The 196647-nt window shown below is 59.1% G+C and carries 177 protein-coding genes, 1 tRNA gene and 1 riboswitch; of the genes, 96 read left to right on the forward strand and 82 right to left on the reverse strand.

Features of this window, described 5'->3' with window-relative positions; genetic code table 11:
• The 3 genes from FOY56_RS16590 to FOY56_RS16600 all read left to right on the forward strand — a co-directional run.
• The coding region (locus tag FOY56_RS16590) for an ABC transporter permease subunit (RefSeq protein WP_146346995.1) at positions 1-734 on the forward strand (734 nt) is incomplete at its 5' end.
• A gap of 468 nt (positions 735-1202) precedes the next feature.
• Positions 1203-1919, forward strand: a complete 717-nt coding sequence (locus FOY56_RS16595) for a hypothetical protein (protein ID WP_146346996.1) — start codon at positions 1203-1205, stop codon at positions 1917-1919.
• Positions 1919-2689 (forward strand): dCTP deaminase domain-containing protein, encoded by a 771-nt coding sequence (locus FOY56_RS16600; RefSeq protein ID WP_146346997.1) that lies wholly within the window; start codon positions 1919-1921, stop codon positions 2687-2689. Before FOY56_RS16595 ends, FOY56_RS16600 begins: the two co-directional genes overlap by 1 nt.
• A gap of 116 nt (positions 2690-2805) precedes the next feature.
• Here the strand turns inward: FOY56_RS16600 and FOY56_RS16605 are convergent, their stop codons facing one another.
• The 3 genes from FOY56_RS16605 to FOY56_RS16615 form a co-directional block, all read right to left on the reverse strand.
• Positions 2806-3024 (reverse strand): hypothetical protein, encoded by a 219-nt coding sequence (locus tag FOY56_RS16605; RefSeq protein WP_146346998.1) that lies wholly within the window; start codon positions 3022-3024, stop codon positions 2806-2808.
• Positions 3025-3070: 46 nt separating this feature from the next.
• The gene (locus FOY56_RS16610) at positions 3071-3535 is read right to left on the reverse strand and encodes a DUF6641 family protein (protein ID WP_146346999.1); all 465 of its coding nucleotides are present in this window, start codon (positions 3533-3535) and stop codon (positions 3071-3073) included.
• A gap of 74 nt (positions 3536-3609) precedes the next feature.
• A complete protein-coding gene (locus FOY56_RS16615; protein ID WP_146347000.1) occupies positions 3610-3879 on the reverse strand; it encodes a hypothetical protein in 270 nt (89 codons plus the stop codon).
• Between the two features lie 50 nt (positions 3880-3929).
• Here FOY56_RS16615 and FOY56_RS16620 point away from each other — a divergent pair, with 50 nt between their 5' ends.
• A complete protein-coding gene (locus FOY56_RS16620; protein ID WP_222435003.1) occupies positions 3930-4109 on the forward strand; it encodes a hypothetical protein in 180 nt (59 codons plus the stop codon).
• Positions 4110-4144: 35 nt separating this feature from the next.
• Positions 4145-4591, forward strand: a complete 447-nt coding sequence (locus FOY56_RS16625) for a hypothetical protein (protein ID WP_146347002.1) — start codon at positions 4145-4147, stop codon at positions 4589-4591.
• Here FOY56_RS16625 and FOY56_RS16630 read toward each other — a convergent pair.
• The 3 genes from FOY56_RS16630 to FOY56_RS16640 all read right to left on the reverse strand — a co-directional run bounded on the left by FOY56_RS16630 (position 4575) and on the right by FOY56_RS16640 (position 6965).
• Complete coding sequence (locus tag FOY56_RS16630; protein WP_146347003.1) at positions 4575-4943, reverse strand: DUF6626 family protein; 369 nt, start codon at positions 4941-4943, stop codon at positions 4575-4577. The genes FOY56_RS16625 and FOY56_RS16630 overlap by 17 nt on opposite strands.
• A gap of 59 nt (positions 4944-5002) precedes the next feature.
• On the reverse strand, positions 5003-5650 hold the full coding sequence (locus tag FOY56_RS16635) for a hypothetical protein (RefSeq protein ID WP_146347004.1): 648 nt from the start codon (positions 5648-5650) through the stop codon (positions 5003-5005).
• Positions 5651-5939: 289 nt separating this feature from the next.
• On the reverse strand, positions 5940-6965 hold the full coding sequence (locus FOY56_RS16640; protein ID WP_146347005.1) for a hypothetical protein: 1026 nt from the start codon (positions 6963-6965) through the stop codon (positions 5940-5942).
• Between the two features lie 142 nt (positions 6966-7107).
• Between FOY56_RS16640 and FOY56_RS16645 the strand changes: the two genes are divergently transcribed.
• The 5 genes from FOY56_RS16645 to eruA all read left to right on the forward strand — a co-directional run bounded on the left by FOY56_RS16645 (position 7108) and on the right by eruA (position 14270).
• Entirely contained in the window at positions 7108-7851 is a 744-nt protein-coding gene (locus FOY56_RS16645; protein ID WP_146347006.1) for a hypothetical protein, read from the forward strand.
• 2 nt (positions 7852-7853) lie between these two features.
• Positions 7854-8573 carry an AAA family ATPase gene (locus FOY56_RS16650; RefSeq protein WP_146347007.1) on the forward strand — a complete coding sequence of 240 codons (720 nt, stop codon included), beginning with the start codon at positions 7854-7856 and terminating at the stop codon, positions 8571-8573.
• Positions 8574-8679: 106 nt separating this feature from the next.
• On the forward strand, positions 8680-9210 hold the full coding sequence (locus FOY56_RS16655; RefSeq protein WP_146347008.1) for a hypothetical protein: 531 nt from the start codon (positions 8680-8682) through the stop codon (positions 9208-9210).
• 161 nt (positions 9211-9371) lie between these two features.
• Positions 9372-9941 (forward strand): tyrosine-type recombinase/integrase, encoded by a 570-nt coding sequence (locus tag FOY56_RS16660; protein ID WP_146347009.1) that lies wholly within the window; start codon positions 9372-9374, stop codon positions 9939-9941.
• Positions 9942-10127: 186 nt separating this feature from the next.
• Positions 10128-14270 (forward strand): NACHT domain-containing antiphage protein EruA, encoded by a 4143-nt coding sequence (gene eruA / locus FOY56_RS16665; protein ID WP_146347010.1) that lies wholly within the window; start codon positions 10128-10130, stop codon positions 14268-14270.
• A 45-nt stretch (positions 14271-14315) separates the two neighbouring features.
• Here eruA and FOY56_RS16670 read toward each other — a convergent pair whose 3' ends face one another.
• Together FOY56_RS16670 and FOY56_RS16675 are read right to left on the reverse strand one after the other, a co-directional pair.
• Complete coding sequence (locus FOY56_RS16670) at positions 14316-15578, reverse strand: tyrosine-type recombinase/integrase (RefSeq protein WP_186766365.1); 1263 nt, start codon at positions 15576-15578, stop codon at positions 14316-14318.
• Positions 15579-15782: 204 nt separating this feature from the next.
• Positions 15783-15859: transfer RNA gene (locus tag FOY56_RS16675), tRNA-Arg, on the reverse strand.
• A 111-nt stretch (positions 15860-15970) separates the two neighbouring features.
• Here FOY56_RS16675 and FOY56_RS16680 point away from each other — a divergent pair.
• Together FOY56_RS16680 and FOY56_RS16685 are read left to right on the forward strand one after the other, a co-directional pair.
• Positions 15971-16996, forward strand: coding sequence for a LacI family DNA-binding transcriptional regulator (locus FOY56_RS16680; RefSeq protein WP_146347012.1), 1026 nt, complete (start codon positions 15971-15973; stop codon positions 16994-16996).
• 48 nt (positions 16997-17044) lie between these two features.
• Positions 17045-18223 carry a winged helix-turn-helix domain-containing protein gene (locus tag FOY56_RS16685; RefSeq protein WP_146347163.1) on the forward strand — a complete coding sequence of 393 codons (1179 nt, stop codon included), beginning with the start codon at positions 17045-17047 and terminating at the stop codon, positions 18221-18223.
• Here the strand turns inward: FOY56_RS16685 and FOY56_RS16690 are convergent.
• Positions 18220-19137 (reverse strand): helix-turn-helix transcriptional regulator, encoded by a 918-nt coding sequence (locus FOY56_RS16690; protein WP_146347013.1) that lies wholly within the window; start codon positions 19135-19137, stop codon positions 18220-18222. The genes FOY56_RS16685 and FOY56_RS16690 overlap by 4 nt on opposite strands.
• A gap of 385 nt (positions 19138-19522) precedes the next feature.
• Here FOY56_RS16690 and FOY56_RS16695 point away from each other — a divergent pair, with 385 nt between their 5' ends.
• Positions 19523-21202 carry an AMP-binding protein gene (locus tag FOY56_RS16695; RefSeq protein WP_186766367.1) on the forward strand — a complete coding sequence of 560 codons (1680 nt, stop codon included), beginning with the start codon at positions 19523-19525 and terminating at the stop codon, positions 21200-21202.
• A gap of 112 nt (positions 21203-21314) precedes the next feature.
• On the opposite strand, the gene FOY56_RS16700 is transcribed toward FOY56_RS16695, so the two are convergent.
• From FOY56_RS16700 to FOY56_RS16715, 4 genes are all read right to left on the reverse strand, one after another.
• Positions 21315-22301, reverse strand: coding sequence for an NAD(P)H-dependent flavin oxidoreductase (locus tag FOY56_RS16700; protein WP_146347015.1), 987 nt, complete (start codon positions 22299-22301; stop codon positions 21315-21317).
• A gap of 100 nt (positions 22302-22401) precedes the next feature.
• A complete protein-coding gene (locus FOY56_RS16705) occupies positions 22402-23235 on the reverse strand; it encodes an IclR family transcriptional regulator (RefSeq protein ID WP_146347016.1) in 834 nt (277 codons plus the stop codon).
• Between the two features lie 37 nt (positions 23236-23272).
• On the reverse strand, positions 23273-24928 hold the full coding sequence (locus FOY56_RS16710; RefSeq protein ID WP_146347017.1) for a long-chain-fatty-acid--CoA ligase: 1656 nt from the start codon (positions 24926-24928) through the stop codon (positions 23273-23275).
• Positions 24929-26473, reverse strand: coding sequence for a class I adenylate-forming enzyme family protein (locus FOY56_RS16715; protein ID WP_146347018.1), 1545 nt, complete (start codon positions 26471-26473; stop codon positions 24929-24931). It abuts the gene before it with no gap.
• A 258-nt stretch (positions 26474-26731) separates the two neighbouring features.
• Here FOY56_RS16715 and FOY56_RS16720 point away from each other — a divergent pair, with 258 nt between their 5' ends.
• Positions 26732-27556 (forward strand): bifunctional allantoicase/(S)-ureidoglycine aminohydrolase, encoded by an 825-nt coding sequence (locus tag FOY56_RS16720; RefSeq protein WP_146347019.1) that lies wholly within the window; start codon positions 26732-26734, stop codon positions 27554-27556.
• A 126-nt stretch (positions 27557-27682) separates the two neighbouring features.
• Here the strand turns inward: FOY56_RS16720 and FOY56_RS16725 are convergent, their stop codons facing one another.
• The 3 genes from FOY56_RS16725 to puuE form a co-directional block, all read right to left on the reverse strand.
• Positions 27683-29098, reverse strand: a complete 1416-nt coding sequence (locus FOY56_RS16725) for a uracil-xanthine permease family protein (RefSeq protein WP_146347020.1) — start codon at positions 29096-29098, stop codon at positions 27683-27685.
• Positions 29099-29150: 52 nt separating this feature from the next.
• Positions 29151-29636 carry an ureidoglycolate lyase gene (locus tag FOY56_RS16730; protein WP_146347021.1) on the reverse strand — a complete coding sequence of 162 codons (486 nt, stop codon included), beginning with the start codon at positions 29634-29636 and terminating at the stop codon, positions 29151-29153.
• A 100-nt stretch (positions 29637-29736) separates the two neighbouring features.
• Positions 29737-31152, reverse strand: coding sequence for an allantoinase PuuE (gene puuE / locus FOY56_RS16735; RefSeq protein ID WP_146347022.1), 1416 nt, complete (start codon positions 31150-31152; stop codon positions 29737-29739).
• 141 nt (positions 31153-31293) lie between these two features.
• Between puuE and uraH the strand changes: the two genes are divergently transcribed.
• Positions 31294-31650, forward strand: coding sequence for a hydroxyisourate hydrolase (gene uraH / locus FOY56_RS16740; protein WP_146347023.1), 357 nt, complete (start codon positions 31294-31296; stop codon positions 31648-31650).
• Positions 31651-31658: 8 nt separating this feature from the next.
• Here uraH and FOY56_RS16745 read toward each other — a convergent pair whose 3' ends face one another.
• Together FOY56_RS16745 and FOY56_RS16750 are read right to left on the reverse strand one after the other, a co-directional pair.
• Positions 31659-32792, reverse strand: coding sequence for an alkane 1-monooxygenase (locus FOY56_RS16745; protein ID WP_186766368.1), 1134 nt, complete (start codon positions 32790-32792; stop codon positions 31659-31661).
• Positions 32793-32856: 64 nt separating this feature from the next.
• A complete protein-coding gene (locus FOY56_RS16750) occupies positions 32857-33924 on the reverse strand; it encodes an A/G-specific adenine glycosylase (protein ID WP_146347025.1) in 1068 nt (355 codons plus the stop codon).
• Positions 33925-34005: 81 nt separating this feature from the next.
• On the opposite strand from FOY56_RS16750, the gene FOY56_RS16755 reads away from it, so the two are divergent.
• From FOY56_RS16755 to FOY56_RS16770, 4 genes are read left to right on the forward strand one after another with little or no spacing between them, the layout of a single operon-like run.
• Positions 34006-34512, forward strand: coding sequence for a DUF721 domain-containing protein (locus FOY56_RS16755; protein ID WP_146347026.1), 507 nt, complete (start codon positions 34006-34008; stop codon positions 34510-34512).
• A gap of 13 nt (positions 34513-34525) precedes the next feature.
• Positions 34526-35194 carry a DsbA family protein gene (locus tag FOY56_RS16760; protein ID WP_146347027.1) on the forward strand — a complete coding sequence of 223 codons (669 nt, stop codon included), beginning with the start codon at positions 34526-34528 and terminating at the stop codon, positions 35192-35194.
• On the forward strand, positions 35194-36318 hold the full coding sequence (locus FOY56_RS16765; RefSeq protein WP_146347028.1) for a CaiB/BaiF CoA transferase family protein: 1125 nt from the start codon (positions 35194-35196) through the stop codon (positions 36316-36318). Before FOY56_RS16760 ends, FOY56_RS16765 begins: the two co-directional genes overlap by 1 nt.
• Positions 36319-36328: 10 nt before the next feature.
• Positions 36329-37087, forward strand: coding sequence for a nuclear transport factor 2 family protein (locus FOY56_RS16770; RefSeq protein WP_146347029.1), 759 nt, complete (start codon positions 36329-36331; stop codon positions 37085-37087).
• A 35-nt stretch (positions 37088-37122) separates the two neighbouring features.
• Here the strand turns inward: FOY56_RS16770 and lpxK are convergent, their stop codons facing one another.
• The 5 genes from lpxK to FOY56_RS16795 all read right to left on the reverse strand — a co-directional run bounded on the left by lpxK (position 37123) and on the right by FOY56_RS16795 (position 41805).
• On the reverse strand, positions 37123-38121 hold the full coding sequence (gene lpxK, locus FOY56_RS16775; protein WP_146347030.1) for a tetraacyldisaccharide 4'-kinase: 999 nt from the start codon (positions 38119-38121) through the stop codon (positions 37123-37125).
• Positions 38108-39331, reverse strand: coding sequence for a 3-deoxy-D-manno-octulosonic acid transferase (locus FOY56_RS16780; protein ID WP_146347031.1), 1224 nt, complete (start codon positions 39329-39331; stop codon positions 38108-38110). Before FOY56_RS16780 ends, lpxK begins: the two co-directional genes overlap by 14 nt.
• An 8-nt stretch (positions 39332-39339) precedes the next feature.
• On the reverse strand, positions 39340-39582 hold the full coding sequence (locus tag FOY56_RS16785) for a DUF4170 domain-containing protein (RefSeq protein ID WP_146347032.1): 243 nt from the start codon (positions 39580-39582) through the stop codon (positions 39340-39342).
• 83 nt (positions 39583-39665) lie between these two features.
• Positions 39666-40469, reverse strand: coding sequence for an inositol monophosphatase family protein (locus FOY56_RS16790; protein ID WP_425468377.1), 804 nt, complete (start codon positions 40467-40469; stop codon positions 39666-39668).
• Entirely contained in the window at positions 40459-41805 is a 1347-nt protein-coding gene (locus tag FOY56_RS16795) for a TldD/PmbA family protein (protein WP_146347033.1), read from the reverse strand. Before FOY56_RS16795 ends, FOY56_RS16790 begins: the two co-directional genes overlap by 11 nt.
• A 284-nt stretch (positions 41806-42089) precedes the next feature.
• On the opposite strand from FOY56_RS16795, the gene FOY56_RS16800 reads away from it, so the two are divergent.
• A complete protein-coding gene (locus tag FOY56_RS16800; protein WP_146347034.1) occupies positions 42090-42533 on the forward strand; it encodes a hypothetical protein in 444 nt (147 codons plus the stop codon).
• Between the two features lie 146 nt (positions 42534-42679).
• On the opposite strand, the gene FOY56_RS16805 is transcribed toward FOY56_RS16800, so the two are convergent.
• Positions 42680-44218: a DUF2125 domain-containing protein gene (locus tag FOY56_RS16805; protein ID WP_146347035.1), complete on the reverse strand. Its 1539-nt coding sequence runs from the start codon at positions 44216-44218 to the stop codon at positions 42680-42682.
• Positions 44219-44348: 130 nt separating this feature from the next.
• Here FOY56_RS16805 and FOY56_RS16810 point away from each other — a divergent pair, with 130 nt between their 5' ends.
• Both FOY56_RS16810 and FOY56_RS16815 read left to right on the forward strand, forming a co-directional pair.
• Positions 44349-45098 (forward strand): SDR family oxidoreductase, encoded by a 750-nt coding sequence (locus FOY56_RS16810; RefSeq protein ID WP_146347036.1) that lies wholly within the window; start codon positions 44349-44351, stop codon positions 45096-45098.
• Positions 45095-45709 (forward strand): enoyl-CoA hydratase/isomerase family protein, encoded by a 615-nt coding sequence (locus FOY56_RS16815; protein WP_146347037.1) that lies wholly within the window; start codon positions 45095-45097, stop codon positions 45707-45709. Before FOY56_RS16810 ends, FOY56_RS16815 begins: the two co-directional genes overlap by 4 nt.
• Before the next feature lie 40 nt (positions 45710-45749).
• On the opposite strand, the gene FOY56_RS16820 is transcribed toward FOY56_RS16815, so the two are convergent.
• The 5 genes from FOY56_RS16820 to FOY56_RS16840 all read right to left on the reverse strand — a co-directional run bounded on the left by FOY56_RS16820 (position 45750) and on the right by FOY56_RS16840 (position 49161).
• Positions 45750-45941: a Trm112 family protein gene (locus FOY56_RS16820; RefSeq protein WP_146347038.1), complete on the reverse strand. Its 192-nt coding sequence runs from the start codon at positions 45939-45941 to the stop codon at positions 45750-45752.
• Positions 45938-46579, reverse strand: a complete 642-nt coding sequence (locus tag FOY56_RS16825) for an LON peptidase substrate-binding domain-containing protein (RefSeq protein WP_146347039.1) — start codon at positions 46577-46579, stop codon at positions 45938-45940. The genes FOY56_RS16820 and FOY56_RS16825 overlap by 4 nt, the downstream gene beginning before the upstream one ends.
• 27 nt (positions 46580-46606) lie before the next feature.
• Positions 46607-47524 (reverse strand): thioredoxin, encoded by a 918-nt coding sequence (gene trxA / locus FOY56_RS16830; protein WP_146347040.1) that lies wholly within the window; start codon positions 47522-47524, stop codon positions 46607-46609.
• Positions 47525-47753: 229 nt separating this feature from the next.
• A complete protein-coding gene (locus FOY56_RS16835) occupies positions 47754-48542 on the reverse strand; it encodes an exodeoxyribonuclease III (RefSeq protein ID WP_146347041.1) in 789 nt (262 codons plus the stop codon).
• An 82-nt stretch (positions 48543-48624) separates the two neighbouring features.
• On the reverse strand, positions 48625-49161 hold the full coding sequence (locus tag FOY56_RS16840) for a peroxiredoxin-like family protein (RefSeq protein WP_146347042.1): 537 nt from the start codon (positions 49159-49161) through the stop codon (positions 48625-48627).
• Positions 49162-49253: 92 nt separating this feature from the next.
• Here FOY56_RS16840 and FOY56_RS16845 point away from each other — a divergent pair, with 92 nt between their 5' ends.
• Positions 49254-49991: a helix-turn-helix transcriptional regulator gene (locus tag FOY56_RS16845; protein ID WP_146347043.1), complete on the forward strand. Its 738-nt coding sequence runs from the start codon at positions 49254-49256 to the stop codon at positions 49989-49991.
• Here FOY56_RS16845 and FOY56_RS16850 read toward each other — a convergent pair.
• Positions 49988-51052, reverse strand: a complete 1065-nt coding sequence (locus FOY56_RS16850) for a hypothetical protein (protein WP_146347044.1) — start codon at positions 51050-51052, stop codon at positions 49988-49990. The two genes, FOY56_RS16845 and FOY56_RS16850, sit on opposite strands and share 4 nt — an antisense overlap.
• A gap of 229 nt (positions 51053-51281) precedes the next feature.
• The gene (locus tag FOY56_RS16855; protein ID WP_146347045.1) at positions 51282-51968 is read right to left on the reverse strand and encodes a response regulator transcription factor; all 687 of its coding nucleotides are present in this window, start codon (positions 51966-51968) and stop codon (positions 51282-51284) included.
• Between the two features lie 158 nt (positions 51969-52126).
• Between FOY56_RS16855 and ribA the strand changes: the two genes are divergently transcribed.
• From ribA to FOY56_RS16870, 3 genes are read left to right on the forward strand one after another with little or no spacing between them, the layout of a single operon-like run.
• Complete coding sequence (ribA, locus tag FOY56_RS16860) at positions 52127-53218, forward strand: GTP cyclohydrolase II (protein WP_146347046.1); 1092 nt, start codon at positions 52127-52129, stop codon at positions 53216-53218.
• 14 nt (positions 53219-53232) lie between these two features.
• Positions 53233-53640, forward strand: coding sequence for a GFA family protein (locus tag FOY56_RS16865; protein WP_146347047.1), 408 nt, complete (start codon positions 53233-53235; stop codon positions 53638-53640).
• The gene (locus FOY56_RS16870; protein ID WP_146347048.1) at positions 53637-54128 is read left to right on the forward strand and encodes a L,D-transpeptidase family protein; all 492 of its coding nucleotides are present in this window, start codon (positions 53637-53639) and stop codon (positions 54126-54128) included. The genes FOY56_RS16865 and FOY56_RS16870 overlap by 4 nt, the downstream gene beginning before the upstream one ends.
• 88 nt (positions 54129-54216) lie before the next feature.
• On the opposite strand, the gene FOY56_RS16875 is transcribed toward FOY56_RS16870, so the two are convergent.
• Complete coding sequence (locus FOY56_RS16875) at positions 54217-54873, reverse strand: YggS family pyridoxal phosphate-dependent enzyme (RefSeq protein WP_146347049.1); 657 nt, start codon at positions 54871-54873, stop codon at positions 54217-54219.
• 123 nt (positions 54874-54996) lie between these two features.
• Positions 54997-56127: a porin gene (locus FOY56_RS16880; protein WP_146347050.1), complete on the reverse strand. Its 1131-nt coding sequence runs from the start codon at positions 56125-56127 to the stop codon at positions 54997-54999.
• Positions 56128-56508: 381 nt separating this feature from the next.
• On the opposite strand from FOY56_RS16880, the gene FOY56_RS16885 reads away from it, so the two are divergent.
• From FOY56_RS16885 to FOY56_RS16910, 6 genes are all read left to right on the forward strand, one after another.
• Entirely contained in the window at positions 56509-56928 is a 420-nt protein-coding gene (locus FOY56_RS16885; RefSeq protein ID WP_425468373.1) for a DUF3576 domain-containing protein, read from the forward strand.
• A 74-nt stretch (positions 56929-57002) separates the two neighbouring features.
• Entirely contained in the window at positions 57003-59564 is a 2562-nt protein-coding gene (gene leuS, locus FOY56_RS16890; protein WP_146347052.1) for a leucine--tRNA ligase, read from the forward strand.
• A complete protein-coding gene (gene lptE / locus FOY56_RS16895) occupies positions 59551-60039 on the forward strand; it encodes an LPS assembly lipoprotein LptE (RefSeq protein WP_146347053.1) in 489 nt (162 codons plus the stop codon). The genes leuS and lptE overlap by 14 nt, the downstream gene beginning before the upstream one ends.
• Positions 60036-61064, forward strand: a complete 1029-nt coding sequence (gene holA, locus FOY56_RS16900) for a DNA polymerase III subunit delta (RefSeq protein ID WP_146347054.1) — start codon at positions 60036-60038, stop codon at positions 61062-61064. The genes lptE and holA overlap by 4 nt, the downstream gene beginning before the upstream one ends.
• 84 nt (positions 61065-61148) lie before the next feature.
• Positions 61149-61733, forward strand: a complete 585-nt coding sequence (locus FOY56_RS16905; RefSeq protein ID WP_146347055.1) for a glutathione S-transferase family protein — start codon at positions 61149-61151, stop codon at positions 61731-61733.
• Positions 61734-61840: 107 nt separating this feature from the next.
• The gene (locus tag FOY56_RS16910) at positions 61841-62098 is read left to right on the forward strand and encodes a hypothetical protein (protein WP_146347056.1); all 258 of its coding nucleotides are present in this window, start codon (positions 61841-61843) and stop codon (positions 62096-62098) included.
• 4 nt (positions 62099-62102) lie between these two features.
• On the opposite strand, the gene FOY56_RS16915 is transcribed toward FOY56_RS16910, so the two are convergent.
• Positions 62103-63302 carry a TIGR03862 family flavoprotein gene (locus FOY56_RS16915; RefSeq protein ID WP_281288834.1) on the reverse strand — a complete coding sequence of 400 codons (1200 nt, stop codon included), beginning with the start codon at positions 63300-63302 and terminating at the stop codon, positions 62103-62105.
• A 35-nt stretch (positions 63303-63337) separates the two neighbouring features.
• Here FOY56_RS16915 and FOY56_RS16920 point away from each other — a divergent pair, with 35 nt between their 5' ends.
• A complete protein-coding gene (locus tag FOY56_RS16920) occupies positions 63338-63631 on the forward strand; it encodes an HNH endonuclease (RefSeq protein ID WP_146347057.1) in 294 nt (97 codons plus the stop codon).
• Positions 63632-63641: 10 nt separating this feature from the next.
• Here FOY56_RS16920 and FOY56_RS16925 read toward each other — a convergent pair whose 3' ends face one another.
• Positions 63642-64475, reverse strand: coding sequence for a DMT family transporter (locus FOY56_RS16925; protein ID WP_146347166.1), 834 nt, complete (start codon positions 64473-64475; stop codon positions 63642-63644).
• A 160-nt stretch (positions 64476-64635) separates the two neighbouring features.
• Positions 64636-65898 carry an FAD-dependent monooxygenase gene (locus FOY56_RS16930; RefSeq protein WP_186766369.1) on the reverse strand — a complete coding sequence of 421 codons (1263 nt, stop codon included), beginning with the start codon at positions 65896-65898 and terminating at the stop codon, positions 64636-64638.
• Positions 65899-65946: 48 nt separating this feature from the next.
• On the opposite strand from FOY56_RS16930, the gene FOY56_RS16935 reads away from it, so the two are divergent.
• From FOY56_RS16935 to FOY56_RS16950, 4 genes are all read left to right on the forward strand, one after another.
• Entirely contained in the window at positions 65947-67278 is a 1332-nt protein-coding gene (locus FOY56_RS16935) for an amidase (protein WP_146347058.1), read from the forward strand.
• 224 nt (positions 67279-67502) lie between these two features.
• Entirely contained in the window at positions 67503-68684 is a 1182-nt protein-coding gene (locus tag FOY56_RS16940) for an aminotransferase class I/II-fold pyridoxal phosphate-dependent enzyme (RefSeq protein WP_146347059.1), read from the forward strand.
• A gap of 16 nt (positions 68685-68700) precedes the next feature.
• Positions 68701-71652 (forward strand): DNA translocase FtsK, encoded by a 2952-nt coding sequence (locus FOY56_RS16945; protein ID WP_146347060.1) that lies wholly within the window; start codon positions 68701-68703, stop codon positions 71650-71652.
• 102 nt (positions 71653-71754) lie between these two features.
• A complete protein-coding gene (locus tag FOY56_RS16950) occupies positions 71755-72360 on the forward strand; it encodes a LolA family protein (protein WP_146347061.1) in 606 nt (201 codons plus the stop codon).
• Between the two features lie 4 nt (positions 72361-72364).
• On the opposite strand, the gene FOY56_RS16955 is transcribed toward FOY56_RS16950, so the two are convergent.
• On the reverse strand, positions 72365-72955 hold the full coding sequence (locus FOY56_RS16955) for a transglycosylase SLT domain-containing protein (protein WP_146347062.1): 591 nt from the start codon (positions 72953-72955) through the stop codon (positions 72365-72367).
• A 61-nt stretch (positions 72956-73016) separates the two neighbouring features.
• Positions 73017-73898, reverse strand: a complete 882-nt coding sequence (locus FOY56_RS16960) for an AEC family transporter (RefSeq protein WP_146347063.1) — start codon at positions 73896-73898, stop codon at positions 73017-73019.
• Positions 73899-73984: 86 nt separating this feature from the next.
• Between FOY56_RS16960 and hspQ the strand changes: the two genes are divergently transcribed.
• Positions 73985-74311: a heat shock protein HspQ gene (gene hspQ / locus FOY56_RS16965; RefSeq protein WP_146347064.1), complete on the forward strand. Its 327-nt coding sequence runs from the start codon at positions 73985-73987 to the stop codon at positions 74309-74311.
• Between the two features lie 49 nt (positions 74312-74360).
• On the opposite strand, the gene FOY56_RS16970 is transcribed toward hspQ, so the two are convergent.
• From FOY56_RS16970 to FOY56_RS16980, 3 genes are all read right to left on the reverse strand, one after another.
• Complete coding sequence (locus FOY56_RS16970; RefSeq protein WP_146347065.1) at positions 74361-75938, reverse strand: gamma-glutamyltransferase family protein; 1578 nt, start codon at positions 75936-75938, stop codon at positions 74361-74363.
• A gap of 205 nt (positions 75939-76143) precedes the next feature.
• Positions 76144-76611 carry an ATP-binding protein gene (locus FOY56_RS16975; protein WP_246139515.1) on the reverse strand — a complete coding sequence of 156 codons (468 nt, stop codon included), beginning with the start codon at positions 76609-76611 and terminating at the stop codon, positions 76144-76146.
• A 24-nt stretch (positions 76612-76635) separates the two neighbouring features.
• A complete protein-coding gene (locus FOY56_RS16980) occupies positions 76636-76974 on the reverse strand; it encodes an STAS domain-containing protein (protein WP_146347066.1) in 339 nt (112 codons plus the stop codon).
• A gap of 89 nt (positions 76975-77063) precedes the next feature.
• Between FOY56_RS16980 and FOY56_RS16985 the strand changes: the two genes are divergently transcribed.
• From FOY56_RS16985 to rarD, 8 genes are all read left to right on the forward strand, one after another.
• Positions 77064-78236 (forward strand): thiolase family protein, encoded by a 1173-nt coding sequence (locus FOY56_RS16985; protein ID WP_146347067.1) that lies wholly within the window; start codon positions 77064-77066, stop codon positions 78234-78236.
• Between the two features lie 349 nt (positions 78237-78585).
• The gene (locus FOY56_RS16990; RefSeq protein WP_246139516.1) at positions 78586-79158 is read left to right on the forward strand and encodes a helix-turn-helix domain-containing protein; all 573 of its coding nucleotides are present in this window, start codon (positions 78586-78588) and stop codon (positions 79156-79158) included.
• Between the two features lie 13 nt (positions 79159-79171).
• Positions 79172-79552 (forward strand): GFA family protein, encoded by a 381-nt coding sequence (locus FOY56_RS16995; protein ID WP_186766370.1) that lies wholly within the window; start codon positions 79172-79174, stop codon positions 79550-79552.
• Positions 79553-79563: 11 nt separating this feature from the next.
• Complete coding sequence (locus tag FOY56_RS17000; protein WP_146347070.1) at positions 79564-82014, forward strand: GcvT family protein; 2451 nt, start codon at positions 79564-79566, stop codon at positions 82012-82014.
• A gap of 17 nt (positions 82015-82031) precedes the next feature.
• Complete coding sequence (locus FOY56_RS17005) at positions 82032-83084, forward strand: alcohol dehydrogenase family protein (RefSeq protein WP_146347071.1); 1053 nt, start codon at positions 82032-82034, stop codon at positions 83082-83084.
• Positions 83081-83977 (forward strand): homocysteine S-methyltransferase family protein, encoded by an 897-nt coding sequence (locus tag FOY56_RS17010; RefSeq protein ID WP_146347072.1) that lies wholly within the window; start codon positions 83081-83083, stop codon positions 83975-83977. Before FOY56_RS17005 ends, FOY56_RS17010 begins: the two co-directional genes overlap by 4 nt.
• Positions 83978-84106: 129 nt before the next feature.
• Positions 84107-86551 carry a GcvT family protein gene (locus FOY56_RS17015; RefSeq protein ID WP_146347073.1) on the forward strand — a complete coding sequence of 815 codons (2445 nt, stop codon included), beginning with the start codon at positions 84107-84109 and terminating at the stop codon, positions 86549-86551.
• A gap of 114 nt (positions 86552-86665) precedes the next feature.
• Positions 86666-87571 (forward strand): EamA family transporter RarD, encoded by a 906-nt coding sequence (gene rarD / locus FOY56_RS17020; protein ID WP_146347074.1) that lies wholly within the window; start codon positions 86666-86668, stop codon positions 87569-87571.
• A gap of 187 nt (positions 87572-87758) precedes the next feature.
• On the opposite strand, the gene FOY56_RS17025 is transcribed toward rarD, so the two are convergent.
• Complete coding sequence (locus tag FOY56_RS17025; RefSeq protein WP_146347075.1) at positions 87759-88169, reverse strand: nuclear transport factor 2 family protein; 411 nt, start codon at positions 88167-88169, stop codon at positions 87759-87761.
• Positions 88170-88280: 111 nt separating this feature from the next.
• On the opposite strand from FOY56_RS17025, the gene FOY56_RS17030 reads away from it, so the two are divergent.
• On the forward strand, positions 88281-88931 hold the full coding sequence (locus FOY56_RS17030; protein ID WP_146347076.1) for an RluA family pseudouridine synthase: 651 nt from the start codon (positions 88281-88283) through the stop codon (positions 88929-88931).
• A 44-nt stretch (positions 88932-88975) separates the two neighbouring features.
• Here the strand turns inward: FOY56_RS17030 and FOY56_RS17035 are convergent, their stop codons facing one another.
• A complete protein-coding gene (locus tag FOY56_RS17035; RefSeq protein WP_146347077.1) occupies positions 88976-89821 on the reverse strand; it encodes an alpha-1,2-fucosyltransferase in 846 nt (281 codons plus the stop codon).
• A gap of 245 nt (positions 89822-90066) precedes the next feature.
• Between FOY56_RS17035 and FOY56_RS17040 the strand changes: the two genes are divergently transcribed.
• Entirely contained in the window at positions 90067-90510 is a 444-nt protein-coding gene (locus FOY56_RS17040; RefSeq protein WP_146347078.1) for a glyoxalase superfamily protein, read from the forward strand.
• A gap of 67 nt (positions 90511-90577) precedes the next feature.
• On the opposite strand, the gene FOY56_RS17045 is transcribed toward FOY56_RS17040, so the two are convergent.
• Positions 90578-92017, reverse strand: a complete 1440-nt coding sequence (locus tag FOY56_RS17045; protein ID WP_146347079.1) for an aldehyde dehydrogenase family protein — start codon at positions 92015-92017, stop codon at positions 90578-90580.
• Between the two features lie 233 nt (positions 92018-92250).
• On the opposite strand from FOY56_RS17045, the gene FOY56_RS17050 reads away from it, so the two are divergent.
• Complete coding sequence (locus tag FOY56_RS17050) at positions 92251-92904, forward strand: peroxiredoxin (protein ID WP_146347080.1); 654 nt, start codon at positions 92251-92253, stop codon at positions 92902-92904.
• Here the strand turns inward: FOY56_RS17050 and FOY56_RS17055 are convergent.
• The gene (locus FOY56_RS17055) at positions 92901-93617 is read right to left on the reverse strand and encodes a glycosyltransferase family 25 protein (protein ID WP_146347081.1); all 717 of its coding nucleotides are present in this window, start codon (positions 93615-93617) and stop codon (positions 92901-92903) included. The two genes, FOY56_RS17050 and FOY56_RS17055, sit on opposite strands and share 4 nt — an antisense overlap.
• A gap of 173 nt (positions 93618-93790) precedes the next feature.
• Here FOY56_RS17055 and FOY56_RS17060 point away from each other — a divergent pair, with 173 nt between their 5' ends.
• The 4 genes from FOY56_RS17060 (at position 93791) to FOY56_RS17075 (ending at position 99468) form a co-directional block, all read left to right on the forward strand.
• Entirely contained in the window at positions 93791-96019 is a 2229-nt protein-coding gene (locus tag FOY56_RS17060) for a DUF255 domain-containing protein (protein ID WP_146347082.1), read from the forward strand.
• A gap of 244 nt (positions 96020-96263) precedes the next feature.
• Positions 96264-97298 (forward strand): fatty acid desaturase, encoded by a 1035-nt coding sequence (locus FOY56_RS17065; protein WP_146347083.1) that lies wholly within the window; start codon positions 96264-96266, stop codon positions 97296-97298.
• 253 nt (positions 97299-97551) lie between these two features.
• Positions 97552-97759: riboswitch (cobalamin riboswitch) on the forward strand.
• Between the two features lie 99 nt (positions 97760-97858).
• The gene (locus FOY56_RS17070) at positions 97859-98161 is read left to right on the forward strand and encodes a hypothetical protein (RefSeq protein ID WP_146347084.1); all 303 of its coding nucleotides are present in this window, start codon (positions 97859-97861) and stop codon (positions 98159-98161) included.
• 83 nt (positions 98162-98244) lie between these two features.
• Positions 98245-99468, forward strand: coding sequence for an MFS transporter (locus tag FOY56_RS17075; protein WP_146347085.1), 1224 nt, complete (start codon positions 98245-98247; stop codon positions 99466-99468).
• 76 nt (positions 99469-99544) lie between these two features.
• On the opposite strand, the gene trhO is transcribed toward FOY56_RS17075, so the two are convergent.
• Complete coding sequence (gene trhO, locus FOY56_RS17080) at positions 99545-100447, reverse strand: oxygen-dependent tRNA uridine(34) hydroxylase TrhO (RefSeq protein WP_146347086.1); 903 nt, start codon at positions 100445-100447, stop codon at positions 99545-99547.
• 109 nt (positions 100448-100556) lie between these two features.
• Between trhO and pncA the strand changes: the two genes are divergently transcribed.
• The 3 genes from pncA (at position 100557) to pncB (ending at position 104796) form a co-directional block, all read left to right on the forward strand.
• Positions 100557-101150: a bifunctional nicotinamidase/pyrazinamidase gene (gene pncA / locus FOY56_RS17085; protein WP_146347087.1), complete on the forward strand. Its 594-nt coding sequence runs from the start codon at positions 100557-100559 to the stop codon at positions 101148-101150.
• A gap of 73 nt (positions 101151-101223) precedes the next feature.
• Positions 101224-103443: an ATP-binding protein gene (locus tag FOY56_RS17090; RefSeq protein WP_146347088.1), complete on the forward strand. Its 2220-nt coding sequence runs from the start codon at positions 101224-101226 to the stop codon at positions 103441-103443.
• 63 nt (positions 103444-103506) lie between these two features.
• Positions 103507-104796 (forward strand): nicotinate phosphoribosyltransferase, encoded by a 1290-nt coding sequence (pncB, locus tag FOY56_RS17095; protein WP_146347089.1) that lies wholly within the window; start codon positions 103507-103509, stop codon positions 104794-104796.
• On the opposite strand, the gene FOY56_RS17100 is transcribed toward pncB, so the two are convergent.
• The 8 genes from FOY56_RS17100 to FOY56_RS17135 all read right to left on the reverse strand — a co-directional run bounded on the left by FOY56_RS17100 (position 104769) and on the right by FOY56_RS17135 (position 114074).
• The gene (locus FOY56_RS17100) at positions 104769-105686 is read right to left on the reverse strand and encodes a DMT family transporter (RefSeq protein WP_146347090.1); all 918 of its coding nucleotides are present in this window, start codon (positions 105684-105686) and stop codon (positions 104769-104771) included. The two genes, pncB and FOY56_RS17100, sit on opposite strands and share 28 nt — an antisense overlap.
• The gene (locus FOY56_RS17105; RefSeq protein ID WP_146347091.1) at positions 105679-107139 is read right to left on the reverse strand and encodes an aldehyde dehydrogenase family protein; all 1461 of its coding nucleotides are present in this window, start codon (positions 107137-107139) and stop codon (positions 105679-105681) included. Before FOY56_RS17105 ends, FOY56_RS17100 begins: the two co-directional genes overlap by 8 nt.
• On the reverse strand, positions 107132-108001 hold the full coding sequence (locus FOY56_RS17110) for an alpha/beta fold hydrolase (RefSeq protein ID WP_146347092.1): 870 nt from the start codon (positions 107999-108001) through the stop codon (positions 107132-107134). The genes FOY56_RS17105 and FOY56_RS17110 overlap by 8 nt, the downstream gene beginning before the upstream one ends.
• Positions 107998-109602 (reverse strand): ABC transporter ATP-binding protein, encoded by a 1605-nt coding sequence (locus FOY56_RS17115; RefSeq protein ID WP_146347093.1) that lies wholly within the window; start codon positions 109600-109602, stop codon positions 107998-108000. Before FOY56_RS17115 ends, FOY56_RS17110 begins: the two co-directional genes overlap by 4 nt.
• Entirely contained in the window at positions 109599-110414 is an 816-nt protein-coding gene (locus FOY56_RS17120) for an ABC transporter permease (protein ID WP_146347094.1), read from the reverse strand. The genes FOY56_RS17115 and FOY56_RS17120 overlap by 4 nt, the downstream gene beginning before the upstream one ends.
• Positions 110411-111358 carry an ABC transporter permease gene (locus tag FOY56_RS17125; protein ID WP_146347095.1) on the reverse strand — a complete coding sequence of 316 codons (948 nt, stop codon included), beginning with the start codon at positions 111356-111358 and terminating at the stop codon, positions 110411-110413. Before FOY56_RS17125 ends, FOY56_RS17120 begins: the two co-directional genes overlap by 4 nt.
• 40 nt (positions 111359-111398) lie before the next feature.
• Positions 111399-112463, reverse strand: a complete 1065-nt coding sequence (locus FOY56_RS17130) for a ligand-gated ion channel (RefSeq protein WP_146347096.1) — start codon at positions 112461-112463, stop codon at positions 111399-111401.
• A gap of 120 nt (positions 112464-112583) precedes the next feature.
• Positions 112584-114074, reverse strand: coding sequence for an ABC transporter substrate-binding protein (locus FOY56_RS17135; RefSeq protein ID WP_146347097.1), 1491 nt, complete (start codon positions 114072-114074; stop codon positions 112584-112586).
• A 160-nt stretch (positions 114075-114234) separates the two neighbouring features.
• On the opposite strand from FOY56_RS17135, the gene panB reads away from it, so the two are divergent.
• The 3 genes from panB (at position 114235) to glpK (ending at position 117463) form a co-directional block, all read left to right on the forward strand.
• On the forward strand, positions 114235-115065 hold the full coding sequence (panB, locus tag FOY56_RS17140; RefSeq protein WP_146347098.1) for a 3-methyl-2-oxobutanoate hydroxymethyltransferase: 831 nt from the start codon (positions 114235-114237) through the stop codon (positions 115063-115065).
• The gene (panC, locus tag FOY56_RS17145; RefSeq protein WP_146347099.1) at positions 115062-115904 is read left to right on the forward strand and encodes a pantoate--beta-alanine ligase; all 843 of its coding nucleotides are present in this window, start codon (positions 115062-115064) and stop codon (positions 115902-115904) included. The genes panB and panC overlap by 4 nt, the downstream gene beginning before the upstream one ends.
• A gap of 74 nt (positions 115905-115978) precedes the next feature.
• Positions 115979-117463, forward strand: a complete 1485-nt coding sequence (gene glpK / locus FOY56_RS17150) for a glycerol kinase GlpK (protein ID WP_146347100.1) — start codon at positions 115979-115981, stop codon at positions 117461-117463.
• Here glpK and idi read toward each other — a convergent pair whose 3' ends face one another.
• The 9 genes from idi to FOY56_RS17195 form a co-directional block, all read right to left on the reverse strand.
• Entirely contained in the window at positions 117464-118006 is a 543-nt protein-coding gene (idi, locus tag FOY56_RS17155; protein ID WP_146347101.1) for an isopentenyl-diphosphate Delta-isomerase, read from the reverse strand.
• A gap of 231 nt (positions 118007-118237) precedes the next feature.
• Positions 118238-118654: a c-type cytochrome gene (locus FOY56_RS17160; RefSeq protein WP_146347102.1), complete on the reverse strand. Its 417-nt coding sequence runs from the start codon at positions 118652-118654 to the stop codon at positions 118238-118240.
• 100 nt (positions 118655-118754) lie between these two features.
• Entirely contained in the window at positions 118755-119780 is a 1026-nt protein-coding gene (locus FOY56_RS17165) for a P1 family peptidase (protein WP_146347103.1), read from the reverse strand.
• A gap of 191 nt (positions 119781-119971) precedes the next feature.
• Positions 119972-120718 (reverse strand): SDR family oxidoreductase, encoded by a 747-nt coding sequence (locus FOY56_RS17170; RefSeq protein WP_146347104.1) that lies wholly within the window; start codon positions 120716-120718, stop codon positions 119972-119974.
• A 49-nt stretch (positions 120719-120767) separates the two neighbouring features.
• On the reverse strand, positions 120768-121193 hold the full coding sequence (arfB, locus tag FOY56_RS17175; protein WP_146347105.1) for an alternative ribosome rescue aminoacyl-tRNA hydrolase ArfB: 426 nt from the start codon (positions 121191-121193) through the stop codon (positions 120768-120770).
• Between the two features lie 269 nt (positions 121194-121462).
• Positions 121463-122092, reverse strand: coding sequence for a queuosine precursor transporter (locus FOY56_RS17180; protein ID WP_146347106.1), 630 nt, complete (start codon positions 122090-122092; stop codon positions 121463-121465).
• An 88-nt stretch (positions 122093-122180) separates the two neighbouring features.
• Positions 122181-123062, reverse strand: coding sequence for an esterase-like activity of phytase family protein (locus FOY56_RS17185; RefSeq protein ID WP_146347107.1), 882 nt, complete (start codon positions 123060-123062; stop codon positions 122181-122183).
• Positions 123035-123913, reverse strand: coding sequence for a penicillin-insensitive murein endopeptidase (mepA, locus tag FOY56_RS17190; protein WP_146347108.1), 879 nt, complete (start codon positions 123911-123913; stop codon positions 123035-123037). The genes FOY56_RS17185 and mepA overlap by 28 nt, the downstream gene beginning before the upstream one ends.
• A complete protein-coding gene (locus FOY56_RS17195; RefSeq protein ID WP_146347109.1) occupies positions 123913-125277 on the reverse strand; it encodes an MFS transporter in 1365 nt (454 codons plus the stop codon). Before FOY56_RS17195 ends, mepA begins: the two co-directional genes overlap by 1 nt.
• Before the next feature lie 197 nt (positions 125278-125474).
• On the opposite strand from FOY56_RS17195, the gene FOY56_RS17200 reads away from it, so the two are divergent.
• The 3 genes from FOY56_RS17200 to yaaA all read left to right on the forward strand — a co-directional run bounded on the left by FOY56_RS17200 (position 125475) and on the right by yaaA (position 128694).
• The gene (locus FOY56_RS17200) at positions 125475-125762 is read left to right on the forward strand and encodes a YggT family protein (protein WP_146347110.1); all 288 of its coding nucleotides are present in this window, start codon (positions 125475-125477) and stop codon (positions 125760-125762) included.
• Positions 125763-125850: 88 nt separating this feature from the next.
• Complete coding sequence (recQ, locus tag FOY56_RS17205) at positions 125851-127890, forward strand: DNA helicase RecQ (protein WP_146347111.1); 2040 nt, start codon at positions 125851-125853, stop codon at positions 127888-127890.
• Between the two features lie 30 nt (positions 127891-127920).
• Positions 127921-128694 (forward strand): peroxide stress protein YaaA, encoded by a 774-nt coding sequence (gene yaaA / locus FOY56_RS17210; RefSeq protein ID WP_146347112.1) that lies wholly within the window; start codon positions 127921-127923, stop codon positions 128692-128694.
• Between the two features lies 1 nt (position 128695).
• Here the strand turns inward: yaaA and FOY56_RS17215 are convergent, their stop codons facing one another.
• Positions 128696-130915 carry a response regulator gene (locus tag FOY56_RS17215; protein WP_146347113.1) on the reverse strand — a complete coding sequence of 740 codons (2220 nt, stop codon included), beginning with the start codon at positions 130913-130915 and terminating at the stop codon, positions 128696-128698.
• A gap of 127 nt (positions 130916-131042) precedes the next feature.
• On the opposite strand from FOY56_RS17215, the gene FOY56_RS17220 reads away from it, so the two are divergent.
• Both FOY56_RS17220 and pbpC read left to right on the forward strand, forming a co-directional pair.
• Positions 131043-136484 carry an alpha-2-macroglobulin family protein gene (locus FOY56_RS17220; protein WP_186766371.1) on the forward strand — a complete coding sequence of 1814 codons (5442 nt, stop codon included), beginning with the start codon at positions 131043-131045 and terminating at the stop codon, positions 136482-136484.
• Positions 136485-136577: 93 nt separating this feature from the next.
• On the forward strand, positions 136578-138611 hold the full coding sequence (pbpC, locus tag FOY56_RS17225; RefSeq protein WP_146347114.1) for a penicillin-binding protein 1C: 2034 nt from the start codon (positions 136578-136580) through the stop codon (positions 138609-138611).
• 147 nt (positions 138612-138758) lie between these two features.
• Here the strand turns inward: pbpC and FOY56_RS17230 are convergent, their stop codons facing one another.
• The 6 genes from FOY56_RS17230 to FOY56_RS17255 all read right to left on the reverse strand — a co-directional run bounded on the left by FOY56_RS17230 (position 138759) and on the right by FOY56_RS17255 (position 146553).
• Positions 138759-139382 carry a cysteine hydrolase family protein gene (locus tag FOY56_RS17230; protein WP_146347115.1) on the reverse strand — a complete coding sequence of 208 codons (624 nt, stop codon included), beginning with the start codon at positions 139380-139382 and terminating at the stop codon, positions 138759-138761.
• 17 nt (positions 139383-139399) lie between these two features.
• The gene (locus tag FOY56_RS17235; RefSeq protein WP_146347116.1) at positions 139400-139717 is read right to left on the reverse strand and encodes a DMT family transporter; all 318 of its coding nucleotides are present in this window, start codon (positions 139715-139717) and stop codon (positions 139400-139402) included.
• A 143-nt stretch (positions 139718-139860) separates the two neighbouring features.
• Entirely contained in the window at positions 139861-141903 is a 2043-nt protein-coding gene (locus tag FOY56_RS17240; protein ID WP_146347117.1) for a hypothetical protein, read from the reverse strand.
• A complete protein-coding gene (locus tag FOY56_RS17245) occupies positions 141900-144668 on the reverse strand; it encodes a DUF4159 domain-containing protein (protein ID WP_146347118.1) in 2769 nt (922 codons plus the stop codon). The genes FOY56_RS17240 and FOY56_RS17245 overlap by 4 nt, the downstream gene beginning before the upstream one ends.
• Positions 144665-145540, reverse strand: coding sequence for a DUF58 domain-containing protein (locus FOY56_RS17250; RefSeq protein ID WP_146347119.1), 876 nt, complete (start codon positions 145538-145540; stop codon positions 144665-144667). Before FOY56_RS17250 ends, FOY56_RS17245 begins: the two co-directional genes overlap by 4 nt.
• The gene (locus FOY56_RS17255; protein WP_146347120.1) at positions 145537-146553 is read right to left on the reverse strand and encodes an AAA family ATPase; all 1017 of its coding nucleotides are present in this window, start codon (positions 146551-146553) and stop codon (positions 145537-145539) included. Before FOY56_RS17255 ends, FOY56_RS17250 begins: the two co-directional genes overlap by 4 nt.
• Positions 146554-146617: 64 nt before the next feature.
• Here FOY56_RS17255 and FOY56_RS17260 point away from each other — a divergent pair, with 64 nt between their 5' ends.
• A complete protein-coding gene (locus FOY56_RS17260) occupies positions 146618-147199 on the forward strand; it encodes a DUF1285 domain-containing protein (RefSeq protein WP_146347121.1) in 582 nt (193 codons plus the stop codon).
• A gap of 326 nt (positions 147200-147525) precedes the next feature.
• Here FOY56_RS17260 and FOY56_RS17265 read toward each other — a convergent pair whose 3' ends face one another.
• Positions 147526-148083 carry a hypothetical protein gene (locus FOY56_RS17265; RefSeq protein WP_146347122.1) on the reverse strand — a complete coding sequence of 186 codons (558 nt, stop codon included), beginning with the start codon at positions 148081-148083 and terminating at the stop codon, positions 147526-147528.
• 267 nt (positions 148084-148350) lie between these two features.
• The gene (locus tag FOY56_RS17270) at positions 148351-149334 is read right to left on the reverse strand and encodes a Hint domain-containing protein (RefSeq protein ID WP_146347123.1); all 984 of its coding nucleotides are present in this window, start codon (positions 149332-149334) and stop codon (positions 148351-148353) included.
• Between the two features lie 269 nt (positions 149335-149603).
• On the opposite strand from FOY56_RS17270, the gene FOY56_RS17275 reads away from it, so the two are divergent.
• Positions 149604-150302, forward strand: a complete 699-nt coding sequence (locus tag FOY56_RS17275; protein ID WP_146347124.1) for an RraA family protein — start codon at positions 149604-149606, stop codon at positions 150300-150302.
• A gap of 29 nt (positions 150303-150331) precedes the next feature.
• Here FOY56_RS17275 and polA read toward each other — a convergent pair whose 3' ends face one another.
• Positions 150332-153133 carry a DNA polymerase I gene (gene polA / locus FOY56_RS17280; protein WP_146347170.1) on the reverse strand — a complete coding sequence of 934 codons (2802 nt, stop codon included), beginning with the start codon at positions 153131-153133 and terminating at the stop codon, positions 150332-150334.
• Positions 153134-153161: 28 nt separating this feature from the next.
• Between polA and FOY56_RS17285 the strand changes: the two genes are divergently transcribed.
• The 3 genes from FOY56_RS17285 to FOY56_RS17295 all read left to right on the forward strand — a co-directional run bounded on the left by FOY56_RS17285 (position 153162) and on the right by FOY56_RS17295 (position 156305).
• Positions 153162-153650 carry a hypothetical protein gene (locus FOY56_RS17285; RefSeq protein WP_146347125.1) on the forward strand — a complete coding sequence of 163 codons (489 nt, stop codon included), beginning with the start codon at positions 153162-153164 and terminating at the stop codon, positions 153648-153650.
• A gap of 187 nt (positions 153651-153837) precedes the next feature.
• The gene (locus FOY56_RS17290; protein WP_146347126.1) at positions 153838-155127 is read left to right on the forward strand and encodes a branched-chain amino acid ABC transporter permease; all 1290 of its coding nucleotides are present in this window, start codon (positions 153838-153840) and stop codon (positions 155125-155127) included.
• Positions 155128-155435: 308 nt separating this feature from the next.
• Complete coding sequence (locus FOY56_RS17295; RefSeq protein ID WP_146347127.1) at positions 155436-156305, forward strand: DUF2306 domain-containing protein; 870 nt, start codon at positions 155436-155438, stop codon at positions 156303-156305.
• Positions 156306-156348: 43 nt separating this feature from the next.
• Here the strand turns inward: FOY56_RS17295 and FOY56_RS17300 are convergent, their stop codons facing one another.
• A complete protein-coding gene (locus FOY56_RS17300; protein WP_146347171.1) occupies positions 156349-156528 on the reverse strand; it encodes a zinc-finger domain-containing protein in 180 nt (59 codons plus the stop codon).
• Between the two features lie 233 nt (positions 156529-156761).
• On the opposite strand from FOY56_RS17300, the gene FOY56_RS17305 reads away from it, so the two are divergent.
• The 3 genes from FOY56_RS17305 (at position 156762) to FOY56_RS17315 (ending at position 161576) form a co-directional block, all read left to right on the forward strand.
• Complete coding sequence (locus FOY56_RS17305) at positions 156762-159650, forward strand: error-prone DNA polymerase (protein WP_146347128.1); 2889 nt, start codon at positions 156762-156764, stop codon at positions 159648-159650.
• 223 nt (positions 159651-159873) lie between these two features.
• A complete protein-coding gene (locus FOY56_RS17310; RefSeq protein WP_146347129.1) occupies positions 159874-160689 on the forward strand; it encodes a HipA family kinase in 816 nt (271 codons plus the stop codon).
• Positions 160686-161576 (forward strand): DUF3037 domain-containing protein, encoded by an 891-nt coding sequence (locus tag FOY56_RS17315; RefSeq protein ID WP_146347130.1) that lies wholly within the window; start codon positions 160686-160688, stop codon positions 161574-161576. The genes FOY56_RS17310 and FOY56_RS17315 overlap by 4 nt, the downstream gene beginning before the upstream one ends.
• A gap of 248 nt (positions 161577-161824) precedes the next feature.
• On the opposite strand, the gene FOY56_RS17320 is transcribed toward FOY56_RS17315, so the two are convergent.
• From FOY56_RS17320 to FOY56_RS17335, 4 genes are read right to left on the reverse strand one after another with little or no spacing between them, the layout of a single operon-like run.
• Positions 161825-163084 carry a TRAP transporter large permease gene (locus tag FOY56_RS17320; RefSeq protein ID WP_146347131.1) on the reverse strand — a complete coding sequence of 420 codons (1260 nt, stop codon included), beginning with the start codon at positions 163082-163084 and terminating at the stop codon, positions 161825-161827.
• Position 163085: 1 nt separating this feature from the next.
• Positions 163086-163574, reverse strand: coding sequence for a TRAP transporter small permease (locus FOY56_RS17325; RefSeq protein WP_146347132.1), 489 nt, complete (start codon positions 163572-163574; stop codon positions 163086-163088).
• A 7-nt stretch (positions 163575-163581) separates the two neighbouring features.
• Positions 163582-164568, reverse strand: a complete 987-nt coding sequence (locus FOY56_RS17330) for a TRAP transporter substrate-binding protein (protein WP_146347133.1) — start codon at positions 164566-164568, stop codon at positions 163582-163584.
• A gap of 34 nt (positions 164569-164602) precedes the next feature.
• Entirely contained in the window at positions 164603-165214 is a 612-nt protein-coding gene (locus FOY56_RS17335; protein WP_146347134.1) for a TetR/AcrR family transcriptional regulator, read from the reverse strand.
• Positions 165215-165299: 85 nt separating this feature from the next.
• Between FOY56_RS17335 and FOY56_RS17340 the strand changes: the two genes are divergently transcribed.
• Positions 165300-166751 carry a sulfatase family protein gene (locus FOY56_RS17340; protein WP_146347135.1) on the forward strand — a complete coding sequence of 484 codons (1452 nt, stop codon included), beginning with the start codon at positions 165300-165302 and terminating at the stop codon, positions 166749-166751.
• Positions 166732-167529 carry a formylglycine-generating enzyme family protein gene (locus FOY56_RS17345; protein ID WP_146347136.1) on the forward strand — a complete coding sequence of 266 codons (798 nt, stop codon included), beginning with the start codon at positions 166732-166734 and terminating at the stop codon, positions 167527-167529. The genes FOY56_RS17340 and FOY56_RS17345 overlap by 20 nt, the downstream gene beginning before the upstream one ends.
• A 57-nt stretch (positions 167530-167586) precedes the next feature.
• On the opposite strand, the gene FOY56_RS17350 is transcribed toward FOY56_RS17345, so the two are convergent.
• Positions 167587-169983, reverse strand: a complete 2397-nt coding sequence (locus FOY56_RS17350) for a GcvT family protein (protein ID WP_146347137.1) — start codon at positions 169981-169983, stop codon at positions 167587-167589.
• Positions 169984-170105: 122 nt separating this feature from the next.
• Between FOY56_RS17350 and FOY56_RS17355 the strand changes: the two genes are divergently transcribed.
• The 13 genes from FOY56_RS17355 (at position 170106) to FOY56_RS17415 (ending at position 184206) form a co-directional block, all read left to right on the forward strand.
• Positions 170106-170945: a MurR/RpiR family transcriptional regulator gene (locus tag FOY56_RS17355; RefSeq protein WP_146347138.1), complete on the forward strand. Its 840-nt coding sequence runs from the start codon at positions 170106-170108 to the stop codon at positions 170943-170945.
• Between the two features lie 27 nt (positions 170946-170972).
• Positions 170973-171812 carry a transporter substrate-binding domain-containing protein gene (locus FOY56_RS17360; RefSeq protein ID WP_146347139.1) on the forward strand — a complete coding sequence of 280 codons (840 nt, stop codon included), beginning with the start codon at positions 170973-170975 and terminating at the stop codon, positions 171810-171812.
• A 70-nt stretch (positions 171813-171882) separates the two neighbouring features.
• Positions 171883-172641, forward strand: a complete 759-nt coding sequence (locus FOY56_RS17365; protein WP_146347140.1) for an amino acid ABC transporter permease — start codon at positions 171883-171885, stop codon at positions 172639-172641.
• Positions 172642-172645: 4 nt separating this feature from the next.
• Positions 172646-173521, forward strand: coding sequence for an amino acid ABC transporter permease (locus FOY56_RS17370; RefSeq protein ID WP_146347141.1), 876 nt, complete (start codon positions 172646-172648; stop codon positions 173519-173521).
• Between the two features lie 10 nt (positions 173522-173531).
• Positions 173532-174287 carry an amino acid ABC transporter ATP-binding protein gene (locus FOY56_RS17375; protein WP_146347142.1) on the forward strand — a complete coding sequence of 252 codons (756 nt, stop codon included), beginning with the start codon at positions 173532-173534 and terminating at the stop codon, positions 174285-174287.
• Positions 174288-174360: 73 nt separating this feature from the next.
• Entirely contained in the window at positions 174361-175515 is a 1155-nt protein-coding gene (locus FOY56_RS17380; protein WP_146347143.1) for an NADH:flavin oxidoreductase/NADH oxidase, read from the forward strand.
• Between the two features lie 198 nt (positions 175516-175713).
• Complete coding sequence (locus tag FOY56_RS17385) at positions 175714-176976, forward strand: ABC transporter substrate-binding protein (RefSeq protein ID WP_146347144.1); 1263 nt, start codon at positions 175714-175716, stop codon at positions 176974-176976.
• Between the two features lie 15 nt (positions 176977-176991).
• Positions 176992-177729, forward strand: coding sequence for an ABC transporter ATP-binding protein (locus FOY56_RS17390; RefSeq protein ID WP_146347145.1), 738 nt, complete (start codon positions 176992-176994; stop codon positions 177727-177729).
• A complete protein-coding gene (locus FOY56_RS17395; RefSeq protein WP_146347146.1) occupies positions 177722-178420 on the forward strand; it encodes an ABC transporter ATP-binding protein in 699 nt (232 codons plus the stop codon). Before FOY56_RS17390 ends, FOY56_RS17395 begins: the two co-directional genes overlap by 8 nt.
• Before the next feature lie 6 nt (positions 178421-178426).
• Positions 178427-179356 (forward strand): branched-chain amino acid ABC transporter permease, encoded by a 930-nt coding sequence (locus FOY56_RS17400; RefSeq protein ID WP_146347147.1) that lies wholly within the window; start codon positions 178427-178429, stop codon positions 179354-179356.
• 3 nt (positions 179357-179359) lie between these two features.
• On the forward strand, positions 179360-180889 hold the full coding sequence (locus tag FOY56_RS17405) for a branched-chain amino acid ABC transporter permease (RefSeq protein WP_146347148.1): 1530 nt from the start codon (positions 179360-179362) through the stop codon (positions 180887-180889).
• 1 nt (position 180890) lies between these two features.
• Positions 180891-183200 (forward strand): N,N-dimethylformamidase beta subunit family domain-containing protein, encoded by a 2310-nt coding sequence (locus tag FOY56_RS17410; protein WP_146347149.1) that lies wholly within the window; start codon positions 180891-180893, stop codon positions 183198-183200.
• 25 nt (positions 183201-183225) lie between these two features.
• Entirely contained in the window at positions 183226-184206 is a 981-nt protein-coding gene (locus FOY56_RS17415; protein WP_186766372.1) for a response regulator transcription factor, read from the forward strand.
• A gap of 15 nt (positions 184207-184221) precedes the next feature.
• Here the strand turns inward: FOY56_RS17415 and FOY56_RS23640 are convergent, their stop codons facing one another.
• Positions 184222-184881, reverse strand: a complete 660-nt coding sequence (locus tag FOY56_RS23640; RefSeq protein ID WP_186766373.1) for a GntR family transcriptional regulator — start codon at positions 184879-184881, stop codon at positions 184222-184224.
• A gap of 126 nt (positions 184882-185007) precedes the next feature.
• Here FOY56_RS23640 and FOY56_RS17430 point away from each other — a divergent pair, with 126 nt between their 5' ends.
• From FOY56_RS17430 to FOY56_RS17450, 5 genes are all read left to right on the forward strand, one after another.
• Entirely contained in the window at positions 185008-185955 is a 948-nt protein-coding gene (locus FOY56_RS17430) for a class II glutamine amidotransferase domain-containing protein (RefSeq protein WP_146347152.1), read from the forward strand.
• Positions 185952-186644, forward strand: coding sequence for a GltB/FmdC/FwdC-like GXGXG domain-containing protein (locus tag FOY56_RS17435; protein ID WP_146347153.1), 693 nt, complete (start codon positions 185952-185954; stop codon positions 186642-186644). The genes FOY56_RS17430 and FOY56_RS17435 overlap by 4 nt, the downstream gene beginning before the upstream one ends.
• A complete protein-coding gene (locus FOY56_RS17440; RefSeq protein WP_146347154.1) occupies positions 186629-188068 on the forward strand; it encodes an FMN-binding glutamate synthase family protein in 1440 nt (479 codons plus the stop codon). The genes FOY56_RS17435 and FOY56_RS17440 overlap by 16 nt, the downstream gene beginning before the upstream one ends.
• Before the next feature lie 56 nt (positions 188069-188124).
• Positions 188125-188817, forward strand: coding sequence for a type 1 glutamine amidotransferase (locus FOY56_RS17445; protein WP_146347155.1), 693 nt, complete (start codon positions 188125-188127; stop codon positions 188815-188817).
• An 89-nt stretch (positions 188818-188906) separates the two neighbouring features.
• Positions 188907-189209, forward strand: a complete 303-nt coding sequence (locus FOY56_RS17450; RefSeq protein ID WP_146347156.1) for an SH3 domain-containing protein — start codon at positions 188907-188909, stop codon at positions 189207-189209.
• Between the two features lie 82 nt (positions 189210-189291).
• On the opposite strand, the gene FOY56_RS17455 is transcribed toward FOY56_RS17450, so the two are convergent.
• Together FOY56_RS17455 and FOY56_RS17460 are read right to left on the reverse strand one after the other, a co-directional pair.
• A complete protein-coding gene (locus tag FOY56_RS17455) occupies positions 189292-190980 on the reverse strand; it encodes an alkaline phosphatase family protein (RefSeq protein WP_146347157.1) in 1689 nt (562 codons plus the stop codon).
• Between the two features lie 163 nt (positions 190981-191143).
• Entirely contained in the window at positions 191144-191587 is a 444-nt protein-coding gene (locus FOY56_RS17460; protein WP_146347158.1) for a DUF302 domain-containing protein, read from the reverse strand.
• A gap of 146 nt (positions 191588-191733) precedes the next feature.
• Between FOY56_RS17460 and FOY56_RS17465 the strand changes: the two genes are divergently transcribed.
• The 4 genes from FOY56_RS17465 to msrQ all read left to right on the forward strand — a co-directional run bounded on the left by FOY56_RS17465 (position 191734) and on the right by msrQ (position 196327).
• Positions 191734-193197 carry an FMN-binding glutamate synthase family protein gene (locus FOY56_RS17465; protein WP_425468378.1) on the forward strand — a complete coding sequence of 488 codons (1464 nt, stop codon included), beginning with the start codon at positions 191734-191736 and terminating at the stop codon, positions 193195-193197.
• Between the two features lie 138 nt (positions 193198-193335).
• Complete coding sequence (gene msrP / locus FOY56_RS17470) at positions 193336-194235, forward strand: protein-methionine-sulfoxide reductase catalytic subunit MsrP (RefSeq protein ID WP_146347160.1); 900 nt, start codon at positions 193336-193338, stop codon at positions 194233-194235.
• Positions 194236-194468: 233 nt separating this feature from the next.
• Complete coding sequence (locus FOY56_RS17475; RefSeq protein ID WP_146347161.1) at positions 194469-195644, forward strand: cytochrome P450; 1176 nt, start codon at positions 194469-194471, stop codon at positions 195642-195644.
• Positions 195645-195730: 86 nt separating this feature from the next.
• Positions 195731-196327, forward strand: a complete 597-nt coding sequence (msrQ, locus tag FOY56_RS17480; RefSeq protein WP_146347162.1) for a protein-methionine-sulfoxide reductase heme-binding subunit MsrQ — start codon at positions 195731-195733, stop codon at positions 196325-196327.
• The last annotated feature ends 320 nt before the right edge of the window (positions 196328-196647 follow it).

The raw sequence follows: 196647 nt of genomic DNA on the forward strand, positions 1-196647 counted from the left end.
CGCTGACCGACAAAGGCGCGATCAGCTTTTCGCCGCCCGGCGGGCTGCAAATGGACCCGGTCTATCTTCCGCCACCGGAAGGCGTTGTTTCCCGTATGGTCGAGATTGGCACAGAAGGCTATCGTGGCAGCACGCTGGCCGTGCATCTGGGGTATTCACTGTTCCGGGTCATCGCGGGCTTCCTCGCGGGGGCGATTGTTGGCATTCCACTGGGGTATGCGATGGGGTTGAATGGCTGGTTCCGTGGCTGGTTTGACCCGATAGTCGAATTCATGCGTCCGGTGCCTCCGCTGGCCCTGATCCCTTTGATCATCATCTGGTTCGGCATCGGTGAGACCGGCAAGATCATTCTGTTGTTCCTGGCTGCCTTGTGGATCATGGCGATTGCAGCACGGTCAGGCGTTTCGGGCGTGAACATCACCAAGGTACACGCGGCCTATTCGCTGGGGGCCAGCAAGTGGCAGATCATGCGCTATGTGATCGTTCCAAACTCGCTGCCCGAAATCTTCACCGGCGCTCGTGTTGCGATGGGGGTTTGTTGGGGCACCGTTGTGGCCGCTGAACTGGTTGCCGCTTCGGAAGGTGCCGGCATGATGATCATGGTCGCGTCCAAATTCACCCTGACGGACATCGTGTTGATGGGCATCATCCTAATCGGGGTAATCGGCTTTGGCATCGACATGCTGATGCGATGGGCCGAACGTATCCTGGTCCCGTGGAAGGGCAAATCCTAGAACATTGCGACGTAACAGTTCTAAACAGGCCCTCTTCGGGGCCTGTTTTTTGTTAGAGGAGTGCGTTCCTCGCTTTCGACTGCGCCGGCGTGTTTGTAGCAAGTCTTCAGGTGCATTTGGCGACCCCGGCAGGATTCGAACCTGCAACCTGCCCCTTAGGAGTTAGTATATGGTTATATTAAATCTATTTATATCAAATAATTAGCAAGATCGTGCTATGGCTGTGCTTGCTTTTGCGGATGAAGTCAATGATTTGAATGCTATCCAACTTTTTGGTAGAATCTTCAATGAGTTGGTTTGAATCATCCTCGCACAGCCCCTGTGTTTGAACACAACACCAACCTTTAAATCGCCAACTGGACCCAATTTGACTGACGAGCAGACGTCACAGTGTTGCCGCAGAAGCGTGGTGAGCGTCGGTTTTGAACTACAGGTTCAGCTGATCGATGCTGCAAACTGGAATGATGTTTGAAAAGCCCGCTCTGTGGGGAGACTGCCTTCAAATTCGACGACACGGTCCTGCGTCAAGGATTTTTGCTTTGTGCCTATGAGCTGGCGAGGGGAGTACAAAAAACTGAGATGGCATTATGGGTCATTGCCACGGATTCGTTACAGTGGCATGATGGGCTACGTGGTTTGTCAATAGATTTATGCAATCTAGTGACGTGGGAGGCAAAAATGGAAAATCAGGTTTTGGAAACAAACCTTTGTGAAGATGCCATTTTGGAGTGGCAACGCACCCAATACGTCCATGATCAACGGAACCATTTCGACATTCTGTCTCTGCACAAGCAAGACAGGCTAAAGCACTACGCGATGCACATGGCCAAATACGCTGGTAGGGTTGCTCGTGGTGCCCGCGAGGCTAAGTCTATTGAGCGTACATTTACTGACGCTCTTTTGGTATCCTTAAGCGCGGCCAACACCCTTCATCAAAGACTATCGTACACCCCGAACCAATCCAATGAAGTTTTTCTGTATCGAATAACTGATGCTGCTGGTCGGATGAATGATGCATGTGAAAAAATCGATCATTTGGAACCATTCCTCGATCAGGTGACTATTGGAAATCAAGACATTTTTAACTGTTTGTTGGACTTAGCTACTGAAAGAAATTTCAATCCTGAAAATGCACTTGAGCACCGCCGGAAAGAGTTATCTGACCGCCATTTTTATATTCGCTGATGGCTTTTTGGGGACGTGCAGATTGGGAACTTCGCGGTAAAAGCGAAGATATTGTCTCTCCTTGGAAGGACAACCGCCTGGAGGAAGCTGGATATAGGCTTTCTGTAGGCCATGAATACTACACGAATAAGGGTGATGGCGGAGAAATCAAGCAGCTCGATTCAGGTGGTGCATTTGTTGTTGGGCCCGGCGAATTTGTTTTCATCCTCACGGAAGAAAAACTTACTATCCCTCTTGATTGCATAGCATTTGTTTCTGCCCGGGCGACTACCAAATTTAGGGGGCTGGTTAACGTGTCCGGCTTTCAAGTTGACCCAGGTTACACTGGAAAATTTATCTTCGCGATGTTCAACGCTGGTCCAACTAACATTCACCTCAAACGTGGTGACGACATATTCTCTATTTGGGCTGCTGATCTCAAAACTGCTTTAGTGCCTGAATTTGAAGGAACTGACACGATCCCCGACGGGCTGAAAAGCATTCCTACAAACATAATAAACGGAATTTCTTCAAAAGCACTGACAGCCTACCAAGTGAACGAAAGCGTAGCAGCACTTCAAAAAGACTTGCAATCCACTAAGGAAACATTGACCTACCTCAAGGTTGCAGTCGGAATAATATTTGGCGTTGTTCTATTCGTGCTTGGGCCTACTGTAAGAGACGGTGTTAGCAATTTCATTTCTGGCCTAAATGTAAATACTGAAAAAACCTTGACGACTCCAGTTAATGTTACCAACGAACCCCCTCAACCCACTCCCTCAACACCTTAAACTTCGCACGTTTCGGGGCGGATGCAGAATCCACGGGCATCACTTGGAAATCCATTTCTTGTCACGTTCATCTGCCATTTGGGGATCGTTTAAAACGAATGTGAAAACCTAACAGGCTAGCCAGCTTTGTTGGTGAGTAGCCGCTTTCGATCGTTTCGGTTGCAGGCTTCCACAAACAGCTGAGAAACCCGCGCATTCATTTCTGCCACTTGGTAGGTGCTTTCACGCAGTTTAGCTTTAGCAACATCTGCATCACTGATTTGCCCAAGCAAAAGCATTCTAACCAAGGCTTCTATCTCACTGGTATCAGCATCGATTTCTAATGAAATTTTCATTGGGAACCATCGGTCAGCCCAGGCGTCGACAACTGGCTAGCGAGGGTCATGCTTTGCTTTCCTTAGGTTTTGGGCGCTGCCCGGTCGGTTTGTTCCGCCTTGAAACCATCTGCTCCAACTGATCATCAAGTTCCCCTGCAATCACAGCGGATCGGATCGTTTGCAGCGCATCAACCAAGTTGGAAATCTCGCCTACTTCGATTGAATTCTTGTCCTCAAGCAAGGGCAGTTCCTTTGCGCCATCACGCAATGTGATCATCCAAGCACCAGTATGATGTTGCCACCACCACTTGCGAACTGCGCGTTGTTCGGTGATTTGTTGGCGCTCACCATCTTCGCCACGAACCCATTTACGGATGTCTTCAAGGAATTCTTCGTCCTTGAGTTCGGCCTCTGCTGCTTGGATTTGCAGGTCTAGCTTACGGATCAGGTTAAGCCGTTTTCGCGCAACTGGTGATACTGGTTGCTTGCGGGATGAACTTGAAAGGGAAAGCTTGGAAAGGTGGGTCATAGCATGATCTCCATTTTGAACATGCCATGACCAACTAAAGCCGTCTGATTGTCGGGACGACCGTTTTGTGATGCCTACTCCGTCGCTGGTAAGATCAGAAGAAACCGTTGTTCTCCACAACCACCGAATGCTTCCAGTGGAAAATTGGCTTCAGCTTGCGCTTGTGCCGCGATGGAAGGTTCATTTTGAATGTCCTCCAACTGTTGCAGAACCTGCCGTTCCTCTTGTGTCAGCGGTTCTAACTGATGGATCGTTGGCGCACTTGGGCATTCATTTGATGCCTGTTGTGCGGAAAGTGCGCCTGCAAGCAGTACGCCGAGAAGTGCTATTGCAATAAGTTTCATGGGAGTCCTCTTTGGTTGCGGTGTGCGTCAACGCTAAAGAAGCAAAGCCGATGGATATTGTGCACAAATGGCCCAAAGCCATGCAAATTTGGCCCAAGCTCAGCGGCCTTGGCGCTGACTTAACTGCAGCAGTAGTTTCACCTGATTTTGAGGACGACCGTTTTGTGGAGGTTAAAATCACAAGCCATGATCCGGCGTACGAATATCGACAAATGGAGATTTGCCACTAAGCTGGGTCAACCACTTATTGGATAGGTCAGAGACAATGAAAATTCCGAAGTCTTGGGAAGAATTCCCACAAGCATTCTTTCATGACAATCAGCGCCTATTCAAAGGCCTGCTAACTCAGCCTGTCCATGGTCATTTTCAAAGCCTTGACTTCTATGGGCCATCTGCGTGTCGAACAGAGATCCTTTTACCAGATGCTGAAAGCAAAGGTTCGGAGTTGGTTACTCTTGAAAATGCCAAGCCATCTGTTCGACATACCTTTTGGTGCACTGATCGAACCAAATTTGGCTCTGTAAAGCTCAGTCAAATTGCCAATGACAGAATCGTTGAAGCGTACTATCTGCCGGAAGATGATGCTTATGCTTTAGTTGGCATGGTTAGGCGTCAGTTTCTAAAAAGCCAATTCGGGGCCCAGTTCAAGCAGGCATTAACGGATGCAAGTGGCCCAGATCTATCTTTAGAAACATTCAAACTACGTGTTTGACAGCATCATCTCCAAGCCCTTCGACCACTTGGCTCAAGCTTAACTCAACGCTGATCGTCGAAACCAATTGCTCCAGTTGCTCATATGCTTGGTTTAGGTTTTCCGCATAGGGTTTGCGAAAATGCGGGTTGCCAAGGAACGTGCCCAAAATGGTTTTCGTTACCGTTAGCAGTGTTTCCAGCACACGTCTGCTTGGTCGTCGATCCCGCGCCGTCATGCAGGAATAATAGCTTGGTTCGCATCCAAGAATGCGGCGAGAAAACACCGCTTGGGATCGCACCAGATTATTTCGGCGGTATATGTGGAATGCATCTTGCAGGATGCTGCTGGAGTTAAACTCTTCGTATCTCATTGTTGGTCCTTTGCTGTGGGCAACACGCAAATGCTGCCCACATATTTATCCAACTGCTGTTAGGATGTGCTGATCGAAGGGCGGTTTGCATCCAAACTCGCAAGCACTTCGTTTACATCCACACTTTGGGCAACCGGCGCTGGTTCCAACTCAAAGTTTGACCCGAAATAATCCGGAGACTTCTTGCCTTGCTTGTCTTTAAGGCAATGGTTCAAGGGAAACTCTTCCCGTAAGTGCATGTTCCGTTCATCGTCAAACATCAGAACCACGCAATGGTTCGTTTGTGTGTTGAAAAACACCGCGCCATCCACGAATTGCTTCTGGCGCTCGATCAATTCAAACATCTGGCCCATCACGATGTTGGGAATATGGGCTTGGCCCCAACCAAGCTGGTCACACAGTTCGACAATCAACGTCTCAAACAGACTAGAGTTTTTGGGATCGATGACGACCGGAAAATGTTCTAATGCGGCTAGGTCCACATGCAGACGTAGATTGTCCGATGGAAACTGCACTGAGCCATTGAACACAAATCGATTGATCTGCTTAGGGCCAATGCCCTTGCCGTACCTTGGATTGTGCCACAAACGCACGACGGTCTTATGATAAATAGTTTTTGAAGGCATATTTTTCTCCTGTTTCTTGTTTTTATTGGGCCGCACTAATCCTGCGGCCTTTGCCTTTTCGCCCCTTTTGTTCAGGGCCATTTTTCGGAGTTAGCTGTTTCGGTCACTTCTGTTGGGTTGCTGCTGTTGCAGACGAGTTTCATCCCAAAAGAAGAAGAAAAACGAGTTCCCGTTGCGGTCTCCGTTGCCTGTTGCCAGTCACAGTTTCCGTTACAACGGAGTAACTCGTTACCTGTAACAGCAACAGCAACCGAAACTCATTTCCTTCGTTCTTCATCGGCGACTGTAACTGTCAAAGTAACTCCACTTCTATTTAGTCAATTCGCAGCAGCAGAACCGTCTTTTAGGGGCAAACGAGCCAGAAGAATGCCTACTTGGTTGGTAGCAATAGAAATGAACGCAAAGCTATGAATACACTATCGTCGACGATAGGCTTTTTAAACCAACTGACATCAGGGAGTTGGAATATTGCCCTTCGAGATTTGTTCAGCAATGAAGGGCCATGAAAACTCAGAGACAAATGGCCGATTGGCGTCTGACAAATCCACCTCCTTAATGGGAACCTGTTCGTCGGATCCGTCCTCAAAACCGATCTTGTCCATTTGGTCTGCTTGGGGAAATCCATACGCGCCGCCCATTCTGAAATGCGCAATGCCGTTAGCAAACGCCCACTGGTTTGCACTTCACCATCTCGCCCGGATTTCGGCTTTTCTCTAAACTTTTTGGTGATCTCAATGTCTAACTGAGACAGCTTAGAGTTCTTGTCATTCGACTTCAGCAGGGCCTGCTTCCTCACCGCATACAGCAGTATCTTGAATGTTCTCAGCTCCATTTTGGTTTTGCGCATCACATATTTGGCGGCTGGTTTTCGTTGCCCAACCTGTGCGAAGGCTAAGTCAAGCTGCTGGCGAACCAGTTTTTGCATATCTCGTTTGTTGCCCGTTAAAGGCACGGCCAAGAATGCCACATCTGGGAAAAGTTGATTGGCATAATCATTGGTCCAAAACTCTCCAAACTTCTCGTAAAGGTCATTGAATTCTCGCAGGTGTTCGGTGTCAGTTTGCGTCAACGAAGAAATTGCCAACCCTTGCTGCCTTTTGATCAAGGACGGTTCTGGTGTGATCGAAGTGTCAAGTTTGTGTCGGGCTCTACGAAACCACCAATCTTCCATTGATGTTTTCCATACCTCCCCGAAATCTGCGTAGACTTCATTAACGCGCTCAAAGTCATTGGGAAATTGAGTAGCTTTGGGAAGCGGCCCAACCGCAGCAAGGTGTGCCAATCGATATGTGGGGCTGATCTGCAAGAACCAATATAGATACGGCAAAAGGCGCTGGCGCTTTACTTGAGCGCGGAAAATCGTCGAATATTCACCTTTTTTTGTGTTATAAATCAAAAGCTTAAGTTCCCATTTCTGTTGAACGCAAAACTAACGCATCTGAGCGAACATCCTAAAAATCTCATGTTGGCTAGGTTCTGGCTGTCGGCGGCGATCGTCTTCGGCACAACCAAACTCAACCAACGAAAGTGAGACAGTTATGACCATATCTAACACGTTAACCGCTGATCAAGTTCAGCAACAGCTTGATCAACTCGAGAAGAATCGCCTGAATTGGGAGCAAGGTGCTTACAAGAAAAGCAACTCTGCACTTGCTGTGATCTTGCAGGGCTGCTTTGATCTTCTGCGGCAAACTGAAGGCAATATTCAGTTGCGAAAGCAAATAACCAATGCGCTCAAGTCGAAGAATATCACATTCAACGAGGGCACCAGCATGGAAACCCGTGTTGTCCGTTTTGTCTTCGGAGATTGCGGCAATCGGGTTTTCATCTACGCTCGGGTACTGAAGGCTGCACTAGCCAAAAAGTCGGAAAAAGATAGCATGGAAACATGGCTCGCCGAACAAGGCGGTGTCGACAATGTTGCCAGCACTAAATCTAACGGTGGCGCTACCCGCGACAAGTTGATCGAGCTTGCGGAGGCCCATTTCGATGAGACACCTGCTATTGTCGATCTGGACGAAGTGCTGGATCAACTTGCACCTTCATCAGCCGCGACCAATTCTTACTCGCTTGCTCTATTGCGAACTACTTCTGACGGAAAGCAGGGAATTGTATATGGCACCAGCAATCAAACACTGGTTAAGTCGGTTCTCGCTAAAGCAGCAAAAGAAGCAAATCTTCACCAAAACACTGTCGCCGAGAACGCTGATGCCAAACAAGCAAAAGCGCAATCTCAGGCGATTGATGATGCACTAGATGCCCCATCAGAAAGTGAGGTGTAGTCATGCCCTTCGTATCAGATTTTGCCCCCCGCCAGTTTTCTGATCTGATCTTGCCTGATCAGAGTATTGCCGCAAAGCTGCGCCAATACTCTACGCTCGGGTGCAATGATCATCTGCTATTGTTTGGTCCTGCTGGAACCGCAAAAACAACTGTTGCTGAACTTCTGCAAGAATTGCGGGATCTTCATTCGAACGTTGTTCCGCAGAAGTTGGTTATTGAAGGCACGGATTGGGACGCAAGTTCCATCAATGCCATCGACAACCTGTGGTCATTTCAACGAACCAATGGTGTGAAGGTTCCCACTTTTGTCATCAATGAAGTTGATGAATTGACGATGAGGCAGCAAAATGAACTTCGAGCCTTTCTTAGTAAAAGGCTGGGCAAGCTTTGCGTGATGATGACGACAAATAACATCGGCAAACTACGCGAGCCACTCAAAGATCGATGTACTCGAATTCACATGCCCAAGATCACGTTGCCGGATTGGTTACCAAGGGTTCAGCAGTATTTGACCCAGAACCAGCTGATTTTGCCTGATCCGGCGGTGTTAAAGGTCATCAAGACATCGAATGGTTCGGTCCGTGATTTGGGCCGCGCCGTTGATGACTTGATATTTGCGCAACGTTCCAAAGCGCCGAAGTCGGTGGTTCCTCGCGTAGCGAAGTCTACAATCAGCACAAAAGGTCGCGGCTTAAACACTATCGCTGGCAACAGTGTTTAGTCCTGAATTCGCAATCCCAAATTGCAGCCTTGACCGGCCATAAGATTACAGGAGGCCGAATTCACGGCCTTCCGCTTACCAAATTATTTGAAATGAGTACCACACTATGCCCCTATTCCCTTATAAACACCCCTTCATATTGATCTCTGCAAAAGTCAGCGACGACTTAGATCTCGCGGCGAACAAAATTCATGAAGAGTGCGTGTGTGGAGGTAATTCCTTCACGGTCCCCATATTTGGTGAAGTTGTCGCGTTCGAGATGCGTCTTGACTCCGTCAAATATCTTGAGTTCCGTGGCTGTACCTACAATATGTACTCCACCGTTATCGCTTCCGTAGGAGTGTTTCACCCAACTCGAAAAGCGAACCCACTGTTTGAAAACGGTGCTGATTTATTGATCTGTCAAATCGCTCACTATTCTGATCCAGAAACAATAGAGACTGCCGTATTTTTGAACAGTGAGATGCCAAATACTTCTGGCATCAAAGAAATCCAGAACAGGCTTTTAGAGGAAAAACTTAAGAAACCGAACGAAGAATATGGAAGGCATAGCGTAGACGGTTTTTGTGATGCCGACTTTCCCATACATGCTTCTCTTTATTTGCAGCGATTGTTAGCAATCAATCCCGCTAAGTGATGATAGCCAAGCCGGAATGTAAGGAAATTCATATTACTTTACATTCCGGCCTAACCTGCTGATCTTGCAGGTTTCCAGAAAACGGTCGTTCTTCACACCAGATGACAACATAACAAACGCAGTGGAAACACTGCGTTTTGTTGCATTTTGGAGGAAGATCGATGAAGCAAGCCAAGGTACTGACGAAGGCAGAACTCAAGCGTGTGCTTGCACTGTGTGAGAGTGCCCAGAATGGCCACCGCAACAGGATCGCCATATTGCTATCACATCACGCGGGCCTGCGTGTAGGCGAGATTGCCACTTTGGTTTGGTCAGACATCTTGGATCGGGAAGAGCGGGTTAAAGCTGTGTTTTATCTAAAGGCCGAGAATACCAAGGCAGGTGAGGCTAGACAGGTGCATCTGAACCAAACCCTACAAAAGCAGTTAAAGGGCTTCTATCATACGCTCAATCGTTTTCACCGCGTATCTGATCCTGTTGTTCAATCCCAAAAGGGTGGTCCATTCCCCGCGAACAGTTTGTGCCAACTTTTCAGGCGCATCTACGCTGCTGCTGGCATTGACGATGCGACGTCACATAGTGGTCGCCGTTGGTTTATAACACAGCTTGCACATTCAGGTGTGTCGCCCAAGGTTATCATGGAACTCGCGGGGCATAAGCAACTGACAACCACCCAACGGTACATTCAGGTCGATGATCGAATGAAACAGCAGGCGGTAGAATTGTTGTGAACGGCCCATAGTCACCATTCTCTGGCTGTCCCTTTGCTGCGCGGCAGCAGAGGGAGGATGCGCTGGAAGGTATCTCACCTCCTTGTAATACCCACATGAATTCCGCCGCTATTAGTTTTCTGGAACTGTTCTATTCCAGAAGAGGAGGCTAAGGTAACTTGCGGAGAACCTCAGTGGAATCGATCTTTGAACATCAAGACATCTCAAGTCGCGTTAGATCGTAGAGTAAGCATCGTTGAGGGTCTGGACAAAGGCGATCATCAAATTCGTACTGTTAGTGACCTTCGACGCTTCAGACGGGTCGTATTGATCGGCGAACCTGGGATGGGAAAATCTGCTGTTTTGAGACAAGAAGCTCAGGATAGCCATACCAAAAAGATCAACGTCAGATCTCTGGTAAATCTACCGCCAGAGACCAAGATCCCCGAAAGAGCTTACCTTGATGCGCTGGATGAATATCGATCTGATGGGTCTGCCGCTGATAAAGCCAATTTCCTCGCGTTATCGCTGCACACGAAATGCCCCAACGGGTGGATGCTATCCTGCCGATCTCAGGACTGGCGCAAGGATGCAGATCTGAACGCGATCAATGAACAGTACGAACAAGCTGACACCGTCGTCGTTGCAAGGTTGCTACCCCTTGAAAAAGAAGAGGCGGTTTCACTTCTCGAAGCTACTGGAATGGCAAATCCTGACCAATTCTATGACATAGGTTTGAAGAAGGGAGCCCGAGCATTCCTTGAAAACCCTCTCAGCCTCTCACTGCTGCAAAATGTAGTTTCAGCGAAAGGTGATTGGCCTGAATCGAGATTTGAAGTATTCGAAGCCGCCACCAGTCAGTTGTGCCACGAAAATAATGAAGAGCGTCGGTTTCAGCATACAAAATCTGCCTCTGAAATCCTGAGCGTCGCAGAAGAGCTATGTGCGCTGCTAATTGTTGCCGGTTCCCGCGCATTTTGGTCATCAAATGCAGTTCCCACTGGAGCCAATGATGCAACAGAATTTCTAAAGACCAACGATACTGGTATCGAGCGATCTCTCATTGCCCAAACCCTCGACACGCCACTGTTTTCCGGAGAGGGAGAAGAGTTCGAGCCTATACACCGGAGTGTTGCAGAGTTTCTTGCCGCTCGTTTCTTGGCAAAGAAGGCCGCAGGAACTCCGAACACTCCGCGCGTTCCTCTATCTCGCCTATTGGCTCTTATCTGTGCCACAGATCAAAAATCTCCGACGGAACTGCGGGGCGTATACGCGTGGCTCGCTGCGCATTTAGAAAGACTGGGAAAGCAGGACCTCGCAGAAATTCTTTGTGTTAACGACCCTTTGACAGTCGTGGCTTATGGGGACGCTGGTGCCTTTTCTGCCAAAACCCGTGAACAGTTGCTCCTCTCGCTTGATAGGGATGATCCGTTTTTTCGTTCGCATAGTGAAGGCGATACCGCGCTAAATACCTTGGCAGGCGAGGACTTGGCACCCAACCTGACTGCTATTTTGAATGGCAATGCCGGACCAGGCCATTCACTTGTTACTGTTTACGATATCCTCACAACAGGTAAACCCGTGGTAAGCTTGCGCCCGCTATTGCGGCGCATTGCATTGGATCCCAAGCGCTCCGAATGGGAGCGCTGGAGAGCTTTTGACGCTTGGATGAATGGAGAAGCGCATCCTCAGACAGCAATGCGATCCCTATTTGACGATTTGGCCACTGAGAGCCCTTCAAACGGGCGAGAAAACCTGCGCGCCTACATTGCAGCAGGTTTTGACGAGAACCATCTAACTTTGTCCGACGTATTTTCGATATTCAGTGACTACGAAATCTCAGAAGAAGACAACACAATTGGCCGGCTCTCCCGGTTGGTACGTCGCTTGGAGGCTAAGCCAATTTTGGAATTCTTTGATGTGCCGTCGGGCGAGTGGAGGCCCAAAACAGACCAGCGCAGAAAAAGCTATGGGATCTCTCACGATCTGGATCGGATACTATCGGCAGCGATCCGATCTCAAGAAGCGCTGAACGCAAAGACCCTTTGGCGTTGGTTGCAAAATGCCGGTCATGACCGTTGGAGTAGCAGTCCAAGGGAGACACGAAAAGCGGTCGCCAAGTGGCTGGAAGAGGCCCTTGAAAATGAAACTATGCTATTCAAGGAAGCTCTAAAGTCGGTAGCTCCCGACGACGGACCATGGATGCCATATTTCAACTTCGTCGAAGCGACGGGTCGAGTTCCGTCTGAAATGTGCGTTGAAGGGCTAATTTCTCCCTGGATCAAACCGAAAGGGAAACAACACTTTCTGCCCAGTCTTCGGGCGACTGTTCGAGATTTCTGCTTGAAACTATCCGGTCGCAAATCCCATGCTCCAGAAGCCGGGAAACCAATCGGAGATGCTGATAAACGATTGCTCGCCACCGTTGCAGATGTGTGCAAGAGATTGAATGATCCAGCACCCGTCTTTTGGCGCGCATATGACGTAATCCAAGAAACTCTTGGCGAGGGAGAAATTCTCTCGAGCTTGGTAACCTGCGAAATACCAGAATACATGGGCAGGCAGGCGGCAAACAAAGTTGAACGAGAGCTGGAAGCCGAGAGTGACCGAACCAAAAGAATCGAGGGCTGGAAGAACGGTCATTCACTCCTGAGGTCCGGAGCAGGCAACCTTGACCATGCAGCGATGGTCTATTTTGGCTTTGTTGATGACTTAGAGCGAAAGTGGTCCAAAGAAAACCTTCAGAACCATTTCAATGCTGAAATTTCCGCCTCAATCATAGCCGGTTTCAAGCGTCGTGCTGAAATTGGATTAAGTGTCCCGATGTCAGAACTTGGACGTTTGCGGGCCAAACAGGCCCGCAACTGCATGGAAACCGCCATCGTAGCAGCGGTAAGTATCTATTTGAAGGAAAGAGACTTTGAAGCACTGGACAAATTACCACTTGAGGCTGCGTTTTCAGTCCTCCTGAATTGGGGCTTCTGTGACGACGAAGAGCACTGCAGCCAGTTGAAAGGCTGGGCACATAGCAAGCTTGATGGTGATAGCAAGCGCGCAAGCGACTTGTTGGTCAGTTTTTGGTTGGACGAGTTGGACGCCCGTGTCGCTCTAAAACAAGGCGACGATACATTAGACATCGGTTTGGTCCATGATTTTTCCGATGGCGAAACAAAATCAGAGACTGCGTCCTTGGCGTTGTCCAAGTTGTTTGACAAACGCTACGATTTTCCGCCCAAAGTTCTTCGATCATTAGTTCGTACAACTGTCCATCAGTGGCCTGCTGATGAGATTCTGAAAATCTGCAAATCAGTAATCTCGGATAAAGCCGTCTCGAAAGAGAATAGACAGGTTTGGATGGTGGTTGCGTTTGCAATCGCCCCTCATGGGTTGAGCAAACAATTACAGAGCTTGTTCGCAAAAGACAGGAAAGCCCTGGCTGAACTTTCTGATGTGAATGAAACCGTCACCAAGTCATTTCCACTCGCTGGGACACATGACAAACTCGCCTATCACGTTGCCGAGGTTGAAATTCTTGGGCCAGAGTTCCCACCTACTGGCGACATGTTCGGTCCCAGAGACACCGTGCAACACTCAATTAACAGTCTGGCCGAAATCCTTGATCAAGAAGCAAATAAAGCGCTCATTCGGTTGTGCAATTTGCCGCTACTTAAAGATTGGGAAAGTAACCTACGCCACGCAATTTCAACCAACTTGAAAATGATCAGGGATGACACTTTCAATCATCCAACAATGAAGCAGCTCCAAGAGACATTGGCCGGAGGGCCCCCAATCAATGCAGCAGATCTTCGCGCCGTGATGGTTGAGGTCCTAAGGGGTTATCAGGAAGAGGTTGTTCGAGGAGATCTTCCGGCTTGGAATGGATATTGGAACACTGACCAATATGGGAAGGCAGTAGACCCAAAGATCGAAAACGTCTGCAGAGATCATGTCTTGACCATCATTCGGCCAAAATTAGAAAGGTTTGCGATAGATTTAGCGTTGTCAGAAGCGCAACGTGCTGGTGGGCGAAGGGCAGATATTCTCCTTGCAACGGGGGCCGGAAGAAACCTACCCATAGAAGCGAAGCGCCATTACAACACGGAATTATGGACCGCTGTTTCAGACCAACTTCAAGATTATGCCGACGACCCACTCGCGGATGGCTTCGGAATCTATCTGGTTTTCTGGTTTGGACTGAAAGCTGGAGCTCTGCCAAAAGCACCAGCAGGAATCACGAAACCTACCAGCGCAATTGATTTGGAGCGATCCTTAACGGAGATAATGTCGCAGGAACAGCAAGAGCGATTTGACATCGTCGTTCTCGACGTCGAACCTCCCCAAAAGCCTTAGCTGCCATGCAAATTTGCGCATGCAGCGAACTCCCGTATTCCGCCCTCACCACTCATCATCACCACGCAAAATCCTAGCCTGATCCGCTGGAATAACATCAGAATACCAACGCTCGATCATCTCAACCGAGGTCCGCATGTTGGTTGCCAGCGTGTAAATATCAACAGGTGGATCACGTTGTAGTGCCCACGTGGCATAGGAATGACGGAAGCAATAGGCTGTGAAATTGTTGCCAAAGGCATCTTCCGTCAGGTCCGCAGCTTTCAGAAGTGCCTTCAAACTGTTGTTGAACGTGGTCATCCGATCCCCTTTGTAGTTGCAGAATACCGGATCATACTTTGTTGGTTTGCGTCCAAACTGGCGTTGGAACGCGCGGTAAACACCTTCAAAACCACTGATTGCACTACGACGCGGGATGAACCTCTGTGGTAATCGTCCTTTGCCATGCGCGTAAACGGTGATCTCCTGCTCCGCCATGGGCTTTTTGATAGCTTCCTCAAAGCCTTCAACATGGCTCCAGTTGAGATTGAACATCTCCATTGTTCGCATCCCTGTTTCCGCAGCAATGACGATGAAATTGTGCAGCATGTATCGTTCAAACAAAAACTTGGGCCGATCGGCAACTTCCAAGATCCGTTGCTGGCTCACCTCTAGCAGGTGATTGTACTGCTCTTTGGTAAACGCTGGTCGTTTCTTGTTCAGAACCTTACCCGCTTCGATCTTAGGTATTTCTGCGGCTCTCAAAAAACCCCTATGAACGCCCTTCTTGAACACTCCGCGCACAATGGATGTTTCACGCCTTAAGGTGCTTGCAGTGGCTTCTGTGTTCGGCGCTTTGCGCCTTAGGTTTTTGTGGCCCCGCTCAAATCTCAACCACTCCAAGTTTTTTCCTTGGCCCTCGGTCCAGTAAACACGACGCCAGTCCACATATTCAACCAAGTCCTTATACCTGATTGAGGTGATGTTTCGGCGGCCAAAATACGGGATTAGATATCGCTCAACCACACCTTTGGCATACCGATACCCTTTGAGCTTACTTGGCTCTTTTACGGCATCTTTTTCCAGATCATCCAAGTATTCCTGTGCTAACTTGTCAAAACTGGCGACACCCAACAGCAAACCTTCTTTTGCACGGATTTCTGCTTCCATGTATTTGCGTTCAGCTAGGTCATAAGCTTTGGAACGATCACGTGTTCCCAAACCAATTCGGATTTGCTTGTGGCCCTTCAACGTGAACCGCATTGCATACATGCCATTATCGTAGCGTTTGAAGACCCTGTATGGGAGTTCCGTTTCTTCGAATTCCATAGTCAATCCATCGTGCCGTTTTGTGAAGCACATGAAACCCTGTGCTAAATCCGTGCTAAGCACAGGAATCGGCATCGGCTAAACTATTGATATTATTGACGCCGAAATGCCTGTGCTAATGCCGTGCTAGCTTATTGGGATCATTTCGATAACGCAAGAAATGCGAAAAAGATGGAAATAAACCAGCGTTTTCAACAAATTAATTGGCGACCCCGGCAGGATTCGAACCTGCAACCTGCCCCTTAGGAGGGGGCTGCTCTATCCAGTTGAGCCACGGGGCCGCGCGAGGTCTGTTTAACCAAGCCGAAGGTGGATGTCATGAGCTTTACGCGAGGTTGAACTGAATTGATCGTTTGCGGTAACGTTGTGGCAAATCATAACCCGAGGTTCCCGTGACAGCAGATAACAAACGCCCGCTCACCCTGCGCGATGTGTCCGAAGCGTCGGGGGTCTCTGAAATGACGGTCAGCCGCGTCTTGCGCAACCGCGGTGACGTATCGGAAGCGACGCGTGAGAAGGTTCTCGCAGCGTCAAAGGAACTGGGCTATGTCCCTAACAAGATTGCGGGCGCCCTGGCGTCGAACCGGGTGAACCTGGTGGCGGTGATCATTCCATCCCTGAGCAACATGGTGTTCCCCGAGGTTCTGACCGGCATAAATCAGGTGCTGGAAGATACCGCATTGCAGCCGGTGGTCGGCGTCACCGACTATATGCCCGAAAAAGAAGAACGCGTATTGTACGAGATGCTGTCCTGGCGGCCATCGGGGGTGATCATCGCCGGGCTGGAGCACTCGGATGCGTCCAAGGCGATGCTGGAAGCCGCCGGAATTCCGGTGATCGAGATCATGGATACCGATGGCAAGCCCGTCGATGCGATGGTCGGGATATCGCACCGCCGGGCGGGTCGCGAAATGGCACGTGCCATTGTGAAGGCCGGGTATCGCCATATCGGGTTCATGGGCACCAAGATGCCGCTGGACCATCGCGCGCGGAAGCGGTTCGAAGGCTTCACCGAAGTGCTGGCCAAGAACGGGATCGAAATTGAGGATCGGGAGTTTTACTCAGGTGGATCGGCGCTTGCCAAGGGGCGCGAGATGACGCAAGCGATGCTGGAGCGCTCGCCTGAACTGGATTTTCTGTATTACTCGAACGATATGATCGGCGCGGGCGGGCTGCTGTACCTGCTGGAAAAGGGCGTCGATATCCCGGGTCAGATCGGCCTTGCCGGGTTCAACGGGGTCGAATTGCTGCAAGGTCTGCCGCGTCAGCTGGCGACGATGGATGCCTGCCGGCTTGAGGTCGGGCGCAAGGCTGCCGAGATCATTCTGGCCCGTCTTGAAGAGCCGCCCGAGGACGTCGAAACGCAGGTTACTCTGACACCTAAGATCAGCTTTGGCGACACGCTGAAGCGACGCTGATCCGTGAGCCAACCGGTATTGGACAATCGCGCGGCGCGGCGGCTTTTCATGGACCGTCATGCGCTGCTCGAACCACCTTCGGGCGCGGCCAGGGGTGCAGAACTGCTGGATCTGATCACCCGACTGGGGTTTGTGCAGCTTGACAGCATCAACACCGTGGCGCGGGCGCATGACCTAATTCTGTTTTCGCGGCGCCCCAGCTATCGCGGCAAGCACCTGAAGGCGCTGTATGAAGCTGATCAGGCGCTGTTTGAACACTGGACCCACGATGCCGCCGTCATCCCGATGGTGTTCTATCCGCACTGGCGTCTGCGTTTTCAGCGCGATGCCGAGTTGTTGAAGGCGCGTTGGAAGAACTGGCGCCGTGACGGGTTCGAAGAACAGTTCAAATCGGTTCTGGATCACATTCGCGATCATGGCCCGGCCGGATCATCCGACGTTGGCAAAGGCGAAAGGCGTGGCAGCGGCGGGTGGTGGGACTGGCATCCGTCAAAAACCGCGCTTGAGTTTCTGTGGCGCAGCGGTGCTTTGACTGTGATCGGTCGCGACGGATTTCAGAAACGCTATGACCTGACCGAACGCGTGATCGAAGACGCTTTGCGGGCCGATCACCTGTGCCCGAACCCACAGGACACCATCGACTGGCTGTGCAACGGTGCGCTTGACCGGTTGGGGTTTGCGACGTCTGGCGAAATTGCTGCGTTCTGGGACACGGTTTCACCGGCCGAGTCCAAAGCCTGGGTCGCTGACGAACTGGCAACGGGCCGCCTGATCAAGGCCGGGATTACCTGCGCCGATGGATCTGTTCGGCAGGTTGTGGCCCGTCCCGATCTGGACGAACGCGCCGCTGAAATTGCCTCCCCGTCGGGGCGTATCCGCGTGCTTAGCCCGTTCGACCCCGCCTTGCGCGACCGGGCGCGGGCCGAGCGGTTGTTTGGGTTTTATTACCGGATCGAGGTGTTCGTTCCGGCCGACAAACGCACCTATGGATATTACGTCTTCCCGCTTCTGGAAGGTGACCGGTTGGTCGGACGGATTGACATGAAGGCGCATCGCGATTGTGGTGAGTTGCGGGTGACTGCCCTGTGGCCGGAACCCGGCGTTCGGTGGTCGGACGCCCGCACCCGGCGTCTGGAGGCCGAACTGGCCCGCGTCGCACGGCTTGCGGGAACGCCGGATGTGGTCTTCCTGAACGGCTGGATGCGGGATCCCAAGCCGACGGCTTAATCCAGAAAACCGCGGTCTTCGATCATCCCCAGCAATTGATCCAAAGATCCGTCCAGCGTCTTGCCGGACGTGTCCAACTGTGCTTCAGCCTTTGAATACAACGCTTCGCGGCTGGTCAGGATCGACCTTAGCTGTTCCATGGCTTCGGGATTGCCCGCCATAGGGCGTTCATCCCCTTGGGCCCGCACCCGCGCCATGTGCTCGTCCGGCGTGGTCTTCAGCCAGATGGTGTGGAAATGGGTCAACAGCCGGTTATAGGTCGCCGGTTCGGCGACGATGCCCCCGGCCACAGCCAGAACCATGGCGTCATGCGTGGCGATCACCCGCGAAATCGCCTGCGCCTCAAGCTTGCGATAGCCTTCCTGCCCATAAAGCGCCATTACCTCATCCACGGGCATCCCGGCCTGTTCTTCGATCTCTGTATTGAGTTCGACAAAGGGGATGTCCAACCGGTCGGCCACCAATCCGCCGAGCGTGGATTTCCCGGCCCCGCGCAACCCGACAAGGCACAATCGGTGCGCTCTGCGGCTTTCGGCGGATGCAGGACTGAGGATATCGACGACCTTGCGCTGCACATCCGAGCTGGATCCGCGAAACAATTCGGACACGCGCAGGGGCTCGGACGTCCACGGATCTTCTTCACCAACCAGCCATTCGATACGATGATCCAGCGCGATGGCCACGCGTTGCAGCAATCCGATCGAGATATTGCCCTCGCCCGCCTCAAGCTGGGCCAGATAACGCGGCGACACGCCTGACATTTCCGACAGAACCCGGCGTGGGATGCCCTTGCGTTCGCGTGCGCGACGCACGCGGTCGCCGACGCGCTGGATCAGGGCGGCGACTTCGCGTTCAGTCTGGGTTTCCGGTGTGTCGGCGATGGCTTCGCCCCGAAAATTGGTTATCTCGGCCATACCTGACGGTCGTCCTGTGAAAAATATTGCATAAGACTACGATGCGGCCCCGTTAGATTCAAAGAGAAATGCGCCGCTTTCGGGCTATAATGCAGTATTATGCGAGCGTTTGGATAAACGGCCTTGTCACCGGTACGCGGATCAATCCAGTACCAGCTTTCAAAGTGGAACACAGACAGCAAGACAGCTTGTCGCATCGTTTTGACCATCATCGCCGCCCTAACTGCCTTTGCACTGATCTTGTTCAGATCCTGACCCGAACCAAGAGAATTCAGTGGCGGAACAGATGTTCCGCAATGCCGACGTACCGTTATTCCGCACGCACCCCCGTCAGGCTTGACGATGAGATTTTGTCATAGGAAGGATGATCTCGGGAGGAGACATCATGAACATAACGACACCCGGTGGCGCCAGACCATGGCACCGTTTTTATGATGATGGCGTCAGCACCAGTTTTGTACCGGAAGAAACCACCTGGACTGACATGATGTCCGACAGGTTTGATCGGTTTTCGGGCAACGTGTTTTTGGAGTATTACGGGGAAACATACACCTATGCCGAAATGCAGGCGTTGGTGTCGCAGGCGGCTGCGGCCCTGCGGGCCTTCGGCATTCAAAAGGGCGACCGGGTCGCGTTGCATCTTCCGAATTGCCCCTGGCATCCGATCTTCTTTTTTGCGGTTCTCGCAGTTGGCGGCGCAGTAACGCATCTCAGCCCGCTGGATGCGGATCGCGAGATTGCGCATAAACTGAAGGATAGCGGCGCGAGGCTGGTCATCACCCTGACAACACCGGAACTGGCTGATCATTATGAGACGCTGATGGCCGCTGGCGAGGTTCCGACGGTGATCCAGTGCCACGATCCGATTTCAGCCGCCGGGCGCGACTGTCCGGTGCTGGACGGCGCTTTGGCTGTCCAGGACTTCCTTGCAGATCATCAGAATGCCGCATGGACTCCGGTACCGGTATCACCGTCGGACATGGCGTTGCTTCAGTATACTGGCGGAACCACCGGGGTGCCCAAGGCCGCAGTGCTCAGCCATCGAAACCTTTCAGCTGCGGTTCTGATGTATTCCGAGATGAGCAAAGCCGAGCCCGCCGTCGCGCCGGGGCAACCGGCCTTGGTCTATGGTCCGCTGTTTCACATCATGGGGCTGGTCACCGCAATGATGAAGCGGTTCTGGGAGGGCGGCCCGGTGCACTTGCGCCAACGCTACGACCCCGCGCAGGCGCTGGATGAGATTGAGACCCATCGGATCGCCACGCTCAGCGGAGTGCCAACCGTCTGGATCGGGTTGCTACGGGTGCCCGGGGTCGAAAACCGGGATCTGAGTTCATTGCGCTATATCGCGTCCGGCGGCGCGCCCTTGCCGGTCGAGACCTATAACAGGATCAGGGCGCTGACCGGAATGAAGCTGCGTGGCGGATGGGGCATGACCGAAATCGCGCCGTCGGGAACTCAGGTTCCGCGCAACACGCCCGAGGACAAGCTTGGCACGATCGGAGTCCCGATGCCCGGGGTCGACATGACCATTGTAGATACCGAAGACGCGTCTCGCACGCTTGCGCCCGGCGAAACCGGTGAAATCGCGATACGGGGGCCGAATGTGATGTCCGGCTATTGGAACAAACCCGAAGAAACCGCAGCGGCCTTTCATGACGATTGGTTCCTGACCGGCGACATCGGATACATGGACGAAGACGGGTTCTTTTTCCTCGTCGACCGCAAGAAGGACATGATCCTGTCAGGCGGGTTCAACGTCTATCCTTTGATGATCGAGAACGCGGTGCATCAGCATCCCGATGTATCCGAAGCGATTGCCATCGGGGTGCCGGACAGCTACCGGGGCGAAAGCGCCAAGGTTTTTGTTGTGCTGAATGCTAACGCCAAGGAATTCTCGCTTGAAGACCTCAGGGCGTTTCTCTCCGACAAACTGGGCCGTCACGAAATCCCGCGCCTTTTGGAGTTTCGCGCGTCTTTGCCCCATACCCCGGTGGGCAAAGCCGACCGCAAAGCGCTGAAGGCTGAGGAAATGGCGAAGGGCGCAATTTCTGAGGTTGGCTAACACAGGTGCCGGTCGCTTGTGGGACTGAAATTTGCGTGTCTTGTGAGAGAAGAAACAGAATACCACCTGTTTCTTCTCTTTTCAAATACTCTCGCCAAAGGCGCAATCTGGTCTAGCGGTGCCAGCCCAGTGTCGCAGCCAGCCGGTTTTGCGCTGCGTTGAACTCGGCTTCCAAGCGATCGACCAGTTTGGCCGTGGGCAGAATTTCCTCAACAGCACCGATCCCCTGGCCCGATCCCCAGATCTCTTTCCAGCTTTTGGGCTTTTCGCGATCTCCGCCGAAATTCATGTTGGACGGGTCGGACCGCTCAAGGTTCTCCGGGTCCATGCCTGCATCCTTGATGGACGGCTTCAGGTAGTTGCCCCAGACGCCGGTGAAGAGGTCGGAATAGACAATATCATCCGCGCTGTTTTCGACGATCATTTCCTTGTACCGGTCAACTGCGTTGGCCTCTTCGGTCGCGATAAATGCCGACCCGACATATCCGCCATCTGCGCCCATGGCGAGCGCCGCCAAAAGGCTGTCGCCGCGCGCGATAGCACCGGACAGATACACTGGCCCGTCGAACCAGTCGCGAATCTCCTGAATCAGCGCAAGAGGGGACAAGGCACCGGCATGACCGCCCGCACCAGCGGCAACGGCGATCAGCCCGTCAGCACCCTTTTCGATAGCTTTCTTGGCGAACCGGTTGTTGATCACGTCGTGTAGTGAAATACCGCCCGCCGAATGCGCCGCGTCGTTCACCCAGGTTTGCGCACCCAGCGAGGTTATCCACACCGGAACCTTGTATTTCTCGCAGATCTCGACATCCCGTTCCAGCCGATCATTTGAGCGGTGCACGATCTGGTTGACGGCATAAGGTGCCGCAGGAGTATCGGGGTGGGCCTGATTGTGGCGGTCCAGTTCTTCGTTGATCCGGGTCAACCAGCGCTCAAGCTCGATCGGTTCACCGTCTTTTTCCCGGGCGTTCAGCGCCGGGAACGAGCCGACGATGCCGGCCTTGCATTGGGCGATCACAAGTTCGGGGTTCGAGATGATGAACAGCGGGCTGCCGATCATCGGCAGACGCAGGGTCTGAAGGGCTGCGGGCAATGTCAACGTGTCGTCCTCCTCGGGTCACGGTTGGCGGCACATTTCCGTATTCCGGAAAAGTTTTCCAGTGCGTTTGGTAAATGCCGTAGCGTAGTTGCGGTAAACGTTACTGGCGAACCGAACCACCAAGGCTGAGTGTCTTGATCAACTTGACCAACTTCGGTCCGATTTCAGCCTCAAGCCGGTCTTTCGGCAAATAGCTTGCCGGTCCGCCAAGGTTGAAGGCAAGCAAAGGTTCTGTGGGGTCCGAACTGCGAAACGGGGCTGCAATCGAATTGACGGTCGGTTGCCAATCCCCATAGTTGCCGCAAAATCCGCGTTCGTGAACTTCCTGGATGGAGCGTTCAATCCCGGCTTTGATGCGCGGCCAGTCCTCGGCGTCTGCATTGGCCTCCAGACTTTCCATCGCTTCTGCGCGTTCCTCTTCTGAACATGCCGCCAACCAGGCCCGTCCCATGGCGGACCGGGCCAGCGAAATCCGCGACCCGACACCCAGTTGCAGGGCAATGACGCTTTTGGTGCGGGCGGTCGCGAGATAGGTCATGGTGTTCGCATCGCGCCCACCAAGGGCGACCAGAACGCCTTCGCCGCACTCATCCGCCAGCTCTTGCATGTACCCCTGCGCGGCGTCGCGTACTGGCATGCCGCTGAGACAGGCATAGCCAAGGCTTAGCACGGGCACACCCATCCGATAGCGCCCTGTGGCGGAATCATACAGAAGATAACCGGTTTTCAGCAGCGTATAGGTCAGGCGGGATACGGTCGAATTGGGCAGGCCGGTGCGTTCTGCCAGATCGCCATTGCTTAGCCCGGCCCGGTCGTCGGGTCGAAAGGCGCTCAGAACTTCCAGACCGCGATGCAACGATGTGATGAACTGGCGATCGCCGCCCGCAGCGCCAGTGTCGTCCGAGTCCTCGGCAGAGGGTGTTCGTTTTCTCATTCTTCTTTCCCTCCAGACCTTCGGACATCGCCCGAAGTCAGCTCAGCTCCCGCCACAAAACCTTGCCACTGCCGGATTTTGGCAGAGCTTCGGTGAATTCGATGACGCGGGGGCATTTATAGGCGGCCATTTCCTGACGGCACCAGTTGATTATCGCTGCGCCATCCCGAGTTTTTGTATGTGAGGCAGGAACGACATAGGCTTTTACGACTTCGCCGCGCCTTGGATCGGATGCGCCGACAACGCAGGCTTCGGCGATATCAGGGTGATACAGCATCAGGGCTTCGACCTCTGCTGGCCAGACCTTGAAGCCCGAGACGTTGATCATCCGTTTGACCCGGTCGACCATAAAGAAATACCCGTCCGCATCGCGGTACCCGATGTCACCGGTACGCAGGAAGGGTTTGCCGTCGATCTCGACAAATGCATCCGCAGTGGCGTCTGGTTTGTTCCAGTACCCCTGAAACACCTGCGGCGCATGTGTGACGATCTCGCCGGGTTCGCCATGCGGCAGTTCGCGCGTGCCCCGAGGCTCTAGAATACGACAATCGACACCAAAAACCGGAATGCCAAGGCACTGGTCTTTCGGCGCGTCTATCGGGTTCATATGGGTCGCACCCATTGCCTCGGACAGGCCATAGCCTTCGATGTAATCCAGCCCGAGCAAGGATTTCAGCCTTTGGGCGATCGCTTCGGGCATGGCGGCCCCGCCACCGCCAATGGCTTTCAGGCTGGTCAGGTCGAAACCGTCAAACTCAGGGTGATTGACCAGATCGATGGCCATCGTGGTAATCGAGCGCCAGCGCGCGACCTTGTAGCGGGCGATAAGGGCAGCCGCAGTGACACAGTCCCAACGGGTCAGGATGACGACGGTTCCGCCCATGTAAATCGGCGTGTTCATCGAATTCTGCATGCCTGTCACATGAAAGAACGGCAGCGTCGCCAGAAACACGTCGCCATCATCGGCCGGGTTCCAGACCTGATTGCCAACAGCGGTGACCATCAATGAAAAATGCGTATGCACGCAGCCTTTGGGCTGGCCCGTGGTGCCTGACGAATAGGGGATCACCGCGATGTCGTCGGGGCCGGTTTCGCGCGACCGCGGGGCAATGCGCCGGTCAAGAGCATCGCCGAACCCGATCCGTCCTGTGCCAGAAAACCCGGTCTCGGACAGGGCGGCCAATGGCTTTGGCAAAGGCAGGTCGAAGTCCGGGTCGGCCATGTCCGCATAGGCCGCGCCGATAACGTGAGACAAAAGACCTGCGTCCAGCAGCGGCAAGGCGTGATCGGCCAGATCCAATCCAAAGATCATCACATCTGCGCCGGTATCTTTCGCCAGATACTCCAGTTCGCCATGCCGGTTCATCGGATTGACCGGCACAACCGCCGCCCCGGCGCGCAGGATACCGTAATAGGCTATGACGTATTGCGGGCTGTTCTGCATATACAGCAGCACCCGGTCGCCCCGCTTGACGTCAATCGACTGCAGATACCCGGCCATGTGTTCGACTTGATCACGCAGGTCTGAATAGGTCAGCGCCCGCCCCTGATACAAGATCGCCACCCGGTCGCCACACCGGTCTGCGGTGGCGTCGAGATTGGCATCGACCGTCCCGTCCGGCATCTCCAGATGGCGTGGGATACCCGCAGGCCAATATGTGTCGCGGTTCGCGATATCGGGGATCGTGGGCATTCAGGCGTCTGCCTTTTCCCAATACGGGGCCCGGAGGTCACGTTTCTGGATTTTCCCAATGGCGCTGCGTGGCAAGTCATCGCGCAGTTCTATGGCGGACAGACGTTGCGTTTTCCCCAGCCGATCATTGGCCCATACGCGTATGGCCTCGGGGTCGGCCAATGCGCCTTTTCGGGCCACGACCAGACCCAAGGGCGTTTCGCCCCATTCGGTGCTGGGGACGGCGATAACGGCCACATCGGCCACGTCTGGATGATCGCGCAGAACGCGCTCAAGATCGGCGGCATAAATGTTGAACCCGCCTGAAATGATCATGTCTTTGCGCCGATCCATTAGGTGTAAGAACCCGTCTTTGTCGAACCGACCCATGTCACCCGTGCGGATGAAATCAAGGCCCTCGGGGCTGACCCACCGGGTTTCCTCGGTCTTGCCCGGTGCGTTCAGATACCCCTGCATCATTGATCCGGCACGTCCAACGATCTCGCCGAATTCGGTCAGCGGCAATTCGCGACCATCCTCGTCGATCACCCGCGCTTCGCAGCCCTCGGCCAGTTTGCCAACTGTGTCCAGTTTGTCCGGAAACGCCGCGCAGTCCAGAACCGTTGAAATGCCGCCCTCGGTCATTCCGTACAATTCGAACAGGCCACCGGGCCAGCGGTCAAGGATATCGCGGATCAGTGGCGCAGGAAGTGGCGCCGAGGTGGACAGTTTCGCCCGATAGGCCGACAGGTCATAGGTCGCGAAATCCGGCGCATTCATCAGGCGCGTGTACTGCACCGGCACCAACATGGAATGCGTGATGCTGTGAGCCTGCGACAGTTCCAAGAACCGCGTCGTATCGAACTTGGCCATGCTGACAACGGTGCCGCCCTTCGCCAGAACCGGCAAAACCGCAACCAGTGTCGTGTTCGAATACAGCGGCGTCGACATCAGCAACCGCGTTTCTTCGTTCAGGCCGAACTTGGGCATCCGCTCCAACTGCCGTCCGCGAAACCGGTGATCATGAATGATCGCTTTAGGGGTGCCAGTGGTGCCCGAACTATAGATCAGGTCGAAGAAATCATCGGGCTGCGGACGAACCGGCGCACCCAGCGGCTGGGCGCTGGCCCAGCGGTCCAAATCTTCAAGGGCAATCAGGGTTCCCGGCAGGGACCGCGCTGTGCCTATGTGCCGTTCTGAGGCGAACAGCAGCGTCGCCCCGCTATCGGTCAGCATTGACGCCAGTGTTTCAGGTCGCGCGCTTGTGGGCAGCGGTGCAATACAGGCCCCTGCCAGAATTGTGCCGGCGTAAAGCGCAAGATAATGCGCCGAGTTATCTGCCAGCGCGGCAACACGCCCGCCACGCCCAATGCCATGTGCAGCCAGCTGAGCGGCAATCCGAAAGGAAAGTTGGGAAAATTCGGCCCAATTCAGACTGCCGGTTTCGTCGATCACGGCAGTTTTGTCCGGGTACAACGCGGCAGCCTCGGCAAACGCGGTTCCGAAATCAAGGTTCGAAATACTCTCATCATCGGGCGCACGCAGGCGCGCCTGAACGGGTGTCATTCCAGTCTGTCCTCCCTAAGTTTCAGGTTGTTTTCCCCGAAACGTATTCCGCGAAGCAAAATACTGTTTCACATAGTGGCAGATATTCGCCGTTCTGCAAATGTTATCCTGCACTCTCAAGGGCGGCGGTGCCCTTGCAGGAGGATTATCAAATTATGCCGTCCACTGTTTCAGTAGAAACGGGGCCGGATTCAAGTTGGATTTCGCTGCGCCGGACGGTTTGATGATCCAGGACCGTGGACAGGAAAGACCGACCCGATGAACACCCGCACCTATGCAACCGCCCCGGGCGGCCTGCCGCCTCAAACGCAGATCATGACAGATCGCGCTGTCTTCACTGATGCCTATGCCGTGATCCCGCGTGGCACGTTGCGCGACATCGTCACCAGTGCCTTGCCATTCTGGACTGGGGCACGGTTTTGGGTTCTGGCCCGCCCGATGACGGGATTTGCCGAAACGTTTTCGCAATACATCGTCGAGATGGACCCGGGCGGAGGCTCGGATCGCCCCGAAACCGCCCAGGGGATCGAAGCTGCGCTGTTCGTGACTCAGGGCGCCGTTACCGTAACGATTGCTGGCGCGGAGCATGTTTTGGAGCCCGGCGGATTTGCCTATATCCCGCCCAACGTAGAATGGACGCTATGGAACCGGGGTCAGGAAACCGGGCAAGTGCATTGGATTCGCAAGCGGTATATCGGCGTGGACGGTGTGGACCAGCCTGATCCGATCATCACCAGTGATCGCGATGTTGCCCCAACTCAAATGCCTGATTGCGACGGGGTCTGGGCAACAACCCGCTTCGTCGATCCAACGGACATGCGGCATGACATGCACGTCACGATCGTTACGCTTCAACCGGGCGGTGTGATCCCGTTTGCGGAAACCCATGTGATGGAGCACGGTCTGTTCGTTTTGCAAGGCAAAGGCGTCTACCGTCTGAACGCCGACTGGGTCGAAGTCGAGGCTGGCGATTTTATGTGGTTGCGCGCCTTTTGCCCGCAAGCCTGCTATGCGGGTGGCCCCGGCCCATTCCGCTATCTGCTTTATAAAGACGTAAACCGGCACATGCCGCTGACCTTGTAGATTTCGCCTTCGGCGAGAGTATTTGTCAAAGAGAAGATATCATCACTGTTTCTGTTTCTTCTCTTTAGAAATACTCCTAGGGGAGCGCGCAGCGCGGGGGGCAGAGCCCCCCGGCACCTGTTGATGTCAATCGTCGGACATCGATCCGGACCCGTGACCAGACAGACCGCCCGAGACTTCGTCGGTTGCTTCGTCAGCCAGTTCTTCGGGCAGCACCAGGTTCAACACGATGGCAATCAAAGCCGCTGGCAGGATGCCGCTTGTGGCAAGAACCTTCAGTGTCGGCTCCAGATGCTGAAGCGCACCGGGTTCAAGCTGCAGGCCCAGGCCCAGCGACAGCGAAATCGCGAAGATAACCATATTGCGACGGTTCCAGACCACGTCAGACAGCATCGACACGCCTGCCGCGACGACCATGCCGAACATCACGATGACGCCGCCGCCCAGGACTTCGATCGGAACGGTGGAAATGATCGCGCCGATTTTTGGGATCAATCCGCATAGGATCAGGAACAGCGCGCCTATGGTAACGACGTGACGGCTCATCACACCGGTCATGGCGATCAGGCCGACATTCTGGCTGAAGGATGTGTTTGGCAAGGCGCCGAACAGGCCTGACACCGCAGTGCCCACACCATCGGCAAAGGTCGCGCCCTGAATTTCCTTGTCGGTCGCCTCGCGTCCGGCACCGCCTTTGGTGATACCCGACACGTCGCCGACGGTTTCAACCGCAGAGACAAAGCCCATCAGGCAGAAGCCGATGATAGCAGCAGCCGAGAACTCCATCCCGAAATGCATCAGATTGGGCAGGGCAATCGGGGCCGCGCGTCCGACATTCCCGAAATTGACCATGCCCATGAAGTACGCAGCGACATAGCCAGCGATCAGGCCCAGCAGCACAGCAGAGATCGAGATCATGCCGCGGGTGAAGAACTTCAGCCCCAGCGTGACAAAGATCACGACGCCTGCGACGAACCAGTTCTGCAAGGATCCGTATTCAGGTGTCCCGATGGCGGGCACGCCGCCAGCGGCATATTGGATGCCGACTTTGACCAGCGCGAGACCGATCATTGTTACCACTAACCCTGTTACCAGAGGCGGCAGTGCAAAGCGGATTCGCCCGATGAAGAAGCCAAGGCAGGCGTGAAACAGGCCACCAACCAGAACGCCGCCCATCACCACGGCCATGGCATCCACGCCCTTGCCCGCAACCAGCGGAATCATCACGGGTATGAATGCGAAAGACGTGCCCTGAACAATCGGGAGCTTTGCTCCGACCGGGCCAAAACCGATGGTCTGGATCAGCGTGGCAAGCCCGGCAAAGAACATCGACATCTGGATCATATAGATCATCTGCGGGAAATCCGGCGAGTTCGATCCGAACCCGAACCCGGCAGCGCCGCAGATGATGATTGCCGGTGTCACGTTTGAGACAAACATGGCCAGCACGTGCTGGATGCCCAGCGGAATCGCCTTCTGAAGCGGCGGCGTGTAATTCGGGTCTTTCAGCTGAGCGGCTGTCCCGATGGATGTGTCTGCCATGTTGTGTGGTCTCCTTGATGTCCCTTTGGGGTGCCGTCGCTTGTCGGACGGTCTATGCGTCGGTGATTGTATAAGGTTCGTCGAACCAGTGTTCCTGCAGGTTCGGCCCGGCGCCGATCCGGTCGATGACAGCAAACAGGCCAGGGGCCTGAAGTGGCGTCAGCACGCCGTGCCAGACATTTCGGTGAAAGTTGATCCCCTGTCCGGGGCTGGTCAAGAAGGCCTGCGGAGTGGCAGGGGTGTTGCCGTTATCTGCAGCAACAATCACCAGAAAAGATGAAAGACTAAGCGGAATGAAGGCCTGGCTGCCGTCCGGATGCCTTTCCATCATCTCAAGTGCATAGGGCAGGCTGCGCGGTTCGGCGTTGAACAGGCTGATCCCAGCGCGGCCATCCGAGAAATCCAGATTAGCCAGATCGTGGTGGCGACCGCATTTGCCCTGATTGATGATCTTGTCGGGGGTAGGTTTGAGCGCGATGACATCGCCGAACGGTTCAAAGGACGTGGCCGTGAGAGGCTGTGTCTGGATGATGGTCATGATGGGGCTGCCGAGGTGAAGTGGGGGCGCCGCCCCCCGCGCTGCGCGCTCCCCCCGGGGTATTTGGACCAAGAAAGAAGCGGGAATCGAGGGCGCAAGGTCATGAGAAGAGGCCCACAAGCCGGAGTTCGGCGATGCGTTCAACCTGTTTGCAGGCCTCGTTGAATTCTGTTTCGTTGTCATTGTCGATCCGCTGCTGGAACGCCGCGAGGATCGAGGCCTTGGTGTTGTCGCGCACTGCGATGATGAAGGGAAATCCGTGTTTTTCGACATATCTGGCGTTCAGGTCGCTAAACGTGGTGCGCTCGGCGTCGGTAAGGGCATCCAGCCCGGCTCCGGCCTGTTCCTGTGTGCTTTCCGTCGTGAGCCGTTTGGCCTGTGCCAGTTTCCCTGCCAGGTCTGGGTGGGCGCGCAGAACCTGCACACGTTTGTCGCGCGGGGCCGAGCGGAACACACGCGCGAGCGCGTTATGCAGGCCAATCGCGCTGTCATGGGCCGGGCCCAATTCCAGCGCGTGGGCGCCTTCGGCGATCCAGGGGGAGTGTTCGAATATGCCGCCGTAGCATTCGGTAAACGTAGTCTTGCCCATTTGACTGGGGCGGGCGCGCCTTGAATGTGGATGGGTCTCGGCCCAGTGCCGGGCGATGTCGATCCGGCGCGGCGTCCACACGTTTGGGAAGTCGGCGATATAGTCGAGAAATTTTTTCAGCCCTGCGATCTTGCCGGGACGTCCGATCAGGCGGCAATGCAAACCGATGCTCATCATCGCCGGATGGCCAGCCTCGCCCTCGGCATACAGCGTGTCAAAGCTGTCCTTCAGGTATTGGAAAAAGTCCTGCCCTGTGACCCAGCCAGGGCTGACTGAAAACCGCATATCGTTGGCTTCCAGCGTGTAGGGGATGATCAACTGGTCGCGATCGTCGATTTCGAGCCAATACGGCAGATCATCGTCATAGGTGTCCGAAATATATGCAAACCCGCCGTCTTCGGCAGCCAGCCGCACGGTGTTCAGGCTGCAGCGCCCAGTGTACCAGCCCAGAGGGCGTTCGCCCACGACTTCGGTATGCAACCGGATGGCTTCGGCGATCTGGGCGCGTTCCTCGTCTTCGGGCATGTCCTTGTGTTCGACCCATTTCAGGCCGTGGCTGGCGATTTCCCATCCCGCACGTTTCATCGCAGCGACCTGTTCTGGGGATCGCGCCAAAGCGGTGGCAACCCCATAGATCGTCAGCGGTACGTTTGCTCCGGTGAACAGGCGGTGCAATCGCCAGAACCCGGCCCGTGCGCCGTATTCATAGATCGATTCCATGTTCCAATGGCGCTGACCTGCCCATGGCGCGGCGCCGGGGATGTCGGACAGAAACGCCTCGGAACCAGCATCGCCGTGCAGAATGTTGTTCTCGCCGCCTTCTTCGTAGTTCAACACGAACTGGACAGCGACTTTGGCGTTGCCTGGCCATTGCGGGTTCGGGGGATAGGCGCCATAGCCGCGCATGTCACGGGGGTATCGGGTCATGAGATCTCTCTAGGTTTGGTCTGTTCTAGGGCAGTGCGTGCCAAGCAATTTTCAAATAATACGGAAAACACTTACACACCTTGGGGATTTGCAGGAAAATCACAGACAAGGCACATGCTGAGCCAACCGGAGGCCCAATAAATGAGCGGATACCTTACCACCCATATTCTCGACACGGCGCGCGGATGCCCGGCTGAGGGGATCAAGATCGCGTTATACCATGTCTCGGGCAACGCGCATCGTAAGATTGCCGAAGCTGTGACCAACGCTGACGGGCGTACCGATGCGCCGATCCTGGCGGCGGATGCTTTCAAGACCGGCACGTACGAGCTGATCTTTTTCTGCGGGCCTTACCTGCGCGAGACTGGACAATCAGATGACGACCCGTTGTTTCTGGATCAGATCCCGATCCGCTTTGGCATGGCCGACGCGCAAGCGCATTACCACGTGCCGCTGTTATTATCGCCATATGGATATTCGACCTATCGCGGCAGCTAAGACTTTATCTAGCGCGGCAACGGGAGGGTGGCCTTGTTATAGGGCTGCCAATCCGTGATCTCGGGGTAATACATCTGTCGCCAACCCCGGACCTTGGGGTTCATGATGCGTCGCCACAACGGCGGGATCATCGCAGCCACTGACATGACCGGATACCCATAGGGCAGTTGCGGAGCGTCGGCCTGTGAATAGGTTTGCAACAGCGGGAACCGCCGGTCGGGCTTATAGTGATGGTCGGAATGGCGTTGCAGGTTGATCAGCAGCCAGTTCGACACTTTTTGCGATGCATTCCAGCTGTGGCGCGGCATGACGTGTTCATATTTACCGTCGCCCAGATGTTTGCGGGTCAGCCCGTAATGTTCGACATAATTGATCAGCTCAAGCTGCCAGATCGCGGTGCCCGCCTGAACAAAAAACAACCCCAGACCGGCCCATCCGCCGATGACAAAGGCCAGCAGCAGCATTCCGCCCTGCAGCGCCCAATAGCGCCAGAACGGATTTGAAAGATCGCTCCACGGCTTATCCTTACGTCCCAGCATGTCTTTTTCGGCTTTGAAGGCCGACACAAGGCTTTCGCGCAGCACACGAGGGTAGAACCGGTGGAACCCTTCGTTATAGCGCGCGGTGACCGGGTCGCGGGGGGTGCCGACATAGCGGTGATGGACCAGCAAGTGTTCGGACCGGAAATGAGAATACAGAACTGACGCCAACAAAACATCGCCCAGAAACCGTTCCACACGGTTTTTCTGGTGCATCAGCTCATGGCTATAGTTGATGCCGATGGTGCCGGTCATCACGCCAACGCCAAAAAACAACACGATCTGTTCCAGCACCGACAGGTGGTCGGTATGGGTGACATAGGCCAGCACGCCGAACAATGTGACGATTTGTACAGGCACCCAGACCGAAGTGAGCATTTTGTACCAAACCAAATCCTGCTCGGGCGTCTGCGGATCGGCGTTTTCCAGATTCAGGCCGGCAATGTGATCCAGAGCGGCGAACAGGTACCAAGTGAGCAGAGGCAGCAACAGGACCGTCCAGCCGCCAAAGACCGCTCCGATCCAGACGAACGGGACCAGCAGGAACGAGATCCAGAAGGGCAGGGCGCTCTGCCAGCGGGCGAGTGTTTCACGTGTGATCATGGATCCATCCCATGTCATTTTGTTGTGGCATATTCTAGGCCTTCGTACAGGTTTTGGCCATCGGTCAGAGTGACTCGGGTTGCCACAGATCATAGGCCTTTCGCATGACTGTGGGCAGGTCAGACGGGCGAAACGCATCGCGTGGCAAGATTTGGCCAGAGTCCGGGGTCAGTGTTTCAGGCAAGGGCGCGGTTTCGACCGTCAGGATAAGGTGGAAATGGGTAAAGGTATGGCGCACTTCACCGGATAGGGTCTGCCAGTCGGCGTCAAAGGGTGGCGCGGGATCCGGCGCGTCGGTCCAGTCGCTGCCCGGCCAGCCCAACATGCCGCCCAGCAATCCCTTGTCGGGGCGACGTTCCAGCAACAACGCACCATCTGCGCGCCGGGCAAGATAGACAATACCACGCCGGATGGGTTTGGGTTTCTTCGGTGTTTTCTTCGGCAGTTCGGATGCGGTGCCCATGGCACGGGCCTTGCAGGGGCTGCGCAAAGGGCAAATTCCGCAGGCCGGTGATTTTGGTGAGCAGATCGTGGCACCCAGATCCATCACCGCTTGCGCATAATCGCCGGGCCTGTGCTGCGGGGTCATCGACGCGGCGTGGTCCTTCAATTCGGGCTTGGCGGCGGGAAGCGGCGTGTGGATGTCGAACAGACGCGCCATGACCCGTTCGACGTTGCCATCCATGACCACTTCGGGCCGGCCAAAGGCGATGGCCGAGATTGCGGCCGCCGTGTAAGGGCCAATGCCGGGCAATTTCAGCAGAGCGTCGTGATCGTCAGGAAACCGCCCATCATGTTCAAACGCCACTACCCGCGCGCATTTCAAAAGATTGCGGGCGCGGGCATAATACCCCAGTCCTGCCCATTCTCCCATCACCGCACCATCTTCGGCCCCGGCCAGATCGGCCACAGTCGGCCAGAGCGTTGTGAACCGATGGAAATAGGCGCGTACGGCAGCAACCGTTGTCTGCTGCAGCATTATTTCGGACATCCACACGCGGTACGGGTCAGGCACGACGCCGGATGCACCGTCAGAAGGGCTGATGCGCCACGGCAGGTCGCGGGCATGGACATCGTACCAAGCCAGCAGATCCGGGGCGATCTGACCTATCTTTGCGGTCTTGTCACACATTATTTATCCCTCGTGCTCTGGTTGGGCTGGTGCCTGCCTCATGGTGGCTTACACTAGGGGTGAAATTGATGGAATCCACCCATGGCGTACCGCCCCTCGACCACACGCGGGTTCAAACGTACCGCGACCGTGCTGAGCGATCAGATCCGCAAGACCGGAGAAGAGCGCGGGTTTGCCGTGTCGCGCCTGCTGACCCATTGGTCTGAAATCGCAGGGCCTGACATTGCGTCAATCGCGCGACCCGTGAACATCAGCTATGGCCGGGGTGGGTTCGGGGCATCGCTGACCGTCCTGACCACGGGCGCGCAGGCTCCGATGCTTGAGATGCAGAAGGAACAACTGCGCGAACGGGTGAATGCCGTTTATGGCTATAACGCGATCAGCCGTGTGCGGATCACCCAGACCGCGCCCACTGGGTTTGCCGAAGGGCAGGCCCGCTTCACCCCCGCACCCAAGGCAAAAGCGCCGCCTTTGTCACCCCAAATCAAGGCCGAAGCCGCGCAAGTTGCGCATGGTGTAAGCGACGATGATTTTCGCGCGGCCCTTGAACGTCTGGGCCGCAACGTTCTATCCAAACAAAAAAGCTGAGAAAGGGGTACGTATGACCCGTTTGATTACTGCGATTGGCGCCGTGGCGCTGCTGGCCTTGGGCGGTTTCCTGTTTATGTCACCGCGTGGCGGCGACCTGCCCGTCAACCCGCTGGTCGGGGCGGCAAATGCCCAGGACGCCGCAGACGTCGATATCTCGACCGTGCAAGAGATGGTATTGGGCGACGAAAACGCGCCGATCACCATGATCGAATACGCGTCCTATACCTGCCCGCATTGCGCCAGCTTCCATGAGGGCACATTCAAGCAGCTCAAGACGGATTACATCGACACCGGCAAGGTCAAGTTCGTGTACCGCGAGGTTTACTTTGATCGTTACGGCCTGTGGGCGTCGATGATGGCACGATGCGAACCAGCGAAGTTCTTTGGCATCACCGACCTTGTCTTTCAGGGGCAATCCGAATGGTCCCGCGCAGGCGGCCCGGTGGAAATCGTAGGGGAACTGCGCAAGATTGGCCGGCTGGCCGGAATTTCGGAAGACAAGCTTGATGCCTGTCTGAAAGATGCCGAAGCTGCCCAGACGCTGGTGGCGTGGTATCAACACAATGTCGATGAAGACGGGATCACCAGTACGCCCAGCTTTATCATCGATGGCAAAATGGTCGAAAACCAGCCCTATGCAGATCTGAAAAAGATCCTTGATGACAAGCTGGGTGGCTGATGTCCGCACCTCTTGAAGGGCTGAAAGTCGTCGAACTGGCGCGTATTCTGGCCGGTCCCTGGACCGGTCAGACTCTGTCGGACCTTGGCGCAACAGTCACCAAGGTGGAATCGCCGAAAGGCGACGACACCCGCGCATGGGGCCCGCCCTTTGTGACACGGGACGACGACGTGTCGGCGTCCTATTTCCATTCGGCCAATCGGGGCAAGGCGTCAGTGACCGTCGATTTCTCGACCGCCGAAGGCCAGCAGACGATCCGCGATCTTGTGGCCGATGCCGATGTGATGATCGAAAACTTCAAAGTTGGTGGGCTGGCCAAATACGGGCTGGACTATGACAGCCTGAAGAAACTGAACCCGCGTCTGATCTATTGTTCGATCACCGGGTTCGGTCAGACCGGCCCCTATTCGCATCGCGCGGGGTATGATTTCATCATCCAGGGCATGTCCGGGTTGATGTCGATCACCGGCGAGCCCGGCGGCCAGCCGCAGAAATCCGGCGTGGCGATCACTGATATCTTCACCGGCATCTATGCCGTGTCGGCAATCCTGTCGGCCCTGCACCAGCGCGGCCAGACGGGCCGCGGCCAGCATATCGACATGGCGTTGCTGGACGTGGCCGTTGCGGTCACAGCCAATCAGGCGATGAATTATCTGACCACGGGCACGGCACCGGGTCAGATGGGCAACGCGCACATGAACCTGACGCCGTATCAGGTGTTTGATTGTGCTGATGGTCACATCATCATCGCGACAGGCAACGACCCGCAATACCAGCGCCTTTGCCGGTTGCTGGGTCTGGAAGACATGGCCGAAGCGCCCGAATTCCTGCACAACAAGGATCGTCTTGCCAATCGCCGCGTCATGATCGCGCGGCTGAACGGGGCGACCGCGCAGTGGAGCAAGTCAGACCTTCTGTCAGCCTGCGAGGCAAAAGGCGTGCCCGCCGGTCCGATCAACACGCTGGACGAGGTATTCGCTGACCCGCACGTCGTGGCCCGCGAGATGCAGATTGAGCTGGATGGTGTGCCGGGTGTGCGCTCGCCGTTCCGCTTTTCGGATGCCGAACTGGCCTTGCACCGGCCCAGCCCGAAACTGGGCGAGGATAACGCGCCCGAAACCTGACAGGAAGAATATGGCGTCCAAGAAAGACCTGTTGCAAAGGCTGTTGAAGGGCATCGAAACCGGGGATGCTGATGCGGCTGCCGTGGTTAATGAAGAACGCTACATCCAACACAATCCGCAGACCCGCGAAGGCGGTCCCGGGCTTGCCGAACTTTTTGCGCGTTTGTCCAAAACCTCACCCAAAGTCACGTTTTGCCGGGTGTTCGAAGATGGCGATTTTGCCTTTGCCCACAACGAATACGATTTTTCCGGCCTCAGGGCGGCGTTCGAAGTGTTTCGCTTTGAAGATGACCTTGCGGTCGAACATTGGGACAACATCCAGCGTTTAGAGGGGCCGAACCCGTCGGGGCGCGGGATGATGGACGGCGCGACCGAGATTCTGGATCATGACAAGACGGAACAGAACCGGGCATTGGTGCGCGCGTTTGTGACCGAGGTTCTGATCGGGCGTCGGTTTGAACTGCTGCCCAAATACGTCGATGACCGTCTGATTCAACATGATCCGACCCTCGTGGACGGTCGGCAGGCCTGGCATGATGCGCTGGGCGCCACTGGTGAAAACGGAGTCAGGATCAGCTATGATCGCCTGCATCGGGTTTTGGCCGAAGGAAACTTTGTTCTGAGCATTTGCGAAGGCGCGCGTGACGGCGTGCACTCCAGTTTTTATGACCTTTTGCGCGTCAGTGATAACCGGATTGCAGAACATTGGAACACTGTCGAAGCGATCCCGCCGCGGTCTGAGTGGAAAAACGATAACGGCAAGTTCTGACCCGCCCGCCCAAAAAAGCAGAGCCGTCACATGGACTAGAGCGGAGGTGCGGCGGCTTTCAGCAAGGCGCCAAATTGGTCGGCCTCATGAACAGTTAACCGCACGGGCAGAGTGATCACCTTCATCCGGAAAGCGGCGGGCAGACGCACAGCGTCTTTTTCCGTGGTGACCAATTGTGCGCCTAAAGCTTTTGCCTCGGCCTCTAACCGCGCCATCAGGGCGGGTGTCAGCGGTTGATGATCGTCCAAGGGTTCAGCCCGTTTCAGGTCCGCGCCCAGATTGCGCAGCGTGGCAAAAAACTTGTTCGGGTTGCCAATCCCGGCAAAAGCCAGAACCGGAGTACCGGACCAGTCCATGCCGGTTTGTAGGGGTGTCAGGCGCGCAGTCACATGGGGAACCGTCAGATTGGTGCCCCAAATCGTACGAAACGTCTCTTGCGCGGGATCCTCACCGATTGAGAGCACAAGGTCGGCGCGCTTCAGCCCGACCTCAACAGGTTCGCGCAGCGGACCCGCCGGGATGCACAGCCCATTGCCAAAACCCTGCGCCGCATCGACCACGATGACTGACAGATCCTTTTTCACCGATGGGTTCTGGAACCCGTCATCCAGCACGATCACGGTGGCCCCGGCCCGGGCGGCGGCCAGCGCGCCAGCGGCCCGATCCTTGGCGACCCACACTTCGGCGAAAGCGGCCAGCAACAACGGTTCGTCCCCGACCTGCGCCGCATTGTGCGATGCGGGCAAAACCTGCACCGGACCTTCCAGTGATCCGCCATATCCGCGCGTCACCACGTGTGGATCGTGCCCGGCATTGCGCAGCTGTTCGAGGACCCAGATCACCGTCGGTGTCTTGCCGACGCCACCGGCATTCAGGTTGCCAACGCAGATCACCGGAACACCGGGCGCAATCCCGTCTTTGCCTGCAACACGGCGCGCCGTTGCTGCGGCATAGATCAGGCCCAAAGGCGACAAAGCGCGCGCGACAAGCCCGGGTCGGTCGGGAGGGGTGTTCCAAAACTCAGGAGCGCGCATCGATCAGTTCTTTCTGGTCCAGGTGGTCCTGTATCTTCTCGGTCAACAGATCTATCAGCCCGGCGCTTTCGGTCACCACCTGCCAGCCCGCCAGCGCCATCTTGGCCGCTTTTTCGGGCGAAACAAGATCGACCACGCTGGCCGCAAGCCCGGCGCTTGACCGGACAATACGCGCGCCGCCTTCGGTCGTCAGGCGCATATAGGTATCAAGATGGTTTGGGACATGCGGGCCATACAGGACCGCCGAGCCAAGCGCAGAGGCTTCGAGCGGGTCGTTGCCGCCTTTGCCGGGGGACAACGATCCGCCCATGAAGGTCAGCGGAGACAGGCGGTACCACAGGCCCAGATGGGCCCGATCGATGATCAAGACCTGCATTTCAGAAGAAATCGGATCTCCTGGTGCCCATTTGCAAAAACTGAGGCCGGTCTTGTCCAGCAGCGCAGTGACGTTGCCGCAGTTTTGACAATCGGCAGGGGCAATCACCAGAAGCAATCGGTACTGAAACCGTAAAGCGTCACGGTGCGCCGAAAGAATGGCGTCAAATTCATCCGGACTGATTTCTGAGGCCAGCCACAAAGGCCGGCCAGACAGTTTTCCGGTGGCGTCGGCCAACAAAGCTTCGGAACAAGGGGGCGGGTTGGGATCACGGTGGAGCGGAGAATGCACACTGACCTTGCGTGCCGGAATGCCCAACCGTCGCAATTGACCGGTCGCACCTTGATCATTGACCAGGAGCTCTTCGAAACAGCCAAGGCAGGCGCGGGTAAGATCGGGCATCCAGCGGGGGCGGGCGGCCAGGTCCGCATCGCCAAGGTCCGCCAGAAACATTCCGACACCAAGATCCGCCGCTGACGTAATCAGATTGGGCATCCAATCTGCGCCGGTCCACAGGCAAAGATCGGGCTGCCAGTGATCCAGAAATTTGCGCACCACGGCCGGGTGGTCAGATTCTAAAGACACCACCAGATCGCCATGAACGCCCGACCGGACGGTTTCGACGCCCGCGCCACAGGTGATCAGCTGATTAAGATCGGGCCGCTGCGCAAAAATGCGGTTGCCGAGATCCTGCAGCGGTCCAATCCGCGCCGCGCTGGTCGCGTGGCACCAAAGCAATTGCCCGGGCGGGCGAGGCGTGTCTGTGTCCACGGTCGCCGGTGCGCTGCGCCAGGACAACGCGCGATAGGCGGCAAGACCGATAGACCGGGGCACCGTCCGGCTTAGCCCAGTTGCTTCGTCGCGGACGCCTCGGCGTCTTCGTCAATAAGACGGTGCAGGTGCGATATGAAATACCGCATATGGGCGTTGTCGACCGTGCGCTGGGCTTCTGCCTTCCAGGCATCATGTGCAGATTGGTAATCGGGGAACATGCCGACGATATGAATGTCATCAAGGTTCTTGAACTCGGTCGAGCTGGGATCAACCAGCTCGCCACCAAAAACAAGGTGAAGCAGTTGGGTCATGGCGCCGTCCTTTCCGAAAAACGGGGGGCATCTGAATTCGCCTGCACCCTACGTCAAATCAATAGGGCGTCAAGGCAGGCCGGTCAGGCACTGCGCAGGTCATTGGTGCCGGGCTTCAGCGCGGCGTAAAGTTGGGCATGTACGTTCGGACTTGCGGCAATCACACCGTCCAGCTGGGGATGCGGGTTGTTGAATATCAGCGTCGACCCGGTGCGGTCGGTACAGACAGCACCGGCTTCGTTCAGGATCAGGTCACCTGCGGCAATGTCCCATTCCCACGAGGGGCGCAGCGTCAGCATCCCGTCATATCGGCCCTGCGCGACCAAGGCCATGCGATAGGCCAGCGAGGGGCGATAGGCGCGGCCAAATTCGGGCGCTTCTCCGGACGTCCAGTGATAGGCGGCAAGGTTCGGGCGGGCCGCCAGAATCTCGGATGAGATCAGATCATCTTTGGGGCGCACCGTGATCGGGTTGCCGTTCAAAAACGCCCCTTGGCCCAACGCGGCACTGTACAGCAGATCGCGTTTGGGCAGATAGATCACACCGGCCACGACGCGGCCCTTGTCGGCGATGGCCAATGCATGGGCCCAGGTGTTTGACCCTTCGGCAAAGCTGCGAGTGCCATCAATCGGGTCGATGATGAACACGCGCTCCTTGCCCAGACGGTCGCTGTTATCCTCGGTTTCTTCGGACAACCAGCCATAGTCGGGGCGGGCCGCCTTCAGATCTGCTTCCAGCATGTCATTGACGGCCAGATCGGCCTCGGTCACCGGGCCCGCGCCTTCGGGTTTGTCCCAGCGGCGCGCGTCCTTGCCGGAAAAGCTGGTGGCGATGCGGCCCGCTTCCTGCGCGGCGTCAATAAGAAGGGTCAGGTCGTCAGGCACCAGCAAGCATAAGTCCTTCGATCAGGATCGATGGAACGACGCGTGACAGATGCGTGCGTGCATCATTGGCCGGGATAATCCGGCGCAGCATGTCGCGCAGGTTTCCAGCAATCGTGCATTCGTTCACGGGATAGGCAATTTCGCCGTTTTCGATCCAGAACCCGGCGGCCCCACGCGAATAATCCCCGGTGTTGGGGTTGATCGTGCTGCCGATCATCGAGGTTACCAACAGCCCCGTGCCCATGTCGCGGATCAGATCTTCGCGCGACTGGTCGCCTTGAGTCAGGGCCAGGTTCCAGGCGCTGGGCGATGGCGGCGATGACACCCCGCGCGCGGCGTTCCCGGTCGAGGTCATGCCCAGCTTGCGGGCGCTGGACAGATCCAGTGTCCAACCGGTCAGAACGCCGTTTTCGACGATGGCCCGGCGGCGGGTGGGCAACCCTTCGGCATCGAACGGGCGCGATCCGCTGATGCGCGGACGATGGGGGTCTTCGATCAGTGAAATGTGGTCAGGCAATACGGCCTTGCCAAGATCATCCTTGAGCCACGACGCCCCGCGCGCAATCGCGGCCCCGTTGGCCGCACCGACCAGATGGCCGATCAGCGAAGATGAGATCCGTTCGTCAAACAGCACCGGAAACGTCCCGGTTGCCGTGCGGCGCGGGTTCAGACCGGAAATTGCGCGTTCCCCGGCTGTGCGACCGATGTCTTCGGGCGCGCGCAGGTCGGATTGATAGGTCCGGCTGTCGCCATCATAATCGCGCTCCATGCCGGTTCCGGTTCCAGCGATGGCCACACAGGACGTTGACCGGCTGGTGCGCCCGTAACCGCCAGAAAACCCGTTCGTCGCGGCCAGATGCACCAGATGTTCGCCATAAGACGCGCTTGCCGTCTGAACCTGTGAGACACCGTCGACCGCCATGGCCGCCGCCTCGGCGGCCATGGCATCGGCCTGAAGGGCATCGGGGTGGGGTTCGTCTGCCGGATCGACCATATCCAGCGCGATGCCCTGCCAGTCATTTGTGATCTGATCCGGGTCAGCCAGTCCGCCATAAGGGTCTTCGGGTGCTTCGCGGGCCATCGCCACGGCGCGTTCGGCCATGGCTGTCAGCGCTGCGGGCCGGACGTCGGACGTCGACACCAGCGCCTGCTGCTTGCCAATCAGAACGCGCAACCCCAGATCGGTTCCTTCCGAGCGTTCCGCATGTTCCAGCGCCCCGGCCCGTACATCGATGGACACCGATGTTCCGCGAATGGCGATGGCGTCAGCCGTTTCAGCGCCAGCCTTGCGGGCGGCGGTCAGCATGGCCTGGCAAAGTTCTTCCGGCGATTGGGTCATTCGGTTCCGTTTCCTGCAGGTATCGCGATTGGACCTAGCGGCGCAAACCGCGTGCTGCAAGGGTCAGACGGAAAAAGAGGCTTGTCTGGTGCTGGCAGCATACCGGATGTTCTGGCGCATCGGGTCAGATCTGGTGTGTTTGCGGCGGCTGACCGAAAGACCGCCCGATCAGCAATCTGCGGCGATGTTGCCAATTTGAATGTCCGTTTGAATCCGCCGGGACAAAGCCATTATTCGCACAAAAGAGTGATCCGGTTTTCAGAGCGAAAAAGACAGCTTGTGGTATGGTTGGCTGGATGAAAACGCCTAATCCAAAGCCCTTTCTTTTCCTGATGATCGCACTTGTTGCCTTGTCCGTACGTGCGACGGCTGACACGTCAGACAGTTGCGAAAATATTTCCGCGCTCGAATCCTATACCGTGGTTGGGGTCGCGCCTGAGGGCTCTGAATGCAGTGCATTTCTAGGCCAGTCAGGCAAAACCGGCGTTTCCTGCAGTTGGGCGTTCCCTTACCGTGACGAAGCTGCAGAACACTTGGCCAGTGAATTATGGTCCACACTGCAGAAATGTCGCCCCGGTGCGCAACTTTCATCCGATTTGCCAGTTAACCACCCGGACAGCTATCACTTGCGGACATGGGCGGTTGAAGACGCAGTTTACCGGGTATCGCAAAAGGACAAGGCGGGCCAACAACGGACGCTGGTTTTTCTTCGCGTTGAGACACCCTGATTGCGTCATGATCGCTGCGCCTGAACTTGTGGCCCGCACCGGGTTTTTAGTCGTCAATCCGGGGGGCGCGGGTGCGCGTGTTGAAGGGAATACATTGTAAGGGCGCCACATGTGGCGCCCTTACAAGTTTCAAATGGTGACGGTTGTCACTTTAGCCGTTGGCCGTTGGCAAAGATCTGGCCTTTGTCGTTCATCTCGATGGTTGAAAGCAGTGTGTCTTCGCCTTCGCCGGGCACAGCCATCATGCCCATCATCATCCGCGCGCCCATGGCGTCCTGCTCTTGCAGCATGCCCATCTTGATCAGATTGTCGATCAGCCCGTTGGCACCGATCAGCTTGAGATTGGCATTGCCCACGGGAACCGGCATGCCGCCATTGGCTTCGGCCATGGAGTTATCAAAGAGGAAATCACCGGTTCCGGTCAGTTCCGCTCCGGCAACTGACACCAACAGGTCCTTGATCATTACCGAATTCAACTCACCCGGCTTGGTGCCTGATGCCTCAGCCGTGGCCATTGCGACGGTATCGAACATGTCGAAGAACAGCTTGCCCGTTCCGGTCAGATTCAGAACGATGTTGGCCGGATCATGCGGCAGCACACCGGCCGGATCAAGCATACCCCAAAGCTGATCCGCGATGGCGAAATCGCCCAGCTTGAGCTTCAGCGCAAAGGGTTGTTCGGTGTCGGATTTGCTGACCGGCAAGTCCATGAGATATCCGATCTCGGCCATCTGCATGGTCACCGGGAAGGGAATGTCTTTGGTCTGAACAGTGATTGTCGATCCGGTCTGGGCCGTGTCGATTAAAAGCTTGTCGGCATTCATGACGATGCCGATGGTGCCCCCGCTTGAGCTGCTTTGCATCGCAAAATCGCCCTCTGGACCACTGCCTGCAACGTTACCCATCCCGGATGCATACCCAAAGGTCATGTCGGCCTTCATGCCGTCCCGCAGCATTGCAGCCAGATCCCCTGGGGCTGTGACTTCGGGCAGTGTGCCGCTGCCGTCAAATGTCAGGCCATTTAGTGTACCTTCAAAGCGGGCGGTCTCGGCGCCTTCGCCACCATCCGGCGCGTCGACCGCAAGCAGATATGACATCGCGTCGGCGGTCATTTGCTGCGTATACTCGCGCATGGCGGACTTAACGATCCGGGTCTGGCCCTGCACGTTGGTCATGTTGAACGACATTTCGACTGCTTCTGGCGCGTCCGGGGCGCCATCGACCGTCAGATCGTCGATCGCGAATCCGATTGCTTCGGCGTTGGTGTCAAATGTCAGATCCTCGACCGTTCCACTGGCCAGAATGTCGGTGCCGGTCAGCGTGTACCGCATCTGGCCCGACCCCGATCCGCCGTCTTCGGTCGGCATGGTGAAGCTGATCGGAATTTCACTTGGCAGTGCAACGCTTACCGTTCCGTCGCCGTTTTCCGTCATCGTGATCTGCGAAATATCAAGCCGACCACTGCCGCCCTGAGCGGTCGCGATATCCATCGACATAACGACGTCTGACACGGTCAGGACATTGCCCGCCATCGATTCGGAGGCCGAAAGCTGATAGCCTGAGCTGGTCAAATACGCTTTCATTTCGCCCCATACCTCTTGGGCGGTGACGTCGGCCTGGGCCGAATTTGCAGCAATAAATGCAACGAAAGCGGCGGTTACGCCGCGCGCAATGTGAAAAGACATTTCGTGAATCCTTCCCTTAATGGTTGCGCGCATGGTCGGACGTGGGTGCGGGGCCGTCAAGGCCAAAGGCTGGACCCGCCTTCAAGTGCAGGTTACCAATCGCGCAGACGCGGCATAGGAGAGAGCGATCATGGACATGACGGGCAAAACAGTACTGATCACCGGAGCAAGCCGCGGGATTGGCGCTGAGGCTGGCCATATCTTTGCGCAGGCCGGTGCAAACGTGGTGCTGGTGGCGCGCAGCGCTGACCCGTTGGCCCAGCTGGCCCGCGATATTGGCGACAATGCCATGCCGCTGGCCTGTGACATCGGAACCTACGAGGCCGCCGCCTGGGCTGTTCAGACCGCCGTCGACACATTCGGCGGCATTGACGTTCTGATCAACAACGCGGGTGTGATCGAGCCGATTTCGCATCTGTCGGAAGCCGACCCTGAAGATTGGAGCCGGGTTATCGATATCAACCTGAAAGGCGTCTTTTATGGCATGCGGGCGGCGGTTCCGGCGATGAAGTCCGCCGGGGGCGGATCGGTGCTGACCATCAGTTCGGGTGCCGCACACGGCCCGGTCGAAGCATGGAGCCACTATTGCAGTTCAAAGGCGGGCGCGGCGATGCTGACCCGGTGTCTGGACAAAGAAGAACGCGAACATGGCATTCGGGCCATAGGCCTGTCGCCGGGCACCGTCGCCACCCAGATGCAACGCGAGATCAAGGCGTCAGGCGTCAATCCGGTCAGCAAACTGGACTGGAGCGATCACATCCCAGCCGACTGGCCGGCAAAGACGTTGCTGTGGATGTGTTCGCCCGAAGCGGATGAGTTCATGGGCGAAGAGATTTCGCTGCGCGATGAGGCAATTCGCAAGCGGGTCGGTCTGGCATGATCGAGCTGATCAAAGATGACGGGCTTTGGATCGTCACGATCAACCGGCCGGACAAGGCGAATTCGCTGACCGCAGCGATGCTGGCCGAACTTGCAGACATCGCCGAGGCGGCGAAAGACGCCCGTGCCCTGATCCTGACCGGGGCAGGCAAGGTATTCAGCGCCGGGGCCGACCTTGAAGAGGCCCGCGCCGGGCTGGCCGTCTCGGACGTTTGGGAACGGCTTTCGGGTGCGCTTGCAGCGTTGCCATGTATGACCATCGCCGCTTTGAACGGCACCCTGGCGGGCGGTGCCACGGGTATGGCGCTGGCCTGCGACGTGAGGATCGCGACTCCGGGGGCAAAGTTTTTCTATCCGGTGATGAAGCTGGGCTTTCTGCCGCAACCGTCCGATCCAAAACGGATGGCGGCCCTGATCGGGCCGGCGCGGACCAAGCTGATCCTGATGGGCGGGCAGAAAATCACCGCACAACAGGCTTATGAGTTTGGTTTGATCGACCGCATCGTCGAACCCGATACTTTGATCGACACAGCGCGCGACCTGACAGCAGACAGCCGTGCGGCAAGCCCGGAGATTGCGGCCAGGATAAAAGAGATGTGCGCAGGTTTCTGAACGCGTTTGACGACCTGCGGGTCAGGCCGGTGATGGAGCGTCAGTCCAGAACGCGGGCTTCATCCACCAGCATGATCGGGATGCCATTGCGGATCGGAAAGGCCAGATTGGCGGCCTTTGAGATCAGTTCCTGAGTGTCCGCGTTGTATTCCAGCGTGGTCTGGGTGCGCGGGCAGATCAACGCCTCTAGCATCCGTCTGTCAAAGGCGGGTGTCTGCGTCTGGTCGGTCATTGCAAGGTCTCCTCACGTGATCCACCGCGCATGGCGAATTCGATCAGGGTCACAAGGGTTTCACGGCGTGTACTCAGCGAGGGGGCTTCCAGCAACGCCTGTTTGTCTTCGGCGCCCAAATCCAAAAGCATCGATAAAGAGTTAATCAACAATTCGTCTTCTGCTTCGTTCAGGGTCTCCCAGTCGGTCGACAGGTCCTGCGTGGAAAAATACCTTTCCAAAAGCCGCATGAACCCCGCCCGGTCGAACCCGGCATCCTTTTCGGTTCGCCCAAGATCGCGATCGAACCCGTCCCATTTGACGTTGAAGCGGCGATAAGGGGCAAACCCTTCAACTTCGCTCAAGACCCGAAACCGGCTGATGCCTGTCAGGGTGATCATGTATCGTCCGTCTTCGGTTTCCGAAAACTGCGTAACCCGGCCCGCGCATCCGATCATGTGCAGGCGATCCCCGTCCGATGGCGATGGACAGGGCTGGATCATGCCGATCAGCCGATGCTGGGTTTTCAGCGTGTCTTCGAGCATCTGAAGATACCGCGGTTCGAACAGGTGCAAAGGCAACCGCGACCGGGGCAGCAAAAGCGCCCCGGGCAACGGAAACACGGGCAGAATGTCGGGCAGATCTGCGGCTTTCATCATGATGACAAGTCTAGCGCGGATCGCACGTCAGGCAAATATCATCGAGCTCAGCTTGCGCCGACCGTTCAGAACGACCGGGTCATTGGGTTTGAGCGCGTCGAAAATGGTGAACAGCTGGGTCTTGGCTGCGCCATCATTCCACTCACGATCGCGACGAAACAGGTCCAGCAGTTCGTTCACAGCGGCATCGACATCACCGGCGGCGTGCAAAGCCTGCGCCAGATCGAACCGGGCCTGATGATTGTCAGGGTCACTTGCCACCTGCGCCTGCAGGTCAGCCACCGGGCCCGCATCTGCCGCCTGCCGGGCCAGTTCCAGCTGCGCATGGGCCGCTTCGATTTCCGGCGCGTCCGAGATTTCAGCCGGTGCGCCGTTCAGGATCGCTTCGGCCTGATCCAGATCGTCCAACGCGATGTGCGTGCGGACCAGCCCGCCATAAGCGGCGGCATTGGCCGGATCTTCCTCCAGAATGGCGGCAAAGGTCTGTGCCGCGTCCACGGCGGCGCCTTCGGCCAACATCTCTTCAGCAGCAGCAACGGCTTCTTCCAGCTGCCCGCCCGGAGATTCGCCCCCAGCAGCTTCGATCACCCGGTCGACAAATTCTTTGATCTCGGACCCGGGCAACGCGCCCTGAAACCCGTCAACCGGCTGGCCCTGCCAGAAGGCAAAAACGGTCGGGATCGACTGGATCTGCAACTGGCCAGCGATCATCTGGTTTTCATCGACGTTGACCTTGACCATCTTCACCGCGCCCTTGGCGGCTGTGACAGCCTCTTCAAGCTGGGGCCCAAGCGTCTTGCAGGGGCCGCACCACGGCGCCCAGAAATCGACGATCACGGGCACCTCTTGCGAGGCTTCGACCACATCGACCATAAAGGTCGCTTCGCTGGTGTCCTTGATCAGGTCCGCAGCAGGCGTGCTGCCTGCACCACTCAGAATATCCATGGCATGTGTTCTCCGGTTCCTCGTTGCCCCCTATATGAAAGCTGTTGGCCCGGAAACCAAGAGAGGATGCGCGCGAATGCCCCGAAACATCCGCGATATTCCGGCCTGTGTGAATGGATGATGGGTGTGGACGGCGGGCAAAGTGGTTGCGCGCCGCGTTTACGCGGCGCTACGCCCAACCGTTGGATGCGCGCCTTGCGCGCAGTCAACGGGCGGGAGCCCTTCGCCCCTAAAGATCAAAGGTCGCAAACACCGGGGCGTGGTCGCTGGGTTTTTCCCAGCCGCGTACGTCGCGCAGAACCCGGCTGGAATGGGCCGCGTTTGAGATATCAGGCGTGGCCCAGACATGATCCAACCGACGGCCTTTGTCGGCGGCTGACCAATCCTTCGCGCGATAGCTCCACCAGCTGTATAGCTGGCCGTCCGGGATGTCCTGCCGGGTGATGTCCACCCAGTTCCCGGCATCCTGCGTTTCGGCCATCTGTTCGACTTCGATCGGCGTGTGGCTGACCACCTTCAGCAATTTCTTGTGGCTCCACACATCATCCTCGCGCGGTGCGATGTTCAGATCGCCCACAAGGATGGCTTTCTCGGGCTTGTCACCGCGAAACCAGTCCCGCATCTCGGTCAGGTAATCCAGCTTCTGGCCAAATTTCTCATTCACCGTGCGATCTGCGACATCACCACCTGCAGGCACATAGAAGTTATGGATCGTGACGCCATTCTCAAGCCGACCCGCCACGTGGCGGGCATGGCCCAACGATGCGAAATCTTCGGCCCCGACATCCTCGATGGGCAGTTTTGACAGGATCGCAACACCATTATAACCCTTCTGACCGCGCGCCACCATGTGGCCATAGCCGATCTCGGCAAAGACTTCGGCGGGGATCTTGTCGACCGGAGATTTGGTCTCTTGCAGGCACAAGACATCGGGGCCTTCGTCCAGCAGCAGTTTCTGCACGATTGGCGCCCGCAGACGGACCGAATTGATGTTCCAGGTGGCGATGGTAAAGGGCATGGACGTCCTCGTTCGGGTGCGCGGTTGCGATCCAGCGCACCCTATCGCGGGGTCCGGTGGGCGTCCATGCCCTGAACTGGCGTCAGACCGCGTCGGTAAATTCTCCACGAGCAGGATAGTTGGTTTTGGCCACGAAATCGAAGGCAGCCAGAATGGCGTCCAGCTCGGGGCGGGCAAACGGCATGGTCTGCACCGACGAAAAGTACAGCGTCTGGTCGGGGCGGACAAAGAACACCCCGGGTTCGGGGAAGACATCCGGCTCCATGATGTCGATCGAGGTCTTTCCGCGCGAGGTCGACAGATACAGTCCCCAGTCCCGCGCCTGAGCCAATGGCAGGTCATAGGCGATGGTCAGATCGGTGGAGCCAATGCGCTTGGCCATCTCGCGTGCACGCTCAGGGCCGTCTGCGGTGATCGCGATGGGCTTCACGCCACGCTTTTCGAATTCGGACAGTTTTTCGGAAAGCTCGGTCAGCTGCTTGATGCAGACCGGGCAATGCACGCCGCGATAGAAGACCAGGAAGGTCCCCATTTCAGTGTCGGCGTCGGACAGGTTGAAGGTTCCGTGATCCAGCGTCGGCAGGGTCAGGTTGGGAGTGGTTTGGCGAGGAGTCGGCATGGGGTGATGCTCCGATCAAATTTCTTGTTGCCTGGCCAATCAATAGGACGATAAGGTGCAAATGGTCCTGTAAATCCGACTGAAAGGCCGAAATGAGCTCTCTTGATCGCCTGACCACTTTGCTTGACCGGTTCCGGCTCAGAGTCGCGCCTGTACCGCTGGAACGGGCGCATCTTGCGGGGTTCCGCAGGTCCGATGAAACGGGTGCGCGGCTGGTGTTCCAGATTGACCAAACTGGGATCGACGCGCCCGAAGGCGACGTGCTGTTCGCGCTGTCGGTCGAATTCGGCGGGGCGGCCAATCCCTTGCTGACAGCGCTGCCCGGCTGCGTCGTCGAAGAGATCGACGCGAACGGTCAGATGCACAGCATCGTCGCCCTGCTGGCCGCTGAACATAGTGCCTTGCGCTGCGGATCGCCGGTGGTGATGGCGCGTCTTGGCGAAGTGCTGGTTGTTCACCTTTTGCGAGCCCAGATTGAACGGGGGGAGGCCACCACCGGCCTTCTGGCCGGATTGGGGCACCCACGGATCGGCCCGGCGATTGTCGCCATGCATGACGCCCCCGACCGAACCTGGCGCAATGCTGATCTTGCAGATGTGGCCGGGTTGTCGGCCAGCCGGTTCAAAGAGGTTTTTGCCGCCACCGTCGGCGCTACCCCGGCGGGCTATCTGCGGCGATGGCGGCTGACTTTGGCGCGGCAGGACCTTGAGAAGGGCGACCGGGTTGATCGCGTGGCGCATCGCTATGGGTATCGCGCGCCGGACGGTTTTTCCCGCGCATTCCTGCGCGAATTCGGAGAGCGGCCAACTCAAGCCACAAGGGCAGGTTAGCGGACCGGTACCAGCTGCTGGCCAAACTGGCCTTCTTGCTGCAGCGGATTGAACAGGTTGTCATCGGTCAGAATAATCGTGTCATCCTCAAGCAACCAGGCATTGCCATAATCCTGCGACAGCGTCACCTCGCCCCCATCGGGCAAGTGATACGGTTGAACCTCCCAGATCGAATTCACGCTGCTGGCATGCCCCTGGTCCTTGATGCCTTCGCGGCGTTTCCAGCTTTCAAACATCAAATCGGTCACGGATTCCCCACCACTTGACCCGCCGCCACTTGGTCGCCGGTTCTGGCGGGCCCACCATTGCGCCACCACCTTGTTCCAGGCGGGATTGGCCCGAAGGTTCTGCAGGATGACCGAAAAAGCCGGATGACCCGCGTCCAACTGTCCGACCGGCGTCGACAGGGCCAAGAGATACGCGGAGTTTCCGCCACGGGATATGATCGGGTTGCTGGGCCAAAGCGGGTCAGGGGTCGTAATCTGATAATGCAGGGATATGGTAATGATTGCGGTGTCATATTCCCGACCGTCTAGCCGGGCCCGGGTCTGCACCACGGTGGCATCTGCCCAGCGTTGTTGCCCATAAACATGTCCGGTAAGGAACGGCGCGGTCCAAGCCTGCATGATCTGCGTCAGCTCGGCGGGGCGTTCGACCTTGATGATTTGCGCACCGGCAAGTCCGGCCGCCTGAAGGTAGCCGCGCATCATCTGTTCGGAATCGGTAAGGTCCATGTTCAGGCAGCCCACACCGGGCGCGCCCCGGTTCGAGGCTGACCAACTGATCGGTGGCAGGAACGACAGGCTGTAGGATTTGTCGGGCGACATCGCCTCCCACACCAGTTGGCCGCCGCGATGACAACCGCTTGGCGGGTTCCACAAAATGCCGCCCTCAATACTCCAATCGACGGGGGCCAGTGTCCTGTAGGCTTCAATTGCCCCGGCGGGGCTGTTCTGATCGATGATTCTGACCGGTTTTACATGCAGTTGATTGTTTGCGTGCGCCTTGATCGGAGCCATGGCGCAGATAATGAGGAACAGGCTTAAACTGAGAAGACGCATTTCAAATATCCCTGACGGCTGAATAGGCGCCAAGGGTACCCCGAAACTGCGATTCGCACGAAATTACGGCACGCCGGCCAATCAGGCAAAAAAAACCCGGGCATTGCCCGGGCTAGTCCAACAGGGAGGTGCATGTCATTACCCGGACATGCACGGGTTGAGTTAACCTTAATGATACAGCCAGATTACCACTTTGATCTGCATCAAGACATTCGCCTTTTGTCGTAGGTCATCCGACCAGCCGATACCCGCCCGATTCTGTCACCAACAAGCGTGCGTTTGACGGATCGGGCTCGATCTTTTGACGAAGGCGGTAAATGTGGGTTTCCAGCGTGTGTGTCGTGACCCCGGCGTTATACCCCCACACCTCGTGCAGCAGGACATCGCGTTGCACCACACCATCGGTAGACCGGTACAGGAATTTGAGGATATTGGTCTCTTTTTCGGTCAGCCGGATCTTGCGGTCTTCTTCGGTGATCAGCATCTTCATCGACGGCTTGAACGTATACGGCCCAAGCTGGAAGACAGCGTCTTCGGACTGTTCGTGCTGGCGCAGTTGCGCCCGGATGCGGGCCAGAAGAACGGGAAACTTGAACGGTTTGGTGACATAGTCGTTGGCTCCGGCATCCAGTCCAAGGATGGTGTCGGCATCGCTGTCATGACCGGTCAGCATCAGGATCGGTGCTTTGACGCCTTGCTTGCGCATCAGCCGGCATAACTCGCGACCATCGGTATCGGGCAGTCCGACGTCCAGAATGATCAGATCGTACAGCGCCTCTTTGGCGCGCTCCATCGCGCCCTGACCGTCACCGGCTTCGAACACGTCGAAATCTTCCGTGATGACCAACTGTTCGCTCAACGCCTCTCGCAGATCGTCGTCGTCATCCACCAGTAAGATTTTCTTCAACTGTGCCATTCCGCGTCCTCCTGTTCGGTTTACTTCACATGAGCGTGACGCACGGTTCCGGCAAGATTTGCTGCAAAACTCTCACGCGGTCGTGTCCATTGCCGCGGTAATGTTTCACATTCCTTCAAAACCGCCTAAATACAGGCGACACCTGACAAGGATCTGGGATGAGCCTGCTGCCCGACATTACCGAACTTTTGGCACGTGCGCGGGCCGACTTGCGCATGGGCGTGCCGGTTGTCCTGCAGGGCGAGGATGAGGCTGCCATCGCAATTGCCGCCGAGACTCTGACCAAAGACCGTCTGAATGATCTGCGCGCACTGGGCGATGTCCCTGTCGTGGCGATCACATCGCGCCGAGCCGAAACGTTGAAAGCGCGCGCTTATGACGGGGATCTGGCCCGGGTCGAGATTCCGCAAGATGCAGGCCAGTCCTGGGTCCGTGCGATTGCCGACCCGGCGGATGATCTGATTTCACCGATGAAAGGTCCGCTGGTCAGTCAGCGGGGTGGCAATGCGGCGTTGCCCCGGATGGCTGTCCGTCTGGCAAAAAGCGCGCAATTGTTGCCCGCAGTGGTCGTGACACCGGTTCCGGACGGGGCGGCCTTTGCGTTGGAATACGGCCTGACCCGCATCCTGCATGCTGCCGCTGCAGCGCATCTGACCGAAGCCAGCCCCTTGCATCCGGTGATTCACGCCCGCCTGCCCATGGCCGCGTCCGAGGCCGGGCGGGTCCATATCTTTCGCCCAGAGGACGGCGGCGAAGAACACTATGCGATCGAAATCGGTCGCCCGGATCGGGAAAAACCGGTACTGGCGCGGCTGCATTCCGCCTGTTTCACCGGTGACGTTCTGGGCAGTCTGAAATGTGATTGCGGTCCGCAGTTGCATGCCGCGCTTGGACAGATGGGGCAAGAGGGGGCGGGGGTTCTGTTGTACCTCAATCAGGAGGGCCGCGGGATCGGTCTGGCCAACAAGATGCGCGCCTATTCATTGCAGGATCAGGGGTTCGATACGGTCGAGGCAAATCACCGGCTGGGTTTTGAGGACGATGAACGCGATTTTCGGCTTGGCTCGGACATTCTGAAAACCATGGGATTCAGATCGGTCCGATTGTTGACGAACAACCCCAAGAAAATTGCGATGATGGAAAAGACCGGGATCGCCGTGGTGGAACGTGTGTCATTGAAGGTTGGCGAAAACGCTTACAATCGGGCCTATCTGGCAACCAAAGCCGCCAAGTCCGGCCATCTGTTCTGAAGGGATGACAAGAAATGGAAGGCGGATGTTATTGTGGCGCTCTGCGCTATCGGGTGAGCGGACAGCCGGTGATGAAGGCGCAGTGTCATTGCCGTGAATGTCAGTATCACAGCGGCGGCGGCCCCAACTTTTTCCTGATCATTCCGAATGACGGGTTCTCGTTCACGCAAGGCACAGCACAAGAGTTCAAGCGCCCGGATCTGGAGCAGCCGGTGACACGGCAGTTTTGCGCGACCTGCGGCACTCATCTGACCACGTTGCTCAAAGCGCGCGGCCTGACGGTTGTTAAAGTCGGCACGCTGGATGACCCGGCGGCGGACTATCACGGCCCGAAAATGGCGATTCATATGAAAGACACACAACCCTATATGACAGTGCCCGACGGTTTGCCGTGCTTTGACGGCCTTCCCCCCCGCGCATGACACCAAGCGATCTGGTCTTGACCCCGTCGGGGGTGCGGTTTGCTGGTCGGACCTTTCCCTGCAGTATCGGGCGGGGTGGCGTGGTTTCGAACAAGCGTGAAGGGGATGGCGCGACACCGCGTGGTGTGCATCGGGTTGTTGGGTTGTTGTATCGTCCGGATCGGCTGGCGTGCCCTGCACCTTGGGCTTTGGCGATCGGGCCGGGGGATTTGTGGTCAGATGACGTCCGGGACCCGGCGTATAATCACCATGTGCGAGCGCCGCACGGGTTTAGTCATGAAAAGCTGCGTCGCGCCGATCCATTGTATGATCTGGTGCTGGTCACCGACTGGAATTGGCCCGATGCCGTGCCGGGGCGGGGGTCTGCCATTTTTCTGCATCAATGGCGGCGGCCCGGATTTCCGACTGAAGGCTGCATTGCGTTCCGGCGGTCGGACCTGATCTGGATTGCATCCCGAGCCTGTCCCGGGACACGCCTGTTGGTCTGAAGAACACAGCGCTCCCGCCCCTTGCCTGCGGCCTCAGCGAGGCCTGGCCAAGGGTTGGGCCGGGCGCCGCGCTGGCGCGCGGCGCGGCTCAGCCCGGTTTGACCCGTTCGCCAAAAATCGCCGAACCGACGCGAACATGGGTTGCCCCCAGAGCAATCGCGGATTCGAAATCGCTGCTCATCCCCATCGACAAGCCCGTCAAACCGTTGCGTTTTGCGATCTTGCCGAGCAGTGCGAAATTGAGCGATGGTTCTTCGTCAACCGGGGGAATGCACATCAGGCCCATGATCGGGAGATCCAGCCCCCTGCAGGTTTGCACAAAGGCATCCGCATCGGCCGGAAGGATGCCGGCTTTTTGGGGTTCTTCGCCTGTATTGACCTGAATGAACAGATCAGGGCAGGCGCCGAGTTCCTGCGCCAGCCGGGCGAGGGTTGTGGCCAGTTTCGGCCGGTCGAGCGAGTGGATCGTGCTGGCAAGTTCCATCGCTTGCCGTGCCTTGTTGGTCTGGAGTGGACCGATAAGATGCAGATCGATGCCGTCATATCGGGTCATCAGGTCAGGCCATTTTCCGGCGGCCTCCTGTACCCGATTTTCTCCAAAGCAGCGGTGGCCCTGATCCAGCACGGCCTCTATCCGCTCAAGCGGTTGTACCTTGCTGACAGCGATCAGATGAACCGACCCTGAGGGGCGTCCGGCCGCGTCTTCGGCCCTGGCGATGCGGGTCTTGATCTCTTCCAGCGACATGGCGTTTCCCTTGCAAACCGGAAACAGACAAACACCACTGCGATTGAAAAGAAAAGGCCCGGACAACGAAAAAGGGCAGGTCCAAAGACCTGCCCTCTAATTCAAGACTATGTGTTGATCAGCTTAGAAGCTGAAGTACACACCAGCCTGGAACGAGCTATCGCTAGCTGCGTCATTCACGTAACCAGCAACGAAGGTCGAACCGCCGCCCAGGTCATACTGGTAGTTGATGCCGAACGATGTTCCGTCCATGGCAGCAATTTCGCCAGTGGCCGTGCCACGTGTTGTCGGTCCAGCAATGCTGGTCAGAGTCGACGAAACGTCTGTCGAGTTGACCCAGAGAACCACGTTGGACGCGGCGCCGATGTCCATGTTACCTTCCAGAGTGACAGAGTCAGCAATGTCGGTCGAACCATAGGCAAGACGTGCACCGAATGTACCCCAGTCACCGCCGGCGGCCAAGAAGTACAGGCCATCGTTCGGGTCAAAGGTTTCACCGCCAACAGTGAAGCGCGAACCACCGTTAGCCAACAGTGTGGTGTTCGAAGCGGACTGGTATGCACCGGTGACATAGTAGTCGCCGAAGCTGTACGTCAGCATGATACCGGTGCGCGATTCACCGCTGACGTGCGCAGTGCCAGCCGTGTTCAGGCCGCCGTTACGTGCCGAGTACGAGATGTGGCCTGTGAAACCACCTGCCGAGTACAGAACTTCAACACCGTTGCCAACGCCGGTTCCGGTCGACGAATACGCGTCCCAGTTGAAGCCAGTGCCGCCGCTGAAATTGCCAGAGACTGGGTTAAAGCCAAACGACTTGATCGCCACGGATTTGAAGCCCATGCCGTCAATACCGGTACCAGCCGAACGTGTGCCGGTTGTGTACAGACCAGGAGCGTTTTCAACGGCACCGATGATGTTGCCAACGTTGACGCGGATGCCGTTATAAACGACGCCGAAACGAGGCGCGTTCAGGCCCATCGCACCAGCAACGCCGTTACGGTTTTCGCCCTGCATACGGACACGAGCGTCAAATGCGACACCGCCGTCGGTTTCCGCAGAAACGTCGAACTGGATACGCAGACGGCTTGTCAGGTTGGTTTCGCTCAGGCCGTTGTAGTTCGGATCCGTAACAGTTGTGGTGTTACGCTCGTTGTAGGCCAAGCCAAAACGGCCGTAACCGCTGAGGCGAACGTCGGCTGCGGCAACCGAAGCGGTTGCGATCAGCGCGGTCGTTGCAAAGAGAACCTTTTTCATAAGTCTTTCCCTCGGTTTCTATGTCATAAGCCCAAACCGGGGAATCCGGTGTGGGTATGAACAGGGGTTTCGCTTTTTCTCACCCGATTTGGCAAGGGTTGCGGTACATCGCCCGCTGTTTGGACGGTCGGATGGTGCAGCATTGCCACAGTGGCGTCATACGACCGCCAGATACTGGCCCCAGCGCGGCAATGCATTGCCGAATGCGTCTGCCCGCGACCGTTGTTAATAGTAAGCTCTTGCCCGAACCTGTGCGCAGATGTAGGAAAACCCAAGCAATCAAATGGCGGTGTTAAGATGAATCTCTATCAGCTGGCTAAGCTTGTAACGATCTGCCTGTTGTGTGTGGGTTTGTCATCTTGCGGCAACAGATCGTCGTCAGTGCCAAACAACAGCCTGCGCACGCAGGATGCTGCCGCTATCGGCAACTCACCGGAAGAGATCAGCGGTAAAGGCGAAGAATCCTCGATTTGGGATGTCTTCGGCCCCAACACGACGGAACAGACCGTTTACGTGAACAAATACCTCTGGGCGGCCTCGCTGGATGTGCTGAACTTCCTGCCTGTTCAGACAGTTGACCCGTTCACAGGCGTTATCGTGACCGGATATGGCACGCCTCCGGGGGGCGGGCGGTCATATCGCGCGACGGTGCATATCAAAGATCCTGCGCTGGAAGCCCGGTCGCTGTCAGTTGCGCTGCAAACCAGCAGTGGCGCCGTCAGTTCGGCGACGACCCGTGCGGTCGAAGACGCGATTCTGTCACGGGCGCGCCAGATGCGTATCGCTGACAGCAAGATCTAGCATCTTGCGGGAATTCGAACTATCACGGCGCCGGGTTTTCGCCCGGCGTTTTCATTTTCAAGGACAGCAGCACAATGTCGCGATACTCAGCCGACGAGATCGAAGCGAAATGGCAAGAAGCCTGGGATAAGGCCGGGATTTTTCGGGCCACGCGCAGCGCGGACAAGCCAAAGTACTATGTGCTTGAGATGTTCCCGTATCCTTCGGGGCGTATCCACATGGGACATGTGCGCAACTATACGATGGGCGACGTGATCGCCCGGTATAAGCTGTCGACAGGTCATAACGTGCTGCACCCGATGGGCTGGGATGCCTTCGGAATGCCGGCCGAAAATGCGGCGATGGCATCCGGCGGTCACCCCAAAGACTGGACCTATGGCAACATTGCCACGATGAAGGACCAGATGAAGCCGCTGGGCCTGTCGATTGACTGGTCGCGTGAATTCGCCACCTGTGACCCGGAATATTATGGTCAGCAGCAGGCGCTGTTTCTCGATTTCCTTGAACAAGACCTCGTCTATCGCAAGAACGCCGTGGTGAACTGGGATCCGGTCGACATGACCGTGTTGGCCAACGAACAGGTAATCGACGGCAAGGGCTGGCGGTCGGGTGCGGCGGTCGAACGCCGTGAACTGACGCAATGGTTCTTCAAGATCTCTGACATGGCGGGCGAGCTGCTTGACGCTTTGGATGGTCTTGAAAACTGGCCGGCCAAGGTCCGTCTGATGCAGGAAAACTGGATCGGCAAGTCGCGGGGTCTTGAGTTCTCGTTTGACCGCACTGACGGCGAAGACCCGATCACGGTCTATACAACCCGGCCCGATACACTGTTGGGGGCGTCGTTTGTCGGGATTTCGCCCGATCATCCGATTGCCAAGGCATTGGAGGCCGATAACCCCGAACTTGCAGCCTTTGTCGCTGAATGCCGCAAGGGTGGCACCACCGAAGAGGCCATCGAAACCGGCGAAAAGCTGGGTTATGACACCGGCATCACGGTAAAGCACCCGCTGGACCCGACATGGGAACTGCCGGTCTGGATCGCGAACTTCATCTTGATGGATTACGGCACCGGCGCGATCTTTGCCTGCCCGGCGCATGACCAGCGCGACCTGGATTTCTGCCGCAAGTACGGCTTGCCGGTGGTCGATACCTTCTATGATATCGACGATCCGAAGCCTGTCGAGAACGAGGCATTTGTGCCGCCCAAAACGGAAAAGGTGAAGTGGATCAACCACTTTGCTGGTCTGGACGAGGCAACTGGCCAAGAGGCGATCGATGCCACGATTGCCTATGCCGAGGAAAATGGCTGGGGCAAAGGCGTCACCAATTACCGCCTGCGTGACTGGGGCCTGTCGCGCCAACGCTATTGGGGCTGCCCGATTCCCGTCGTGCATTGTGGCGACTGCGGCGTGGTGCCCGAGAAGAAAGAGAACCTGCCGATCGCCCTGCCCTATGACGAAGGCGGTAAGCCGATTGATTTCTCGATCCCCGGCAACCCGCTGGATCGTCATCCGACATGGCGTGACTGTGCCTGCCCGTCCTGTGGCAAACCCGCAACGCGTGAAACCGATACGATGGACACGTTTGTCGATTCGTCATGGTACTTCGCCCGCTTTACCGCGCCGCGCGCCGAAACTCCGACCGTGATGGAAGACGCCGCATACTGGATGAACGTCGATCAGTATATCGGCGGCATCGAACACGCGATCCTGCACCTGCTGTATTCCCGCTTCTTTGCTCGCGCGATGCATATCTGTGGCCACTTGCCCGAGTCGGCCATCGAACCCTTTGACGCCTTGTTCACCCAAGGCATGGTGACCCACGCGATCTACCAGACCCCCGGCGCCAATGGCCGCCCGGTCTATCACTATCCTGAAGACGTCGAACTGAAAGACGGTAAGGTTGTCACCAAGGATGGGACCGAGGTCGAGGTTATCCCGTCGGCCAAAATGTCCAAATCCAAGAACAACGTGGTCGATCCGGTCAGCATCATAAACGCGTTCGGTGCCGATACTGCGCGCTGGTTCGTGTTGTCCGACTCACCGCCCGAGCGGGATGTGGAATGGACGGCTGCCGGCGCCGAGGCCGCGTTCAAACACCTGAGTCGCGTTTATCGCATCGCATCGGACATCGCTGACAGCGATACTGGTCCGCAGGCCGACGACAACGATCTTCTGCGCGAAATGCACAAAACAATTCACGACGTCACTGGCGGTGTGGAAAGCTTTGGCTTCAACGCGGCTATTGCAAAACTGTATGCCTTTACCAATGCGTTGGCCAAATCGAAGGCTGGTGCGGTTGCGAAAAAGCAGGCCGCCAAAGCGTTGGCCCAACTGATGGCCCCAATGACTCCGCATCTGGCGGAAGAGGTCTGGTCGATGCTGGGGGGCGACGGGCTGGTCGCAAACGCTCCATGGCCGGTGGCGGACGAAAAGATGCTGATCGACGACACGGTCACTTTGCCGGTTCAGGTCAACGGCAAACGGCGCGCCGAAATCAGCGTGCCCAAGGATATGGACAAGGCCGAGGTTGAAAAGATCGCGCTGTCGGTCGAGGCTGTGCAAAGGGCGCTGGATGGTGCCACGCCCAAGAAAGTCATCGTTGTCCCCGGTCGGATCGTGAATGTCGTCATTTAACCGCAGAACCCTTCTTGTGTTTCCACTGGCGGTTTTGGCTGCCTGTGGGTTCACGCCGGTTTATGGCCCTGGTGGAACAGGGGCGGCATTGCGGGGGCAGGTGAACGTGGCCGCTCCGGAGTCGGTCAACGGCTATTTGCTGGTCCGCGAACTGGAAGACCGGCTGGGTCGTCCGGTGAACCCGACATATGATCTTGGCCTCGTGCTGGTCACCGAGACTCAGGGGCAGGCGATCACAGCGTCGGATGAAACCACCCGCTATAGTATCATCGGGTCGCTGGGCTATGCGCTGACGTCCAAGACAACGGGTGCTGTGGTTGCATCGGGGGATGTTCAGAATTTCACAGGGTATTCCGCCACCGGCACAACAGTCGAAACTCTGGCCGCCGAACGGGATGCGTTTGAGCGCCTGATGGTTATTCTGGCCGATCAACTGGTCGCCACACTGTATTCTACTGTGGATCCGTCCGAATGAAGCTGGGCGGGCGGGAAGCGGACGGGTATTTCGCCCGGCCAGATCCCGACAAGACCGGCTTGTTGATCTATGGTGCTGACGCCATGCGCGTCGCGCTGAAACGCCAACAGGTGCTGGCCGCACTGTTGGGCAAGACCGCCGAAGAAGAAATGCGCCTGACACGATTGCCGGGGGCAGACCTGCGAAAAGATCCGGCGCAGCTTCTGGACGCGGTGAAGGCGGTCGGCTTTTTCCCCGGACCGCGCGCCGTGTTTGTAGAAGACGCCGGCGACGCCGCTGCACCAGCGATCAGCGTTGCGCTGGACGATTGGGCGCCTGGGGATGCCCAGATCATTGTCGCGGCAGGACAGCTCAAAGCCAGCTCGAAACTGCGCAAAGCGTTTGAAGGGCATCGAAACGCCTATGCTGTCGGACTTTATGATGATCCGCCATCTCGGGTCGAGATCGAAAGGACGTTGGCGGCCTTTGGCATACGCGATGTGCCGACCGACAGCATGTCGGCGCTGACCCATCTGGCGAACGAGCTTAGCCCCGGCGATTTTGCGCAGACCGTCGACAAGATCTCGCTCTACAAATACGGCGACAGCACGCCGCTTGGCCTTGACGACATCGACGCCTGCGCCCCCCAATCGACCGAGGCGGCGCTGGATGATGTGCTGAACGTGGTCGCCGAAGCCAGAAGCGGCGAAATCGGGCCGTTGATGCGCCGTCTGCAGGCGCAAGGCACCAATGCGGTCTCGCTGTGTATCGGCGCGACCCGGCATTTCCGGACACTCTATGCTGCCGCCTCTGATCCGGGCGGCGCGGCGCAGGGTGTCGGGCGTTTGCGGCCTCCGGTCTATGGCAAACGGCGCGACCGGATCGTAAGGCAGGCACAGGCGTGGGGGCCAGACAGGCTGGAAACTGCGCTGACGGTCCTGACAGACACCGACCTGCAATTGCGATCCGCAAGTCAGACCGCACCGGCGATGGCGTTGATGGAACGCGCCCTGATCCGGCTTGCGATGTTGGCCCGCCCGCGCTGAATCGCAAGTGCGTCGTCGCGTCGGACTTGACGCTTGCCCGCCTGCCGCTGATCTTTCCCAAATATCGCAGCAGGGAGGACTCCAATGTACAAGGTCTACGGGATTGCCGTTACGCGAACGTTTCGCATTCTATGGATGCTGGAAGAGATCGGCGAACCATATGAGCTGATCGAGGCCGGCCCGCACAGCGCCCCGGTCCTGGCCCTGAACCCGTCAGGTAAGGTGCCGCTTCTTGAGGTCGACGGCACGGTGCTTAGCGATTCGACCGCAATTCTGACGTATCTGGCTGACAAGCACGGAAAACTGACGTTTCCCGCCGGATCACTTCAACGCGCAAAGCAGGACGGGTTGACGCACAAGGTGCTGGATGAACTTGATGCGGTGCTGTGGACGGCGTCGCGTCACAGTTTCATCCTGCCCGAAGAACAACGGGTGCCCGAAGTGAAACCCAGCCTGAAGTGGGAATTTTCGCGCAACCTCAAGCGTCTGTCTGATCAGTTCGAAGGTCCGTTCCTGATGGGCGACACGATGACTATTGCCGATATCATCCTGGCCCATTGCCTGAACTGGGCGTTCAGTGCCAAATTTCCGATAGAAGACGAAAAGATGTTGGCGTTTTCCAAAGAAATGCGCGAACGCGATGCAGTGCGACGAATCGCCTCTCGCTAAATTCCTTTTTTAGGCTTTCAAAATTCTTGGCGCTCTTCAATATTTGTGATGCCTTTATCGTGCCATTTCCATTCTATTTGGTTTTGGCGGAATATGAGGGCGAATAATTGAAGGATAAAAATGTGAAAAAAACCATAGTATTTACCATGCTTTCCATGGCGTTGGCGGCTGCACCTGCAATGGCTGGTCACAAACGATTAAAGTCTGCGGACGGCACGAAGGTGTCAATTGATTGCTCTAGCCAGAAATGCACCGCAAAAGAAAAAGCGCCGGGCAAAAAGTGGGCAGTTGTCAAAACAACGCCTCCAGGTACCGAAGAGTATGAGAGCCTTATTAGCGAGTATGAGGCTAAAGGTTACAAATAACCTGTCAAACGACGTGTCGTCGCGCCCAATGCGCGGCGGCCTCTCCAGCCCAACGCCCCGTCGCCAGACAGGCGGTAATAAGATAACCGCCCGTCGGGGCCTCCCAATCCAGCATTTCGCCTGCCACGAACACGCCGGGCCGCGCGCTCAACATCAGGTCATCGGTCAGTGCCGAGCGACAGACCCCTCCTGCAGTTGAAATTGCTTCATCCATTGGGCGCAATGTTGCGTCCTTGACCGGCAATGCCTTAAGACACTGCGCCAAAGCCTCGGGCGATTGCGGCAACGGTCGCGCCAGTTCGTTCAGCAGTGCCATGCGCACGCCGTCAAGCTTCAGAGTTTTGCGCAGATGGTTTGACAGGCTGGCCTTGCCGCGTGGCCGGGAAAGCCGGGCGGTCAACTCCTGCAAGGTGCGATCGGGAAACAGATCGATCTCAAGGTCAGCGCCGTCGCGAACCCCACGACTGACCGAATAGATCCCGCCGCCTTCCAGTCCACGTTCGCTCAGAACGGCCTCACCGCGCGAGGCCCATGGCCCGGCGCTGAATCGTACGCCTTTCAGCGGTTGCCCAAAGACAGGCCGCATATGTGCAGACCATTTCACAAAAATACCGGCGTTGGCCGGTGCGAACGCAGCCAGATCGACTCCGTCTGCGCGCAAGATGTCGGCCCATGCACCGTCCGACCCAAGCCGCGCCCAACTGGCACCGCCCAACGCCAGAACGGTCACATCCGCGTGCATCTTCGCAACCCCATCGGGTGTTTCGAACACAGCCTCATCGCGATCCCAACCGGTCCATCGCCAGCGGGCTTGGCGGACAATGTTGTATTCATCCAGCCGTGCCAGCCAGGCCCGCAACAGCGGAGAGGCCTTCATTGCCTCGGGAAACACGCGGCCAGTGGTCCCGGTAAACAGCGGCTGCCCCAGGTCCCGCGCCCAATTCTGTACTGCCAGTCCGTCAAAGGACTGAATGATCGGACGCAGCCATGGCGCGGCCTCGCCATAGGCTTTCATCAAATCGTCGAACGGTTCGTCCTTGGTCAGGTTCAACCCCGACTTTCCCGCCATCAGAAACTTGCGCCCCATCGACGGTTTGGCATCCGCAATGGTCACGGCAAGACCGGCAGCGCCCAGCCGTTCGGCTGCCATCAATCCGGCGGGGCCGCCTCCGATCACCAATGCTGTGGGCGTGTTCTCTGCCAACTTGTTATCCGCTTCTATTCCGTTAACCCTTGGGTATGACCGATCCGATCTGCCCCCTGTGCGACCGCCCGATTCCGAGCGATGTAAAGCAAAGCCAGCACCATCTGATCCCGAAACTCAAAGGAGGCAAGGGCGGTCCGACAGTTCTGTTGCATCACATCTGTCACCGCGAGATCCACGCCACACTGACCGAGGCCGAACTGGCACGGGAATTTTCCACCGTCGACGCCCTGCGGCTGCATCCCCGGTTGGCGAAATTCATTGCCTGGGTCAAGAAACGCCCGCCCGCTTTTATGTCCAAAGTGCCGGGCAAGCGCAGGAAGCGCTGAAACGGACATTTCAGGCCGCCTGCTTGCCGCGCCACAGGATGAACAGCCCGGACAAGACGATCAATCCGCTTCCGATCAGCATGGCGCTGTCCAATCGTTCGTTGAACACAAGAACTCCGAACCCGATGCCGAACAAAAGCCGTGAATATCTGAAAGGCGTCACTGCAGACACATCACCAGTGCGCATCGCCTTCATCAACGCCGAATAGGCCAGGACGCCAGACAGTACCGCCCCGACCAGAAAGGCCAAAGTCCCCGCATCAGGCGACACAAACGCTTCGCCGCTCCAGACCGCGTAAATGACACCGGCGATGACAATCGATACAAAGCCATAGAAGCCCAGAACCGAAGTGCCTAAGGACGCAGGCGCAGCCCGGCTGGCAAGGTCCCGGCCCGCGAACCCGAACATGCCCAGAACGGCAAGGATGGAAAGAGCCGAAAAGCTGTCGCTCCCCGGGCGAATGATAATCACGACGCCGGTCAGGCCGATGGCAATTGCGCACCACCGCCGCCACCCAACTCTTTCGCCGAAGACCAGCGCCGCCCCGGCGACGACGACAATCGGGGTCGCCTGAAGGATCACCGTCGCCGATGACAGCGGCGTCAAAGCAAGGGCCATGACATAGAACAACCGACCCGACACTTCGAACACCGCGCGAATCCGCATCGGGCGCGACAGGACATCTGATTCAAGCAGGGGTTCTTTGCTGACACCGGCAAGGCAGGTGAACAGGAACGCCCCACCGACACCAAACATAATCAGGATCTGACCAATGGGGAGGAGTCCGGCTGCTGCTTTGACAAAGGCATCTTCGACAGCAAAGGCCGCCATTGCGACGACCATCCAAACACTGCCGATCAGATTGGCCTGGTGGCCGGTTGCGACTGGGTTTGGCAAGGGGACTCCGGCTTAAGTCAGGGCTGGCTCAGCCCGAGGGTCATGTGGAGTTTCAGTGCGGCCTGATCAAACCGTTGTCAATAAGCGGGCGCTTGGGTGGCCCAGATCAGATCGGGCGGCCTTGCAGCAGTTTCGGCAGATCGCCTGTCAACCCGGCGGCTTCGCGCACAAAGTTGCGCCGCAACCTGGGAACCGCGCCGACGACTCCCATGCCGATATCTCGACCCAAACGCAGTAGCGGATTGTCGTTGGAAAACAGCCTATTGAACACGTCCGTCGCCATGGCAAGCGTCGCCGTATCGAACCGCCGCCATTGCTGATACCGCTCAAGCACCAACTGGGACCCGATGTCTTCACCGCGCCGCGCGGCAAGGACAAGGGTTTCGGCCAACGCCCCCACATCCCGCAGCCCGGCGTTCAGACCCTGACCGGCAATGGGGTGCATCCCATGCGCGGCATCTCCCACCAACGCCAACCGATCCGCAACAAAGCTGTTCGCAATGGTCAGGTCCAGCGGATAGGTGAAACGCTGGCCTTCCAGACGGATTTCACCCAAGAAATCACCAAAACGCGGGCGCAAGACCTGCAGGTACGCCTGATCATCCAGCGCATTGATCTGCTCGGCAACGTCCGTGCGTTCGCTCCACACGATGGAACTGCGGTTGCCCGTCAATGGCAGAATCGCCAGCGGGCCGGGCGGCATAAAGAACTGGTGCGCAATACCGTGATGCGGCAGGTCGTGCGCGATGGCACAAACCAGCGCCGTTTGGCCATACGCCCACCCGGTGCGTTTGATCCCGGCGCGTTCGGCCGTGCCACTGCGCCGCCCGTCACAGCCGACCAGAACCTTGCCCGTCAGCGTGGTACCATCGTCCAGCGTGACGGTCACGCCACCCTGGTTGACGGTCTGTGCAACAACCGTTTTGCCATCCAGCTGGGTGATTCCGTCGACCTCGGCCATGGTATCGAGAAACGCGCGGCGCAAATGGCGGTCTTCTACCAAATAGCCCATCGGCCCTTCTTCGATTTCGGCATGGTCAAAATGCATGAAAAACGGCGAAGGCCCGTCGCCCGCGTGGCCATCGGTGACCTTGATTTCCAGCATAGGTTGGGCTTTGTCGGCCACTTTGTCCCAGACTCCGATTGCCGCGAGCAACCGCTGCGACGCCAAAGCCAGCGCATAAGATCTGCCGTCAAAGGCTGCGTTCTTGCGGACCTTTTCGTTCAGAGCGTCGATCACACAGACCGAATGTCCGGCCTGCGCCAGCGCCAAAGCCAGGGCAGGGCCGTTCAGACCTCCGCCGACGATCAGGATATCATGCTCAACCATCATGTGACGCAATATGCGCCCGTCTTCGGGATTGTCCATGCGCAGTCCTGTCGCTACCGTCACGGCAAGTCAAGAAAAGGGTGACACATGACGGACTGGCTAAAGATGTCGGCATCGGATCTCGGGCGCGGGATCGGCAAGGGTGAGATTGATCCGGTCGACCTGACACAGGCGCATCTGGACGCGATCACCGCGCACCCTTTGCGCGACAGGATCTATGCCCGCGTCACCCCTGAACGCGCGCTGGCCGAAGCTGGCGCGGCGCGCGACCGCGCCAAGGTCGGTCGCCGTCTGTCTTTGCTGGATGGCGTGCCGATCAGTTGGAAAGATTTGTTCGACACCGCCGGAACAGAGACCGAAGCCGGGAGTGCGCTGCTGGAGGGCCGGGTGCCTGACGCCGATGCGGTGGTCCTGCGCCATGCGACGGCGATGGGCACGGTCTGTCTGGGCAAAACCCATATGAGCGAGCTGGCATTCTCGGGCCTGGGTCTGAACCCGATCACGGCCTCGCCGCCTTGTGTCAACGATCTCGATGCGGTGTCGGGCGGGTCGTCTTCCGGTGCTGCGGCGTCAGTCGCTTTTGGTCTGGCCGCAGCAGGGATCGGATCGGACACAGGTGGGTCGGTGCGTATTCCGGCGGCGTGGAACGATCTGGTGGGGCTCAAAACCACCGCAGGCCGTGTGAGCCTGGAAGGTGTTGTGCCGCTGTGCCTGAAGTTCGACACAGTCGGCCCGCTCACCCGCTCGGTCGAAGATGCCGGATTGTTGCTTGCGGCGCTTGAAGGCGACAAACCCGCCGACTTGCGCGGCGCGTCGATGAAAGGCCGTCGGCTGGCGGTGCTCAAGACCATCGTTGGCTCTGACGTCCGCGACGGCCCCGGCGCGGCGTTTGAACACGCGCTAAAAGCCTTTCGCGATGCAGGAGCCGAAATCACCGAGATCGACGTGCCCGAATTGCCGGATGCTTTTGCACTGACCGAAGTGCTGGTTTGCGGCGAAGCCTATGGGCTGTGGCGCGACGTGATCGAAGCAAACCCGGACAAAATGTTCCATGCAATCCGCGACCGGTTCCGCGCCGGACAAAACCATTCCACCCCGGATTACGTGGCCGCCTGGGCGAATTTGGAAAGGATCCGTGGCATATGGGATGCAACCGTTGCCGGCTTTGATGCAGTGTTATGCGCGTCAGCCCCGATCCTGCCGCCAAATGAAAAGCGCCTGCTGACGGATAGTGACTATTATGTCACCGAGAACCTGTTGGCTTTGCGCAACACTCGTGTTGGCAATCTGATGGGGCTGTGTTCGGTCACCCTGCCGACCGGCACGCCCAGTTGTGGTGTAATGCTGATGGGGCAGCCCGACTGCGAAGAGGCCCTTCTTCGACTGAGCGCGGCGGCTGAGGCAGCGTTGCATCGGTGAGTATTTGAAAAAGAGAAGAAACAGGGGCCAAGCGTCTTCAATATCTTCTCTTTCTAAATACTCAAATTCTAATGACTGCCACAGGCGCGACGTCCGCGCTTATGGCATTGACCGGAAAGCCACAAAATCCGGATGGTCGCGTCCTTGGTCTGGACGCATCGCTCCTCGGTCTGTACTTTGGCTTCAAAACGGGGCGACATGATCCCGAACCGAGGCAGATAGAGATGGATTTCCCCGAGCGGTTTTCGAACCTTCCGGCTTATGCGTTCCCGCGTCTGCGCGCCCTTCTGGACGTGCATGAACCGGGCGGCGAGGTCGTGCATATGACCATCGGGGAACCAAAGCACGCATTCCCGGCATGGGTGACGGACGTTATTGCCAGGAACGCCGCAGGGTTCAACAGCTATCCGGCCAATGACGGGACGCCTGATTTGCTGGGCGCTATAGCCGATTGGGTTCAGCTTCGGTTCAACGCCAGCGTGGATCCTGCCACGCAGGTCATGGCGCTGAACGGTACGCGTGAAGGCTTGTACAATGCTGCTATGGCGCTTTGTCCCGAGCAGAAAAATGGCCAAACGCCCATCGTGTTATCCCCGAACCCCTTTTATCAGGTCTATATGGTGGCGGCGATTTCAGTCGCTGCAGAACCGGTGTTTGTGTCCGCAACAGCCGCGTCGGGCTTTTTGCCGGATTACGCCAGCCTGCCGCCCGAGACGCTGAACCGGGTCACCATTGCCTATATCTGTTCGCCCTCGAACCCGCAGGGTGCCGTCGCCACGCGGGCCTACTGGCAAGAATTGATTGCGCTGGCCGAACAGTACGATTTTCGCATCTTTGCGGACGAATGCTATTCTGAGATCTATCGCAACGACGCACCGGTGGGGGCCTTGCAGGTCGCGCAGGAAATGGGCGCTGATCCGGAGCGGGTCGTGATTTTCCATTCGTTGTCAAAACGCTCGAACCTGCCGGGGCTGCGCTCTGGGTTTGTTGCCGGCGGACCTGACAGCATTGCCCGTATGCGCCAGTTGCGCGCCTATTCCGGAGCACCGCTTCCGGGGCCCTTGCAGGCCGCTGCGGCTCAGGTCTGGGCCGACGAGGCACACGTCGATGAGAACCGAGCATTGTACCGCGCGAAATACGCGCTGGCCGACGAAATCTTTTCCGGGGTGCAGGGCTATTTGCCGCCCGAAGCGGGGTTCTTTCTGTGGTTGCCGGTCGATGACGGTGAACAGGCGGCGCTGAAGCTTTGGACACAAACGGGCGCTCGGGTCTTGCCGGGTGCCTATCTGGCGCAGGGCGAACCCGGGGATAACCCCGGAAATCATTACATCCGGGCCGCAATGGTGGCTCCAATAACAGAACTGGAACGCGGGCTGATCACCCTGCGGAACTGTTTGTACACTTAAAGATCGAGGGTAGGGCATGGCTTCATACAACACACGCAGTCGGGATCCGTTATTCGACAGCAACATGCAGGCGGCCATTCACAAGCGTGGCAAGGAACTGGTTGGTGTATTCCTGTTTGCGCTGGGGTTGGCTGCGGCTGCGATGATCGCATCGTATACGCCGGATGATCCCAACTGGTTGGTGTCAACTGACGCGCCGGTGCAAAACTGGATGGGCAGCATTGGCGCTTCGATCGCCGCGCCTCTGTTCATGGTCGTGGGCTGGGGCAGCTGGGGCATTGCCCTTGTGCTGATGGTCTGGGGCGTGCGGTTTGCGTTTCACTGGGGCGAAGACCGTGCCGTTGGGCGTTTGGTCTTTGCACCGTTCGCCATAGCCGTCATGTCGATTTATTGTTCGACCCTGGTGCCCGGGGCCGAATGGAAAGCGACACACAGCTTCGGTCTGGGTGGGTTGTTTGGTGACACGGTCATGGGGGCGCTGTTGACGCTGCTGCCAATCGGGTCGCATTTTGCCGTCAAACTGACGTCTCTGCTGGCGGCTGCTGGCATGGTGTTTACCGGGGCCTTTGTCATGGGCTTCACCCGGTTCGAAATCTCGCGTGGAATCAGATATATCGTCTATGGCGTTGTTCTGGCCTATGGCGGTCTGATGACGCTTCTGGGCAAAGGCGCAAGCAGTGCCGTGGTTGCTGCCCGGCAGGCCCGGGGCGCCCGCGCCGAAAAGAAAGAAATGCAGCGTCTGGCTGCCGAAGCTCACGCTGCAGATCTGGAGGCCTATCAAAAGGCGCAACCCGTTTATCAGGAACCGGTTGTCGAACCGGTTTATGCCGAGCCCGCGGCAGAACCGCAGCCGCAATCCGAAGGCGGGTTCTTTAGCCGGATGCCCAGCCTGATCCGCCGGTCAGATCCGATGCCCGAGGATATGCCGGAACCTGAACTGATCGAACAGCAGCCGATTGCCGCTTTTGACGCGATGCCGGGCGATGACCGGATTCGCGCCAAGATCGCCAGCGCTGTGCGGTCGCGCCAGCAGCCCGATAGCTATGTCGAACCAGATCCGACGCGCCCGTTGACCCGCGGTCGTGGCCGTGGTCCCGATCCTTTGGTGCTGGACACCACCGGCCCGACTGGGTTGCCGCCCGAGCCGCCTGTCATGGGAACCCCACAGCCACAACCGCAGGCCGAGCCTATGTTGACCGCACAGCGCGTCGACGAGGCGCTGACTCTGCCACGTGCGCCCGCGATTTCGATTCACGATACCGTTGCCGCGCCTGAACCTCAGCCGATGCCCGAGCCGCAGCCCTTGCCGCTGGCCGAGCCCGAGCCGATTGCCCCGCAGATCCCGGTGGCTGAGCCGCGCAAGGTTGTACAAAACCCGGTACGCAAGGCTCCGGCCCCGTCGCGCCGTGCACAGGCCGAAGCACAACCGGCCCTCGCGTTCGAGGACAAAGCGCCAGAGTTTGAATTGCCGCCGCTTAGTCTGTTGTCCAATCCGATCAACATTGAGCGTCATCACCTGAGCGATGAGGCCTTGGAAGAAAATGCCCGCATGCTGGAAAGCGTGCTGGATGATTATGGCGTGAAGGGCGAAATCGTCAGCGTCCGTCCGGGTCCTGTTGTGACGATGTACGAACTGGAACCGGCTCCGGGTCTTAAGGCCAGCCGCGTGATCGGTCTGGCCGATGATATCGCCCGGTCGATGGCGGCGCTGTCTGCGCGTGTGTCGACCGTTCCGGGTCGCAGCGTGATCGGTATCGAACTGCCGAACGAAAAGCGCGAAATGGTGTCGTTCCGCGAAATCCTTGCCGCACGCGATTTCGGCGACAGCAACATGAGCCTTCCGCTGGCGCTGGGCAAAGACATTGGCGGCGATGCCGTCGTGGCGAATCTTGCCAAGATGCCCCACCTGCTGATTGCCGGGACCACCGGTTCAGGTAAGTCGGTGGCGATCAACACCATGATCCTGTCGCTGCTTTACAAGCTGACGCCGGACGAATGCCGCCTGATCATGATCGACCCCAAGATGCTGGAACTGTCTGTCTATGACGGAATCCCGCATCTGTTGTCGCCCGTTGTGACCGATCCGAAAAAGGCCGTTGTCGCGCTGAAGTGGACCGTGGGCGAAATGGAAGAACGGTATCGCAAGATGTCCAAGATGGGCGTGCGCAATATCGAAGGCTACAACGGTCGTGTCCGCGAGGCATTGGCCAAGGGCGAGATGTTCAGCCGAACAGTGCAGACCGGGTTTGATGATGATACCGGTGAGCCCGTCTTCGAAACGGAAGAGTTCGCCCCCGAGGCGATGCCGTTTATCGTTGTCATCGTCGACGAAATGGCCGACCTGATGATGGTCGCAGGCAAAGAGATCGAAGCCTGCATTCAGCGTCTGGCGCAAATGGCGCGGGCGTCGGGCATTCACCTGATCATGGCCACGCAACGCCCGTCGGTTGACGTGATTACCGGCACGATCAAGGCCAACTTCCCAACCCGGATTTCGTTCCAGGTGACATCGAAGATCGACAGCCGCACCATCCTGGGTGAAATGGGTGCCGAACAGCTGCTGGGTATGGGCGACATGCTGTATATGGCGGGTGGCGCCAAGATCACCCGCTGCCACGGCCCGTTCGTGTCGGATGAAGAAGTCGAAGAGGTCGTCAATCACCTCAAGGGCTTTGGTCCAGCAGAGTATGTCGGCACCGTTCTGGACGGTCCGGATGATGACAAAGAGGCTGATATCGATCTGGTTCTGGGTCTTGGTGGCAATACCAATGGCGAAGACGCACTGTATGATCAGGCCGTTGGCATCGTGATCAAGGATCGCAAGTGTTCGACATCGTACATCCAGCGCAAACTGGCCATCGGGTACAACAAAGCCGCGCGCCTTGTCGAGCAGATGGAAGAGCAGGGGTTGGTCTCGGCTGCCAACCACGTCGGCAAGCGCGAAATTCTTGTGCCCGAACAGGAATGACACCAGCAAGGATCGGCCCAATCCGGGCCGATCCCGGTGACCTCACGCTGTCGTGATGCTATGCGGGCTGAAACTGTCCCATTCGGACCATAGGTGCTTGATATGAAACATCTGTTCCGCACGGCATGTGCCGCTTTGCTTGTTACCGCCTCGTCTGTCGCAGCCGACGGTAAACTGTCGTTGTCCGAAATCTCGGGCTATCTGAACGGGATGAAGACGGCCGAAAGCCCGTTTACCCAGATCAACGATGATGGCAGCCTGTCCACGGGCAAATTGTATATGCACCGCCCGGGCCGAATGCGGTTCGAATATGCCCCGCCTGACAGCGCCACCGTCGTGGCGGGGGGCGGCGCTGTTGTGATCCATGATCCCAAATCAAACCAGCCGCCCGAAACCTATCCGCTGAAACGCACGCCCCTGTCGATCATCTTGGCCAAGCGGGTGGATCTGGCGAAAGCGAACATGGTGGTTGGACATGGATTTGACGGCACCGCCACGATCGTGACAGCACAAGACCCCGAAAATCCGGAATACGGGCGGCTCGATCTGATGTTTACGGGCGATCCTGTCGAGTTGCGCAAATGGGTGGTCTATGATGCTGGCGGATCACAGACCACCGTGATCCTCGGTGGTCTGGAAACCGGTATGCCGCTTAGCAGTACGCTGTTTTCGACCAGCGGCGGCGGGGGTCAGGGGTTTAACCGCTGACCCTTCAGAACTTGGTTTTGGTGCAGCGACGCAGTTGATCACGATAGACATCTGATCGCGAATCCACGCTATCTGCGACCCGGATCAGCCAGCTTTTGCTGTTGTAACTACCGCGGGCAAATCCGGTATGGCCTTCGTGATAGGCCAGATATTGATTGCGGGCGTCGGTCATCGCCACACCATTTCTCTTGTTGGTCTTGTTCATGTACCAACCCATGAAGTCTGACGCATCGCGCATCTTGTTGCGCCGAGCACCGGATCGCCCGACTTCCTTTTTGTACTCGTCCCACGTGCCATCCAGCGCCTGGCTATAGCCATAGGCGCTGCTTTGGCGGCCCATCGGAATCACGCCCAGTACATATTTATGCGGGGTGCGCGCGTCTGAGCGGTATTTGCTTTCCTGATAGATCGTCGCCATCTGCACATGGATGGGCACGCCCCATTTCTTTTCAGTCTTCAGGAATGCCCGTTCGTATTCCGGGCGCTCGCTGAGAATGCTGCAGGCGTTATCCAAATTGCGCGGAGGCGATTTATAGCCACCCCCACAGGACGCCAGAGTCAGCGTCAATATCATTGCGAACAGAGTTCTGCTCATCTGCCTCATGCCTTTTTCTTACAATTCTATCGCATCCTGACGAATGTTGAAATCACAATCGCTAGAGCAGCAGTGCAAGAATGACTGGCAGTGACGCAACAGACATAACTGTTGAAATGACGACCAAACCGGCAACCGACGTCGAATCTGCGTTGTATTTTTCGGCCAGCAGAAAGGCGGTGACTGCCACCGGAGTCGACATTTGCAGGACAAGCACGCCGAATGCCGCGTCATCCAGCCCGAAAGCGCGCCCGACACCCCAGGCAACAGCAACACAGATCACCAGCTTGAGCAGGGAGATCCAGACAGATCGGCCAAGGCTGCCGGGCGTCAGGCGCGCAACCGCTACGCCCAGCGTGATCAGCATCAGCGGGATCGCCATCTGACCCAACAATTCAAGGGTGTTGGTCAGAAACACCGGTGTCGTCCAGCCCTGCCACAAAAACAGCCCACCCAGAAGCGTTGCCGCGACCATCGGTTCGGTCAGGATCTTCAGGAAAGACCCCTGTCCGGCCACCAGTCTTAGGCCAACGGTAAAGGTGCCGATTGCTGTGACGGCGAACACGACAACGGCCAGCCCCAACCCGGTTTCACCAAAAGCGAACAGGGCCAGCGGCAAACCTACATTTCCGGTATTGCCAAAGATCATCGGTGACAGATAGGTCCGCCGGTCTAGGTTCAGAAGCCGAAGCACTACAAAAGACAGGATCAGGATCGCACCATGGGCAACCAAAGCGGCCAGCAGCAAGGAGGTTACAGACTGACGTTCGACGTCCAGCTGCATCAGCGCCACAAACACCAGACTGGGCACCGCCAGCGTCATTCCCAGGCGGGTCACGAACTCCAGCCGGTACTCGAATCCAAGCTTCACCCAGGCAAAGCCGATCCCGGCCAGCAAAAACACCGGAGCGACGATTTCCGCCACTGTCAAAGCCAAGTCCACAGTTTGTTTCTCCTGAAAAGCCGCTTGGGGGGTTGGACAAAACCCCTCGGTTGGGGGTACTAACCATAACTATGGGCTGCAAGACTATGCTGAAAACACGCGCGAAATATCATCTGGGCCAGGTTGTCCGGCACAAGAAACACCCGTTCCGCGGGGTGGTTTTTGATGTCGACCCTGAATTTTCCAATACGGAAGAGTGGTATCTCTCTATTCCCGAGGACAGCCGTCCCCGGAAAGAGCAACCGTATTACCACCTTCTGGCTGAAAACGACCAAAGCTATTATGTGGCTTACGTGTCTGAACAGAACCTGGTGGCTGACTATTCAGGCGAACCTGTCGACCATCCGGACATCCCGGATATGTTTGGCCCGTTCACCGATGGAACGTACCCGCTTCATTTCCACATGAATTAAATACCGCTTTAATTCAAAGGTTTGGTAGGCGGCCATGTGGCCGCCTTTTTCAATATCCCAACGCGCAGCCATCCTTGCGCGGGTCACTTGCGCCTTCCAGAATGCCGTCATCCCGGATCCGGATCGCCTGTGCCCCGCCGATCGCGGTGACCGGGATGGCGACCGTATGGCCCATATCGGTCAACTCTTGCCGCACGGCGTCTGAATACCCGCGTTCGACATTGAAAATGCCCGCGTCCGAGAAGCAGCGTGGAGCGTCCAGCGCAGCCTGCAAATCCATCCCGAAATCCGTCAGATTCGACACGAATCGGGCATGGCCATTCGGCTGATAAGCCCCGCCCATGACACCAAAGGGCAGGAATACCCCGTTTTTGTTTCTGAGCATGCCCGGAATGATCGTGTGCATAGGCCGTTTATTGCCACCCAATTCATTCGGATGCCCTGCCTCCAAAGTGAATCCCGCGCCGCGGTTCTGGAACAGGATGCCAAACTTGTCGGTCGCAATCCCCGAGCCAAAGCCGTGAAAGATCGAATAGATCAGCGATACGACCATGCGATCCTGGTCGACAACGGTGATATAGATCGTGTCCTTGTGGACCTCTTCGGTCAGCGGCGCGGCAGCGGCCATGGCGCGTTTCGGATCTATCAACGCCGCCAGTTGCGCGGCGGTCTCCGGGGCCAGCATGTGTTCCAGCCGCATGGTCATGTCGGGGTCGGCAATAAACCGGTTGCGCGCGTCATAGGCCAGTTTCGCAGCCTCGGCTTCGATATGGGCGCGCTGGGCCCCGAAAGGCTCCATTCCGGCAATGTCGAAATGCGACAGGATGTTCAACATAAGGATCGCGGTCGCGCCCTGACCATTGGGCGGATGCTCGACCAGATCGACACCTTTGTAGGGGCCGCTGACCGGCGTGTCCGTGCTGCAGCGGGTGGCGGCAAAATCCTCAAGCGTGTGGACACCGCCCTGTGCGTTCAAAGCCGCGACCATGTCTTCGGCGATCTCACCGGTATAAAAGGCATCGCGCCCGTCCTTGGCGACCCGCCGCAACACCTCGGCCTGTCCGGGCGCCCGGAAAACCTGACCCGGTTTCGGTGCCTGACCATCAATAAGGAACGCCTGCCGGGCATTGCCCTTTAGGGTATCGGCATCATTTGACCAGTCAAACGCAACGCGAGGTGCCACTGGAACTCCGGTGTCGGCATAATGAATCGCTGGTGCCAGAATGCGATCCAGCCCCAGTTTCCCTTCGGTTTCCGACAGATGGCAAAATGCATCGATTGCGCCCGGTATGGTCACAGCATCGGCACTGTGGGTCGGGATCTTGGCTTTTCCGGCGGAACGAAGGGCTTCTGCACTGGCCGCAGAGGGCGCCCGGCCTGACCCATTTAGCGCGTGAACCTCGTCGCTGCCCGGACGTGTGTAGAGTACAAAACAATCGCCCCCCATACCGGTCATCTGAGGTTCGCAGATCCCCAAAAGCACCGCCGCCCCAACGGCTGCATCCATCGCGTTTCCACCCTGCTTCAGGATTTCGACCGCCGTTTGCGCCGCCAACGGATGTGACGTGGCACACATGCCTTCGCTGCTCAGAACGGCGGATCGGCCGGGCATTTGGAAATCACGCATGGTTTAGCACTCCCTAATCTTGCAGAAGCGGACCCTAGGACAGAGCCGGGGGTTTTCCAATCTTGATTTTTTTTGGGGGAAAGGTAGTCCTCGACGCCGCCCATAAGGTGGGGGCTGTTAAAGCGGCGCCGAGGGAAGCGTTTTGCAGCTACACGTACGGTATGGCCTGTGTTTGCGGCGCCAGTTTGAACCGATTGAGGCAGTTTCAGGGCAAGGGCCCGGACTCGGATGGCGGGACCAGATCTTTGGCCTGAATCCGAAAGAACAGGCTCAACAGGTTGCACCCTTCATCCCTGTCATAGCGTACCGCACTTGTCAGCGACTGGATCAGGAACCAACCAAACCCGCCTTCCGGCAAGATGCCATGTTTTTTCGACGGTTGGATCAGGCGTGCGGTCGGGATTCGATTGGCTGGCAAAGGGCGACCGTCATCCCGCAGCCGAATAACCAGATGATCGGCAGCCATCATGACCCGTAACCAGATCTGGCCTTTGCCAGGGGCCTCATACGCGTGCTCGACGATGTTGTTGATTGCTTCAGCCAGAACCAGTTCAACATCGCCCGCGCGTTCAGGCGACAGACCAGAGCGGCGAAGCCGATCCAACACCGACAGAATGCAGCGCCGCGCCTCCATCTGGTCAGTTTCACAGCTTTCTTTGAAATCGTTCAGCACGACATCGGGCCTCCGGGCCAGCGGTCAACCCGCCTGCAGATCCATCGCATCCTGCAGCGTTGGATAAAGGTCAAATACCGTATCCATCCGGGTCAGGCGGAACACTTTGTCGACCATCGGCGTCAGCCCAGCCAGATCCAGGCTTCGCCCTTTGCCAAGTTGTTTCATCGAGGCCACGATTGCCCCAAGCCCGCTAGAGTCAATGAATTCAACCCCCGACAGATCCAAAATGATCCGGTCCGGTCCGGAATCGGTTTCCTTGCGCATGTCTTCCTTGAATTGGATCGCAATAGCCGCATCAATGCGTTCGGCGTGAACGCAGACAATGCGGCTGCCTTCGGTATCCTTGCTGGTCAGGCTCATCCGGTTCTCCGACTGACGATTGTTTCCGCCAAGGCTAGACGCCAATCCTTACCATTCAGTATGCAGGCACAAAGAATTGGAGGACCGATATGAAAGAAGTCGTGATCGCAGGAGCCGCCCGCACCCCGATGGGTGGTTTTCAGGGGATGTTTGACGGCGTCGACGCCGCAGACCTTGGTGGAGCAGCAATCAAGGCCGCGCTGAAAGGCGCCGGGGCCGAAACCGTCGACGAAGTGTTGATGGGATGCGTGCTGCCTGCGGGGCAGGGGCAGGCTCCGGCCAGGCAGGCCGGGTTCGCTGGCGGGCTGGGCGAAGACGTTCCGGCCACCACCCTCAACAAGATGTGCGGCTCGGGCATGAAGGCCGCGATGCTGGCCTATGACCAAATTGCGCTGGGCGACCGTGATACGATGATTGCAGGCGGCATGGAAAGCATGACCAACGCGCCGTACCTCTTGCCAAAAATGCGCGGTGGAGCCCGTATTGGACATGGTCAGGTGGTCGACCACATGTTCCTTGATGGCCTGGAAGACGCCTATGACAAGGGCCGCCTGATGGGCACCTTCGCCGAAGACTGCGCCGAAGCATTTCAGTTCACTCGCGAGGCGCAGGATGAATACGCTCTGACGTCGCTTGCGAATGCTCTGGCAGCTCAGGACAGCGGCGCCTTCGACGATGAAATCGCGCCAGTGACACTCAAGACCCGCAAGGGCGAGGTCGTGAACGATTCTGATGAACAGCCCAAATCCGCCCGCCCCGACAAGATTCCAACGCTGAAACCGGCATTTCGCAAGGATGGCACAGTGACAGCCGCCAATTCGTCGTCAATCTCCGACGGTGCAGCGGCGCTGGTCCTGGCCTCGGCTGATGCTGCTGAGGCCCAAGGGTTGACCGTCCGCGCGCGCATCCTGGGTCATACTAGCCACGCACAGGCCCCGGGCCTGTTCACCACGGCCCCGGTTCCCGCAGCCCAGAAGCTTCTGGAAAAGATTGGCTGGAGCAAGGATGACGTTGATCTTTGGGAGGTTAACGAAGCCTTCGCTGTCGTGCCCATGGCTTTCATGCATGAGATGGGCCTGCCCCGCAACAAGGTGAACGTGAACGGCGGCGCCTGCGCGCTGGGTCATCCAATTGGCGCATCTGGGGCGCGGATCATGGTGACCCTGCTGAACGCATTGGAAAAACGCGGTCTCAAGCGGGGCGTCGCCGCGATTTGCATCGGTGGCGGCGAAGGTACCGCAATCGCAATCGAGCGGGTTTGACGATCTTCTCTTTGAAAATACTTCGGGGGTGAATTGGCCCAACGGGCCAAGAGGGGGCTGGCCCCCTCCCCCTGACCAACAGGGAACCGCCGCTGCTTGCCTCAAGTCGTTTGGTCGATCTGGGGTACCACAGCGGTCTGCACTTTGAATTCAAACCGCTTTTGGTGCCTCTGCATTGCCGCAAAAAACGGCGAAGATGCTGCCAAATTGGGTTTGTGCAGCGCAGTTTTTACCCCCCTCATTTTGGAGCCTCCTTAAAAATGGTGGGTTGGGAGTGAAAAAATACGTGCAAATTTCACCAAACTGGGCAATCGTGAAAAAGAGGACGCAAATTTCACGGAAGCGAATCGTGTTTCAAAGTCGACCAGACAGCCCCCAAACCCTTGGCGCCGATCTGCGCGCCCTGCGCAAGGCGCGGGGAATTACGCTGGCAGATCTGGCCAGGCAGTTGGGACGCTCGGTCGGGTGGTTGAGCCAGGTTGAACGTGATCTGTCCGAGCCTTCGGTAACCGACCTGCGCCACATCGCAGCGGCGCTGGACGTTCCCGTATCCATGTTGTTCGCGCATGATCCGGTCCGGGCCGATGAAGCCGGGTATGTGGTGCGAAAAGGCTCGCGCCGCCCGCTGGGATCAGGCGAGGCGGGGCTGGTCGAAGAATTGCTGTCGCCCGATCTGACGGATGATTTCGAAATGGTGCACTCAACCTTCGAACCGCATAGCCGCATCGGAGAAAAGGTGACCCGCCCGACGCAAGAGGTCGGCTACCTTTTGTCGGGCAAGCTCGATCTTGAAATCGGCGCGCGCAAATTCACCATTCACCCCGGTGACAGTTTCCGCATTCGCGGTGAACCGTTCCGCTGGATCAACCCCTACGGCGAACCTGCAGTTGCGATCTGGGTGATCGCGCCGCCGGTGTATTGATTGGAGTGACGTGATGCATACTGGTTCCTGCCTTTGTGGCGACGTCCGGTTCGAGATTGACGGTGACCTGACCCCGCCGTCGGCCTGTCATTGCGGTCAGTGCCGCCGCCAGTCGGGCCATGTCTGGGCCTCGACCCATATCCCGAACGACCGGTTCCGCCTGACCAATAACGTCGGCCTGCGCTGGTTCCAGGCCAGTGACATTGCCCGTCGCGGGTTTTGCGGCCATTGCGGATCGTTCCTGTTCTGGGACCCCAAGGACGAAGACGCGATTTCTGTTTCCATGGGGGTACTTGATGCCCCAACCGACACCACGCTCGCCCGCCATATCTTTGTGGCCGACAAGGGTGATTATTACGATCTGAACGACGGTCTGCCGCAGAGCGACCAGTAACGGAGAATGAGATGAGCGATTTCCCAAACAAGGCCCGTGTGGTCATCATCGGCGGTGGCGCTGTTGGCACATCGTCGCTGTACCATCTGGCCAAACGCGGCTGGACCGATTGCGTTCTGCTGGAAAAGAACGAACTGACCGCTGGGTCCACCTGGCACGCGGCGGGCAACGTTCCGACCTTTTCGACCTCGTGGTCGATCATGAACATGCAGCGGTATTCGACCGAACTTTATGCTCGTCTGGGCGAAGAGGTCGATTATCCGATGAACTATCATCAGACCGGATCGATCCGGCTGGCGCATACCAAAGAACGGATGCAGGAGTTCGAACGCGCCTGTTCGATGGGGCGTTATCAGGGCATCGAGATGGAGATGTGGACGCCTGAGCAGGCCAAGGAACGCTACCCGTTCATCGAAACGCACGATTTGATGGGTGTTTTGTACGATCCGACCGATGGCGACATTGACCCGGCCCAGCTGACTCAGGCCCTGGCCAAAGGCGCGCGCGATATGGGCGCGCGGATCATCCGGTTCTGCCCAGCCACCGGCGTGACCCAGAAGGAAGACAAGACCTGGATCGTGCACACCGACAAAGGCGATATCGACTGCGATTATGTCGTCAACGCCGCCGGGTATTATGCTCAGCGTGTCGGGGACTGGTTCCTGCCCTATGGCGGACGCACCGTGCCGATGATGGTGATGAGCCACCAGTATCTGCTGACCGAACAGATCCCTGAGGTCGAAGCGTGGAGCAAGGAGCATGGCAAGAAACTGCCGCTGATCCGCGATGTCGATGTGTCCTATTACCTGCGACAGGAAAAGAACGGTTATAACCTTGGCCCTTACGAGCCCAACTGCCGTGCGCATTGGACTGATGACAGTGATCCGATGCCCGACGACTTCAGTTTTCAACTGTGGCAGGACGATCTGGACCGGATCGAAGATATCGTGACCGACGCGATGGAACGCGTTCCGCTGATGCAGACCTCGGGTGTCAGCAGCGTTATCAACGGCCCAATCCCCTATGCGCCTGACGGCTTGCCGCTGATCGGCCCGATGCCCGGTGTCGAGAACGCCTTCGAGGCCTGTGTGTTCACCTTCGGCATCGCGCAGGGCGGCGGTGCGGGCAAGGTGCTGGCCGAATGGATCATCGATGGTCACACCGAATGGGACATGTGGTCGGTCGATCCCCGCCGCTACACCGACTACACCGATCACGACTATTGTGTGCAAAAGGGTATGGAGGTTTATGGCAACGAGTACGCCATGCACTTCCCGGCGCATGAATGGCCCGCCGCACGCGACAGGAAACTGTCGCCTGTCCACGCCAAGGTCAAGGAACTGGGCGGCGTCATGGGCGCCTACAACGGATGGGAGCGCGCCAACTGGTTCGCCCAACCCGGCGATGACACGTCCGAGGACAGCACCCACACCTGGGGCCGGTCTGGCCCTTGGGAACAACGGATCAAGGAAGAATGCGAAGCCGTGCGAGACAATTGCGGCGTGCTCGACCTGCCGGGATTCTCGCGGTTCATGGTTCGGGGCGAAGGCGCGGCCGAAACCCTGCGCGGGCTGATCACCGGTGGTTTGCCGAAAGTTGGCCGGATCAACCTGGTTTATATCGCGGATGACCGTGGTCGGATCCTGACCGAGATGTCGTGTATGCGGCTGGAAGACGATGCATTTGTCATGATCACTGCGGCCACAGCGCAGTGGCACGATCGCGATATTTTGCAAAAAGCGATGCCCGACACCGTCACCGTCGATGACGTCACAACGACTCGCGACACGCTGATCGTCACCGGGCCAAAATCACGCGAAACTCTGGCAAGCCTGACCGACGATGCTGATCTGTCGCTGGGTTGGCTGACCCATCAGCGCGCCACGGTCGCTGGACAACCTGCTTATCTGATCCGCGTGTCGTTTGCCGGAGAACTCGGCTGGGAAGTTCACGCTCTGAACGAACATGTGCCCGCAATTTATGACGCGATCCTGGCGGCTGGGGCAAAACCATTCGGTATGTATGCTCTGAATTCGCTGCGTCTGGAAAAAGGATACCGGGCTTGGAAGGGCGATCTGTCGACCGACTATTCGCTGTTCGAAGGCGGGCTGGATCGGTTCGTCAAGCTCGACAAACCACAGGATTTCCCGGGCAAACAGGCCCTGATGAACGAAAAGCAACAAGGCAGCGCCAAGCGGTTCGTCACACTGACCGTCGACGCGGGCGATGCAGATGCGCCTTACATGTCAACGCTTTGGCATGGCGGAGAAGTTGTTGGTGAAACCACCTCGGGCGGCTGGGGGCATCGTATCAATGGGTCGATTGCGCTGGGCATGCTGCGCAGCGATCTGGCCGTTCCGGGCACCGAAGTCGCAGTCGACATTTATGGCAAAAAATGCCGGGCCGTGGTGCAGGAAGATCAACCGCTCTGGGATCCCTTGAACGAGCGGTTGCGCGCGTGATCCAAGCCCCTGCAACCATGTCCGGTGTCCTCCTGACCTGCCACGGCGGGCCAGAGGCGCTGGTCTGGCGCAGGGATTTGCCGGTACCTGTTCCCGGACCGGGGCAGGTGTTGGTACGGGTGTTGGCGGCGGGTGTGAACAATACCGACATCAACACACGGATCGGCTGGTATTCACCGGATGTTACCACTGCCACCGGGGCAGTTGATCAGGATGTCGAGGCTGGCGGCTGGGGCGGGGCGCTGACCTTTCCGCGCATTCAGGGCGGAGACCTGTGTGGCAAGGTCGTCGCAGTTGGGCCCAAGACCCAGCGTATTCAGATCGGTCATCGGGTGACCTGCCCGATCAACCTGCCGCGACCCGTGCCGGGCAACCCGCAGGGCTTCATTGCTCTGGGGTCTGAAATTGACGGGGCTTTCGCCGAATACTGCTTGATGGAAGAAGGCGATCTGTATGACGTCAGCGCATCGCCACTGTCGGATATCGAAATTGCGGCAATGCCCTGCGCGTTCGGAACGGCTGAGAACCTGTTGGTCCGTGCAAGCGTTACCGCTGGCCACAAAGTCCTGATCACCGGGGCCTCGGGCGGGGTTGGTCTGGCGGCCGTCAAGCTTGCGGCGCTGCGGGGCGCAGAGGTCAATGGTATTACCGCACCCGCCAAGGCCGACGTGGTCCGCGATCAGGGGGCCACCCATGTCCTGCCTCGCGATGCGACCTTGCCAGCTGATACCTATGACCGGATCATTGATATCGTTGGCGGCCCGGCCTGGCCTGATCTGATCCGCGCCCTGAAACCCGGCGGGCAGTATGCCGTGTCGGGGGCCATCGCCGGACCCGTGGTGGAAATGGATCTGCGCGAGGTTTATCTGCGCGACATCACCATCCACGGCTGCACCCATCAGGCCCCCGAGGTGTTCGGGCGGCTCGTCGGAATGATCAATGAGGGCCGCGTGCGTCCGCTGATCTCAAAAACCTACGCCTTGAGCGAGATCGCCGCTGCGCAGGATGATTTTCAATCCAAACGCCACCCCGGCAAACTTGTCCTGATCCCGGCAGAGGAGCACACATGACTGAGATAACATTGATGGACGGCTCTATCGGTCAGGAGCTTGTGAAACGCCATGGTGACTCCAGCTCGCCGCTCTGGTCGACACAGGTGATGATGGACACACCCGATGTGCTGTCCAAACTCCACAGTGACTATTTCGCCTGCGGGGCGACGATCGCCACGACCAATACATACGCGGTCCATCGCAGCCGGTTGGCACCTGTCGGCTTGCAGGATCAAATCCCGATTCTAATCGACACTGCCGTTGCACAGGCCGAACGGGCGCGGGCGAACTATAAGGGGGGGCGGATTGCCGGATCGCTTGGTCCGCTGCTGGCCTCTTACCGTCCCGATCTGAACCCTGACCCCAGCGAGGCGTCCCTCAAGTTTGGCGAACTGGTGTCGCTGATGCAGCCACGGGTTGATCTGTTCCTGATCGAAACGGTCTCTTCCGTGCAAGAGGCGGATGGCGCGCTGCGCGGAACCGACAATTGTGGCAAACCGGTCTGGATGGCGCTGAGTGTTCAGGACGATGATGGAACCAAACTGCGCTCTGGCGAAGATCTGTGCGTGATCCGTCCGCTTGTGGAAAAATATGCGCCAGACGCCGTGCTGATCAACTGCACGCGCCCTGAATCGGTGCCCGCCGCGCTCGACATCCTGAAACCTTTCTGCCCCCGGATCGGCGCCTATGCCAATGGCTTCACCAAAATCGACGATGGGTTCCTGAAAGATCGCCCTTCGGTCGACGCCCTGTCAGCCCGCGCTGACCTTGGTCCCGAAAAATACGCTGATCATGCAATGGCATGGGTCGGTCAGGGTGCCACGATCATCGGCGGCTGTTGCGAGGTCGGACCGGCCCATATTGCCGAACTGGCCCGCCGCTTGCGCGCCGCAGGTCATGACGTTGTGTGATCTCGCCCACCCGGGCCCTGCTTCTTTCTTGTTCCAAATACCCCGGGGAGCGCGAGGGGCAGCGCCCCTCGCCCCGGTCGGGTTGCGTTAGCGACCCGAAACCCAGACCTTCATGCAACAGGATTCATCATGACCAACCTTCCCCAAACAGCACGCGTGGTGATCATCGGCGGCGGCGTTGTTGGCTGCTCCGTGGCCTATCACCTGACGAAACTCGGCTGGACAGATGTGGTCCTGCTTGAGCGCAAACAACTGACCTCGGGCACCACCTGGCATGCAGCAGGTCTGATCGCCCAGTTGCGCGCGACGTCGAACATGACCAAGCTCGCCAAGTACAGTCAGGAACTCTATGGCAGCCTTGAGGCTGAAACCGGTGTCGCCACGGGCTTTAAACGGGTGGGCTCGATCACGGCTGCCCTGACCGGTGAACGGCTTGAGGAACTGCACCGTTCTGCTGCTATGGCGCGTGCCTTTGGGGTCGAAGTGGAAGAAATCTCGCCGGATGAGATCAAGACCCGCTATGACCATCTCAACATCGATGGCGTGACCGGGGGGGTTTACCTTCCAAAAGACGGGCAGGGTGATCCGGCCAACATCGCTCTGGCACTCGCCAAGGGCGCGCGTCAGCGTGGCGCGGTCGTCAAAGAGCGGATCTCGGTCACTAGCCTGACCAGGGACGGTCGTCGTGTGACCGGGGTTGATTGGGCCAGCGACGATGGCAAGGATCAGGGACATATCGCCTGCGATATGATCGTGAACTGCGCTGGCATGTGGGGGCACGAGGTTGGCCGCATGGCGGGCACCAACGTGCCGCTTCAGGCTTGCGAACATTTCTACATCGTGTCCGAACCCATCGCCGGGCTGACCCAAATGCCCGTGCTGCGGGTGCCGGATGAATGCGCGTATTACAAGGAAGACGCGGGCAAAATGATGCTGGGGGCCTTCGAACCAGTGTCGAAACCCTGGGGGACGATCCCGAAGGATTTCGAATTCGACCAACTGCCCGAAGATTTCGATCACTTCGAACCGATCCTTGAAATGGCCGTCAACCGGATGCCGATGCTGGCCGAGGCAGGGATCCATACTTTTTTCAACGGTCCCGAAAGCTTTACGCCCGATGATGCCTATCACCTTGGCCTTGCGCCCGAGATGGACAATGTCTGGGTTGCCGCAGGGTTCAATTCGGTCGGCATCCAGTCGGCGGGCGGCGCGGGCATGGCGCTGGCGCAATGGATGGAAGACGGCGCAAAGCCCTTCGATCTGGGCGATGTCGACATTTCGCGGATGCAGCCGTTTCAGGGCAACAAGCGCTATCTGATGGAACGCTCGACCGAAACCCTTGGCCTGCTGTATGCCGATCACTTCCCGTATCGCCAAAAGGCCACAGCACGCGGAGTCCGGCGCACGCCCTTCCACGCGCAACTGGCCGAAAACAGCGCCGTCTTTGGCGAATTGGCGGGATGGGAGCGCGCCAACTGGTTCGCCCGCACAGGCCAGGAAAAAGAGTACCAATACACCTGGAAGCGGCAGAACTTTTTCGACAATGTTGCGGATGAGGTCAACGCGGTGCGCACCAATGTCGGCATGTATGACATGTCATCTTTCGGCAAAATCCGTGTCGAAGGCCCGGATGCCGAAGCCTTCCTGAACCATGTCTGTGGCGCGGATATGTCCGTGCCAGCGGGCAAGATCGTCTATACCCAGTTCCTGAACCCGCGCGGCGGGATCGAAGCGGATGTGACCGTGACGCGCCTGTCAGAAACCGCCTATCTGGTTGTCACCCCGGCTGCCACGCGACTGGCCGATGAAACCTGGATGCGCCGCCATCTGGGTGACCATCGCGCCATCCTCACCGATGTTACGGCAGGCGAAGGCGTTCTGGCCGTCATGGGGCCGAATGCGCGTAAACTGCTGCAGGCGGTCAGCCCGAATGATTTCGGCAATGACGTGAACCCCTTTGGCACCGCGCAGGATATCGAACTTGGCCTTGGCCTCGCCCGTGTCCACCGCGTGTCTTATGTCGGTGAGCTGGGATGGGAGATCTATGTCGGCTCGGACATGGCGGCCCACGCCTTTGAGACCCTGTGGGAGGCCGGGCAGGATATGGGCCTGAAATTGTGTGGCATGCACATGATGGACAGTGCCCGGACCGAAAAAGGCTTTCGCCATTTCGGCCATGACATCACCTGCGAGGATCATGTGCTTGAGGCGGGGCTTGGCTTTGCGGTCAAGACCGCCAAACCTGACTTCATTGGCCGCGATGCGGTGCTGAAGAAAAAGCAAGACGGACTGTTAAACCGTATGGTGCAGTTCAAGCTGACCGACCCCGATCCGTTGTTGTATCACAACGAACCGATCCTTCGGGATGGCGAAATTGTCGGCTACCTCAGCTCAGGGTCCTACGGTCATCACCTCGGGGCGGCGATGGGCATGGGCTATGTCCCATGCAAAGGCGAAACTGTTGCCGATGTTCTGGCCTCGACCTATGAGATTGACGTGGCAGGCACGCGGGTCAAAGCCGAAGCTTCCCTGAAACCGATGTACGACCCCAAGTCGGATCGCGTCCGCGCCTGACCAAAAGTGCCCTGGCGATCTATCATACTCTGTGATGGGTCGCCGCACAGAATGCCGTGTTTCCTTGCCTGCCAGACCTGCCATAGAGTCGCCAAGTAAGGCGGGGGATGAACCATGGCGCAGGCCAAACCACAGACCGAAAACATGGACACCCCGCAAGGTCTGGCCTTTGCGATCACGGCCTATCTGCTGTGGGGTTTCCTGCCGATCTATCTTAAGATCGTATCCTATGTGCCAATGGCCGAAGTATTGGCGCATCGGATCATCTGGTCCGTGCCCGTTGCCGGCGCGGTCCTGATCGCCCTGGGCCGCACGCGTGATATCCGCGTCGCGCTGCGGTCACCGCATATGCTGGCGATGGGGCTGGTGACGGCAGCGCTGATTTCGGTGAACTGGGGGATCTATGTCTATGCGATCGCAACGGATCAGACGCTGGATGCCGCGCTGGGCTATTACATCAACCCGCTGTTCAGCGTGTTTCTGGGCGCTGTCCTGCTTGGTGAGCGACTGAGCCGCCTGCAAATCGTGGCCATCGCGCTGGCGGCACTGGCGATCATCGTTCTGGCCGTTGATGCCGGGCGCCTGCCGTGGCTGTCGCTGGCCCTGACAGTCAGTTGGGGGTTCTACGCCTTCTTCAAGAAATCGCTACCCATCGGCCCAAACCAAGGGTTTCTGCTGGAGGTTTTGATTCTTTCAGTGCCTTCTCTGGGCTATGTTGTCTGGTTGGCAGCCAATGGGGAGGGTCACTTTCTGGCAGGTATCCCGACGGACACCTGGTTGCTGATCGGTTGCGGGCCGGTCACGGCAATTCCGCTGTTGGTTTATGCAAACGGGGCCAAGCTGCTTCGGCTTTCGACCATCGGTATCCTGCAATACATCGCGCCGACGCTGATCATGCTGGTGGCGGTTTTCATCTTTGACGAACCCTTCGGACAGGCGCGGATGATCGCCTTCCCGATGATCTGGGCTGCGCTTGTGCTGTATTCGATCCCGATGATCCGGGCGATGCGACGGGTCTGAACGTCACCGCGGAAATGTGCGCCTGCGGCGCATACGATTGATATGCGCTAACGCGCAAGTGGCGAGGCTCTGCCTCGCGCTCCGGGATATTTACAGCAAGAGGAAATGAGCAGCGCTTTGTCTTCCTCTTGCTCAAAATATCCCGGGGGAGGCCGAAGGCCGGGGGCAGCGCCCCCATCATATGGCTTCAGGACAGGGCTTCGCGGAATTTCAGGAACCTTGCATCCGTCATCACGCGGGCATTCATAGCCTCGCGCAGGGCACCAACCGATTTGTAGGGGCGCATTACGACTTCGAACTGGTCGATCAGGCCATCATCGTCGAGTGTGATCAGATCAACACCCACTGCATCGAATTCCCCGATTTTGCACTGAAACTCAAGCGCCCAGTCTTTGCCTTCACCCATCACCCGACGATAGCGAAAGTCCGAGAACGCATGTCCGACATGACCCAGAACGGCAGCCACAGGTTCACGCCCGGTCCAGGTCTTCCAATAGGTGGGCGGCATGAACCGCACCTGTTCGGCAAGGATCTCACCGATTTTGTCTTCCTGGCCTGACGCGACGATTTCCATCATGCGTGTGATCGTTGGGTGCATCTTTTGTCTCCTGTCCGGTGTTGGGCTCAGGATGCGGTTGGCACCCTTGCAGGTCCAGTGCGACGTGGGGTTAGGTTGCCCCTGTGCCGCTAAGTCACTAATCAACACGCTATGAGTGCTGATGACTATGACCCGCCGCAGGATCCGCTTGAGATTTTGCACGAAGACGCCCAGGTGCTGGTCGTCAACAAGCCTGCCGGTTTGCTGAGCGTCCCGGGCCGTGGGCCTCAGCTGGCTGATTGCCTGCTGACCCGTGTTCAGGCCGCTTTCCCGGACGCGCTGCTTGTGCATCGGCTTGACCGGGATACATCTGGCGTGATCGTTTTTGCCCTGACGGCGCATGCGCAGCGCAATCTGTCGATGCAGTTCGAAAAACGCAGTACGCGCAAGACCTATGTGGCGCGGGTGTCCGGTGTGCTGGACCCAAAAACCGGTACGGTTGATTTGCCGCTGATCGTGGATTGGCCAAACCGGCCTCTGCAGATGGTGTGCCATGAGACGGGCAAGCCTGCGCTCACCGACTGGAGGGTGGTTCGCTATGACGGTGACACGACCCGCGTCAAACTGATGCCCAAGACGGGGCGGAGCCATCAGTTGCGGGTTCACATGCTGGCGCTGGGCCACGTCATTCTGGGCGATCCACTATATGCAGAAGGCGCGGCGCGGGCGTATCCGCGGTTGATGTTGCATTCAGAAGAATTGCGCCTGAAGCATCCTGAGAGCGGCAAGTCGATGAAGTTCAGGGCCGCGCCGGACTTTTGACAAATCCGCCTTCGGCGAGAGTATTTTTCAAGAGAAGATGGGGATCAGGACGTGATCCGGATCCAGTCGAGCGGTAGAATATCGGGGTTTTGCAACTTGGGGTCGGCGAACCAGCTAGCAGGGCCTGCGATCCGTTTGTCCGGGGTCGCGTTCAGCCAGGCCGCCCACCACGAGAATGAGGAATTGGCAATGATGTTGTGCTGGCACAACGACATCAGACGCATGTCTTCAAAGTCGGTCTCGGGCCCATTGAAATCGACCACGATTTTGTCGACCGGCAGGGGCAGATTGTCTTTTGCCCATTGTGGGTCATCGGAAAAGACAAAGACAGTTGGTGTGCCTTCAAGACCATTCAGAATGTGGTCCAGTGCTGCCTCGTAATAAGCCTGATCGCATAGCACATGGGCATCCAGAGCAACGTAGTCTCCGCGCCGGACATGCAGGGCGATGGCTGTTGTGTCGCGAATGCGATTCGCCATTTCGGCGTTCTGCGGGGTGCTGACGTCAGGAAAAGCAAAGGCGGCGCGGATGTCATCGGCAATATGCGCGAAATAGCGTTCTGTCTGCCAATACCCGTGCAGATAGGTATCATCTGACCAGGCCTCAAAAGCCGGATTGTACCCCAACCCACGCTCGCGTCTGTACGCGGGGCTGCCACCGCCGTACCGCCACACGGCATATCGAAGAAGGTTTTCGTGGCGGGTCGGAGGCAGTGCAGCTGGGTCAGAAACGGATAAGTTAAAGACTCGCGTCAACACGCCATCGCCTTTTCTTAATGCGTCGCGGGGGTCCAGGGCGATCCCGGTCCCCAAACGTGCCGCAAGTCCGGCAGCCGCCGCATATTGAAACATCTGGTTGCCTAAGCGGCCGTGCAGGCGGGTGGTGATCATGGCGTGTCCCTGAAGATCTTGCCCGTGTTTAGCGTCAAATCGGCGGGCGAGCCAGAGGCCGGGGGGTTGACGCAAGGCAAGGCCACTCCTAAATGACGCTCTCAGGTTCGGGTCCCCTGCCGCTCGCTGGCGTTTGCCATGGTGAAACCCGGTTCTTCGACATCTTTGCCCTTTCGGCATGATCGGTAAGACAATGCGAGCCGCTTCCACCCAATGACATGCCCTTGAAAGCGTGAGGCAAGAAGATGACGGACCTGAAAGACAACACCCGAATTGCCGGGTACAAAGCCCAGGCCAAAAGGCTGCGGCAGGAACTGACTGGCAAAGGGAACGAGATCACCCATGCTCAGGCGCTGGAGCTGGTCGCGCACCAGAACGGCGCGCGTGACTGGAACACGCTGCGCGCGCTTGCGACGCGACCGGGAAATGACCGGCCCCTGGCTGTCGGTGACCGGGTGGCCGGGCGCTATCTGGGACAGACCTTTACCGGATATGTGCATGGGTTGACCCATGCGCCCAATGCAAAGCATACGCGGATCACGCTGCATTTCGATCAGCCCGTGGATGTCGTGACGTTTGATAGCTTTTCATCGTTCCGGCAACGCGTTAGCGCGACAATCGGCGAGGATGGGACATCCGTCTACAAGACTTCGGATGGATCACCGCAACTGGTCGTGACCCAGGCGTAACTTGTGCTTGGACTAAATCAGACAAAGCCGCCCCAAGGGGCGGCTTTGCGTGCATTTGGGGGTGGGGTCAGTTTGTCGACCAGCCGCCGACGGCTTTGACTTCGAGGAAATCCTCGATGCCCCAGACACCGCCTTCACGACCGTTGCCGGACTGCTTCATGCCGCCGAAAGGCGAGCCTGCGGAGCGGGACTGACCGTTCATTTCGACCATGCCCGAGCGCAGCACACGGGCCATGCGGTTGGCGCGGTCCCCGTCCTGGGTCTGGACATAGTTGGTCAGGCCATACGGCGTGTCATTGGCGATCTCGACTGCTTCTTCTTCGGTTTCGAACGGGATGATTGTCAGGACCGGGCCAAAGATCTCTTCGCGCGCAACCGTCATCTGGTTGTTGACGTCGGCAAAGACGGTCGGCTTGACGTAATAGCCTTTGTTCAAACCATCCGGACGCCCGGTGCCGCCTGCAACAAGCCGGGCACCTTCGTCGATGCCCTTCTGGATCAGATCCTGGATCTTGTTCCACTGCAGTTCGTTCACCACCGGGCCGATATGGCGGCCTTCTTCGTGGGCGTTGCCGACCGTGACCTTGCTGGCAACTTCGGCTGCGGTTTCAACGGCTTGATCATAGACACCTTTCTGAACCAGCATCCGGCTGGGCGCATTGCAGCTTTGACCGGTGTTGTTCATCATGTGCAGTACGCCACGTTTGACGGCCTTTTCGTCGGCATCATCAAAGATCACGTTGGCGCCTTTGCCGCCCAGTTCCAGATGCACCTTCTTCAGCGTATCGGCGGCGTTCTTCGAAATTGCGGTTCCGGCGCGGGTCGATCCGGTGAACGAAATCATGTCAACATCCGGGTGGCCGGACAGCTGCGAGCCCACGCCGACACCATCGCCGTTCACAAGGTTGAACACACCCGGCGGGAAGCCAGCTTCGTCCACCAGTTCGGCAAAGATCATCGCGTTCAGCGGGCTTTGCTCGGACGGTTTCAGAACCATGGTGCAGCCTGCGACAGCCGCCGCGCCGACCTTCAGCGTGATCTGGTTCATCGGCCAGTTCCATGGCGTGATCAGACCGGCGACGCCCACTGCTTCGTGGATGATCCGGTCGTTGGGCGCGCGATCACTGAGCGGCTTTTCAAATTCGAACGCTTTGGCGGCGCGGATGAAATTCTTGAGGTGGTACAAACCTGCGCCAACCTGTTGAGTGCGCGCCATGTCAATCGGTGCGCCCATTTCGGCGCTCATCGCCTGGGCCATTTCTTCGCCCTTGGACTGATAGAGATCGGCCAGCTTTTCGACCATCGCGATCCGTTCGGCTGGCGGGGTTGCCATCCAGCCGGGCAAAGCCGCCTTGGCGGCTGCGACGGCGGCGTTTGTGTCCGCTTCGCTGCCCAGCGAAATGACGGCGCAGGGCTCTTCGGTGGATGGGTCAATGACCTCGAAATCATTGGGCTGCGACGGGGCAACCCAGTGCCCGTTGATATAGAAATTGCGCTTATCAATCATGTTCCATGTCTCCCAGAAGCGGAACGATTTCCGGCATGCGGGCCGGATTTCCGCAGGCACTGTTTCACTCCAGACCGCCCGAAGCAAGGGCGATCACCTGCTTTTTGACGGGCAGCCAAACCCGTTCAGAAAAACATGCAGACAGGATGTCGCAAGGGGATGCGGCATCGTCAGAAAACCCCTAAGTTGGCTGCAGGACACGTCACATACCGACTCTCAAAGAGGAGACCGCAATGGGATTGCGCATCAACGATACTGTTCCGAATTTCACCGCAGAAACCGACCAGGGAACGATCACCTTCCACGACTGGATTGGTGACAGCTGGGCGATTCTGTTTTCGCACCCCAAGGATTTCACCCCGGTCTGCACCACCGAATTCGGCGCTGTCGCACAGCTGGCGGACGAATGGGCGGCCCGTAACACCAAGGTCATCGGCGTGTCGGTTGATGGCGTTGAAGAGCATAAGGGCTGGAAGAAAGACATCGAAGGCTTTGCAGGCACGGCCGCCGGCTTCCCGATCATCGCGGACGAAGGTCTTGCCGTGTCAAAGGCCTTCGACATGCTTCCGGGCGAGGCTTACATGCCTGATGGCCGCACCCCTGCCGACAGCGCCACGGTGCGCGCGGTTTTCATCATCGGACCGGACAAGCAACTGAAGCTGTCGATGACCTATCCGATGAACGTGGGCCGCAACTTTGCCGAAGTTCTGCGCGCGCTGGACGGGCTGCAGACGGCGGCGCGTGAAAACGTGGCGACCCCGGCCAACTGGACCCCGGGAGGTGATGTCGTGATTCCGACGGCGGTCAGCGATGCAGACGCCAAGGCAAAATACGGCGAATTCACCACGCATTTCCCGTATCTGCGCACAACAAAGCTGCCCGGTTAAGGGCGTTGCGGGCGCAGGGCAACCTGCGCCCGATACCACGCGCGCTTGATCTCGCGCGCAAGTTTGCCTTTGCCCCGGACTTTGGTCTGGATGGTCGATCCGCCAATTTGCGCCGCAACTTCACGGTTACCATTCGGCAAGATCGCGTGGATCTTTTGACCACTTTCCCAATGCATCTGAAGAAACGTGTCGACGGGCCGGTCGATCTGCTGCGTAGTCGCCAGCAATCGTTCTGCAGCCCCGCGCCCAACAACCTGACAGATACATTGAAGCCCAATCACGCGCGGCAGAATGAATCGCATTTCCCCATGTTTTGCTAGAATTTGCGCCGGTTTTTCGCGGGCCTTGACGGGCATCCGCACGTACATCTCGGGGGTGCCATGTGCTTTGATCAGATCCAAAGCCGCCGCCAGACCGGCGGGATCCACTGCCAGATCATCCTCGGCGATCAGCCCATAGTCCAATCCGCTGTCGACAATCCGTTGCCAGCACCGTCGGTGGCTTTGAAAAACGCCGATCTCTGCCGGAGTCATGGCAAACGGATAACCAGGCGATAACAATGTTCCATTCCGCCAATCGACGTCGGCAATCTGCGCCGGATCACGTCCAACGACGGCGCCCACGATCTCGGCGTCCGGCAAATCAGCCAGCAACCTTTGCGCATTGGGCGCGCGTTTATCGTCGCCGATCATATGGATGATAAATGATTTCATGGCGGCACATTAGGGGCGGGGTGCGCGGGCGTCCAGCATAGCGGAGGCGAGCTTTTCTCCCACTGAATTGGACTTAGGTATATGTCGTTTTGGCGGTATCCGGACGATTTGCGGCTTTGACCTGATCCATTCGCTGAACCATCTTGGATCCTGACCGCTGACACGAGGATTTCATGTACCGCGCCTTGCTTGCTTCCTTTGCCCTTCTGGTCTCGGCCATCTGGGTCGATGCGCGCGAGGCGAACCACTTGCAGGGGGCCACATCACCCTACCTGCTGCAGCACCTTTACAATCCGGTCGATTGGTACCCGTGGGGGCCCGAGGCGCTGAACAAGGCCCGCGTCGAAGGAAAACCGATCTTCGTGTCGGTCGGGTATTCTTCCTGCCACTGGTGCCATGTGATGGAGGATGAGAGCTTTGAGAACGACACCATCGCCGCCCTGCTGAACACGCATTTTGTCTCGATCAAGATCGACCGGGAAAGCCGCCCGGATCTGGACGAACAATTCATGGCCGTGACCCAGATCCTGACCGGCACAGGCGGCTGGCCAAATTCAGTGTTCCTGACGCCCGATGGCGATCCGTTTCATGCTGGCGGGTACTTTCCTCCCGATGTATTCTTGTCGGTGGTGACCCGGGTTCAGCAGGCCTGGGCGGAAAACCCCGGATTTGTCAGTGGCGAGGCCGCGCGGGTTTCACAAGCCTTCAGCGACTACCTCATGCGCAAGGCTGACGCTCGTGATGTGACTCCGAATGTCGTGGCACACGCCGTCGAAACCGTTCTGGCACAGATGGATCCCTTCAATGGCGGCTATGGAGTCGCTCCCAAGTTTCCGCGTGAACCTTTGTTTCTGTTCCTGCTGGATCAGGCCGCACGGCACGGTGAAGCACAGGTCTTGCAGGCCGTGACCGATCTGTTGGACGGTATGATTAAGGGCGGCATCCATGACCATGTCGGGGGTGGGTTTCACCGCTATTCCGTCGATCCCGAATGGCACGTCCCGCATTTCGAAAAGATGCTCTATACGCAGGCGCTGACCGGGCGGTTGTTGATCCGGGCCTGGGACATCACCGGGGCTCCGCGATACCGGCGCGCTGCCGAACGGTTGCTTGACTATACTCTGAAAGAGCTGCGCGACCCGGCGGGCGGATTTTATGTGGCGCAGGATGCCGACAGTCTGACCGATGCCGGGGACCGTGCGGAAGGCGCGTATTATATGTGGACGCCGAACGACCTGTTGGACCTTGGTGATGGCGCCAAATTGGTGAGCGACGTCTTTCAGGTCACGCCCGAAGGCGATCTGGACGGCGCGAATGTGCTGAACATGGCCGCTCTGCCGTCTGACCTTGCCGCCGAAACGGGGCAGGGGACCCGCGCATTCACGGATCAACTTGACGGGCTGCTGGCTGATATGCGCACCCTGCGAAACGCACGTCCGGCCCCGTTTCTGGATCGCAAAGTCGTGTTGTCGTGGAACGCTCTTATGATCGCGACGCTTGCTGAAGCAGGGTTTCTGCTTGACCGGCCCGACTATTATCAAGCGGCTGAACAGGCTGCGTTGTTCATCCTGAACCAAATGCAGACACCCAAAGGGCTGACCCGCGTGTGGATCGAAGGATCATCTGACATACCTGCCCAATTGCCAGATTATGCAGCGCTGGGCCTGGCCTTGATCGGTTTACACGATTTCGCGCCGGACAGGCCGTCGGCGGATCGCTGGCTTGCCCACGCAAAAACATCTGCGAAGATGATCGGGACCAGGTTCGGGCGCGCGGAAGACGGATACCGGATGACCAAAATTCCGGAGGGGATAAGCGCCTTCATTCAGATCGACGACGCCGAGATCCCGTCCGGTAACGCGATGGCCCTTGCTCTGTTTGCCCGGCTCACCAAACGCCTGCAGGCCCCGCTGATGGAACAAGACGGCTTTCGTCTGGCAGCGGCCCTGTCCGGGCTTGCCATCGACAATCCGGCACAGCGTGGTGCCGCGATACAGGCCATTCAAGAGCTTCAGACCGGTGAAACCGGACGCATTCGGTTTGCCGGATCTGGCGCGGTACGGGCGGTGCTGACGCAATCGTTCGGCAAAATCATCATCGATCTGTCAATCGCCGATGGGTGGCATATCAATGCGCACGACCCTTTCGAGGACTATCTGGTTGCGACAGAACTAACGGGGCAGGGCCTGCTGGCTGACACGACCGACTACCCCGCGCCAAAGATCAAATCCCTCGACTTCAGCACCGCACCACTCGCCCTTTACGAAGGCGATTTGCGACTTGAGGCGCAGGTTTCGCCCGGCACGGTGCAGCAGATCGGCCTGACCTTGCAGGCCTGCAGTGACAAGGTTTGCCTGCAACCGGAAACCCTGACCTTCACTCTGTGGCCAGCGGGTCAATAGCCCGAAGCATGGCGCGAACAGTGTGAAGCCATCCTAAGCAGACCCTGTTCCGACGACGACGCGCCCGCGTGTTTTCAGACTCTCATTCCTGCGCCATCAAGGGTGCTTAATACCGCAAAGGCGCCGTTTTCGGTGCGCTATGAGTCGCCCAAGAGTCGGATTTTGCGGATGTGCGCTGAAAGTTCCGTTTCCGACGGCTTGTTCTTCGTATAAGAGAACAGCAACACAGATAAAAAGCAGGCACATGTTTGATCAATCCGACTCTTCTGAGCTCCCGTCAGAAACGCGCGCCCCGACTGAATGGGTCAAGATTCTATCGAATTATCGCGAACCCAGTTCGCTGCGAAGCGCTTTCGAACTTGGCGTAACCGTTGGTCCGTTCCTTCTGTTGTGGTTTCTGGCGTGGTGGTCTTTGTCGGTCAGCTATTGGCTGACTTTGGTCATTTCCCTGTTCAACGCGGCGTTTCTGCTGCGGCTTTTTGCCATCCAGCACGACTGCGGACACGGCGCGTTTTTTAAAAACCGCACGGTCAGCGACTGGCTTGGGCGGGTGATCGGCGTGCTGACTCTGACACCCTATGACGTCTGGCGGCGTACCCATTCGATTCATCACAGCACCTCGGGGAATCTTGGGCGGCGCGGCATTGGGGATGTTCACACCAAGACGGTTGCAGAATACCAGGAACTGACAAGATTTGATCGCCTGATGTATCGGCTGTATCGCCACCCTGTGGTGTTGTTCGGCTTTGGGCCTGGATATCTGTTTTTCCTGCAGAACCGTTTGCCGTTTGGCTTGATGTCGGGACGCAAATACTGGGTCAGCGCCATGGGGACCAATGTCGCGATCCTGGCGGGGCTGGCGGTTATTCTGTATTTTGGTGGCCTGATGCCGATCCTGTTGATTTTCCTGCCCTCGACGCTTTTGGCCGCGACGGCCGGGATGTGGCTGTTTTATGTCCAACATCAGTTCGAAACTTCACATTGGGCGGAAGAGGAAGACTGGCAGTTGCAGGACGCTGCGTTGAACGGAAGCTCACACTATGTGTTGCCGTCGGTGCTGCAATGGCTGAGCGCCAATATCGGGATTCACCATGTGCACCATCTGTACAGCCGCATCCCGTTTTATCGCTTGCCTGAAGTGCTGCGCGATCATGTAGAACTCGCCGACACCAATCGCATGACGATCCGAGAAAGCCTTAGGTCAGCCCGATTGCATCTGTGGGACGAAAAAAGCCAACGATTGCTGTCGTTTGCGCAAGCCCGGGCTTGTTTTCGCTAGGCCCGAAAAAATCAGGTGAAGATGTGCAGTTGCACCACTTCACCCGCAAAAAGCGCACATCAGCCTGCCAAGCCACTCTCCTTCATGCTTTTTGCCAGATTGCTGGCCACAGCCGCGCGGCTTCTGTCGTGGATGCAGGCTTTACGTGAAAGACTGACCTGACCGGGGTAAAGTCCTGCCTACCGAAGGACGGCACGTTTGCCCCAAACCAAGCGCGCCGGGTCAGGCAAGGCTTGATCGCAAGCCTGTTTTCTGCGATGCAGTATGAGATGGTGATAGGTCGGAAAGTCCGGCCATCTGAAAAGGGAACACGGTGCGGGCTATGCCCAAAACCGCGACTGCCCCCGCAACTGTAAGCGGTGAGCGAACCTGAAGCAGACCACTGGGCCAAATGCGCTCGGGAAGGTTCAGGTAAGCGTTGATCCGCAAGTCAGGAGACCTGCCATCAGATGTCAACTCAACCCGGGCGGGGTGTCTCGGTAAAGGAGCAGTCCTGATGGCCATATGTGCCTTTGATCAAAGCTGTCCTATTCGGCCCCGCCATTCGCGCGGAGGGCGCTATGCTGATCGAACGAACTCTGAAACAACTCCAGATGTCTCCAACGACGCCCGAACGGGCGCAGGAACTGGGCCGCATGGGGTACATGCAATGGCTCAGCGGGCTGCCCGCTGATTCTGACTATGAAGGCGCGGCTGTGCGTGCCTATCTTCTGGCGATGGATTTTATCGACACCGACCCGGCCATCGCCGTGTTTTGCGATCTGATCCGCGAGTCGCTGAAGCGCCCGCTGCGGCCCCTGGATCTGAGCTTGCCCGAACCCCGCCGTCGCGGAGGTGCGCGCGAACGGCGCGCGGCCCGGTAAGCCGCGCAAGCTTTGTCAGGCTAATTCGGTCGCCCAACACGCAATCGCTTTCCAGTCGAGGGCCGGGCCGCTAGCGTGCCTGGATGACTGACGCTGACGATATACTGGACAGTCGGTATTCCTGGCTGCGCCTCTTGGTGACATTGGCCATCGCGACGGCGGCCAATGTAGGGATATGGGCCGTTGTTCTGGTGTTGCCTTCGATCGAGGCCGAGTTCGGCGCCGGGCGGGCCGAGGCATCGATGCCCTATACACTGACGATGATCGGGTTTGCGGTGGGCAACCTGCTGATCGGCCAGGTGGTTGATCGGTTCGGCGTAACGCGGGCCTTGTGGGGCGCGGTGGCGATGTCGGTTCTGGCTTATTGGCTGGCGACACTGGCGTGGGGGATCTGGTCCCTGTCGCTGGTGCATTTGCTGTTGGGGCTGGGCACTGCCGTTGGCTTTGGCCCCCTGATGGCCGATATTTCGCACTGGTTCATGCGGCGGCGCGGGATTGCCGTCGGGTTGGTGGCCAGCGGCAATTACCTGTCAGGTGCGATCTGGCCCACCCTGCTGGCGGATATGCTGGCCGACTCCAGCTGGCGCGAGGTCTATCTGACATTGGCGCTGATCACGGTGGTCGCGGTCATCCCATTGTCATTGTTGCTGCAGCGGCGGGTGCCGATTTCGGCGCAGAACAAGGCCGAGGCCGCGTCGTCCCTGAATGCGCGCAGCACCGGTTTGTCGCCGCGTGCTTTGATGATCCTGTTGGGGCTGGCCGGAATCGGATGCTGCGTGGCGATGTCGATGCCCCAGGTGCATATCGTCGCCTATTGCGTCGGTCTGGGCTATGGCCCCGCCGTGGGGGCCGAAATGCTGTCGCTGATGCTGTTGGGGGGCGTGGTCAGCCGGGTTCTGTCCGGGATGCTGGCGGACCGGTTGGGTGGTGTGAAGATCCTGTTGATCGGATCGGTCCTGCAATGCATCGCGCTGTTTTTGTACCTGCCCTATGACGGGATGGTACCGCTCTATGTGGTCAGCCTGGTCTTCGGTCTCAGTCAGGGGGGGATCGTGCCGTCTTATGCGCTGGTGGTGCGTGAATACATGCCCGCGCGCGAGGCAGGCGCGCGCGTCGGGTTCGTGATGATGCTGACGATTCTTGGGATGGCGCTGGGCGGCTGGATGTCAGGGTGGATCTATGACCTGACCGGCAGTTATTTCTGGGCCTTCCTGAACGGGATCGGCTGGAACCTTCTGAACATCTCGATCATCGTCATGTTGGCCATTCGGTCGCGCCCGGGACAACCAGGCACCGCGGTGGCGTAAGGGCTGGATCACGCGCGGCCAGCGCCCCGCCCACCCACCCGCGCAGTCCGCGCGTGATCAGGCAGCGCACGGAAGCTTAACCGGCTATGTGAGTTTCGCCCCGTTCGCGGGCCAGTCTGATCTGTTTCTGGCGTTCGCGGAACCGCATCTTGTCAGCCTCTGACGTCTCATCAATGCACTGATGGCACGACACCCCGTCTTCGAACTCGGGCCGCGCTTTGTCTTCGGGCAAGATTGGGCGGCGACACCCGTGACACAGCACATGCGGGCCTTCCTTCAGCCCGTGTCCGACGCTGACGCGGTTATCGAAAACAAAGCATTCGCCCTTCCATGTGCTGTCATCTTCAGGCGTTTCTTCCAGATACCGCAGGATCCCGCCTTTCAGGTGATAGACCTCGGGAATGCCTTGCCCCAACAGATAGTTGGTCGATTTTTCACAGCGGATGCCGCCGGTGCAAAACATGGCGATGCGCTTGTTGTGAAACCGTTCTTTGTTGTCTTCCCACCAGGCCGGGAAATCGCGGAACGTATCTGTCTGCGGGTCAACGGCGCCCTCAAACGTGCCAATGGCGACCTCGTAATCATTGCGAGTGTCGATCACGGCGACATCGGGCGACCGGATCAGGTCGTTCCAGTCTTGTGGATCGACATAATTGCCGACACGGGCGCGCGGATCGACGTCCGGCTGGCCCATCGTCACGATCTCTTTCTTCAGCCGCACTTTCATGCGGGGAAACGGTGCGCGATCGCTGGTGGCTTCTTTCCACTCCAGATCGGCACACCCCGGAAGCGCCCGAATATGGGCCAGCACGGCATCGATCCCGGCACGGGGGCCGGCAATCGTGCCATTGATCCCTTCATGGGCCAAAAGCAGCGTGCCTTTGACGTGCTGCGTCTGGCACAGCTCCTGCAAGGCCGGTTTCAGCGCGGCAGGATCGGGGAAACGGGTGAAGTGATAGAGCGCAGCAATGATGAACATGGCCGCGATTTACATCACCCGACCGGGCGGGGGCAAGGCAAAGCACCTATGACGTTGACGCAGAAATCGCCGCAGCTTACGCCTTGGGTCAGGAAAGAAGGAGCCCACCATGACCCATGCCCTGATCGTGATCGACGTGCAGAACGATTTTTGCCCCGGCGGCGCGCTGGCGGTTCCGGGCGGGGATGAGATCGTGGCGGGCGTCAACGCGATGATGCCTGATTTTGACGCCGTGATCCTGACGCAAGACTGGCACCCGGCCGGGCATTTCTCGTTCGCGTCGTCCCATGATGGCAAGGTGCCTTACGATCTGGTCGATATGCCCTATGGTCCGCAGGTGCTGTGGCCCGATCATTGTATTCAGGGAACGACGGGGGCTGCGTTTCATGCTGACCTACGCACCGATGCAGATCTGATCATCCGCAAAGGATTTCGAAACGACATCGACAGTTATTCGGCCTTCTTCGAGAACGACCACAAGACGCCTACGGGTCTTGAGGGGTATCTGCGTACACGCGGCATATCCCGGTTGACCATGGTTGGCCTTGCTACCGATTTTTGTGTTCATTACTCGGCGGTCGATGCCGCGAAACTGGGGTTCGAGGTGACGGTCAGGCTGGACGCATGCCGGGCAATTGATCTGGATGGATCGCTGGATGCGGCATTGGCGGCGATGAAAAGTGCCGGAGTGACGCTTGTCTGATCCCTGGTTTCGGATTGTTAACCCCTTTGCGCCTTAATGGCCCTGCAATGAAACTGTTCCGCAAGGCCTGACTATGGATCACCCGGCTTCTGCCGAAGTCGATTCGCTTGCCGCATTCGAGCGTCGCTTTAGCCGCCGCGGCCTGCTGGCGCGCTATGCGCGTGGTCGTTTAAAGCACTTCGCAAACCGCCAGGTCATGACGGCCGCCGGGGCGTTGGTGCTGTTTTTCGTGAACGGTCCCGCATATGGCCTCGCGGCTGTTGGCTTCGCCCTGTTGGGTGAAGCCATTGATTGCCTCTATTTGCGCAGCGCGGCCCGTCGCCTGCGTCAGGGGTCGGCGTATCGACAGATCTATGTGATCAGCACGGTCACGGCGACGTTTCAGGCCATGACAATTGCCATTTGTGTGGGGCTTTGCTGGTTCGGAACAAACAGTTCCGAGTCCTCGCTTTTTCCGGTGGCGTTTCTGGCCGGGGCCGCGATCAACGCCGGGTTGGTCCTGCCGTTTCATCCCGCCGCTGCCATTGCGCGGCTGCTGGTCTATTCCGCGATGCTGTTGATCATGTTCGGATCGATCTGGGTGGTAGATCACCGGTTGGCCTCGGCATCGGTGATGGATATCTGCGGCGCCCTGATCATGACCTATCTGGTCTATATGTTCCTTGGCTTCGTGATCCGTGGGTTCCGCGAGAATGTCAGCCGCACGATGGAACTGACCGCCAAGGGAAGGGAACTGGCAGCCCGCGAAAAAGAGGCGCGGCAACTGTCGCTTGTGGCGCGAAACGCCAATGACGCCGTTATTTTGTCGGACACCCAAGGGCGGATCACATGGGTCAATGATGCGTTCACGAATATCACCGGTTATCCCATGGACGAGGCGCTTGGCCAGCATCCCGGCGACCTGTTGAACGGCTCCGAAACCGACCCGGAGACTGTGAGAGACATCGCCCGTTCCGTGTCGCTTGGCGTACCCTACAGGGGCGAGATCCAGAATACCCGACGCGACGGGAGCCTGATCTGGATCGAAACCAACCTTGTCCCGGTGCTTGATGACAAAGGGACGCTTGAGATGATGGTCGCTGTCGAACGTGACGTGACCGACGCGCGCCGCCACGCTCAGGAAATGGCGGATGCCCGTCGCGCAGCCGAAGAAGGTGCACGTGAGAAAGCCGACTTTTTGGCGACCATGAGCCACGAAATCCGCACGCCGATGAATGGGGTGATCGGCATGGCCGACATGCTGGGCGGGACCGGTCTGACCGCCGAACAGACCCAATATGTCGACACCATCCGCAACTCGGCCGAAGCGTTGGTCAAAATCATCAACGACATTCTGGATATGTCCAAGCTGGACGCCAAGAAGATGACCCTGACCCTGGCCCCGTTCGATCTGCGGGCCTGCCTGCAAGAGGTTGCAGCCCTTCTGTCTACGCAAGCCCATAAAAAAGGGCTGACCATTACGCTGGACGGGCTTGATAGCCTGCCCGGTCAGGTCGTCGGCGACGAAGGTCGCTTGCGGCAGGTTCTGATCAACCTGATTGGAAATGCCGTCAAGTTCACCGATGTTGGCGGCGTGTCTGTACGGGTCCGCAATATGCCCGTGTCAGAGGGTTACCGCATCGAAATCGAGGTTGAAGATACTGGTGTGGGTATCGCCGAAGACCAGCTGAATGCCATTTTCGACAGCTTCGTGCAGGCCGACACGGCAACCACGCGCCGGTTCGGCGGAACCGGGCTGGGCCTGTCGATTTCGCGCAAGCTGATCGACGCCATGGCGGGCAAGATGGAGGTGCGGTCGACCGCCGGTGCCGGGTCCTGTTTCAGGTTTGCCGTGACCCTCGGACGAGCGGCTGAACAGGAACACGCTGACCCATCCAAGCCGGACAGCGGCGACCTTAACAGACTTCAGGGCCGGCGGATCCTTTTGGCAGAGGATAACCGGGTGAACCGGATGCTGATCGAAAAATACCTCGCCGATACGCCTGTCGAACTGCGCTTTGCCCATGACGGACAGGAAGCGGTGGACGAAACCTGCAACTGGCACCCCGATCTTATCTTGATGGACATGTCGATGCCGGTGATGAACGGCCTTCAGGCGACAGAATACATCCGGGCCCAAAGTGGGCCGCAACCCGTGATCGTTGCCCTGACCGCGAACGCTTTTGACCGCGACCGCGCGGCCTGTCTGGCGGCGGGAATGGAGGGTTTTCTGACCAAGCCGGTCCGCCGGTCCGACCTTCTGGCCAGCTTGATGCATCATTGCTCTCCGCCCCAGGGGGCAGACACAGGTTGATTTCGCTTGGCCCCGGTGCCCTGGTTGACGTATCACGCTTTGGCGCAACCGATGAGGTCGACCGTGGATATCGCAACCCGTGTGTACAATCACAAATGGAAGATCGATCCGATCGTCCGGTCCCTGATCGATACAGATTTCTATAAGCTGCTGATGTGTCAGTCGGTTTTTCACAACAAACCCGACACCACAGTCACCTTTTCGCTGATCAACCGGTCAACGCAGGTGCCGCTGGCCGATCTGATTGACGAAGGTGAATTGCGCGAACAGCTTGACCATATCCGGTCACTCAGCCTCAGCCGGGGCGAAAGCACATGGCTGCGCGGCAACACGTTTTATGGCAAACGCCAGATGTTTCAGTCCGACTTCATGGAGTGGTTCGAACAATTGCGTCTGCCGCCCTATTTCCTCGAACGCAAAGGTGACCAGTACGAACTGACGTTTGAGGGCAGCTGGCCCGAGGTCATGCTGTGGGAAATCCCTGCCCTTGCCGTTTTGATGGAACTGCGCGGGCGGGCAGTTTTGAACGATATGGGACGGTTTGAACTTCAGGTACTTTATGCGCGGGCCATGACGCGCCTGTGGGAAAAAATCGACCGTCTGCGGGATATCGATGGTCTTGGCATCGCCGATTTCGGCACCCGACGTCGCCATTCCTTTCTGTGGCAGGACTGGTGCGTGCAGGCGATGATGGAAGGCTTGGGTGACAAGTTTACCGGCACGTCCAACTGCAAGATCGCCATGCGCCGGGAGGTCGAGGCGATCGGTACCAACGCACATGAATTGCCGATGGTCTATTCAGCGCTGGCCGAAACCGATGAAGAGCTGGCGCAGGCCCCTTATGACGTGCTGTCCGACTGGCACCGTGACCACGACGGCAATTTGCGCATCATTCTGCCTGACACCTATGGCACTCAGGGGTTTCTGGATCATGCGCCAGACTGGCTGGCGGGGTGGACCGGTGTGCGGATTGATTCTGGCGATCCGGCAAAAGGCGCTGAAATCGCTATCGATTGGTGGAAATCGCGTGGCGAAGATCCGATGACCAAGCGCGTTATCTTTTCCGACGGGCTGGATGTCGACAAGATCGTTGAACTGCACGAACAGTTCAAGGGTCGCACAAACAGCTCATTTGGCTGGGGCACCTTGCTGACCAACGATTTCCGGGGCCTGGTACCCGGCGACAGGCTGGCGCCGTTCAGCCTTGTCTGCAAGGCGGTCAGCGCCAATGGACGCCCCACGGTCAAGCTGTCGGACAACCCCGAAAAGGCGATGGGCCCGGCAAGCGAGATCGAACGCTATAAGCGGGTTTTCGGTGTCGGTGATCAGGAACGTATCGAAGTCGTCGTCTGACGTCTGATCCGCCGTTCACGCCAGATCACCATCAGCCCGCCGCCGACAATCAGCAGCGCGCCGGGGAACAGGTCTGACACCGGTGCTTCGTCGAAAAACATCCAGCCAAAGAAAAACGCCATCGGGATGCCGAAATAGTTGAACGGTGCAATGTTGCTTTGTTCCGTCATCCGGAAAGAGATCACCAACAACAGCGTCGCGGTGCCGCCGAAACCACCCATCGCCATGATCCAGCCCAATTGGCCCAGATCGAGGATCGGCGAAAACCCTCCAAGCACCATAGCCAGAACGAACGCGGCCACAGCCGCTGTTGCCGAGGTGTAAAGGTTGATCAGCGGCGATGGCGCATCGGCGTCGAACCAGCGCGCCAGTACCCCGACCAGCGCATATCCAAACGCTGCGCCCAACGGGGCAAGCGAATAGATCGAAAAGCTGTCTGCGCCCGGTTTCATGATCATCATCACGCCCAGAAACCCGATCAGCACTGCGATCCAGCGTATTGCGCCGACCCGTTCGCCCAGCAACGGGATTGCCAGGGCCGTCATGAAAAGGGAATTGGCGTAAGTGATCGTGGTTGCGGTCGCAAAAGCGATGTTTGCCAGCGAGATGTAATATAGGAACTGCGCGCAGGCGACGCAAAAGCCGCGAAATCCGGCCAACTTCCACTGTCGCAAACGCCAGATCCGGCCCCGCTCGTGCCACCCCGATGACGTGACCAGAACGACAAGGCTGGGGATCAGGCCGAACAGGTTTCGATAGGCTGACAGCTCGGCCGCGGAATAGAACGGCGACAGGTGTTTGATGACCAATCCCATCGCGGCAAACAAGGCCAACGCCAGCAAAGACAGGCTGATGGCCAGCGCCGCGCGGTCCGGCCTGTCGTCATCCATGCCGTGCGGCGACGGTCTTCAGTTGAGAAAACCCATACAGCGCCTCGAACCCTTTTTCCCGGCCATGTCCCGATTTACCGACTCCGCCAAAGGGCAGTTCAACCCCGCCGCCTGCGCCATAGTTGTTCAGAAACACCTGCCCGGCCCGCAGTCGCTTTGCCAGTCGCATCTGGCGCGCGCCATCGCGGGTCCAGACCGATGCAACCAGCCCATAGTCGGTGTTGTTGGCGATCTGCACGGCCTCGTCCTCGGTATCGAACGGGATGATCACCTGAACCGGGCCAAAGATCTCGTCCCGGGCCAACACATGCTCGGGCGGGACGTCCGCGAACAGCGTCGGCAGGACATAGGCCCCGGTATCGGGCGCACTGTCTGACAGAACACCCTGCGCTGCCATGTTCAGATCTGCCCCTTTGTCGAGAAAACCGGTGACGATCTCTTTCTGGCGGGCCGAGATCAGCGGACCGACCCGCAGATCCTGCATCGCGGGGCCGACAGTCAGGTCGCCGTAAGCTTTGGCCATCTTGTCCCGGACTATGTCATAGACGCCGCGCTGCACCAGAATCCGGGACGAGGCCGAACAGGTCTGGCCAGCGTTCTGACAGCCAGCGTTCACCAGAAACGGTAGGGCATCGTCCAGATCGGCATCGTCAAACACCAATTGCGGGGATTTCCCGCCAAGCTCCAGCGTCACCGGCACCACGTTTTTTGCGGCGGCCGCCTGCACCAAAGCGCCGGTGGGCACCGACCCGGTGAAACTGATGTGGTTGATGCCAGGATGCGATGACAAAGCGGCCCCGGCCTCGGCCCCCGAACCCGGCACCACATTCAGCGCGCCATCGGGCAAACCAGCCTCGCGCGCCAGATGGGCAAAGGCCAGCGCGGTCAGACAGGCCTCTTCGGCTGGTTTCAGGACGCAGGCATTGCCCATCACCAAAGCCGCGCCAACAGACCGCCCGATGATCTGCATCGGGTAATTCCACGGCACGATGTGGCCGGTGACCCCATGCGGTTCGCGCAGCGTATAGACCGTATAGCCATCCAGATAGGGGATGGTGTCGCCCATCACCTTATCCGCCGCGCCGCCGTAGAATTCGCAATAGCGGGCCAATGCAATGGCATCGTTGCGGGCTTGGGTCAGCGGTTTGCCGACATCCATCGCTTCCAGCACAGCCAGATCTTCGACGCGGTCCAGCACCAGCTGACCCAGCCGGGTCAAGATGCGACCCCGCTCAAATGCGGGCATCCGGCCCCAGTCGCTGTCCAGCGCCGCCTGGGCCGCAGAAACAGCAGCGTCGATGTCATCCTTGCTGCCCCGTGCAATCCGGCAAATGCCCGACCCGTCGGACGGATCGGTCAGGGGCAGGGTGGCGCCAGAGACCGCAGGCCGCCATTCGGCTCCGACAAGGCAAAGTTCAGGGTCAAACCAGAGGGCAGAAACCGTGTCAGACATGATCGGCAATCCTTTTGACGAAGTCGCGTAGCAGTTGGAAATACAGGTCGGGTGTATCGAATTGCGGCACGTGGCCAGCGCTTTCAAGGCAATGATAGGTCAACGGGGTGGCGTTCGCCAAACTATCGACGATCACTGCGGCAAACGCATCCGGCATGACCGGATCGCGGTCGCCCGAAACCACCATGGCCGGGCTGGTCACGCGGGCCAGATCATTGCGAAAATCAAACCGGCCCATTTCGTTCGCCGGGCCGTTGAAATGCAACGCCACCGGGTCTTTCTTGATGATCCGTGCCCAGAACGCCGGGTCTGGTTCTGTAACGCCATAATGCGGCAGACAGATCTGCGCATAGGCAGCCCGGCTTTGCGACGTGGGCGCCCCCCAATAGGTACGGGCCGCTTTGCCTGCTTCTGCACCGCCGATCCGTTCAAACGCCGCATACATGGTCTCAAAATCGACTTTCGCGGCCGTGTTGGACAAGATCAAGCCGCCAAGCCGTTCGGGATATCGCGTGGCAAACGCCTGCGCGACAAAGCCGCCGAAACTGGCCCCGAAAATGATCGGACGGACGATGTCCAGTTGATCGCACAGCGCCGCGATGTCATCGGCCCATTGCGCAAGGGTCCAAAGCGCGGGATCGCCATCATCGGACCGCCCGTTGCCGCGATGGTCCAGGTACAGGATCTGGCACAAGTCCGACAGATGTGCGCCATAGCCCGGTTTATAGATCGAATGATCTGCCCCCGGCCCGCCATGCAGAACGATCAGTGTCGGTTTTTCGCGCATTTCAGACCCGTCCGGCACCAATCCTGCGCCTTCGAAGTCCACGAACAGACGCACGCCGTTGACTTTGATCCTCATGCGCTTGCTCCTTTCTGGGTAACGGACGGCAGCACCGGGGCGGCGGCGATCAGGCTTTGGGTGTAAGGGTGATGAGGAGCGGAAAACACCGCTTCCGTCGCGCCCTGTTCCACGATCTCGCCCGCTTTCATCACCAGAACCCGGTCGGTCACGGTTCGCACCACGCTCAGGTCATGTGAAATGAACAGATAGGTCAGTTGATACGCCCGGCACAGATCGGCCAGCAGGTCCAGAATTTGCGCGCGGACTGAGACATCCAGCGCGCTTACGGCCTCATCAAACAGGATCAGTTTTGGCTTGATGATCAGGGCCCGCGCGATAGCGATGCGCTGGCGCTGCCCTCCTGAAAACTCGTGAATGTACTTGGCCGCGTCACCCGGGTTCAGGCCAACCGCAGTCAGCGCCTCGCCAATCGCCTGTTCGCGCGCCGGTCCGGTCGGGGGCGCGTCAAGCAGGTGAAACGGTTCGGTGATCAGCCGATCGACCTTGTGGCGGGGGTTGAAGCTGCCGAACGGGTCCTGAAACACCACCTGCATCTTTCGCCGCACGTCCAGATTGGGTCGATGCCCGGCAAACACCGGTTCGCCATCCAGCAGGATCTCACCGCCCTGCAAAGGCTCCAGCCCAAGAATCGCGCGCGTCAGGGTCGATTTCCCGCAGCCGGATTCGCCGACCAGCCCCAGACGTTCGCCCCGGTTCAGAGTGAAACTGACCTGTTTGACCGCCCGGTGATGACCTTGAGGCTGAAACAGCCCTGTCCGGGGCACCCGGTAATCGCGAATGGCGTCGCGAACCTCTAACAGCGGCTGTGGCGCGGGAGGGGCGGGCAGTTGCACCTGATGGCCGGATGCTTCGAACAGCATTCGCGTATAAGGGTGCTGCATGTTGGCAAACAAATCGCTGGTCGGCCCGGTTTCGACAACCTCGCCGTGGCGCATGACCACGATCCGGTTGGCCATGTCCGACACCACGGCCAGATCATGGGTGATCATCAACAGACCCATGTCGAATTCGCGCACCAACCCCTTGAGCAACTCAAGGATCTGCGCCTGTGTCGTCACATCCAGCGCCGTGGTCGGTTCATCCGCGATCAGCAGCTTGGGGCGCAACGCGATGGCCATGGCGATGACAACGCGCTGACGCTGCCCGCCGCTCAGCTCATGCGGATATCGCGACAACGGGAATTGGTCAGCGGGCAAGCCAACACGATCCAGCACGTCGCGGGCACGGGTTTCAGCCTCGGGCCGGGGCATGGCTTTGTGGATCAGGATGGTTTCCATCACCTGATCGCCGATGGTTTTGACTGGGTTCAGCGCCGTCATCGGTTCTTGAAAAACCATACCAATCTGACGTCCGCGAACGCCACACATGGTGTCTTCGTCCAACGCCAGAAGGTCGGTCCCGTCCAGCCGGATTTGTCCGGATACATGTGCGAGGTTCGGCAGCAACTGCATGACGGAAAACGCTGTCATCGACTTGCCCGACCCGCTTTCCCCGGTGACGGCCACAATTTCACCCGGCGCAATCGACAGGCTCACGTCCATCAGGATCGCAACACCGCCAATCGACAGGGACAGGTGATTGATCTCAAGCAGGGTCATGCGCGCCGCACCCTCAGCCTTGGGTCCAGCCAGTCGCGCAACCCGTCCCCCATCAGGTTCAGCCCCAGCACGGTCAGGATGATCGCAAAGCCGGGGATCAGCGCCAGATGTGGAGCAAAGCTGACCATGGTTTGCGCATCGGCCAGCATCCGGCCCCAGCTGGGCGTAGGAGGCTGCGCGCCAAGTCCGACATAAGACAGACCTGCCTCGGCCAGAATACCAAGGCTGAACTGGATGGTGCCCTGCACGATCAGCAGGTTCGCGACGTTGGGCAGGATGTGTTCGTAAGAAATCCGGGTCGAGGATTTGCCTGCAACCCGCGCGGCCATGATGAACTCCCGCTCCCACAACGATAGCGCGCCGCCCCGCGTGATGCGGGCGAAAACCGGGATGTTGAAGATGCCGATGGCGATGATCGCGTTGCCCGCCCCGGCTCCGAACACTGCGGTGATCAGGATCGCAATAATCAGCGAGGGAAAGGCAAACACCAGATCGTTGCCGCGCATGATCAGCTCGTCCAGCCACGATCCCTTGCGCGCGGCCGCCGCCAGCCCCAAAGGCACGCCCAACCCCATACCGATCCCGACGGCCAGCAATGCTACGGCCAGCGAGGTACGCGCGCCGACCATGATCATGCTGAACATGTCGCGCCCGAAGTGATCTGTCCCGAACCAATGCTGCGCATTCGGGATCTGCAGCTTGTCGGGGATGTTCATCGCGGCGTGGTCATACGGCGTCCAGACAAACGATATCAGCGCCGCGAGCAGCACCAGCGATGACAGGATGCCGCCAAGGATCAGATTGCGCCTCATGTCCGTGACCTCAGACGCGGGTCGACAGCGGCATAGGCCAGATCGACAAGGAAGTTCACCGTGATCACGGCAAAGACCAGCAGCATCACCACCGATTCCACCACGATCAGGTCGCGGGATGAAATCGCCTGAAACACCAGCCGCCCCAGCCCCGGCAGATAAAACACCTGCTCGATGATGATCGCCCCGGCCAGCAGAAACGAAAACTGCAAGCCAATGATGGTCAGCACCGGGATCAGCGCATTGCGCAGCCCGTGCCGCCACAACGTCTGGCGTCGTGTCAGACCCTTGGCGCGGGCGGTGCGCATGAAGTCTTCGCCCAGAATATCCAACAGGGCCGAGCGCATGACGCGCGCCAGAATCGCGGCCTGCGGCAGTGCCAGAGCAATGGCGGGCAGGGTCAGCGAATGCAGCCCGGTCAACAGCCCGTCCTCCCATCCCGCAAAGCCGCCAGCGCCAAACCAGCGCAGGTTGATGGCAAAAATCAGCACCAGCATCATCGCGAACCAGAAATTCGGGATCGCCACGCCCAATTGGGTTGCGCCCATCACTGCCACATCGCCAGCCTGACCCCGCCGTGCAGCGGCATAGATTCCGGCCGGAAACGCGATCAAAGTCGACAGCGTCAGCGCATATAAGGCCAGTGGCAGAGACACCCACAAGCGGACCGCGATCATCTGAGATACAGGCGTGCGATAGGTGTACGACGTGCCGAAATCGCCCTGCAACATGCCGGTGACCCAGGCCAGATAGCGATCGGTCTTGGACACATCCAGGCCCAGTTCAGCCCTCAGCGCGGCAACCGTATCGGGCTGCGCGTTCATCCCCAGCATGTATGACGCCGGATCGCCCGGCGCGACCTCAATCACAAGGAAGATCACCAGACTGGCGACGGCCAGGCTGATCAGCAGCGATAACAGACGTTTCAGAGAATACCGTAGCATTGGCCGCACGTTAGGAGCGCGCTTGCGCGTGGTCCAGCCCCTACTGACGCAACAGGTATTGCCAAATCCCGAATGCAACGATGCCCATATACCCGATCGGATACACCCATCTGAACAGATACCAGTCCAGTGTGATGGCCACATCCTCGCGGCCGTTGGCCTTCAGGCGGCTCAGAAACACGTTGAAAACAACGAGCAACCCGGTCACCACGAACATCCATTGCAGGATGAAATCAAGGAACGTCAGATAGCCCAGTTTTGGCAGTTCGTCCGAAATCACCCAGTTGAACGCGACAAATACCAGCAGGTTCGCCCCGGCCACTTCTGCCCGTTTTCTGTACCCGTCCAGAAAGAACACCGACCACGACACCGCCACCAGCACGAGCAAGGGCAGAAAGATCCGTGTCAGATAGTATTGCGTATGCCTGCGACCTTCGAATTTCAGCGCAGCCTTGGGACTGGGTTGACCGCTCAGCCCGCGGGCCTCTGAGATCACCATTTCCGGATTGTACAAAATCCATTCTTCTTCGCCCAGCAAGCTGCCCAGACCAGACATGTCATTGTCGGGCTTGAATTGAACGACGGTGTCGGGGAAATGCGAAACGATCTCGTAAAAGAACACCTGGCGGTCAAACGGGTAGCGCGTGAAATTGAAATAAGGTGCCTGCAGCGTCACCGAAGACTTTTCAAGATACCGGGTTTGGCCATCCGGGTTGATCACCACAAGTTCATTCTGAATCCATCGATTGCCTTGCTGGTTGTGGATCGAAAAGCTGGGCACGATCGACCCGCTCTCGCGGGCCAAGTCGACATAAGCATCGACATCCAGAACCATGAGGTCTCCGCCAGCCTCGGCGGGGTCAAATGCCAGTTTCGGGTCGGCCCATTCCATGCGTATGGTTGCCACCGCACCATAGTTTTCGGATTTCTGGTCGACCGCAGTGATTTGTTCCAGCTCGATCGCGACGTTCACGATCATCGGAGTGTCCGGGATGGTGATGGCCCCGCGAAGATTGGCGTTGTCAAATCCTTGCGCACTGGCGACCGTTGATCCGGCGAGGGCCACAAACAGCCACGCTAAAACACGAAAATACAATCTTTGCATGATGTCCCTAGTCCGGCAGAATTATTTTTGCGCAGGCAGACGAATCCCACACCGCGAATGTCGATCGCACAGGACGCCCCACAAAACCTGCGAAGCGTCCTGTTTTGGTTCATTTTCTCGTCACTTGTCCCAGCTTACAGCCGTCAGATCGGTGGCTTGCGTCGGCGCGTTGGTCCACAGACCCTGCACACCGGCCTTGGCAACGCTCAGCGCGGCCAGCTGGAACAGGTACCCGTTCACATAATCATTTGCGATGGTCGTCTGGGCCTCTTTCAGCAGCGCGGTCCGCTGGTCTGGGTCGGTGGTCGCGGTCAGCGTGGTCATCAGCTCCTGAAAGGCCGGGTTGTCATACTGGAAATAGTATTCTGGCCGGGCGTAGATGCCGATATCCATCGGTTCGGTATGGCTGACGATGGTCAGGCCGAAATTCTTGCCCCGGAACACGGTTTCAAGCCACTGGGCCCATTCAACGTTGATAATCTCGGCCTTGATACCAACCTGTGCGAGCTGCGCTGCGATAATCTCACCGCCGCGTCGGGCATAAGACGGCGGCGGCAGGTGCAACGTCGTCTCGAACCCATCGGCAAGTCCGGCCTCGGCCAGCAGCTTTTTCGACATCTCGGGGTCAAAGGCCGAATTGCCGGTCAGATCGACATAGGCCGGATTGTGCGGCGCGAAATGCGTACCAATCGGGGTTCCATAGCCGAACATCGCACCGTCGATGATTGCCTGGCGGTCAATCGCATGCGCCACGGCCTGACGCACCTTCACGTTGTCAAACGGCGCCTGTTTGTTGTTGGCCGACAGGATGGTTTCGCCTTCGGTTGATCCGACAAGCACCTGAAATCGCGGATCAGCTTCGAATTGCGGCAGGTTTTCCGGGGCCGGAAAGCCCGAGAAAACATCCACATCTTCGGCCATCACGGCGGCAAAGGCGGCCGTTGGGTCGCTGATGAACTTGAACGTCGCCTTGTCCAGAATGGCCGGCGTACCCCAGTAATCGGGATTCTTTTCGATCACGATCTTGTCGCCCGCCGACCATTCGACAAACTTGAATGCCCCCGTGCCGACAGGCTTTTGCTTGATGTCGTCAATGCTGTCCGGTGCAACGATCACTGCATCGCCCCAGGCCATGTTGAACAAAAAGCTGCCATTCGGCTTATCGAGTGTGACCTTGACCGTCAGCGGATCGACGACCATCACATCGGTGATTCCTGCAAACAGCGCCTTTTGCGCGTTCACGCTGTCTTCGGCGCGCGCCCGGTCCAGTGTGAACTTGACGTCCGCCGCGTCCATGACCGTGCCGTCATGGAACGTCACGCCATCCTGCAAATGGAAGGTATAGGTCAGGCCGTCTTCGGAAATGTCCCAGGTTTTGGCCAGCCCGGGCACGACCGAACCGTCGCCCATGAACCGCGTCAAACCCTCGAACACGTTGGAATACAGCACAGAATCGATGGCGCCTGCTGCGGCGCTTGTCGGGTCCAGATGCGGAGGCTCCAACTGCATGGCCACGATGATGTCGTCCTGCGCCAGCGCCTGACCAGCGATCATGCTGGCGCAGATCGCGAGGGCCGGGCCGACTCTGCGGCGGGTTTGGAGATGCGTCATGGATAACTCCCTATCCTGAGTTCCGGTCGATTCCGGCAAGTGTCTGTTTGGGAGTGTTTCTGGAATACCCTACGTAATCAAGGATATGTTCGCGCAACCGGGGTGGAACCTCGGGTTCGGGGTTGTTATCTGCCCCACCACTTCGCCGTGGAGGGGCAAAATGAGCGCAACATCCAAAACGCCAACTCTGACAGTTCAGGACATCCGGGCCCGCAAGGGTGGCGATCCGATCGTCAGCCTGACCGCCTATACCACGCCGATGGCGCAGCTGATGGACGATCACTGCGACTTCGTTCTGGTCGGTGACAGTGTTGGCATGGTGTTGCACGGCCTGCCATCGACGTTGGGCGTGACGATGGACATGATGATATTGCACGGCAAAGCGGTGGCGCGCGGGTTGGAGCGCGCTCTGATGGTCGTCGACATGCCGTTTGGCAGCTATGAAACCTGCCCTGCCGACGCTTTTGCCAACGCCGCCCGCCTGATGGCCGAAACCGGGGCAGGGGCGGTCAAGCTGGAAGGCGGCGTTGAAATGGCCGACACCATCGCCTTTCTGGTCAAACGCGGTATCCCCGTGATGGCCCATATCGGCCTGACCCCGCAATCGGTGAACGTGTTCGGCGGTTACAAGGTGCAGGGACGGGGCAACGCCGGTGACGCGTTGATGGCCGATGCCCATGCCGTGGCCGAAGCTGGGGCATTCGCCGTTGTGCTTGAAAAGATCCCCGCGAGCCTTGCCGACAAGATCACCGCCGCAATCGACATCCCAACCATCGGGATCGGCGCGTCCGCCGGGTGTGATGGTCAGGTGCTGGTGGTTGACGACATGCTGGGCCTGTTTGCCGCGTTCAAACCAAAGTTCGTCAAACGCTATGCCAATCTCGCCGAACAGGCCCAAGCGGCTATTGCAGATTATACCACTGACGTGCGCGCGCGCAGCTTCCCGGCTGATGAACACGTCTTTGCCGACGACACAGGGGATACCAAGTGACCGCTCCAATCCTGCGCCAACTGTGCGAAATCCGCGAACTCAGCACGGGCTGGAAACGCGCCGGGCAGACAGTCGCCGTTGTCCCCACCATGGGCGCGCTGCATGCCGGGCATTTGTCACTGGTTCAGGCCGCCAAGGCGCAATGCGATCGCGTCATTGTCTGGATTTTTGTGAACCCCAAACAGTTCAACAACCCCGAAGACCTCAAGAACTATCCCCGCACTGAACATGACGACGCGAAAAAGCTCGCGCCGTATGGCGTCGATGCGATCTATGTGCCGGATGTCGATCAAGTCTATCCCGACGGCTTTGCCACAACCGTTTCGGTCACCGGTCTGACCGATGTTCTGTGCGGCGCGCATCGTCCGGGACACTTTGATGGCGTGGCAACGGTGGTCAGCAAGATCTTCCTGCAAACCGGGGCTGATCGTGCCTATTTCGGCGAAAAGGATTATCAGCAGCTCCAGATCGTGCGCCGCATGGCCACCGATCTGGACATCCCGATTGACGTCATCGCCTGCCCGACCGTGCGCGAACCATCAGGACTTGCCATGTCGTCGCGCAACCTGCGTCTGTCCGAAGATGCAATGCGTCAGGCGGCCAATCTTTATCCGATCCTGAACGACATGGCAGCCGAACTCAGGGACGGTACCGTCTTTCGCCCGCTGGCCGACCGCGCCCGCGCCCGACTGAACGAAGCAGGCTTTGATGAAATTGAATACCTCGACCTGCGCCGCGCTGATGGCCTTGCCGCGATGGATCACCTGGATGCCCCCGCGCGCCTGTTCATAGCGGCCTGGATCGACGGGGTCCGGTTGATCGACAATATTGCGGTCTGACGTCGGCGGACTGAACGGGCTGGCGGACCTGTCAAAGACTGCTAGTCTCGCCTCCGAAAACAGGAGGAGCCGTCATGACATACATCCTAGCCATCGATCAGGGCACAACGTCCAGCCGCGCAATCCTGTTTGACGCCGCAATGCAGGTCGCGGGCAGCGCCCAAAAGGAATTCACCCAGATCTTTCCGCACTCCGGCTGGGTCGAACACGATCCGGAAGAGATCTGGTCGACCACGATTGACGTCTGCAAGGCTGTGATGGCGCAACAAGGCGTCACCGCCAGTGACATCGCCGGAATTGGCATCACCAATCAACGTGAGACCACGGTGATCTGGGACCGCGAGACCGGCGCACCATTGCACAACGCCATTGTCTGGCAGGACCGCCGCACCGCGTCGATGTGCGAAACCCTGCGTGAGGCCGGGCACGCAAAGATGGTCACGCAGACAACCGGGCTGCTGCTTGATCCGTATTTCTCGGGCACCAAGGTCAAATGGGTGCTCGACCAGAACCCCGGTGCCCGCACTCGCGCTGCCAAGGGGGAACTGCTGTTCGGGACCATCGACAGTTTCCTGATCTGGCGTCTGACCGGCGGCAAGGTCCACGCCACCGATGCCACCAACGCCGCCCGCACGCTGCTGTTTGACATCCACACAGGCGAATGGAGCCCCGAGATCTGCGCGTTGCTGGACGTGCCCACGGCGATGCTGCCAACCGTCCATGACAGCGCCGCCGATTTCGGGCGCACGAAATCGGAGATTTTCGGCGGTGAACTCCCCATTTTGGGCGTCGCGGGCGATCAACAGGCGGCGACCATCGGACAGGCCTGCTTTAACCCAGGGATGATGAAATCGACCTATGGCACGGGGTGTTTTGCTCTGCTCAACACCGGCGACACACCTGTGGCCTCGCAAAACCGGATGCTGACCACCATCGCCTATCAGCTGAACGGCCAGCGCACCTATGCGCTCGAAGGGTCGATCTTCGTCGCCGGGGCTGCCGTGCAATGGCTGCGTGATGGTTTGGGCCTGATCGAAACCGCTGCGCAAAGCGGTGAACTTGCTTTGCAGGCCGACCTCAGCCAGGAAATCACGCTGGTCCCGGCCTTCACCGGCCTTGGCGCACCTTATTGGAACCCCGATTGCCGGGGGGCCATGTTTGGGTTGACCCGCAACACCGGACCCGCCGAAATCGCCCGTGCCACGCTGGAAAGCATCGCCTTCCAGACACGCGACCTCTGGGAAGCGATGCGGGCCGACTGGACGGGCGCGGCGGATGTGACCCTGCGCGTCGATGGCGGGATGAGCGCCAGTGACCTTGCCCTGCAAGGGTTGTCCGACATTCTGGGTGCCCCCGTGGATCGTCCCGTGATGCAGGAAACCACCGCGCTGGGCGCGGCATGGCTGGCCGGGATGCAGGCCGGTATCTATCCCGATATGCAGGGGTTTTCTGACAATTGGGCGCTGGATCGGCGGTTCGAACCCGAAATGTCCAAAGACCAACGCGACGCCGCCTATGCCCGCTGGTTGCGGGCCGTCAACGCGGCCATGGCCTATTGATCAGCGTTTCGATGCCATGATCAGATCGGGGCCGAAAATCGTGTCCGCGTGGTTCTTGAGATATATTTTCAGCCATGGTGTGAACCGGTCGGGGTGACGGGCGATTTCGGCCAGCAGGTCGTGATAATCAACCCATCGGATCGCCATAACCTCGTCCGGGTTGGGGTTAATCGCCAGCGCGCCGCGCGCCTGGGCCAGGAACACATCGACCACTTCATGTTCAACCATGCCATTGCCAACATCGGCCCGGTATTCCAGCCGCTGGCGGTATTCAGGGATCAGCCCCTCGATCCCCAGCTCTTCGCGCAACCGCCGAACCGCGCAGGTGCTGGGCGGTTCGTTCCAATCGGGGTGGGTGCAGCAGGTGTTCGCCCACAGGCCGGGCGTGTGGTATTTTCCCATGGCCCGCTGCTGCATCAGGATCTCGGTTCCGCGCACGACAAACACGGACACAGCCTTGTGCTTCAGACCCTTTTCATGGGCCTCGATCTTGTCGGTCGGTAACAGCTGCCCATCAACCCAGGCCGGGATCATAAGGCTCATGGCAGACGCCCCCCGATCACTGCAGAGCACGAGCGGGTCGGTCGATCATGACGAAGATAGATTGGGCGCACGCGTACATATCCTGACCAAGTTGCAGCCTCCCGCCCTTGGCAGACCCCACATCTGCCCGGCGAAGGGATACAGTTAATATAGGAACAGAGATTGGTATACCAATGATACGAAAGGCCGCGGCGAACCCGCGGCCTTTGCGACATTCATCAGGTGTCAAAGTTACTCGGCAGCCGGGCTGACGCTGACCAGATAGGCCCAGATATCCTCGCCGCCCTTTTTCAGCTTGAACGACATTTTCGACTTGGCCGATGTGCTGCCCAGAGTCTCTTGCAGAAAAGCCTTGGGGTCGGTGGTATAAGCAACAAAGTTGGCCTCGTCCCAGACCAGACCGGCTTCGCCTGCGGCAACCAGATCGGCACCGTATTTGAAATCTGCGGTCCCTGCGGCGCGTCCGGGAAGTCCGAACAGGTTCGGGCCGGTCTTGCCGCCCTTGACGATTGTTTCGCCGTCATCCGACACGATCATGTGGCACGACTTGCATTTCTTGAAGCCTTTTTCGCCCTTGGCGGCGTCGCCCTCGGCAAATGCCGGGACAGCCAGCATGGCCAGGGCTGCTGTAGCTATCAAACGTTTCATGGCTCTCTCCAACGGTTTTCGCTGAGGACAATACGTAGGGCAACGGCCCGAGAGTCAATTGGCAGATTGCCGCGCTTGACCGGGCCTTTGGTCGCGTATCCTAGCCCTTGTCAGCGCTCCAGCAGGGCAGCAGATCGCCGCTCGCCGGGGTCGCCGCATGCACGCCGCGCGCGATGGCGCGGCTCAGGCACAGCGCAGCGGCGTGGCCAATCCGGGCCAGATCGCGTTCGGTCTGCATCAGTTTGCGATCCCCGGTGGATACGCTGAACACCAGATCGCCGTCACCGGGCGAATGGGCCGGTACGGTCGCGCGGCCAATACCATCATGCGCCGCGATCGCCAGCCGCTGGCATTGTGCCTTGGACAGGTCGGCATCCGTAGCGACAATGGCGATGGTCGTGTTCATCCTCTCATCCGGCAAGGGTGCCGCCAATTCCAGCATCCGGGCCAGTTTGCGGCTGTTCAACTGTCGCCCCAACCCGGCATTGAGGTCCGGGCCCAGCCCGCCGAATTCCCCGTCCACCTCAAACGGAGCCGCCCAGAAATGCTGCTCGCCGGGCGTGGTGACGCTGCCCATCGGATTCGCCGCCACCAAAGCACCAACCGTGATGCCGTCGTCCAGCACGAAAGAGGCCGAGCCCAAACCGCCTTTCAGCATCGCGGTCATCGCACCAGTCCCAGCCCCGGCGCTGCCGATGTCGAATGTGTCCGAGGCCGCCTCATACGCCGCGCGGCCCAGAGCGCGATACGGGTTGTCTGCCCAGTCCTTGTTGCCGCCGTTCAGCAGATCGAAGATGATTGCGCCGGGCACCAGCGGGATGACGGCGTTGCCGATCCGAAACCCCCTATCTGCGGCGCGAAGTCCATCCATCACTCCGGAACAGGCATCCAGCCCAAAGGCAGACCCGCCAGACAAGACCAGCGCATCAATCGCCGCCACGGATTTGTCAGGTGCCAGAAGGTCAGTCTCGCGCGTGCCGGGTGCACCGCCCATGACATGGACCGAGGCGGTGAATGGGTGGTTAGCGGTCAGAACGGTGCTGCCGGTTTTGATCTCAGAGTCAGCAGAATGGCCGACCTTGAGACCGGGAATGTCAGTGATAAGGTTGCGAGGGCCTGGGATCATAAGATGTTCCTGCACTGTCATGTCTGGCGTGCCGCGCACGCGATCCGTTCAAATCTGGGGGCGCTGCCCCCGCCGCGCTACGCGCGCCTCCCCCGGGATATTTTGGGCAAGAGGAAGCCGAAATGCGCCCTTTTTCCTCTTGCTCCAAATATCCCCGCCGGAGGCATTGCCCGTCAGGGCAAATTCTTGCGTCAGATGCAGCGGCCGCCGTCGACTTCCATGGCGACCCCGGTGATCATCCCGGCTTCGTCCGAGCATAAGAAACACGCGGCATTGCCCATGTCTTCGGGTTGGGAGAACCGGCCCAGCGGAATCGTGGACAGGAACTTGGCGCGCATTTCGGGAGTGTCTTCGCCCATGAAGGATTTCAGAAGCGGCGTTTCTCCGGCCACCGGATTCAGGGCATTCACACGGATGCCATCCGGGGCCAGCTCCACGGCCATGGTGCGGGTGGCGGTGATCATCCAGCCCTTGGAGGCGTTGTACCAGTTCAGTCGGGGGCGCGGTGACACGCCTGCAGTCGAGGCGATGTTGAGGATTACGCCTTGCTTGCGATCCTTCATGTGGGGCACCAGCGCCCGGGCGGTGAGGTAAACGGATTTCATGTTGACCCGGAACACCCGGTCGAAATCATCTTCGCTGACGTCTTCCAATGGGGTGGGCATATGGGTCACGCCGGCATTGTTCACAAGGATATCGAGGTGCCCAAAGGCCGACAGGGCGGCGTCTGCCATCGCTTGCACCGACGTGCCATCTGACACATCAACAGTTTGCGCGACAGCAGCGCTACCCAGCTCGGCCGCAAGCGCATTAGCGGCGTTTCCGTTGATGTCAGCGATCATCACGCGCGCGCCCTCGGCGATGAATTTGCGAACCATTCCGGCGCCAAAGCCCGAGGCCCCCCCGGTGACGATGGCGGTTTTGCCCTTCAGTCGCATAGCATTCTCCCAAACTGTTTTGCCGGAAGACTATCAGCGGGCGCGTGGATCACAACGCGTCTTTGTCGATTTTGCCACGCAACGTCTTTACGGCCCCGCGCTGTTTTTTGGCATCGACCCGGCGGCGTTGTGAGCCCTTGGTCGGTTTGGTGGGGATCCGGCGTTTCGGCGCGACCAGCGCCTGACGGATCAGATCGACCAGACGGTCGCGTACAATTTCACGGTTGCGAACCTGCGAGCGGGTTTCGTCGCATTGCAGGATGATCGCGCCTTCGTTGGTCCAGCGGCGCCCGGCAAGCCGTTTCAGGCGGGTTTTGACGGCGGGGGTCAGGGATGGCGAACGCTGCGCTTCGAATCGCAACTCAACGGCCGACGACACCTTGTTGACGTTTTGCCCGCCGGGACCGGACGCCCGCATAAAGCTTTCGGACAGCTCCCAATCCTGCAGGGTGATATCGTTGGTGACGTTCAACATGGGGCGTTTCTATACCGGAACGACCCATTCAAAAAGGGCCGCCCGACTGAACGGGCGGCCCTTTCGAAAGTTTTCGGAGGTGGGTCGGTGAGACCTCACAGAGATCGATCGGGCACCAGTCCCGATAAGGGCTGCCTTACCGGGCGGCCTCAAGACCTGTTCCGACACCTCGCTCCAATACCTTTCTTGACACTGGATCACCTCCTTATCTTTCCTGTTGAACTCGATAAGATGGTGGCACGGACTGTGCGATTGTCAAAGAAAAATCGTCAGGCCATCAGATTGCGGGGGTCAATTCGACCGATAATCAGGCGGAATGGCACCAGTGCGATCAGTGCCAGCGACAGTTTTACCATCCAGTCGGCAACCGCCAGCGACACCCAAAGCGGGGCGACCGGGCCCATGCCCAGCAGCGGCAGTGTTTCGTTGGCCCAGCTGACATCATTGCCGGGTTCCAGCCAGATCAGCTGCGCCGAAAAGGCGATTGTGAAAAACAGCACCGTGTCCACAGACGACCCGATCAGGGTCGAAGCCAGCGGCGCGCGCCACCAGCGGCCCTCGCGCAGGGCGGAAAAGATGCTGACATCCAGAAGCTGCGCGGTCAGAAATGCCAGTCCCGATCCGATGGCGATACGGAAGGTGACCAGCGGGCCGAATTCGCCGACGATCTGGGTGCCGATAAGCGAGCAGAACAAACCGACGATAAATCCGACAAAGACCACGGTGCGGGCAGGTCCTGCGCCATAGATCCGGTTCATCAGGTCGGTGACCAGAAAGGCGAGCGGATAGGTGAACGCCCCCCATGTCAGCCAGTTTCCAAACAGAAACTGAACCAGGATGTTCGAGGCCACAACAATGGCGGCCATGGCAAGAATGCCGGGAAGGTGAGCGCGTGTCATACTGTAATCCGTTTTGGCAAGGTCGCGGAGACTTGTCCCGATCAGTCGGGCAGGCGGCCTGTTACCGGGTTGCGACAAATTGCGCAAGTCAATCCGGCAGGGCGTATTCCACGATCTCGGTCCGTTGGAACGATTTGAAGTTGTCGTCCGAAATCATCGTGGCCCTCAGAATGCCGACCTCATCCCGCCAGATGGACAGACCTTCAAGGTTGTCATGGGTGCCAAAAGCGGTGCGGATCAGGGTTGCTTCAGCTTCCGGTCCGTCCGCGCCAAAGCTCCAACGGCGCAGTTGCGTGCGGAATCCGATCACGCTGAAGCCCCGTTCAAGCAGATAGAACCGCCCGTCCGGGCCGAAATCGGCCCCAACAGGCTGAAATCCACGACTGGACGGCAAGGAAAACGGCACGGTCCACCGGTCGTTCTCCAACCTGTAGACCGGGATCCCCCCGTGGGCATCGCGGCTGCCTTCGGGCAGGGTATACAGGCGGCCCTGATCGTCTTGTGCAAGGGCTTCCAGCGATTTGTTCGCGCCCATCCCGGCAAAGGTTGCGGCGCGCGACCTGACCTGCGCTGCAGAATCCGGGGTGTCATAGGTGGCGACCCGGTGCGACCCTTCGAAGGATATGTGCATCGTTCCGTCCGGTTCGATGTCCAGCCCTTCGGCATCGGTGATGCCCTTGCTCAACCGCCCGCCGGTGCTGGAGCGCAGCCACCACCATTCGTCGACTGTAATGTCAGCGATCAGGCCAGCCTCGCGATCAATCAATGCCCGCGCAAAGAATCCGCGATCGGTCAGGGCGAACAGGCCCAGACCGTCAGGATCAAGTTCAATGGCTGAAAACCCGCCGAACCAGCCCCCGGCGCCCGTCCACTCGTAACTGCCAAGATACTCGGCCCGGTGTTCGGACGCGGGCAGACGGCAAGCGACAAGGGCGAACGCGATTACTGCGACTGCAGGACCGAAGCGCATTGCTGGGGCAGATCTGCCAGAACGTAGGGGCCCTTCTTACGCGGCTTGGCCTTGGGCGCATTCGGGTCCTTGGGCTTGGGCGGCGGCGGGTTCAGGATGTTGTTCACCCATTGCTGCGCCTCGGCACACCCGTCGCCTTTGGGGGGCGGGTTCTGATTGGTACAGCCCTTGGCGCCCTTGGGGCAGGCCAGCCGGACGTGGAAATGATAGTTGTGATACGGCCACGACCGGATTTTGCGCAGCCAGCGGCGGTTGCCGGTTTCATCTTTGCACATCTGCACCTTGATGCCCGGCGAAACGAATATCCGGGCCACGCGCTTGTCTTTCGCAGCCTCGCGCAGAATGCGGTGATGTGCGCGGCTCCAGTTGCCATTCACAGAAGCTTCGTTCTTGGACGAAACCGAGATTGACGAAATGTTTTCGCGCGTGTTGCGCGACAGGTTGATCCGCGACGCAGGAAGCATCCAGATATCGGCATCCAGCCCCATCTGGTGGCTGCGGTGCCCAGACAACATCGGCCCGCCACGCGGCTGGCTGAGGTCGCCGATATACAGCCCCTTCCATCCCGGTTGCTTGGCGGCAAACTTGCTCAGATCCTGAAGATAATCGACCAGATCCGGATGGCCCCAGTTCCGATTGCGCGACAGGCGCATCGCTTGCCAGGTCGGGCCGGTTTCGGCCAACTCTGCGGCCCCGGCCACGCAGCCCTTGGAATAGCTGCCATAGGCGGCAGGTTTTTGCCGAGAGCCAGTATCCTTTGCGCCAAAAAGTTGTTTGGCCGGTGTTTGCGCGCCAACCGGCGCCGCAAAGGCCAGAACCAGAACACTCAGAATTATACGAAACAAGGTCATCAGGGTTTTTCGCCTTTCGCTTTCACCCAGCTTAGCAAAACAAGACCGATGACGAAAAGCAAGATTACCGGCGACAGGCCCAGACGGGCGTTTTCGGTCACTGCCGTCACAATCCCGATCAGCATTGGCGCGATAAACGACGTTGCCCGGCCAGACAGACCATACAGTCCGAAATACTCTGTCGGGGCATCCGGGTCCGAATGGCGCACCATCAACGACCGGCTTGCGGATTGCAGAACCCCGCCCATGCCGCCGATCAGCGCACCAAGGATGAAGAACACTGTATCCGGCAAGGTCGATCCTTCGGCCAGCGGAATGCCAAACGCCTGATCCCGCGACATCGACACAAGCGTGATACAGACAAAGATCAGAACCCAGATCGCTGCAATGATCACTGGTTTCGGGCCGAACCGCCGGTCAGCCTTGCCGCCCAGATAGCTGAAGATCACCGACGATATCAGCGCCACGATCCCGAAAACGCCGATCTCGGTAATGCTCCAGTCCAGCACCAGAAGCGCATAGGTGCCGCCAAAACTGTACAACCCGTTCAGCGCATCGCGATAGAACATCGACGAACCCAGATAGGCGAACAGGCTGGTCCGGTTCACCAACCCTTTGACCAGCGTCCAAAGCGCGCGCAGCGCGTCGCCCAGACTGGCGTGGTCATTGGTTTTCCCGTCGTCGCGCACCCACAGGAAATAGGGGATCATGAAAACCGCGAACCACAATGCTGTAACCGGCCCCACGGCCCGAGTGCCTTCGCGCTCGGTGGCGTTCAGACCAAAGATCGGATCCAGCCCGATCAGGGTCTTGCCATTGCCCTGTTCGGCAAAGAACAGCAGAAAGATCAAAAGCGCGACGAACCCGCCCAGATAGCCGAAGGCAAACCCCGACCCGGAAATGGCGCCGATTTCTTCGTCATCGCCCAAACTCGGTAACTGCGAATTCACGAAAATCAAGGCAAATTCGGCGCCGATAAACCCGATGCCAAACGACATCAGCATCCACCACATGTTCGACCCGTCCGGCTGCGCAAACCACAGCGCGCCTGCGCCAACGACATACATGGCAGAAAACACACCGATCCACGGGATACGTTTGCCAGACAGATCCGCCATTGCGCCAAGGACCGGCGCGCCAAACCCAATGATCAACCCGGTGATCGTCAGCCCCAGCGCCCATGTGCTTTGCGCGCGGGCATCTGCTGCGGCCTCGGTTAAGCCCATTCCGGCAAAATGCGCGGTGGCGACGCTGGCGAAATAGGGGCCAAAGATAAAGGTCACCAACAATGTATGGTAAGGCTGGCTGGCCCAATCAAAGAAGTACCAGCCCCAAATCCGCTTGCGTGGTGTCACTGTGCTCATTCTCCGCCCCCCCATTCTTTCCAATGGATTAAGACCGTTTGTGCACAAATAAAGCAAGTCTGACAAAGACATGATGCCGATCTGGGTTCAATTTTCACCATCTCGGTGTGACCACACCCCGGATCACGCGCGTCTTCACTTGTCCTTTGCGCAAGCAGCCATTACGTCTTTGCCAGACAAGACGGAGAGACACGACAATGATGGCAATCTACGGACCGCTGCAGCTTATCCTAAGCGTGGCCTATTTCTTCGTCATCGTGCACGTGATCATGAGCTGGCTGATCAATTTCCAGATCCTCAACCTGCATCAGCAGGTCGTGGCGCAGATCTGGTACGGTCTGAACCGTGTCCTTGAACCGATCTATGCCCCGATCCGGCGCATCCTGCCCGATACAGGCGGCTTGGATCTGGCCCCCTTGGTCGCGTTCCTGATCATCATATCGCTACAGAACTATATCCTGCCTACCATATTTGGATTTATGTAGCCTGCCGCCCCTTGTTCACGGATTCTGAGTATGTGAGACTGCATCCTCAAGAGCAGTAGCACCAACAGATGACGTGAGGCCCCCGTTCATGCCCCAAGCGGACCAGATCCTGCGGGATGTGTTTGGATTCGATGATTTCCGGCCCGGACAGGGCGAAATCGTCGATGCAGTGGCGCAGGGCGAAAACGTTCTGGCCATCATGCCCACCGGCGGCGGCAAATCCCTTTGTTTCCAACTTCCTGCGCTGATCCGCGATGGCGTAACCGTCGTGATCTCGCCTCTGATTGCCTTGATGCGCGATCAGGTGCGCGCGCTGCAAGAGGCTGGCGTTTGCGCCGGCGCGCTGACCTCGGGCAATACCGAAGAAGAAACCGAAGCAGTCTGGACCTCGCTGGAGGCGGGTGAGTTGAAACTGCTGTACATGGCGCCTGAACGTCTTGCCTCGGGGGCGGCAATGGGGATGTTGCGGCGGATCGGTGTCAGCATGATCGCCGTGGACGAGGCCCACTGCGTCAGCCAGTGGGGTCATGATTTCCGCCCCGATTATCTGCGGATCGGCGAACTGCGCCGGGCCTTGGACGTGCCGTTGTCGGCATTTACCGCGACCGCAGACGCTGAAACCCGCGAAGAAATCGTTGAAAAGCTATTCGACGGTGCGCCGCCGCGCAGTTTCCTGCGCGGGTTCGACCGGCCCAACATCCACCTTGCCTTTGCCACCAAGGACGGGCCGCGCCGCCAGATCCTTGAATTTGCCGCGGTCCGCAAAGGCCGCTCGGGCATCGTTTATTGCGGCACCCGCGCCAAGACAGAAGCACTGGCCAAAGCGTTACGCGACGAAGGCCACAGTGCCTGCCACTATCACGGTGGCATGGACGCCGAAGACCGGCGCATCGTTGAAGCCCGGTTTGCCCGTGAAGATGGGTTGATCGTGGTCGCCACTGTCGCCTTTGGCATGGGTATCGACAAACCCGACATCCGCTGGGTTGCCCACGCGGACCTGCCAAAATCGATCGAATCCTATTATCAGGAAATCGGCCGCGCCGGGCGCGATGGCGCACCGGCCGAAACCCTGACCCTGTTCGGCCCTGATGACATTCGGTTGCGCCGCTCGCAAATCGACGAAGGTCTGGCCCCGCCCGAACGCCGCTCCGCCGATCATGCGCGCCTGAACGCGCTTCTCGGCCTGGCCGAGGCATTGACCTGCCGCCGTCAAACCCTGCTGTCCTATTTCGGCGAAGATTCGGCACCTTGCGGCCATTGCGATCTCTGCGACACGCCGGTCGACTGCTTTGACGGCACCACAGCCGTGCGCATGGCGCTGTCGGCGATGCTGCGCACCGAAGAATGGTTCGGATCGGGCCATCTGATCGACATCTTGACCGGGGCCGACACCGACAAGATCCGCGCGCGCAACCATGCCAGCCTGCCGACCTATGGCGTCGGAACCGAATATGACAAACGCCAGTGGCAGGCGATTTTCCGGCAGATGATGGGACACGATCTGGTGCGTCCTGACCCCGAACGCCATGGCGCGCTGCGCATGACCGAAGCGGCCTTGCCGATCCTGCGGGGTGAATCCGGCATCCAACTGCGCCGCGATACGATCCGCAAAGCCGCGCGCCGTCCGGCGGTCAAGGCTCTGGTATCCGACGAAGATGCACCGCTGTTGTCGGCGCTCAAGGCCAAGCGGCGCGCCTTGGCCGAGGCCGCGAAAGTACCGGCATACGTGATCTTCACCGACAAGACGCTGATCGAAATGGCCGAAACCCGGCCTGCAACGCTGGACCAGATGGCCGGGATCAGCGGTGTTGGTGCCAAAAAGCTTGAGCGATATGGCGCCATGTTCCTTGAAGTGATCACCGGCGCGTCCGAGGCTATGCATCCCTCGCGCCGAAAACTGGCCGGGCGCGACTCTGGCTCACTCTATGACCAACTGCTGGAAGCACAGGCCGGATTGTCGCGTGGCGAGGGCGGGATCGACAAACCACTCAGCTGTTCTGCGTCGCAACTGGCCAAGGTGGCCAAGATGCGCCCCGATGATGAGGCCGGGCTAACCCGGTTGCTGGGCGAACGCCGCGCTGAACGCTTTGGCCCCGCCTTTCTGGACGTTCTGCGTGCGGCGGGCTAAATCCGGTGAAATGATCGAAAGGGAAAGACCATGCTGGTTGTGATTTCTCCGGCCAAACGGCTGGACTGGTCCGAACATGACGGCCCGGTGACCGAGCCCGAGTTTCTGACCGATGCCAACCGGTTGGCCCGGACCGCACGCAATCTGACGCTAAGCAAGCTGCAGGACCTGATGGATATCAGCCCCGATCTGGCCCGGCTGAACCGTGACCGGTATCGCGATTTTCAGGACGCGCCCGAGCCTGAGGTGACCCGCCCTGCGGCGCTGGCCTTTGCCGGTGACACCTATCTGGGGCTCGAAGCCGGGTCGCTGGACAGCGATGAAATGGCATGGGCCCAGGATCATCTGCGCATTCTGTCCGGGCTTTATGGCGTGCTGCGCCCGCTGGACGCCATTCAGGCCTATCGGCTGGAAATGGGCAGCCGCCTGAAAACCCGTCGCGGCACATCACTCTACGATTACTGGGGCACGCAGATCTCAAAAACGTTGAATGCCCAAGGCAGCGACCTTGGGACCGACACATTGGTCAATTGCGCCAGTCAGGAATACTTTGGCGCGGTTGATCCCAAGGCCCTGAAGCTGCGCATCGTCACCCCGGTGTTTATGGAAGACAAACCCGGTGGCCCCAAGATCGTCAGCTTTTTTGCCAAAAAGGCGCGCGGCGCAATGGCCCGGTTTATCATTCAGAACCGGCTGACCGATGCGGCGGCCCTAACCACATTTGATACCGGCGGCTATGTCTATCAGCCCGACCTGTCAGACCCGGACCGCCCGGTATTCATACGCCCGGCAGACGCGCAATAAGTCACGCGTCTGCGTCGCGATCCAGCGGATCCGCACCCGTTGGATGATACCGCTGGATCCGCTCGCAGATCACGGATTTGCGCAACGGTTTGGTCAGGTAATCGTCCAGACCGGCGGCCAGAATATCTTCGGCGTCCCCCGCCATGGCATGCGCGGTCAGCGCGATGACAGGCGTATGGCGACCAATGCCGGATTGCAGCGCCCGGATTTCGCGCGTGGCGGTTTTGCCATCCATTTTGGGCATGGAAATATCCATGAACACCAGATCCGGCTTGAAATCCCGATACGCGTCGACGGCAGCAAAGCCATTGTCGGCAAAGACCAGATCGATGTTCAGATCCTGAACCATCTTTTTGAACACCAACTGGTTGGTCTTGTTGTCCTCGGCCGCCAGAATGCGCATCCTGCGTCCCGCGCCTGCAGGCATCATCGGGTCCTTGGCGGCCACCGAAGTCGAGATATCGTCCGGATCATACACCGACGCGGCCGACGTCAGCGCCCCGAAGTCGGCCAATTTGCCAAACAGGTCCGCCCGCGAGATCGGTTTTTGCAGAACGCCCTGCACAATCCGGACGGCGGGGTCGTTCTGGGTAAACGCCGGGTTCGAACTTAGCAGCAGGATCGGCGTATCGACCCAGCCCGCTTCACGCAGTTTGACGGCCAGCTCCAGTCCATCCATACCCGGCATGTTGTGATCGCTCAGGACAATGTCGATATCTTCCGTCATCGCGGCCAGCGCTTCGGGTCCCGAGGCGCAGCAGGTGACTTGCACTCCCAGTTGCTTCAGTTGCCGTTCCAGGACATCGCGATTCACCAACAAATCATCGACCACAAGAACATGGTTCAGACCTTCGGGCAGATGCGGCGGCATCGGTTGCGCGCCATCCGCCTTGGGCAGCGCCAACCTGAACCCAAAACACGACCCAACGCCTTCTTCGCTTTCGACCCAGACCGACCCCTTCATCAGTTCGACCAATCGCCGCGAGATCGCCAGACCCAGCCCGGTGCCTTCGAACTGGCGGTTCCGGTCGTCTTCGACCTGATTGAACTCTCCGAAAATGTGATCGATCTTTTTGCGCGGGATGCCGATTCCGGTGTCTTCAATCGCGATATGAATCGCCGTTCGCGCCTCGTCTGCGCCCGGCACGCCGGTGATGCGGATCAATACATGGCCAGAATTGGTGAATTTCACCGCGTTGCCGACAAGATTGGTCAAAATCTGGCGGATTCGACCCGGATCGCCAATGAACCGCGTCGGCAGGAACAGATCATAATCCACCAGCAGATCGAGTCCCTTGTCGCGCAGCGTCGGTTGCAGCAGCATGACAACTTCGTGGATGCAGCGTTCCAGATCGAATGGCTCCGGGTGCAGCACCAGTTTGTCAGCCTCGATCTTGGAATAATCCAGAACGTCATTGATGATCACCAGCAGCGCCTCGCCGGAATTCTTGATGGTGTCGGCGTACAGGCGCTGTTCCTCGCTCAACTCGGTATCGCTCATCAGTTCGGCCATGCCGACCACGCCGTTCATCGGCGTTCGAATTTCGTGGCTCATGTTGGCAAGGAAGGCCGATTTGGCGCGGTTGGCGGCCTCGGCCCGGGCGCGCGCCGCCTTAAGCTCGGCCTCATAGCGCACGGATGAGGTGATGTTCAGGGCCAAGCTTACCACATCGCCATCTGCGGCGCGGTGGTCGATCAGCTTGATGTACTGGTTGTTCCAAAGCTGAAGCACCACTGGCGGCGGGGCGGCTTTGAACCAGCGCTGCGTCATCATATGCCGCCAGTCCCGGGCGCGCATGGACCCGGTATTGACCAGACCCTCATCCGTCAAAATCTGCAGAATGCGGGTGTAACAGACCCCCGGTTCGACTTCCTCAAGCCCGTCGAACACGTTCAGATAAGCTGTGTTTGCGCCGATCAAGGTGTTGTCGCTGTTGAAAAACGCGAACCCGTCCTGAATTGTCTGGATCGAATACCACAACCGCCGTTCAGCGATTTCGATCTTCTGGTTGGCCTCGCTCAGATCCGATTTGACCCGTTCGTTTTCGAAGCGAACCGTTTCGACCTCGGCCTGGGTTTCCCCAATCCGGCGGGTCAGCGCCATCGCGTGATGGCCCAGTTTGCGGTTTGCCGACGTCAGTTCGGCCTGCTTGAGTTCAAGCAGACGTTCAGCGGCCAGACGCGCGCGACGTTCTTCCGAGAGTTTCTGGGCCAGGCTCATCCCTGCGGCTCCGCTTGCGGGGGTCTGGGTCACAGACTGGGCCAAAACCGTTGAAAAAGTGCGAACGGGGAATCGTTGCAAACAAGGCCAGCGCCATGCGACCCTAGCGGCAACCATGGAGGGTAATATGCGCAAGCTGGTACAGGTGATCTTGGCAGGGGCAATTGCGGTTTCGGGCCTGATATCAATGGCATCGGCGCAGGGCGCAGCACCGGATTTCCGCTTTATCGTCACCCAGGACATGGATTTCTACGGATCTGACCTGGACGCATTGTTCGATACCGACCTGCCATCTTGCGTTCGGGCCTGCAGTACACAAACGGCGTGCGCCGGTTTTACCTTCAATGCCCGCTCCAATGCCTGCTTCCCGAAATCCGCCGTCACGGACCGCACACCTTATGTCGGCGCGGTGTCCGCCGAAAAACTGCCGACGCTGGCCGCGGTTCGTTTGCGCGCCGAGATGCTGGTCAAATCCCTGGACTTTCTCACCAACGCTGACCGCACGGCGGCACGGACCCAGGCGCAGAACCTTGGTCTGATCCACCGCGCAGGCGGTCTGGATGTCGAAGCGTTGCTGGACGCGGCCCGGTCCCGCGCCGCCGCCGGTGATCCGCTTCAAGCGATGCGCTGGATGGGCGCTGCCGTGTCGCTGACCGATTTGTCGGTCTATTGGGCCGAATACAGCGATCTTTTGTTGGCCATCGAGTCCGGAAACAATTCCCAGCGCCGCGACTATCGCAATCGTGCCGTGTCGGCGGCAATCAACGCTTATCTACATGGCGAAAGCGCCAGCGCGCAAGCCCGTGCGCTGACCGTGCTGGCCACCGCGCTTGAGAAATCCGGGCGCGGGCGGCAGATGATCCCGGCTTTGCGGCTGGCCAACGACATCCAGCCGCGCGCCGATATCGAAGCGGCATTGGACAAAGCGATTGCCAAATACGGGTTCCGCATCACGGACAGCACCGTCGAAAGCGACGCCGCCGCGCCGCGCATCTGCGCGCAGTTTTCCGAACCGCTGGTCAAGGCGGGGGTCGATTATGAACCTTTCGTGCGCCTGCCCGATGCCTCGCTGGTTGTGCAGGCTGACGGCGACCAGCTGTGCATCGATGGGGTCGAACATGGCAAACGCTATCGTGTGACGCTCCGCCGGGGCCTGCCTGCCGCAAGTGGAGAGTTGCTTCATAAAGATGTCGACCTTACCCATTATGTCCGCGACCGCACGCCTGCGGTTCGCTTTCCGGGCCGGGCCTATGTCCTGCCGAAGGCCGCCGACGCGGCGTTGCCGGTCGAAACCGTTAATGTCACCGACCTTGATCTGACCCTGCGCCGGGTTAGTGACCGCAACCTGCTGCGCGCCATGCAGGACGGCTATTTCGGACGCCCCCTGTCAAAATGGGAAGACGAAGGTTTTGCCAGCGATGTCGCCGAAGATATCTGGTCCGGCACCGCGCAGGTTCAGACCGTCCTGAATCGTGAAATGACCACCCGCCTGCCGATGGGCGAGGCGATTGCCGCGCTGCCCGCCGGGATCTATGCGTTGCGCGCCCGCGTTCCGGGGGCCGATCCGTGGGACAATCCCAGCGCGACGCAATGGTTCGTGCTGTCCGATCTTGGCCTGTCCACCATGTCGGGCAATGACGGCCTGCATGTCACCGTGCGCAGCCTGTCCGACGCCCAGCCCAAGGCTGGCATCTCTGTCTCGCTGATCTCACGCGCCAATGCGGTTCTGGGAACGTCCGAAACCGACGCGCGGGGATATGCCCAATTCGACCCCGGCCTAACGCGCGGCACTGGCGGCGCGTCCCCGGCCATGGTGATCGCCGAACAGGGCGAGACCGATCTGGCGTTCCTTTCGCTCACCGATCCGGCGTTTGACCTCTCTGATCGGGGTGTCGAAGGCCGCGCTCCGGCCGGGCCAGTCGATGTGTTCCTAACTACTGACCGAGGCGCGTACCGCGCAGGCGAGACGATCTTTGCCACCGCTTTGGCGCGAAACGGGCAAGCCGATGCCATCCAAGGCCTGCCGCTGATCGCCATCCTGACCCGCCCTGACGGCGTTGAATACCGCCGCCTGATTTCCGACGGTGGCCGCGCTGGCGGGCATGTCTTTGCCCTGCCGGTCGGCACCTCGGCCCCGCGCGGCAGTTGGAAACTGGCGATCCATTCCGATCCGAAATCCCCGGCACTTGCCACTGAAACCCTGCTGGTCGAGGATTTCCTGCCTGAACGTATCGATTTCGACCTTGCTTTGCCAGATGCGCCGCTGCGCCCTGGTGACAGCCCGCCGCTGAGCATCGATGCTCGATATCTTTTTGGTGCCCCCGGCGCAGACCTGACCATCGACGGTCAGGTGCGCCTGCGCGCCAGCGACTCTATCGCCGCTTGGCCGGGCTATCGTTTTGGTCGTCACGATGCCGAACAGCGCACCGTCTCAAGTTACTTCGGTGGTAAGACCACAGACGCGCTTGGCAAGGCCGTCGTCCCCATCGAACTGCCGCGCCCCGAAAGCGAGGGCCAGCCGATGCAGGCCACGGTGATTGCCCGCCTTGCCGACGGGTCCGCCCGCCCGGTCGAACGCCGCCTGACCAAATCGGTTCAGCCCGCAGGCCCGGTGATTGGGATCAAACCGCTGTTTGACGATGTCGTGGCCGAAGGCAGCGACGCCGGGTTCCAGCTGATCGCCCTGTCGCCTGACCTGCAGCCTGCGCCCATGCGCGTCCGTTGGACTCTGAACCGCGTCGAAACCCGCTACCAGTGGTACCAGCTTTACGGCGACTGGAATTGGGAACCGATTACACGACGCTCCCGCATCGCCACCGGCGAAGCGGCCCTTGGCAGCGACCCGGTCCGCGTCTCATCCCCCGTCGACTGGGGCGAATACGAACTGGTCGTCGAACGCGTCGACGGCCCCTATGCAGCCGCCTCAGCCGATTTCTACGCAGGCTGGTACGTGTCCGCTGACGCGACCTCGACCCCTGACCGGCTTGAGCTGTCGCTGGACCGCGACGGCTATGCCCCCGGCGACACCGCGCAACTCAGGATCGTGCCGCGCATGGCCGGCACCGCGCTGATCACCGTCATGTCTGACCGCATCATCGCGCGTCAGGCCGTCGAAGTAACCCAAGGCGAAACCACCATCCCGCTGCAAGTCACGAAAGACTGGGGCGCAGGCGCCTATGTCACCGCCACCGTGATCCGACCGATGGACGTGGCCGCCGGTCAAAACCCGTCCCGCGCGCTGGGGCTGGCCTATGCGGCTGTCGAACCGGTTGGCAAACGTCTGAGCGTGACCATCGATGCGCCCGACGTCGCCCGCCCCCGCCAAACTCAGCGTGTGGGGGTCAAGGTCGATGGCGCGACCCAGGGCGATCAGGTCTGGCTGACCCTTGCTGCTATCGATGAAGGCATCCTGAACCTCACCGCGTTCCAGCCCCCTGATCCGCAGGGGTATTATTTTGGCCAGCGCCGCCTTGGCGTTGAATTGCGCGATGTCTATGGCCGCCTGATTGATGGCATGAACGGCGCGATGGGCACTGTCCGCTCTGGCGGCGACGCCGGGGCAGGGGGCCGCCTGCAATCCCCGCCGCCGACGCAAAAGCTGATGGCGCAGTTTAGCGGTATGGTCGAACTTGGCCCCGATGGCGCGGCCTTCGTCAACCTTGACCTGCCTGCCTTCAACGGCAACGTACGTCTCATGGCCGTGGCATGGTCGAACACGGCAGTCGGACAAGCCACCACAGACATGCTGGTGCGCGATCCGGTTGTGGTCACCGCGACTGTCCCACGTTTCCTTGCGCCGGGCGATCAGGCCCGCATCCTGATCGAAGCGGTCCACGCCGATGGCCCGACCGGAGACATGCAACTGGCGCTGCTCCCGTCCGGCGCGGGCCTGTCTCTTGGCGCTGCACCCGGCACCTTCACCCTGACCGAGGGCGCCAAGGCGAGCTTTACCATCCCCGTCACAGCGTATGCAGTCGGCGATCCCGGTTTTGACGTCATCCTGACCACCCCGGATGGCAAAACCCTGCGACAGACCCTGACCTTGCCTGTCCGCGCCAATGACCCTGTGGTCGCTCAGACCCGTCGCTTTGCGCTTGGATCGGGCGATGCGTTCACCTTCAGCGCGGATGTGTTTGCAGGTCTCAGACCCGGAACGGCCAAGGCAGTGCTGTCGGCAGGGCCGCTCGCGAAATTTGACGCGCCGGGCTTGCTGGCATCGCTCAACCGCTTTCCCTATGGCTGCACCGAACAGGTAACATCCAAGGCGCTGCCGCTGCTTTACCTGTCTTCCGTGGCGCAAGCGACCGGACTGGGCAACGGGCCCGAGGTCAACGACCGCATCGACGCCGCCATCCAGCGCATCCTGACCCGGCAGGCCACAAACGGCGCCTTCGGTCTTTGGCGCGCCGAATCCGGTGATTTCTGGCTTGATGCCTATGTCACGGACTTCCTTGGCCGTGCCCGCGCACAGGGGCACAGCGTGCCCGACCGCGCTTTTGATCAGGCGCTGGATAACCTGCGCAACCGGATCAACTATGCCCCCGACTTTGACTATGGCGGCGGCGATATCGCCTATGCGCTGATGGTTCTGGCCCGCGAAGGGGCCGCCGCCATGGGTGATCTGCGTTACTATGCGGATGTCAAAGGCGACGCCTTTGCGACGCCCATCGCGGCGGCTCAACTGGGCGCGGCACTGGCGGCCTACGGCGACCAACTCCGCGCTGATGCGATGTTCGCCCGCGCTGCGCGCATGATCGGAGGCGAAGGCAGCGAAGTCCCCGAATGGCGCGCCGACTATGGCACCAATCTGCGTGACACCGCCGCCGTTCTGGCGCTGGGAACCGAGGCTGGAAGCGCCGCGATCCAACCTGCTGTCCTGACCAGTCAGATCACCCGCGCCACCGCGACCATGTCAACGCAAGAAGCGGCCTGGACGCTTCTCGCCGCCCACGCCCTGATCAAATCGCCCGAACAATCCGGCCTGCGTGTCGATGGCGCGCCTGTTACCGGACCTTTCGTGCAAATCCTGGAAGACGACGCCACGGCCAAACCGCTGACAATCACCGCAGCCCAGGGCAAGGCGACGGATATCACGCTGACCACCATCGGCGTGCCGCAGGTGGCCCCACCGGCGGGCGGCACCGGCTATGGCATCCGCCGTCTGTATTTCACGATGGAAGGCGAAGCACTCGATCCGTCCAATGTTCGCGTCGGCGACCGGTTTGTGTCCGTGATCACAGTCGATGCATACGAAGCATTTGGTGGCCGCCTGATGGTCGACGATCCGCTTCCCGCAGGGTTCGAGATCGACAATCCCAGCCTGATGCAATCCGGCGACGTGCGCGCGCTGGATTGGCTTGAGCTGTCTCCCGCTGCACATTCCGAGTTCCGATCCGACCGCTTCCTGTCGGCCATCGACATGGTCCAGCCGGACACGGTGACATTGGCCTATGTCGTGCGCGCGGTAACGCCGGGCTCGTTCCACCACCCGGCGGCCTCGGTCGAAGACATGTACCGCCCGGCCTATCGCGCCCGCACCAGCACGGGGCGCATGGACATCGCCCAGTGACCGAAAACCTGATCGCGACGGCACATTGGCGGCGACTGGATTATAGCGGCCTGGTCACCCGATACGGCGACCTGTGGGAAGGACCGGTAAACGATGGCTAGGGCGCTTCTCACCTTTGCGACTCTGCTCTGGCTGGCCGCCATCGGACGCGATGCTGCAGACCGCTGGATCGACGCAACCCAACTGCCTGTTACCCTGCACGAAACCTCGGTTGAAATGCGCGACCGCAATGGCGATCTGCTGCGGGTCTATCCGGTCGCTGACGGGATCTGGCGGCTGCCGGTCCACCCCGATCAGATCGATCCGCAGTTCATCCAAATGCTGCTGCGCTATGAAGACAAACGGTTCGCAACCCATCATGGCGTCGACCCGATTGCCCTGACCCGCGCCGCCCTGCAAGCGCTGGTCAATGGCCACACCGTGTCGGGCGGGTCTACCCTGACGATGCAGGTCGCGCGCCTGCTCGAAGACGGCTCCACCGGCAAATGGTCCGGCAAGCTGCGCCAGATGCGCGTGGCCCTCGCGCTGGAACGCCGCCTGACCAAGCCCGAAATCCTGCGCCTTTACCTGACCCACGCCCCCTATGGCGGTAACCTGGAAGGCGTCCGGGCCGCGACCCTTGCGTGGTTCGGCAAAGAGCCCACGCGTCTGACCCCGTCCGAGGCTGCGCTGCTGGTTGCCCTGCCACAATCGCCCGAAACCCGCCGTCCTGACCGCCACCCCGACACCGCCCGCGCGGCACGTGACCGGGTGCTGGTCCGCATGGCTGCGCAAGATGTGCTGAAGGGCGAGGCGATGCGCGTTGCCCTCACGGTCAAAACACCCCGGACCATGCGGCCTTTCCCCCGGCTCGCCCCGCACCTGACCGACGCCACGCGCCAGACCGTTCCGCATCTGCCGCGCCATGATCTGACGCTGGAGGCCACCCTTCAGGCCAGCATGGAAACCCTGATCGCCACCGCTGCCCGCACCGCTGGCGACCGGACCTCTGCCGCCGTGATCATAGCGGATCACCACACAGGTGAGATCCTCGCCTCGGTCGGCTCTCCCGCGTATTCGGACGCCGACAACCGGCAGGGTTTTGTCGACATGACCCGCGCGATCCGCTCGCCCGGATCGACGCTGAAACCGCTGGTCTATGCGCTGGCCTTCGATCAGGGCCTCGCGCATCCCGAAACCCTGATCCATGACGGCCCGGTCCTGTTCGGTCGCTACAGCCCGCGCAATTTTGACGGCCAGTTTCGCGGCGACGTCCGCGTGCGCGAGGCGCTGCAACTGTCCCTGAACATCCCGGTGGTCAAGCTGACCGATGACCTTGGCCCGGCCCGTGTCATGGCCGCGATGGGTCGGGCAGGCGTCGACGCAAAACTGCCCGGCGGCAAACCCGGCCTTGCCATCGCGCTGGGCGGTGTCGGCGTCAGCCTGCACGATCTGGTCCAGCTGTACGCCGGTCTGGCTCAAGGCGGGCAGGGGCCGGCCCTGCACAGCTCCGGTTCGAAACAGGCCAGCAAACGCATCGTGTCTGATGTGGCCGCCTGGCATATCGGTGACATCCTGCGCGGCCTCGCCCCGCCGACCGGCGCCCCTGCCCGCGCTGTGGCCTATAAGACCGGCACGTCCTATGGCCATCGCGACGCCTGGGCGATTGGCTGGGACGGGCGGCATGTGATCGGGGTCTGGATGGGCCGGGCCGACGGCACCCCGGTGCCCGGCGCATTTGGAGGCGACCTCGCCGCGCCAATCCTGTTCGACGCCTTTGGTCTGCTGAAATCAGCCTTTGATCCTCTGCCGCCACCGCCACCCCACACCCTGATCACAGCCGCCGCAGACCTGCCGCAGCCCCTGCAACGCCATCGTCCGCGCGGCGGCACCGCTCAGACAGAAAACGCACCGCAAGTGACCTTCCCACCGGATGGAGCCCGACTGGCCGCAACCGGATCAGCCCTGGTGATCAAGTTGCGCGGCGGGCAGGCCCCGTTCACGGTGCTGGCCAATGGGGCCCCCGTCGCCACCAACCTGCACAGCCGCGAGATCGATATCCCAACCCCGGGCGCCGGGTTTTCAACACTGGTCATCGTCGATCGCGCCGGTCAAAGCGACCGGGTCACCGTGCATTTGAACGATTAGAGCGGACTGGCAGCACCGTTGACCTGCACGTCGCAGAACTGGCCCAGCATAGAAAACCGCTCCAAGCGCCGTTATTGGCGAAAACCTCAGCGAAGGACCGCTTTCGGGGTCAAATGGCTCATCACCGGGCGGTACGCGCGAAACCCATCACCCCGACTTCAATAGGGCCTCGATCACGGTTGATCGGGACTGAACCGCGCCGGTCTGCAAATATTCCATCGCTTTCAACGAAGCCTCATGAGCTTCGACAGAAGACCCACCGACACAATCCTCGACCACACGGCAGAAATAGTCCGATTGGTGCCCATCCACAAAGGTGTAATGCACGCACACATCCGTAAGGCCGCCACACAGGATCAACGTATCGACCTTCAAGCCCCGCAGCAGAATCTCGAAATCCGTCCCGAAGAACGCCGAATAACGCCGCTTGGGTACGATGTAATCGCCCTCGCGAAATCCCATTTCGTCCGTTGCGACGTCTGTCCGCGGGTCACCTTCAAGGCAATGCACATCCTCATCCCCATCAAGCTCTCGACCAAAGTCGATCAGGTCCGGTCTGTGAACTTCCTGAATGAAGATCACCGGCACGCCGCTGTCATGCGCGGCATCGACAAGATCACGCGCCGCGATCATACGGTCTTTGTAGCCGGGCATATTGTCGATCGAGCGCACCTCGCTGTCGTCGATAAAGGTGCTTTTCTGGATGTCGATGACGATCAGGGCGGGTTTGCCCTCGATCAGGTTGCGGGCCTGTTTGGTTTTGCTTGTCATCTTTTGTGTCCCTTTTCCTAATGTGCGTCAGCGCCCAGCAAGAACATTCCGGTGACCAGAAGAGCCAAGCCCAGAATGCCCGATATGCCGAGGGTTTGATTAAAAGCCATAACGCCCACGGCCACCGACCCGACCGAGCCGATGCCCGTCCAGATCGGATAAGCGATGCCCAGTGGCAGCCGCGTCATCGCGGCATAAAGCGCCACGAGGCTTGCGATCATGGCCAGTAACGTCAAGGCGCCAAGTGTCCATGAGAACCCTACGCCCAGCTTTTTCAAACCCGTCGCCCAAACGACTTCCAAAGCGCCAGCAGTTACAAGTAGTATCCACGCCATTTCGACCTCTTGCAGTGCAGGTCGTCCTGACAAAGCCCGGGTCAGGGCCGGGTCGTCCCGGCGGGCGGATCACCGTTCTGATACAATCGCGCGTTTAAGCTGTCAATTCCGGCGCGCTTGATCAGGAACCCGCGCACAACGCACTACCGCCGCCCTTCGCGCAACCAGCCTCCGACGATAAAGGCCGATGCGATCAGCAAAACCAACCACGCAGGCAGCAACGCCGTCTGCATCACGTCGCGCGTTTCATAAGCCCCACGCGGCACCAGCCCGATCCAGCCGCGCCCCGCCGCCGGGCGGCCTTCGCGCACCGACCGGATTTGGGGCAACCCGTCCTCCAGCCGCAGAATACCACCACGCAACGGCGCGATGACAGGCTCCAGCACATCGCCGGTGGCAATCGTCTGTTCGAACTCTTTCGGAGCCGCTGGCCCAAGTCCGATGACGGCTGTCTGCTCGCCCTCGGCCAACCGGTACAACCCGATCTCGGGACCGTCATAGGTTGCCTCATACCGCCCCGGGCTGACCTCGTCCAAGGCGCGCTCTTCGGTCACGCCATCCGGGCGGGTCACGATCACGGCGCCAACATTTTTGTTCAGCGTCCGCCGGATGATCCGCATCTGCTGGCCGGTGGCTTCGGCCCACAGCGCTTCTTCCTCAAGCTCGGGCTCTTTCATCATCCAGTGCGCCAGCCGCCGCAGCAGTTCCAACTGTGGTCCGCCGCCTTCGTACCCCCGGCTCCACAACCACGCATGATCCGACGCCAGCAACGCCACGCGCCCTTCGCCAACCCGATCCAGCACCAACAGCGGACGGTCTTCATAGCCGCTCATCAGCACGTGGCCCGACTGGGGTTCCACATCGATCTGGCGCAACCAGGATCCCCAGCTTTCGCCATCGCCCAGATCTGCCGTCACCGGATGCCGGCTGCCCTCGTCCGTCACCGTGGGGCGATACCGTTCCTCGATCACCCGCGCGCTGGGCTGTGCAGGAACCACGGGGGCCAACGGTGAGCGATAGATGCTGTCGGCAGTTGCAAAATCCGGTCCTGCCGCGATCAGTACGGCACCGCCGTCATTCACGTAACTGGCCACATTATCCAGATAGATCGCGGGCAGGATGCCCCGCCGCTTGTAGCGATCAAAGATGATCAGATCGAAATCATCGATCTTTTCCAGAAACAGTTCTCGCGTCGGGAATGCGATCAGCGACAGTTCATCCACCGGCACGCCGTCCTGCTTTTCCGGGGGGCGCAGAATGGTGAAATGCACCAGATCGACCGAGCTGTCTGATTTCAGCAGATTGCGCCACGTACGTCCGCCGGGATGCGGTTCGCCCGACACCAGAAGCACCCGCAGCCGGTCGCGCACACCGTTGATCTGGATCAGCGCCGTGTTGTTGCGGTCGGTGATCTCGCCTTCGGCTTCCGGCACGGTAAACTGAATCACGTTGCGCCCGCCATGGGGCAGGGTGATCGGCAATTCGAAATCCTGCCCGACTGGCATGGCATAGCTTTCCGGTGGCCCGCCATCGACCGACAGCTCGATCGTTGCGCCTTCAACATCTGCCGGAACCGCCCCGATATCCTCGATCCGGATGGTCAGGGTCACGGGTTCGCCGATGATCGCAAACGCCGGGGCGTTGCGCACAATCAACCGCCGGTCCCAGTCGGGTTCCCGACCGGTCAACAACAGATGCAAAGGCGCGGGCAGGGCCGGGGCCAGATCAGCATCATGCACCCGCCCGTCCGAAAGGGCTATGATCCCGGCGATTCGCGCGCGGGGTTCTTCGGCCAAGGCGGCAGACAAGGCTGTCATCAGCTCGGTCCCGCCGTCGCCCTCGCCATCGCGCAGAGTGACCCGGCGCAATTCGGTATTGGGGCGCCCCGAGATCCGATCCGCCAGCGCCTCGGCAGCCTCGGCCATTTGCGCCGGACGATCCGACAGCGACTGGCTGGCGCTTTCATCCTCAAGCAGCACGACGATATCCGTCAAAGGCGCCCGGTCCTCGACCTGATAAACCGGCCCGGCCAGCGCCCCCAGCAAGGCCAGCGCGCCCAATGCGCGCAACGGCCAGCCCACCAGACCGCGCCAGACTGCCAAAACCACCCCAGCCAGCGCCAAAACGGCCAACCCGACCAGAAACGGCCACGGGATCAGAGGGTCAAAAATCACGGTTCCGGTCATTGGCCCAACCTGTCCAGCAGCGCAGGCACATGGACCTGATCCGATTTGTAGTTCCCGGTCAGCACATGCATCACCAGATTGACGCCAAAGCGATAGGCCAACTCGCGCTGTCGTTCGCCCGAATACCCGCGCCCGACGGGAAACAGCGTGCGCCCGTCCTTGTCCGTGGCCCAGGCCGAGGCCCAGTCGTTGCCGCCGATCACCACCGGCGTCACCCCGTCATTGAGGTTGCGAAACGGCATGCCTTCGATCTGTTCGGCGTCGGGCGGCGCGGCTTCGACCCAGATGTCGCGGCTGGTATGACGGCCGGGAAAGTCCTGCAACAAATAGAACGTGCGCGTCAGCACATGATCGGGCGGCAAAGGCTCCAATGGCGGAATGTCCAGCGGGGCCGCCAATTGCTGCAGCTTGCGACCATTCGGGCTGGCCGCACCAAACCCGGCAATATCGGCATCTCGCGTATCAAACAGGATCATCCCACCTGACCGTAAATAGGCGTTCAGCTTGGTGTAAGCCTCATCCGACGGGATCGGCTGATCCGGTGTGATCGGCCAATACAGTAGCGGGAAAAACGCCAGTTCGTCCCGCTCCAGATCCACGCCAATCGGATTCGACGGCTCGACCGAGGTGCGGAAAAACAGCGTGTCGGACAGACCCAGCAAACCGGCAAACGCCGTGTCATCAATCGTCGCATTGCCGGTCAGCACATGCGCCAACGTCATCTCGGACGTGGCCGCAATCGCCAGATCGGTGTCGCTCTCCTGCGCGTCAACGGGCTGTGCCTGGCCAAGAGCAACCACCAGTACCAAGGCCGTCATCCCCCGACGCGGCAAACCCAAGCGCCCGCCCAGGGCCAGCGACGCGATGATATCAGCGGTCAGCAAGATCAGCGCCAAGGCCAGCAACAGCCCGCCCAGGGGCTGTTCATCTTCAACCCCCAACCCGATCACCGGGACCGAGGCAGGCCACTCTGCAACTTGTAACGCGACATCCGTTGCCAAAACGTTACGGGCAATCCTGCGGGCTTCGTTGCCATAGACACCGGGCCTCAGATTTGGCCCCAACGCGTCTGTCACCAGCGCCGCGCCTTCCACGCCCGGAAGCGTTCCGGCATCCGCCATCTGCCCAAAGCCATCCATCACCCGAACCGGGCTCCACGTGGTGCCCTCAAGGTTGACGGCGGTCTGCGCCTTGGCCGCAGACGATACCGCCAGCCGGTCCAGCATTTCCACGAACAGCCCCGACAATGGCAGGCTCGACCATTCCGCATCCGCCGTGACATGAAACAGCACGATCTGCCCCAGCCCCAGCGGCTTGCGCGTCACCAACGGAGTGCCATCACTCAGCGCGGCAATCACCCGGTCGGCCAGATTGGGATCGGGCTGCGCCATCACCTGCGTCGACACGGTGACATCAGCGGGCACCCGCAGCCCGTAAAACGGCGAACTTTCAAGGAACGGTGCGAGGCTTTTCGCCTCGCCCCAGCTCATCGCGCCGCCGACACTGCGCCCGCCCCCCCGCAGCCGCACCGGCAACAGCGGGTCTTCGGCGTCACGGCCCAGATCGCTGGCCGCCATCCGCGGTCCGGCAAAGCGCAGCAACAGCCCGCCGTCTTCGATCCATTCGGTCAGTTCAGCCTGTTCCTGCGATGACAGGGTCACGACATCGGCCAGCGCAATCACATCCGGATTGGCGGGCAGCACCTCAAGCAGTGATCCGTCAACAAACTCGGCGCTCGGCACCAGAACCTGCGTCAGGTAATGCAGCGGAGACAACAGCTCCAACCCCTCGCGGTTCTGACGTCCGGCAATCAACGCCACCTCGCGCCGCCGCAGGCTGTCATCGGTCAGGGTCACGGACCCGGCTGATCGCTGGCCTTCCAGTTCAAACCGCGTCACCCGCGCACGCAATTCCGACGGCATCGACAACGCGACCTGAGCCGTCAGATCTCCGGCTTCAAACTGCGCCTCAACCTTGTCCAATACCCGCACCGTGCCGGACGGGTCCGGCCCCAAAGCAAGGATCACCTGGTTGCGGGCTGGCCCCGGCAAGGACCGCGCCAAAGACAATTGCACCGCGCCATCCTCAAACGTCACAGGCTCAAGCCCGATGACCGGAGCGCCCGACTGAAACACCGTCACGCTGCCGCGGGCCTGCAACGCTTCCAGCACGGTTTCACGCCCGGCATATTCCAACCCGTCGCCCAGCCAATAACTGTCGACCGCACCCGGCATCGCGTCGATGTGGGCCAACGCCGCCTCGATCTGATCAGGTCCGGGCAACCACGCGGCGGGCTTCAACCCCGGCAACCGGCTTTGCACCACACCTGCAGATTGAAAGGCAACCGCCTCGGGATCGGACAGCCGCAACAGCGCCACCGGACGCCCCGACCGCCCGGCCTCGGCCAGTTGCGCGTCGATCAGATCGACCCGATCGGCCCAGCCCGTGGCCCCGGCCCAACTGGCGTCCAGCACCAGCAGCAATGGCCCCGATCCATCATCCGCCTGACGCGGGTTCAGAACCGGACCGGCCAGCCCGATAATCACCGCCGCCAGCGCCAGCATGCGCAGCAACAACAGCCACCACGGGGTGCGGTCCGATATGCTTTCGTCGTCCTTCAGACCCAACAGAAGCGATACGCCCGGAAACGCCACACGGCGCGGCGCAGGCGGCACCGCCCGCAGGATGATCCACAGGATCGGCAGCGCCAGCAGCCCCAGCAACAACCACGGGGTCGCAAACCCGATGCCCGCAAGAATGGTCATCGTGTGCCCCCGTCCAGTGCCCGGTACAGCCACAGCAACGCCGATTGCGCGCTGTCGCCAGTATGATGCAGCCCCAGATGCCAGCCGGTAACCCGGCACAACTGGGCCAGTTCTTCTTTGCGCTCGGCCAGCCGATCCTGATACCGCGTGCGCAATTCACCGGCCTTCAAAGTCTCATGCACCAGCGTGCCGCCGATGCTTTGAAAAATCGTGCGTCCCTGAAACGGAAACATCTCTTCGCTTGGGTCCAGCACCTGCAGGATCACCCCGCGCACGCCACGATCTGCGGCCTTGGTCAGGGCCAGCCTGACCTCATCCATCTCACCCAGAAAATCCGAGATAAAAACCGCCCGCGCATGCGGGATCATCGACCGGTGTTCGGGGGGCGAATAATCTTCGGGCTGGTCCTGTGTCAGGCTTTCGGCCAGCCGATAGACCTGATTGTTGCCGCGCCGGGGCGGCAATGTCGTTCCGCTCAGCCCCACGCGTTCGCCGCCGCGCACCAACAGGATCGCCGTGGCCAGCCCCAGCAGCCGCGCGCGCTCGACCTTGTCCGGCAGCTCTTTACCGGATGAAAACCGCATCGAGGCGCCCTGATCGACCCACAGCATCACCGATTGCGCAATCTGCCATTCGCGTTCGCGTACGAATTGCTGATCCCCCCGGGCCGAGCGGCGATGGTCGATCATCCGCTTGCTGTCACCCATCTGAACCGGGCGGTATTGCCAGAAATCATCGCCCAGACCAGCCCGTCGCCGACCATGGTCCCCCAGCAGAACGGTGCCTGCCAGATGCTCGGCCCGCGCCAACAGCGGCGGCAGTCGGCCGGCTTCACTTTCCGAGCGTTCGCGAAGGGAACTGGCAGATGTCACGCGGCGGCCCCGGCCTGTGCGGTCGGGGTCAGACTGGCAGCGGTGTCGCGGATCAGACCGGCAAGGCTGTCGCCCCGCGCCCGTGCTGCAAAGGTCAGCGCCATCCGGTGGCTCAGCACCGGTTGCGCCATGTCGATCACGTCATCCACATTCGGGGCCAACCGTCCCTGCAACAACGCCCGTGCGCGCACCGTCATCATCAACGCCTGCGCCGCACGCGGCCCCGGCCCCCAGGACACGGTTTCGGCCACACGATCAGACACATCCGCCTCTTCGGGGCGGAAGGCGCGCACCAGATCCAAAATCATCTCGACCACAGAGTCGCCCACCGGCATCCGCCGCAACAGGGTCTGTGCTGCGATCAATTCGTCAGCCGTAAACACTGCGTGGGCCTCATCCTCGGTCACACCGGTTGTGGCCAGCAGGATGTCCCGCTCGGTCGCGCGATCCGGATATTCCACATCGATCTGAACCAGAAACCGGTCCAGCTGCGCTTCGGGCAGGGGATAGGTGCCTTCCTGTTCAATCGGGTTCTGCGTGGCCAGCACATGAAACGGCGCCTCAAGCGCGCGATCTTCGCCCGCCACGGTCACCGTGCGCTCCTGCATCGCCTGCAACAGCGCCGATTGTGTCCGCGGACTGGCGCGGTTGATTTCATCGGCCATCAGCAACTGGCAAAAGATCGGCCCCGGCACAAACCGAAACGCCCGCGACCCGTCGGGCGCGGTATCCAACACTTCCGAGCCCAGAATATCCGCCGGCATCAGATCCGGCGTGAACTGGATCCGGTTGCCATCCAGCCCCATCACCGTCGACAGGGTTTCAACCAGCCGCGTCTTGCCCAGACCGGGCAAACCGATCAGCAGCGCGTGTCCACCGCACAACAATGCGGCCAGGGTCAGGTCGACAACCCGTTCCTGCCCGATGAACCGGCGGGTGATCGAGGCGCGCGCCTCGGCCAGCTTGGCTTCGAGCGCTTCGATTTCCGTAACAAGGTCGGCAGGATCGGACATGACATTCCCTTCGTGGCACTTATATAGCCTTAGTGTATCTCGCCGGAACGAAATGGCAAAAGCAATGAGCGGACAAAAAGTCGTTACCCCAAGTGCAGAGGGCATCGCAGATGCGATTCGCGCCACCAAAAGTCGCGGTTTACCGCCTGTTCACCTGTGGAACCCGCCGTTTTGCGGCGATCTGGACATGCGGATCGCACGCGATGGCACATGGTTTTATTTGGGCACTCCCATAGGCCGACCCGCGCTGGTGCGGCTATTTTCGTCCATTCTGAAGAAAGAAGGTCACAAATACGTTCTCGTGACCCCGGTCGAAAAGGTGGGAATCACCGTTGACGACGCGCCTTTCGTCGCCGTCGATTACGAGGTGACCGGGGATGGCCCCGATCAGACCCTGACCTTCACCACCCATGTCGGCGACACTGCCGTGGCCGGACCCGACCATCCGATCCGGGTTGAACGCGACCCCGAAACAGGTGAGCCGTCCCCCTACGTGCTGATCCGCGCAAACCTTGAGGCGCTGATCGATCGCAAAAGCTTTTACCGCCTGGTCGATATCGGCACCCATAACGATGGCTGGTTCGGCCTGTGGTCCTCGGGCCAGTTCTTCCCGATCATCCCGTCGGATGACCTTACCAGCACATAATCAACCCGCATCCGCACCGTCCGAAGCCATCCACAATCCCACGCTTGCCGAGCCATCGAAAGCGTGACCTGGGTTCAAAGGGGCAAGTGATAAGAAAGCGCCCACAACCGCACTGTGCAAGCAACTGGCTTTGCAAAGCCCAAAAATTGCCACCAACACGACCTTAGTGCCCAATGCAGATAATGGCAGGAATGAGCCCTAATTAGCGAGCGCCCACGCCACGACGAACGTCTGCTTCCGTAGCACAACTCACGACCTATGCATCAACCCGCCATGACAAGTAACTCAACAAGCTTTCGAGGTGCCTACCGTAAGTTATACCGTCCTCAATTTTTTATGCAAAAGTTAAGCGGATAGTATGGAGGTAAGTTATTGTGGGGTTCACCGGAGCCATTTGAAGAAATACTCCCAGTTGGAATGAGAGCGTCCACAGCAACAATTGTTCCTAGCGCAGGGCTTTTTTTGTCATTGTAAGCCTCCGAGCCTTTCCCTGCCAACTGAATAGCCGACCCAGTAAAGGTGTGGTCATGGCTAGGCATCTCCATTTTCGAGATAATATGCGTTTCTTCTCCACCGCTTCTGCTCAACTCATATGTTGATAGCGGAATAGGTGGGCTCAGATTGCCATCTGGCAAAACCTTCTGCCATGTATCATGCTTTGAGTGTGTCGAAGTTCCAGCTCCCACAATAAAACGCCCAGTTGCTTCGGTGTAAGGTCGCCAGCCGTTTTTTGGGCAATCCTGATCAAAGGCCAACACTGCGCCTGTTGGTACACCAATTCCTACGTCAATTGACTGAATTGCGTTCCACATTGCATAGATTGCTCCGAGCGTCAGGGCTGTCAGTACACCAACGATGACTTTTTCTTTAACGCTATTGAACATGAAAACTCGTTCTCCTCTTAATCTCCACAGCTACATGGTCTGTTTTTAGATTTTGGCAATTATAACACGGAGCGATACCCATTCATAATGCTGTTTATGCGCCGACGGCCCCGAAAGCTTACATTCAGTGCACACGCGGCGAATTCGCGCTTTGTCCGCATCGCTGTCGTTCACACAGAATGCAGCGAAGGTCAGCAAACCACTCAACGTGCTGGAAAGCCGTGCCTGCTTTTGCCTGTCATTCCGTCGGATAACGGCACATTCCGCTCAGTTCAGCAGCGCTGCAGTCTCGTGGCGGCGCAACAACGGGCGGGCCGGTTGAAACAGCTCTGAACTTGCCAGATCGGGAAACAGCTGCAAAATCTCGTCCCGGCTGTCGCGTCCCAATCCGTCCAGCGACATGCCGTTCACCAGCAGGCTTTCGGTCAACAGCCCCTCGGCATCGACGATCTGATGCTGGTCGAACATGACGTGCCAATAGGTCACGGTCCCGCCGGGCTGCACCACGGCACTGTCGCCCGCGCACAGATGAATCGCCGCGCTCAGCGCCTGATCCACCCCAAGATGCAACATGGCCTGTGGCCCGCCCATCATCACCCGGTGCTGTTGCGACAGCAGAATATCGCGCTTCAGCCCCAGAAACCCCTTCTTCAGGCAGACCGGAGCCAGCGCGCCGCTGGCTTCAACTGTCTGCGATCCGATCCAACGCACCCGTTGAAACCCGTCATCCAGCGTCCACACCCGGTCCCCGACCTGCAGCTCTTCGATGGCTCTCCGCCCACCGGGCACCTTCAGCCGGGTGCCGGTCGTAAAACAGGCGACGAATTCGTCATATTCGTTGGTTTGCTGGTGTGATGTGCGTTCAACATTGAACGTATAGGTCTGCCCGGCCACCATCGGCACGGTCGAGATCAGCCCATGCACAGCCCCCTGAGAGTACCCACTCAGGTTGAAATGAACCGATGTCACCTGGTGCCCGGTGGATGTGTTGATCAGGTCATAAGCCGACACAACCGATGTTCCGGCCGCATAAGACGTCCCATCAATGTTGACCGCGTCGACCAGCGTCTGATTGTTGGCGACCTCGTCAAAGTTGTTATCGCCGTCGCTGACTTCGATCAGGGTCGGGGTGGCCCCGGAAACCAGCGTCAGCGAAAACGTCGGAGATCCGGCCGCAGCCGCCCCTTGTTCGTTCGGAAGGCCACCGACAAAATCTGACGGCGAATAGACATACAGATAATAATTGGGCAAAGGCAGCCAGCTTTCTCGTTAACCAGGCCCGACAAGCAGAAGGCGGACAAAAAACTCGTACAACTCAGATCAATAGACCGAAGGTATGGGCCGTATCAGGGTATACTTAGGCAGATTTTCCCCTTCAGACCCGGACCGCGGCGGCCCCCGCCTGCCAATCCTCTGCAGGGCAGACACCGATAATGCCGCCCCCCCGGACCGGGGTGTGTTGCGGCGCTTCGGGAAATGGTGCAGCCTTTTTCCTCTAACCTCAGGGAAAGTGACACAGGATGATTGAAGCCCCGCCAACGCTGACGATCAAGGCATCGTTTCGGCGCCCGACAGATCAACAGATCGCTGCCTTTCAGGGGGTGCCCACAGGATTTGTCGTCGATGCGCTTCTTGGTGGCGGCGCTTTGGCGTCCCGCATTCAACCGGTCGGAGCGGGACGCGACATTCGCTGCATCGCCGCAGGGCCCGCGTTGACCGCCGATTGTGGCGCTGCCGATGTTCTGGCCGCCTTCGCGGCGCTCAAATTCATCACACCCGGCGACGTGGTCGTGTCAGCCTTTGCAGGTCACACCGGATGCGCCGCAGCTGGGGATCGCCTTGTGGGTATGATGAAAAACAACGGCGCCGCAGGGTTTATCACGGACGGCCCGGTCCGAGACTACGATGGCATCGTCTCGGTCGGCCTGCCGATGTGGTGCGCAGGTCTGACACCTGCGTCTCCGCACATGTCCGGCCCCGGATCAGTTGGCTTTCCAATCCAGATCGGCGGACAAGAGATTGAAACCGGCGATATGATCGTCGCCGACCGGGATGGCGTTGTTGTCGTCCCGTTTGAGCGCATCGACGACGTTATCGAGAAGCTGGCGCAAATCTCTGAACTTGAGAAATCGCTCGACGCCAAGGTTGCCCAAGGGCTTAAAGTGCCCGATTGGGTCGAGGATTTTCTGGCAAGCGACAAAACTGTCCTCAGGAACTAAGGGCTTTCGCCACCACTCCCTTTGCGGGCTCAGTGCGCCTCGGCCCAGTTCGCGCCTTGTCCGGCATCCACGGTCAGTTTCACCGCCAGATGCACGGCGGGATCAGCGGCGTTTTCCATGACGTCCTTGGCCACAGCGATGGTCTGATCCACCGCCGCCTCGGGCACTTCGAACAGCAGTTCATCATGCACCTGCAACAGCATCCGCGCGGGCAGGTCGGCCATCGCCTCCGGCATCCGGATCATCGCCCGCCGGATTACATCTGCCGCTGTGCCTTGAATCGGTGCGTTGATCGCCGCGCGATAGGCAAATCCGGCTTTCGGCCCCTTGGCGTTGATCTCGGGCGTATGGATCTTGCGCCCGAACAGGGTCTGAACAAACCCGTGTTCCTTCGCAAACGCCTTGGTGTCTTCCATGTAATCCTTGATGCCGGGGAAACGTTCGAAATACCGGTCGATAAAGCTTTGCGCCTCACCACGCGGAATCCGCAGGTTGCGGGCCAGACCAAAGCCGGAAATCCCGTAAATCACTCCGAAATTGATCGCCTTGGCGCGGCGTCGGATCTCGGGCGTCATATCTTCCATCGGCACGTCGAACACTTCGGACGCGGTCATCGCGTGAATGTCCTGCCCGTCGGCAAACGCCTGCTTCAGTGCGTCGATCTCGGCGATATGCGCCAGAATGCGCAGTTCGATCTGGCTATAGTCAAGCGACAGCAACACATTGCCGGGTTCCGCAATAAACGCCTCGCGGATGCGGCGGCCTTCTTCGGTACGCACCGGGATGTTCTGCAGGTTCGGATCGGTCGACGCCAACCGCCCCGTATTCGCCCCGGTGATCGAATAGGATGTATGCACCCGGCCGGTGTCCGGGTTGATATGGGTCTGCAAGGCGTCCGTATAGGTCGATTTCAGCTTGCTCAACTGCCGCCAGTCCAGCACGCGGGCCGGCAATTCATGCTCGGTCGCCAGATCCTCAAGAATATCCGCCCCGGTCGAATACTTCCCGGTCTTGCCTGTCTTGCCGCCTGGCAGGCTCATCTTGTCGAACAGGATCTCGCCCAGTTGCGCAGGCGAGCCGACGTTGAATGTCTCGCCCGCGAGTTCGTGAATCTCGGCCTCCAGCCCCGCCATCTTCTGGGCAAAGGCATTCGACATCCGGCTCAGAACCTCGCGGTCGACCTTGATGCCATGCATCTCCATCTCGGCCAACACCGGCACCAACGGACGTTCCAGCGTCTCGTAAACCGTGGTGACCTGCTTGCGATGCAATTGCGGCTTGAACGCTTTCCACAGACGCAGGGTGATATCGGCATCCTCGGCGGCATAGGCCGTTGCCTCGTCAATCGGCACCTTATCAAAGGTAATCGCCGATTTGCCTGATCCCAGCAGCGGCTTGATCGGGATCGGCGTATGGCTCAGATAGCGCTCTGACAGCGTATCCATCCCATGCCCATGCTCCCCCGCATGCATCGCGCCCGACATCAGCATCGTGTCATCAATCGGGGCGACATCCACGCCATAGCGCGCAAAGATCTTGGAGTCGTATTTCATGTTCTGCCCGATCTTGAGGATTGCATCATCCTCAAGCGCCGGTTTCAGCATCTCCAACGCCTGCTCCAGCGGCATCTGCCCCTCGGCCAAAGCGTCTGAGCCGAACAGATCATCCACCGATCCGTCGCGGTGGATCAGCGGGATGTAACAGGCTTGCCCCGGTTCCACCGACAGCGAAATCCCGACCAGATCGACGATCATTTCGTTCAGCCCGGTGGTCTCGGTATCCACGGCCACATAGCCGCGCTCGTAAATCCGGTCGATCCAGACCTGCAAGGCCTCGGCATCGCGCACGCATTCATAGGCGGCGCTGTCAAACGGCACGTCTTCCTGAACCACAGCCTCGGCCGATGGCGGAGTGTCAGAGATCACCGGCATCTCAACGCCCAGCTGATCGGCAATCCGCTTGGTCAGCGTGCGAAATTCCATTTCGGCCAGGAACGGCATCAGCACGTCCGGATCCGGCTCCATCACCTCAAGATCGTCCAGCGTAAAGCCCAGCGGCGTTTCGCAATCCAGCTGCACCAGCCTGCGCGACAATTCGATCTGGTCGCGCTTTTCGATCAATGTCTGGCGGCGCTTGGGCTGCTTGATCTCTTCGGCGCGGTCCAGCAGCGTATCCAGATCGCCGTATTCGTTGATCAGCAGGGCGGCGGTCTTGATCCCGATCCCCGGCGCGCCCGGCACGTTATCCACCGAATCCCCGGCCAAAGCCTGCACATCCACGACCCGCTCAGGCCCGACGCCGAACTTTTCGATCACCCCGTCGCGGTCAATCCGGCGGTTCTTCATCGCGTCCAGCATTTCGACCCCGCCGCCGACCAACTGCATCAGATCCTTGTCCGAGCTGATGATCGTGACCCGCCCGCCAGCGTCGCGCGCCTGACAGGCCAGCGTCGCGATGATGTCGTCGGCCTCATAGCCTTCGATCTCTTCGCAGGCGATGTTGAACGCCTTGGTCGCCTCGCGCGTCAGCGGCATCTGCGGGCGCAGATCTTCGGGCATCGCCTCGCGGTTGGCTTTGTAAAGATCGTACATTTCGTTGCGGAATGTGTGCGATCCCTTGTCAAAGATCACCGCCGCATGGGTCGGTGCATCGTCGCCGGTGTTGTTCTCGACATAGCGAAACAGCATGTTGCAGAACCCCGCAACCGCCCCGATCGGCAACCCGTCCGACTTCCGCGTCAACGGCGGCAGCGCGTGATAAGCGCGAAAAATGAACGCCGATCCATCGATCAGATGCAGATGGCAGCCTTTTCCAAATTCACTCTTGCCCATGTCGCCGCGCCCCATACTATCTGAGTCCATGTTTGGTTCTGATATCTTATCGGGCATCGGCGCGGCGTCCGCAATTGTCCTTCTCGGTGTAACGGCGCAGGCCGGGCCGAAACTTCCCGACGATTGCGAGATTCGTGACGGATCGCCCTATAGCTGTTCGCCCATGGTCGGGTGCTTGGGGGTGACAGACTATTTCACCGGCCGCGCGCTGGGGTGGAACAAGGGCTCTCACATCAGTCAAAGCGGCGGCGGTCTGAACTGTATTGGTGAATGGCGCGGCAGCGGTCGTCTGGGGTTAGGCGAAGCGACTGTCGAATGCGACGGTGACTTGACCGGATTGGCCTATTTTTACTCCCGTGATCCGCAAACCGGCACCGGGCGCGGGATGGGGCGGCTCAGTGACGGGCGTACGTTGCGGGTCTGGTACGGGCAAGAGGTCGAACAGTTCCTGCGCAACGAATATGGTGACGTGAACTATTTCGAGATGTGCAAAAACGCCGATGCGCCAATCGGATAAGACGGTGACGTCTGCACTCAGTCTTTGGACGCCTTTACGAGCTACAGGGATATGACCGGGCAGAGTTTGCCCGCCGTCGATCGCGCCTTTCAGGGCCTGCAGGTTTCTTGACGCGAGACAGGTCCGGTATTGAAAGGCCGATTGAAAACCGGTTCAGTTGCCGCGACCTTTGGGAAACGCGCAGTTCATGACCCTGACTTCTTCGAAACCCGGCACTCGGCGGGCACATGCACTGTCTGCGCTGCTGCCGTGGGCCGTGGCCATCGTGTTCCTGCTGACCATGCCTGTCGTGTTTCCGTCCAACAGCGCCATCACCATCATGAACCAGATGGCGATCACCATCGTCTTTGCGCTGTCATACAACATGCTGCTGGGGCAGGCGGGTATGCTCAGCTTTGGCCACGCAATTTACATGGGGTTTGGCGGCTTCATGTGCATCCATGTGATGAATTTTGTTCAGGCCGAAAACCTGCCGGTCCCGCTCCCGGTTCTGCCCCTGTTCGCAGGTCTGTTCTCGCTGGGGATGGCCACGCTGATCGGCTCTTTTTCGACCCGAAAATCAGGCGTCGTTTTCGCCATGATCTCGCTTGGTATTGTCGAACTTGTCGCCTCCTGTTCGCTGATCATCTATTCGTTCTTTCGCGGTGGCGGCGTTGGTGGAGATCGCACGCTGGGCATGCCGTTCTTCGGAATCGAGTTCCTCTATCAGATCGAGGTGTATTATTTGATCTCTGTCTGGTTGGCGCTCTCGGTCGCGCTGATGTACGGGTTTTCCCGCACCCCCATCGGGCGCATGGCCAACGCTGTCCGGGAAAACCCCGAACGGGCCGAATATCTTGGCTATTCAACCCATTGGGTGCGCCTCTATTCGTTCTGCGCAGCCGGGTTCTTTGCCGGGGTAGCGGGCGGATTGTTTGCCATCAATTACGAACTCGCCACGGTCGAAAACTTCAGCCTGCAAACCTCGGGCACCATCCTGATGATCGCGTTCCTCGGTGGGGTTGGCGTCTTCTTCGGGCCGATCCTTGGCGCGGTCCTGTTCACGATGCTGCAGACCGTTCTCAGCCTCGAAACCGACCTCTGGCAGCTCTATGTCGCGGCGCTGTTCATGGCGACGGTGATGTATTTCCCCGGCGGGCTGGGCGGAGTCGTGATGATGCATGTTCCGGTGATCCGGTTCGGCACCTTCGGGATGCTGGTCAAACCGTATGCCAAGACGCTGATCCCCGCAGCCTTTGCGATTCTGGGGCTGTCAGCGCTTGTCGAAATGCTGTTCTACACCCGCCATTCCGCCGTCGGAGCGCATGACATGACGCTGTTTTGGATGACCTTCAACAGCCACAGCCCACTGCCCTGGCTGATCGCAGCAGGCATAACCGCCGGCGGTCTCTTGCTGGCCCGCCGCAATGCCCCGGAACTGGCATCTGCCTGGCATGACGCGCATCATCAAACACCCTGGGTGCGCGTCCAGCGATAGCAGCACAGGGTCGGATCGCAATCGCGGTGTTTCCGGCGGGCTCCTATACGAAAGGATAGGTGGGCTATTCTTTCGCCGCCAAACCTCGACGTATGAACATGTTCACAGATCACGAGTACGGCATGTATACGCAGGGTGAGTGTGAGAATTTGACGTTACCTGTGGTTGTAAGGGTTTTCGTCTCCCGCGCTGTTAACGAGTGTTTCTGTTAACCATACGTTTGAAAAACGCCGCGTACCTCCGAGTTTGCCAGATTTCCGTTTCCAAGTTAGGCTGCGATGATCGTGTCCTGGGGAGGAGACCACGTCATGCCGCTTGGAGTACTGACCGTCTATGCCGCGCTTGCCGTCTGGGGCGCGCTTATTGTGCAAGGGTTTCGCACGCGATCCTGGCGCCCGGTTCTTCTCTTCGGCATCGGCCTGATGCTGTTTCTGAACCTTGGTTATGTGATCAACGGCGTGCCTGCCGCGATCTCGTCTTTTGTCGGCATCTATGATGTCCTGATCAATATCGGCCTTGACCCGGCCACCGACGCCGCCGCGATTTCGACCTGTGCGGGCAACGATTGCACCGTCTGGACCGATCGCTATGTCACGCACCCGGCCTGGGGCGCGGCGTTCTATGACCGCTTCACGAATGGCCCCCAGTTCCGCTCGACCCTGCTTTATGGCCACATCGTCATGAACTCGCTGGTCTTCGTTCTGATGCATGTCCAGTTGTTTCGCCCCGGATTCGGCGCGGCCCGTGGCACCCACAAACTGCTGGGGCGGATCTCGTTCGTGTTTCTGACCCTCAGCCTGATCTGCTCGGTCTGGCTGGCCTCAGAACATGGCTCTGTTGCCGAATACGGCGGGCGACTGGCCCAGTTCGGGTTCTATTCGATGGCGGCCTGCGTTTATGCCTGCGCCGTCATGATGGTTGTCACCATCCGCAAAGGCGACACCGCGAAACACCGGGTCTGGGCGTTCCGTTTCATTGGCTCCATGTGGGGGGCGTTCTGGTTGTTCCGGGTGGTGCTGTTCGTGATCGACCCGTTGCTGCGCAATGTCGAAGCGGCGGCGATTCTGATCGTGATCTGGGGGTCAGCCCCCGCCGGAGTTCTGATTGCCGAACTCATCCGGCGACGGATCGACGATCCGACGCGCCGTCAGGCATCAGACACCGTACCTGCTGAATAATCCGACCCGGAAACCCTGAAGGGCAGCCGCCGGATCAAACAGATCAGGCGGCGTCCTGATGATCCTTGTGGACGTATTTGCAATCGCAATACGGGCACTCGACCCAACCCGTGCTTTCGGGGATCTGAAGCCAGACACGCGGATGGCCCAACGCGCCTTCTCCGCCATCGCAGGCAATACGATAGCTGTCCACGACCTTGGTTTCCGGTGCGTCTATGGTCATCTCGGGCGGTTCCTCTGGTTTCAGGCGCTTGGGCCGGTCTTCCCTGCGTTTATGTGCCAAGCCTGTGTCATGAGCAAGAGACGCGATTGCCGCAATCCTCACCTGACGGTGAAAATGTCAAAGCGGCCCGATCAGGGCCGCCACGTCAGCGCACCCGCACACTGGCGGATATCGGGCAAATGGGTAAGAAGGACTCGAAAAAGAACAAAACGTGAATATAATGGCGACTCGTTATGACTGCCGAACTGTCGATCACCTCCAACTTCACCTTCCTCACCGGGGCGTCCCACCCCGAGGAGTATATCGAGCGTGCCATGATCCTTGGCCTCTCGGGCATCGCCATTGCTGATGACAATTCGGTCGCGGGCATCGTGCGCGCCCATACCGCAGCCCGCAAAATCGCGCGCGCTGTGGCCAAGCGGCGGGCATGGGACGCCACGCATGACCCGATTGGCCCGCCACGCCCCGCGCATATCCCGAAACCGGCCTCTTTCCCGATCCTGAATGCGCCGCGCCTGATTCCGGCAGCGCGGCTGGTGTTCACGGACGCACCGCCCATCACCGTCCTGCCGCAGAACCGCACTGGCTGGGCCAGCCTGTGCCGGTTGCTGTCCAAAGGGCGGCTTCGGGCAAACAAGGGCAGCTGTGACCTTGTGCTCTCGGATCTCTTTGACCATGCCGACGGTCTGCACCTGCTCCTCTGGACGCCCTCGACCGGCCTGCGACGCGGCGCAAACCTGTGGGTGCCTTTCGCGGATCGGTTGGCGCGCCGCTTTGCCGGGCGGATGCACCTGCTGCTCACGCCCACCTATGACGGCACCGATCCCGACCGCTTTGCCGCGCTCACCGAACAGGCGCAAGCGCTGGGTCTGCCGACGCTGGCCAGCGCCGCCCCCCGCCTGCATCACGGGCGCAGGCGACGGATGGCGGATGTGCTGTCGGCCATCCGTCTGCGCTGCAAGGTCGAAAAACTGGGCCGCAACGCGCTCTCCAATGGCGAACAGCGCCTGCGCTCCGAGCCCGAGATGCGCCGCCTTTTTCGCGGCTTCGAGGACGCCATCGACCGCGCCACCGCATTGGCCGACCAGCTCAGCTTTTCGCTGGACGAACTGCGCTATGAATACCCGACCGAGGCCGAGCACGAGACCCCCGCCGAACGCCTTGCCCGCCTTGCACATGAGGGCCTCAACTGGCGCTATCCCGCAGGTGCGCCGGACAAGGTGCAGACCATGCTGACGCACGAACTCGACCTGATCGGCAAGCTCAAATACGAACCCTATTTCCTCACCGTCCGCGATATCGTCCATTTCGCCCGCTCCCGCGACATTCTCTGCCAGGGGCGCGGCTCGGCCGCCAATTCCGTGGTCTGCTACTGCCTTGGCGTCACCTCTGTCTCGCCCGAGATCGGCACCATGGTATTCGAACGCTTTGTCTCCGAAGCCCGCGACGAGCCCCCCGATATCGACGTCGATTTCGAACATGAACGCCGCGAGGAAGTCATCCAGTGGATTTACGACCGCTATGGCCGCCACCGCGCCGGCCTTTGCGCCACCGTCATCCATTATCGCGGCAAACGCGCCATCCGCGAGGTCGGTCGCGCCATGGGGCTCAGCGAAGACACCATATCAGCGCTGTCCTCCCAACTCTGGGGCTTCTTCTCGGCCAAGGGGCTCGAAGCTGAACGCATGCGTGAAATCGGCCTCGACCCCGACGACCGCCGCCTGAAACAAACGATGGAGCTGGTCTACGAGATCTCCGGCTTCCCCCGTCACCTCTCGCAGCATGTTGGCGGCTTCATCATCACCGAAGGGCGGCTGGACGAACTTGTTCCCATCGAAAACGCCACCATGGAAGACCGCACCGTTATCTGCTGGGACAAGGACGATATCGACAGCCTTGGCATCCTCAAGGTCGATGTGCTGTCGCTTGGCATGCTCACCTGCATCCGCAAGGCCTTCGACCTGATCACCCAGCACCACCAGACCACCCACACCCTCGCCACGCTCCCGCCCGAGGATCCGAAAGTCTACGACATGCTCTGCGCCGCCGACAGCATCGGCGTGTTTCAGGTCGAATCCCGCGCCCAGATGAACTTCCTCCCCCGGATGCGCCCCCGCAACTTCTATGATCTCGTGATCGAGGTCGCCATCATCCGCCCCGGTCCCATTCAGGGCGACATGGTCCACCCCTATATCCGCCGCCGCAACGGAGAAGAGCCCGTCTCCTTCCCCTCCGACGCCCTCGGGCAGGTCCTTGGCAAAACCCTTGGCGTGCCGCTGTTTCAGGAACAGGCCATGCAGATCGCCATCGTCGGTGCGGGCTTTACCCCCGAACAGGCCGACCAGCTGCGCCGCTCCCTTGCGACCTTCAAGAAACACGGCTCTGTCAGCGAATTCCGCGGCCTCTTCCTCAAGGGCATGGCCAAGAACGGCTACGCCCCCGACTTTGCCGAACGCTGCTTTTCCCAGATCGAAGGCTTCGGCTCCTACGGCTTTCCCGAAAGCCACGCCGCCTCCTTCGCGCTTCTCGTCTATGCCAGCGCCTGGATCAAATGCCACCACCCCGGCATCTTTGCCTGCGCGCTTCTCAACGCCCAGCCGATGGGCTTTTACGCCCCCGCCCAGATTGTCCGCGATGCCCGCGCCCATGGCGTGCCCGTCCGCCCGGTCTGCGTCAACGCCTCCTACTGGGATAACGTGATGGAGCCTGACGGGCGCGGCGGCCTTGCCCTGCGCCTTGGCTTTCGCCAGATCAAGGGCATGAAAGAAGACGACGCCGCATGGCTCACCGCCGCCCGTGGTAATGGCTATACCGAGGTCGCCGATGTCTGGCGCCGCGCCGGTCTGACCCCGGCCGTGATCGAGAGGTTGTCCGAGGCCGACGCCTTCGCGTCCTGCGGTGTCACAAGGCGCGAGGCGCTCTGGGCCGCCAAAGCCATCGCCACCGCCCAGCCCCTGCCGCTGTTTGCCCAGGGGATCGAGGGCGAACTGATACACGAACCCACCGCCCACCTGCCGCAGATGTCACTGGGCGAGCAGGTCGTAGAAGACTACGTCTCCACCCGCCTCAGCCTCAAGGCGCATCCGGTGGCGCTGCTGAGGCATGTGCTGACGCCGGGGTAGGGGACCGGTCTCAAACCGTTCACGCCTTTGGATTGCAGCGGATTTTCGGAAGTAGTCCCTAGTAACCAGTCGTGACGAGTGTAAAAAAACCGCCTAAGTGCAATTCAAATTAGGCTCGTGCAATTGGTGACGAGATAATCGTCTGAAATGGATGCGGAATCAGGTTGCATTCGCGGCGGCGCTCCATAATGTTTCCTGATGATCAAAAAAGTTCTATATTAATATGGTACTGACGGTAGAAGCTTCTGAATATCTTGATCGCGCGGCAACCGGCAGATCTCGTCCTATGCTGTGCGTTTGCGATGAAAGGGATGGTGAAGCGCGTTACGTCTACGTCAAGTATGAGAATTTTCACGAAGAACTGACATCTGATCACCTCGTAGCGGAACTAGTTGCCAACGTGTTCGCGAGGGATCTCGGGCTTCCGGCTGCCGAGCCTTGTTTGGTGCAGATTGATGCAGCATTCGTAGGCACGCTGCCGGACACAGCAGACGGAGTCGCCCTTTGCGCGGCACTGCAGGGCGCTCCTGTGACTGCGTTTGGCTCCACGCAAATCAGTCCGGTCAGGCGATGGGCGCCGACAGATCTGGTTCACAAAAGCCAGCGACAAGAGGCGGCACTCCTTTACCTGTTTGACACACTCATTGAAAACACTGATCGAGGGAACGGAAACCCCAACCTGCTGATGTCAGGGCTTTCTTTCAAGGTCATAGATTTTGGACACTCCTTCCAAAGGTGCCATCGTCGAGCAACTCTCAACGGTAGCACGATGCCTTGGTGCAACGGAGGGATCGGCAACCACTTCCCTGGGAATATGCAGCACATTATGTATCCTAGTTGTCGAGAGGTCGACACAGAGGTTTTAGAAGACTTCACAAGTTCTCTAGAAGCTCTTACTGATGCCAAAATCGAGGGTTATGTTGAAGTCATCCCGCAACAGTGGGACCAAGACACTGCGTGCGCGATCATTGAATATCTGCTACAAGCGCGAGAAAACGCAAACCAGTTCATTGAACAAGTGAGAGGAGTGCTGAAATGAGCAAGAAATTTTCGTTTAGCTACTGCCTCTTGCAGTACAGACACAATCCATGGCTGAAAGAGCGAATGAACATCGGCGTTCTACTATACTCCGGCGAGGCATCATTCCTAAAGCTGGCTGTCCGAGGTTGGGATGGGCGGATCACAGCCGCTTACCCGGACATAAACAAGGCAGCATTTACTGAAGATTTGAAACAAATTTCTCGCGCGGTTAAGCGCTTCTCTCGAGAAAACATTGTTCATCCCGATCTGTTAACTAGAGTGAATGATTGGAAATGCGGGCCGGAAACAGGCAACGAGGCGAGATTTCTGGCTTCGAGGATCGCTCCTGGCCTTGATTCAAGCTATACTTGGGCCGAAGCCGGTGTAGGGTTGTGCAAAGGGCCGGAAGAACGTTTGAAGCAGCTTTATCAACGCTTGGTCGCTCCATATGATAAAGAAAAGCCGCACGCAGCGCGGAGCGACGAACAAGTGTGGTCTGAAGTCAGTAAGTTAATCAACGCCCGAAATCTCGCCGAAGAAATCGAGGTTGAACCTCGTGTGCAAACTGATCTCGGCCCGATCAAATTCCAAGCTGGTTACAAGAATGGGAATTTTCACGCCATTCAATCGTTGTCCTTTGACTTGGCGGATGAAGATCGCATTGGAGCGAAGGCTGGAAAATGGAGCGGTTTTGCACAAGCCGTAAGGGTAGCGCCGGGACATCGCAAAGTTGTCACCCAATTCGTAATTGGGCGGCCGACAAACGAAAACCTTATCCCCCAATATCGCTCAGCTCGCACGTTCCTGCGAAGCATTGTCGGGACTGAGAATGTAATTGAAGAGCAGGATAGCGGTGAGTTTGTAGATCGAATTGAAGACGATCTTCGTCAACATCGAGCACAATAATGACACTTTAGGACTCTGCTTAAACTATGCTTGAGAGCGATACACGAGCTGCACCTTTTTGCAAAGACTGGCCTGTGCACAATACTAACGTATGTGCTACCCGCAGCGAAAGGCAACTTCCTGACCAACTTGTTTCTTGCCACTAAGGTCAAAACCACCACCTCCAAACTTTGTACAAAACGGCCAATCCCCCCGAAAACCCCTGTACAAAACGGACGATTCACCCCCTCAGCCACCGCTTAGGTCCGTTATCGGATGAACATCAGGGCCGTGCTGGGCACGAAGGTGACGAACAGCAAGACCACCAAAATCAGCGCGATAAACGGCAGAACGGCGCGGCTGATCTCAAGAAAATTCTCTTTGAACGCGGTCATTGCCACAATGATGTTCAACCCAAGCGGCGGAGTCAGGAACCCGATTTCAAGGTTGATCACCATGATCACGCCCAGATGAACCGGGTCGATTCCATAGGCAATCGCCGGGATCAGCAGCAACGGCGCAAGGATCAGGATCGCTGAAATCACGTCGAACAGGCAGCCGACAATCAGCAGCAACACATTGATTGCCAACAGGAAAGCGATTTTGTTGTCGCTCACCGATGTGATCCACAGCGCCAGTTGGTCGGGGATCTCCTCGATGGTAAGAATGGTCTTGATTGACAGCGCCACGGCGACGATGGGAAACAGCATGCCCAACAGCTTCGCGGTCTCGACCGCCGTGTAATAGAAATCGATCGGCTTCAATTCGCGGTGAATGACGATCTCGACAAAGATCGCATAGACCAGCGCCACCGCCGCCGCCTCGGTCGGAGAAAAATACCCCGAATAGATCCCGCCCAGCAAGATCACCGGCAACATCGCCGACCATCCCCCGCGCATCAACGCGGTCCGGAACTCAACAAAATCAAAGGGTTGGGCGGGCATATTGCGATTGACCCAAAACGAATACCCCGCCAGCGCCACCGCAATCATGATGCCCGGAATGATCCCGGCCAGAAACAGATCCGCAATCGAGGTCTCGGTCACGATGCCGTACAGGATCAGCGGAATCGACGGCGGAATGATGATGCCCAGCGTGCCACCCGACGTCAGCGCGCCCAGCGCAAACCGCTTGTGATACCCGTTTTCCAGCAGCGCAGGGTACAGCACCGTGCCCACGGCCAGCAACGTCACCGGTGACGACCCCGAGATTGCGGCGAATATGGCGCAAGACAAGATCGTCGCCACGGCAAGGCCCCCGGGCAGTGGCTTGGTGATCGAGATGGCAAGATCAATCAGCCGCCGCGCGATCGAGCCGCGGGTCATCACATTGCCGGCAAGCAGGAACATCGGAATGGCCAGCAACAGCGAGTTGTCCAGACTGATCCATACATCCTCGGCCAGGTACTCTAACCGCCCATCGCCCCAGACCAGATGAACATAGGCCGCCGACCCCAGAAGGATGACAATGATGTTCTGCCGCAACGCCAGTGCAAGCAGGACAAGGCCCAAAAGGATGACTGCCGCCATATCAATGCGCTCCGCCGGGGGGGGATTTCAGATCGGGCCTGATGCAATAGGTCAGGTGTTTCACACTGCACGAGGCAAACGCGTAAGGAATGATCAGCTGTAGCGGCCAGACGACAAAATACAGCACCGGCGCGCGGTCCTGCGCCTCCATCGAGACATCGACAAAGGTCCAGGCGATATAGGCAGCGCCCAGAAAGAACAGACCCGAAACCAGATCGCCAATCCGCGTTGCGGCCTGTTCATGCCGCCGGAACAGGAAATCCATGAAGGCGGGCCGCAGATGGGCGTTGTCCGACGTGGCCAGCGTCAATCCCAGAAACCCGGCAATGATCGCGCCATAGACCGCAAGTTGTTGCGCGCCAAGGAACGAGGTTTGAAACACCTCGCGCCCGATGACGTCGACCATCAGCAACCCGGCAACGACAGCATAGGCCGCCGTTGCCACGATTGCTTCGATCCGGCGAAGCCAGGTGATCAGCCCGTTCAGCATCTGCGCCTCAGCTGCAGGCCGCTTTGGCGTCTTGGATCGCGTCCCACTTGGCCTTGGCGTTCCCGCCCATTTCCTCAAGAATGATCTCTTGCGCGGCGGGTGCAACAGCCTTCCACTGGTTCAGCTCGTCGTCTGTCAGCTCGATAACGGTTGAGCCTTCGCTGGCAGCCTTTTTAAGCAATCCGCCCTCGGCCCCGCGCAATGCGCCGCGCAGGTCAAGAAAGATCGGTGACGCTTCGGTGATCCAGGCCTGTTCCTGTTCGGACAGTGCGTCCCATGATTTCTTCGAGATCACGATACCGCCGACCTGGTGCTGGTGACGGGTCAGGGTGATATACGGTGCCACCTTGTGATAACCGACAACGATGCCAAAGACTGACAGTTGCGTCGCGCCTTCGACCTGTCCTGTCTTCATCGCCGGAACCGCGTCTTTGGGGCTCAGCGGGACAGCCGTGACTCCGGCCTGCTGCATGAATTTCGTATCGGTCACCGATGGGGCGGTGCGCAGCTTCATCCCGTTCAGGTCTGACGGCACCCGCACGCCATCCTTGGTGTAGATCACCTGATACCCCACCTCCATCCAGCTGAGCGTCTTGATGCCAGCGGCGTCAAATTCATCGCCGAACGTCGAAAGCAGATGGTTATCGGCGACACAGTCAAACTGCTCGGCGCTGTCAAACGCATAGGGCGACGCCAAAAGGCCAAATTCCGGCACCAGCAGCGACACAGCGGTGTTTGACATCACGCCCATGTCGACACGACCGCGGGCGATCTGCTTGATCACGTCCTGTTCGCCGCCCAGTTTTGAGCCCATGAAGGCCTTGATGGTCAGCTCGCCCCCGGACAGTTCGGCCACTTTGTCGATAAATTTCTGGGTCACGGCACCCCATGGCGATTTCGGCGGTGGTGCCATGGACAGGCGCAATTCGGTGGCTTGTGCGGTGAATGACGTCAGTCCAAGCGCAAAAAGCGCGGCAGCAATTGTATGTTTCATGGTTCCCTCCCTGGAAATGGTTCTTTTTTGGTTTTTAGGTGGTGTTCAGATACGGGCCGAGCGCCGCTGATATTTTGGTTTCAAGGTCCGCATCGCCCAGCTTGAGCGGGCCGGGATCGTGCAACAGCGCGTTGACCAGCATGCCAAAAGCCAGCTGAAGCGCGATTTCCAGCTTTTGCTTGTCCTGAGCAGACAGACCAACCGTGACCGCCGCCACGACCCTTTGCGTCATGGCCCGGTTCGGCGCCCACCCTTCGGGAATGCGGCGCTCGTATCTAAGGGCCGAGCGGATCACGCCAGTGCGTTTGCGGAAATAGGCAAGAGTCACCCCGACACATAGATCCAGGCGCGCGGACAGGGTCTTGTCCGTCATCTCCTGTGCTTCGAGGCACTCGTGGACAATCGCGCCCTGTTCGTCGCTGACCCATTGCTGCACCGCGATGAAAAACGCCGTCTTGTCCTCGAAATAGCTATAGAACGATCCGGTGGAATACCCCAAGGCCCGCGTGATTTCGGCGATCGAAAGCTCGTCCAGGTCTTTTTCACCCAGAATTTGCACACCGTACTCAATCAACGCCGCGCGTCGCGCGCGGCTGCGGGCCTGTTTGGGCTTCTGAAGGGCGTCGATGTCAGCTGTCATCGCCATCGGGGCAGTGCCTTTCTATACTTGAATTTGAATTCAAGTTCATGTTTGCTGGATTCGTCAAGGAATTTCTGACGGCGGAGCGCACATGACCCAACCAAACGTGATTCTGATTTTCACCGACAACCAACAGGCGGCCACATTGGGCTGCTACGGAAACGCGGAAATCCACACTCCCAACATTGATGCGTTGGCAAAGGGCGGGTTTCGTTTTGATCGGGCGTTCTGTGCCAATTCGTTTTGCTCGGCCTGCCGCGCCTCAGCGCTCACCGGCATGCTGCCATCGCAGCACGGCGTGCATTCGTGGATCGATGACCGCAACATGGAGGCCTGGCCCAAGGGCTGGCACGCGCTCAGCGGTCTGGCAACGCTGCCGGAACAGATGCAACGCCTGGGTTATGCCACCGGTTTGTTCGGCAAATACCATTTGGGTGATGCCATGAGCATTGGTCCCGGATGGGACAACTGGGTGTCGATGGCAGATGGCCACGTGCGCAGCTTTTATGACAACAAGATCTTCGATAACGGCGAAACCTATGATCAGCCCGGCCACGCGGTCGATTTCTTTACCGACAAGGCGCTTGAGTTTATTGCGGGCGCAACCCAACCCTATTTTGCCTACATCCCGTTTCCCGCGCCCTATGGCCATTGGCCAGCCACAAATGACGGGCGGCGCAACCGGTTTTCCGAACTTTATGACGACTGCCCGATGACCTCGATCCCGCGACAGGGGCTGTCAGCGGCGGCCGTCACAAACTATGACATGATTAAATCCCAAAGCGGTCATGGCCTGGATTTTTCAATGTTGATGCGGGCGCCCAACCACCTGCCCGCATTGCGCAATTATTACAGCCAGATCAGCATGATAGACGAGGCCGTTGGCCGCATCGCCGCCGCCGACCCCGATGCGCTGATCATCTTTACCACCGATCATGGATTGTCGCTTGGCCATCATGGGTTCTGGGGGCACGGCGGCTCGACCTATCCATCGAACCTGCATCTTGCGGCGCATTCCATCCCGATGATCCTGCGCCACCCCGGCGCCATCCCTGCCGGGGAAACGTCGCCCATTCATGTCTCGAACGTCGATATCTATGCCACGATCCTCGACTATATCGGGGGTCACCCCGATCCCGCTCTGCCCAGCCGGTCTTTCGCCGGGCTGCTGCGCGGCGAAGCCGTGGCCAATTGGGGCGAGGACGAGGTGTTTTCCGAGCAGGAAGAAACCCGCGTCATCCGCACGCCGCAATGGGCCTTCTTCCAGCGCTACAGGGGTGAAAACGCCCCCGACCTGAAGGACGAACTGTTCAATGTCGTGGTCGATCCGGGCGAAACGAACAACCTGGCTGATGATCCCGGCCACAGCCATATCGTCGCCGACCTCAGCGCCCGGATCGCGGCGTTTTTCAAGCTGCACTCACGCGGTCAGGCCGATCTGTGGCGCGGTGGCCAGCCGATCCAGAACTCGATGATGAAAAGCTATTGGAGTGACATCTGGGGCAAGGATTGGCATCCGGTCTATGCGTACGACGATGATTGAATTTGCCGAGATTCCCGAAGGCGCTTTCACTATGGGGGCCGATGCCGCACCGCATCCCGAAGATGGCGAAGGCCCGGCGCGCGAGATTTGGTTGAATGCGTTCGAAATCTCCAAAACCACGATCACAAACGCCGCTTTTGCCGCCTTTGTCGAAGCCACAGGTCATGTCACAGTTGCCGAACGCAACAAAGCTTCGCAGGTCTTCAAAGGGCAGTTGGCAGATCCTGATGCCCATCCGATTATCTCGCAGATCGCGCCTTGGTGGCGTCTTGTCGAAGGGGCGAATTGGCGCCATCCAAACGGCAGCGATGCGGCCCGCCCGGATGATCCCGTGGTTCATATCGCGCGCTCTGACGCCATCGCCTATTGCGGCTGGAGCGGTACACGCCTGCCCACCGAAGCCGAATGGGAGCGCGCGGCCGGTCCGCAAACCGGGATAACCCCGCATATCTGGCAGGGCACCTTTCCGGATGCCCCAACACACCCGCCGCGCCCCCGTGCTGCAACAGATGGGCAGGCCAACGCGTTCGGGTGTGTCCATGCGTGCGGCAATGTTTGGGAATGGACCGCCGACCGGTTCACACGCTTGCATTCCCCGCGCCCCGACAAAAACCCAAGCGGCCCGTTGAATGGCGCGAACTATGTCGTCAAAGGCGGCTCATTTCTGTGCTCGCCGTCCTATTGCGCGCGGTTTCGCCCAAGCTCTCGAAGGGAAGAAACCGGCGATGCCACCACATGTCACCTCGGCCTTCGCGTGGTCAGGGACCCTCCCCGGTAAATCGCAATTGTACAAAACGGCCAATCGCCCCGAAAACCCTTGTACAAAACGGACGATTCAGCCCCGCATCCGGGTTCCGTCCGGGTCGAACAGCGGGCCGCGTGTGACCGTCGCGTCGACCATCTCGCGGGCGATATCGACAGTGACGCGCGCGCCCGTGTCCACCTGTTTGCGCACATGCCCCAGTGCCACAGGTTTGCCGATCCGATACCCGAACGCGCAGGATGTTGTCTGCCCGATGATCTCTCCGTCCAGCAAAATCGGTTCATGCCCCAGCGGAACAGCATCTGCATCGTCCAGTGTCAAGGATATGATATTGCACGACTTTCCGGCGTCACGTCGTGCCTGTAGCGCGTCGAAACCGACAAATCCGCCTGTTTTGCGCGTGGCAAAATCCAGCCCCGTTTCAATCGGGGACACGTCCGAATCCAGCTCGTGTCCCATCGCGCAGAACCCCTTTTCGATCCGCATCGACGTCTGCGCAAACAGCCCCGCAGGCCGCGCTCCGGCTGCTGTCAAAGCCGCGTAAATCACCGGTGCGTTCTCACTCAAACAACTGATTTCCCAACCCAATTCCCCAACATAAGACATCCGAGCCGCCCGAACATGCTTGCCTGCAACATGCGCCGGACCAACCTTGAAATACCCCAGATCCGTCAATTCCGCCGCCCCGGTCTCGGCCAAAATCCGCCCCGAGTCTGGCCCCATCAACGCTAAAACCGCATATTTTTCAGTGGTTTCCACAATGGAAACGTCAAATGCCCTTTTGTGACGGTTCAGCCAGGCCAGATCCCGTTTGATCGCATTGGTGCCGACAAACAGGCGATAATGATCCTCCGAAATGCGCTGCGCCGTCAGGTCGCTTTCAAACGTCCCCCGCTCATTCAGCATCGCCGTATAGATCACCGACCCCGGCGCGCGCCCCATGTAACCCGCGCAAATCGTTAGTAAAAACGCCTCTACATCCGGTCCGGTCACGTCGATCTTTCCGAACGAGGACGCATCAAAAATCGCCGCAGACTCATGCGCCGCCTGCACTTCAGCGGCGACATTCCCAAACCAGTCAGGCCGGTCAAATCGCAATGTCGGTTCAGCCGTTTTGCCAAAGTACAAAGGCCGCTCCCACCCATAAACCTGCCCCATATGCGCCCCTGCCGCGCGGTACTCTGCATCCAAAGGCAACGCTTTCAAATCGCGGGCCGTGCGCAATTGCTTGCCGGGATAGGCGATGTCGTAATGCGTGCCAAGGATTTCGGGCGCGCGCGCCATCAGGTGATCCAACCCATTGAAAACAGGCGCAAACCGTTTGGCATCAGCCTCGGACAGATCATAGGCCGCATGCCCATGCACGATGGAATGCGCTAGGTTCATCCCCGCGCCGCCACCCGATGCAATCCCGACCGAATTCAGCCCACAGCCCAAAAACAGCCCGCGAGTCTCAGCGGTTTCGCCCAGCATAAAACTCCCATCCGGCGTAAAGCTTTCGGGGCCGTTCAGCAGCATCTTGACCTCGGCAGTCTCCAGCGGCGGCAGGCGGTGCAGCGCCAGTTCCATCATCGGTTCGAAATGGTCCCAGTCTTCGGGCAACAGTCCAAATTCAAAGGTCTCATCCAGAATGCCGGGGGCAATCGCTTTGCCCATCGGTTCGAAGCATCCGACCAGCAATCCGCCAGAATCGTCTCGGATATAAAGATGGCTGTCATGGTCGCTAAGTGTCGGCATGTTGCCGGTGATCCCGTCAATCGGTTTGGTCAGCAAATAGAAGTGTTCGCAGGCCTGCACCGGCACCTCGGCCCCGGCCATCGCGCCCACCTCGCGCGACCACAGGCCGGCGCACAGGGCAATCGCATCACACATCACGGTGCCTTGGGTGGTTTCGATGCCTTTGATCCGGCCATTCTCGGTCAGGATGCCGGTGACGCCGGTGCCTTCAAAGATCGTCGCCCCCAACCCCTTGGCGCCTTTGACCAAAGCTGCGCAAACGTCTGACGGGCTGACCCGTCCGTCATCGGGCGACCAGACCGCACCCAGCACGTCGTCGGCATTCATCAACGGCCAGCGTTCCTTTGCCTCGCCCACATCTATCGACCGCGCATCGATGCCATAGGCATGGGCCAAAGCCTCTTGCCGTTTCACATGGATCAGCCGGTCGGGCGTCGTGGCAATCGACAGCGATCCCTTCTGGATCCAGCCAACATTCTGGCCGGTTTCCTGCTCAAGCTGCGCATAGAGGTCGACCGAATACTGGATCATCCGGGTCAGGTTCCGCGAGTGACGCAGCGCGCGGACCTGTGCCGCCGAATGCCATGTGGTGCCCGATGTCAGCTTGTTCCGCTCTAACAGGATCGCGTCCGACACGCCCATCCTGGCCAGATGATACAGGGTAGAGCACCCCATGATACCGCCGCCGATAACAACGACGGACGCGTGAGAAGGGAGGGTTGTCTGCGTCATGGCGCTGCCTTGTTGACGAATCGTGAAACGTATGCATCATTTTCCCGACCACTTGAAAGGGATGCAACATCAAATCCAACCCCGCCCCTCTGTCTGGCCTGAATGGTCTTACGCCCGACCGTTTGCGTGGTCTTAGCCCGCAATTGCGCAAGGCGGCGCGGTTTGTTGTTGAAAACCCGGGCGAGATTGCCATGCACCCGCAGCGTCACGTTGCCGATGCGGCCAAGCTTCCGGCCCCGACCTTCACCCGGTTGGCGCGGGCCATCGGGTTCGACAGCTATGACCAGCTTCGTGATGTTTGCCGCGAAGATGTGCTGCACACCCAGACCGTGCTGGCGGACAGGGCGCGCGCGCTGGTTGAAGAGCCGATGGACGATTCCGGTGCGGCATCGCTGGTTGCGCGCCATGCCGTTGCCGCCATTCGCAACACGCAGGCGCTGGTTGATTTGATTGATCAAGAGGCGCTGACCAAAGCCAGCCAGATCCTTGCCCGGGCCAGCAAAGTTGTGCTGATTGGCGAACTCAGCGCACGCGGTATCGTCGATTATGCCTCATACGTCGCGAACATGTCGCTGACCGGTTGGAAGGTGCTGGGGCGCGCGGGGGAAAGCCTGGCCTCGGACATCGCAGATCTGAAACCGGGTGATGCCTGCATCGTGCTAAGTATCAGCCCCTATTCGACCCGTGCGATAGAAACTGCCGAACATGTTGCAAAATGTGGTATCCCGGTCATTGCTGTCACAGATAACGCTTTGTCGCCGTTGGCAGCACTTGCGGACTTTTCATTTTTCATCGGGTCGGAAAGCCCGCAGTTTTTCCCCTCGCATGTTGCATCCACCGCATTTTTCGAAACCTTGGTGGGCATGGTCATTCGCGAACGGGGCGAAGAGGCGCAGAAATACATCGCCGCAGTAGAACGGCAAAAACATAAAATGAATGAATACTGGCCAGTTGGCCAATAACAAAAGAACAGTAACAGGGAGTTAACTATGTTCTTGAAGTATCTGAAATCATCCGTCCTGGGCCTGACCGCGTTCGGCATGTCCGCCGTTCCGGCGTTGGCAGAACAGTGCACCAACGACACCTGGAACAAGGTCATGTCGCGCGGCAAACTGGTTGTTGGCGTCAAGGCCGACTATAAACCGTGGGGCTTTCGAAGCTCGGACGGTGCCATCGTCGGGATGGAAGTCGACATCGCTCAGGCCGCTGCCGATGCGATGGGTGTCGAGCTTGAAACCGTTGCGGTTCAGTCGTCAAACCGGATGCAGTTTCTGGAGCAGGGCAAGATCGATCTGATGATCGCCACCATGTCCGACCGCCCTGACCGCCGCGAAATCGTCGGCATCACCCTGCCCAACCACTATACCTCGGGCACCAACATCATGTCGCCCAAGGCGCTGGGGTTCACCGAATGGGAAGACCTGCGTGGCAAGCCGGTCTGCGGCAAGCAGGGCGCGTTTTATAATCAGGTCGTGACCGAGCGTTATGGCGTTGAAATCATCGCCTTCACCGGCAACGCCGAGGCCAAGCAGGCCCTGCGCGACAAGCGCTGTGTCGCTTGGGTCTATGATGACTCGTCCATCGGGTCTGACCTGTCGTCGGGCAACTGGGATGATTTTGAAATGCCGCTGGCATCCGAAGACGACAACCCATGGGCGATGGCAGTTCCGCTGGCTGAAAAAGACTGCGTGTTCGGCAACTTCATCTCGGGCCTGACATACAACATGCATGAGAACGGCACGCTGATCGACCTGGAAGCAAAGTGGGGCATCAAGGCGACCCAGTATCTGGTCGACAAGAAAGCCCAGTACGCTGACTGGATCCAGTAAACCCCTGTGACTTACGACACGGGCGGCGATGCGTGCCGCCCGTTCATTTTCTTGAACGGCAGGGTTGGCGATGCTCGAAAGCTTCTCGGATTTCTTCAGGGAACTGGCGGATCAGTACCCGCGCTGGAACTTCATATTCTTCTATGAACCGGTCCAGTGGGACCGCATCATGAAGGGGCTGCGCTATACGGTGGTCCTATCGGTTGCCTGTGTGATCTTTTCGGTGATCATCGGCGTCGTCGGGGCATGGCTGCAAGGGTCGTCTAACCGGTTCGTGCGCAACACGGTTCAGGGCTATATTCAGTTCTTCCGCAACACGCCGCCCTTCGTGCAACTGCTGTTTTTCTATTTCGCGCTGGGCCAGTTCACCCCGACCATTGTCGGCGCGGATGGCTGGACCGAAACGCCGATCATCTCGAACGTCGGCTGGGCGATCATCTCGCTGTCCTTCTTCGCCGGTGCCTTCAACGTCGAGATTTTTCGCGCTGGGATCGAAGCGGTGCCCGAATCCACGCAAGAGGCTGCCTTTGCTCTCGGGTTTTCCCGCTTTCAGGTCTATAAAGAGATCGTTCTGCCGCTGGCCTTTCGCGTCTCGCTGCCATCGCTCAACAACAATCTGGTCAATCTGGTCAAGACCTCGACCCAGGCCATGGCTATCGCTGTGCCCGAGCTGCTGTACCAATGCGTAAGCATCTGGAACGATTATCCAAGCGCGCAATATCCCACCATGCTGCTGTTGTTCTGCAGCTTCGTGTTCCTTGTCGGCATTCTTGTGTTGGGCATGCACCGGTGGGAACAAAAGTCGCGCATTCCGGGGTACGGGGGATGATGTCATGATCAGGACACCCGCAAAAACCAACCTGCCGGTCATGCTGCCCTATGACCCCACGGGTCGGGTTGCCGCCGACCCGATCATGTTCTCGCGCTGGCTGGCGTCGATGCCGATCTGGGTGCTGCCCATGATGGCCGCCTGCCTAGTGCTGTGGCCCGCCATCGCGCACGCGGCCAGCAATTACAGCTATGGTCAGGCGACCAGCGCGCTGTTCAAATGGATGCCGTTCATCGTGCTGGATGGCTTTTTGCTGAACGTCGTGATCTCGTTGTTCACAATGATCTTCGGGACGTTTTTTGGCGTTCTTCTGGGGTTGGGGCAAATCTCGCCTGCCGGATGGATCCGCATCCCGGCCAAGATCTTTACCCAGGTCTTTCGCAACTCACCCTGGCTGGTGTTGCTGTTTGTCGTTCTGCTGGCCCTGCCGTTCGAGATCACAATCGGCGGCGTGATTATCTCGATCCCGGACTGGACCAAGGCGGTCTTTGGCCTGTCGCTTCCGGTCATGGCGAATATCTCGGAAGTGGTCCGGGGCGCGATCAACTCGGTCCCCTCGGGCCAGTGGGAGGCGGCAGAATCCCTTGCCTATTCGCGCCGCCAGACCCTGTGGCTGATTATCCTGCCGCAATGTTTCAAGCGCATGATCCCGCCATGGATGAACTGGTACGCCATCCTGACCATGGCGACGCCACTTTGTTCGCTGCTGGGCGTCGAAGAGATCATCACCCTCAGCCGTCAGGCGATCGAGGCCGAAGACAATCACCCCGAATTGCTGGTGCCGTTCTTCGGGTTCGCCCTGCTGATCTTCTTCGCTTACTGCTATCCGATCGCCCGCTGGACCGTGCGCCTTGAGCGCCGCTTCCAGGTCAAACTATAAGGATTGATCCATGCCCAATGACAACTGGACCCCGGACCAGCCGCTTGTTTCCATCAAGGACGTGCGCAAATCCTTTGGCTCGCTCGAAGTCCTGAAAGGCGTGTCACTTGACGTGATGAAGGGCGAGGTGATCTGCATCATCGGCCCCTCGGGCTCGGGCAAATCCACGCTGATCCGCTGTATCAACGCGCTGAACGACATTCAGGCCGGGTCCATCACGGTCGAAGGCCAAGAGGTGCACACCGAAAAGCTCGACAAGCTGGAACTGCGCAAGAAGGTCGGGATGGTGTTTCAGCAATACAACCTGTTCCCGCACAAGACGGCGCTGGAAAACGTCATGATGGCGCCGATCAAGGTGCTGCGGAAAAGCAAGGCCGAAGCCGAACAGACCGCCCGCGCGCTGATCAAGAAAGTGCGCCTGGATGGCAAGGAGGGCGCATATCCCGGTGAATTGTCCGGCGGCCAGCAACAACGCGTGGCCATCGCCCGGTCTCTGGCGATGAACCCGGACGTGATGCTGTTTGACGAAGTCACCGCCGCCCTTGATCCGGAAACCGTGAAAGAGGTTCTGGTGACCATCAAGGATCTGGCGCAAGAGGGCATGACCTGCATCCTTGTCACCCATGAAATGGGCTTTGCCCGCGAAATCGCCGACCATATCTATTTCACCGACCGCGGCGTGATCGTCGAACATGGCCCTCCAGCGACCTTCTTTGACAACGCGCAAGATCCCCGCACCAAAGAGTTCCTCAGCCAGATCCTGTAACCCTATGGCTTGGCGTTGCGCCTTATGGCCCGCCGGGATAGCGTCCGGCTGACATAAGACAGCAGGAGATCCCATGACCAACGCGCCCCATCTTTTCCAGCCGCTGAAACTGCGCAGTCTGGAGACCCGCAACCGCGTTGTGATTTCGCCTATGTGCCAATACTCGGCGCATGACGGCCATATGGACGACTGGCATCTCGCACATCTCGGGCGTTTCGCGATGGGCGGGGCCGGGATCATCTTTACTGAAGCGTCAGCGGTGCAGAAATCTGGCCGGATCACGCATGGATGCCCGGGCCTGTGGGCCGACAGCCAGATCCCCGGCCATGCCCGCGTCGCCCAGTTCGCGCTGCGCAACGGCGCCATCCCGGCGATCCAACTGGGCCATGCAGGCCGCAAAGGCGGGATGCAGCGGCCATGGTTTGGTAACGGTCCCCTGAATGACGCGGATACCGCGCGGGGCGATATGCCATGGACGCCCGTTGGCCCCTCGGCCCTGCCGGTGGCCGAAGGCTGGCCGGTTCCGCACGAACTGTCCGAAGCTGACATTCAGGACCTGATCGCAGACTATGTCTCGGCTGCCGGGCGGGCGCTTCTGGCGGGTTACAAGATCGCCGAAATCCACGGGGCGCATGGCTATCTGGTCCACAGCTTTCTGTCGCCGTTGTCGAACAAACGCAGCGACAAATACGGTGGCGACCTGACCGGGCGGATGCGGCTGGCGTTGGAAGTCACCGAAGCCGTCCGGACCGTCTGGCCCACAGATCTGCCACTGTTCTTCCGCACCTCGGCTGTCGATGGCGCGCCCGAGGGCTGGACGCTGGACGATACCGTTGTTTTGGCGGGCGAACTTGAAGCCATCGGCGTCGATGTGATGGATTGCTCCTCAAGTGGAATTGCAGGGTCAGCGACCGCAGGCGTAGCGCGCAAGCGTCAGCCCGGGTTCCAGGTCGGCTATGCTGAGCGGGTCCGCAAGGATGTCGATATGACCACCATGGCCGTGGGTCTGATCACACATCCGCAACAGGCAGAAGATATTCTGGCTCAAGGGCGCGCCGACCTGATCGCCATCGGTCGCGAGGCTTTGGTTAACCCGATGTGGGCGCTGCACGCCGCGCAAACGCTGGGCCATGACACCGTTTTTGAAACCTGGCCGGAACAGTCGGGCTGGTGGCTGGCAGGGCGGCAGAAAACGTCGGACTTCTATGACCCTGAAAAGGCGACTTAACGCGGTCAGGAACACCGAACCGGCAGCGTCCTTTCAATGAAGGCGCGTTTCAGGGTGCTGATCAGTATCGGGGTGTCAGGACCCTAAAGCCTGCCCGACGACCTGTCAGCACCCCGCATCAGCGGCGTATTGGTCCATTTGCATCATGGATCGAACGCGGCTTCCGTTGTTTCCTTCCCCGATCAAGGAGGAACAACCATGCAAAACCTCAAGAGAAGACTGTTTCTGAAAGCAACCGCAGCCTCGGTCACCGCCGCTATGATGGCGTCGTCGGTTATGGCAGCGGATCCCATTGTTCTGGGCGTGCCCACAGCGCAATCCGGCCCCGTCGGCGTGGCAGACCAGCAAGACTGGCTGAACGGCGTGACGCTGGCCGTCGAAGAAATCAACGCCTCGGGCGGTGTGAATGGCCGGATGATCGAAACCAAGGTCGTCGATATCGACATTCTGACGCCGGAAGGCACCGTTGCCGCATTCCAGAACCTCAGCGAATCCGGCGTGCATGCCATCGCGTCGTCTTTCGTGCTGATCCCACAGCCCGCAATGGATGCCGCAGCCGCCACCGGCGTGCCCTATCTGCATGGCAACACCCAGACCGCGTCGCTTGATCTGTTCAAGACCGACCCGCAAAAGTACCGCAACACGTTCATGATCGACGTGGCCGAAACCTGGTACGGCTCGGGGTTCATCAAGTTCCTGTCACAGCTCAAGGCCAGCGGGCAGTGGGTGCCGAAGAACAACAAGGTTCATATCGTGCAGGAACAGATCGCTTATACGCAGGTGATCAGCCAGGCCACGCAGGACGCCATTGCAGCCTCGGGCGGCGAATGGGAACTGGGCGGCATAACCGACATTCAATTCCCGGTTCAGGACTGGTCGCCGGTGATGCGCGCGCTGAAACAAAGCGATGCAGGTGTGATCATGATTGATCACTGGGTCGCGGCTGAACTTGCCTCATTCACCCAGACCTTTGCCGTCGATCCGGTCGAAGGCGCGCTGGTCTATCTGCAATACGGGCCCAGCCAGCCCGAATTCCTCGATCTGGCAGGTGAAATGGCCAACGGGTTCATCTGGGGGTCGGTGATCGGCACCTATAACGACGAAATGGGGGCTGCGTTTCGCGACACCTATCAGGCCCGCTTCCCGGGCACGATGGGTATGGTCTATACCGGTTCAGGCTATGACACGGCCAAGCTTCTGGCGCAGGTCTGGACAACAACCGATCCTGGTGATTTCGATGCGGTGGGCGATGCAATCCGAAACGTGAAATACCGCGGGGTTGCGGGCGCCTATACGTTCGACAATGACACGCAATCGGGCACCAGCTACCCGAACCAGACCGATGATCCCGAAGCCGGGCAGGCGCATCTGATCTTTCAGGTGCAGGACGGCGAACACCGGATCATTTCGCCCGCCCCCTTCGGCGAGGTCGATTTTGAACCCGCCTGGTGGATGCAATAGGCGGCTGTTTGTCTGATGACCACCTCAGACCCCAAAGGGATCTTCGGGTGCCGGGGGATAGACATATCCTTCGGCGGCCGTCCCGTTCTGAAAGACGTCGGCCTGCATGTCGCCAATCACGAGGTTCTGGGCCTTGTCGGACCCAACGGGGCGGGCAAGACCTCGCTTTTCGAAGTGCTGTGCGGGCGCTACACGGCCAGCGCCGGGCAGGTCTGGCTGGGGGATGACGACATCACCGGGCTTGCCGTGCATACCCGCGCCCGCAAGGGGCTGGCGCGCACCTATCAAAGCCCGGTTGTGCCCTCGGCCATGCGCGTCGCCGAAGTGTTCCGTGCCGCGCGGTTTTCGCACAAGCCATACCTGACCCGGTTTGACGCAGAATGGGGCTGCCATCTGGCGCATTTTCACGTCAGCTGGGACACCATCGCCGGGTCGCTGGACACGTTTGATCGGCGCAAACTGTTGCTGGCCTGCCTGCTGATGCGCAAACCCAAGGTGCTGCTGCTGGATGAACCGGCCTCGGGCCTGATCAATTCCGAGATTGATGAGCTTGATCTGATCATCCGCCGTCTGGTCGATGAATACGCCATCGGGGCCATTCTGATTGAACACCGGCTTGAGCTGCTGTCCGCCATCGCTGACCGCACCGTCGTGCTGGACCTTGGCGAAGTGATCGCCACCGGCACCCCGCGCGAGGTGTTTGATGACCCGCGCGTTCACGCCGCCTATTTCGAAGAGCCCGCGCATGCCTGATGTTCTGGCAATCAGCGGTCTGACCGCAGGCTATGGCCCGCTGCGGGTCCTGCACGAGATCGACTTTCGCGTGGCCGAGGGCGAACGCGTCGGGCTGGTGGGCCTGAACGGGCACGGCAAAACCACGTTGTTTCGGGCCGTCGCGCATATGACCGGCTGGCAAAGCGGGTCTATCAAACTGAACGACACGGAAATCGGCGGCACACGGTCAACCGGTCCGGGGCGGCGCACCTCGGCCATTGTGCGCAAGGGCATGGCGATGACCCCGCAGGGCGATGCGATTTTCCCTGGCCTGACGGTGCGCCAGCATCTGGATTGCGGGGCCTATTCGAAACTGGCCTGGCGCGAACGCCGCCAGCGCCGCGATATGGTGATGGATATCTTTCCACCTCTGCGCAGCCTTCAGGACGCTTTGGTTGGCAAATTGTCGGGGGGTGAGCGGCGTATGGTTTCGGTCGGGCGCGCGTTGATGGTGGACGCCTCGCTGTACCTGATCGACGAGCCCTCGCTGGGACTTGCGCCGAAAATCTCGGCCAGTGTCATCGAAGCGCTGTTTTCCTTGCCCACCGATGGCCGGGCGATGGTGATTGCGGAACAGAACGTGGCCCTGCTCAGCGGGCGGGTCGACCGGATGATCGGGATGCATGCGGGCCGCATTCGGGGCGATGTCGGGCATGTGGGGTTGGAATAGGCAACGATGGATATTCTTGGCACTCTCATACACGGGCTGAACCTTGCCGCGATCTATGGGTTGATGGCGATTGGCATTTCGATCCTGTGGTCGTCGATCGGCATGATCAACATGGCCCACGGCGCCACGTTTGCGGTGTCCGGCTATGCCGCGTGGCTGGCCTCCAGCGCGATGAAACCGGTCATTGCGGCGGCGTTCGGCAAGACGTTGATGGCCAAGTTTGCAATGGCCGGAGTGACGGTCGGTGCCGGTGTGACAGCCGGGGCGATGTTCGGCGCGATCATCTATTTGCTGGCCTTCCTGCCGATCCATGACAAACCCAACTACCCGGTGCGGTCACTGATCGTGACACTGGCGATCAATCTGGCCACGGTGCAACTGTTGCTGTGGTATTTCGGCCCGCGCAGTCGCGGGCTGCCCAAACTGTTCGGGTTCGGCAAGTTCGAAGTGCTCGGCATCCCGATCCGCTATGATCAGGCAGGCGCAATCATCTCGACCGCCGTGATCCTTGGCCTTGTTCTTCTGTGGCTGAAAGTATCCCGCAAAGGGCTTGAGATCCGGGCGATGATGCAAAACCCCGAAGGCGCGGTTTTGTCCGGTATTTCGGTGCGCTGGACCGCCCTGCCGGTCACGATGCTGACCGGAGCTTTGGCCGGGCTGGCGGCCATTCTGCTTAGCCAGACCATCTTTGTCAGCCCGACATCGGGTGCGCTGCCGTTGATCAAGGGGCTGACCATCGCGTTGCTTGGCGGGCTGGGATCGGTGCCCGGTGCCGTGGCTGGCGCCGTGATCATCGGGTTTCTTGAGGCGACGGTGGGCGCGCTGCCCTTCCTTGGGCAACGGTATGTGCTGTTTGCCCAGTTCCTGTTCATCATCACGGTCCTGATCATCCGCCCGCGCGGGCTTGGCGGATTGTTGGACGAGACTCGGGAATAAAGCATGGCCGACGACAGCAGATATTATCAGGTCGGCCAGCGCCCGCGCGAGGTGGTCCTGCATCCCGCCGGGGATGAACCTTTGCGCCGCCATCGCGTGCCATTTACCCGCCGCCACCTGGTGAAATGGCGCTCGCGCGCCAACCCGAAATCCTTGCGCCACGAACGCCGCCTGTCCGACAAACGCCCGCTGTGGTGGGTACTTGGGCTTGGCGCTTTGCTGATCGCCACGCCGTTTCTGTCGAATTCGATGATCACCATTGCCGCGATCTTTTGCATGTTCGCCGCCATCAACGTGCTGTGGACGCTGGTGATCGGCACAGCGGGGATCTTTTCGCTGGCCACCTTGGCCATCGTCGGAATCGGCGGATATGCGGCGGCGGGCCTGAACGTCTGGATTGCTTTGCCGTGGCCGCTGATGTTTGTGGTCGGCGGGCTGGCCGGGCTGATCGTCGGGGGCTTTCTGGCGCTGCCTTCGACCCGGCTGGACGGGTTGTACTATGCGCTGTTGACGATGGGCTTTGCCGAGATTTGCCGCGTCTTCGTGGTGCAGCTTAAGGTGCTGGGACCGACAAACGGATCCATCAACTCGGTCGGCAGCTTCATTCCGCGCGATTGGTTCCTGCAACGCCCCGGCCTGCTCATGGGGTTTGGGGGGGCTTTCATCCTGCTGCTGTTGTCGCTGCTGGTCTTTCGCATTGTCAATTCCGAACGGCTGGGTATGCGGCTCCAGACCGCTCGCGAAGAGGTCGGCGGCGAGGCGTTCGCCGAAGCTGTCGGCATCGATTACCGGCAGGCGCGGCTGTATGTCTTCCTGATCACCTCGGGCTGTCTGGGTGTCATCGGCGCGTTCTATGCGATGTTCTACATGTCGATTTCGCCATCGATTTTTTCGCTCGATCAACTGTTGCTGTTGTTTGCGATGATCGTGATTGGCGGTCTGGGCCGATCCGAAGGGGCGGTGATCGGCACCGCAATCGTCGTGCTGATCGACAAGGGTATGCTTGAACTTGGGCCGCTGCGCATCCTGCTGATCGCCGCGATCATGCTGGGGGTCACGCTGTGGACCGACAATGGCATTGCAGGCATCCGCGACCAGTTCCGCACCTATCGCAATCGCAAGAAATCCGAGGCGCGCGCGCGTCGTACCGAAAAAGGGGGTGAAGTCATGCCGGAAGAGGCCATCGAATTTACCGACAAGCAAGAGGTCTATTACCGGCGCTTTCAGAAACGTCTGCGCGACCATCTGAAAACGCTGATCACGGACGATTTGATCGAACAGCATCGCAAGGCTCCGTTGGGCAAACACTCGGATGCGCTGAACCGGGTCCTGAATTACTTCCGCCGGGGCGAAATGGCCGACAAATACGCGATCATGCGCCAGCCCGACGGCTTTCACAAATACAAGGTCGTGGCGTTTTCCGGCGAACGTGGCGCGCCGCCCCGTCTGGTCGATGACAAGACTTATGAAGACATCAACGACGCCTATCACGCCGTGTTTCTGCTGCGCGTGAACGATTTGCTGGAAAGCTGATATGACCAACACCCGCATCTTCGGCTATGCCGATCCACTGAACCCGAAGGCCGGTCAAAGCGTCGATTTCATGATTTCGGTCGAGGGGCGCTCCGAAGTCGACGCCAAGCTTGTGCGCCTGTTGCACGGCGATGAAAACCCTGACGGCCCCGGGTTCATCGAAGAAACGGTTGCCATCGATCTGCCCACACAACTGGCGGTGAAACGCCAGTACACGCAAGTCGGCTCTTTTGCCCGCTGCGATGATCCCGATGCACGTCTGGACGGGTTGCGCAGCTTTACGCTGTTTGCGCATGTCTATCCGACCCTGCCCAAATCCGAACGTCAGATGATCATGGGGCGCTGGGCCATCGACGGGAACATGGGATATGGTCTTGGCATCGACCCCGAAGGGCACGTGTCGCTGTGGCTCGGTGACGGAGACACTGTCGATCAGATCACCACCGAGATTTCGCTGATGCCGCACGCGTGGTATTTCATTGCCGCCAGCTTTGACGCAAACACCAAACAGGCAACCCTTCACGTCATCAACCGTGTGACCGCGTGGAATTCGCGCATTTCCACCGTTGTTCCGTTCGAAGATGACAGCTGGATCGAAGAAACCATGCGGGTTGCGCCCTCGGCCACCGGTGACACCGCCGATTTCAAACTGGCTGCCGCGACCGCGTGGAACCCACAGCGGGGCAAGTTCGCCGCCTTTCTGTTCAACGGCAAACTGGATCGATCCGGCATCTATGACCGCGTTTTGACCCGCGATCAGGTGACCGCGCTGTCGACCGGCGAAGCCCCGCCGCAAACCGGGCTGCTGGCCTATTGGGACCCGACCGACGGGATCAGCAAGACCGGTATCGGCGACACCATCACCGACACGGGCCCGCACGGGCTGCATATGCAGGGCATCAACCGCCCGGTGCGCCTGATGACGGGCCATAACTGGCGCGGCGCTGACAGTTTTCACATGGCCCCCGAAACCTATGGCGGCGTGCATTTCCACGATGATGCGCTGACCGACAGCAATTGGGAGGTCACGCACACGCTGGCCTTGCCCGCCGATCTGAAAAGCGGTGTCTATGCCTTGCACCTGCGGGCGGGCGAGGCCGAAGACCATATCCCATTCATCCTGCGCCCTGACACGCCGCGCGCCAAAATCGGCGTTCTGCTGCCCACCTTCACCTATCTCGCCTATGGCAACGAACATCTGAGTTACGAAGCCCCGATTGCCCAGGCCATCGTCGCCCATACGCCCGTCATCACCGCCGAGGATCTTGAGTTCAAGAAGCTCGAAGAATTCGGGTTGTCGACCTATGACCACCACACTGACGGCGCGGGCTGTTGCTTCAGCTCGTGGCGGCGGCCCATCGTATCGCTCAGGCCCAAGTACCGCATGCCAGCGATGAATTTTCCCTGGGCGCTGCCGGCCGATCTGTCCCTGCTCTGGTGGCTGGAACATGCCGGCTATGACTATGACGTGCTGACCGACCACGACCTGCACGCCGAAGGCGTTGACGCCCTGAAACCCTATAAGGTGATCCTGAACGGCACCCATCCGGAGTATTATTCCGAAGAGATGATGGACGGCACCGAAGATTACCTGCGCACCGGCGGCCGGGTGATGTATTTGGGCGGCAACGGGTATTACTGGGTCACGGGCCTGCGCGCCGGTGAACCGCATTGCATCGAAGTGCGCAAGCTCGACACGGGCAGCCGCGCCTGGCAGGCCGAACCCGGCGAAGGGCATCTGGCCTGCACTGGCGAACGCTCGGGCCTGTGGCGATCCCGCGGGCGGGCGCCGCAAAAGATCGTCGGACTTGGCTTCACCACCGAAGGCATGGACGCCAGTGAGCATTTCGAACGGATGCCGGATTCGTTCCACAAACGGGTCTCATGGATCCTGAAAGGTATCGGCGACGAAGAAACGATTGGCGATTTCGGACTGGCCGCAGGCGGGGCAGCGGGGGTCGAACTTGATCGCTATGACCTGATGCTGGGCACACCACCGCATTCGATGCTGCTGGCCTCAAGCTGGGGGCATTCGGACAACTATCCGCTGGTGTCGGAAGAGGTCACATATGCTTTTCCGGGGCGCGGCGGCACGCAGGACGCGCAAGTGCGCGGCGATATGATCTATTTCACAACCCCCTCGAATGGCGCGGTTTTTGCCGCCGGGTCCATCGCGTGGAGCCAGGCCTTGCCGTGCCATGGCGGCGAAAACAACGTCGCTACGATCATGCGCAACGTGCTTGATGCCTTCACCAAAGATGGAAAATTACCGGGGTCGCAGTATACTGGCGATGAAAAGCTGTGGCGTTAGACATGCATTTGGGGGAGGGGGACGCTTGGGAAACAGCCTGAACAAGTTTTCTAGCTTCGTCTCTGAAATGCACGATCGGGTCCGGTCGGATGATGCCGAAGGGCTGGCCCGATGGGCCGTCGGAGAGCTGTCCGAGACGCTTGGTTTCGATGCCGCTTGGTATGGCTGGGCCCAGATCAATTCCCAAGGGGTCGAAATTCACGCCAACGCCGCGCTAAACCTGCCGGACACCTATTTCGACACCTGGCAAACCATGTCCGATCAGGATTTGCTGGCCGCCCAGATCCTCGAAAACCCGGATGCGCCTGCCGCGTATTCGCGCACCGGTGCCATGCAAAGTGACGGTATGGTTTTTCTGGCCGACACCTTCGGCTTTAGCGAAATCGCCACGGCCATGCATACCCGCCCGGGGCGCGTCGCGTCGTTCTATCTGTCCAGTTACCGGGCCGGGCACCCGGCGCGGGCGTTCAGCACGGACGAGCAGGATTTCCTGCAATGTGCCGTCGATCAGCTGTCTTCAGCGATGAAGCTGTCGGCCAGCGAACCGGGTCGGGCCGATGCGCCGGGGTCGGTGTCGATCTTTGTCAACGAATGCGGCATCGGCATTCTGGGTCTGAACAACCTGCGCGAACAGCTTGGCGCGTTCTGGCCCGGCTGGGAGGGCGATGAACTGCCTGCAAAACTGCGCAGCCTGATCGCAGAACCGGGCGAACACATCCTGACGGACCGGGCATTGGTGGTGCGCTGTGAAAACGCGCCGGGTCTGCAAGGGATGGGGCTGCGCAAGCTCACGCTGCGGCATCTGACGGCGTTTGACCTTCTGACCCACCGCGAACGCGAAGTTGCCCGCACCCTCGCCGCTGGCAAAAGCCACAAAGAGGCCGCCCGTATTCTGGGCGTTGCCCCGGCGACGATCCGCAATCAGACGCAGGCGATCTATTCCAAGCTGGGCGTCGACAATCGCGCCAGCATGGCCGCCAAAATTCTGGAAACGCAGGCCAGCTAATCGCCGGAAAAGCGTCTAGACCCGGCCGCTTTGGACCTGCAGCCGGTGACCGTCGCTGATATGGGCAATCATCTTTTCGGCAGCAAAGGTATCATTGCCCGACTCAATCGCATCAATCAGCGCCATGTGATCACCCAGCGATTTCGACAGATCGGTGCTTTCGATGGTGGAAAACAGGGTAAACGACGACCCGCGATTCCAGAGGTTGTCAAAGAACTCCAGCAGGAACCGGTTTTCCGACGCCTCCACGATGGCACGATGCACCGTCAGGTTGGCATTGAAATAGGCCTTCACCGTTTCGTTCTTCAGATCTTCGGCATCGGCAATAATCTCGCGCAGGCGCATGTTCAGCGCCTTGTCGTTGCGCTGCGCCAGCAGGCGGGCGGCGAATCCTTCGATGGAACAGCGCGCCTCGTACAGTTCGGTGATTTCATCGGGACCGATCTTGCGGATCTTGAACCCACCGCGCTGCGCCACGGCAAGGATGCCCTCTTGCTCCATCCGAAACAGGGCTTCGCGCACCGGGGTGCGTGAAATACCGAATTCCTCGGCCAGCTTTTCCTGAACAATTCGGTCTTCCGAGGTGATCGCGCCGTTCTGTATCGCTTGAAGGATCTGCGCATACACTTCATCGGCCAAGCGCACGCGCGGCTGGGACAGGGATTTGAATGCCATCGCTTTTTCCTTTTCGGGCGCGGATACAGGATACGACATACCGCAGAAAGGTCGAATGTAACGAAATTCGGCTTGCCTGTATATGAATACTGTATACAGTATACGTAAATTGAAGGGAGGTCCAGCATGTGCGGAATCGCCGGACGAATACTGAATGCCCCGGGCAAGGTCGGGCGCGACCTGGTCGAACTGATGGATGCGCAGGAACATCGCGGCGCTGACAGCACCGGATTTGCCATTTACGGCGTCCCGCGTGACAGCGGATACGTGGTGCGCGCGATGGGCTTTGATCGCGATGCCATGGGCAAAGATCTGGAAGATTACCTTGCCATTCTGCGCCAGCATGGCGGTGATTTCACCGCCGATCCGACATGGGACAACGGCGACAGCCAGCACTATTCGGTGCGCATGGAAATCAGCGATCCGCGCGACGTGGCCATGTGGACCAAAGCCGCCGATCAGATCTGTGAACGGCTTGAAATGCAGTCGGTCGGGCGCTCGCTTGAGATCATCAAGGACACGGGCGGCGCGTATGAGGTCGCTGACAAGCACGGCGTGCGCGACATGGTCGGTACCCACGGTCTGGGCCATGCCCGGCTTGCCACCGAAAGCGATGTCCGCCCCAATGCCAGCCACCCGTTCTGGGCGCGCCCGTTCCCGGATGTCGCCATCGTGCATAACGGCCAGATCACCGACTATTATACATGGCGCTCCAAGCTTGAGCGCAAGGGATACCGTTTCCTCACCTATAACGACAGCGAACTGATCGCCGTCTGGGTTTCGGACCGGATGAAAGAAGGCCTCAGCCTTGAGCAGGCGCTGATCCGCTCGATCGACGAAATCGACGGTGTGTTCACCTTCATGATCGGCGGCCCTGACACCATTGGCTGGGCCAAAGACCGCTTTGCAATGAAACCGCTGGTTGTTGTCGAACAGAACGGCGAAATGGCCGCCGCCACCGAAGAACAGGCCGTGCGCCGCGTCTATGACGACGATGGCGTCAGCATCCTGAATTACGACGGGCCCAGCCTGCATGGCATCTGGGGCGTCGGCAACCGGAGGGCCGCCGCATGAGCGATGTTGTCATCGACGTCGGCAAACGCCCGGTGCGCGAGGTCCACGAAGAAATTCAAGCCGCCGCACAGGCGGGCAAGTCGATCACCGTCACCAACACCCTGTCACGTCACAATCTGGGCGTCGGCCTGCCTGCCGGGTGCTCCATCCGGTTCGAAGGCTCGGTCGGCTATTATTGCGGCGGGCTGAACAACGGGGCGATCATCGATATCGAACGCAACGCCGGTTGGGGCTGCGGCGAAGCCATGGCCAGCGGCCATATCACTGTCGGCGGCTATGCCGGCATGTCGGTGGGGGCCGCGATGCTGGGCGGAACCATCCATGTCAAAGGCGACAGCGGACCGCGCGCCGGGGTCGCCATGAAGGGCGGCAACATCATCGTCGAAGGCAAGATCGGCTATCAAAGCGGGTTCATGGCGCATGGCGGCAAGATTATCGCGCTTGGCGGGGCCGGACCCAGCTGTGCCGATGCCCTGTGGGAAGGCGAAGTCTGGGTCACCGGTGACATCGAAGATCTTGGCGTTGACGCCGTGGTGACCGAACCCACAGCAGAACAGGTGGCCGAGGTGGATGCCATCCTTGATCCGCTTGGCCTGAAAGACACATCGCGCGACTGGCGTCGCATCGTGGCCGGACAACGGCTTTGGTATTTCGAAAGCAGGGACGCAAAAGCATGGCTGATGATATAGAAGGCCCCTACGAATATCCGTTCGAAGAGGCCCCCGAGGATCTGGTCCAGTTCTCTGACGGTGCCATCGAAGGCCGCCCCGCAGGCGTTCCGTCCTCTTATGATCAGGGCGGATCAACCCGCTGGACGCCCGAGGCGATTTCCGAGGTGCACGCATTGGCGCAGTTGGGCCGCTATCAGGTGCGCGGATATAATTCGTTCAACAAACAGCTTCCGACATGGGATGATCTGACCTTTGTTCCGGCCACCATGACCCGCTTGCCGCTGGAAGGGTATCGCGAGAAATGCGACACCAAGACGGTGTTGGGCGGCGGTCGAGGGCTGGTCGAAAACCCCATCGAACTCGACATCCCGATCTATATCGCCTCGATGTCGTTCGGGGCGCTCTCGGCCTCGGCGAAAGAGGCTTTGGGGCATGGCGCGTCGAAAGTCGGTTCAATGACCTGCACCGGCGAAGGCGGCATGCTGGAGGAAGAGCGCGCCGCGTCCAATCGACTGGTCTATCAGATGTCGCCCGCGCGTTATGGGCTGGACCTTGACCATCTGCGCCGCGCCGATGGCCTTGAACTGGTCGTGGGGCAGGGCGCAAAGCCCGGCACCGGCGGTCTGCTTCTGGGTATGAAAGTGTCCGAACGGGTCAGCAAGATGCGCACCCTGCCCGAAGGCGTCGATCAACGCTCGACCATCCGTCATCCTGACTGGCTGGGCGCGGATGACTTGGCGGTCAAGATCGAAGAACTGCGGATTGCCACCAACTATAAGGTGCCGATCTTCATCAAGATGGGCGCAACCCGTCCGCGCTATGACGTGGCTGTTGCCGCCAAGGCGGGGGCAGACGTTGTGGTGGTGGACGGGGCCGAAGGCGGCACCGGCGCCAGCCCGGAATTACTGCTGAACCACACCGGCATCCCGTGTATGTCCGCGATCCCCGCCGCCCGTGAGGCGCTGGATGAGTGCGGGATGTCGGGCAAGGTCACGCTGGTCGCCGCTGGTGGTATCCGTACCGGCACCGACGTCGCCAAGGCTTTGGCGCTGGGCGCGGACGCGGTGATGATCGGCAATGGCGCGATGATGGCTCTGGGCTGCAATTCGCCCCGCTACTACGACGACTACGCCGCACTTGGCACCTCCCCCGGGGCCTGCCATCACTGCCACACCGGCATGTGCCCGGTCGGCGTCGCGACGCAGGATCCAGAGCTTGAAAAGCGCATGAACGTGCCCGCCGGGGCCGAACGTGTGGCGCGCCTGCTGACGGCGATGACCATGGAAGTCACCGCACTGGCCAAGGCGTGCGGCAAATCCTCGGTGCATAACCTTGAACCCGAAGACCTGCGCGCCCTCAGCTTCGAGGCATCGGCCTTTACCGGGGTCAAAATGGCCGGGATCGACCGACCCTTTGACTGGGGCACCGAACGCAAGGGATAACCACCTGCAATAAGGCCGCGCTGATCGCGCGGCCTTATTGCTGAAAAGGATACATCATGGCCCGCATCGCGATTATCGACGTGGCAGCATTGCCCGCGCCCCATCTGGATGGGTTCGGCAGCGTTGCCGACATGGTTACCACATGGTTGGGCCCGCATTTGCCCGAGGCCGATCTGATCGGCGTCGACGTTGTGGGCGGCGCGGCCTTGCCAACGGTTAATGCGTTCGACGGCTTCATCCTTCCGGGGTCGGAAGCGGGCGTGTACGACGAACGTGACTGGATGGACCCGCTGCGCGATCTGTTGCTGCACATCCGAACTGCGGGCAAACCGGTCTATGGCATCTGCTTTGGCCACCAGATGATGGCGCACAGCTATGGCGGCGCGGCCCGCAAGGAAGACAAGGGGTTTTGCCTCGGCGCGCGCGACTTTACCAGCGACCAGGGGGATACGATCACCGGCCACGTGTCGCATCAGGATCAGGTGGTCACCGTCCCGCCCGGTGCCACGGTTCAGGCCTCGGCTGACTACTGCCCGGTGGCCGCGCTTAGCTATGACTTCCCGGCCATGTCGACCCAGTTCCACCCCGAATACCCGCCCGATTTCATCCGGGCGATTGCGGACCTGTTGGAAAACGACCTGATGACCCCGGATCAGGTCCAGGCTGCCCGCCAAAGCCTGTCCGCCCGTCCGGTTGCACAGGATCTGTTTGCGGAAAAAGTGGCCGGGTTCTTTCGCGCGCATCTGTAAAACAGGTTCAGGCTAACGCGGCAACGCGGTTGCCTGAGACACGCGCGACAGGGTAAACTGAACCCGAGGCAAAAAAACAGGAGAGACCGATGCGCAAGGCTATCTTTGCCGCGCTCGCCGCAGTTGTGCTTGGGGGTTTCCCGGGCACCGACCGCGCATACGCAGACACGGCTGAATTTTACGAAGTCACCGGTGTTGAAGGCGACGACATGCTGAAATTGCGCGCCGGGCCGGGAACCGATTTCCGCGTTATCGTGGGCCTTCCGAACGGCACCGTACTGCGGCTCCATTCCTGCGAACAGATCGGCTCCAACGAATGGTGTAAAGTGTCCCTAAAGGAAGCGCGCGCTCTTAAGGGCTATGTCTCGTGGCACTATCTGACGCCTCGGTGATCCACCCGTCCAGACCAACCGCGATGCCCTCAAAGCACCGCGAATTCCGAACCGCCAGCCGCCCCATTCAAACCTCTCGGTCTCAGGGAATCGCTTCGCCCAGCACCGCGCCGCGTGCGCCGCTGGGTAATCCGGTGCCCAGATAGGCCGCGATTGTCGTGGCCACGTCCACGGTTTCAACGCGGCGCGTCACACGTCCGGACGAAATGCCCGGTCCGGAAAAGATCACCGGAACATGGCTGTCATAGGCCCAGGGCGATCCATGCGCCGATGCCACCGTCAACCCGTCGAAATCGGCGATGAACCAATGCGGGTCGAACACCACATAGATGTCGCCCGAGCGATCCGGGTGAAAATTGGCCAGCACATGCGCGCCGACTCCAGCCTCGGAAAAACTGCCGTCGCGCAGATCAAAGCTCGACACGGCCTCGGCGATGCCGGGCAAAGCGTCCAACTCGCGCGCCACGGCATCGGCAACCTCGCGCAGGTCCAGCCCACGCGCCGCGATCTCGTCCCGGTTCAGATAAAGATAGGGGTGCGAATAGGCTTCGATTAGGTCAGATCCGACGCCAAAGTCTTGGGTCAGACGCACGAACCCCGGCTTGGTATCCACCCGGTTAAAGTCAAACGTGCCGGCGCTGATGCCATATTCGGCCAGATAATCGGGATGTTCCGGCGCACCGTGGTCCGCCGACAAAACGATCAACGTCTGATCCAGACCGACCCGGTCGTCCACATACGCCAGCAGATCGGCCAGTGTCCGGTCCAACTGGCGGATGTTGTCTTCGGCCTCAAGGCTTGAGGGGCCAAAGATATGGCCGACATAATCGGTCGATGACAGGCTGACAGACAGGTAATCGGTGACGTCATCCTGCCCGATCGCTTCGGCATCGATCAGGGCTTTGGCGAAATCCACCGTCAACGCATCACCCGCCGGGCTTAGCGTCAGGAAGGTCGTGTAATAAGGTGAGTCCCCCGCGCCGAAGGCATGCGGAAACACACGGCCAAATCCGGGCATTTCGGTTTCCCAAGGCTGGTCATCGCGCGCACCAAAGCGATAGGTGTCCGCCGCATCCTGCAACGTCCACGCGGTATCCGCATAAGACCATACCTTGCCGGCGGCGTTCCACGCATCGACCCACCCTGGATAGTCATCGCGGTAAAACGTGCTGGTCGCAAACAGCCCGTCCGACTTTGAGAACCAATAGGCCTGCCCGCTGTGCCCCGCCATCGCGATCGCGCCCCGATCTTTGACCGACACGCCAAAGATCTTGGCCTCGGGCCCAAAAAACATCGCCATCTGATCCGAAATCGTGGTCGTCAGGATGTTGCGCGGAGACCGCCCGCTGGTCGTGGCGGCGGCCTGCGTCGGGTCAATCTCGGTGTCGGCTTCGACCCCTCCGGCGCCGACCAGAGCAAACTCAGGATCCTGCACCGCATACACCGGTGATCCCGATGCCGGATCATACCACAGGTTCGCGACCATTCCGTGCACCGCCGGATCGGTTCCGGTTGCCAGCGTCGTGTGGCCAACGATGGTTTCGGTGTTGGCGTGCCGGTGATGCGCGTTGGCAAAATGCACGCCGTTGGTCAGCAGATAGCGAAATCCATCATTGCCCAGACCCGCGCCGTACCGGTCGATCATATCGCCACGCAGTTGGTCGACCGTGATCTGCAGCACCAGTCGCGGCTGTTCCTGCGCCAGCGTCGCCGTTGCTGCCGCCGACAGCACAGCCGCCAGTCGAATCGTCTGAGTGATGCGTCGGGTCATGCGGGTTCCTGTCCGTTTCATTAAGTGATCGGGCGTTGCCAAGCTGCATTCATGCGCCACAAATCCGGGCCGCCACTGTCCGAACTTCAGAAGATAGCCCTTTGTACAAAACGGACAAGTCACCGCTTTAGGCATGTACAAAACGGAAGAAACCGATGCCCGGTTACTCGCTGATGGCCTCTTGGACGATCTCGTCCAGCATCGCCTGAACCGCTTTCATCGGACCCTCGGGCATGACGCGATAGCCGACCGTGGTCTGATCCGGGCTGCCCGGAAGCTGCATCACGAAGATCCCATAGGGGCAGAATTGCAGGTTCATCGGGTCGGCTTCCATCACCTGACGCGACACCTTGGCGGAACAGAAATTATAGACCTCGGCATTCAGGAAAATCGTCACGTCTGATCCGACATCGCCCTTGGTCCGCTCCAGCATTTCTCCGACATGGTTGACCGCATCGATGACCAGACCCTTGTCAGTGATGGCGCTTTCAATGCTGAACGTCACATCATCGTAAGACTGATCGACGACATAGGTCACAGAAGTATCCTCCGCCGTCGCTAGGGTTGCGGTTACGGCCAGTCCTGCCGCCAGCAGAATACGTTTCATGACATGCTTCTCCCATAATTGATCAGGCATGGCTTGCCAGCCGCGCCGTTCCAACTCACTCTTGACGGTAATAGGGGTGGCGCACATTGCGCCACATCAAACATCGGAGTTTTTGAATGGATTTCACGATTCACGCGCTGCAGGCCATGGCGCTGGTCTTTGTCGGTATCGTCGGCCTGATCGCGTTTATTGCCGTGATCCTGTTTATTGCGGACCGGTTTCAGACGGGCGATGCAATCCGGCGAAACTATCCGGTGATCGGACGGTTCCGGGGGCTGTTCACGGCGCTTGGCGAATTCTTCCGGCAGTATTTCTTTGCGATGGATCGCGAAGAACTGCCGTTTAACCGGGCTCAGCGCGAATGGGTCAGCCGCGCGTCGTCCGGTGAAAGTAATACAGTGGCGTTCGGGTCGACCCGCAATCTTGATGTGCCCGGCACGCCGATCTTTATCAACGCGGCGTTTCCTCCTCTGAACGATCAATACGCCAAGACCGAACCGATGCTGATCGGCCCGACAGCGCGTAAGCCCTTTCTGGCGCCGTCTTTTTTCAACATTTCGGGGATGAGTTATGGCGCGATCTCCAAACCCGCCGTGCAGGCGCTCAGCCGTGGGGCGAAAGACGCCGGCGTCTGGCTGAACACTGGCGAGGGCGGGTTAAGCCCGTTCCATCTGGAGGGCGGATGCGACATTGTCTATCAGATCGGCACCGCCAAATTTGGTGTGCGTGATGTCGAAGGCAACATGAGCGACGACAAGCTGCGCGAGGTCGCGGCGCATGACGCGGTGCGCATGTTCGAGATCAAGCTGGCGCAGGGTGCCAAGCCCGGAAAGGGCGGTATCCTGCCCGGTGAAAAGGTCAACGCCGAGATTGCCGCAATCCGCGGGCTGGCCATCGGGCAGGATGGTATTTCGCCCAATCGCCACCGCGAAGTGCGCAGCAACGAACAGCTGCTCGACATGATCGCCCATGTGCGCGAGGTCACCGGCAAGCCCGTTGGCATCAAGACCGTGGCCGGGTCCGAGCAAGTGTTCCGTGAATTGTTTGAAGCCATCAACGCCCGCGGACCCGACAGCGCGCCGGACTTTATCACGCTGGACGGGGGCGAAGGCGGCACCGGCGCGGCTCCGATGCCCTTGATCGATCTGGTTGGCATGTCAATCCGCGAGGCGCTTCCGATCGTGACCAACCTGCGCGACGAACACGGGCTGAAGGATCGCATCCGGATGATCGCCAGCGGCAAGCTGGTGAACCCGGGCGACGTCGCCTGGGCGTTGGCGGCTGGTGCCGATTTTGTCGCCTGCGGGCGCGGTTTCATGTTTGCGCTGGGCTGCATTCAGGCGCTGAAGTGCAACAAGAACACCTGTCCGACCGGCATTACGACCCACGATCCAAGGCTGCAAAAGGGTCTGGTGGTTGAAAGCAAATATAGCCGCGTTGCCCGCTATGCCCTGTCCGTCATCAACGAGGTCGAAACCATCGCGCACTCGGTCGGCGTCGCCGAACCCCGCCTGATGCGCCGTCGTCACATGCGGATCGTGCAGGCAAACGGGCGCAGCATTCCGTTCAACGAAATCCTGCCCAGCCACAACCCGCCGGACGCGCCCTGAATCTCGGACTGTAAGAAACCCCACGGTGTTTTGACATCGCGTGCAGTTGCTATGTTCTGCACGGGGCCGCATCTTGCACGAAACAGTATACAATATGTCCATGCCATCACGGCGTAGGCAGGATGGAGGACTAGCCCAATGGCCCACCGGTGGCAAAACGACCTGACGCGTGATGATGTGACCCCTTATGGAGCATTCATGAACCGTCGCCAGCTGATGGCGGGCATGGCGGGTCTTGGGTTGGCTTCGATTGCCGGACCTGCGGCGGCTGAGGATCTCAAGCCGAATGCCTGGGATGAAATCACCAGCTATTGCAATTTTTACGAATTCGGCACCGGCAAGTCAGATCCGGCGGCCAATGCGGGCCAGATGACAACCAGCCCCTGGAAGGTCGAAATCGACGGTCTGGTTGATCGCCCCGGAACGTACGATTTTCAGGACATTCTGTCCGAGATGACCATTGAAGAGCGGATTTATCGCTTTCGGTGTGTCGAGGCCTGGTCGATGGTCATCCCCTGGAATGGGTTCGAATTGGCCGATCTGCTGAACATGGTGGGCGTGAAAGACGGCGCAAAATACGTCGCTTTCGAAACCCTGTTGCGCCCGGAAGAAATGCCGGGCGTTCGTTATCCGACGATTGAATGGCCCTATCGCGAAGGTCTGCGACTGGACGAAGCGATGAATCCGCTGACGCTGATGGCGACCGGACTTTATGGCAAACCGCTTCCGAACCAGAATGGCGCTCCGCTGCGTTTGGTGGTGCCGTGGAAGTATGGCTTCAAGTCGATCAAGTCGATTGTGCGGATCACGCTGACCGACAAGGAACCACCGGCAAGCTGGAACATGTACAGCGCCCGTGAATACGGCTTTTACAGCAACGTGAACCCGACCGTCGATCACCCGCGCTGGTCGCAAGCGACTGAGCGCAAGATTGGGGGTGGCCTGTTCGCCAAACGTATCCCGACCCTGATGTTCAACGGCTACGAAAGCGAAGTCGCCGGGATGTATGAAGGCATGGATCTGAGCAAGTACTTTTAAGCCGGCTCAGACCCGGCTGGCAATCTTGGACCCGGTGCGCTGATAGCGTCGGGTCCTGAATATCCTGGTGAATGGTCCCAATCGGGGCCGTTTTCCGTTCACGGGCATCTGAACGTCGTGCAGACCGCCCGCGTCATCATTTTGACAGTGCCGCGCCGTTCGGTGCTTGACCACTTCGCTTTTGTCTTGTTGATCGCAGAAATCCCGGCTTGGATACCGCCAGGGAGACATCGATGCAGGCACAGGTATATACCGACGATTTCTATGGCGACGATTTCATCCGTGACCCAATTCCGCGATATGCGGCGATGCGAGACATGGGGCCGGTTGTCTGGCTGGAACAGCAACAGGCTTTTGCCGTCGCGCGATACGATGAAGTCGTTCAGGTCTTGCGCGGCGCCGACAGGTTCATCTCGGGGCGGGGCCTGTCGTTGAATGACGACGTGAATGCGCTGCTGATCGGAAATTCGCTGAATTCAGACAATCCTGCACACGATAAGCAACGGGCAGTCACCGCGACCCCGATCATGCCCAAGAACCTGCGCCCGTTAGAGTCCTATATACATGATACCGCGCAGGGGCTGGCCGACAGGCTGGTTGCGCAAGGCCGGTTTGACGGGATGAGCGAGTTCGCACAGGTCTTGCCGGTGTCGATCGTGATCGATCTGGTGGGGCTGAGCGATGCCGGGCAGGAGAACATGCTAAAGTGGGCGGCGGCGGCCTTTAATCTGTTCGAAGGGTTCAATGCGCGCAGCCAGGCGGCGTTCGGCGAACTGGTTGGGCTGCGGGACTATCTGGATAAGTATGGCAAGCCTGAACACTTAAAGGAGGGCGGGCTGGCGCGCCGCATCTTTGAGGTGGCCCCCGAAAAAGGCTTTAGCGAAGCACAAGCCGCCCAGATGATGCGCGACTATATCAACCCAAGTCTGGATACGACGGTTTCGGCGGCCGGGTTCGCGGCCTATTACTTTGCCAAATTCCCCGATCAGTGGAATCTGCTTCGCGAAAACCCGGACCTTGTCCCAAACGCGGTTGAGGAAGTCGTGCGGATGGCCACGCCGATCCGGGCGTTCTCACGGTATATAGCCGAAGACACCGAAGTCTCGGGCGTTGCTTTGCCCAAGGGGCAACGGATCATCGCCATCTATGCCTCCGCGAACCGGGATCATACTGTGTGGGACGACCCGGATCGCTTCGACATCACGCGCAACCTGCGCAAGCATCTGGGGTTCGGACACGGGAAACACACGTGCATGGGGCTGCATCTGGCAAGGCGCGAGTTGATCAACCTGATCGATGCGATGCGCACACGTGTCAGCCGTTGGGCACTTGACGGCGATCCTGTGATTGCCATGAACAACACAATCCGGGCGTTCGAATACTTGCCAGTTCGGATCACTCCGGGTTGAAACATTCCCCGAGCGGATGTGAACGACAGTGTTTTGAACCTGGGCCGGTGCGTGGTTAGGTCGGTTTCAGGTAAATGGACGGGTAGATGATCGATAAAGTAAACAGAATGCTGCGGCGCGTACCGGTATGGTCTGTCTATCTGGTGGGGCTGCTTGCTCCGGTCTGGTTCCTGTATCTTGGCATGACTGGTGGTCTGGGCGTTGAGCCGATCAAAACGCTGGAGCATGAACTGGGCGAGCTGGCGTTGAAGATGCTGGTTGTCGGGTTGGCGATCACGCCGTTGCGCCGGTATCTGGGTCTCAACCTGATCAAGTTCCGCCGCGCGATTGGCGTGCTCGCCTTCGTCTATGTCTTGTTGCACCTTCTGGTATGGCTGGTGTTGGATGTGCAGGTTCCGTCACAGATCTGGGCGGACATCGTCAAGCGCCCGTATGTGACCGTGGGCATGGCCGGGTTCCTGTTGCTGTTGCCGCTGGCCATCACCTCGAACAACTGGTCGGTCCGCAAGCTGGGTCCGGCGTGGCGACGACTTCACAAGCTGGTCTATCCAGCCATTCTGTTGGGCGCGGTGCATTACCTGATGCTGGTGAAGGGCTTTCAGATCGAACCCTTGATCTATCTCGCGGTGATTCTGGGCCTGTTGGCCTTGCGCCTGCCAGGGCGACGGCGCGCAACAGCCTGAATCGCTGCAGACCGCCCCTGACCACAAAAACGATCCAAAGATTCGGGGCGAGTCGCGCCGCCAAATCACCCCCCTATGGACAGTCTTGGGGGTATCTCTGTGGGTAACTCAAAATCTAGTGTTAGCGCCCCAGATCAGAAGCGGGTTTTGGTCGTAGTTTCCCAAGGGTAAGCGGGAATTTCAAACACCAACGGCACGTAAGCTACTGATTTTGTTTATAAAAGAAGAAAAATCGAAAAAAGATGTCGTTTCTTGTAAAAAGCGCTTGCGGGTATTTGGGTTAAACCTTAGAACCCACTTCACCGGCGGCGCTGAGGCGC

It is taken from the genome of Falsiphaeobacter marinintestinus (genome assembly GCF_007923355.1).
GTDB lineage: Bacteria > Pseudomonadota > Alphaproteobacteria > Rhodobacterales > Rhodobacteraceae > Phaeobacter_A > Phaeobacter_A marinintestinus.

Excerpts from the sequence above, each read along its gene's own strand:
- FOY56_RS16600 (WP_146346997.1), top strand. The coding sequence starts at position 1,919 with ATGGCTTTTTGGGGACGTGCAGATTGGGAACTTCGCGGTAAAAGCGAA.
- FOY56_RS16605 (WP_146346998.1), bottom strand. The coding sequence starts at position 3,024 with ATGAAAATTTCATTAGAAATCGATGCTGATACCAGTGAGATAGAAGCC.
- FOY56_RS16610 (WP_146346999.1), bottom strand. The coding sequence starts at position 3,535 with ATGACCCACCTTTCCAAGCTTTCCCTTTCAAGTTCATCCCGCAAGCAA.
- FOY56_RS16615 (WP_146347000.1), bottom strand. The coding sequence starts at position 3,879 with ATGAAACTTATTGCAATAGCACTTCTCGGCGTACTGCTTGCAGGCGCA.
- FOY56_RS16620 (WP_222435003.1), top strand. The coding sequence starts at position 3,930 with ATGGATATTGTGCACAAATGGCCCAAAGCCATGCAAATTTGGCCCAAG.
- FOY56_RS16625 (WP_146347002.1), top strand. The coding sequence starts at position 4,145 with ATGAAAATTCCGAAGTCTTGGGAAGAATTCCCACAAGCATTCTTTCAT.
- FOY56_RS16630 (WP_146347003.1), bottom strand. The coding sequence starts at position 4,943 with ATGAGATACGAAGAGTTTAACTCCAGCAGCATCCTGCAAGATGCATTC.
- FOY56_RS16635 (WP_146347004.1), bottom strand. The coding sequence starts at position 5,650 with ATGGCCCTGAACAAAAGGGGCGAAAAGGCAAAGGCCGCAGGATTAGTG.
- FOY56_RS16645 (WP_146347006.1), top strand. The coding sequence starts at position 7,108 with ATGACCATATCTAACACGTTAACCGCTGATCAAGTTCAGCAACAGCTT.
- FOY56_RS16650 (WP_146347007.1), top strand. The coding sequence starts at position 7,854 with ATGCCCTTCGTATCAGATTTTGCCCCCCGCCAGTTTTCTGATCTGATC.
- FOY56_RS16655 (WP_146347008.1), top strand. The coding sequence starts at position 8,680 with ATGCCCCTATTCCCTTATAAACACCCCTTCATATTGATCTCTGCAAAA.
- FOY56_RS16660 (WP_146347009.1), top strand. The coding sequence starts at position 9,372 with ATGAAGCAAGCCAAGGTACTGACGAAGGCAGAACTCAAGCGTGTGCTT.
- FOY56_RS16670 (WP_186766365.1), bottom strand. The coding sequence starts at position 15,578 with ATGGAATTCGAAGAAACGGAACTCCCATACAGGGTCTTCAAACGCTAC.
- FOY56_RS16685 (WP_146347163.1), top strand. The coding sequence starts at position 17,045 with ATGGACCGTCATGCGCTGCTCGAACCACCTTCGGGCGCGGCCAGGGGT.
- FOY56_RS16690 (WP_146347013.1), bottom strand. The coding sequence starts at position 19,137 with ATGGCCGAGATAACCAATTTTCGGGGCGAAGCCATCGCCGACACACCG.
- FOY56_RS16695 (WP_186766367.1), top strand. The coding sequence starts at position 19,523 with ATGAACATAACGACACCCGGTGGCGCCAGACCATGGCACCGTTTTTAT.
- FOY56_RS16705 (WP_146347016.1), bottom strand. The coding sequence starts at position 23,235 with ATGAGAAAACGAACACCCTCTGCCGAGGACTCGGACGACACTGGCGCT.
- FOY56_RS16710 (WP_146347017.1), bottom strand. The coding sequence starts at position 24,928 with ATGCCCACGATCCCCGATATCGCGAACCGCGACACATATTGGCCTGCG.
- FOY56_RS16715 (WP_146347018.1), bottom strand. The coding sequence starts at position 26,473 with ATGACACCCGTTCAGGCGCGCCTGCGTGCGCCCGATGATGAGAGTATT.
- FOY56_RS16720 (WP_146347019.1), top strand. The coding sequence starts at position 26,732 with ATGAACACCCGCACCTATGCAACCGCCCCGGGCGGCCTGCCGCCTCAA.
- FOY56_RS16725 (WP_146347020.1), bottom strand. The coding sequence starts at position 29,098 with ATGGCAGACACATCCATCGGGACAGCCGCTCAGCTGAAAGACCCGAAT.
- FOY56_RS16730 (WP_146347021.1), bottom strand. The coding sequence starts at position 29,636 with ATGACCATCATCCAGACACAGCCTCTCACGGCCACGTCCTTTGAACCG.
- puuE (WP_146347022.1), bottom strand. The coding sequence starts at position 31,152 with ATGACCCGATACCCCCGTGACATGCGCGGCTATGGCGCCTATCCCCCG.
- uraH (WP_146347023.1), top strand. The coding sequence starts at position 31,294 with ATGAGCGGATACCTTACCACCCATATTCTCGACACGGCGCGCGGATGC.
- FOY56_RS16745 (WP_186766368.1), bottom strand. The coding sequence starts at position 32,792 with ATGATCACACGTGAAACACTCGCCCGCTGGCAGAGCGCCCTGCCCTTC.
- FOY56_RS16750 (WP_146347025.1), bottom strand. The coding sequence starts at position 33,924 with ATGTGTGACAAGACCGCAAAGATAGGTCAGATCGCCCCGGATCTGCTG.
- FOY56_RS16755 (WP_146347026.1), top strand. The coding sequence starts at position 34,006 with ATGGCGTACCGCCCCTCGACCACACGCGGGTTCAAACGTACCGCGACC.
- FOY56_RS16760 (WP_146347027.1), top strand. The coding sequence starts at position 34,526 with ATGACCCGTTTGATTACTGCGATTGGCGCCGTGGCGCTGCTGGCCTTG.
- FOY56_RS16765 (WP_146347028.1), top strand. The coding sequence starts at position 35,194 with ATGTCCGCACCTCTTGAAGGGCTGAAAGTCGTCGAACTGGCGCGTATT.
- FOY56_RS16770 (WP_146347029.1), top strand. The coding sequence starts at position 36,329 with ATGGCGTCCAAGAAAGACCTGTTGCAAAGGCTGTTGAAGGGCATCGAA.
- lpxK (WP_146347030.1), bottom strand. The coding sequence starts at position 38,121 with ATGCGCGCTCCTGAGTTTTGGAACACCCCTCCCGACCGACCCGGGCTT.
- FOY56_RS16785 (WP_146347032.1), bottom strand. The coding sequence starts at position 39,582 with ATGACCCAACTGCTTCACCTTGTTTTTGGTGGCGAGCTGGTTGATCCC.
- FOY56_RS16795 (WP_146347033.1), bottom strand. The coding sequence starts at position 41,805 with ATGACCCAATCGCCGGAAGAACTTTGCCAGGCCATGCTGACCGCCGCC.
- FOY56_RS16800 (WP_146347034.1), top strand. The coding sequence starts at position 42,090 with ATGGTTGGCTGGATGAAAACGCCTAATCCAAAGCCCTTTCTTTTCCTG.
- FOY56_RS16805 (WP_146347035.1), bottom strand. The coding sequence starts at position 44,218 with ATGTCTTTTCACATTGCGCGCGGCGTAACCGCCGCTTTCGTTGCATTT.
- FOY56_RS16810 (WP_146347036.1), top strand. The coding sequence starts at position 44,349 with ATGGACATGACGGGCAAAACAGTACTGATCACCGGAGCAAGCCGCGGG.
- FOY56_RS16815 (WP_146347037.1), top strand. The coding sequence starts at position 45,095 with ATGATCGAGCTGATCAAAGATGACGGGCTTTGGATCGTCACGATCAAC.
- FOY56_RS16820 (WP_146347038.1), bottom strand. The coding sequence starts at position 45,941 with ATGACCGACCAGACGCAGACACCCGCCTTTGACAGACGGATGCTAGAG.
- FOY56_RS16825 (WP_146347039.1), bottom strand. The coding sequence starts at position 46,579 with ATGATGAAAGCCGCAGATCTGCCCGACATTCTGCCCGTGTTTCCGTTG.
- trxA (WP_146347040.1), bottom strand. The coding sequence starts at position 47,524 with ATGGATATTCTGAGTGGTGCAGGCAGCACGCCTGCTGCGGACCTGATC.
- FOY56_RS16835 (WP_146347041.1), bottom strand. The coding sequence starts at position 48,542 with ATGCCCTTTACCATCGCCACCTGGAACATCAATTCGGTCCGTCTGCGG.
- FOY56_RS16840 (WP_146347042.1), bottom strand. The coding sequence starts at position 49,161 with ATGCCGACTCCTCGCCAAACCACTCCCAACCTGACCCTGCCGACGCTG.
- FOY56_RS16845 (WP_146347043.1), top strand. The coding sequence starts at position 49,254 with ATGAGCTCTCTTGATCGCCTGACCACTTTGCTTGACCGGTTCCGGCTC.
- FOY56_RS16850 (WP_146347044.1), bottom strand. The coding sequence starts at position 51,052 with ATGCGTCTTCTCAGTTTAAGCCTGTTCCTCATTATCTGCGCCATGGCT.
- FOY56_RS16855 (WP_146347045.1), bottom strand. The coding sequence starts at position 51,968 with ATGGCACAGTTGAAGAAAATCTTACTGGTGGATGACGACGACGATCTG.
- ribA (WP_146347046.1), top strand. The coding sequence starts at position 52,127 with ATGAGCCTGCTGCCCGACATTACCGAACTTTTGGCACGTGCGCGGGCC.
- FOY56_RS16865 (WP_146347047.1), top strand. The coding sequence starts at position 53,233 with ATGGAAGGCGGATGTTATTGTGGCGCTCTGCGCTATCGGGTGAGCGGA.
- FOY56_RS16870 (WP_146347048.1), top strand. The coding sequence starts at position 53,637 with ATGACACCAAGCGATCTGGTCTTGACCCCGTCGGGGGTGCGGTTTGCT.
- FOY56_RS16875 (WP_146347049.1), bottom strand. The coding sequence starts at position 54,873 with ATGTCGCTGGAAGAGATCAAGACCCGCATCGCCAGGGCCGAAGACGCG.
- FOY56_RS16880 (WP_146347050.1), bottom strand. The coding sequence starts at position 56,127 with ATGAAAAAGGTTCTCTTTGCAACGACCGCGCTGATCGCAACCGCTTCG.
- leuS (WP_146347052.1), top strand. The coding sequence starts at position 57,003 with ATGTCGCGATACTCAGCCGACGAGATCGAAGCGAAATGGCAAGAAGCC.
- lptE (WP_146347053.1), top strand. The coding sequence starts at position 59,551 with ATGTCGTCATTTAACCGCAGAACCCTTCTTGTGTTTCCACTGGCGGTT.
- holA (WP_146347054.1), top strand. The coding sequence starts at position 60,036 with ATGAAGCTGGGCGGGCGGGAAGCGGACGGGTATTTCGCCCGGCCAGAT.
- FOY56_RS16905 (WP_146347055.1), top strand. The coding sequence starts at position 61,149 with ATGTACAAGGTCTACGGGATTGCCGTTACGCGAACGTTTCGCATTCTA.
- FOY56_RS16920 (WP_146347057.1), top strand. The coding sequence starts at position 63,338 with ATGACCGATCCGATCTGCCCCCTGTGCGACCGCCCGATTCCGAGCGAT.
- FOY56_RS16925 (WP_146347166.1), bottom strand. The coding sequence starts at position 64,475 with ATGGTCGTCGCAATGGCGGCCTTTGCTGTCGAAGATGCCTTTGTCAAA.
- FOY56_RS16930 (WP_186766369.1), bottom strand. The coding sequence starts at position 65,898 with ATGGACAATCCCGAAGACGGGCGCATATTGCGTCACATGATGGTTGAG.
- FOY56_RS16935 (WP_146347058.1), top strand. The coding sequence starts at position 65,947 with ATGACGGACTGGCTAAAGATGTCGGCATCGGATCTCGGGCGCGGGATC.
- FOY56_RS16940 (WP_146347059.1), top strand. The coding sequence starts at position 67,503 with ATGGATTTCCCCGAGCGGTTTTCGAACCTTCCGGCTTATGCGTTCCCG.
- FOY56_RS16945 (WP_146347060.1), top strand. The coding sequence starts at position 68,701 with ATGGCTTCATACAACACACGCAGTCGGGATCCGTTATTCGACAGCAAC.
- FOY56_RS16950 (WP_146347061.1), top strand. The coding sequence starts at position 71,755 with ATGAAACATCTGTTCCGCACGGCATGTGCCGCTTTGCTTGTTACCGCC.
- FOY56_RS16955 (WP_146347062.1), bottom strand. The coding sequence starts at position 72,955 with ATGAGCAGAACTCTGTTCGCAATGATATTGACGCTGACTCTGGCGTCC.
- hspQ (WP_146347064.1), top strand. The coding sequence starts at position 73,985 with ATGCTGAAAACACGCGCGAAATATCATCTGGGCCAGGTTGTCCGGCAC.
- FOY56_RS16970 (WP_146347065.1), bottom strand. The coding sequence starts at position 75,938 with ATGCGTGATTTCCAAATGCCCGGCCGATCCGCCGTTCTGAGCAGCGAA.
- FOY56_RS16980 (WP_146347066.1), bottom strand. The coding sequence starts at position 76,974 with ATGAGCCTGACCAGCAAGGATACCGAAGGCAGCCGCATTGTCTGCGTT.
- FOY56_RS16985 (WP_146347067.1), top strand. The coding sequence starts at position 77,064 with ATGAAAGAAGTCGTGATCGCAGGAGCCGCCCGCACCCCGATGGGTGGT.
- FOY56_RS16995 (WP_186766370.1), top strand. The coding sequence starts at position 79,172 with ATGCATACTGGTTCCTGCCTTTGTGGCGACGTCCGGTTCGAGATTGAC.
- FOY56_RS17000 (WP_146347070.1), top strand. The coding sequence starts at position 79,564 with ATGAGCGATTTCCCAAACAAGGCCCGTGTGGTCATCATCGGCGGTGGC.
- FOY56_RS17005 (WP_146347071.1), top strand. The coding sequence starts at position 82,032 with ATGTCCGGTGTCCTCCTGACCTGCCACGGCGGGCCAGAGGCGCTGGTC.
- FOY56_RS17010 (WP_146347072.1), top strand. The coding sequence starts at position 83,081 with ATGACTGAGATAACATTGATGGACGGCTCTATCGGTCAGGAGCTTGTG.
- FOY56_RS17015 (WP_146347073.1), top strand. The coding sequence starts at position 84,107 with ATGACCAACCTTCCCCAAACAGCACGCGTGGTGATCATCGGCGGCGGC.
- rarD (WP_146347074.1), top strand. The coding sequence starts at position 86,666 with ATGGCGCAGGCCAAACCACAGACCGAAAACATGGACACCCCGCAAGGT.
- FOY56_RS17025 (WP_146347075.1), bottom strand. The coding sequence starts at position 88,169 with ATGCACCCAACGATCACACGCATGATGGAAATCGTCGCGTCAGGCCAG.
- FOY56_RS17030 (WP_146347076.1), top strand. The coding sequence starts at position 88,281 with ATGAGTGCTGATGACTATGACCCGCCGCAGGATCCGCTTGAGATTTTG.
- FOY56_RS17035 (WP_146347077.1), bottom strand. The coding sequence starts at position 89,821 with ATGATCACCACCCGCCTGCACGGCCGCTTAGGCAACCAGATGTTTCAA.
- FOY56_RS17040 (WP_146347078.1), top strand. The coding sequence starts at position 90,067 with ATGACGGACCTGAAAGACAACACCCGAATTGCCGGGTACAAAGCCCAG.
- FOY56_RS17045 (WP_146347079.1), bottom strand. The coding sequence starts at position 92,017 with ATGATTGATAAGCGCAATTTCTATATCAACGGGCACTGGGTTGCCCCG.
- FOY56_RS17050 (WP_146347080.1), top strand. The coding sequence starts at position 92,251 with ATGGGATTGCGCATCAACGATACTGTTCCGAATTTCACCGCAGAAACC.
- FOY56_RS17055 (WP_146347081.1), bottom strand. The coding sequence starts at position 93,617 with ATGAAATCATTTATCATCCATATGATCGGCGACGATAAACGCGCGCCC.
- FOY56_RS17060 (WP_146347082.1), top strand. The coding sequence starts at position 93,791 with ATGTACCGCGCCTTGCTTGCTTCCTTTGCCCTTCTGGTCTCGGCCATC.
- FOY56_RS17065 (WP_146347083.1), top strand. The coding sequence starts at position 96,264 with ATGTTTGATCAATCCGACTCTTCTGAGCTCCCGTCAGAAACGCGCGCC.
- FOY56_RS17070 (WP_146347084.1), top strand. The coding sequence starts at position 97,859 with ATGCTGATCGAACGAACTCTGAAACAACTCCAGATGTCTCCAACGACG.
- FOY56_RS17075 (WP_146347085.1), top strand. The coding sequence starts at position 98,245 with ATGACTGACGCTGACGATATACTGGACAGTCGGTATTCCTGGCTGCGC.
- trhO (WP_146347086.1), bottom strand. The coding sequence starts at position 100,447 with ATGTTCATCATTGCTGCGCTCTATCACTTCACCCGTTTCCCCGATCCT.
- pncA (WP_146347087.1), top strand. The coding sequence starts at position 100,557 with ATGACCCATGCCCTGATCGTGATCGACGTGCAGAACGATTTTTGCCCC.
- FOY56_RS17090 (WP_146347088.1), top strand. The coding sequence starts at position 101,224 with ATGGATCACCCGGCTTCTGCCGAAGTCGATTCGCTTGCCGCATTCGAG.
- FOY56_RS17100 (WP_146347090.1), bottom strand. The coding sequence starts at position 105,686 with ATGGATGACGACAGGCCGGACCGCGCGGCGCTGGCCATCAGCCTGTCT.
- FOY56_RS17105 (WP_146347091.1), bottom strand. The coding sequence starts at position 107,139 with ATGTCTGACACGGTTTCTGCCCTCTGGTTTGACCCTGAACTTTGCCTT.
- FOY56_RS17110 (WP_146347092.1), bottom strand. The coding sequence starts at position 108,001 with ATGAGGATCAAAGTCAACGGCGTGCGTCTGTTCGTGGACTTCGAAGGC.
- FOY56_RS17115 (WP_146347093.1), bottom strand. The coding sequence starts at position 109,602 with ATGACCCTGCTTGAGATCAATCACCTGTCCCTGTCGATTGGCGGTGTT.
- FOY56_RS17120 (WP_146347094.1), bottom strand. The coding sequence starts at position 110,414 with ATGAGGCGCAATCTGATCCTTGGCGGCATCCTGTCATCGCTGGTGCTG.
- FOY56_RS17125 (WP_146347095.1), bottom strand. The coding sequence starts at position 111,358 with ATGCTACGGTATTCTCTGAAACGTCTGTTATCGCTGCTGATCAGCCTG.
- FOY56_RS17130 (WP_146347096.1), bottom strand. The coding sequence starts at position 112,463 with ATGCAAAGATTGTATTTTCGTGTTTTAGCGTGGCTGTTTGTGGCCCTC.
- FOY56_RS17135 (WP_146347097.1), bottom strand. The coding sequence starts at position 114,074 with ATGACGCATCTCCAAACCCGCCGCAGAGTCGGCCCGGCCCTCGCGATC.
- panB (WP_146347098.1), top strand. The coding sequence starts at position 114,235 with ATGAGCGCAACATCCAAAACGCCAACTCTGACAGTTCAGGACATCCGG.
- glpK (WP_146347100.1), top strand. The coding sequence starts at position 115,979 with ATGACATACATCCTAGCCATCGATCAGGGCACAACGTCCAGCCGCGCA.
- idi (WP_146347101.1), bottom strand. The coding sequence starts at position 118,006 with ATGAGCCTTATGATCCCGGCCTGGGTTGATGGGCAGCTGTTACCGACC.
- FOY56_RS17160 (WP_146347102.1), bottom strand. The coding sequence starts at position 118,654 with ATGAAACGTTTGATAGCTACAGCAGCCCTGGCCATGCTGGCTGTCCCG.
- FOY56_RS17165 (WP_146347103.1), bottom strand. The coding sequence starts at position 119,780 with ATGATCCCAGGCCCTCGCAACCTTATCACTGACATTCCCGGTCTCAAG.
- FOY56_RS17170 (WP_146347104.1), bottom strand. The coding sequence starts at position 120,718 with ATGCGACTGAAGGGCAAAACCGCCATCGTCACCGGGGGGGCCTCGGGC.
- arfB (WP_146347105.1), bottom strand. The coding sequence starts at position 121,193 with ATGTTGAACGTCACCAACGATATCACCCTGCAGGATTGGGAGCTGTCC.
- FOY56_RS17180 (WP_146347106.1), bottom strand. The coding sequence starts at position 122,092 with ATGACACGCGCTCACCTTCCCGGCATTCTTGCCATGGCCGCCATTGTT.
- FOY56_RS17185 (WP_146347107.1), bottom strand. The coding sequence starts at position 123,062 with ATGCGCTTCGGTCCTGCAGTCGCAGTAATCGCGTTCGCCCTTGTCGCT.
- mepA (WP_146347108.1), bottom strand. The coding sequence starts at position 123,913 with ATGACCTTGTTTCGTATAATTCTGAGTGTTCTGGTTCTGGCCTTTGCG.
- FOY56_RS17195 (WP_146347109.1), bottom strand. The coding sequence starts at position 125,277 with ATGAGCACAGTGACACCACGCAAGCGGATTTGGGGCTGGTACTTCTTT.
- FOY56_RS17200 (WP_146347110.1), top strand. The coding sequence starts at position 125,475 with ATGATGGCAATCTACGGACCGCTGCAGCTTATCCTAAGCGTGGCCTAT.
- recQ (WP_146347111.1), top strand. The coding sequence starts at position 125,851 with ATGCCCCAAGCGGACCAGATCCTGCGGGATGTGTTTGGATTCGATGAT.
- yaaA (WP_146347112.1), top strand. The coding sequence starts at position 127,921 with ATGCTGGTTGTGATTTCTCCGGCCAAACGGCTGGACTGGTCCGAACAT.
- FOY56_RS17215 (WP_146347113.1), bottom strand. The coding sequence starts at position 130,915 with ATGAGCCTGGCCCAGAAACTCTCGGAAGAACGTCGCGCGCGTCTGGCC.
- FOY56_RS17220 (WP_186766371.1), top strand. The coding sequence starts at position 131,043 with ATGCGCAAGCTGGTACAGGTGATCTTGGCAGGGGCAATTGCGGTTTCG.
- pbpC (WP_146347114.1), top strand. The coding sequence starts at position 136,578 with ATGGCTAGGGCGCTTCTCACCTTTGCGACTCTGCTCTGGCTGGCCGCC.
- FOY56_RS17230 (WP_146347115.1), bottom strand. The coding sequence starts at position 139,382 with ATGACAAGCAAAACCAAACAGGCCCGCAACCTGATCGAGGGCAAACCC.
- FOY56_RS17235 (WP_146347116.1), bottom strand. The coding sequence starts at position 139,717 with ATGGCGTGGATACTACTTGTAACTGCTGGCGCTTTGGAAGTCGTTTGG.
- FOY56_RS17240 (WP_146347117.1), bottom strand. The coding sequence starts at position 141,903 with ATGACCGGAACCGTGATTTTTGACCCTCTGATCCCGTGGCCGTTTCTG.
- FOY56_RS17245 (WP_146347118.1), bottom strand. The coding sequence starts at position 144,668 with ATGACCATTCTTGCGGGCATCGGGTTTGCGACCCCGTGGTTGTTGCTG.
- FOY56_RS17255 (WP_146347120.1), bottom strand. The coding sequence starts at position 146,553 with ATGTCCGATCCTGCCGACCTTGTTACGGAAATCGAAGCGCTCGAAGCC.
- FOY56_RS17260 (WP_146347121.1), top strand. The coding sequence starts at position 146,618 with ATGAGCGGACAAAAAGTCGTTACCCCAAGTGCAGAGGGCATCGCAGAT.
- FOY56_RS17265 (WP_146347122.1), bottom strand. The coding sequence starts at position 148,083 with ATGTTCAATAGCGTTAAAGAAAAAGTCATCGTTGGTGTACTGACAGCC.
- FOY56_RS17275 (WP_146347124.1), top strand. The coding sequence starts at position 149,604 with ATGATTGAAGCCCCGCCAACGCTGACGATCAAGGCATCGTTTCGGCGC.
- polA (WP_146347170.1), bottom strand. The coding sequence starts at position 153,133 with ATGGGCAAGAGTGAATTTGGAAAAGGCTGCCATCTGCATCTGATCGAT.
- FOY56_RS17285 (WP_146347125.1), top strand. The coding sequence starts at position 153,162 with ATGTTTGGTTCTGATATCTTATCGGGCATCGGCGCGGCGTCCGCAATT.
- FOY56_RS17290 (WP_146347126.1), top strand. The coding sequence starts at position 153,838 with ATGACCCTGACTTCTTCGAAACCCGGCACTCGGCGGGCACATGCACTG.
- FOY56_RS17295 (WP_146347127.1), top strand. The coding sequence starts at position 155,436 with ATGCCGCTTGGAGTACTGACCGTCTATGCCGCGCTTGCCGTCTGGGGC.
- FOY56_RS17300 (WP_146347171.1), bottom strand. The coding sequence starts at position 156,528 with ATGACCATAGACGCACCGGAAACCAAGGTCGTGGACAGCTATCGTATT.
- FOY56_RS17305 (WP_146347128.1), top strand. The coding sequence starts at position 156,762 with ATGACTGCCGAACTGTCGATCACCTCCAACTTCACCTTCCTCACCGGG.
- FOY56_RS17310 (WP_146347129.1), top strand. The coding sequence starts at position 159,874 with ATGGTACTGACGGTAGAAGCTTCTGAATATCTTGATCGCGCGGCAACC.
- FOY56_RS17315 (WP_146347130.1), top strand. The coding sequence starts at position 160,686 with ATGAGCAAGAAATTTTCGTTTAGCTACTGCCTCTTGCAGTACAGACAC.
- FOY56_RS17320 (WP_146347131.1), bottom strand. The coding sequence starts at position 163,084 with ATGGCGGCAGTCATCCTTTTGGGCCTTGTCCTGCTTGCACTGGCGTTG.
- FOY56_RS17325 (WP_146347132.1), bottom strand. The coding sequence starts at position 163,574 with ATGCTGAACGGGCTGATCACCTGGCTTCGCCGGATCGAAGCAATCGTG.
- FOY56_RS17330 (WP_146347133.1), bottom strand. The coding sequence starts at position 164,568 with ATGAAACATACAATTGCTGCCGCGCTTTTTGCGCTTGGACTGACGTCA.
- FOY56_RS17335 (WP_146347134.1), bottom strand. The coding sequence starts at position 165,214 with ATGGCGATGACAGCTGACATCGACGCCCTTCAGAAGCCCAAACAGGCC.
- FOY56_RS17340 (WP_146347135.1), top strand. The coding sequence starts at position 165,300 with ATGACCCAACCAAACGTGATTCTGATTTTCACCGACAACCAACAGGCG.
- FOY56_RS17345 (WP_146347136.1), top strand. The coding sequence starts at position 166,732 with ATGCGTACGACGATGATTGAATTTGCCGAGATTCCCGAAGGCGCTTTC.
- FOY56_RS17350 (WP_146347137.1), bottom strand. The coding sequence starts at position 169,983 with ATGACGCAGACAACCCTCCCTTCTCACGCGTCCGTCGTTGTTATCGGC.
- FOY56_RS17360 (WP_146347139.1), top strand. The coding sequence starts at position 170,973 with ATGTTCTTGAAGTATCTGAAATCATCCGTCCTGGGCCTGACCGCGTTC.
- FOY56_RS17365 (WP_146347140.1), top strand. The coding sequence starts at position 171,883 with ATGCTCGAAAGCTTCTCGGATTTCTTCAGGGAACTGGCGGATCAGTAC.
- FOY56_RS17370 (WP_146347141.1), top strand. The coding sequence starts at position 172,646 with ATGATCAGGACACCCGCAAAAACCAACCTGCCGGTCATGCTGCCCTAT.
- FOY56_RS17375 (WP_146347142.1), top strand. The coding sequence starts at position 173,532 with ATGCCCAATGACAACTGGACCCCGGACCAGCCGCTTGTTTCCATCAAG.
- FOY56_RS17380 (WP_146347143.1), top strand. The coding sequence starts at position 174,361 with ATGACCAACGCGCCCCATCTTTTCCAGCCGCTGAAACTGCGCAGTCTG.
- FOY56_RS17385 (WP_146347144.1), top strand. The coding sequence starts at position 175,714 with ATGCAAAACCTCAAGAGAAGACTGTTTCTGAAAGCAACCGCAGCCTCG.
- FOY56_RS17390 (WP_146347145.1), top strand. The coding sequence starts at position 176,992 with ATGACCACCTCAGACCCCAAAGGGATCTTCGGGTGCCGGGGGATAGAC.
- FOY56_RS17395 (WP_146347146.1), top strand. The coding sequence starts at position 177,722 with ATGCCTGATGTTCTGGCAATCAGCGGTCTGACCGCAGGCTATGGCCCG.
- FOY56_RS17400 (WP_146347147.1), top strand. The coding sequence starts at position 178,427 with ATGGATATTCTTGGCACTCTCATACACGGGCTGAACCTTGCCGCGATC.
- FOY56_RS17405 (WP_146347148.1), top strand. The coding sequence starts at position 179,360 with ATGGCCGACGACAGCAGATATTATCAGGTCGGCCAGCGCCCGCGCGAG.
- FOY56_RS17410 (WP_146347149.1), top strand. The coding sequence starts at position 180,891 with ATGACCAACACCCGCATCTTCGGCTATGCCGATCCACTGAACCCGAAG.
- FOY56_RS23640 (WP_186766373.1), bottom strand. The coding sequence starts at position 184,881 with ATGGCATTCAAATCCCTGTCCCAGCCGCGCGTGCGCTTGGCCGATGAA.
- FOY56_RS17430 (WP_146347152.1), top strand. The coding sequence starts at position 185,008 with ATGTGCGGAATCGCCGGACGAATACTGAATGCCCCGGGCAAGGTCGGG.
- FOY56_RS17435 (WP_146347153.1), top strand. The coding sequence starts at position 185,952 with ATGAGCGATGTTGTCATCGACGTCGGCAAACGCCCGGTGCGCGAGGTC.
- FOY56_RS17440 (WP_146347154.1), top strand. The coding sequence starts at position 186,629 with ATGGCTGATGATATAGAAGGCCCCTACGAATATCCGTTCGAAGAGGCC.
- FOY56_RS17445 (WP_146347155.1), top strand. The coding sequence starts at position 188,125 with ATGGCCCGCATCGCGATTATCGACGTGGCAGCATTGCCCGCGCCCCAT.
- FOY56_RS17450 (WP_146347156.1), top strand. The coding sequence starts at position 188,907 with ATGCGCAAGGCTATCTTTGCCGCGCTCGCCGCAGTTGTGCTTGGGGGT.
- FOY56_RS17455 (WP_146347157.1), bottom strand. The coding sequence starts at position 190,980 with ATGACCCGACGCATCACTCAGACGATTCGACTGGCGGCTGTGCTGTCG.
- FOY56_RS17460 (WP_146347158.1), bottom strand. The coding sequence starts at position 191,587 with ATGAAACGTATTCTGCTGGCGGCAGGACTGGCCGTAACCGCAACCCTA.
- FOY56_RS17465 (WP_425468378.1), top strand. The coding sequence starts at position 191,734 with ATGGCGCTGGTCTTTGTCGGTATCGTCGGCCTGATCGCGTTTATTGCC.
- msrP (WP_146347160.1), top strand. The coding sequence starts at position 193,336 with ATGGCCCACCGGTGGCAAAACGACCTGACGCGTGATGATGTGACCCCT.
- FOY56_RS17475 (WP_146347161.1), top strand. The coding sequence starts at position 194,469 with ATGCAGGCACAGGTATATACCGACGATTTCTATGGCGACGATTTCATC.
- msrQ (WP_146347162.1), top strand. The coding sequence starts at position 195,731 with ATGATCGATAAAGTAAACAGAATGCTGCGGCGCGTACCGGTATGGTCT.